154 protein-coding genes, 1 rRNA gene, 1 pseudogene and 2 riboswitches are annotated in these 192,477 nt (G+C 48.2%); of the genes and pseudogenes, 43 read left to right on the top strand and 113 right to left on the bottom strand.

The genetic code is table 11. The features are described 5' to 3' along the window. Nucleotides 1–285: 285 nt before the first annotated feature. The 4 genes from AC3WQ3_RS17925 to AC3WQ3_RS17910 form a co-directional block, all read right to left on the bottom strand. On the bottom strand, nt 286–5,256 hold the full coding sequence (locus AC3WQ3_RS17925; RefSeq protein WP_492472994.1) for a DUF4132 domain-containing protein: 4,971 nt from the start codon (nt 5,254–5,256) through the stop codon (nt 286–288). 22 nt (nt 5,257–5,278) lie between these two features. Next, on the bottom strand, nt 5,279–5,698 hold the full coding sequence (locus AC3WQ3_RS17920) for a hypothetical protein (protein ID WP_492472993.1): 420 nt from the start codon (nt 5,696–5,698) through the stop codon (nt 5,279–5,281). Nucleotides 5,699–5,980: 282 nt separating this feature from the next. Next, the gene (nasC, locus tag AC3WQ3_RS17915) at nt 5,981–8,113 is read right to left on the bottom strand and encodes an assimilatory nitrate reductase catalytic subunit NasC (RefSeq protein WP_492472992.1); all 2,133 of its coding nucleotides are present in this window, start codon (nt 8,111–8,113) and stop codon (nt 5,981–5,983) included. 31 nt (nt 8,114–8,144) lie between these two features. Next, complete coding sequence (locus tag AC3WQ3_RS17910; protein ID WP_492472990.1) at nt 8,145–10,328, bottom strand: FAD-dependent oxidoreductase; 2,184 nt, start codon at nt 10,326–10,328, stop codon at nt 8,145–8,147. A gap of 430 nt (nt 10,329–10,758) precedes the next feature. Here AC3WQ3_RS17910 and AC3WQ3_RS17905 point away from each other — a divergent pair, with 430 nt between their 5' ends. Beyond that, nucleotides 10,759–11,988: a nitrate/nitrite transporter gene (locus tag AC3WQ3_RS17905; RefSeq protein WP_127538597.1), complete on the top strand. Its 1,230-nt coding sequence runs from the start codon at nt 10,759–10,761 to the stop codon at nt 11,986–11,988. Between the two features lie 72 nt (nt 11,989–12,060). Here AC3WQ3_RS17905 and fabF read toward each other — a convergent pair whose 3' ends face one another. Beyond that, nucleotides 12,061–13,305: a beta-ketoacyl-ACP synthase II gene (gene fabF / locus AC3WQ3_RS17900; protein WP_492472989.1), complete on the bottom strand. Its 1,245-nt coding sequence runs from the start codon at nt 13,303–13,305 to the stop codon at nt 12,061–12,063. Between the two features lie 140 nt (nt 13,306–13,445). Here fabF and AC3WQ3_RS17895 point away from each other — a divergent pair, with 140 nt between their 5' ends. After that, nucleotides 13,446–14,312 (top strand): helix-turn-helix transcriptional regulator, encoded by an 867-nt coding sequence (locus AC3WQ3_RS17895; RefSeq protein ID WP_492472988.1) that lies wholly within the window; start codon nt 13,446–13,448, stop codon nt 14,310–14,312. A 121-nt stretch (nt 14,313–14,433) separates the two neighbouring features. Here AC3WQ3_RS17895 and AC3WQ3_RS17890 read toward each other — a convergent pair whose 3' ends face one another. The 7 genes from AC3WQ3_RS17890 to AC3WQ3_RS17860 form a co-directional block, all read right to left on the bottom strand. Next, a complete protein-coding gene (locus AC3WQ3_RS17890; protein WP_492472987.1) occupies nt 14,434–15,273 on the bottom strand; it encodes a MetQ/NlpA family ABC transporter substrate-binding protein in 840 nt (279 codons plus the stop codon). Between the two features lie 74 nt (nt 15,274–15,347). Next, on the bottom strand, nt 15,348–16,040 hold the full coding sequence (locus AC3WQ3_RS17885; RefSeq protein ID WP_492472986.1) for a methionine ABC transporter permease: 693 nt from the start codon (nt 16,038–16,040) through the stop codon (nt 15,348–15,350). Further along, nucleotides 16,013–16,801: a methionine ABC transporter ATP-binding protein gene (locus AC3WQ3_RS17880; RefSeq protein ID WP_492472985.1), complete on the bottom strand. Its 789-nt coding sequence runs from the start codon at nt 16,799–16,801 to the stop codon at nt 16,013–16,015. Before AC3WQ3_RS17880 ends, AC3WQ3_RS17885 begins: the two co-directional genes overlap by 28 nt. A gap of 130 nt (nt 16,802–16,931) precedes the next feature. Further along, on the bottom strand, nt 16,932–19,217 hold the full coding sequence (locus AC3WQ3_RS17875) for an outer membrane protein assembly factor BamB family protein (RefSeq protein ID WP_492472984.1): 2,286 nt from the start codon (nt 19,215–19,217) through the stop codon (nt 16,932–16,934). A 98-nt stretch (nt 19,218–19,315) separates the two neighbouring features. Then, on the bottom strand, nt 19,316–20,110 hold the full coding sequence (locus tag AC3WQ3_RS17870; RefSeq protein ID WP_492472983.1) for an energy-coupling factor transporter transmembrane component T family protein: 795 nt from the start codon (nt 20,108–20,110) through the stop codon (nt 19,316–19,318). After that, complete coding sequence (locus tag AC3WQ3_RS17865; RefSeq protein WP_492472981.1) at nt 20,085–21,608, bottom strand: ABC transporter ATP-binding protein; 1,524 nt, start codon at nt 21,606–21,608, stop codon at nt 20,085–20,087. The genes AC3WQ3_RS17870 and AC3WQ3_RS17865 overlap by 26 nt, the downstream gene beginning before the upstream one ends. Continuing rightward, nucleotides 21,609–22,202 (bottom strand): ECF transporter S component, encoded by a 594-nt coding sequence (locus tag AC3WQ3_RS17860; RefSeq protein WP_492472980.1) that lies wholly within the window; start codon nt 22,200–22,202, stop codon nt 21,609–21,611. A gap of 483 nt (nt 22,203–22,685) precedes the next feature. Here AC3WQ3_RS17860 and AC3WQ3_RS17855 point away from each other — a divergent pair, with 483 nt between their 5' ends. Continuing rightward, nucleotides 22,686–23,639 (top strand): copper amine oxidase N-terminal domain-containing protein, encoded by a 954-nt coding sequence (locus AC3WQ3_RS17855; protein WP_186811932.1) that lies wholly within the window; start codon nt 22,686–22,688, stop codon nt 23,637–23,639. A 166-nt stretch (nt 23,640–23,805) separates the two neighbouring features. On the opposite strand, the gene AC3WQ3_RS17850 is transcribed toward AC3WQ3_RS17855, so the two are convergent. The 3 genes from AC3WQ3_RS17850 to AC3WQ3_RS17840 form a co-directional block, all read right to left on the bottom strand. Continuing rightward, the gene (locus AC3WQ3_RS17850) at nt 23,806–24,474 is read right to left on the bottom strand and encodes a pectate lyase (RefSeq protein WP_336781400.1); all 669 of its coding nucleotides are present in this window, start codon (nt 24,472–24,474) and stop codon (nt 23,806–23,808) included. Between the two features lie 346 nt (nt 24,475–24,820). Beyond that, nucleotides 24,821–27,643, bottom strand: a complete 2,823-nt coding sequence (locus tag AC3WQ3_RS17845) for an S-layer homology domain-containing protein (protein WP_336781401.1) — start codon at nt 27,641–27,643, stop codon at nt 24,821–24,823. Between the two features lie 265 nt (nt 27,644–27,908). Next, a complete protein-coding gene (locus tag AC3WQ3_RS17840; RefSeq protein WP_336781539.1) occupies nt 27,909–28,784 on the bottom strand; it encodes a radical SAM/SPASM domain-containing protein in 876 nt (291 codons plus the stop codon). Between the two features lie 203 nt (nt 28,785–28,987). Then, nucleotides 28,988–29,090, top strand: a riboswitch (TPP riboswitch). Between the two features lie 166 nt (nt 29,091–29,256). Between AC3WQ3_RS17840 and AC3WQ3_RS17835 the strand changes: the two genes are divergently transcribed. The 7 genes from AC3WQ3_RS17835 to AC3WQ3_RS17805 all read left to right on the top strand — a co-directional run bounded on the left by AC3WQ3_RS17835 (nt 29,257) and on the right by AC3WQ3_RS17805 (nt 35,241). Further along, nucleotides 29,257–30,018, top strand: a complete 762-nt coding sequence (locus tag AC3WQ3_RS17835) for an ABC transporter ATP-binding protein (RefSeq protein ID WP_336781402.1) — start codon at nt 29,257–29,259, stop codon at nt 30,016–30,018. Then, nucleotides 30,005–30,817: an ABC transporter permease gene (locus tag AC3WQ3_RS17830; protein WP_492472979.1), complete on the top strand. Its 813-nt coding sequence runs from the start codon at nt 30,005–30,007 to the stop codon at nt 30,815–30,817. The genes AC3WQ3_RS17835 and AC3WQ3_RS17830 overlap by 14 nt, the downstream gene beginning before the upstream one ends. A gap of 92 nt (nt 30,818–30,909) precedes the next feature. Further along, nucleotides 30,910–31,977 carry an ABC transporter substrate-binding protein gene (locus AC3WQ3_RS17825; protein WP_492472978.1) on the top strand — a complete coding sequence of 356 codons (1,068 nt, stop codon included), beginning with the start codon at nt 30,910–30,912 and terminating at the stop codon, nt 31,975–31,977. Between the two features lie 48 nt (nt 31,978–32,025). Beyond that, nucleotides 32,026–32,838 (top strand): hydroxyethylthiazole kinase, encoded by an 813-nt coding sequence (thiM, locus tag AC3WQ3_RS17820; RefSeq protein WP_492472977.1) that lies wholly within the window; start codon nt 32,026–32,028, stop codon nt 32,836–32,838. Then, complete coding sequence (gene thiD, locus AC3WQ3_RS17815) at nt 32,835–33,647, top strand: bifunctional hydroxymethylpyrimidine kinase/phosphomethylpyrimidine kinase (protein ID WP_492472976.1); 813 nt, start codon at nt 32,835–32,837, stop codon at nt 33,645–33,647. Before thiM ends, thiD begins: the two co-directional genes overlap by 4 nt. Beyond that, on the top strand, nt 33,647–34,312 hold the full coding sequence (thiE, locus tag AC3WQ3_RS17810) for a thiamine phosphate synthase (protein WP_492472975.1): 666 nt from the start codon (nt 33,647–33,649) through the stop codon (nt 34,310–34,312). Before thiD ends, thiE begins: the two co-directional genes overlap by 1 nt. 185 nt (nt 34,313–34,497) lie before the next feature. Next, the gene (locus tag AC3WQ3_RS17805; RefSeq protein WP_492472974.1) at nt 34,498–35,241 is read left to right on the top strand and encodes a MerR family transcriptional regulator; all 744 of its coding nucleotides are present in this window, start codon (nt 34,498–34,500) and stop codon (nt 35,239–35,241) included. Between the two features lie 199 nt (nt 35,242–35,440). Here the strand turns inward: AC3WQ3_RS17805 and AC3WQ3_RS17800 are convergent, their stop codons facing one another. From AC3WQ3_RS17800 to AC3WQ3_RS17790, 3 genes are all read right to left on the bottom strand, one after another. Beyond that, entirely contained in the window at nt 35,441–35,923 is a 483-nt protein-coding gene (locus tag AC3WQ3_RS17800) for a hypothetical protein (protein WP_492472973.1), read from the bottom strand. Between the two features lie 236 nt (nt 35,924–36,159). Then, nucleotides 36,160–36,816 (bottom strand): deoxynucleoside kinase, encoded by a 657-nt coding sequence (locus AC3WQ3_RS17795; RefSeq protein ID WP_110755678.1) that lies wholly within the window; start codon nt 36,814–36,816, stop codon nt 36,160–36,162. After that, entirely contained in the window at nt 36,813–37,436 is a 624-nt protein-coding gene (locus AC3WQ3_RS17790; RefSeq protein ID WP_127538406.1) for a deoxynucleoside kinase, read from the bottom strand. Before AC3WQ3_RS17790 ends, AC3WQ3_RS17795 begins: the two co-directional genes overlap by 4 nt. Before the next feature lie 426 nt (nt 37,437–37,862). Here AC3WQ3_RS17790 and AC3WQ3_RS17785 point away from each other — a divergent pair, with 426 nt between their 5' ends. Continuing rightward, on the top strand, nt 37,863–39,602 hold the full coding sequence (locus AC3WQ3_RS17785; protein ID WP_492472996.1) for a methyl-accepting chemotaxis protein: 1,740 nt from the start codon (nt 37,863–37,865) through the stop codon (nt 39,600–39,602). 85 nt (nt 39,603–39,687) lie between these two features. On the opposite strand, the gene AC3WQ3_RS17780 is transcribed toward AC3WQ3_RS17785, so the two are convergent. After that, a complete protein-coding gene (locus tag AC3WQ3_RS17780) occupies nt 39,688–39,855 on the bottom strand; it encodes a DUF3934 family protein (protein ID WP_127538405.1) in 168 nt (55 codons plus the stop codon). 308 nt (nt 39,856–40,163) lie between these two features. Between AC3WQ3_RS17780 and licT the strand changes: the two genes are divergently transcribed. The 3 genes from licT to AC3WQ3_RS17765 all read left to right on the top strand — a co-directional run bounded on the left by licT (nt 40,164) and on the right by AC3WQ3_RS17765 (nt 44,566). Further along, nucleotides 40,164–41,024: a BglG family transcription antiterminator LicT gene (gene licT, locus AC3WQ3_RS17775; RefSeq protein ID WP_095288603.1), complete on the top strand. Its 861-nt coding sequence runs from the start codon at nt 40,164–40,166 to the stop codon at nt 41,022–41,024. A gap of 185 nt (nt 41,025–41,209) precedes the next feature. Beyond that, nucleotides 41,210–43,117 (top strand): beta-glucoside-specific PTS transporter subunit IIABC, encoded by a 1,908-nt coding sequence (locus AC3WQ3_RS17770; RefSeq protein ID WP_492472971.1) that lies wholly within the window; start codon nt 41,210–41,212, stop codon nt 43,115–43,117. A 39-nt stretch (nt 43,118–43,156) separates the two neighbouring features. Beyond that, the gene (locus AC3WQ3_RS17765) at nt 43,157–44,566 is read left to right on the top strand and encodes a glycoside hydrolase family 1 protein (RefSeq protein ID WP_492472969.1); all 1,410 of its coding nucleotides are present in this window, start codon (nt 43,157–43,159) and stop codon (nt 44,564–44,566) included. A gap of 99 nt (nt 44,567–44,665) precedes the next feature. Here AC3WQ3_RS17765 and AC3WQ3_RS17760 read toward each other — a convergent pair whose 3' ends face one another. The 6 genes from AC3WQ3_RS17760 to pbp4 form a co-directional block, all read right to left on the bottom strand. Next, on the bottom strand, nt 44,666–45,886 hold the full coding sequence (locus AC3WQ3_RS17760) for an MFS transporter (protein ID WP_154892943.1): 1,221 nt from the start codon (nt 45,884–45,886) through the stop codon (nt 44,666–44,668). Between the two features lie 92 nt (nt 45,887–45,978). Beyond that, entirely contained in the window at nt 45,979–46,578 is a 600-nt protein-coding gene (locus tag AC3WQ3_RS17755; RefSeq protein WP_492472968.1) for a TetR/AcrR family transcriptional regulator, read from the bottom strand. Between the two features lie 113 nt (nt 46,579–46,691). Next, the gene (locus AC3WQ3_RS17750; RefSeq protein WP_492472967.1) at nt 46,692–47,840 is read right to left on the bottom strand and encodes a S1C family serine protease; all 1,149 of its coding nucleotides are present in this window, start codon (nt 47,838–47,840) and stop codon (nt 46,692–46,694) included. A gap of 14 nt (nt 47,841–47,854) precedes the next feature. Further along, on the bottom strand, nt 47,855–49,099 hold the full coding sequence (locus tag AC3WQ3_RS17745; protein WP_492472965.1) for an FxLYD domain-containing protein: 1,245 nt from the start codon (nt 49,097–49,099) through the stop codon (nt 47,855–47,857). Nucleotides 49,100–49,285: 186 nt separating this feature from the next. Beyond that, the gene (locus tag AC3WQ3_RS17740; RefSeq protein WP_492472995.1) at nt 49,286–49,705 is read right to left on the bottom strand and encodes a VOC family protein; all 420 of its coding nucleotides are present in this window, start codon (nt 49,703–49,705) and stop codon (nt 49,286–49,288) included. 77 nt (nt 49,706–49,782) lie between these two features. Beyond that, nucleotides 49,783–51,900 (bottom strand): penicillin-binding protein PBP4(5), encoded by a 2,118-nt coding sequence (pbp4, locus tag AC3WQ3_RS17735; RefSeq protein ID WP_492472964.1) that lies wholly within the window; start codon nt 51,898–51,900, stop codon nt 49,783–49,785. 148 nt (nt 51,901–52,048) lie between these two features. Between pbp4 and AC3WQ3_RS17730 the strand changes: the two genes are divergently transcribed. From AC3WQ3_RS17730 to AC3WQ3_RS17710, 5 genes are all read left to right on the top strand, one after another. Beyond that, nucleotides 52,049–52,453, top strand: a complete 405-nt coding sequence (locus AC3WQ3_RS17730; protein WP_095288594.1) for a CBS domain-containing protein — start codon at nt 52,049–52,051, stop codon at nt 52,451–52,453. 364 nt (nt 52,454–52,817) lie between these two features. Continuing rightward, nucleotides 52,818–55,094, top strand: coding sequence for a glycosyltransferase (locus tag AC3WQ3_RS17725; protein ID WP_336781414.1), 2,277 nt, complete (start codon nt 52,818–52,820; stop codon nt 55,092–55,094). 18 nt (nt 55,095–55,112) lie between these two features. Continuing rightward, a complete protein-coding gene (locus tag AC3WQ3_RS17720; protein ID WP_492472963.1) occupies nt 55,113–56,270 on the top strand; it encodes a hypothetical protein in 1,158 nt (385 codons plus the stop codon). Between the two features lie 106 nt (nt 56,271–56,376). After that, nucleotides 56,377–57,798 carry an MBOAT family O-acyltransferase gene (locus AC3WQ3_RS17715; RefSeq protein ID WP_492472962.1) on the top strand — a complete coding sequence of 474 codons (1,422 nt, stop codon included), beginning with the start codon at nt 56,377–56,379 and terminating at the stop codon, nt 57,796–57,798. 16 nt (nt 57,799–57,814) lie between these two features. Then, nucleotides 57,815–59,026, top strand: coding sequence for an alginate O-acetyltransferase AlgX-related protein (locus tag AC3WQ3_RS17710; protein WP_492472961.1), 1,212 nt, complete (start codon nt 57,815–57,817; stop codon nt 59,024–59,026). A 126-nt stretch (nt 59,027–59,152) separates the two neighbouring features. On the opposite strand, the gene AC3WQ3_RS17705 is transcribed toward AC3WQ3_RS17710, so the two are convergent. The 7 genes from AC3WQ3_RS17705 to AC3WQ3_RS17675 form a co-directional block, all read right to left on the bottom strand. Then, a complete protein-coding gene (locus AC3WQ3_RS17705; protein ID WP_127538397.1) occupies nt 59,153–59,599 on the bottom strand; it encodes a hypothetical protein in 447 nt (148 codons plus the stop codon). Further along, entirely contained in the window at nt 59,596–60,045 is a 450-nt protein-coding gene (locus AC3WQ3_RS17700; RefSeq protein ID WP_336781419.1) for an SMI1/KNR4 family protein, read from the bottom strand. The genes AC3WQ3_RS17705 and AC3WQ3_RS17700 overlap by 4 nt, the downstream gene beginning before the upstream one ends. 30 nt (nt 60,046–60,075) lie before the next feature. Further along, entirely contained in the window at nt 60,076–60,735 is a 660-nt protein-coding gene (locus tag AC3WQ3_RS17695; RefSeq protein ID WP_492472960.1) for a hypothetical protein, read from the bottom strand. Nucleotides 60,736–60,879: 144 nt separating this feature from the next. Then, on the bottom strand, nt 60,880–61,950 hold the full coding sequence (locus AC3WQ3_RS17690) for an ABC transporter permease (RefSeq protein WP_492472958.1): 1,071 nt from the start codon (nt 61,948–61,950) through the stop codon (nt 60,880–60,882). Continuing rightward, nucleotides 61,947–62,810, bottom strand: coding sequence for an ABC transporter ATP-binding protein (locus tag AC3WQ3_RS17685; protein ID WP_492472957.1), 864 nt, complete (start codon nt 62,808–62,810; stop codon nt 61,947–61,949). The genes AC3WQ3_RS17690 and AC3WQ3_RS17685 overlap by 4 nt, the downstream gene beginning before the upstream one ends. Then, entirely contained in the window at nt 62,803–63,657 is an 855-nt protein-coding gene (locus AC3WQ3_RS17680) for a hypothetical protein (RefSeq protein ID WP_492472956.1), read from the bottom strand. Before AC3WQ3_RS17680 ends, AC3WQ3_RS17685 begins: the two co-directional genes overlap by 8 nt. After that, nucleotides 63,632–64,204: an RNA polymerase sigma factor gene (locus AC3WQ3_RS17675; protein WP_492472954.1), complete on the bottom strand. Its 573-nt coding sequence runs from the start codon at nt 64,202–64,204 to the stop codon at nt 63,632–63,634. The genes AC3WQ3_RS17680 and AC3WQ3_RS17675 overlap by 26 nt, the downstream gene beginning before the upstream one ends. 297 nt (nt 64,205–64,501) lie before the next feature. Between AC3WQ3_RS17675 and AC3WQ3_RS17670 the strand changes: the two genes are divergently transcribed. Then, nucleotides 64,502–65,032 carry a hypothetical protein gene (locus tag AC3WQ3_RS17670; protein WP_492472952.1) on the top strand — a complete coding sequence of 177 codons (531 nt, stop codon included), beginning with the start codon at nt 64,502–64,504 and terminating at the stop codon, nt 65,030–65,032. Between the two features lie 124 nt (nt 65,033–65,156). On the opposite strand, the gene AC3WQ3_RS17665 is transcribed toward AC3WQ3_RS17670, so the two are convergent. From AC3WQ3_RS17665 to AC3WQ3_RS17650, 4 genes are all read right to left on the bottom strand, one after another. Then, the gene (locus AC3WQ3_RS17665; RefSeq protein WP_492472951.1) at nt 65,157–65,738 is read right to left on the bottom strand and encodes a hypothetical protein; all 582 of its coding nucleotides are present in this window, start codon (nt 65,736–65,738) and stop codon (nt 65,157–65,159) included. 4 nt (nt 65,739–65,742) lie between these two features. After that, nucleotides 65,743–67,326 carry a glycosyltransferase family 39 protein gene (locus AC3WQ3_RS17660; RefSeq protein WP_492472950.1) on the bottom strand — a complete coding sequence of 528 codons (1,584 nt, stop codon included), beginning with the start codon at nt 67,324–67,326 and terminating at the stop codon, nt 65,743–65,745. A 172-nt stretch (nt 67,327–67,498) separates the two neighbouring features. Continuing rightward, nucleotides 67,499–67,885 carry an iron chaperone gene (locus AC3WQ3_RS17655; protein WP_492472949.1) on the bottom strand — a complete coding sequence of 129 codons (387 nt, stop codon included), beginning with the start codon at nt 67,883–67,885 and terminating at the stop codon, nt 67,499–67,501. A 51-nt stretch (nt 67,886–67,936) separates the two neighbouring features. Further along, nucleotides 67,937–68,599, bottom strand: a complete 663-nt coding sequence (locus tag AC3WQ3_RS17650; protein ID WP_492472948.1) for a M48 family metallopeptidase — start codon at nt 68,597–68,599, stop codon at nt 67,937–67,939. 174 nt (nt 68,600–68,773) lie between these two features. Between AC3WQ3_RS17650 and AC3WQ3_RS17645 the strand changes: the two genes are divergently transcribed. Beyond that, on the top strand, nt 68,774–69,541 hold the full coding sequence (locus AC3WQ3_RS17645) for a GNAT family N-acetyltransferase (RefSeq protein WP_492472946.1): 768 nt from the start codon (nt 68,774–68,776) through the stop codon (nt 69,539–69,541). 112 nt (nt 69,542–69,653) lie between these two features. Here AC3WQ3_RS17645 and AC3WQ3_RS17640 read toward each other — a convergent pair whose 3' ends face one another. Together AC3WQ3_RS17640 and AC3WQ3_RS17635 are read right to left on the bottom strand one after the other, a co-directional pair. Continuing rightward, nucleotides 69,654–72,035: a GH36-type glycosyl hydrolase domain-containing protein gene (locus tag AC3WQ3_RS17640; protein WP_492472945.1), complete on the bottom strand. Its 2,382-nt coding sequence runs from the start codon at nt 72,033–72,035 to the stop codon at nt 69,654–69,656. A 224-nt stretch (nt 72,036–72,259) separates the two neighbouring features. Beyond that, nucleotides 72,260–72,679: an ester cyclase gene (locus AC3WQ3_RS17635; RefSeq protein WP_492472944.1), complete on the bottom strand. Its 420-nt coding sequence runs from the start codon at nt 72,677–72,679 to the stop codon at nt 72,260–72,262. Nucleotides 72,680–72,989: 310 nt separating this feature from the next. On the opposite strand from AC3WQ3_RS17635, the gene AC3WQ3_RS17630 reads away from it, so the two are divergent. Continuing rightward, on the top strand, nt 72,990–75,434 hold the full coding sequence (locus AC3WQ3_RS17630; protein ID WP_492472943.1) for a transglutaminase domain-containing protein: 2,445 nt from the start codon (nt 72,990–72,992) through the stop codon (nt 75,432–75,434). Between the two features lie 93 nt (nt 75,435–75,527). Here the strand turns inward: AC3WQ3_RS17630 and AC3WQ3_RS17625 are convergent, their stop codons facing one another. The 4 genes from AC3WQ3_RS17625 to AC3WQ3_RS17610 form a co-directional block, all read right to left on the bottom strand. After that, nucleotides 75,528–76,430, bottom strand: coding sequence for an SDR family oxidoreductase (locus AC3WQ3_RS17625; RefSeq protein ID WP_095360984.1), 903 nt, complete (start codon nt 76,428–76,430; stop codon nt 75,528–75,530). A gap of 599 nt (nt 76,431–77,029) precedes the next feature. Continuing rightward, on the bottom strand, nt 77,030–77,377 hold the full coding sequence (locus tag AC3WQ3_RS17620) for a hypothetical protein (protein ID WP_095288571.1): 348 nt from the start codon (nt 77,375–77,377) through the stop codon (nt 77,030–77,032). Nucleotides 77,378–77,392: 15 nt separating this feature from the next. Beyond that, entirely contained in the window at nt 77,393–77,812 is a 420-nt protein-coding gene (locus tag AC3WQ3_RS17615; RefSeq protein ID WP_095288570.1) for a hypothetical protein, read from the bottom strand. A gap of 225 nt (nt 77,813–78,037) precedes the next feature. Then, nucleotides 78,038–79,417 carry an amino acid permease gene (locus AC3WQ3_RS17610; protein WP_154892969.1) on the bottom strand — a complete coding sequence of 460 codons (1,380 nt, stop codon included), beginning with the start codon at nt 79,415–79,417 and terminating at the stop codon, nt 78,038–78,040. A gap of 198 nt (nt 79,418–79,615) precedes the next feature. Here AC3WQ3_RS17610 and AC3WQ3_RS17605 point away from each other — a divergent pair, with 198 nt between their 5' ends. Next, entirely contained in the window at nt 79,616–79,765 is a 150-nt protein-coding gene (locus AC3WQ3_RS17605) for a DUF6713 family protein (RefSeq protein WP_492472942.1), read from the top strand. Between the two features lie 33 nt (nt 79,766–79,798). Then, nucleotides 79,799–80,791 (top strand): DUF4003 family protein, encoded by a 993-nt coding sequence (locus tag AC3WQ3_RS17600; RefSeq protein WP_492472941.1) that lies wholly within the window; start codon nt 79,799–79,801, stop codon nt 80,789–80,791. Nucleotides 80,792–80,894: 103 nt separating this feature from the next. Here AC3WQ3_RS17600 and AC3WQ3_RS17595 read toward each other — a convergent pair whose 3' ends face one another. Further along, nucleotides 80,895–81,884, bottom strand: a complete 990-nt coding sequence (locus tag AC3WQ3_RS17595; protein ID WP_492472939.1) for a phosphotransferase — start codon at nt 81,882–81,884, stop codon at nt 80,895–80,897. Between the two features lie 215 nt (nt 81,885–82,099). Between AC3WQ3_RS17595 and AC3WQ3_RS17590 the strand changes: the two genes are divergently transcribed. Continuing rightward, nucleotides 82,100–83,023: an alpha/beta hydrolase fold domain-containing protein gene (locus AC3WQ3_RS17590; protein ID WP_492472938.1), complete on the top strand. Its 924-nt coding sequence runs from the start codon at nt 82,100–82,102 to the stop codon at nt 83,021–83,023. A gap of 105 nt (nt 83,024–83,128) precedes the next feature. On the opposite strand, the gene AC3WQ3_RS17585 is transcribed toward AC3WQ3_RS17590, so the two are convergent. The 4 genes from AC3WQ3_RS17585 to AC3WQ3_RS17570 all read right to left on the bottom strand — a co-directional run bounded on the left by AC3WQ3_RS17585 (nt 83,129) and on the right by AC3WQ3_RS17570 (nt 87,696). Next, on the bottom strand, nt 83,129–83,860 hold the full coding sequence (locus tag AC3WQ3_RS17585) for an SMI1/KNR4 family protein (protein WP_492472937.1): 732 nt from the start codon (nt 83,858–83,860) through the stop codon (nt 83,129–83,131). 1 nt (nt 83,861) lies between these two features. Next, nucleotides 83,862–84,305 (bottom strand): NUDIX hydrolase, encoded by a 444-nt coding sequence (locus tag AC3WQ3_RS17580; protein ID WP_492472936.1) that lies wholly within the window; start codon nt 84,303–84,305, stop codon nt 83,862–83,864. 178 nt (nt 84,306–84,483) lie between these two features. Next, complete coding sequence (gnpA, locus tag AC3WQ3_RS17575) at nt 84,484–86,664, bottom strand: 1,3-beta-galactosyl-N-acetylhexosamine phosphorylase (protein ID WP_492472935.1); 2,181 nt, start codon at nt 86,662–86,664, stop codon at nt 84,484–84,486. A 12-nt stretch (nt 86,665–86,676) separates the two neighbouring features. Then, on the bottom strand, nt 86,677–87,696 hold the full coding sequence (locus tag AC3WQ3_RS17570) for a glycoside hydrolase family 88/105 protein (protein WP_336781441.1): 1,020 nt from the start codon (nt 87,694–87,696) through the stop codon (nt 86,677–86,679). Between the two features lie 401 nt (nt 87,697–88,097). Here AC3WQ3_RS17570 and AC3WQ3_RS17565 point away from each other — a divergent pair, with 401 nt between their 5' ends. Further along, nucleotides 88,098–89,039 carry a helix-turn-helix domain-containing protein gene (locus AC3WQ3_RS17565; protein WP_492472934.1) on the top strand — a complete coding sequence of 314 codons (942 nt, stop codon included), beginning with the start codon at nt 88,098–88,100 and terminating at the stop codon, nt 89,037–89,039. 112 nt (nt 89,040–89,151) lie between these two features. On the opposite strand, the gene AC3WQ3_RS17560 is transcribed toward AC3WQ3_RS17565, so the two are convergent. From AC3WQ3_RS17560 to AC3WQ3_RS17495, 14 genes are all read right to left on the bottom strand, one after another. Continuing rightward, entirely contained in the window at nt 89,152–90,510 is a 1,359-nt protein-coding gene (locus tag AC3WQ3_RS17560; RefSeq protein WP_492472933.1) for an LLM class flavin-dependent oxidoreductase, read from the bottom strand. Between the two features lie 276 nt (nt 90,511–90,786). Then, entirely contained in the window at nt 90,787–91,797 is a 1,011-nt protein-coding gene (locus AC3WQ3_RS17555) for an ABC transporter substrate-binding protein (RefSeq protein WP_492472931.1), read from the bottom strand. 103 nt (nt 91,798–91,900) lie between these two features. After that, nucleotides 91,901–92,656, bottom strand: a complete 756-nt coding sequence (locus tag AC3WQ3_RS17550) for an ABC transporter permease (RefSeq protein ID WP_492472930.1) — start codon at nt 92,654–92,656, stop codon at nt 91,901–91,903. A gap of 91 nt (nt 92,657–92,747) precedes the next feature. Further along, entirely contained in the window at nt 92,748–93,557 is an 810-nt protein-coding gene (locus AC3WQ3_RS17545) for an ABC transporter ATP-binding protein (RefSeq protein WP_193723337.1), read from the bottom strand. A 252-nt stretch (nt 93,558–93,809) separates the two neighbouring features. After that, nucleotides 93,810–94,517 carry a DNA alkylation repair protein gene (locus tag AC3WQ3_RS17540; RefSeq protein ID WP_492472929.1) on the bottom strand — a complete coding sequence of 236 codons (708 nt, stop codon included), beginning with the start codon at nt 94,515–94,517 and terminating at the stop codon, nt 93,810–93,812. 51 nt (nt 94,518–94,568) lie between these two features. After that, nucleotides 94,569–94,961: a hypothetical protein gene (locus tag AC3WQ3_RS17535; protein WP_492472928.1), complete on the bottom strand. Its 393-nt coding sequence runs from the start codon at nt 94,959–94,961 to the stop codon at nt 94,569–94,571. A gap of 33 nt (nt 94,962–94,994) precedes the next feature. Next, nucleotides 94,995–96,173 (bottom strand): DUF4317 family protein, encoded by a 1,179-nt coding sequence (locus tag AC3WQ3_RS17530; RefSeq protein WP_154892986.1) that lies wholly within the window; start codon nt 96,171–96,173, stop codon nt 94,995–94,997. Between the two features lie 494 nt (nt 96,174–96,667). Beyond that, nucleotides 96,668–98,251 (bottom strand): ROK family protein, encoded by a 1,584-nt coding sequence (locus AC3WQ3_RS17525; protein WP_492472927.1) that lies wholly within the window; start codon nt 98,249–98,251, stop codon nt 96,668–96,670. After that, entirely contained in the window at nt 98,248–99,363 is a 1,116-nt protein-coding gene (locus AC3WQ3_RS17520) for an S-methyl thiohydantoin desulfurase family protein (RefSeq protein ID WP_153976953.1), read from the bottom strand. Before AC3WQ3_RS17520 ends, AC3WQ3_RS17525 begins: the two co-directional genes overlap by 4 nt. Nucleotides 99,364–99,367: 4 nt before the next feature. After that, nucleotides 99,368–100,657: a cytosine permease gene (locus AC3WQ3_RS17515; protein ID WP_492472926.1), complete on the bottom strand. Its 1,290-nt coding sequence runs from the start codon at nt 100,655–100,657 to the stop codon at nt 99,368–99,370. Nucleotides 100,658–100,695: 38 nt separating this feature from the next. Next, entirely contained in the window at nt 100,696–101,280 is a 585-nt protein-coding gene (locus tag AC3WQ3_RS17510; protein ID WP_303621386.1) for a TetR/AcrR family transcriptional regulator, read from the bottom strand. 278 nt (nt 101,281–101,558) lie between these two features. Next, nucleotides 101,559–102,368, bottom strand: coding sequence for an AAA family ATPase (locus tag AC3WQ3_RS17505; protein ID WP_492472925.1), 810 nt, complete (start codon nt 102,366–102,368; stop codon nt 101,559–101,561). Between the two features lie 96 nt (nt 102,369–102,464). Next, a complete protein-coding gene (locus AC3WQ3_RS17500) occupies nt 102,465–105,836 on the bottom strand; it encodes a HEAT repeat domain-containing protein (RefSeq protein WP_492472924.1) in 3,372 nt (1,123 codons plus the stop codon). A gap of 358 nt (nt 105,837–106,194) precedes the next feature. Then, nucleotides 106,195–107,355 (bottom strand): cobalamin-independent methionine synthase II family protein, encoded by a 1,161-nt coding sequence (locus AC3WQ3_RS17495; protein ID WP_153976949.1) that lies wholly within the window; start codon nt 107,353–107,355, stop codon nt 106,195–106,197. A gap of 233 nt (nt 107,356–107,588) precedes the next feature. On the opposite strand from AC3WQ3_RS17495, the gene AC3WQ3_RS17490 reads away from it, so the two are divergent. Beyond that, nucleotides 107,589–107,669: a putative holin-like toxin gene (locus tag AC3WQ3_RS17490; protein ID WP_353057537.1), complete on the top strand. Its 81-nt coding sequence runs from the start codon at nt 107,589–107,591 to the stop codon at nt 107,667–107,669. A gap of 219 nt (nt 107,670–107,888) precedes the next feature. Here the strand turns inward: AC3WQ3_RS17490 and AC3WQ3_RS17485 are convergent, their stop codons facing one another. Beyond that, the gene (locus tag AC3WQ3_RS17485) at nt 107,889–108,458 is read right to left on the bottom strand and encodes an SF0329 family protein (protein ID WP_492472923.1); all 570 of its coding nucleotides are present in this window, start codon (nt 108,456–108,458) and stop codon (nt 107,889–107,891) included. 172 nt (nt 108,459–108,630) lie between these two features. Continuing rightward, nucleotides 108,631–109,620, bottom strand: a complete 990-nt coding sequence (locus tag AC3WQ3_RS17480) for a tRNA dihydrouridine synthase (protein WP_095288550.1) — start codon at nt 109,618–109,620, stop codon at nt 108,631–108,633. A gap of 545 nt (nt 109,621–110,165) precedes the next feature. Here AC3WQ3_RS17480 and AC3WQ3_RS17475 point away from each other — a divergent pair. Further along, nucleotides 110,166–110,372 carry a DUF2536 family protein gene (locus tag AC3WQ3_RS17475; protein WP_153976946.1) on the top strand — a complete coding sequence of 69 codons (207 nt, stop codon included), beginning with the start codon at nt 110,166–110,168 and terminating at the stop codon, nt 110,370–110,372. A gap of 163 nt (nt 110,373–110,535) precedes the next feature. Here AC3WQ3_RS17475 and AC3WQ3_RS17470 read toward each other — a convergent pair whose 3' ends face one another. The 6 genes from AC3WQ3_RS17470 to AC3WQ3_RS17445 form a co-directional block, all read right to left on the bottom strand. Further along, complete coding sequence (locus AC3WQ3_RS17470) at nt 110,536–114,081, bottom strand: S-layer homology domain-containing protein (protein WP_492472922.1); 3,546 nt, start codon at nt 114,079–114,081, stop codon at nt 110,536–110,538. Nucleotides 114,082–114,388: 307 nt separating this feature from the next. Beyond that, entirely contained in the window at nt 114,389–115,504 is a 1,116-nt protein-coding gene (locus AC3WQ3_RS17465) for a response regulator (RefSeq protein WP_492472921.1), read from the bottom strand. Nucleotides 115,505–115,540: 36 nt separating this feature from the next. Next, entirely contained in the window at nt 115,541–118,594 is a 3,054-nt protein-coding gene (locus AC3WQ3_RS17460) for a hybrid sensor histidine kinase/response regulator (RefSeq protein WP_492472920.1), read from the bottom strand. A gap of 211 nt (nt 118,595–118,805) precedes the next feature. After that, nucleotides 118,806–120,479: a GTP-binding protein gene (locus AC3WQ3_RS17455; protein WP_492472919.1), complete on the bottom strand. Its 1,674-nt coding sequence runs from the start codon at nt 120,477–120,479 to the stop codon at nt 118,806–118,808. A 1-nt stretch (nt 120,480) separates the two neighbouring features. Beyond that, nucleotides 120,481–121,380, bottom strand: coding sequence for a sulfate adenylyltransferase subunit CysD (gene cysD / locus AC3WQ3_RS17450; RefSeq protein WP_095288547.1), 900 nt, complete (start codon nt 121,378–121,380; stop codon nt 120,481–120,483). Nucleotides 121,381–121,713: 333 nt separating this feature from the next. Beyond that, nucleotides 121,714–126,189 carry an endo-1,4-beta-xylanase gene (locus AC3WQ3_RS17445; protein WP_492472918.1) on the bottom strand — a complete coding sequence of 1,492 codons (4,476 nt, stop codon included), beginning with the start codon at nt 126,187–126,189 and terminating at the stop codon, nt 121,714–121,716. Between the two features lie 419 nt (nt 126,190–126,608). On the opposite strand from AC3WQ3_RS17445, the gene AC3WQ3_RS17440 reads away from it, so the two are divergent. Both AC3WQ3_RS17440 and AC3WQ3_RS17435 read left to right on the top strand, forming a co-directional pair. Beyond that, on the top strand, nt 126,609–127,487 hold the full coding sequence (locus tag AC3WQ3_RS17440; RefSeq protein ID WP_492472916.1) for a GNAT family N-acetyltransferase: 879 nt from the start codon (nt 126,609–126,611) through the stop codon (nt 127,485–127,487). A 283-nt stretch (nt 127,488–127,770) separates the two neighbouring features. Further along, entirely contained in the window at nt 127,771–129,537 is a 1,767-nt protein-coding gene (locus tag AC3WQ3_RS17435) for a leucine-rich repeat domain-containing protein (RefSeq protein WP_492472915.1), read from the top strand. A gap of 212 nt (nt 129,538–129,749) precedes the next feature. Here AC3WQ3_RS17435 and AC3WQ3_RS17430 read toward each other — a convergent pair whose 3' ends face one another. From AC3WQ3_RS17430 to AC3WQ3_RS17405, 6 genes and pseudogenes are all read right to left on the bottom strand, one after another. Continuing rightward, complete coding sequence (locus AC3WQ3_RS17430; RefSeq protein ID WP_492472914.1) at nt 129,750–129,971, bottom strand: hypothetical protein; 222 nt, start codon at nt 129,969–129,971, stop codon at nt 129,750–129,752. A 14-nt stretch (nt 129,972–129,985) separates the two neighbouring features. Beyond that, on the bottom strand, nt 129,986–130,555 hold the full coding sequence (locus AC3WQ3_RS17425; protein WP_492472913.1) for a TetR/AcrR family transcriptional regulator: 570 nt from the start codon (nt 130,553–130,555) through the stop codon (nt 129,986–129,988). Between the two features lie 1,037 nt (nt 130,556–131,592). Next, on the bottom strand, nt 131,593–133,335 hold the full coding sequence (gene rlmD / locus AC3WQ3_RS17420; protein WP_492472912.1) for a 23S rRNA (uracil(1939)-C(5))-methyltransferase RlmD: 1,743 nt from the start codon (nt 133,333–133,335) through the stop codon (nt 131,593–131,595). Nucleotides 133,336–133,485: 150 nt separating this feature from the next. Next, a complete protein-coding gene (locus tag AC3WQ3_RS17415; protein ID WP_095288492.1) occupies nt 133,486–134,367 on the bottom strand; it encodes a diacylglycerol kinase in 882 nt (293 codons plus the stop codon). A gap of 429 nt (nt 134,368–134,796) precedes the next feature. After that, nucleotides 134,797–135,198: pseudogene (locus AC3WQ3_RS17410) on the bottom strand (DUF4395 domain-containing protein). Between the two features lie 115 nt (nt 135,199–135,313). Further along, the gene (locus AC3WQ3_RS17405) at nt 135,314–136,237 is read right to left on the bottom strand and encodes a ketopantoate reductase family protein (RefSeq protein ID WP_492472911.1); all 924 of its coding nucleotides are present in this window, start codon (nt 136,235–136,237) and stop codon (nt 135,314–135,316) included. Nucleotides 136,238–136,446: 209 nt separating this feature from the next. Here AC3WQ3_RS17405 and AC3WQ3_RS17400 point away from each other — a divergent pair, with 209 nt between their 5' ends. After that, nucleotides 136,447–137,016: a TetR/AcrR family transcriptional regulator gene (locus AC3WQ3_RS17400; protein ID WP_492472910.1), complete on the top strand. Its 570-nt coding sequence runs from the start codon at nt 136,447–136,449 to the stop codon at nt 137,014–137,016. Nucleotides 137,017–137,105: 89 nt separating this feature from the next. Here the strand turns inward: AC3WQ3_RS17400 and AC3WQ3_RS17395 are convergent, their stop codons facing one another. Both AC3WQ3_RS17395 and AC3WQ3_RS17390 read right to left on the bottom strand, forming a co-directional pair. Next, on the bottom strand, nt 137,106–137,891 hold the full coding sequence (locus AC3WQ3_RS17395) for a CbiX/SirB N-terminal domain-containing protein (protein WP_154893004.1): 786 nt from the start codon (nt 137,889–137,891) through the stop codon (nt 137,106–137,108). Nucleotide 137,892: 1 nt separating this feature from the next. Further along, nucleotides 137,893–138,183, bottom strand: a complete 291-nt coding sequence (locus tag AC3WQ3_RS17390; protein WP_017690665.1) for a YerC/YecD family TrpR-related protein — start codon at nt 138,181–138,183, stop codon at nt 137,893–137,895. Nucleotides 138,184–138,641: 458 nt separating this feature from the next. On the opposite strand from AC3WQ3_RS17390, the gene AC3WQ3_RS17385 reads away from it, so the two are divergent. From AC3WQ3_RS17385 to AC3WQ3_RS17370, 4 genes are all read left to right on the top strand, one after another. Then, the gene (locus tag AC3WQ3_RS17385; protein ID WP_154893005.1) at nt 138,642–139,286 is read left to right on the top strand and encodes a tyrosine protein kinase; all 645 of its coding nucleotides are present in this window, start codon (nt 138,642–138,644) and stop codon (nt 139,284–139,286) included. 183 nt (nt 139,287–139,469) lie between these two features. Beyond that, nucleotides 139,470–140,552 carry a DNA alkylation repair protein gene (locus AC3WQ3_RS17380; protein WP_492472907.1) on the top strand — a complete coding sequence of 361 codons (1,083 nt, stop codon included), beginning with the start codon at nt 139,470–139,472 and terminating at the stop codon, nt 140,550–140,552. A 261-nt stretch (nt 140,553–140,813) separates the two neighbouring features. Further along, nucleotides 140,814–141,542, top strand: a complete 729-nt coding sequence (locus tag AC3WQ3_RS17375; protein ID WP_492472906.1) for an SDR family oxidoreductase — start codon at nt 140,814–140,816, stop codon at nt 141,540–141,542. Next, on the top strand, nt 141,514–141,984 hold the full coding sequence (locus AC3WQ3_RS17370) for a MerR family transcriptional regulator (RefSeq protein WP_492472905.1): 471 nt from the start codon (nt 141,514–141,516) through the stop codon (nt 141,982–141,984). The genes AC3WQ3_RS17375 and AC3WQ3_RS17370 overlap by 29 nt, the downstream gene beginning before the upstream one ends. A gap of 136 nt (nt 141,985–142,120) precedes the next feature. On the opposite strand, the gene corA is transcribed toward AC3WQ3_RS17370, so the two are convergent. From corA to AC3WQ3_RS17350, 4 genes are all read right to left on the bottom strand, one after another. Continuing rightward, a complete protein-coding gene (gene corA / locus AC3WQ3_RS17365) occupies nt 142,121–143,080 on the bottom strand; it encodes a magnesium/cobalt transporter CorA (RefSeq protein WP_336781468.1) in 960 nt (319 codons plus the stop codon). A gap of 358 nt (nt 143,081–143,438) precedes the next feature. After that, on the bottom strand, nt 143,439–144,428 hold the full coding sequence (locus tag AC3WQ3_RS17360; RefSeq protein ID WP_095288483.1) for an inorganic phosphate transporter: 990 nt from the start codon (nt 144,426–144,428) through the stop codon (nt 143,439–143,441). A gap of 14 nt (nt 144,429–144,442) precedes the next feature. After that, nucleotides 144,443–145,057 carry a DUF47 domain-containing protein gene (locus tag AC3WQ3_RS17355; protein ID WP_095288482.1) on the bottom strand — a complete coding sequence of 205 codons (615 nt, stop codon included), beginning with the start codon at nt 145,055–145,057 and terminating at the stop codon, nt 144,443–144,445. A gap of 282 nt (nt 145,058–145,339) precedes the next feature. Beyond that, nucleotides 145,340–146,416: a DUF3048 domain-containing protein gene (locus AC3WQ3_RS17350; RefSeq protein ID WP_492472904.1), complete on the bottom strand. Its 1,077-nt coding sequence runs from the start codon at nt 146,414–146,416 to the stop codon at nt 145,340–145,342. 340 nt (nt 146,417–146,756) lie between these two features. Here AC3WQ3_RS17350 and AC3WQ3_RS17345 point away from each other — a divergent pair, with 340 nt between their 5' ends. Together AC3WQ3_RS17345 and AC3WQ3_RS17340 are read left to right on the top strand one after the other, a co-directional pair. Beyond that, a complete protein-coding gene (locus tag AC3WQ3_RS17345) occupies nt 146,757–147,296 on the top strand; it encodes a DoxX family protein (RefSeq protein ID WP_336781470.1) in 540 nt (179 codons plus the stop codon). 129 nt (nt 147,297–147,425) lie between these two features. Then, a complete protein-coding gene (locus AC3WQ3_RS17340; protein ID WP_127538342.1) occupies nt 147,426–147,638 on the top strand; it encodes a hypothetical protein in 213 nt (70 codons plus the stop codon). A 150-nt stretch (nt 147,639–147,788) separates the two neighbouring features. On the opposite strand, the gene AC3WQ3_RS17335 is transcribed toward AC3WQ3_RS17340, so the two are convergent. Together AC3WQ3_RS17335 and AC3WQ3_RS17330 are read right to left on the bottom strand one after the other, a co-directional pair. Beyond that, nucleotides 147,789–148,577: a DODA-type extradiol aromatic ring-opening family dioxygenase gene (locus AC3WQ3_RS17335; RefSeq protein ID WP_336781472.1), complete on the bottom strand. Its 789-nt coding sequence runs from the start codon at nt 148,575–148,577 to the stop codon at nt 147,789–147,791. 169 nt (nt 148,578–148,746) lie between these two features. Further along, nucleotides 148,747–149,577, bottom strand: coding sequence for an alpha/beta hydrolase (locus AC3WQ3_RS17330; RefSeq protein ID WP_336781473.1), 831 nt, complete (start codon nt 149,575–149,577; stop codon nt 148,747–148,749). 385 nt (nt 149,578–149,962) lie between these two features. Between AC3WQ3_RS17330 and AC3WQ3_RS17325 the strand changes: the two genes are divergently transcribed. Both AC3WQ3_RS17325 and AC3WQ3_RS17320 read left to right on the top strand, forming a co-directional pair. Then, nucleotides 149,963–150,661: a response regulator transcription factor gene (locus tag AC3WQ3_RS17325; RefSeq protein WP_418040352.1), complete on the top strand. Its 699-nt coding sequence runs from the start codon at nt 149,963–149,965 to the stop codon at nt 150,659–150,661. Beyond that, nucleotides 150,658–152,121 carry a HAMP domain-containing sensor histidine kinase gene (locus AC3WQ3_RS17320; RefSeq protein ID WP_492472903.1) on the top strand — a complete coding sequence of 488 codons (1,464 nt, stop codon included), beginning with the start codon at nt 150,658–150,660 and terminating at the stop codon, nt 152,119–152,121. The genes AC3WQ3_RS17325 and AC3WQ3_RS17320 overlap by 4 nt, the downstream gene beginning before the upstream one ends. Before the next feature lie 16 nt (nt 152,122–152,137). On the opposite strand, the gene AC3WQ3_RS17315 is transcribed toward AC3WQ3_RS17320, so the two are convergent. Then, nucleotides 152,138–152,386, bottom strand: a complete 249-nt coding sequence (locus AC3WQ3_RS17315) for a hypothetical protein (protein ID WP_336781476.1) — start codon at nt 152,384–152,386, stop codon at nt 152,138–152,140. Nucleotides 152,387–152,541: 155 nt separating this feature from the next. Here AC3WQ3_RS17315 and AC3WQ3_RS17310 point away from each other — a divergent pair, with 155 nt between their 5' ends. Next, a complete protein-coding gene (locus AC3WQ3_RS17310) occupies nt 152,542–152,706 on the top strand; it encodes a hypothetical protein (RefSeq protein WP_492472901.1) in 165 nt (54 codons plus the stop codon). Then, complete coding sequence (locus AC3WQ3_RS17305) at nt 152,703–153,611, top strand: DUF1129 family protein (protein ID WP_492472900.1); 909 nt, start codon at nt 152,703–152,705, stop codon at nt 153,609–153,611. Before AC3WQ3_RS17310 ends, AC3WQ3_RS17305 begins: the two co-directional genes overlap by 4 nt. A gap of 74 nt (nt 153,612–153,685) precedes the next feature. Here AC3WQ3_RS17305 and AC3WQ3_RS17300 read toward each other — a convergent pair whose 3' ends face one another. Both AC3WQ3_RS17300 and AC3WQ3_RS17295 read right to left on the bottom strand, forming a co-directional pair. Next, nucleotides 153,686–154,594 carry a helix-turn-helix domain-containing protein gene (locus AC3WQ3_RS17300; RefSeq protein WP_492472899.1) on the bottom strand — a complete coding sequence of 303 codons (909 nt, stop codon included), beginning with the start codon at nt 154,592–154,594 and terminating at the stop codon, nt 153,686–153,688. Nucleotides 154,595–154,806: 212 nt separating this feature from the next. After that, complete coding sequence (locus AC3WQ3_RS17295) at nt 154,807–158,019, bottom strand: stalk domain-containing protein (protein ID WP_492472898.1); 3,213 nt, start codon at nt 158,017–158,019, stop codon at nt 154,807–154,809. A gap of 290 nt (nt 158,020–158,309) precedes the next feature. Between AC3WQ3_RS17295 and AC3WQ3_RS17290 the strand changes: the two genes are divergently transcribed. Continuing rightward, a complete protein-coding gene (locus tag AC3WQ3_RS17290; protein ID WP_336781481.1) occupies nt 158,310–159,278 on the top strand; it encodes a hypothetical protein in 969 nt (322 codons plus the stop codon). An 85-nt stretch (nt 159,279–159,363) separates the two neighbouring features. Here AC3WQ3_RS17290 and AC3WQ3_RS17285 read toward each other — a convergent pair whose 3' ends face one another. From AC3WQ3_RS17285 to AC3WQ3_RS17165, 25 genes are all read right to left on the bottom strand, one after another. After that, the gene (locus AC3WQ3_RS17285) at nt 159,364–159,972 is read right to left on the bottom strand and encodes a GNAT family N-acetyltransferase (protein ID WP_492472897.1); all 609 of its coding nucleotides are present in this window, start codon (nt 159,970–159,972) and stop codon (nt 159,364–159,366) included. Beyond that, a complete protein-coding gene (ilvA, locus tag AC3WQ3_RS17280; protein ID WP_095360928.1) occupies nt 159,972–161,264 on the bottom strand; it encodes a threonine ammonia-lyase IlvA in 1,293 nt (430 codons plus the stop codon). The genes AC3WQ3_RS17285 and ilvA overlap by 1 nt, the downstream gene beginning before the upstream one ends. Nucleotides 161,265–161,357: 93 nt before the next feature. Further along, nucleotides 161,358–162,218, bottom strand: coding sequence for an alpha/beta fold hydrolase (locus tag AC3WQ3_RS17275; protein ID WP_492472896.1), 861 nt, complete (start codon nt 162,216–162,218; stop codon nt 161,358–161,360). A gap of 215 nt (nt 162,219–162,433) precedes the next feature. After that, nucleotides 162,434–164,725 (bottom strand): beta-glucosidase family protein, encoded by a 2,292-nt coding sequence (locus tag AC3WQ3_RS17270; protein WP_492472895.1) that lies wholly within the window; start codon nt 164,723–164,725, stop codon nt 162,434–162,436. A 409-nt stretch (nt 164,726–165,134) separates the two neighbouring features. Continuing rightward, nucleotides 165,135–165,740 (bottom strand): alpha/beta hydrolase, encoded by a 606-nt coding sequence (locus AC3WQ3_RS17265; RefSeq protein ID WP_336781543.1) that lies wholly within the window; start codon nt 165,738–165,740, stop codon nt 165,135–165,137. A 14-nt stretch (nt 165,741–165,754) separates the two neighbouring features. Next, entirely contained in the window at nt 165,755–166,705 is a 951-nt protein-coding gene (locus tag AC3WQ3_RS17260) for a ring-cleaving dioxygenase (protein WP_371859966.1), read from the bottom strand. A gap of 269 nt (nt 166,706–166,974) precedes the next feature. Further along, entirely contained in the window at nt 166,975–168,057 is a 1,083-nt protein-coding gene (locus AC3WQ3_RS17255; RefSeq protein ID WP_492472893.1) for a hemolysin family protein, read from the bottom strand. A 257-nt stretch (nt 168,058–168,314) separates the two neighbouring features. Continuing rightward, nucleotides 168,315–169,652 carry a hemolysin family protein gene (locus tag AC3WQ3_RS17250; protein WP_492472892.1) on the bottom strand — a complete coding sequence of 446 codons (1,338 nt, stop codon included), beginning with the start codon at nt 169,650–169,652 and terminating at the stop codon, nt 168,315–168,317. 650 nt (nt 169,653–170,302) lie between these two features. After that, entirely contained in the window at nt 170,303–171,568 is a 1,266-nt protein-coding gene (gene purD / locus AC3WQ3_RS17245; protein WP_154893027.1) for a phosphoribosylamine--glycine ligase, read from the bottom strand. A gap of 119 nt (nt 171,569–171,687) precedes the next feature. Then, nucleotides 171,688–173,235: a bifunctional phosphoribosylaminoimidazolecarboxamide formyltransferase/IMP cyclohydrolase gene (purH, locus tag AC3WQ3_RS17240; RefSeq protein WP_127538326.1), complete on the bottom strand. Its 1,548-nt coding sequence runs from the start codon at nt 173,233–173,235 to the stop codon at nt 171,688–171,690. A 221-nt stretch (nt 173,236–173,456) separates the two neighbouring features. Beyond that, nucleotides 173,457–174,074: a phosphoribosylglycinamide formyltransferase gene (gene purN, locus AC3WQ3_RS17235; RefSeq protein ID WP_492472891.1), complete on the bottom strand. Its 618-nt coding sequence runs from the start codon at nt 174,072–174,074 to the stop codon at nt 173,457–173,459. Further along, entirely contained in the window at nt 174,074–175,114 is a 1,041-nt protein-coding gene (purM, locus tag AC3WQ3_RS17230; protein WP_095360921.1) for a phosphoribosylformylglycinamidine cyclo-ligase, read from the bottom strand. Before purM ends, purN begins: the two co-directional genes overlap by 1 nt. A 207-nt stretch (nt 175,115–175,321) precedes the next feature. Then, nucleotides 175,322–175,765 (bottom strand): immunity 26/phosphotriesterase HocA family protein, encoded by a 444-nt coding sequence (locus AC3WQ3_RS17225; protein WP_492472890.1) that lies wholly within the window; start codon nt 175,763–175,765, stop codon nt 175,322–175,324. Between the two features lie 12 nt (nt 175,766–175,777). Then, the gene (gene purF / locus AC3WQ3_RS17220) at nt 175,778–177,256 is read right to left on the bottom strand and encodes an amidophosphoribosyltransferase (RefSeq protein ID WP_127538322.1); all 1,479 of its coding nucleotides are present in this window, start codon (nt 177,254–177,256) and stop codon (nt 175,778–175,780) included. Next, entirely contained in the window at nt 177,241–179,484 is a 2,244-nt protein-coding gene (gene purL / locus AC3WQ3_RS17215; RefSeq protein WP_127538321.1) for a phosphoribosylformylglycinamidine synthase subunit PurL, read from the bottom strand. The genes purF and purL overlap by 16 nt, the downstream gene beginning before the upstream one ends. Beyond that, the gene (gene purQ / locus AC3WQ3_RS17210; RefSeq protein ID WP_095288457.1) at nt 179,462–180,151 is read right to left on the bottom strand and encodes a phosphoribosylformylglycinamidine synthase subunit PurQ; all 690 of its coding nucleotides are present in this window, start codon (nt 180,149–180,151) and stop codon (nt 179,462–179,464) included. Before purQ ends, purL begins: the two co-directional genes overlap by 23 nt. A gap of 4 nt (nt 180,152–180,155) precedes the next feature. After that, nucleotides 180,156–180,401, bottom strand: coding sequence for a phosphoribosylformylglycinamidine synthase subunit PurS (gene purS, locus AC3WQ3_RS17205; RefSeq protein ID WP_090904903.1), 246 nt, complete (start codon nt 180,399–180,401; stop codon nt 180,156–180,158). Nucleotides 180,402–180,696: 295 nt separating this feature from the next. Beyond that, nucleotides 180,697–181,569, bottom strand: a complete 873-nt coding sequence (locus tag AC3WQ3_RS17200; protein ID WP_492472889.1) for a phosphoribosylaminoimidazolesuccinocarboxamide synthase — start codon at nt 181,567–181,569, stop codon at nt 180,697–180,699. A 235-nt stretch (nt 181,570–181,804) separates the two neighbouring features. Continuing rightward, nucleotides 181,805–183,103: an adenylosuccinate lyase gene (gene purB / locus AC3WQ3_RS17195; RefSeq protein WP_095288455.1), complete on the bottom strand. Its 1,299-nt coding sequence runs from the start codon at nt 183,101–183,103 to the stop codon at nt 181,805–181,807. Continuing rightward, entirely contained in the window at nt 183,100–184,296 is a 1,197-nt protein-coding gene (purK, locus tag AC3WQ3_RS17190; RefSeq protein ID WP_492472888.1) for a 5-(carboxyamino)imidazole ribonucleotide synthase, read from the bottom strand. Before purK ends, purB begins: the two co-directional genes overlap by 4 nt. Next, complete coding sequence (purE, locus tag AC3WQ3_RS17185) at nt 184,293–184,778, bottom strand: 5-(carboxyamino)imidazole ribonucleotide mutase (protein WP_336781495.1); 486 nt, start codon at nt 184,776–184,778, stop codon at nt 184,293–184,295. Before purE ends, purK begins: the two co-directional genes overlap by 4 nt. A 193-nt stretch (nt 184,779–184,971) precedes the next feature. After that, a riboswitch (purine riboswitch) is annotated at nt 184,972–185,073 on the bottom strand. A gap of 268 nt (nt 185,074–185,341) precedes the next feature. Further along, on the bottom strand, nt 185,342–185,776 hold the full coding sequence (locus AC3WQ3_RS17180) for a universal stress protein (protein WP_095288453.1): 435 nt from the start codon (nt 185,774–185,776) through the stop codon (nt 185,342–185,344). Nucleotides 185,777–185,927: 151 nt separating this feature from the next. After that, nucleotides 185,928–186,191: a DUF1294 domain-containing protein gene (locus AC3WQ3_RS17175; protein ID WP_095288452.1), complete on the bottom strand. Its 264-nt coding sequence runs from the start codon at nt 186,189–186,191 to the stop codon at nt 185,928–185,930. A 130-nt stretch (nt 186,192–186,321) separates the two neighbouring features. Next, nucleotides 186,322–186,459, bottom strand: a complete 138-nt coding sequence (locus tag AC3WQ3_RS17170; RefSeq protein WP_167301682.1) for a hypothetical protein — start codon at nt 186,457–186,459, stop codon at nt 186,322–186,324. 125 nt (nt 186,460–186,584) lie between these two features. Continuing rightward, nucleotides 186,585–188,714 carry a DNA topoisomerase III gene (locus AC3WQ3_RS17165; RefSeq protein ID WP_336781496.1) on the bottom strand — a complete coding sequence of 710 codons (2,130 nt, stop codon included), beginning with the start codon at nt 188,712–188,714 and terminating at the stop codon, nt 186,585–186,587. 349 nt (nt 188,715–189,063) lie between these two features. On the opposite strand from AC3WQ3_RS17165, the gene AC3WQ3_RS17160 reads away from it, so the two are divergent. Then, complete coding sequence (locus AC3WQ3_RS17160; RefSeq protein ID WP_492472887.1) at nt 189,064–191,001, top strand: amidase family protein; 1,938 nt, start codon at nt 189,064–189,066, stop codon at nt 190,999–191,001. A 129-nt stretch (nt 191,002–191,130) separates the two neighbouring features. Here AC3WQ3_RS17160 and AC3WQ3_RS17155 read toward each other — a convergent pair whose 3' ends face one another. Beyond that, nucleotides 191,131–192,135, bottom strand: coding sequence for a ketoacyl-ACP synthase III (locus AC3WQ3_RS17155; RefSeq protein ID WP_492472886.1), 1,005 nt, complete (start codon nt 192,133–192,135; stop codon nt 191,131–191,133). Nucleotides 192,136–192,400: 265 nt separating this feature from the next. Beyond that, nucleotides 192,401–192,477, bottom strand: a 5S ribosomal RNA gene (rrf, locus tag AC3WQ3_RS17150); the annotation flags it as partial.

Here is a 192,477-nt window from a genome sequence, read left to right as displayed (position 1 = left end):
CTTTTGATTTAACATTTAATTCAATTAATTATCATATTAAGGAATTTCAATTGAACACCTGGGCCCAAAGTCTATTTGTAAACGGATGCAATGAATATCTTCGTTTCACATGGAAAATAAAAAGCAACCGAAGTCCCTTTTAACAGGTACCCCGGCTGCTATTTCTTCATTACTCACTCTAATAGTATCGCATTTCTCTAGTCAAACTTCCTTAAATCTTACTTCCATTCTTACTAACCATGTCACCTGCTCTGTCCTAATCTTGCCTGCGATTTCGAGTTACTTCTAGCTCTTCAGCTGCGCCAGGATTTGTGGATCTTTGATCTTCTTATCTTCTGCGAGCAGCATGATTTTGGATAAAATCTCAGCTGTTCTTGGATCTTCGTCCAGGAATGGCAGGAAGATTCTCCCCCGATGCTGACTATGCACAGGTACGATATATAGTGCGCCAGTTGCCTGTTTAAATACATTGCCACTGCCAAGATGAACGGCATATTCGCCGAGGTCTCCTTCGATCCGTGCATAATTGCCATCCAATCGTACATTGTCTATCTTAAGTAGACGAAGTGATTCATTCACGATAACATGACGCATTTCAATGGTTGTCAGGCTGGCTTCCGGATCCACCCCGCCCACATGTGCAACACTGAGCACCAGATCAACATCACGCATGACCTCCGAGAAGAAGACCTTCGGTACATCTTTCAAGGCTACAGGCTTATACGTTTTGCGGTCATAAAATTGTACTGTCTCCAGCGTAGGTGCTTCCGTATCTGCCGGTGAGAACCAGTCTGCCATGGCATACAGATTAGCTATCAGGTTATGCTCATAGCTGACTTTCTGCAAGCCTTCCTCATAACTGACGGTCCACTGGCGTCCTTTGAGCAGGGCAACCGTCTTCTTCGGTTGAATCTGATACCCGGCATACCGGCGGGAGACGGTTCCATTCGCAAGCTCATCCTCATTTGGAAGGTACAGCTCACGGAAGACCTGTTTGAACGGCTGTCGTTCCTGACGGGTGAACAGATCCCGCTGGTATTCGCTCCATGTCCCGCTGCGGAATAATTGCAGAGGATGTGCAATCACCAGTGGATCCTGTTCCTGCAATGCATGTGTGGTACTTTGTTCGTCAGGTACAATCAGGCAGGCAGATTCCGCATCGAAATACCCCAAGCGGTCACCTGACTGGAATACCAACGTGCGAATCAGCGGTCGAATGACCGGATTTTGCATGAGGCTGGCAACTTCCTGGACGGTAAAGGCCGTCTCTGCTGTCATGGAACGCTCCAGCTCCTGTTTTGCCCGGCGATACTGCTGGACCAGATCCCCTTTTAATTCCTTCAACTCCGTAATGTATCCCTCTTTCTTGAATCGTGCAGGGACCGATTTGAGTGTCTTCCCTTTACTTACAAGAACCAGCTCGGATTGCCCATCCTCATCAATGACCAATTGTGCTGTCGTTGTCTCATCCAGGGCCTTCGGTTCAAAATAGGATTTCATCTCATCCAGCTTGCTCGCTTCCATGTTCCAGATCAGCCGGGTAACGTCCGTATACCCTGCATTGCGGGCCAGGTTGCCAAGAGCAATCTGCGCGGCTGCACCTTCACTAGAACGACGCTGTGCTCCAAATTGCTTGCTCTCCAGCAGGAATTTCTGAATGAAATCATAACGTTCTCGCAGATCCTGTTCCTGCTCCGCTTGGAATGGAATCAAACTGTACGTGAGCAGATGGTCCTTATTACGCTTCTCCTGTACAGATTGACGCATATCCTCCAGACGAAGCTTCCCTAACGCTGCATCGGCGAACAACTGGGATCTGCGGTGGTTTGCTCCACCCGAAATGTATTTGGCACAATCATATAACAGATTGAACCGTTCCTCGCCGACAGCAGCATAAGCTTCCTCGAACCAGGCAATATCAAATGCGCCGTCGTTGAATTCCTGCGGCGATATCGGTGAATAGTGAGCGACAATGGTTTCCTTTTCAGCCGTAAATCGTTCATTAATGTGGGCATGGAAGTACCATGCGGCACTGCGAAGTCCTTCCCATCCCAAATGCTTCGATACGATCTCCATCCACTGCGGTGCGTACATGGCCGCTTCCAACAGCTTTTTCTCTTGAATCGGATATTGCTCAAGTAGTTGGCCCAGGAGAGTATCATCCTCACCCTCACGTGGATGGCAAACTTGAATCAGGTGACTGAACGTCTCCTTGCGTGTTGTGTTATCTCCGTAGCTGTAGATATAGCCTCGTACAAACGTATCCTTATCCATGGCTGAGACCAGATGCACCCAATGCTCCATGCCTTCAATTCGTTCAAACTTCATGGCCAGTGTGCTGACTTCGGTGGAAAGCTCACCTCGTGTCAGTTCGATCTCCAGAATTCGTTCAACGACAGTATTCCGCAGCTCTATAAGTTCCGGATCATCCGTGATGCCTTCGGTGCGTGTCGACGTCAGCTCACGAATGAATGCAAAACGCTCCCCGCCCGTCAGCAACTGACGATACATGGTCTGATCATCAATCAAACGCAATTTGAATGCCCGCACGTAATCCTCGAATGATAACAGGGAGAAGCGCTGTGTATTTCCCACAAGGTTGATGAACTGATACCCCGTTTGAAAGAATCTTTGGAAACTGGCATCATCATATATTCTGCTTCTTACCAGGTAGTTCCACCGTTCCGTCAGGATATGAAGCATGCCAGCTTCCTTCTCCAGTTGATCGTCCGGCATACTGGCGATAATGGCAGCCCATGTCTTCTCCGCGATCTCAAATGTATCTGCAGGGTTGCTGTCCCTGAACGCTGCTGCAATCAATTCAGCAACCTGATCCTTGTAGGTCAGCGAAGCCGCCATCTGTTTCATTTCTTCCATATAGGAAAGAGGATAGGTCTGTTCGGCAAAAGACTTGCGCCAGCCTTCCAATAACGGAATTTTGCTTAATTCGTTATAATCATATTGATCGTGATAATAGCTGTAATGTTCATTTAAGTTGCCGCTCAGTGTGCTGAATTGCAAAATAAAATAAAGCTGCATGAGTTCCAGGCTGTTCAGATCACTCTGCGCAACATATGCCTCCCAAACGTCGTGGAGAGGATATTGCTCCATCTGTTTCATCTGATTTCGTTCCGCATAGGAGAACCTAGAGCGCAGGCCGGATCCAATCAAAAGCGTCTCACGGTAGCCCGCATAATACTCTACCTCATATTCATGATCCCTGTGTTGATGAACCAGTGCATCTAATCCTTCCATAAACGGTTTGGCCTTCTCCAGCGAGAGGGTGAAGATCTCCTTGGGATTGAAATCACTAAGATCACGCTTCTCCTGCAGCAGTGGCTCCACCCGGGATGGATCGAACAATCCAAAACCATTCGAAGAGGTATATCGGCTGCCTTCCTCCGTCAGCTTGTCCAGCAGCTTTTGCTCCTTCGCGGTAGGCTTCTGGATCAGTCCTGCTAACGGCTGTAATTGTTCATGCTGATCTGCACGTTCCGGATCTGCAGAAATCTCGGTCAACAGTTCCAGTGCGCCCAGACGCTGCAATTCATTCTTCGCCTTCAGCAAACGTTCCAGTGAAACAACTAGTTGATCCACAGGTTGCAGCAAAAGAACCTGAATGACCTTCTGCCGAAGTGAACCGGTCTTGAGTTTGAGCAAGGCCTCCATCTGTTTCATCTCGTCAGTAATCAGCTCAAGCTTCCTCACTTTGACTAAAGCAATCTCCCGGTTGCTCATGCTTTTGTCGGACAGGCTCTCAAACACAAACTGTCTTTGCACCTCGTTATCGGGCTGCTGAACGAACTGGGATAACAGCTCGCCTCGAAGTTCGGGGCTCAGCATGTCCTTGATTGCAATGACTTCTCCGATCCAATCGGGGTCCATATCATACGCAGCCAGATAGAGCATTTTTTTGACCACATCATTCCGTTCAATCCGGTAATGGACATATTCAAGAACGCCAGATGGTCCACCTTCCCCTCCCAGAGGAATGCGCTCCAGCAGCTGCTTAAATTGATCGAAGTCCTGACGCCGAATTGCCTTGTCTTCAAAGACAGGCAGGGGCGAAATGTGAATGCTGCGCAGATTCTCTCCATCCTCGAAGTGCCAGTTATGCATGTACATGGCATCATAGTTTTGGATAATCCAGTGCATCAGCTCCAGATCCTGTACGTCCAAATACCGACGGGCAATGCTTAGCCGCAGGTCACGATTCTGACTGTTCGCAAGCACATATTGCGCAACGATTTTCTGATACAGTTGGCCTTGATCCATAATACGGATCAATTTGTCATTGAGATGGTCCTCTTCAATAACAGCCGTCGCCCACAGACTGATGAATATCTTATTGGCATTGGAATCCTGCTCCCAATCTTCACGAACAGCTGCATCGGTCAGCGCTTCAAAGGCTTGCTCAATCAACTGTGATGCAACGCGCGAATTGGCCGCTTCAATTCCGAGCCCTGTCCATACAGCCAATGCTCGAACCACTGAACTGAAACGAATCAGATTGTGATCGATGATTACTTTTAATATGTATATAAATGCTTCAATGGTTCCTTCATCCATCCGTTCAACGATACTTTGGCGCAGTCCTTCCTGCAGTCTTGCTGCCACAAGCAGCTCACCAACCATATGGTACGCCTCTGTCTGGTCACTCATGAATATGCCTTTGATCATCTCGCCAGTAAGCAACGCCGACTGATTGTCGCCATATATGATCTCGTGTAATGCCTGCTTCATATCTCCGTTGCCATGGTCCAGTTCATAGGCGATGCAGTCCGGAAGCACAGATCGGATCTCATACAGATAATCAAACTTGTATTCACGAACAGATACATATTCGTTCAGGGAGAATTGCCGCATCTCCATGCGCAGCAGTCCAATGAGTTTCCGGATCACCTGTCCAATATGCTGTTCAGGATCGGAAGTGCGAAATGGCCGGCGCTCATACATGATGCTGTACGGGTAATTTGTGGCACGGTCAGCAATGTAACGGAATCGTTCCACCAACCGTTCATTCGTCAGCTGCCCAAGCACATTCAGCAAGGGTTCGAATAAGGGCTCTCCCGTTTCGGCAGCCTGCTTTTGAAGAAATTCCTCTGTATTCAGATATACTTTTTCATCTCCGCGCAAATATGTGGAACCAGCCATCTCCAACACATATCCTGCAAGCTCCTGCCAGGTCCCGTTCAATGACTCTACCTTCTCTTGCAGACCGTTGATATACACCTGTTCATTATCGTTCTGATTCATCCAATCTCCTCCTTATCATTTATTACCACAAACGGCCGGCAAGCATGGTGAACCGGATAAACACCAATTCGTCATCTTCCTGCAGCTTCAGTGGTGCATCCAGCTCGGACAATTCTTCATCATTGAGGAAGACTTTGTATAGTCCATCTTCATAAGCCATCATAGCCGTTTGGACCGCATGCTCCAGGTCTTGAATCTCCTCATTGTACACTTCACCAAAACCGACTTTTCCCGTTAATCCCTTAAGTTGAATCTCCTCAGGCATAAGATAGGTGAGTAACGCCGCACTGTTTTTCTTCTCCTGAAGAGCGTTCACCTGCACGTGTACCATATGTTTGATTAGTTCTCGTAACGTTCCGGTTGTTTCCGGAAGTGCTGTGGCTTGCTTGGCAAGTGCAGGCTTGCGTTTGCCCAGGCTTTTGACCGTGACCCATACGTTCACAACGCACCCTCCCTTCTTCTATATGAACTGACTAGTTACATCTCACCAGTCTGGTAAAAAACTAAAAATGCGTACACATGTACCCCTTATTAGCATCATAACCAATATTTCCGCCACAATCATGAGCCATTCCTCACGTTTACCTGAAACCTGCGAACTACTGCACTCCCAACGTACTTACGCAAAAAAAAGCCGGGTTGTTCCAATAACCTTGGAACTCCCAGCCACATCAGCATTCATGCAGACCTGATTTGTGTTATGAGAAAATGAACAGCTTTGGATTCATCTGGCCAATCGCACGGGGCGAATCGTTACAGCCGCCGTTTTGAAGCCTGGCATACGGCAAAAAGGGTCCAGTTCGGGTCTTGTCGCCCGATTGACGTTCTGAATGCCACCCCAATGCATCGGTACAAACAGTGTGTCTTCGCGAATATGTTCCTTAATACGTGCACGTACCGTGAAGCTCCCATGCACGGATTGAATCTCGACCCACTCTCCATCCATAATTCGATTACGCGCAGCTGTAGCCGGATGAAGTTCCACAAAATTCTCCAGTTCACGGGCTTCCAGCGTTGGGCTCCGATGGGTCTGTACGCCAGTTAGATAGTGAGGAAGGACGCGGCCATTGGTCAGAATCAGAGAAAATTCCCGGGAGGTATCCTGCCAACCGACACTTAATTCACTCGTAAATGCAGCCCTGCCGTCCTCATGGGAAAACCGCTCACTGAACAGCAGCCCTTCACCCTCATCCTCCAGAGAAGCGCAGGGCCAATAGATCCCTTTTTCTCTTCGCAGACGTTCATAGGTCATCCCATAGTAATCTGCAATTCCACCCCGGCTCGCCAGTCTGAGCTCATTGAAGATATCCTCGGCACATTCATATTGGAAATATGAAGCTTTGCCAAGCCCCCCAGCAATGAAGCATAGAATATCCCAATCGTGACGGGTATCCCCTGGTGCTGGCCTACCCTGTTCACGTAATAGAACCCGGCCTTCCAGATTGGTCAGCGTACCTTCGTTTTCCAAATAAGAGGTGACCGGAAGCACCACATCGGCCATCTTCGCCGTCTCGGACAGAAACATATCCGCCACGACCAGAAACTCCAGCTTGCGAAGACCTTCTTCTACCAGGCGTACATTGGGATTGGAGACGACCGGATTGGAGCCCATCACAAGCAGGCCACGAATTTCCTGCTCATGCACCCGCTCCATCATTTCGTAGGCAGAGACGCCTTTTCCCGGCAAGGTTTCGGGCGCCACGCCCCAGACGGATGCTACATATGCACGGTCCTGCGTATTCTCTATGGAACGATATCCCGGCAGCTGATCGGCCTTCTGCCCATGCTCTCTTCCGCCCTGTCCATTTCCCTGTCCAGTGATCGCACCGTAACCACAGCCTGGTCTGCCGATTTTTCCAGTCGCCAGTACCAAGTTCAGAAAATGACGGACAGCGAGATGTCCATCCGTTTGCTGTTCCACTCCGCGCGCAGTCATGATCATGCCTGTCTCCGCCTGACCATAGGCCATTGCGGCCTGACGGATCAGGGTCAAATCCACCCCGCATTGCACTGCGGATTCTTCCAGGTCTATCTCGCTCAGTGCATTCTGCAAACTCTCATAGCCTTGGGTTCTTGCATTAATAAAATGCTGATTCACAAGTCCCGCTTCCATAATGACCTTCAGCATGATGTTCGCAAGCCGTGCATCCATACCCGGCTTGATCTGCAAATGAAGGTCGGCAATGGCTGCAGTAGCTGTCTTGCGCGGATCAATAACGATAATGTATGCTCCATTTTCCTTCGCCTGGTTGAAATAAGGCAGCAGAGTGGGCTGGCACTCTGCAACGTTGGTCCCTGCAAGTACAATGCACTCGGCCCGAGGGATGTCGGACAAGCGGAATGTCAGCCCCCGATCCATGCCAAACACCTTACTTCCTGCAGAGGCAGCGGCAGACATGCAGAAGCGACCATTATAATCAATATATCGTGTCCCTAGAGCAACCCTTGCGAATTTTCCTAGCAAATAGGCTGTTTCATTGGTGAGGGAACCCCCTCCATACACACCGATTGCATCGGCACCGTATTGATTCTGAAGACTGGTAAAACGCCCTGTGATATATTCAGTGACTTCTGGCCATGAAGAAGGTATCAGTTCACCATCCCGGCGGATGAGAGGCTGCAGAAGTCGCTGTCCACTCAGTGCATGCTGATGTGCATTCATGCCTTTGACACACAATCTCCCCTGTGAAGCTTCATTCGGCACGCCTTCAACGGTGTACGTGGCACGGCGCTCACCAGCGATGGGCCCAGCAACTTCCTCGACGGTCATTTTGCACTGTACGCTACAATAGGGGCATTGTGTCTCCCTTACATGCAGTTTTGAAACAAACGAACTGTGTTCCATGGATGTCTTCATTCCATCTTCACTCCCTTCCCTACCTTTTTGATCAAGTAAGTGTCAATTCGCTTACCGTTCTGCCCGCCAGCTCGTTCTGGAATTGTGGATCCAGCAGATTTTCGCGGATTGATATGAATCCCAATCGCTCTACCCATGCCCAGAGGGGTTCATCGTACCAGGCGGTTCGGCGATACCACTCCACGCATGCCGAGATCAGCCGCACTGCATCTTTTTCCGTCTCGGCAAGTCCGAGGAGTCCCCCCTCTTTTACCGGATGGGCTGCATGACCACCCGCGTAAATTTCCCAGCCGGCGGGAGATTCCTGCAAACCGATATCCTGCACGATGGGGCTGACCCATGAGCTTGCTTCACCCGACAAGACGACCCTCACGGGAGCAGGCATATCTGCATTGACCCACCTGAATTGAAGGTCCTCTGCCATGGCTTCGAACTTCATATCACCTGCATGGACCTCGATACCCACAAATGTACCCCGAGGGATATCGTTCCGGTCTCCAGCCCAATCAGGCTGCTGCACACTTATCCACTTTCCGGTTATCTTCAAATAGTAACGAAGTGCTGGATGGCAGATACCGCAGCCTTCTTCTGTTCTCCAGTCCAGCTGCTGCATGATTCTTTTCATTCCATCTCCCTCATGAATTCCATACAGATGGTGATGCTCTACTGAAGCTGCAAGCTCATAGGGATCTTCATTCGACAACCGATTGAGCGCTTCTTTCAGTGAGGCATGGCCCAGATCCGTACAGCTGCAAACAGGCCATTCTGCCTTTTTTGCTGCAGCTGCTGTTCCACCTGCACCACTGCCGTTTTTCTGAAGATTCAGGGTATGCTTCACCAGTGCCGCCACCATCGGGCGACATCCGCCGCAGGAACCCGAGGCCTTGGTATGTTCCTTGACCTGCTCAGCCGTCTGCAGCCCCTTGTCCTGTATGGCTCTCATGATCGTCAATTTGCTCACATTGTTACAGGCGCACACCGTCTCCTGATCAGGCAATGCTGCTGCTGCCTTCTCGGCTGGATTCGTCCCTTCCTCGCGCGGAGCGAGTTCTTCGATGCCAGCCCCACGCTGTACAAGTCCCAATAGGCTGGCACTCTCCGTCGTATCCCCGAACAGGATCGCTCCACTTACGTGCCCTTCCTTCATCAATACTTTCTTATACGTACCGCGAATACCATTAAGCATCTGTACAGCCGTCCGCATCTCTTCTCCGCTAATGTTTCCGGCCGAGAACACGTCAACGCCAGAGACCTTCAGTTGGGAATAGGGAATAGAACCCTTATACGCTGTTGTCTCCTGCCCACATAAAAAACGTGCGAGTACCTTACCTTGCTCATATAAAGGAGCTACCAGACCGTAACTGATGCCCCGATGTTCGGCACATTCACCCACAGCATAAACATCAGGTACGCTGGTACGCATATAATCGTCGACCACGATCGCCCGATTAGTCCTGATTCCGCTCCGCCGTGCCACGTCCACATTGGGGAGAATGCCCACGGCAACAACGACAACCTGTGCTTCAAGCCTGGATCCATCTGTAAATTGAAGCCCCTGAGCCTGGGACCGGCCAACGATTTTTTGTGTGTTTTTGGCTAACAGGAACGACATGCCTTGAGCTTCCAACTCGTGTTGAAGCATGGTCGCTGCCTGCAGATCCAACTGCCGGTTCATAATATAAGGTGCGTTATGTACCACGACTGCTTCCATTCCCAAATGCAGCAGCCCGCGGGCAGCTTCAAGTCCAAGTAAGCCGCCACCAATAACGGCCGCCTTGGCATGTACTTTGGAATACGCGGACATACGTGTGCAGTCATCTATGGTGCGAAAAGACATGACCCTCTCTTTATCCATACCAGGAATGGGCGGAATAAATGGAGCAGACCCTGTCGCAAGGATTAGAATATCGTAGGACTCCCTCATCCCGGATAACGTTTCAATCGTTTTGGACGGAGTATCAATCTTGTGGACCGTCTCTCCCGCACATAGCCGTATGCCATGCTCCTCATACCAGCTCCAGTCGTTAATGATAATGTCCTGTAGATCGTGCTCACCCTGTAATACTTTGGATAACATGATCCGATTATAGTTGGGACGTGGTTCACTTCCGTAGATGACAATCTCGAATGTATCCGGAGATGCGGCTATGATCTCTTCCACACACCTAACACCTGCCATTCCATTTCCAATAACGACCAGTCTCTTCTTGCTCATGGGCTGCCCCCTGTCTCTATAACATGTTGAGTAAAAAATAAACAGAAAAATCCCTTCTCCATGGATCGGAAAAGGGCACCGTTGCCTCCGGAATTCACACGCCATTGTGTGATTTCATATTAGATTCAGATTACGGCAAACCATTTTATATGTCAACAAAATTAACACACATTTCTGAATTAAATTTCAAAACGATTTAATTTAAAATTTAATGTTATTTTTCTTGACACAAATAAATTCTCTTTTTATAATTTGAATCAAAATCACCGTGCTGTGATCAAATCAGGTGCAGGAACACAATGACGTGTCCTGCCTGTCGGCAATGAGGCCGCAAATCGTTCATCATCTGGACGAATTGCGGCCTTTTTCTGCCTGAACTGCACAAAGACAGGGTAAGATTATTCAATTGGATGAGGAGCGATGCTGAATGGTGGAGAGCAAAAGTTTTTGGAAGAGCGGGCATAAGCCCAGTCTCTTCGGGGCATTTCTGTATTTTGATATCAGTTTTATGATTTGGGGCATGCTTGGCCCCCTCGCGGTTGTGATTGCCATGGACTACCCGATGACCCCTCTGGAAAAAGCCAACCTGGTGGCACTGCCCATCCTTGGCGGCTCCATTCTTAGACTTGTGCTTGGCTTTATGTCCGATTATATTGGTCCAAAACTTACGGCCCAGATCGGAATGGGAATAACGCTAATCCCCTTATTATTAGGCTGGTTGTGGGTAGACTCACTAAGCCAGTTGTATGTTGTTGCTCTCCTGCTCGGGGTTGCCGGGGCCTCTTTTGCCGCCGCCCTTCCACTCGCAGGACAATGGTATCCCAAGGAGCACCAGGGACTTGCTATGGGAATCGCGGGAGCAGGGAATAGCGGGACGGTACTCGCTACCCTTTTTGCCAACCGACTGGCTACTCATTTCGGCAGCTGGGAAGTCGTTTTTGGACTCGCCATCATTCCAATCGTGGTCGTTTTTATCCTTTTCTCTATCTTCGCCCGTAACAGTCCCAACCGGCCAGCACCGAAGAAGCTCTCTGAGTACGGCACCTTGCTGAAACAAAGGGATGCCTGGGTATTCTGTGCATTTTATTGTGTTACCTTTGGCGGTTTCGTGGGATTGTGTAACTATCTGACCATCTTCTTCAACACCCAATATGGCTTGTCTCCTGTCCGAGCCGCTGATATTACAACCTTTTGCGTTATTGCCGGAAGCTTCTTCCGACCTGTTGGCGGTTACTTGGCAGACAAGATTGGTGGTACGCGGATGCTGACATTCCTATACACTGGTGCCTGTGTCATGCTTGTAGGTGTATCTTTCCTCCCTCCACTTCCTGTGGTCGTCGTCATGTTATTCCTGGGCATGATGTGCCTTGGGGCTGGTAATGGTTCCGTGTTCCAGTTGGTTCCGCAGCGTTTCGGCAATGAAATCGGTCTGATGACAGGCATTGTCGGCGCGGCAGGTGGCTTGGGCGGATACGCACTCCCGTTGATTCTTGGTCAACTGTACAGTTCCTACCAGTCCTATACGCCGGGATTCGTCATCCTTAGTCTGATCGCAGCCGCGTCCATGCTGCTTGTACTGGTTATGCAGTCCAAATGGCGCGGCCAATGGCTGAAGAAATCTTTTACGAGCAAAACGGAATCCACATCCCTCTCTTCATAGAGAATACAGGTGACCAGCAGTATCTAAAAAAGAGAACAGCACAGCCTTTCGGCTGCTGCTGTTCTCTTTTTGTCAGGATAAATATTTGCGAAAAACAACGACGGCATTATGCCCGCCAAAACCAAAAGAATTGGACATTCCGATCTGCATCTCTGCCTCTCTGGCTTCATTAGGTACATAATCCAGATCACACTCCGGGTCCTGCTGCTCCTGGTTAATCGTTGGTGGAATGATGCCATGCTGCAAGGTTTGAATCAGTGAGATCGCTTCCGCTCCACCGGCAGCTCCTAGCATGTGCCCCGTCATCGATTTATTGGCCGTCACAGGAATACGATAAGCAGCTTCACCAAAGAGTTGTTTGATTGCTCGAGTCTCGGAGAGATCTCCCGCTTCGGTACTGGTTGCGTGGGCGTTAATCACATCCACGTCATCAGGCTGAAGCTTCGCGTCAGCAAGCGCAGCTCTCATGGCCAGGAATGCTCCGCGCCCTTCCGGATGGGTTGCTACCATATGATACGCGTCAGAACTGGCACCATATCCAACAATTTCAGCGAGAATATTTGCGTTTCTAGCCAGGGCATGTGATAGAGACTCTACCACCACAATCCCCGCACCTTCTGCCATCACAAACCCATCTCTTCCAGCGTCAAAGGGGCGACTCGCCGTTTCATAGGCTTCGTTTCTTGTGGATAACGCGGTAGCATTACCGAAGCTGGCCAGCGAAACTTCCGTGATGGCTGCTTCAGTTCCCCCGGCAATAATGACATCTGCACCTCCGTCACGAATCAGCCGGAAGGCCTCACCTATGGCCGTATTCCCAATGGAACAGGCAGTCACAGGTGAAAGCGTCGGTCCCCAACATCCGAATTTCATGCTCACCATGGCAGCTGCCATATTGGAAATCATCATTGGCACAAGGGTCGGACTAACTCGGCCAGGACCACGTTCGGACAACAGCTTTCCTTGCTCCATCAGTGTTTGAATGCCGCCGATGCCGGAACCAATGTATACCCCAACCCGTTCCCTATCCACTTTCTCCATATCCAGTCCTGAATGCGCAAGAGCATCGTCAGCTGCCGCTACAGCAAATTGGCAAAATCGATCCATACGGCGGGCTTCCTTGCGTCCGAAGCGACCCTCTCCGTCAAAATCTCGGACAACACCAGCCATTTTGGTTTTGTATAAAGTGGTATCGAAGCTTTCAATTAATGATATTCCTGACTGCCCTTTCACAAGTCCGTTCCAAAATGTATCTACATCATTGCCAAGCGGTGAGACAATTCCCATGCCGGTAATCACAACACGTTCGCGTTCCATATCTAACTCATCCTCCCTAGCCATTCAGGCTAACCGACTGAACTTCTGCATTTATATTGGCACGTGCAGTATCCTATTACAAGTTGTGAATTATAATAGTATAATGACTACCATGATAACTGAGGTTGGGGTGGAATGAGATGAACCAGGATGTCAGGCTTCAGGCTTTATCCGTATTTTTGAAAACTCAACGTGCCAAAATAGCTCCGGCAGCGGTCGGTTTGCCGGAAGGCACCCGGCGCAGAACACCGGGTCTTAGAAGAGAAGAGGTAGCCCAATTGGCGGGTGTAAGCACAACTTGGTACACCTGGCTTGAACAAGGAAGGGATATTCAGGTATCCCATTCGGTGCTGGATAACATTGCTTCCGCACTCAAACTGACCCCGGATGAACGCAAGTACTTGTTCTCCCTTGCCATGGAGCATTACTCCGAACTGCATATCCGTGAGGAAGAACCTTACCAGCTCCATCCTTCCCTGCAAAAAATACTGCAGGAGCTCCAGAATTGTCCCACCATTATTTCCGATCGCCGCTGCTACATTGTTGGCTGGAATGAAGCAGCCAGTCATGTCTTCATTGATTTTGAGCAGATTCCTGCCGAACAGCGAAACATGATTAGTCTATTATTTGAACGAAAGGAATTTCGGAGACTTGCAGTCAACTGGGAGGATTTTGTCCTCGGATACCTTGCAATCTTCCGTGCCTATTACGGCCAATATGTCGATGATGAATGGTACAATCTGTTTCTGAATGAAATGATGGATCGATATCCGGAGTTCCAGTCCCTGTGGAAACAAAGCAGCGTGAGCAGCGCACCAGATGTACTGATTGAATTCAGACATTCCAGAGCAGGCAAAATGTTGTTCAATCTGACCTCGTTACAGGTTCAGGGTAATACCGATCTGCGCTGCAGTATATACACCCCTGCACAGGATACGGCCACCGAGCGGAAATTGGTGCGCCTTATGGAACGTGAGAAGGAACGTCAAGCCAGACCTACCGTTTAAACAGTATTCCAATGCCACAAAACGCAAAAAAAGATCCGAGCAGTGTCCGCTCGGATCTTTTTGATGATCATCCAGCCCTTTGTATCGGATATGGATCAGATCAATCTATGCATAGCAAATGTTATTTAAACGCCGGAATGGCAATATCGGCATACTTCTCTTCGAAGAAAGCCTTCACTTCAGGTCCTGCCATACGTTTGGCCAGCTTCTGAATGGCTTCTGAATCCTTGTTGTCTTCACGAGCAACCAGAGTGATGGCAAAATGGGAATCATCCTTTTCCGTAAACAGCGCATCCTTCTTCGGTGTCAGTCCCAGCGGGCTTGCATACGCCGGTGTCATGGCAACCAGATCTGCATCATCCAGCATGCGGGCCAGCATGAGCAGGTCTACTTCCTGGAACTTGAAGTTCTTCGGATTCTCGATAATATCCGCCTGTGTTGCGTTGAATCCTACGCCTTCTTTCAGCTTGATCAGACCGTTTTGTTCCATCATCACCAGTGAACGTCCGATGTTGGAAGGGTCATTTGCAATAGCAACCGTTGCTCCTTCAGGCAGTTCTTCAGTGGTTTTATACTTTTTGGAGTACGCACCGTAGATCGCGTTGTAGATCGGCTGTACAGCTACCAGGTTCGCATTATTGGCTTCGTTGAATTGGTTCATATAAGGCACGTGCTGGAAGAAGTTAGCGTCAACTTCCTTGTCTTTCAATGCTGTATTCGGTTGAACGTTATCGGACAGAACGACGACTTCCAAATTCACGCCATCTTCCTTAAGCAGCGGCTTCACAATATCCAGTACATCCGTCATTGGCGGAATCAATGTAGCCACTTTCAACGTAACTTCCTGAGTCGCTTGGCTGCCTTCATTGTTTCCTTCCGCAGCAGGTGTCTCTTCTTTTTTGCCGCATGCGGATACAACCAGCATGACTGCGAGCAGCATAAGGATCATTTTTGATTTCATTTTCATTCTAGCCCCTTCATCGTGTAATCTGTAATGTCATCCTAAATTCTTCTCGCCCTTTAACCTTGTTTGCCTCATGATCTGCGATCAAGCCAGCGGGATAATCTGCTTCCGGTAAACTGGATCATCTGCACCAGAATGATCATAATGATGATCGTAAATACCATGATCTCCGTCTCGAACCGCTGATATCCGTAACGAATGGCAAAATCGCCAACGCCTCCACCGCCTACAATGCCCATCACCGTGGAATAGGAGATAAAACTGATCGTTGCCGTGGTCAGTCCGAGTACGAGACCTGAACGTGCTTCCACATACAAAAATTTCAGCACAAGCTGCATGGTTGATGCACCCATCGAGGATGCCGCCTCAACCACACCTTTGGGCACATCGAGCAGTGCCTGTTCTGCTAGGCGGGCATAGTAGGCAATCGCAATAACGGAAAGCGGCACCGCCGCTGCCAATGTCCCCATCGCCGTTCCCACAATCATCCGCGTGAACGGAATCATGAATACGACCAGCAGCAGAAAAGGGAACGAACGAATGATATTGACCAGGCTGCCCAGAATCGTGAACAGCGGCCTGTTCTCATATCGTTGTCCTCTTCGGAACAAATACAGCAGCGTACCGAGTGGAAGCCCAATCAGGACAGCTGCTCCAATTGAGATGCCAACCATGACAAAGGTCTCTCCGATCGCCTTCCATATCTCATCCTGATACTTCAATATGGATTCAGGTATCATCGTTCCTCGTCCTCCGTTTCCCATGGCTCCGCCTCTTCACCTGTAAGCAAGGACGTTAGCAAATCCGGCTGTGGTGCGGGAATACTGCGTACTTCCGCTTCCGTTAGCGTTCGGACAATGCGCCCTTCCCTCATCACGGAAATTTGGTGGCAGAGTCTGCGCGCAACCTCCATCTCATGTGTAACCAGTACGATGGTCACACCCAATGTTTCATTGACATGGCGCAGCACATCCAAAATACCGTTCGTTGTCTGAGGATCGAGCGAGGACGTTGGTTCATCACAGAGCAATACATCAGGCCGGCTCGCAAGAGCCCTCGCAATAGCCACGCGCTGCTTCTGTCCTCCGCTTAACTGGGCGGGATATTGTTTCGCCTTATCCTCGAGACCCACGAATCTCAACACCTCAAGTCCTCGTTCTTCCCGTTCTCTCCGGGAAACACCCGCCAGTTCAAGAGGCATGCATACATTGCCAATCACCGTTCGGTTGCTCACCAGATTAAAGTGCTGAAAAATCATGCCGATGGAACGACGCGCCTGACGAAGGGCTCTTTCGCTCATCCGGGTCAGCTGCTGTCCGCCAACAGTTACTTCACCTGAGTCCGGCTTCTCAAGCCCGTTCAGCATGCGGAGAAGCGTTGATTTGCCCGCACCGCTGGAACCGATGATACCGTGAACCTCTCCCTGTCCCACTTCAAGCGAGACAGAGCTTAACGCCTCGAATCCCTGATCAGCCCGGGACCCGCGTTCGTTATAACGCTTGCTTACGCCGTATAATGAAATCATGGAGATTCCTCCTGCGATTAATCATGCATGGTCCTTCGAGAACACATGAAGAAAGCCCGCACAGCCGATAACCGGAGCGCGAGCAATCCTGTTCATTTATAATAAAGCAACATTCCGTGTGAGACAAGCCTTAACGAGAGATATCTGTTTTTAAATCGTTTACATGATACAAGCTGAATCTGCCGTTCGAAGAACCAATGTAGATTTCATCTCCTACCCGATTTATTGTGCCATTTTTGGCATCCCGATCCCGGTGTTCCGGCGATCCCATAACCACGTCATGCACGCGGCCGACCAGTGTACCATCCTCTTTGTTCATGATCAGAAGATCCTCACCCATGGGTAACAGAAGTTGTTCATCGATAACCAGGTAACTTCCCTGGTTGGTAGGGTATCTCAAGGAAGAGATCGTATATTGTGCGTCCCAGCGCGTTTTTCCTGTAGTATAATCCAGTGCAGCTGGGTAACCGTTCTTGATCACAAATAATTGATCACCTTCCACAAGCCCTCGTTCAATCTTGTCATTTAACGTCCATCGTTTTTTATCGTTCTTGGCATCATACAGCGTCGTTGTAAAATCCGAATAATCCCCGTAATGCTCACCTTGCTTATTTTCGCGGATCAACAGCATGCCATCATTCAGCACCTCGAAGCGTTGTCCATTCCGGGCTTGAAAGTGAGCAAGTTTCTTGCCTGAATTCAGATCGACCAACACCCACTGATCCCCGAGCAGCATCCAACGTTCAGGCTTTGCCTCTGTGAATGGATCAAGACGGGTTATTCCGTCGAAGTACGGATCATTCTCAATATGATCCACAGTAGGCTTAACGGTTTTGATACTCCATACCGTACGACCTGATAGCGGGTCAGCTGCAACCAGTTGATTTTTCTCCCAATACATCACATACGGGTCATCTGCCGTCTGGTTGAATAATTGATATCCGGCACTTAGCTTCTTAGTCCAGAGGGTTTTGCCATTAGAACTGTTCAGCACGGTGATCCGTCCCTGACTGGAGCCTTCCGCAACCGGGCTATCCACCACCACAACATTCTCCGCAGCTGTAATACCACGAAGTGAAAGTTTGGATCCGGTTTTATACTCCCACTGCACTTTCCCATCCGATAGTTTGATGTGACGTATGCGATCCTTGTACTCCTTATCTCCCGGAGCATAGGATGTAAAGATCGTTACGCCCTCGCGTTTCGCATCCAATTGCGCTTGGAGTGCACCGAAGCCTGCATGGATCTCCCACACATTTTCCCCGGTATGTCGATTAAGAGCATACACGGATTTGTCATAATGCATACCGCTAAATCCACCGTCGTCTCCTTTCATCAGAAGTACATCCTCTGTTGCTGCTTGCAGAAAGGGATAATTCAGCTTGCCCTGATTGGTCCATGTGGATTTCCACGGTAACGTTGCAGGGAGTGCTTGGCCAAGAATTTGGGTTGTGAACTGATAGTCGTCCGCACGACTGAAACTCCAATCCGAAGGGACCACATTATTACGATCATCCACCGGGATGTTCCAGCGTGTCTGCACCAGCTTTCCCGTCTTGTTGAACGTGACCAGAAACTGTGCATCTTCCCGCTCATATCGCCAGGTCTGTCCAATACTCATGGAAAGATTGGTTTCATTCAGATTCTGGGAATGCTCTTTCCAATCCGGCTCGCCGAGCCACTGTGCAGCTTGTTTTGAGGTCGTGCTTTTATCTAATAAAATATCCGTTAGATGACGCACATCCGTTGTAGACATGGAAGCCTGCTTCCCGAACCAGTCGTCCGTTACGTTCACCCGCTGCTGTACGTCCTTCGCCCTCACCCAGATTATGGCTGGACGGTATACGTTCGACTCTTTGTTCCAGGTTCGCGGGGCAACGGAAACACCATACCAATCCTTCGTCGCTGCAACGATTAGCGCATGATCCGTTAGAGAATCGGCAGAAGGCCAGCTTGTCTGGCTACCAGGGTACAGATACAGTTTACTTCCCGTCCGGAGTGTAAAGTTCTGCGGAACGGACCTTTTCAGCGTTTGGCTTTCCTTTGATGCGTACCATCCCGGTACCCAGAAACTCCCGAACTTGCTATGATTCAACCTGATCCATTCTCCGCGAACAATCTGTACTTTCATCTTTTCTCCGCCGGAGGTATATGTAGATATTCTCATCAGATCAATGGGAACCTTGTGATCAACCGTTTGGTCATACATAGGCAGGCCTTTTCCCAATGTGACAGTTTCTCCAGCTTTATAGGTTATGGATGCTGATAAGGCTTGTGTAACTGATATTGGGGCTTGGCCTTCACGGGCAGCCACATTCAGATCCAACAGCATGTATCCTGTAACGATCACAGCAGCTACTCCGGTAATAGTGATCCACCTGTAGCCTCTTTTGCGCCAGTTCCCGCCTGTCTTCACGCCTGTTCACTCCATCCATTTGAAGTTATTTCCATTAAAGACGTTTTGAACAAGAAAAAGTTACTGTACTATCAAAATAAAATGTCTGTGCCTTCTCTTCATCTGACATCCAGCATCGCCGGATAATAAGGGAATTCCCAGCCTAGGGTATAAGCCATCGTAAGGGATGCGAAAAAATAAAACACAAAATACAGATCTGCACGGGAATACCCGATCTGGATGTAATACGTCCGGCTCGCGCCATCTGCGAACCCTTTTGCCTCCATGGCGATGGCCATGCGCTCTGCCCGGCGGATGCTCTGCGCGAGCAGGGGAATGGCATACCGCTTCAAGGTTCCATACACATTCCAGTGCGAGACACGCTGCTGCGTACCGCGAATGCGGATGGCATAACGCAGCGTCTGGAATTCGTCCAGCAGAATGGGAATCATGCGCATGGCGGCCAAAAAGCTATAGGCATACTTGGGTGGCAGACGCCATTGCTGCATCAGCGAGTAGAATAGACGAACCGGACGGGTGGTCAGGCCAAACAACAATCCCGCAGCCGCCATGCTCAGGGAACGAAACCCCAGGTGCAGCCCACGATAGAAGCTCTCTTCCGTGATATGTATCAATCCATATTTGTACCACGTCGTCTCGCCTTTACCAAACATCATCATGCCTGTGGAGGTAGAGATAAAGATCAATATAAAAGGCGACGCATAGAGCAGCAGCCAATGCCAAGGATGACCCGTCCAGCATAGTAACAGGAGCATCACAATCGCTACATTCATCATGACGTTCAGATTGTGAATAAGAATAACCAAGATAAACATCAGGGTCAGGAAAATAACTTTAAGGCCCGGATTCACGGCGTGCAGCCAGGTTTCACGATGAGGAAACGACAGCTGCATGCGTAACCCTCCCCTCTTCTACAGTCCACACTTTAGTACAATATCGGTTCACAATCTCCTGATCATGTGTCACCATGACAACGGCCGTCCCAGCGCGGCGCAGGCGCTCCAGTTGTCCCAGCATGGCAAACGTATTACGTGCATCCTGTCCGAATGTGGGCTCATCCAGAAGCAATATCCGCTGTCTGCGAACCATAGCAGAAGCTACACTCAGACGGCGTTTCTGTCCCATCGACAATTGATACGGGTGCCTCCCAGACAGCTCGCTGAGTCCAAATTGCTCCAGCATATCGATGCTTCTGGCCCGCCGTTCTTCCGCAGTAAGTTCTCCGCCGAGTAAGGAAAATTCCACCTCATCCAGAACCGAATTCGTAACGAATTGAAATTCCGGATTCTGAAATACGAATGCAATGCGGTCAGCCAGCTCTCTGGTCCTGCCGGGCCGTTGTCCTTCAACACGATAATGCCCCGTTGTTTTCAGGATATTCATCAGGGAAAGCAATAATGAACTTTTTCCAGCACCATTAGCTCCAACGACTCCTACCCAATCCCCGTGAAATACCTCAGCGTGATCGATCTGTACAACCGGATTCTTCCCTCGCAGCCCTGCGAATTGCCTCAATTCGAGTGCTGGATGGTATAAGTCTGATGCCCTGGAATCATCTTCTTCGACTTCTGCTCGATTGCTGGATCCGGACGTCACATGCTTAAAGGCATCTTGAGAATCCTGCGGCTTCGCTTCCAGCTTCCGGGCTCCACGTTCCTCCCATACTCCCGGATACCAGATGCCATACTCCTTGAGCATATCCCTCTCGTTCGCAAAAACCTGTTCCGCCTGTCCGTCGGCCACAATCTTCCCTTCGGGTGATAGCACGATGATTCGGTCAACCACGTCCACCACCTCATTAATTTTGTGTTCCACGATAATGAGCGTCTTATCTTGTGCGACCTGCTTCACCGTATCCCACACCTGCGTAGTTCCCTCATCATCCAGCAGTGCGGTTGGTTCATCCAGAAACAAGACATCCGGCTCCATGGCAAGAATAGAGGCAATCGCAAGGCGCTGCTTCATTCCCTGGGACATCGTTTGAATGAATGCACGATTATGTTCAAAAGAAAGCCCGACAAGCTCCATATAATGTTGAATCAGCGCAGGCATCCGGTCCCTTGGGATATTCCGATTTTCAAGCACAAACGCAATCTCTTCATCCGTATAGGACATGCAAAATTGGGTATCCGGGTCCTGGAATACAATGCCTGGCTGAATCGGCACCTGAATCTCATCGCATTTCATCGGAATCTCCACGGACCGCGGAATAAGACCGCTCAATATTTGCAGCAGCGTGGACTTGCCTGAACCACTTGGACCGAGCAGCAGCACTTTTTCCCCTTTACGCACGGAGAGAGACAAGCCCTGGAATACCAGGTCCTGCTCTCCCGGGAACTTGCATCTTAGATTGGTAACGCCTACCGCCTGCGGATTCCCTTCTCCGTTCATCTAGTCCAGTGCCTCATAATCCTGCTTGGAGACCGGTCTCAATGACCGGGTCACGCCTGTGAGTTCAAGTGCTTTCGCAAGATAATATGCAAATACACCTGCAATCAGAATGCTTCCAATGAAGCGGAAGCCGATAAATAATGTGTAATTCCACGCCGATAACGAGTCAATGTAACCATATTGATAATCGAGCAAAAGCGAAGCTGCTGCTGCCCCAATGGCTGCAAGACAGGTGACGAACAGATTCGTTTTGCGGTACAGGAATGCTGCGAAGAAGATCTCTGCGCCCAGCCCCTGTAACAGACCGTATACCAAGGTGGACATCCCCCATTCACTCCCGAGAAAAGCACTGACGGTTGAGGCTGCTACTTCAGCCAGAATGGCCACCCCCGGCTTGCGAATGATGACATAGGCGAACGTGCCCGCCATAAACCACATGCCATAGATCATCTGTTCCGCATGCACGCCGAAAGGCTTCATCAGATCATACGTCGGTCCCCATATCTTGTAGATGACCCCGAATATGACTGCGATCACGATCGCCACCAAAATATCGGTTAACTTCAATTTGTTGCTGCGCACTGTTGTTGACATGTTCTCTACTTCCTTTCTCTGCTCCCCATGAGGTTATGAAATGAAAATATAAAAAGCCTCCCCGGTTCCGGGAAAGCCTTACGCACAGTGTGAAATATCATGATTGAAGTAACTCAGAATAAAATGAAATCCGGTTCAAATCAAGAGGCAAGCCTGCTTCCGCTCGCATTTCGAGATCAACCGTCCCCATTTTCGTCCACCTAGTTACTTATCATGAATTCATGTTCTCTACGCTGGCATTACCCAGATCAGATATACGGTCAGCGGCATAAGGCCCCAATCTCAGCCCAACTTCATTGAGCTCCCGGTTCACTTTATTTCATTGCTACTAATGTACACCACATGGGTATTTGTGGCAATAACATATAAGTCGGACAAGGTTTCACACTGGAGAATTCCGTGTATAGAAAGGATGCCAATTCCATTAATATGAAACATTTAGGAGATATTAGCCGTCTATATACGGGAAAGGGGATTGATCATATGAATACAACCAACACAACCTGGCAGCAAAAAAAATGGAAATGGATCCTTGCCGCTTCGATCGTTACCGCAGGAACGGCACCTGCACTGATGTCTTCCCATGTAGTGGAAGCGGCAGCGATACACCAGCCTGCAGCCTATATTAACAATGTTCCTGCTGAGTATGATGTGGTTATTCGGCAGGGAGTTACGTATGTGGCGCTCACTGAGCTGAAATTTCTGGGTGACTATACTTTCGGGTACAACAACAAAACAAAACAAATTAGCATTAGTACAGGAAGCGACAAGTATGTACTCACCCCTAACAGCAAAACCATCAAGAAAAACGGCCAGGCTGCAGCACTGTCCTCCGCTCCTATTCTGGTAAATGGCAAAGCCATGCTGCCGCTTCGTGCAATCGGTGAAACCTTCGGTGCAGAAGTTCGATGGAATCAGGCTGCCAAGGAAGCTTATATTTATACGCCAGATGCATCGATTATTAAGGAGTACAACAGTTCTGATCTGACTATCGCACGTGAGGCAGCACTCCGTCTTCCACGTTTTTCCGATTTAAAACAGGCACGCCTGGACATCCGTAATCCACTGGGTCCTGTCGACTCATCGGTGACTTACATTTTTGAAAAAGGGCAGAAGGACCGCTTTTTCGTCAACGAAGATAATGATCTCGTCAGTTACTACGAAATCAAAAATGGAGCTGCCCTGCTGAAATGGCAGGCCAACGTGAGCAGTGCAGCCGGAACTATCGGAGATCTGTTCTTCATCAAAACCAAAGCTGTAGCAGAAGCAGGGAAGCGACCATCGGTAGCAGGCCAAACTCTTGTATCATTTAAATACTCTCAGATGCTGGAAGAGACTTCCTATGAGGTCATGAACAAGTCTGGCTCCATTGATTCGGGTTCCATTGCCCCGCAAAAAGACAAAATCATCGTTGCCGTTCCAGAAGAAAACGAATGACTACTGAGAAATCTCAGAGACATATAATATTTTCTAAACTCTTTTCATCTAGTTTTATGGTAAACGCAAAAAGGCATCCTTGAGGGTGCCTTTTTGCGTAATGATATAGAAAAGGGTCTAAACAATGCAATTGTCCCCGGTCTATCTTTTCGTTGACATGCTATCCTTAATATTGCGTATTCCCCGATTGACTTGTTTTACCCGATGCGAATCCCTTGAACAGGGTAGGCACTTTGGAATAGCGGGTATTCGTTATTTTGCCGACCGTAGAGCTGCTGTCTGTTCGCAGAATGGAATCCTTCACATTGGAAATGTTGGAGCTGTCCACGTTCATGGTAACCGCGTAAGAGGTTCCCCCATTTTGTCGTACCAGCTTGCCGATATCATCTGCTCTGAAGTTTTTAATGTTAATTGTCCCCGAAGCGTTCATCTGGAACACCTTATCATATGCCTTGTATGCTGCTCCACCCGTAATATTAACGGTACCGGCGGATTTAAGCGTGAGTGCATCTTCACCGACATCATTCCAGGTCACATTCTGAATATTGCAGCTGCCATAACAATGGACGCCATCGGCTGCCGGTGCCTCGATCACTACATTTTTCAGTGTAGCTCCTGCCTCAAGACGAAAGATCGGTTTCTGGTTCTCGGCCTGACTGCCATCTCCCAATGTGTTTGGATCAGCGGCTACGCTTTTTCCTTTGCCATCATAAGTCTCACCTGCTTTGACAATGATCGTTGTCTTCACAATTTCGGGAGCAGCAGACACGGGTAATGCACCAAATACAGAAGCGACCAGACCTGCGGAGAGCAGCAACGATAACATTTTTCTCATGCGTAAATCCTCCCTTATACGGATATATTGGTGTTCAAGCCAGCTTGTCTTCCCGGATCCCTTAAGAGGTGCACCTCTTTCCTGGACCCTACCCTGATCCTACCAAAACAGGAGTGTAATGATAATAATCATTAGATTAGATATCCAATTGTCGGCATGATACCTGCATTCTTTGCATTATTTGTCGATCCGTTCCGCGTGGAATGTGCTGATCTTAACTTTCGGTATGCTTCATTTACAGCTTGTAAAGACTGCAGAACAAAAAAAAGAAACCCCTGGTCTATAAAAGACAGGGTTTCTCAGATGCTATTCAGCCTTATGAATTAACATAATTCCTTTGATATATCTACAGTTCTTCCTCACTATGATCAACAGATGATTGAAGTGAATTGAGCGGATTGATATCCGTAAATGTATCCACAGATTCAAATGTTACTGTACCGTTATCAGCTACGATCATTTTGAAAACGACCCAATATCTCTCGTTGCCGCTTCCTTCCTCTACTGTAAACGAGGCACTTGGTGAAGCTACAGCTCCGTGGAACACTTCAATTTTAGCTCCTGAACTCTTGATCGTACTCACTCCTGAAAAATGATGCACATAAAACGTATATGTTCCAGGAAGCAGTTGACGTATGGTAGTCGTTTCAGGTCCATAGGACGTGACATCATCCAAGTCCAGATCTACCATAAGTTCGTCATTATTATAGTATTGCTTATCTGCGAAGAACGTATGGAACATGCTGTTGTCACCTGCAGGACCTACAAGGTGTGAGTCCAAATCGGCTGGGTCTTTCCCCCATGTCAGAACAATACGTGTTTCATCTTGTGAAGGTATTTCAATAGCTGTTTGATTTTCATTTCTATTTTCCACATTTACTGCGGAAACACCAATCAGATACGTTTTAATATATTTCGTGTCTCCTCCTCCCAGTTCACCTGTGTAGATGCCTGGTGGAAGATAAATTTGATAGTTACCATAAGTATCCGTTGTTACAGTACCCACAACTTCACCTGTTTTGTTATCCAGACCTTTTCTAAATGCAATTTGCAAATTAGCAACTGCTTCTCCAGCAACATCCTTGATGTGACCGCCGAATCCGGTCAGCTTAATTGCACCACTTTGGCTTCCTGCAAAATGTGTTTTATTAACATCTGACTCTACTGTGATGTATAAAGTGGACCCGTAACTGTTAACAGCGTCAAAAGTAAACTCGCCATTATCGTACTGCAAATTATTCAATTGTTGTTCTGTACCATTCAAATAGGCATGAACTACAAAATCATCTGCTGTTAGTTCAGAGATTTCAAACCCTTCAGTAAATACCAATTTGGCACTTCCATTGGTAACTTGAATCCCTGTGAGTGTTGGATAAGCTGCTCCTTCGTTATAAACTGCAACAGTTACTGGGACATTGATCTCAAAATCTCCATATTGGGCTTGCACAACTGTTGTACCGTTACCTTTGGCCTGAATCTTGCCTGAGTTAACGACGGCGATGGTGCTATCTTCGACCTTCCACTTTGCAAACGAAGTAAGATCCTTGGACGCTGATCCAGTAACCCCCGTTAATACGATCTGACGGGTTGAATCAATTGCTGAAAACTCTGCTGTTTCCGGTGAATAAACAACGCTCGTCACCGTAGGGTCTGCTTCAATGGCTGGGGGCTGACTCAGTTGACTGAAATCAATGCCTTCTACATTAACCAGGGCCGAATTTAATGCTCCCCCTCCAGAAAATTGTACAATTGCGTTCAATATTGCCCGATTCACTACAGCACCATGGTTAATTTTAAACACGGTGTTCAATGCTTGTTCGAATACTTCGAGATTGCCAATGGTGGAGTCATCTCCAAATTCCACTGAAATTTGCTCCGCATGAACCATTACGGAGTCGAAACTTCCGCTCAGAGCTACCGAAGCATTATGCGGAACCGACTCTGCAATATCGATTGGTCCAACCTGACCCGTGGAAACATTCTGTACGATTGCACCAGATCTAATTTCAATCTGCTGAACATCACTTCCACCTTCAAGGACCAGACGGATACTACCATCTGCTTTGTCAACGATCACTGTTGCTAGAACGGAGTTCACCGCATGAATACTGTTAGGGCCTCCGCCATAAATCTCAGTGGTTCCCGTAACATTAACATTATCAAGAGTCACGTCACCGTTTTCTACGGACTCAAGTATTCTCAGATTACCATTTATTTTGGTGTTTTTTAGAGTGACATCTTTAGAGCTAATAGTTACATTTCCAGTTACATCCCCAAGCGTATATTCACCTGGAGCGGTAAGATTTTTACTAGGAGCTTGTTCCCCGCCCCCATTATTTCCACCATTGTTACTACCGTTCCCTTTATCTCCGGAACTGCTACCACTACTTCCTTTACTACTACCCTCAGAAGGTTTTGTCGTTTCCGGTTTTGCTTCGTTAGATTCTTCAGTTCCGTCCTCTGTCTTGGCCGGAGTCATGTAACTATCATATGTAGACTTATTCATTACAAATTCATAGGCAAGTCTCGCTAACGCTTGGCGATCTGCTATTCCTGAAGGATTAAATTTTACTGTTCCATCTTTTTGAACTAATCCTTTGATGAAACCAGATTGGTAGGCCAATGCTACAGAATCTTTTGCCCAGTTCGATACTTGATCCAAATCAAAAAGTTGAGGTTTGGATGTTTGGCTCGTTACGTCTTGTTGGTTCCAACCAAAAGCTCTAACGAAAAATACAGCTAATTCTTCTCTTGTTACGTTCTTATTAGGTGAAAAGCTATCTTTCGAAGTACCTTGAGCAATACCAGATTTGACAAGTGCGCCTACATACCCAGCATACCACTGATCTTCCTTAATATCCTTGAACTTGCTAGCTTCAGCAGTATCCGGATTTAATTTAAGGGCACCAACCATGATTTTTGCCAGTTGAGCTCGTGTTACTGCATCAGACGGCTTAAAGGTTCCATCAGAAAAACCTGTAAGTATTCCTTGTTCAACCAATTTGGTTATTTCAGTTTTGGCATACGAATGATCAATATCAGTAAAAGAACTCTTAGAAGTAGCTACTTCTGCCGATACAGATAAATTAAGAGATAACATGGAGACAACAAGTGACGTAGAAAGCATTAATGATAGTTTGCGATTAAACTTTTTCCATTTTGAATTCAAAACTCAAACACACTCCTCAGTAGGCTTCTAGTAGGTAAAAATAATAATATGTGAATCTATGGAACTATATCACCTCCTGATCAATAGGATAATAATACCATGCAAACTCATAAAAACAAGATTATTAAACTATGATTTTACAAAAAAGTTGTAATTCTGAATTGATTTCAATTTTATTCTCAAAACAATTCTGCAAAAAAAACAGAAAAGCGCACCACCCGAAATAAACATTCGAATGGCACGCTCTAAACACATTTTTATTTGACTAGGCTCCGAACCGCTGACGATATCCGCACTTCCGACATAGCTCCTCCACAGCTTCCCGCTTGGAAAAACCATAAACCAGATTGTTCGCCCGCTCACCTTCGACAATCTCCGAGAAAGACTTCTCATGGACGTTACCGAGATTAATGACACCTTCGCCATCGAGGCAGCATGGAACAACCGTGCCATCCACAAGGACCGCCGCCTGACTGCGAAGCGCATGACAGAAGCCTTTGCCATCATCCTCTGGTGCATCCAGACTTGGCCACTGGAACTCATGGTCCTGGTTGAGATAGACATTCGGCGCAATTTTGACGCCGCTGCCTGGAACCACCTTTTCCTCAATGCGGAAATCCAGGTTGAACTCGCGCTCCAGTACCTCCAGTGTTTCCCGGTTCCGATTCATCTGGGCATTCGTGAAGTTATCCTGCGTCAGATTCCAGAGCCGGAACGAGATGATCACATTGTGCTTCACCGCTTCTCTCGCAAAGGACAAAATATTATTGAGGTATCCCTCACGGTCCGTCGATCCCTCGTGCCCGTCGAAGCTGTGCAGCGAGAAGTTCATTTGCCGCAATGCCGGTTTGCCAAGCAGTTTATGCTGGGTCTTGGGCAGCAGTGTTCCGTTCGTTGTTATGTTTACCTTGAATCCCTTCTCGTGCGCGGAATCCAGTAACAAATCAATTTTGGGGTGAAGTAACGGCTCCCCTTTGACATGCAAATAAATGTGTTTGGTATGTGGCTTAATCTGATCCAATATATTGTTGAAGACTTCAGGGTCAATGAATCCTTTGGCACGCTTCGTCTGCGGACAGAAGCTGCACGCCAGGTTACATATGCTTGTAATTTCAATATATACTTTCTTGAACGTTTTCAACTCGGGGTCCCCATTCTGCTTAGGAGGGAGAACAGTCCCACCCTCATTTGTAATCCGGCCCATATGTGCCATCCCCATTATATCGGGTTAGGAAGCCAAGGTAAATCCGCGAATGAGTTTAACGGTGTAACTTTTGCCTCTAAGCCCTCTTTACATCTCGCGGGAATGTGATATATGCTGTGTACACAACTGCATATCTTGAACGATTGCACTAGGGGAGCCTTGCGGCTGAGACGAATGAACGTATTCGGACCCTTTGAACCTGATCTGGATCATACCAGCGGAGGGAAGTGGAGCGGACTTTCAGTTAACGGATTTTTTTCATATTCATATGAACATGAATGTCGGTTGAACTTAATAGGCCCACTCATTTCTCCGGAAATGGGCGGGCTTTTTCGCGTTTACATACAGATCGCATACAACGTGCATTTCCGTTCAGGCAGTTTTTATTCCAAGGGGGTCAAGGAACCAAATGAGCAACGATGTACAGATTGACAACATGACCTTCACTTTTCCGGATCAGAGACATTCCCCCGTCCTCTCCAATGTGTCGATGTGTGTAAAAAAGGGAGAATTCGTCTCGCTGATCGGCTCCAGCGGGTCGGGCAAGAGTACGCTCTTCAAGCTGCTGGCAGGCTTGCTTGAACCGACGGACGGCACGATCGAAATTGCTGGGGTGCCGCCAGGACAGCGACTTGGTCGAGTCGCCTACATGCCGCAGAAGGATTTGCTGTTATCCTGGCGGACGGTCATGGAGAACTGCCTGCTTCCATCGGAGCTTGCCCCGTGGAAGCAGGACAAGGTGAAGCTGCGCGCTGACATTATGGCCGGACTCGACAGATTCGGCTTATCTGGCTATGAGCATGCCTACCCGGACGAACTGTCCGGCGGCATGAAGCAGCGGGTTGCCCTGCTTCGAACGTTGTTGACGGGAGGACAGCTGATGCTGCTGGACGAGCCCTTCGGCGCACTCGATGCCATGACCAAGCGAGAGATGCATCGCTGGCTGCTTGAGTTGTGGGAAAGCCTCGGCAAAACGGTGCTGTTCATTACGCATGATATCGAAGAAGCCCTGTTATTAAGTGACCGGATTGTCCTTCTCACTCCTGGCGGTCGGCAGCTGCTGGACACGACGGTGCCTCTGCCCCGTCCGAGACATTCGGGCATGGTCTACGATCCGGATCTGATACGAATGCGACAACGGTTGGAGGAACAACTACATGCGAAGCTTTAGCGTCAGCAGATGGTTTGCCCGCTATGGCCTGTTCGCTGCGCTTCTCCTCCTGATGCTTGCCAGCTGGGAATGCATCGTACGATTGGGCTGGGTCCCTTCTTTTATTATCCCTGCACCTACATCCATAGCGAGTTCTCTAGTTGAGCATCGGCATCTGCTCCTGGGAACCCATCTGCCTGCCACATTGATGGAGGTAGCAGTTGGCTTCGGCTTGTCCATCGTGGCCGGAAGCGCTTTGGCAGCGGGTATGCACCTCAGCCGTTCGATTGAAAAAGCGCTGTATCCCTTCATCGTAATCAGCCAGACGATTCCACTGATTGCCCTGTCTCCTGTGTTCATTCTGTGGTTTGGCTACACGCTCTGGAGCAAAGTCGCTGTGGTGTTTCTGATCGCTTTCTTCCCGATTGTGGTCAGCACCTATGATGGTCTCCGTCAAGGCGACCCGGAACAGCGCGAACTGCTGATGACCATGGGAGCAAGTAAGTGGGATCTGTTTCGCAAGCTTCAGGTACCTCTTGCGCTGCCCTCTTTCTTTTCAGGATTGAAGATGTCGGTGGTGTACTGCGTGGTCGGGGCAACCATTGGCGAATGGCTCGGAGGCAGCAAAGGTCTTGGTTATTTCAGCCGCAGAATGTCCAGCAGCATGAATACCGACGCAATGTTTGCATCCATTCTGCTGTTATCCCTGCTGGGCATCGGTCTGTTCGTGCTTATTGCCTGGCTGGAGCGAGTCCTCGGATTGAAGCGGAATGCAGAGCATGCACGCAGAGGAAAGTCGATGAAAAGGCAATCGCAATGAGATAACAAGTGCTGCTCCTTCCTGTCGATCTCTTTAAAACATATCAGCGATTGGAACCAAACAAAAATGAAAGAAACGAGGCCCATTTATCCATGAAAAAAAAGAAACTCATTCACATCCTGCTTCCTGCCCTCATCTGTTTATTACTGATCGTCAGCGGTTGTGGCAATACGGGTGCGAACCCATCATCGTCCGATTCCGATCCCCAGGTACAGGGCACAGATTCAACAACAACCGGATCGTCGTCTGGTGACCATGATTCATTGTCCATCATGCTCGACTGGTATCCGAATGCAGTCCATTCCTTTATATACGCTGCACAGGAGAATGGATATTTCGCAGACCAAGGTCTCGATGTGGACATTCAGATGCCTGCCGATACGAATGATGCACTCAAACTTGTAGCCGCTGGCAAAGTGGACCTGGCGCTGAGCTATCAGCCGCAAATTTTGCTAGCCCGTGGAGAAGGCATTCCCGTACGATCCATTGCTGCTGTCGTTCGGCATCCACTCGTTCATCTGCTGACGAAAACGGACGGCAACGTGAACTCGCCCAAAGATCTTGAAGGACTGACGGTAGGGTATTCCTCCGTTCCCCTATATGAAGCCATGGTGCGTACGATGATTAGTCAGGATGGCGGCGATCCGGACCGTATGAATTTGGTGGATGTCGGTTTTGATCTGATCCCTTCGCTTGCCTCCGGTCAGGCCGATGCGATCATGGGTGGTTTTATCAATCATGAACAGTTGATTCTTGAGAAAGAAGGTCATCCCGTTAAGTCAATTAACCCCGTCGATTACGGCGTGCCGGATTATTACGAACTCGTTCTTACAGCAAGCGACGAGGGAATTGAGGCGAAGAAGGATCAGCTCACCCGCTTCGTCAAGGCGATCCAGGAAGGTCAGAACTATGTGACCGAGCATCCCGATGAAGCTTTGAACATCCTGCTCGCACACGAAAATGAGACGTCCCCGCTGGATCGGGAAATTGAAACAAAGAGCCTGGACATCCTGCTCCCGCTCATGACTGAAGAAGGTATTCCGTTCGGCTGGCAGGAACCTTCCTCCTGGGATAACGTGCGGAAGTGGCTGGTACAACGTGAATTGATTCCGGATTCGGTACAGGCCGAGGATGCGTTTATCAACTTGCAGGATAAGTAAAAAGCAGTTGCTGCTAAAAAATAATCGCTTACCAGGAGGGAATTTCAAATGTCATATCTGGCACGTGTTCGTACTCAAAATCCACTGGTTCACAATATCACCAACCTCGTGGTTGCTCCCTTTACGGCCAACGGTCTGCTCGCACTGGGCGCCTCTCCCTTCATGGCCTATGCACATGAAGAGGTAGCCGATGTCGCTGAAATGGCCGGAGCGGTCGTGCTCAACATTGGCACACTCGATGACAAGGTTGTCCAAGCCATACGCCTCGCCGGACAATCGGCCAATGCCCATCATGTGCCAGTTGTACTTGACCCGGTGGGAGCTGGCGCTACGGCCTATCGCACGGATACGGTTCAGATGCTCGTGCACGAGCTTCGACTTACCGTACTGCGGGGTAACGTAGCGGAAGTCGCCAATGTCATAGGCGAGAACTGGAGCATCAAGGGTGTCGATGCAGGCCAAGGCGAAGGTGACCGCACCGGAATCGCCGAGCGGGCAGCACAGAAGCTTGGCTGTGTTGTCGTTATCACTGGACGCGAGGATGTCATTACGGATGGGCAGACCACGTTCCTAACGCAAAATGGCCATGCCCTGCTCACCCAGGTCACTGGCGCAGGATGTTTGCTTAGCTCCATCATAGGTGCCTTTGCTGCGGTTGCACCGTCTGGAGAAGAATTGCTAAGCAGTGTTGTTGAAGCACTTGCCTTCTATGGCGTTGCAGCCGAGATCGCAGCAGCGCGCACAGCCAACCTCGGGCCAGGCAGTTTCCAGATCGAGCTGTTAAACCAGCTTGCATTGGTAACTCCGGACGTGCTTGCACAGCGGGCTCAGGTGCGACAGCTTGGCGGTGATACCCAATGAGTATGGCGCAGGCACTCACGATTGCCGGGTCGGATAATGGCGGCGGGGCCGGTATTCAAGCGGATTTGAAAACCTTTCAGGAGCTGGGCGCTTACGGCTTGTCTGTTATTACTGCGGTTACCGCACAGAATACACTAGGCGTTCAGGGAGTCTATCCGGTTCCTTTGGAAGGCATTGCCCAGCAGCTCGACTCCACAGGTGAAGACTTCCAGCCCGGAGCGGTAAAAACAGGCATGCTCTTCAGCGCAGAAACCATTCGCTTGGTTTCCGAGAAATGGCGGCAATTCGGCTGGACCAATCTGGTCATTGATCCGGTCATGGTAGCGAAAGGTGGTGCCCCTTTGCTTCAGCAGGAGGCGGTACACGCCCTGATCACGGATCTGCTTCCACATGCATTAATCACAACACCGAATATTCCGGAAGCCGAACTGATCACCGGAATGACCATCCGCAATCTGGCGGATCGTGAAGAAGCCGCCAGACGAATCGTGCACATGGGCTCCGCGTATGCTCTGGTCAAAGGCGGACATGCTGAAGGTAACGGGATGATTGTTGATGTGCTCTATGACGGCACGACCTTTCACTATTTGGAGAACGTACGCATTGTGACACGCCACACCCATGGGACCGGATGTACGTACTCTGCCGCCATCACGGCCGAACTGGCCAAGGGCTCGTCTGTCCTGGCTGCCGTAACAACCGCGCGAGCGTTCATTCAGGCAGCCATTGAGGATGAACTGGGGATTGGGAGCGGACACGGGCCAACAAATCATTTTGCGTATCAGCGCAGACAGCGGGGTGAGCAGTGATGCGCAGATGGGATGCAGAGGCGGTACGCCAGGCCATGCAGGTGTACCTGGTGATGGGCAGCGTGAATACAGCGCTGAACCCTGTGGATGTGCTGCGCCAAGCCATCGCCGGCGGCATCACGCTGTTCCAGTTCCGCGAGAAGGGAACTGGCGCACTTGCTGGCGAAGCCCGCATCACGCTTGCGATGCAGCTTCGCGAGGTGTGCAGCCAGCACGGGATTCCGTTCATCGTGAACGATGATGTGGAGCTGGCTGTGGCCGTGGAGGCCGACGGCATGCATGTCGGCCAGGACGATGCGGACGCGGCGCTGGTACGCGCCCGCATCGGAGCCGGGCGGATGCTTGGCGTATCCGCCCACTCCGTGGCTGAGGCGCGCCGTGCCGTGCAGGCGGGCGCCGACTATCTTGGCGTCGGGCCCATGTACCCGACGCGCTCCAAGGCGGATGCCCACGCTGTGCTGGGCCCCGCCGGGGTGGCGGAACTGCGCGCCGCAGGCATCGCAGTTCCGGTGGTGGGTATCGGTGGCATTACGCCCGAAACCACGGCCGCCGTGATGGCGGCAGGAGCCGACGGCGTAGCCGTCATCTCCGCCATCGCGGGCGCGGCCGATGTGCGCGCAGCGGCTGCGCAGTTCGCTGCGGCGGTGCGTGGGATGCAGGCATAGCCGTGCCTCCCCTCCCCACACGCTGGGGCAGGCTGCTCCTTCAGACTGGCTTCCTCACCGCTTACTCCCAACATTCATCATTGTTCATACTTTTTGGATGCGGCCTCCTGGCTCGCATCTTTTTTTACCTGTTGACTCTCACGTTACGTGACGCTATACAATCAGTGGTGTAAGGAGGTTTGATCATGGCCATGAAAGTCAAAGAAGTTGCCGAGCTTGCCTCGATCAGTGTGCGCACACTGCATCATTATGATGAGATCGGATTATTAACCCCGGACGAAGTCACTTCAGCCGGATATCGGCTGTACTCGGATGCCAATCTGGAAACGCTGCAGCAGATTTTATTTTTCAGAGAGCTTGATTTCTCCCTGAAAGAGATCAAAAGCATTATCACCAACCCTTCCTTTAACCGGGAGGAAGCACTTCAGATGCACCGCCGTATTTTGCTGGAAAAGCGTCAGCGACTTGATCAAATGATCGCTACCATTGATCGAAGCGTTTTGCATATGAGAGGAGAGATACACATGACAACGAAAGAACAGTTCGAAGGATTCGACTTCAGCAAAAATCCGTATGAACAGGAAGCCAGAGAACGTTGGGGAGACGAAGCTGTAGAAAAAACAAACCAGAAACTTCAGGGCAAATCTGCCCAAGAACAGAAAGGCCTGTCCGATGAAATGAATGAAATTTATACACGGCTGGCAGCACTTCGCCACACGGACCCTGCCTCGAACGAGGCTCAAGCAGGAATCGCCGAATGGTATGCCTATCTGAACAACCTGGGGAACTATTCCCCGGAGGCTTTCAGAGGATTGGGACAAATGTATGTGGATGATGAACGCTTCACTCGTAATATCGATCAATTTGGCGAAAGATTGGCCATGTTTATGAAGGATGCGATGGCAGTCTTTGCTGACCGTAAGAGCTAATGCTATATGCTTTTCTTATAAAATTCAATTCCACACCAAGTATAAAAAAGGGACGTACGCCATAGGCGTTACGTCCCTTTCCCTGTATCTCAGCCGCAATGTGATGGACCCCTTCCGGCCCTTCACTCTGAGTACTTTTTAAATGGTATAACCAGTGACTACATAGCACCGTTCTGATTACCGAGGCAGTGTTCTCCTATTAAGCTCTTCGCGCTTGATCGGATGACGAAGCTGTGGATGCTAGGCTTGTCTTCGCCATGCGTCCCGGAATCTGCCATGCGGATACAATAGCGAGCACGATGAACAACAGATCGATCGGCTCACTGAAGTAATCGGTAATGGTTGCGAAGAACTCGCGGATGATCTCAACATCAAACGCCAGTTCCATCATTCCGATATCTCCGAACAACTGGGATGTAAAATAAACCACGGTAAGATACTTACCCAGCAAAATACCGAGAAGTGCGAAAATAACCGCAATGATTTTATGTACCGTTGCAATACGTTTGTTGGAGAACAACACAACCGCATACCCCGTAAGTGCTCCAATCAAGATGGCGATAAGCCCTACCTCATATTCGGTCGATGCTGCAATTGCTGCCCACACGGCTCCCCCTACAATCGCGGCAATCAACCCGCCGATGATCGGCAAGCCAATTCGAATTCCTTGTTTCTCTTCCACGTTCTTTTCCCTCCTGAGTCATGCTTATGCTTATTTTCCAGAATTCACCTTTCTTATGAAACCACAAAATGTGCCTTCTTTCAACAAATTTCTATTCTTTTCTGAAAATTAAAAGAAAGAAAGCACGGCGATTAGCATTATATATTACAGGAACGCAAAGATCCCTTCTCCCAGCCTTAAGCTGAAGAAGGGATCTTTAATTCGGAATCATTTATAATCCAAACTCTGCTGACATCTTATGCTTGCGCTTCTTTGGAAGGTTGAATGACTGCAGCAATCTGTGCCAGAATGGCATCTACCGAAGCCGGATCATGTACATCATACTGATCAATGTTCAGACGCAGTACCGGACAAGCGGTGAACTGATCAATCCATACCGAATAACGTTCATGCATATGTTCCCAATACGAGCGATCGGTCTGAATTTCCATTTCACGTCCGCGTTCCGTAATTCGGTTCAGAATGGACGGCAGACTGCCTTCCAGATAGATTAACACATCGGGATGAGGGAAATACGGTGTCATCACCATCGCTTCAAACAAACTGCTGTACGTTTCGAAATCCGTGGCTGACATCGTGCCCTGATCCGCATGCATTTGCGCAAAGATTCCCGTATCTTCATAGATGGAGCGATCCTGCACGAACCCCCCGCCAAGCTCAAAAATCTTCTTCTGTTCCTTGAAACGCTCCGCCAGGAAGTAGATTTGCAAGTGGAAGCTCCAACGTTCGAAATCATGATAGAACTTCTCCAGATACGGATTATGATCGACCTGCTCCAGTGATGTTTTGAAATTCAAACGCTGTGCAAGTGCTGCTGTTAACGTGGACTTGCCCACGCCAACCGTACCTGCTACCGTAATTAATGCATTCGCCGGAATGCCATAGTTATTCATCTGATATACTCCTTTACCTGGTTAACAATCTGCCTGAAATGTTCAGGATGCTCCACAAAATCCAGCTGCTCCGCATTGACTTTAATAATGGTCGGTGGGTTCGTACTTTCCGCCAGATAAGCCATGCCTGTTTTGTAATCCGCGATCAATTGTTCCATATATGCCGGGTCCATGTCCTGTTCAAAGGAACGTCCACGTTTGTTAATGCGATACATCAATGTGTCCAGCTCGGCTTCAATGTATAACACCAGATTGGGTTTAGGCAGATCATCGGTTAACAAGTGATAGATTTGACGGTACTTGTCCCGTTTGGTCCCTTTCAAGGTACGTTCGGCAAAGATCATATTTTTGTAGATATGATAATCCGATATGACGGGCGTATTTTGTTCAATGTAGTGCAGACCTGTGTCTTCCAATTGCTTGAACCGGTTGCATAGAAAAAACATTTCAAGCTGGAAGCTCCACTCATCAATATTTTGATAGAAGGAAGCCAGAAAGGGATTCTCTTCTACTATTTCCTTCACCAGCGGAAGGTTTAATTCCTTGGAAAGCATCGTTGCCAGGGTGGTTTTCCCTGCTCCAATCGCACCCTCCACCGCAATAAACGGGGCTGAATTCATCGTGTTTCTGCTCCTCCTCGACCTCATGCGTGTTTCCGTTTCTGTACAGACCTCACCTATTGTATCACAGCCCGTAGAGTCGAAGGCCAGTATTTTATGTAAAGTCAGTCTCTGTTAAATACCCCTCCCGCAAATGGCCTGATTACACCATACGATGAAGAGGACTGCTTGCATAATAAACCATTTTTTTGCTCCATCCTTCTCCAACTTTGATGAAAAAAGCGAAAAAAATCTGAAAATTTTAGTGCTAAAGCATCATTTTATTTTCATTACTAACATTCATATGACTTTATTACGATATATTCCATGAATACGATATGTCTGGAGGTCCTAGAAGAGTCTGGAATGATTCACATATACGAATAGATCAAATTAACCAGAAAAAAGGAGAGAAACAAGTTGTTAGCTAAGATTCGATGGAGTACCATGCCTTTCTTTGCCAAAAACCTCGTTATATCTTTCGGAAGTATTATGTTGATTGGAATCATCCTGATTACAGCTGGATATCAGCTGCAGAAAAACGTACTCAGCCAGCAGCTCTATGATCAGGCCAAAGTGACCACCCAGAAGTGGTCGGACGATCTGGACACAGCCAAAGTGCTTGAAGCCATTAATGAAAAAAGCTATGACGGTCCCGTGCAAAAAGAACTGCGGGACTATCTGGATTCCATCCATGAACTGTACCCCAACATTGCCCAGACCTATATTTTTGGAACCGAACTGGCGGAAGGCAACCAAACGTCCATCATCGCCGTTCCGACCAACCTGGTACAGCCTTTTGAAGAATTGAATCTGGCTGTAGGCTCCATGTACCCACTCCCACAAGAAAACGTGAAAGCACTGGAAGGCATGAAGAAGGATGGGCAACCTGCACTAAGCAGCTTTTATACAGATGAATATGGAACCTGGACAACCATTATGTATCCGATCAAGAATGCAGCGGGTGAAGTGTACGCCGCCATCTACTTTGATGTCGATGCCAACGCCATCCCGAATGGTCTCCATAAGCTGATTACATACAGCAGCATGTTCCTTATAGGTTTCCTGCTTTTGTTCATGATTCTGCAATATATCCTGTTGAAGAAAACGTTAACTCCGATCCGTAACCTGATGAAGGGCATCGATGTTGCCAGCTCGGGGAATCTGGATGTATCCATCCAGACAGGACGAGATGATCTGGGGATTATTAATCAGAAATTCAATACGATGATTGAGCGATTCAACGATACGATGTCCAAAGTCCAATTGACTTCACATCACCTGTCCAACTCTTCCAAGAGATTATTGGAGATCTCCGAAAATAACAATGGCAATATTCAAATGATCAGTACAAATATTCGGGATATTTCCCTCGGCCTTCGCTCGCAGGACCAAGCGTCCGTTGAAAACGCGCGTGCCATGACGGAAATGTCCACCGTTATCCAAACCATCGCGAGCAGTTCTTCAGAGGTTGCCGATGAAGCGCAGAGCATGGAGCAGCGGTCCCATACGGGCCATGAGATTATGCAGCAAGTCATTGAGCAAATGGATCTGATCTCGGGAGCCGTACAACACACATCCGAGTCCATCCGGTCTTTGGAAAACCGTTCCAATGAGATTAGCGGTATTGTCAATCTCATTACGGACATTGCAGGACAAACCAATTTGCTCGCCCTGAATGCTTCCATCGAAGCTGCACGCGTGGGTGAGGAAGGAAAAGGATTTGCCGTCGTGGCAGGAGAAGTACGCAAATTGGCAGAACAATCGCAGCAATCGGCTGATCAGATCCGCTCGTTAATCGACGAGATTCAGCGGGACATCTCGCAGTCTGCCGAAGCTATGCAGCTTGGTTCGCGTGAAGTAGAGAAAGGTTCCCAGGTTACCCGGGAGACAGGTGAATTCTTCGGCGATATCCTGACAGCCACGAACAAAGTCGCGAATCAGATCCAGGATATCTCCAGTTCTACGGAGGAAATCTCCGCCAGTACACAAGAGATGTCTGCAACAGCAGATGAGCTGTCCGCAAGTGTTAGCAAGGCAGCTAACAGCAGCAAGCAGATTGAACAATCGATCGCTGAACAGGAAGCTTCCATGGCGTCCATTGTCAGTGCTTCGGATGAACTCTCTGCCGTGTCCAAGCAGCTGCAGGAGCTGATTTCATTCTTCAAAGTTAAGCAAGCAAACTAATCGAATATACGATGTCATTCACAAAAAAAAAGAGATCTTCCCTTTTTCATGGGAGGTCTCTTTTTCTATCTTATCTTGTGCCCATTTACAGGGACTTGTCACTTGAAGTTTCGGCATCGTCTTTCTTCTTCGTACCTTTGCTTTTATAAGGCTTCGGGGCACTTTTCGCCCGATTGGCACTGGCTTGCCAGCGATTCCAGCCTTTTTTGCCGGTACCACGGCCCGTGCCGCCTTTACCCTTTGCTTTGCTCATGTTATCACTCCAATAATCCTGTATATGCTTAAAAATGACCGTCCTCGGTACCTTTTATCGTAACCCAGCCCATCGTATTCACTTCCAGCATTTCTTATTATAACAAAAATAGACGTCTTTACGTCCATTTCCAAAAATGATTGTATTGTTATTCTGTTATGAAAGCGGTATAGTGTACATAATTGAAAGAAGAAGCCGTGTCTTCTTCGGGATTGTTACTGGTAAGCAGGCGATACCCAAATAAAGGCTGTGTGATAAGCCTTTGTTTGGGTTTTTTGTTATTATAACGGCAATAGAGGTGAACAACGATGATCATTCGACAGATTTTCAACAATAACGTCATCCGGGCAGAGAACCAGGTGGGTCATGAATTTGTTGTCATTGGAAATGGTCTGGGCTTCAAGAAGAAAAATGGGCAGCCTGTTGATGAGGATAAAATCGAGAAAACCTTTGTTCTCAAATCGGATAAGATCCCCCAGAAACTGATCGACCTGATGGGCGAAACCTCCGTGGAGTATCTAACATTGGCTGACAAGATTGTAGGCTATGCCAAGCGGGAAATGGGCGATATTTTCAGTGACAATATCTATATTTCTCTCATTGACCATATCCAATTTGCCATCTCACGGTACAGGAAGTCCGTCGGGCTGAAGAACTCGCTGTTATGGCAGATCAAAAAGTTTTATAAAAAGGAATTCATGATCGGCATGAATGCGCTGGAGTTGATCGATTCACAATTCGGCATACAGATGGACGAACATGAAGCCAGTTTTATCGCCATGCATTTTGTCAACGCCAGACAGGATGGTCAGGGCATGCAGCAAACGGTTGAAATTACCGAAGTGATCGATGACATATTCAACATCGTGACCAATCAATATGGCATAACCCTGGATGAAAATTCGTTTAATTACTCCAGGTTTATTACCCATTTGCAATATTTCGTCCAGCGCATGGTGAGCAATGAACAGGAACAGACGGCGTCTGGTGATAACTTTCTATATGATCAGGTCAAAGACAAATACGGCAAGGCTTTTCAGTGTACCCAATTGATTAACCATTACCTTGAGGACAAATTCGAAAGTGCGATGTCCATTGATGAAAAGGTGTATTTGACGATCCATATTCACCGCGTTACTTCCCGAAATGAAATGCAGGACACGAAATAAAAAAAGCTTGCAAACGATTTCGCTGTCATTTATAGTAGGTCTCACAACTTAACGACAAGGATTGTTACTGGTCAAGCAGGCGATACCTAAACGATTGGCACCCCATCCATTTTTGGATGGCCACTGCCCTCCGTTTAGGTATTTTTTTGTTTTCTGGGGCAGTTCGACCACAAAGGAGAATGAACATGGATCATAAAAAAATGGGAGATGACATCGTACGCCTCGTCGGCGGTGAAGCCAATATCAACGGACTTGTCCACTGTGCGACCCGGCTGAGGTTTAACCTCAAGGATTCCAAAAAAGCCGAGCGCGAAACGCTTGAAAAACACGATGGCGTAATTACCGTTGTGGAAAGCGGTGGACAATTTCAAGTTGTGATCGGGAGTCATGTTGCTCATGTGTATGCAGAGATTATGAAGAATCGGGATTTTGGAGGAGAATCCTCCTCCACCGCAGAGACAACAGGTGAAAAAACCTCGGTCTTATCCAAAATTTTTGAAATTATCTCGGGAAGCTTCTCTCCGTTAATTCCGGCCATGGCGGGATCAGGCATGTTGAAAGCTCTGCTGACCGTTCTAACCATGCTTGGCTGGATGTCAGACACCAGTGATACCTATCTTATTTTATCCGCAGCCGGCAATGCCGTATTTTACTTCCTGCCTATCTTCCTCGGCATTACGCTGGGCATGAAGCTGAAAGCCAATCCTTATGTTGCCGGGGTCATCGGTGCCGCCCTGTTGGAACCGAACTTCACCGGATTGATGGACAAGGGTTCCGATGTATCGTTCCTGGGCATACCTGTCGTCATGATGAACTACTCAGCCAGTGTATTTCCGATATTCATCTCCATCAGCATCTATGCCCTTCTCGATAGGCTGCTGAAGAAAATTATTCTGAAGGATCTGCAATTGTTCCTGGTTCCAATGATTGCCCTCATGATTATGGTTCCTCTGTCTGCGATGGCCTTCGGTCCATTTGGCACCAACGTAGGAGACTGGATTTCCTCTGGTGTAACGTGGCTCATTGACGTCAGCGGGATATTGTCAGGTATTGTCCTGGGCGGATTCATGACCTTCATGGTCATCTTCGGTCTCCACTGGGGATTCACTCCGATCACGATCCAGAATATCGGGGTTGGCGGAGATCCAATCGAAGCGATGGCTGCTGCAGCCGTATTTGCCCAAATCGGTGTTGCATTCGGTATTTTCCTGAAAGCCAAAAAAGATAAAACACTCCGCACGCTTGCAGGCTCAACGAGCCTTACGGGATTGCTCGCAGGTGTGACGGAACCTATCGTATACGGGTTGGTCCTGCGTTATAAACGCGTCATCCCAATCGTTGTCATCGCAGGTGCAATCGGTGGTGCCATTAATGGTCATTTTGGCGTTAAAATGACGGCATATGTGTTCCATAATATTTTCGCTATACCGGTATACACACCAACCGTAGTTTATGTTATTGCAATTGTGTGTTCCTTCGCCATTGCAGCGGTATTAACCGTCATGTTCGGATACGAGACCAAAGCCAAGGCCGCCGTTTCAGAAGTCAAGGATGCGAATGATACGAACACAGGTGCAATGTCCGAAAGTAAAACGATAGAAGTTCCTGCTGCTCCAGAGGTAAAAACTGCCGAGGTCAAAAAAGAACAAATTCATAGCCCACTTACGGGCAAAGCTGTTGCTTTGAGTACGATCAACGATCCTGCCTTTTCCACTGGTGCTATGGGCAAGGGACTAGCGATCGTTCCCGAGATTGGCGAAGTTGTTTCTCCCGTGGATGGCGTAGTCACTTCACTCTTCCCAACGGGGCATGCCATCGGGTTAACGACTGGCACCGGCACCGAGATTCTGATACACATCGGGATTAATACCGTTGCGCTAAAAGGCAAACATTTCACTCCTGTCGTGCAGGAAGGTGACATCGTCAGACAGGGCGAGCTGCTCATTCAATTTGACATCGAACAAATTAAGCAGGCCGGGTACGAAACTGTCACTCCCGTCATTGTTACCCTCACACAGCACGAGGTGGATGTATTCGAAACATCCCAGGAACATGTACAGAAAAATGATGTCCTGCTCACTCTTGTTGTCTGATCAGCTTACTTATTCAAAACTCAACTAGGAGGAACGACAATGAAACATACTCAACTCAAACCATTTCCCAAAGACTTCTTCTGGGGAGGTTCAACGTCAGCCTATCAAATCGAAGGTGCCTGGAATGAAGATGGCAAAGGTCCTTCCGTTATTGACATGGGAAACCATGTGGAAGGTGTAACCGACTTCAAGGTGACCAGTAATCACTATCATATGTATAAGGAGGATGTGGCCCTGCTTGCGGAGATGGGCTTCAAAGCCTATCGCTTCTCCATCGCCTGGACGCGGATCTATCCGCAAGGCGCAGGCGAGATTAATCCCAAAGGCCTTGCCTTCTATGACTCATTAATTAATGAACTGATCAAATACGGTATTGAACCAATTGTGACCATGTATCACTTTGATCTTCCTTATGCACTGGAAGAGCAAGGCGGCTGGTCCAATCGGGCAACAATCGATGCCTTTGAGCAGTACGCCAGAACCCTGTACGAGAACTACGGGGACCGGGTCAAATATTGGCTGACCATTAATGAACAAAATATGCTCATCCTGCATCCTGGCTCTTTGGGCACACTGGATACTACGATGACTGACCCGCAAAAAACACTGTATCAGCAAAATCATCACATGCTCGTCGCGCAAGCCAAAGCAATGGTCCTATGTCATGAGATGCTTCCAGGTGCCAAGATCGGTCCGGCTCCCAATATTGGCGTGATCTATCCGGCAAGCTCCAGACCGGAAGATACCCTCGCAGCCGATAACTATGCAGCAATCCGCAACTGGCTCTATCTTGATATGGCCGTATACGGTCGCTACAATCACATTGCCTGGAGTTATCTTGAAGAGAAAGGGTATACTCCGGTCATTGAGGACGACGACATGAATATTTTGGCTCAGGGAAACCCTGATTTTATTGCTTTTAATTACTATACTTCGCAGACGGTCGGCGAAAGTCTGAATGATGGGAATGATTTCTCCCACACAGGAGATCAGCATGAAATTGTGGGTGAACCTGGTGCATACCGAGGATCTGTGAATCCAAATCTGCAGAAGACCGAGTTTGGATGGGAGATTGATCCGGTGGGCTTCCGCTCCACTCTTCGCCAGATTTATTCCCGTTATAACCTGCCATTGATCGTTACAGAGAATGGTCTGGGCGCTTTTGACAAGCTGGAAGAAGGCGACGTGGTCAACGACCCTTACCGCATTGAATTTTTCAATAAACATATTGAACAGATTCAACTGGCCATTACGGATGGTGTGGATGTATTTGGTTTCTGTCCTTGGTCTGCGATCGATCTGGTGAGTACACATCAGGGGTCCAGCAAACGATATGGGTTTATCTATGTGGACCGCGAGGAATTTGATATTAAGGAGTTAAGACGTATCCGTAAACAGAGCTTCTATTGGTATCAAAAGCTAATTAAGACAAACGGTGAAGTCCGTTAATCATACAAATCCAAAAAATAAAACCAGTCGATTACACAAAGTATCGTGTGTAACCGACTGGTTTTTTTAAGCTCTACATCGTATTGTTATGAATTGCGACTACATCTCCGTCTTCGCTTGCCCTGCGGGTCTAACCCCTCTGAGAACCCGGAGTGATAACAGGAAACAGATTGCCAGAACAGCAGCAGCTGAAACATACGGATAGTTGATATTTACATCGAACAAGGCACCAGCCACAATCGGACCTGCGATATTGCCCAAGCTTGTGTAAGCGGAGTTCAGTCCAGCCACGAAACCTTGCTGTTCCTCTGCCAGTTTGGACATCTGCGTGCTGATGGCAGGACGCAAAATATCCATACCCAGGAATACAATAAAGGTGACCACCAGAATCAGCCAGTACGTGTGCACAAACAGGGTCAGCAGTACAAACACTGCCACGAAGAACAGACATACCGAAATCACTTTCTTCTCCCCAAACTTGTTCAGCAGCCACCCGATCAGGGATACCTGCACGACCGCACCCGCGATCGAGCCGAATGTAATGATAAATGCAATATCCTTGGTCGTGAAGCCGAATTTGTGATCCACAAACAGAGAGAATACGGTCTCATAATTAGCCAGGCCAAACGCCATGACAAATACGATAATCAGACTGAAAAAGTAAGGCTCCCGGTAGGAATTCAGCAGCTGGGATACCATTCCTGGCGTTTTGGCTTTTGCTGCACCAGTGGCAGGTTTACTTGCTTCTCCAGTGCTCCTTGTCGATTCCGGCAGGATAATCAGGGTAATAATCGCTGCCAGCAATCCGGCAACCCCTGCCGCATAAAATGGAATCCGAATACCGAAATCCGCGATATATCCACCGATCCCCGGCCCAATGATGAATCCGGTCGTAATGGCTGCATTAATCAATCCCATCCCCTTGCCGCGCTCTTCTTCCGTCGTAATATCTGCGGTGTAGGCCATAATGGAAGGGAAAATCATCGCTGCACCGACCCCGCCGAGCATCCTGGCTGCGAAGAGCAGCACGGGGGCATTGACCGCACCAAACATGAATTCCGATACGGCAAAAATCAGCATACCGCCGACAATAATCTTTTTACGGCCGAATGAATCGGACCACCTGCCCGCTACTGGAGAAAATAGAAACTGGGTAAAGGAAAATGCCGCGACCAGCAAACCAACTGTGAAACCAGTGATATGCAGCAGATCCATGTACGCAGGCATGATCGGTACGACCAAACCAATACCTGTAAATACGAGAAAAATATTAAACATCAACAACAGGAGTGCGCCCCTGTTTCTTGTTAGTAATGCCATGATTGTATCCTCCGTAGATTGTCAAATGTTGCTGTTTATATAGATGAGCAAACGAATGGTTTCATGGGTGTCATGGATGTGCTCAATCCATCTTAATTATTGTTTCTGGAGATCCCATGTAAGAATACATTTGCTGCTTGGCGATATAAAGCCACTGCCTCTTCTGACTTCATCCCGCGGGACAATTGGCTAAGTCCAATAATGGCACTTTCCAGAATCAGCGCCAGATGATCGACATTGTCTTCCTTAAACTCACCGTTCTCAATGCCCTGCTGAACCAGTTGTCTGTTGAACTGGATATGCCGCTCGAACATCAAGGCAATGCGCTCCTCAATATCGTTCTCCTTCTTTTCCCCCGTGAAAAACTCATCGGCTGCCTTCGTCAGCGGGTGGTTCATGTCATCCAGAACAAGCTGCTCCATCAGTCCATGGATCTTCTCCGTGGATGTCTTGTAGAGATGTTCCTTGGAAGCCCAGTTCTCTTCCCATTCCCGATCCCATTCATCAATCAGATAGAGAAAGAGGCCTTCTTTGCTTTTAAAATGGTAATAAATATTTCCTTTGCTGCTGCTAGTCGCAGCTACAATATCTTCAATGGACGTCGCTTTATAGCCTTTTTGTACAAAAAGAGCTCTTGAGGCATCCGCAAGTTTTTTCTTGGTCTGCTCGGTTTGAAGTTGCTTTTTGTTCATCCCATCACACTCTCTCTCACATACTGAACATTCGTTCTGTATTTTAACAGATCGCTGGAAATTTAGCAATGCAAAAGGAGAATGGCCCGGGTGCCGATTCTCCTGTGCTTGAATTATTTAATCTTTTTTCCCTGACCATGCAATATTCTCAACTGACCATTCTCGTAACCGAGTTGATACGTTACCTTATACTTCGTGGTCACATATTCCCCGTCCCTGCGTTCATCTGCCGTAATGGTAGCCGTAACTTCCATCTCATCATTCCCACGATTGGAGGAAGAAATTCCACTAATCGTTACATAGCTTGTATTCAGGTATCCCTCGCGGAACTTGGCATAACTCGTACCGCTCTGCCATTCACTGCCCAGCAGTGCATATGCGGTAACATAATTACTCTCGTTCAGACTTAGATAGAAGCTGGTCACCAATCCCTCTGCTTCGGCAGAGGTTCCGGATGCTGCCTTGTTACCTACACCATTCGTCTGTACCACCGTTGTCGCGTTGGGCTTCTCGGACCAGGCCTGAACCTGCTTCAATACACTGGTGATCGGAATGCTGAAACCAATGCCGCCCTCCTGCTCCACAACAGCCGAATTAATGCCGAGTACTTCACCTGTCTCTGCGTGGATCAACGGTCCCCCGCTGTTGCCATGCGTAATGGGAGCCGAAATCTGATACAGATTACTGTAAATGTAAGGCGGAATCTCGAAGCTTCGGCCCACTCCGCTAATAATACCTGTGGTCACCGTATTTTCGAGCCCTAGCGGACTCCCCAAAGCCAATACCTCGTCCCCGGTCTCGGCTTTGGATTTGGCGATGGTTAGCGGCGTAAGCTTTTGTAGACCCGGTACTCGGACGACAGCGACATCCGTCTCTTCCCCGATTCCAATCACCGTTCCTTGATATTCCTCATGGTTAAGTGTGCGGACGGTTACCTCTTTGGAGCCTTCCACCACATGTGCGTTGGTTATCACATCGCCTTTGTCATTGTAGAGAAAGCCCGAACCCAGCCCGATGCCGCTCTCAATCGTGACTACCTTCTTCTGGCTATCTTCAATGATCTGTTTGCGTGTCTTCTTCACATTGGAATCGGAAGCCGTCTTCGCTGCCTTCGTTTCTGCTTCCTGTGCTGCGACGACAGCCAGTCTGGGGCCACCCTGCAGCTGCTTCTCCGAATGCTGATGTATCCAGAACACGCCTCCTGCTCCCGCACCAATAATGATGGCACAGGATATGATCGTACTCCATGTTCGTTTGGCCATTCCAACCTGTCCTCCTATTCCAGATACCACGTTGCATTCACAACAGAGACTTGTGCTTCCTCGTACACACCATAATAGTAGGTTTCGAAGAAACCTTCTTCGCCCACTTCCAGCCAGCTTGGATACACATCGACATAGGTCTGACCCAGATAGGTGCCATCTATTCCATAGATATCAACCATAATCGTGACGGATGAGATCGGTCTCGTCGCATTGTTAACGATTGAACCGCTGATGTACAGGTCTCCATAGTTATCCAGTGCCGCATCTACGTTTACGACGCTTACGGCAGCCGTACGATTTTTCAAATCCTCTTCCGCAGCCTGCTGCTCAGCCAACTGAATTCGTTCCGCTTCCGCTTTCTCAAAAGCCTTTTTCTCACTCAGCACCCGCTCACGGTACGCCGTAAGTTTGTCATCCTCTGGTGCGTAGGATAGTCCTTGATCCACGGTCTGCAGGGCAGCCGTAAAATCCTTTTTCTTCACTTGCTGTTCAGCCTGCTTATAACTAATCCCCGCCAGCTTGTCGATAATTTGTTTCTCCACGGCCTGGGCTTCATTGCCTTTCAGCTTCGACACCGTATCCAGCTTCTCCGCGAGAGCCTCTACAGTGGTCAAACCATCAATTTCCTTCTTCACCTTCAATACGGAAAGTGTGACCTTTCTATTGTTCAATGCTGCTCGTACCTTGCCAAAAACGGGTTCCTCCCGCTCTTTCAGTTCTTTGGCCACCGCCTGAATGGTTTTATCTCCTGCGGACAGTTTGCCCGTCTTCAAACTCACCGCTGCTTCATCTAACTGATTCATCAGATTGGACGCTTTCGCCGTAATCTGGCGATCCTTAATCAGCGCATTGTAGTTCGGGCGTTTGGCGATGGCTGTGTCCAGCAGCTGCAGAGCTTCTGCATATTCCCCGTTCAGCGCAGCTTTTTCCGCTTGTTGATGCAGCGATTGTACCTCTGCATTCACACTGCTTTCCTGGTTGTAATAATACGTCAGCAGCGCTCCCATCAACGCTGCCAGCAGCAGCGGAATGATCCAGCTGAATGCGCGCCCAGGACCTTTATGGCTCTGCTGGGGTGCAGGCTGCTGCTGTCTCGATAACGAATGATCGGTGTTTCCCGTTCCGGTCTCCAGACCCACTGCGGTTTCGGCCCAAATCTGTTTCTCTGTAGAGCTTGGATCTAATAATTTTGTTCTACACTTTCTGCACGTGCTATCCCCCGGACTGCTTTTGGTCCCACATACGTGACAATACACCCTGATCCCTCCATCAAAAAGAACGTATGTATGTTTGCTGTTTTTACATGAATCGACACTTATCATATAGCAAAAAGGTAAAATACACCATATGTTATTCTGATGTAAATGGTGCCTTTCCTTGGATGCAAAAAAACCTCCCTACTATGAAGTAGGAAGGCGTGATCTATCCAAGTATGTTCTACTCTACTCTTGTGTTGGAAATGCGTTAAGGTCCATATAGGTAACTTCCCAGAGGTGATCATCCGGATCCTGAAAACTCCATCCGTACATGAATCCATGATCCTGGGGATCATTATATGGCTTGCCGCCAGCATCCAGAGCAGCTTGGACGATGGTATCCACCTCTTCGCGGCTATCCACCGATAAGGCTACAATGACTTCTGCCGTACTTGCCGCATTCGAGATGTCTTTCGAAATAAAGGATTGGAACCGTTCCTCCACCAGCAGCATGGCATAAATATTGTCCCCAATGATCATGCAGGTAGCAGATTCATCTGTAAAATTCGCATCAAACTCAAATCCTACTTTGGTAAAAAACTCAACCGATTTCTTCAAATCCTTGACAGGTAAATTGACAAAAATCTGCTTGGCGCGAACAGCCACCATCGACCACCTCAATCCAATAGAGTAGATTCTACCACAAAATAACATCCCCGACAGGGCCTGTCAATGCAAAGGTTTTACGGAGTAGACTCCATCTGCTTCAGGAAAGGCTTAAGCTTATCCACTACATAGTGACTGCCGCCCCGGCCATTCACGCCTTCAATGACCGCCGAGATCAGGAATCTGGGGGATTGCGTGTCGAACACGACAACGAATCCGTTCTCCAATCCGTTTTCGCCCTTTTTCGCCTTCAGCTCGGCTGTTCCAGTCTTGGCTGCCAGCTCCCCCGGAAGCGAGCTCAGCGTGTGAGCCGTTCCTCCCGAACGGGCCACCACCTGGACCAGGGCATCCTTGACCGTGTTCGCAGCCTCAGGAGTAATAATCACCTCGGGTTCGGAGGTCTCTTTTCCCTTGATCAGAACAGGCTTCACCATTTTTCCTTCATTAATAAAAGGAGTGAAGGACGACGCCAGATGAATCGGCGACATCAGCATTTCGCCCTGTCCATAGGACGTGTCGGCAAGCAATACTTCGGAAGCCAGATCCAGATTCGCTTCATTCGCATACTGACTTGGCTTCAAGTACAATTCATCCAGGCCGAAGTTATCTCCAAAACCAAACTTCTGGATACCATCAATAAACCGTTGGCTGCCCATCTCCAGGGCCTCTTGGGCAAAGTAAATATTATCGGAATAGACAAGTGCATCAACCATATTCACCGGAGTTACACTTTTCACCCGCTTGACATAATATCCGCCCCAGCTCTCATCCTTGCGCCACTGCAGACCGGAGATATCATGGGTTTTATCCGCCGTTGTGACCTTCTCCATTAATCCCGCGGCTGCCGTAATCGCTTTGAAGGTTGAACCTGGTGCATACCTATTGGTGAATCGGTTGATAAAAGGAAGCCGTTCATCCGCAGAATACGCATCCCACTCCGCCTGAGTGAGTCCTGTAACCATTTTGTTCGGATTGTAGGCAGGTGCACTGGCCAGAGCGAGCAGGTCTCCATCGACCGGATTCATAAGCACGGCCGCTCCGGCATCTCCGTCACTCGATAACGCCTTATACAGTTCCGACTGCGTTTCCGCGCTGATGGTCAACTGCACTTTTTGTCCGTTTACCGCGTCCTTGCGAATGAGCTCCGAGAGGACTTTGCCGCCTTCGTCCATGATTTCAATTACGCCCCCGCGCTCGCCGCGGAGCTGCTTCTCCATGGACTGCTCCAGTCCGGCTCTTCCGATCCAATCCTCTGCACGATAATATCCTTCCGTATCCTTCTCCAGATCTTCCTGAGTAACCTTGCGCACATAACCAATCAGATGCGCAGCCGATGCACCAAGCGGATAATAGCGGATTTCCTTGGACTGTAGCTTCACCCCACTTAATTGTTCAGGGATATTGTAATCCTCTGTTGAACCGATGGGGACAAAATACTCCGGCTTCACCCACTTTTGCGACAGGGCGTTGTTAATCACATCTTCTGATATCTTATAATATTTCGCAATTCGGGCAATCATTGCATCCGGGTTGTCACCCAGCTTCTCCGGCACGATGCCCCACTCGTTCACCGTTCCCTTGGTAGCAAGAGGTAAACCGTCCCGGTCCACGATATCACCGCGTTCCGGCAGGAGTGTCCTCACCCTGACTTTGCTTCCTTTAATCATGTCACTCAGGATCATGGAAGGCTGCCAGTTAATCCGCCACACCTTTGTGCCGTCCTCGGTTTCCTGCCGGACAAGCTTGAGTGTTTGTGTCTCGTTTACTTCCCCAAGGAAGGTTGTTAGCTGCAAGTGATAATCCACTTCATAGGCATCCGGATTCTGATCCGGTTTGCCCGTGTTCTGCTCCCCTTTGTCCTGTTTCTCTGATGTACTGCCACTTTCCGCCGTGTCCGTTACCTTGGGCTTCACTTCCGCCTTGACGGCTGAGACCTCCATTCCCGAATAGATGGCACTGTACTTCTCTACAAACTGTTCCCGGTTCATGCCGGACTCTTCCAGCGACGCGGGCGTCATTAAAGTATATAGCTGATCAAATTCCTGCTTCTGCAGATGCTGTATGTATTGATCTACGGTTGTCTCCGGTTTTGCTTCCTCTGCCTTGCTGCTTTGCATGTATAAATACGCTCCAATTCCGCCAGCGAACAGAAGGGGGAGCAAACCATATATGATTTTTCGTTTTGATTTTTTCATAGTCAGATCACCTCTACGATATACTATAGATTTCCAGAGCTCCTGAAACAATGGAACAAATCTGACGAATTTATCATTAAAAATAGCCGAATGCTCACATAATATGTTTAAATAAGGAGAGTGAAACTACAGGCAAAGGAGCCCGATGATGGAAATCAGCTATTTTTTACTCCCCAAAGACGAAGTGGCTTATATCAAGTCCTCCGCTTCCATGAAGGAAGCACTCGAACAGCTTGAAGCACAGCATTATACCGCCATTCCCGTGATTGATCAGGACGGAAAATATGTTGCGACTCTGTCCGAAGGCGATTTGTTATGGAAAATGCGGAGCACCCCCGGACTGACTTTTGATAACATGGATCAGGTCCAGGTGCATGAGATTAGCAACAGGGTATATAATGAATGCGTCTTCATCAAGGCAGAAATGGAGGATATGCTGACACTGGCAGCGGACCAGAATTTCGTGCCTGTCGTGGACGTGGACCGCGTCTTTCTTGGCATTATCCGGCGCAAGGATATTATTGAGTATTACACGCGCAACATTTCTGATTAATTCAATAACGAAAGCCACCTGCAGTTTTCCCTGCAGATGGATGAAGAAAAAGGCGAGCACTTCTTGCTCGCTTTTTTGCTGCCCATATTCCCCTTTTTCTTCCATACGCTCTCTTCTGTCAACTCGTTCTCAAGCTATTTTAGTGTATGAAAACAATAAACATATTGCGCATTATTCGACAAATAACTACAATTATTATCATCATACGACACATTTAAGTGGATAAATCTTGTTTATTAACCCTTACGCCGGAGGGGTCCTATTGTTTTTTTCAGAATTTGTTCAGAATGCTTTAGTACAATAAGCACGTTCTTTTTGGTTCCAGCGCAGCTCCATTTCAGAAACATCAGAGAGAGGTATTCCATTGAATTATTTAAGTACACGCAACAAGATTCTGGTCACAGCTACGGTGATCATGTCTTGTATTTACGTCATTTGGCGTACGTTCTTCACCATTCCTTTCGGCCATGGCCCTCTCGCCGTGACCGCTGGTCTTGCCCTCCTTATTGTCGAACTCATCGGCATGTTCGAACTGGCCGTCCACTTTTACAATATGACCCGGCTTGAATACCCGGAGCTTCCCGTAGTAGAAGAGGCGTTATATCCGGATGTGGATGTCTTTATTGCGACCTACAATGAACCCACTTCCCTGCTCTTCAAAACGATTAACGGCTGTCTCAATATGGATTATCCGGACCGTTCCAAGGTACATATCCATCTGTGTGACGATTCCAATCGTCCCGAGATGCGGAAGCTTGCCGCCCATCTGGGCATTAACTACCTGACCCGGACTGAGCACAAACACGCCAAGGCTGGCAATCTCAACAACGCCATGAAACATACTTCTTCCCCCCTGATCGTCACCTTTGATGCCGACATGATTCCGAAGCATGATTTTCTGACGTCCTGTGTTCCGTATTTTCTGACAGGAGAAAAGATCGGTTTCGTGCAGACACCGCAAAGCTTCTACAATCCCGATCAATTCCAGTACAATCTGTACTCCGAGAACCGGATTCCGAATGAGCAGGATTATTTCTACCGTGACGTGCAGGTTGGACGCAACAAATCCAATTCCGTAATCTACGGCGGAACCAATACCGTGCTCTCCAGACAGGCTTTGGAAGACGTAGGCGGCTTCTACACAGGTTCCATTACGGAGGATTTTGCAACAGGCATAGAAATGCAGAGCAAAGGGTATCGCTGCTTCGCAACCAACAAGGTACTGGCATCCGGGCTTGCCCCTGGCGACTTGAAGAGCTTAATCAAGCAGCGTCAGCGCTGGGCACGCGGTTGTATCCAGACAGGTAAGAAGATGAATCTGCTGTTCAAGAAAGGTTTGAGTTTTGCTCAAAAATTAAATTATATCTCTTCCATAACCTACTGGTATTCCGGGCTGAAGAGATTGCTGTATATCATGTCGCCAATTCTGTTTGCCGTCTTTGGCATTCTTGTTGTGAAATGCACAATACTTGAAATTTTGATTTTTTGGCTGCCAATGTATCTCCTGACCAATACCTGTCTGCGCATGCTGTCGGGCAATATTCGAACAACCAAATGGACCAACGTCTATGAAACGATCCTGTTCCCGTCCCTGCTGCCTGCCGTTATTATGGAGACGCTGGGCATGACGATGAACAAATTCGTCGTTACCCGCAAGGATGGTGCGCAAAACGATGACCGTAAATACAAAATAAAACAAATGATTCCCCATCTCATCCTGGCCGTGCTGTCCATCATTGGTATCGTGAACTGCATTCACTGGACGTTCAGTCAGGGCACCATCGGTTTCCTGGTCGTGCTGTACTGGCTGCTGATCAACTTCTATAACATCATGATGTCCATCTTCTTCCTAGCGGGACGTAAAGTGTTCCGAAACCACGAGCGTTCACTCGCTTCTGTGGACTGCACGATTACGACTGAAGGCGAGACGATCTCCTGCTTGACGCATGATCTCTCGGAAGGCGGAATATCCGTGATGCTGGATACGCCGAAATATATTCCGAGTGATATGGAGGTCGGCATCAAGCTGGTTAACGATCGATATGCAAGTGAATTCACAGGCAAGATCGCTCATGTGGCATCCATCGGAAATCGCTGGAAGTATGCTTTTACAGTCAAGGAAATGACAGAAGAGCAGCAGCGGCAGCTGCTGCACTTGATCTATGATCGTGAGCCAACGCTGCCGCAGAAGCTGGACAAGGATATCAGCACATTTGAGGATATTCGTCTGAATTTTGTGCGCCGGGGTCAGAGTGAATTCATGTCTAACCGGAAGCTGGCACGTATTGCATTGAACCGTACGGTGGAAACGTCCACACATGGTACGGTTACCCTGCTTGATTTCAACTATGAGTATGTTTTGCTCGAGACGTCCCGCCAGGATCTGATCTATGAGCTGAACCTGCCCATTGGTGAAGATCTGACGCTGGAGTGTGTATGGGTACAATCCCTGCGGAACAAACGAGGTAACCTGTATCGGGTGACCAACATCCAGGACATCGCCCGCAAGCATCAGATGGCCGCTCTCGAGTCTTTACTTACACAGTGGAATAGAGAGCAGCAGCAGTCAGGCCGATCAAATGTCACATCCAAAGACAAAAGCGTCTCAAATGATGAACTCAACGAGATGGCTTATTTATAGAGCGGAGGCGAGGTACACATGATCAAGAAGTGGAAACAACTAATGCTTGCCGCCAGTTTCGCTGCATTATCGAGCCTGCTTCCAGTCCAGGCTGTTCAAGCAGAACAGCTTAAGCTGAGCGGAAGTACGCTCCGTGAATGGAATAACGGGGCCCAAGTAGATACCCATATGGATAAGAACGGCAGTATACAGATTCAAACCTCTACCGAGGGACTCAAAAAAGGCTATTATTCCGCTTACATCTATGAACTGCGGAACAGGGACTGGACAAGCTACGGTGCATTGACCTTCTCCATCCGTAATGAATCGGAGATGACATTACCGTTCAATGTCGTTATCACCCGGGCAGATCAAAGCTCCCTTACCGTAGCGGATAAGCGAAATGTCATCGTCGTTCCGAAGGCAACCAAGGAAGCCACATTGGTTCACCCTACAGCAGGTCTGATTGAACTGGAGCCGGGCTTTGTCGGACAGATCCGCATCCCCTTCTCCAGTCTGATGGTTCAGGACAAGGCTAAGACGTCAGGCCAGGTCAAGCTGGGCAAAATCACTGGCTGGGGCATTACGACGACCACCACCGAGAATGCCAAGCTAAACTTACGGGTCGGAAACATCAAGCCGGTTTCCCGGAAGGAAGCTGCTGCAGAGAATGAGCTAACCATGCTGCAGATTACGGGAGAAGAACGAATGGTGAAGCCGGAGGCTGGTGAAGCCATTGCACAATATGAAGTTCACTCTTCTTCCAGCAAAGGAATTCCGAATGCATCCTTTCAACTGGACAGTCCTGTGCAAGGGGCATCCATTACACCGGATGGCTTACTTACACTCCAGACTGCCGTTCAACCTGAAAGTCTCATCATACACGCACTCGTGGACGGAAAATGGAATCTGACTTATCCCGTTATCTTGGACCGTTCTACGGCCATGAATGTACAGGAGAAGGATGGAACGAAGCGCGCCATTCCGTCTCCCGATCAGGTAACGAAGGTGGTAAACCCCGCCGATCCGCTGATGAAGCCCTGGATGGCATGGTTTATCCGCATTGCCCTGTCGGCAGCCGGAATCCTTACGCTTGTGGCCTACTGGCTGTGGCGGAAGGGCAGGAACACACCTCGTGCCCAACAAAGGCGTGCCCGCCGCGAGCAGCGCCGGGCAAGACGTCCATTCAGCATGTAGCTGAACTGCGGCAGGCTGGACCACATCCCAGGATGTGAGTACAGCCTGCCTTAATTTAGCGTTAATGCATGCTGCATTCTTATATGATTCTCAAGGAGGAAAGGCAGTGCTCTTTTCCAGTGTAGTCTTTTTATTTTATTTTCTGCCGCTTGTACTCGGGCTCTATTACATACTGAGATTCTCGGTTACGCTCAAAAACATGCTGCTGCTTGTCGCGAGTTTATTCTTCTATGCTTGGGGTGAACCCTGGTTCGTCCTGATCATGCTGGCCTCCATCTGTTTCAACTATGTCTTCGCTCTGCTTGTGGACAAGTTCAGGGAAAGGCGCAAAGCGGCCTACACCATCATTACGATGATGCTGATCGTCAACCTTGGGATGCTGTTTGTGTTCAAATACCTGGCCTTTGCCCTGCGCATTGTGAACGAAAATACGAGCTTCGGACTCAGCATTCCGAACATCGCACTGCCGCTGGGTATCTCCTTCTTCACCTTCCACGGCATCTCTTACGTGATTGACGTTTATCGTGGACACGGCGCTGTACAGAAAAATCTCTTTTACGTTGCATTGTATATCTCCTTCTTCCCTCAGCTCGTTGCCGGACCGATTCTGCGGTACAACACGATTGCAGATCAGATGGTGAATCGCAAAGAGAGCTGGGACAAATTCGCGGTAGGCTGCTGCAGGTTCATTGTAGGCTTAGGCAAAAAGGTGCTGTTATCCAACAGCATGGCTATTGTCGCCGATCACATCTTCAGCATGGGAGGCACATCCGAAGTGTCCTCCAGTTTGGCGTGGCTTGGGGCGATTGCCTATACACTGCAGATTTATTTTGACTTCTCGGGGTATTCCGACATGGCCATTGGTCTGGCATTGATGTTCGGCTTCAAGTTCGAGGAGAACTTCCGATATCCATACATCTCCAGATCCATCACCGAATTCTGGCGCCGCTGGCACATCTCGCTGGGTACCTGGTTCAAGGAATATGTTTACTTCCCGCTGGGCGGTTCCCGTGTCACCAACAAGGATAAAATGATTCGCAACCTGCTGATCGTCTGGGGACTTACCGGTGTATGGCATGGTGCGGAGTGGACATTCGTCGTGTGGGGATTAATTAACTTCGCGTTCATCGCGTTGGAGAAAATCTTCAGCTTTGACAAAGGAACACGCTTCATCCCGCTGCGGCATCTCTACGCCATGTTTATCGTTGTGATTGGCTGGGTCATCTTCCGGTCACCGGATCTTCTGCAGGCAGGTCACTATCTAGGCAATATGTTTGGGCTATACGGTAATGGATTCTGGAGCGACACGACCTGGATGTTCCTCAAGGAATATGCATTCTTCTTCATTCTGGGCATTCTGTTCTGCATGCCAATCGCCACCCGGATGAACAAGTTGATGGTCGATGGCGCCCGTTTCCGCAAACCGCTGGAGCTGGTTTATCCGCTGACGATCATTCTATTATTCCTGGTCTGCGTATCGTATCTGGTCAAAGGTACCTACAATCCGTTTATCTATTTTAATTTCTGAGAGAAGGCACACAAGCATGCATAACTTTCTTGCGAAAAAGAGAATCACTGCTTTCCTCTTCATTCTCGTACTGGTGACGCTCTCTGTTCTGAATATCATTCAGTCCTTCGGACCAATCAAACAAACACTGGCCTCCGGAGACTACGATATCTCTGAAACCAAAGGACTGATCCATCAGCTCGATGCGGACATCAATGAACATGTCTTCGAGAAGTTTGGCTTCGTGGAAGCCTATGGATACTTGCAGTCCCTGATGTGGAAAAACGAGGAGAATAACTTTGAGGTTGTCAAAGACATGGAGGGCAAGCTGCACTATACCTACTTTGCCACCGGGCCAACGTACACGGAGGATCTGTCCGACCGGGTTGCTGCGCTTGGAGCGCATTTGGATCCACAAACGAAGCTGACTTATGTCATGACGCCGGACAAATACGTGCGTGGCTATACCACATTCCCGAAAGGCATTCCGTACAACTATAACAATGAAACTGCCGATGGCTTTCTGGCCAATCTGAAGCAGGACGGCATTGATACACTCGACCTGCGTGAAGGCTTGCTGGAGAGCGGCATTCCGCCGGAGGATCTGTTCTTTACAACCGACCATCACTGGAAAATCAGGACAGCGTTCTGGGCTTTCGGCCAACTCGTGAATCATATGGACGGCATGTACACGAAGTCGCTGGATCCGGATCATTATTTCACAGACATTCATAACTACAATGTGATTCCCTATGAGGACATTTTTATCGGATCGCAGGGCCGCAAAGCAGGTAAATACTTCGCGGGTGCAGATGACTTCGACCTGATCTATCCGAAGTTTAAGACGAACTATTCCTTTTACTTCAAGACCGGCGAGACCGAAGCCACACTCAACGGACGCTTCGAGGATGCGCTGCTGACTACCTATCCACTCAATTTGCAGGGAGCAACTTACGATCTGACTGCGGACAAGTACTTCACGTATCTGTACGGCAACCAGGGGATTGTTCATGTGGTGAACAAGGATAACCCGAATGGTCTGAAAGTCATGTTCATCAAGGACTCCCTCGCTGTGCCGATGATCTCCTTCCTATCCACGGTTGTGTCCGAGATTTACGTCATTGATCCGAGGTATTACACCGAGGACATTATGGATTTTGCCAGCAAGACGGAGCTGGATCATGTCTTCGTATCCATCTCACCACAGGATCTGGTGGAAGAATTTTTCCCTTATGGGGCGAACAATTAAATTAGTGAACGATCATACGATGCCCCCTCCGTTCCAGTATGTTCTTGAAAAATAAAAAAAGGGTAACCCAAAGCCAATAATGATTTGGCTGACAGGGTACCCTTTTCTTTTTGTGATCCAGTAGAATCAGTTTCGTTCATGCTTCAGCTTCTGTTCCTTGTAATAGTGCAGCACGTCAGGCGGGCTGCCCTGGAAAGCACGTTCTTTGCCGTACTCATAGGCCTGATGCAGATAAGAATACGCCTCGTCATGCTGTTCCAGTCTCATGCAGACGGTCCCCAGCTCAATGAGCGGACCCGTATTAATATCTGACCCTCGCGTTTGCAGCGATAATTCCGCCCAGGGCTTCGCCAGCGCATACTGCCCCAAGTTCATATGTGCATTCGCGTGGCAGGAAGCAATCCAGCTCGCTATTTCCCAGTCTGTCTTCGGCTCAGGCAGCATTCCCCATGCCTGATCATAATAGATCAGGGCCTGTTCATGCTGCTGCGTGTCGTCCAGCACATTGCCTGCTTCAACAGTTTCAATAATCTGTTTCTCCAGTTCGGGATGTTCCGGTGTCAATTCCTTCATAGCGCCTTCTCCTCCTCCAGTTGAAAATACCATTCCAGGAATGTATTAAAATCAGGCCACTGCGGGCTGCTCTCGCCGCTCAAAAAGCGTTCAATCGACTCCCCAAGCTCTACCAGCACCACTTCACCAGTCTGCCGGTTATAAAAGAATCCACCCTCCCCTTCAAAGCTGTCCAGCGGTATGTAAGCTTCAGGCAATCCGAGGGTGAGCTGGGCCACCGTCATGTCTTCCAAATACACGGTATTCTCCATCACCCAGCAGATCTGATAGATCTCCTGATGCCTGCTATAGAAGGTCGGGCCATCATCTGCATGCAGATAAAACTGGGCAAAATCCGACTGAAGATCAATATTCAGCTTCTGCAGTGCTTCCTCATACTCCTTCGGTACATCTTCATGCCACCAGCCCTTACCTTGGCAAAACTCAATAACTTTACTAGATAACATATTCATCCTCCTAATCAACTGACGGCGCAATTATGATCGATTCAGTGCAGAACGGTAGGGTGCATAAGTACTCATTACCCATTCATGAAATAATTGGTGAGCGCTGCTGGCATCCGGGGCATGGAAGAGATAGGTTCCTTCCACCTCCCGGCGGCTCACTTTGGAATCAACCAGGTCTCTGTCCTCTTCTTCGTTGAGCTCAATTCGGTACGTCCCATCCTCCTCGCGGAAGCCGAGGGCGTGCACATTGGTTTCTTGTTTATAATAGTCCAGCTGCAGTGTCGCTGGTTGTTCGTTTGCCACCAAGCCGGCAAAGGCCGGGTTCGGAAAGTCCTCATCGAAATGGGATTCATCCAGGACAATTCCCTGATAAAAGCCGTTAACCACCTCGCCGAGAAGGCTCACTATTTGATGGGCATAAACGTATGGAAAATGTTTGATTTCGTAGACGTCGGAGTCTGAGTGATGCCACTGCAGGTACTCCATGACTTTGGAGTAGGTGAAGCTGACGGCACCCGCTACTTCCCGATTCAGCGGTTGGTCCGCAGTGAGACGGGTCAGTTCCATAATACTATTCACATATTTCCAGAATAACGACTGATCAAAACGTGCTTCCTCATGAAGCATGTATAAAAAGGTATTCTCTTCCGCTCGCGCGTTGCGCATGAGCTCCTGGAGCGAATGTTCCATATGTTCTATACCTCCGAAACGTATATAACCAATGTATCAAAATTGAAGAACGTTTGGAAATATCACATCCTGTTCCTTCATATAAAAGAAGCCCGCATGTCTGCGGACTCCAATTGAATATTCATCTCCCCTAGAAGGCTTCGATCAGGAAAACACCTCGCGGGTACGGAATGTACGATACATTCCAAATACAACGCTAATCGTAACTACAGCCATGAAGATCATATACAAATTTAAATAGGACAGCTCCAGTCCAAATACAGAGTAACTAGCCGGTGTTTGAAATAACCTCGTTACCCGCATCATGGTACTGAATGAAAACTCCTCAATCCACTTGGCCCATCCCGGGTTGAAGTTCAGCACATCAAATGCCAGATAAGGCACGCCTACAATCGCAACATTAATGACCATGGCAACAAATGACGTTGAACAAAGCGCCGAGATACATAACACAACACAAGCAAAGACCAGACTTCCTGCCAAGTGAGTGACTAGCTGTACTCCATAATATTGAAGCGCCGATAAGTGATAGGGAGAGAAGTCATAATAAAAGCCCTGAAAATACATGCCAACACTCTGTAGAGGTGTATCTGCACCAGCCAAATTTCCAAACCTTAACCAGTAGATCAACAGGTTGATACCTGTAAACAATATGACACATAGCACGACATAAAGCATGGAAGCCATCAATTTAGCCGATACAACTTGGCTTCTCCCCCGTTTGCTGCTGCGTAGTAATGCTGCGGTTCCCCGTGCATATTCCTCTGCAAATACAGGCGCCAGTCCGAGCAGAATGATGATCATCATGAAGAGCACTCCAAATTGATCAATGTATTCCAGCAGATAGCCCCATGGCTTATTGTAATGAATCTCGGAGACGGTTACGGTTCGTTCCATGGCATTCCCGCTATCATCATATCGGGTGAAATTTTTGGTGGATTCCGGGGAGAACATCGATATTTCATAAAATACACCATAACGAGTCTGGTTCTTTTCGTCACTGTAACCCTCGGTTTGCATCTGATCCCGTGCGGTCTGAACCTTCTCCTCCGTAATCGCTCCTTCGTAAGGCTTATAATATGTTTTACCGTTTAACGGCCCGGAATGTCCAAAACAGGTATATAAAACAAGAAGTATCAGTAGTCCAGTGAGTGCCAGATAAACACTTTTTCGTGTAATGATTTTGGCAAATTCATATTGGGTTAAACGAATCACGATGTCGCCTCCTCGTCAAAATAGTGCATGTATACGTCTTCGAGACGAGGAGTTTCCGGTACAGCTTGCGGTACGGGCTGCTCTTTGGCCAAGATTCTGGCTACGATGCCATCTGACTGATAGGACAAGCCACTTACCTTGAAATGTGAAGTCAGCTCTGCAAGCTGCTGCTGCGTTAACGTTGCCTTCCACACACTGCCCTGCATCCTGTTCATGATCTGCTCAGGTGTGTTCCGAGTGATCAGCTGACCATCATTCATCAGAATCATTTCCTTACACGAGAACTCCAGGTCAGAAATAATATGCGTCGATAACAGAACAATCCGGTCTCTTCCCAGCTCGCCGATAATGTTACGGAATCGAATACGCTCCTTGGGATCCAGACCAGCCGTTGGTTCGTCGAGAACCAGAATGTGCGGATCATTCAGCAAGGCTTGAGCAATGCCCAGTCTCTGCCGCATGCCCCCAGAGAACGTGCGGATTTTATGCTGGGCCTGCTGTTCCAGATCCACCATTCGTAATGTCTCCTGTACGCGAACAGCGGCCTGAGGCGCACTCAGCCCTTTGAGCGAACACATGTACATCAGAAATCGATGAGCCGTGAAACGGTTATAAAATCCGAATCGCTGCGGCATATATCCCAGCAGACTTCGATAACGATCTCCCATCCGCTCAATCGGTTGTCCATCCAGCAAAATCTGGCCGGATGTCGGCTTGGCGATATCGACAAGCATGCGAAGCAGCGTTGTTTTGCCCGCCCCATTCGGTCCGAGCAGACCGTAAACACCACCGCTGGACAGCTCCAGCGAGAATGATTTCACGGCCCACTTGTTCCTATATTTCTTGGATACGTTATCCATGGTCAATATCAAAGGAATAACCTCTTTCTGTTTGTGATGTATATTTACGCGTCATCTGGTGTATTTGGCTGATCAACAGCAGGATTCCGCCTATGGCAAGCACAATAAACACTGGCGTTTGAATCGTCTGCACCAGACTAATGAATCGTGGATTGCTTAATATAAGCCAGATGAGTCCGAACCATATGACCAATAAAATACTCACGGCTGTACCACCCCGGACACGCATGGCCAGCCACAAACTAGCTCCTGCAGCAGCCATCAGTTGGGCGTACCAGAGCGCCATGGCGCTCCATGAAATGGAACCACCAGTCCCCCCGGAAATGGCCAGCATAAGCAGCAGTACAAACACCATATTTGCTGAGAGTACAACGATCAAGCGGGTGAGCATTAGCTGCTGCGATGTTATTTTGCAGGTGAGTTCCATTTCCATCAGTCCCTGATCCCGGCCTTTAAACACTTCCAGCAGCCCCAGAATAAAAGGAACAGGTACCATAACAATCCCGCTCATGTAGGGATCGATCGAACTGTGCCCCCCTAACCAGAAGCCAATGATCAGGAGCAATGCACATATTACCCAGTAGGATCTGTGGAAAATTGCGACCTCTCCTCGAACAACCTGGAGCAATTCTGTAAATGACCTCCCAGGTGATGGTTGTAGTTGTTCGTTCAATTGGTCCACCTGTGCAGGCATATATGCCTCCAGTGTCCGGATCGTCTGATCAATCTCCATCTCAGAAGGAAATTCAACCGCATATTGATCCAGATAAGGGGCAATCTCGTTGAATTCTTCCATCTCGAATTCAGTAGTGTGCTTCTTTTTATCTTGGTTTTTGGTACGTTTCATCCCGCTCACCTCCCACAATAATCTCCTTTAATTTGGCTATGCCCAAGCGTATGCGTGATTTCACCGTGGATTCATTGGTTCCCGTCAGCTCGGCGACTTCCCTGATCTTCAGCCCGTTGTAATAATTCAGAATGACCGCGTCCCGCTGCTGATCTGGCAAACGTAACACTGCCTCCCTAACTTGGTCATTCTGAAGCCGTTTGTAGAAGATATTCCACACATTCTGATGCTCACTGGCAGGGAGCGCCTCTTCCGTTAACTCGCTTTCCCTGTTTTGCTGTTTGAATTCGCGTCCGCGAAAATAATCCATGCAATGATTCACTGCAATTTTCAGCAGCCAGTGACTGAATTTTCCGTTATCACGGTAAGTGCCGAGTGACTTCATCATTTTTACGAATACCTCTTGAGTCAGATCATAAGCGGTATGATAGTCTCCCGTTTTCCGATACACATAAGTAAATATCGAATGATAATGCCGCTTCACCAATACTTCCATTGCAGCCCGGCTGCCTTTGCGAATCTCATGAATCAACTCTTCATCATCCAACGCTCCCTCACCCCCCTCAATTCAATTAACGATAACTTGGCCATAAAAGATCAAAAATGTTTAATTCGTTTATTTGGAAATCGACAAGTTGCCTGAACGCAACTAAATGCAGCTCCATGCAGGTCCTTTTTTATTAAAATTGTCCTCAAGCCCACTTCCTTATTCTGGTGAAACTTTCTCTTCTGCCTTTCGTCTAATTACTGATGAACAACAAAGGAGATGACTATGCGAATAACCTGCAGCCCTGCATATGCTGGAAAAATGATTGGTTCTATTAATCTTCAGCCATCAAAGTTTATGAAAGGAATCTCAAGCACCAGCCAAATTACCGATCATGTTGATCCTGAACGCATTGCAATCCCCTACATGGAAGACCCTGATTTTGGATCACATTTGGATGCTATGACAATCATGAAGGGAACCTATAAGGAAGAGTTTCATGTGAGCTATGATGTGGAATTTACAATTGATGTGGATAACAAAGGGTACATCACACAATTTGAACATACGTTTCCCTTGGAACGCTATATTGATCTTGTGGCAACACAATCCTATAAAGTCATCAAAACCAATTGGCGTGGACAAGCTTATCACGTGATGACTTACAGCTACATGGAGGAAGTATGCAACCCGAATAACGTTATTTTCAGATGTAACACTGCGGAAGACGTCTTCGTCGTGGCTGAACTTGCTCCCTACAGTATGGATGGTGTGGTCGTACAGCCCAACCATGTTTATCTTCACCTTCGTGCATTAATTTCAGCCAGAGATGATCTCTATCCGATCGATTACATGTGTGAGCCTGATTTTGATCTGAGTCTGGATTAGATCTGAGAATAGATAAAGAGAAAGAGCACAGGCTACTCCCTTTTACCGGGAGTAGCCTGTGCTCATTTAAGATGGACCAAATTCAAATTTTCTCGCTAAATCTCTTTGCCGCTGTCTTCATCACTTATTCAGACTGGACAACTGCCATTCGTTCCACTGTCTCCGTGTTTTCCTTATACCATACCATGACGACATATCCCTCTTTCAGATCAGATACCTGAATTGCCCCGTTGGTATCTGAACTGGTGTTACTCCGTCTTCCCATCTCCATACCTTTAGTGATGCTAACATCCGCATTCAGCTTTAATTTCATTTCAACGCCAGTTTCATTCATCCCCCTGCTTCCACTGCCAGGAGAACCGTCCTGCTGACCCTGGTTAGTGGAGTTCTGTGAAGAGAAGCCCTGAAACTCAAGTAACGCTACAGTAACAGTATCTCCGTCTATGGAGACAATCCGGCCTGTAAGATCAGCATTCATTGCACCACGCATATCATCCGGTCCACCTGTCCGGTCATTCATACCTCCGCCTCTCTCCATTCCTCCGTTCATACCTGGACCACCATTCATCATTCCCTCGCCATTCATGGCTTGAGCTGTACCGGTATTCGTAATGTTTTGGGCTGTAATGACATCACAGGCAGCAAGCAGAACAGCACAGCCTGCCAGTAGGATTAGAATAGATGTGAAATAATAATTTTTTCGCATAAGATCACCTTTTTCCCAGGGATAGCCGTCCCCAGCCGAGTTTTCTTTGGAACATCAATTCATACGTATCCTTGAATCCCATATAGGACAACACGATTAGCAAAGGGTATACCGGATAGATATAGCGCGATTTGATCTCCCACAGAATGTAGAATCCGATAAATCCGAGAACCACCAGAATCAGGGAGACCTCATCATATCGCTTAAGACGAATCCCCCGGACCAACCGAACGAAAATAAAACAGTACATCATGAAGTTCATTACATATACGACCCAAAGCACACCCGTTCGATAGATGGAATCTCCTTGGAACAAGTCCGTTACCCCATTGGTATAGCTGTAGGAACCTGCGATTCCGCCTGCTCTTCCTCTCCCCATGCCTGAGGCACTTTCATTGCCGATTCCATATCGATCCATCTGGTAGGTCCCTTCGGTCCAGGTCCATATGATCTTTTTGTAATACATCTGAATCAGTTCACTGGCACTCGCTTCCGACAGCTTCGCTTCAATCTCCTGCTTAAATAGTGCTGTGCTGTCGGCCTTATTGTAATTGGCCTGTCTCTGATAAATTTGGTAGCTCTCCATATTGTCCCAGAATCCGAATCGTTCGAGGTTAATCCCCATGTTCAGCCACATATAGACGGGGGCCGAATTCTCGCCGACCGGTTCGCTTACCGTACCTGTGGACTGCAGCACGGCATTCTGGGTCCAGCCTGGGACATTAAACAGAACAGCCAGTACGGCGATGGAGCCCAGCACCTTCTTAAACCCGATACTCCGCATGTTCAGCAGGATGTACAGGATAGCGGCAATCATCACAATCACGCCGATACTGCGGAAGTAGTTTCCAATGGTGAGGAGAATCGCAGCACAGAGAATAGCCTTCCATGATTTTTCGCGTACAAACCGAAGTAAAAAGTATAAACAGGATGTCAGAAATGCCGTCGCAATAACATCGTTATAAATCAGGTTGTTCAAGAATAAGGAAGGCAGGTAGGTCGCTGCAAAAATCAAAACGCCGTAATCCCGTTCCTTAGATTGGGGGTTCAGGTGCTTATAAATGAGATAAACCATCAAGGTGGTTAACGTTGAAAACAGAATATTAAACAGCTTGATCACCAGATAGTTATCCGGGAACAGGTATAGCAGTGTCTTTAGATATAACACGATGGAAAAGTTAAACGGGAACATGTGAAGATATCCACCCGTTTCAAACGAGGAATAATCCTGTTCGTAGAGCATGCTCATCGCCAGAGAAACGACCGTCTGGGAGTCATCCGTCGGCACTCTTGGAAACACAAAGATAATCGCGATCTGAATCGCCATGGAACATAGCAGAACCACCGGAATAACGACCTTTGGACTGTACTTGTTCAATCTCAGGCAGAGACGGTATAGCACGATACTCGCTAACAGAAGCAGGAGGATGACCGGAAGGAAAATACTCCATTGCTGGGCTCCCAGGATCGGATTGTCTCCATAAAGGCCATAATTATACTGCGCTCGAACGAATAGAGACGAAACAATAAACAAACCAACAAAAAAAATAAGAATGAGATAAAGCGTCTTATGGATCACTTTAGACATGCCAAAACTCCTTTTCGAGTACAGGATTCGAAAACAGTATAATGGCTCTAACTGAAAAATCGCTGAATTCAACCAGTCGGCTATCGCTGACCCCACGAACATGATTTTTAAACACAAAAAAGACCGCCCTCTTCGCCAAAGATAGCGGTCTATCTATTCCTTTAATACAATGCTACTTCTTTCGTTTCTTTTCCACTGCCTTCTCCACATTTTCCTTCACCCGAAATCCCACAATCCGGCGGATAAGCTCTTCGGGCAAGGGTTGATTCAGGGGAAACTGCACCGAGCCTTTAGCGCCTTTGTAGATAGAGAGTTCATCCCGGAATGCCTTGATTCCACTGGGCGCAGGATAGAATCCGATATGGTTCTTATATGCGGCAAAATGGACCAGATTCCCATGCAGCGCATACGTTGGCATCTGGTAGCTGATCTTCTCCTCCGCATTCGGAGCCGCTTCGCGAATAATCTGTCTTAATGCCTGCAGTCTGACCTGTACATCCGGAGCGAACCCCAAAATATATTCATCGACCAGTACAGAATAATGGTTACCCTCAGCCATCCTGGACTCCTTCCACCACGATTCGTGGACTCGTGATATGGATTTATTTTTTCACAACGTCATGGCCCGGCCATTGCGCATCAGATAATCTTCCTTCGTCTTGTAGTCCGGCATGATACTGCCAACGCGGCGCCAGAAGGAGCGATCATGGTTCATATGATGAATATGGCACAGCTCATGGATAATGACATAATCAATGACTTCCGGTGGTGCCATGGCCAGACGATAGTTAAATGTGAGCTTTTTGTCCCAGCTGCAGCTGCCCCACTTGGTCGGGGATTCCACAATGTCTATGGACTTTGGCTTGACCTTCAGCTGCTGTTGGTATGGACCAATGCGTTCACCAATGACTCTCTTACACTCGGCAAAATAAAATTTCTTCAGATTCGCCCGCAGCTCATCCTCGGACAACCCTTCAACCTTAATTAACTCATGCAGTGCATATTCCTTGCCCAGAAATAAAAACTTCCCGCTGCCTTCTTCCTCGTAGGCTTTGGCTTGCGGTCCTTCCAGGGCCTGCTGCATTAGTGCCGATTTCTTCAATATGATATCACCATGCTGCTCTACAAGCTGCTGAATCATCTCATTGCTCGTGCCATTGGGTGCTTTAATCGTTATCATGTAAGGCAGGTCCATCGTGATGGAAACCTTCTTGCCTTTGCCATATACCACATGGCATTGAATGACGTGTTCGTTTAGTTTAATCGTTAGCATGCTGTGCTCCGCTTCTTTTTTTGTTATCCATTCATTACGATTGTATACCATCCCAAGGTGATCTGCACAAACAATAGATCGATATTTGTTAAATAAAACTGTATTATTATTCATTATTATGTATTATTATTTAAATCATATTGAATTCAGTCTCATGTAAATGGAGGATATCGTATGAAGCAAATCACAGAGAATGGCCACAAAATCATTGAGGAATTATCCCTCAATCACTGGCAGTCCCTATCCACCTTGTTCTATGATGGATGGATTTTACGTTTTGCCAACGGATACACGAAGCGTGCCAACTCCATACAACCCATCTATGATTCTACCCAGGATGTGTTTGCCAAGATCAATGAGTGCGAGCGAATCTATGCTTCCCATCAGCTGAGTACCATTTTCAAAATCACACCGTTTATCCAGCCGGATCACTTGGATCAGCTTCTGCAGGACAGAGGGTATTCCATTGTGGATCACACCAACATGCAGGTGCGCAGTCTGGAAGAGCTGAAGGAACCGGAGTACCCTTTTGTACAAATCGATGAGCAGTTGACCCAGGAGTGGCTGGATCACTTTTGCCGATTGAATCAGGTACAGGAAGGGAAGCGGGAAACAATGACACAGATGCTGTCCAATATCCGTACAAGTACGGGTTTCATTTCCCTCTTGGTCGATGGGCAAGTTGTTGCTTGTGGGCTGGGCATTGTCGAGCGTGGCTATATCGGCTTGTATGATATCATTACGGATGCCGCTTATCGGAATCGCGGGTTCGCTGAACAGATGATATTACATCTCCTGCATTGGGGGAGAAAACAAGGCGCAACATCGAGCTATCTGCAGGTTGTAGCCGGTAACGCTCCCGCTATAAAGCTCTACGCCAAACTGGGCTATTCGAAAATTTACTCGTATTGGTATAGAGTTAAGGATTTCAGCGAATTTTGATCCTCATTCCTGCCCCGAACTCCAGTTCATCAGACATCCTTAGATGTGCCTTATCGAATAAAAAAATGCCTTTCTTAAAAAACAAGAAAGGCATTTCAAGTTTATCTATTCTTTATGATATAGGAAGCTTGACCAATACCTCGTATGACTTGCCAGCCTGGATATCCTTAATCATGTCTCCCTCAATCAATTGACCGTTAACATACACTTCAGTCTTTCGGACAGCCGCATCCCGTTTCATCTCCACCTGCAGCTCCGCACCACGGAACAACCTGGTCACAGAAGCCTTATCCCAATCCGCAGGTAATTGCGGACGAACGAGCAGCCCTTCGGCGTGACCCTGCAATCCGAACAGTCCATCGATCAGGCAGCGATACACCCAAGGTACCGTACCTGTGTTGAACAGATGGCTGGAGCGCCCGGCTGTACGTGGAAATTGTCTGTAGGCCCCGCGATAATAATTGGGGATGAATACAGGTAACTGTCCCCGCTGGAGGATATCTTCGGTATTGGGACCAGGAATCATTTTCCGAAGGAGTCGGTAGGCGTTCTCCTTTTCCTCAACCAAATACAGTGCATAGATGTAGAACGCAGCCGCATGGTTGTAGACTGCCCCATTTTCGGCGCTGCCCGGATGTTTTTGCGTAACCCGGCCGACATCTTCCCGCATAGATGTGAAGGACGGTGCCAGTTTTTCCACACCATATGGCGTCTCCAATTGCTCCTCAACTGCCCGAATCAGCTTCTTCCGCTTCTCCTCATCGGCTGCGCCGCTCATCAGCGCCCAACCCTGAGGATTAATATAGATGCGTCCTTCCTGATCCTTGCTGATGCCAAAAACGACATTATCGTCCGTTATTCCGCGTGCATACCACTCGCCATCCCAGAGATACTCATTCGCTACAGCATTGGTCCGGTCTGCTTCCTCACGGAATTGCTTCGCTGTCTCGGTATGCCCGGCCTGCTCGGAAATATCCGCCCATACCTTGAACGCATACGCCGTTGCAATGGTGAGCCAACCGGATACCCCTTTGCCCTTATAACCCACCATGTTCATCGGATCACACCAGTCGCCCTGATTAATGAAGTTGAGGCCGCGATGATCACGATCCTGAATCAGCCAGCGCATGGCCAGATTCATATGCTCCAGCACAGAGGCTTTCTCTTCACTGTCGGCAAATGCAACCTGCTCCTCCAGAATGCTGTAATCATTCGTCTCATCCAGATACGTACGCATACAGACCGGAAGCCAGATACAGTGGTCCGTATGAGGAACCTGGTTAATGTATTTGAGCTCAGCCTCCGGGTGCAGAATGATCCCATCCGGCATTGCGCCGCTAGCATGCTGCTGAGACAGGGCTGTCAGGAAGGCTTCACGTGCGATCGCGGGCTGAATGTAACTCATGCCCATATTATCCTGCAGATAGTTCCGGGTCTGCGGATCAGTCGTTAGCCGGTTCGTTTTGCCGTGGTAATACATTTGGCGTGGCAGCCAGTGGTTTACAAAATTATTCAATCCGTCATCCGGGGTCTGGATCTGTATATTTCCCTGTCCTTCTGCAACGTAAGCCGCATATTCCTGTTCGGCCAAGGCAAAGCCATCCAATCCTTCATGATCCCGCTTGATAAAATACTGCTGCCGGATGCGTTCGATCTCTGCCTCATCATGAGCCGGGCCAAAGATAAACCGGTATTCCCGCTCAGCCCCAGCTTCGAGCTCCAACCTGTACTGAAGGACAGCGACAGGTGTCTCATACCTTGCATCCCCGCCCTCCAAGGTGTCCAGCTGCAATGCCGATGGAGCATGAAGGCCGCCCTCGCCCTCGAAACGCTCGTGATTCACTTCCCATGAAGCGGGCTTACGATCCGCAAGCAGGTAGGTCTTGTCGCTGTAATTTTTGACTTTGGCATAGTCCTGATATTTCTGATAGGGCGTAATGGACGAGCAGACGATTCCCTGCAAATCATTCACATATTCACCGGACTGATTCATCCATGACATATAACCAACCGTGAAATACGGATACATGCTCAGCTTGCGTTTATGAGAGGAAAGGTTCTTCACCTTCACTTGCCACAGCTCCATGGCATCCGCCTTGGGCAGACGCAGGCTCATCTCTATGGATATGTCATCGCTTACAACATTCCAGCGAATATCGTGTTTACCCACGGCGAATGTATAGCTGTCCGCCTGTTTTCGCACCGGCTCATATGGAGCCGAGAACATGTTTCCATTAACTTCATCCTTGATGTAGACAAATCTCCCCGGATGATGCGCATAATACGGCTGCTCCGGTTGCATAAATGTCTTCGCTTCCAGATTGGGTGCATGCGAGTACTTGGCAGGCTCCGGCTGCATGAATTGCGCCACAGCATATCCGCGGCAATTCATATGGATCATCATCTTTTCGTTCCATAGGAATCCGGATGCCTTGGGCATACTTGTCGGACTGGTCAGCTCATAATATTCATTATCGTTCGTTGCTCTGATCATCACTGAACCTCTCTTTCGGGTTATGAAATTGGAATGACAGAAAACGTTTTAGTAACTTGTATACAACTTCATTCATTATAACACGGGAACGCTTACAGTCACGGATAAATGTTCAAAAAATTCATGTGAATTAACCTGCTCAGCGCATAATCATCGCAAAACATTCTATTAAAAATAAAACTTCTGATTAGGTGCTCCGATTTAACAAAAAAAGAGCTGAATTCTCAGCTCTTATTACGCTCCAATTGTTTTTCGATGCCCAGCCTGTCAATCTGAATCCAATATTCTGCAATCCGCTCATTTTCAACTCGATATACAGCACTGGCAATTTCAATAACCGGCCGATGGGTTGGTGTGTATCCATCCACTTCTCCCATATGTATACCCTCTTGTCTCCAGCGTACATACACTTTATCACCCTGTACGATCAGTTCCTGAATTTCAAGTGAGAATTCACCGTACGCCTGAATCATCTCTCGTACATGATCCACATATTCGGAAGGTGTCCTGTTTACGGTCACTTCCTCTTCGGATACCACCTGATGGGCCAGTACCTGCTCTGCCATCAATGTATCAGCATAATCAAGGTTACGACCTGACCGTACCTCTTTGAAAAAAGCTCTGACAATCTGTTCAGGGGTCATTGCACGCCACTCCGTTTACATTGGATTTTCTACTACATCTGAAACGCAGCCTTCGATATCTTCCCTTATTCTATCATCCATTCCATGGTGGGAGATCAATCTGTTCTACTGTTCTACGGGACTATTATCCCTGTTACCCAACCTTGACAATGAGACTATATAACCATAAACTAGCGAAAGACTTTAGGTAATTAATAGGAGGTTTTGCTGATAAGAGGATTCAGATTGATTTTTACCATAAATGCTAATGTCAGGTGTATGAACTAGAAAAACCAGAAAGTGGTGTATCATGAAACGTCTATTCGTAATATTGTTTACTCTTACTCTGCTGCTGGCTGGATGCCAGAGCAATGACAAGGAGAGCAGTCCAAGCGACAATAATCCCACAGAAACGTTAGAAGGCTCTACCATATTGAGTTTGAAGCAGAAATACGGCTCCGAATCAAGCCCATCGATTATGCCCATGTATAACGTAGCTCAAGACGAAGAATTCAAGTTTACATTTAAGGCTGACCTAAAAACCAGTCGTCTTCAAGCAAGTGACATGATTAGTGTACATACCGATATTAAAGCCCTGGAAGCAAGTAAAGTCTATGCCATACCGGAAATCAATGATAATAGCATTTCGATCAAACCTCTCGGATGGGGTGTATTAAGCTCGGAGAAGCTGAAAGCACAAGAACAAAATACATGGGGTGGTGCCCCCATCTATTACATTCGTCTGAACTATAATCCAGATGCTGAGAAACTGACACCACTTGATCAACCCATGATTATTCCTTTTACAGTAAAATCCGAGCTGCCTGTTCCGAATCTGAAGTATGAGATCGACAAGGATAAACGGTTCACGCTTACCTGGGACAAGGTAGAGGGCGCAGCAGAGTACAAAATCTATAATCGTGCCGATCGAACCGTTATTTTTGAAACAAACAATGTTCCCCTGCAAGGGGCAGAGAAAGCCTACAATGGAAGCAATCCGCTAGTCGTAGCGACGACAACCGAAACATCCTTCAATGATTTCAATGAGGATGGCAAAGGCGGCCTTGGTATCATGAATGAACTAACGACATCCTATCAGAACCATGGGATGAAGGGTGAATACTACGTCACTGCTGTCAGTGGGGACAAGGAATCGAATTTCAGTAACGGTGTGGCTACTGCTCCTCTCTCTAACCAGCTGCCCATGGCTCTAAAAGAACAGCTTTATATGGAAAAATTGAAGAACACAAACGAACTACCTAAAACAACAAGTATTGAGCACATCGACGGTTCCTTCTCCCAAGGATCAATTGTCTACGATACTGCGAATGTAGAAATCTCGGATTTCAACGAAACGAACATTCCTTTTCATATCAAAGGAACCGCTCTTAAGAGCTACGTACGGGTAGAATCTGTAACCAAAGAAGACTTGGCCAAACTGGATCAACAAACGGTCGCGGAGTCCAGTAACGGACTGGTTGAACCCAAAAATGACACTCCTTACGTCCCTGCACCTGATGTGCCAACCATCATTAACAATAATGATGCGCCTGCATCGGAGACTGCAACAGAATCTACGCCTGAAGAGTCTACAACGACTGCTGTTCCAGCACCTGAAGTTGAAGTGGATGCGACCACTGAAGAAGGTCCTGAACAAGCTCCTGCTTCTAACCCTGAAACGGCAGAAGCAAACCTGGTGGACGAACAGAAATCGAACACACAGCAGAATGTTGAAGAAGGCAACCAGGAAACCGTTCCTGAACCGGCTGCAGGTGATAAACTCATCAATGCGGATTCTGCACTGGAAGAAGTGCTGGCCAAAAACATGATTGCTGCTGAAGATCAAATCTCATTGAAAGCTTTTCCCGAAGCCCAAAATTTCACAACGCTCTCGGATGTTGTCCTGAAAGTGATGTATCAGAATCCATTGATTCTCGGCGTCGAAGGGTTCGAATACAACTATGGTACGTTGACGCTCACCATTCATTACAATGAATCTGCAGATGTCATCCAGAAGAAACAAGGCGAGATTATTGCCAAAGCAAACGAAGTTGTCGCTTCCATCATCAAAGATGGCATGAAAGATGATGAGAAACGTAAAGCCATCTATGATTATTTGAATGATAATGCAAAGTATGACGATGCGGCACTTGAAAGTGCGGAGCAAAATAACTTCAAAAATGTAGACGCTCAGTTTAACGACTCATTCACCACCTACGGCATTCTGGTCAAAGGGGTTGGTGTATGTGCCAGCTATGCTTCCGTCTACAAGCTGCTCTCTGATCTGTCCGGATTGGACAGCATTGTCGTAACGGGAGCGTCCAGTGGTGTTCCTCATGCGTGGAACAAGGTCAAAATCGGCGATGAATGGTTCCACGTAGATGCCACCAACAACCTGACCAACTCCGGTATTCCCTACTTCCTGTACAATGCCAACGATGAGACGGCTGCAAGTCAGGAAACGATAGCGGATAAAGATTACTGGATCGATTCCGAACTCGAACTGTTTCATGGTGAAAGTGATACGAATGACTATTATGTGCAAAATGAGCTCGAAGTCGCTTCGGTAAGTGAATATAAAACAAAGACGGAGAGTGAACTGAAAAATGGGGAGAAACGGGTTATTCTGAGATTTGCCTCTCCTGTTAACTCCGATGAATTAATGACAGCGGCAGGCGAAGCACTTGCTGCGGTGGATGAAGCCCTGCTGAACACGGCACAACTTGCAACGCTGGGCAGTTACACGATTCTGGAAACCAATCCGGAACAAAAATAAAAACTAGAACACAAAGAACTCCATCACCCTTATCGGGAATGGAGTTCTTTGCTTAACAAGCTAATCCATTTGGGGCCAATTTACGGTCTCCTGTTACGGACTAACGGTACCACCGTTGGCATTCAGGGTCTCACCGCTCACGTAACTGGATTCCTGGCTCGCCAGGAATACAAAGGCAGGTGCCATCTCGGCAGGTTGTCCTGCCCGGCCAAGTGGCGTATTGGAGCCGAAACTAGCAAGCTTCTCGACGGGCTGTCCGCCAACCACCTGAAGTGGTGTCCATACCGGACCTGGCGCTACAACATTCACGCGGATACCTTTGCTGCCGACCTGCTGGGCCAGTGCTTTGCTGAACGTGTTGATGGCCGCCTTCGTCGTCGCATAATCCAGCAGGATTGGCGAAGGACTGTATGCCTGGATGGACGACGTATTGATGATGGAGCTGCCTGGTTTCATATGTTTTACAGCCGCTTTGCAGAGCCAGAACATGGAGTACACATTCGTTTTGAATGTCGCATCGAACTGCTCTGTAGTCAGATCCGCAATCTGTTCCACAAATTGCTGTTTACCTGCCACGTTGGCAAGAATATCGATCCCGCCAAGCTCCTTAACGGCAGACTCAATAAGCTGCTCGCAATAGTTCTCATCCTTCAGGTCACCGGGAATCGCAACAGCCTTACGGCCTGCTTCTTCAATCAGCTGTACCACTTCTTTGGCATCCGCTTCTTCTTCAGGAAGATAAGACAGCACAACATCCGCGCCTTCACGGGCAAATGCAATGGCCGCCGCACGGCCAATTCCGCTGTCTGCCCCGGTTACTACGGCTTTGCGTCCAGTCAGACGTCCACTGCCTTTGTAACTCTTTTCGCCTGCATCAGGCACGGGTGTCATCTCGCGCTGAAGTCCCGGCTCTTCCTGCTGCTGTTTCCATTCTGATGTAGCCTTCGGATATTGTGTCGTCGGATCTTGTACAGTATGCTGGTCTTGATTAGCCATGTTCAATTCCTCCTCGGTTAAATTTACACTCTCTAAAAATAGAACCAATGGATTCTACACGGGTCACTGCGCGGTCAGAGCAACCTTCCGATCGCTGTTATCCCCCAATTTTTTTTATTCCTTTAGAAGGAGAAAATTCGGTGATAAAGGCGAACATTTCATTTCTCCAGGTTTTCTCTGCCCTCTACGTTAATGTGTAGATGTGAAGTTCAATTTAGATAGAATGTGTAAATTTCAATTTATTTATAGTTGGTTTTCATAAAAGTTGCACTCTTTTCTTTGTAACCGAGATGGGTGAAATTTAAACTGGGCTTGATCATTTCCTTAAGGCAGCTGCAGCATTTAACTTGAAGGATGTTCCGTAAACCGCTGGATCGTTTACATCGTCCTCATCTTGCTTATTCCCCCTTGTCTGCTGCAATGGAATTGATATTGATCGCGCAGCAGCTCTTCTAGTTCATATCCTAAAACCTCCAGTAACAGGAGATTCAAGAGATATTTTTGAGAGGGTGACACTGCTCAAAAGACAAATAAAAAAAAGAGAGGGAACTCCCCTCTCTTTCTACATATTCTAATTCGTAAACAACGTAAACTTACTCTTACCAGGATGTACGTGGTTTTTGAATAGCATCCGTTTCTTTTTCTATATCTGTCATCATGTCTTTAATCCGGTCCAAAGCCAGTTGGAGTTGCTTTTGATGTGCATCCAGGCGATGAGCCATCGATCGAATCTGCTCTTGTGTAGGAGGCTGCGGCGCATGGGAGATTTCAATCAATTCTTTTTCAATAGCATCTATTCCATCCAATCCTGTACCCAGCATCTCAATGCCAAACTTGGCCTTATCTGCAATATGATCTATCTTTAAAGCCGTTTCTTTTGCTTGCTTGTTTCCCCAGCCACCCGATATGTAATTGGGCTGACCTACAGGTGGTGTATAATCGCTCATAGAGACCTATCCTCCCTACTTCTGATACTTATCGGTAATTTCATCAATCTTATCTGTCAACTTGTCAATTTCGTCCGTAAGACTATCAATTTCGTTGGTTAACTTATCTACATCTTTAATGTTCTTCTGAACCTCGTCAATGTTGCCGCTAGTAGCTATAACTTTGGACATTACTTCCTGTGCAATCGATGTTACCAGTACTTGTACATGATCAGGAGCATCTTGTCCAACTTGTGCGACCAATCTGTCAATCAGAGGCTTGATCTGAGATAATGTCGTTGCAGCGTTTGAAAGCTCACGACCACAAGAGTTCAATTCAGAGTCAATTTTATCCGATACCCGGTCAATTTTGGATTGGGTGATCTGGTCAATTTCTCTGATGACTTTGTCGATATCATTTGACATCTCACGCACTGCGCCTTTTCCTACTAACATTAGCAAACTCCCCCAGTATGTTTACAAATTCTTCAATCTCCTTGATTATAAGGTAAGCCTTAATACTGATCAATAAATTAAGTTGTTATTTCGACTCATTGTTACAAAAAAAACAAAAAATGCATCCTTGAATGACACCGAATCTCTAAAAATTCTTCGATGTACTCAAGAAATGCATTTTGGGCACCCACTGAACAATTCACACCACAGTTTTATAACGTAAATCTATTGATCTTCTCCACCGTCTACACGCTGCTTTTTCCCAACGCCGAATACAAAATATCCGATCACCACGATGGCCATAAAGGTCGCACCCACAATCAGGGGCAAACGCGTATCCGGGTTAAACGCCATCCCGATGATAACGAGGATCAGATACACAATAATAATGTAGTTGCTGATGGGGAACCATTTGGACTTGAAGTTGTGTTCCCCCATCTCACTACCCCAGCGCTTTCTGAACCGGAACTGGCTGAAGGCCAGTGCGAACCACGGCACCATCCCCGGAAGAACACTTGCACTGTAGATATACAGGAACAGCTTGGAATCCGGCATCAGGTAGTTCAAGATTACACCGATCAGCAGCAGGGAGATCGTAATAATGATGCTGTTGCGTGGAACCCCGCCTTTGGACAGCTTTTTGAAGAAGGCAGGTGCCTGTCCATTCTCAGCAAGCGTATATAACATACGTCCCGCACTGTAAATTCCGCTGTTACATCCTGACATCGCAGCGGTGAGCACCACGAAGTTGATAATGCCCGCAGCAGCCACGATACCGACCTTGGCAAATGTGAGTACAAACGGGCTTCCCGTCTGTCCCACTTCATTCCACGGGTACAATGTCACGATGACAAAGATGGCCCCTACATAAAAGATAAGGATACGCCATACGATATTTTTGATCGCTTTACGCAGCGTATGCTTCGGATTCTCCGCTTCCCCGGCCGTAATACCGACCATTTCCACGCCCTGATAGGCAGCCGTTACGATACATAGAGCAAACAGGAATCCTTTGATCCCTCCAGGGAAGAAGCCCCCATGACTCACCAAATTCGATAATCCGATCGGCTGTCCGCCGTTACCCAGACCGAAGAAGATTAAGCCCGTTCCGATCACGATCATGAACACAATGGCTGTTACCTTAATCATGGCGAACCAGAATTCAAACTCCCCATAATATTTCACCGCAGCCAGATTCGCCGCCGCAATAATGAGCACACCAGCCAGTGCCGGCAGCCATTGTGGAATATCAGGGAACCAGTAACCGACATAGATACCGATCGCCGTAACTTCCGCCATCCCCACCGTTACCCAGAGGAACCAGTAACTCCAGGCGGTTAGGAACCCGGCAAGCGGACTGATATATTTATGAGCAAATGTGGCAAAGGATCCGGTGACAGGCTCCTGAATCAACATCTCACCCATAATACGCATGACAAAAAAGATAATGATCCCGGCCAGCAGATAGGCCAGCAGCACCGAAGGACCTGCCCATTTGATCGTACTCGCCGACCCCATGAACAATCCAACACCGATTGTACCCCCGAGTGCAATCAGCTCAACGTGACGGGGCTTAAGCCCTCTAGATAGTTGCTTCGATTCCAAACGATTCTCCCCTTTTCTTGTGTGCAGCTTCGTGTTGTCATAATTACATTTTATGTTCACATTAACGCAATGCAGAATTGCTTCACCAAATTGTACGAGATGTGCCGCAGAAATACAACAAGGAATGTAAGGAAGCGTTTTTAATGAGAATTTTTATCATTTATAATGGTTTCTGGATAACAAACGATTACATTCTGGGTGCTGGACATCTTTTTCATCATACATACGATATTGCATTTCTGGTTTGAGAAGCACCCTCGCAATCCATTTAAAAATTCGTTCTCAAGGGCATTCATCTACCCCATCGAAGTTTTTGCTTTAATTCATTTAATATTCCTAATAAACTAGGGGTAACAACTACTCATTTCGGGAGGTGTGCATATGGAGCAGCAGTACGCAGCACGAGTCGAATTATTCGTTTCCAATACACAGATCATCAAGAAGTCGTTCAAATGGCAAACTCCGATGATGCATCGCCTGGCGGCACTTCTCTATGCAGGCGAAAATAAAACGGCCGATGGCGAGGCCATTCGCCAGACTCATGATCTGATGAAGCAAAATACAAACCTCTTTTCTGTATTCAGGGGCAATTCGGCTATCAGTATTGCTGCCATGCTCTCCCTTACCACGGATCAGGAGACGAAGCTGGCGGACACCCTGCATGTCTACGATCTGATGAAACAGATCAAGTTCCGCACTTCCGATTTCCTGGCCGTGGCTGCCTATCAGATTGCTGCCCAGGCAGCGCCTGACCAGTTTCAGTACACGGTGGAGCGTGCCAAGGCTTTTTACGATCAGATGAAAGCAAAACACCGCTTCCTCACCGGACAGGATGACTATATTTTCGCAGCCATGCTGGCTCTCTCAGATCTCGATGTGGAATCCGGTGTGGCCCGCATGGAGCAGCTCTATCGTGAACTGAAGCCAGAATTCTCCCCTGGCAACAGCGTGCAGGCATTGACCCAGGTATTGGTCCTTGGAGATGACAATCCTGAATCAAGCGCACGGGTATTGGCATTACAGGAGGCGTTCCGTAAACGCAGCATCCGCTTGGATAAAACGTATACCCTATCCTCCCTCGGAGTGCTCTCTCTGCTGCCTGTCCACCAGGACACACTGGTGGATCAGGTGCAAGAAACGTTCGACTGGCTGCGTGATCAAAAGGGCTTCGGGACATGGTCAATCACCAAACAGGAGCTGCTTCTATTCTCATCTGCCTTAGTGGCTGTTCAGCATGTTGAGAATCTGCGAAGCGGTGTGCTGACCACGACACTCTCTACCAGCATCACCAACATTATCATCGCACAGCAGGCCGCCATGGCCTCCGCTGCCGCGGCTTCAGCTGCTGCTGCCGCTTCATCATCTTCAAGCTAACGTTCGCCAAGGCAGTATGTTATGAAAAAGCCCCCTCTGATTGATTCAGAGGGGGCTTAAAATAATTCAAAATAGGTGTAGAACAATTCATCATCTTCCGAAACTATATGATTCCCGTTTCTCGAAACTCCTCAATGAAACTGTTCAGCCAATCGTCACCATAATCCAGTGCACCCATATCATTTTCGATAAAAGCAACATCCAGACCCATGACCCAGAATCTGCGAGCGATAATGAACAGGTCTACGGCCTGCTCGTCCTCTGGAGAGAAGCTTCGTATCGAACGATAACCTGCCATGAGTGCATTCCATAATTGTGCTTTTTGCTCACCGGATTGTCTCTTTCTAGCCTTTACCTGAGCCAGATCGTAGGCACGCCAGCCTTTGGCTGTCCACTCCAGATCATAATGCGTAAACGATCCTCCCTGCTGAAAGGCATTATTGTTGCCATGCATATCGCCATGACACAGTCCCCATTCCAGACTACGGGCAGATGCTGTAATCCGCTTCTTCAGCTCCTCAGTAAACGCAACCAAAAACGGTCCTGCTTCATGAGACTCTCCGATATATGCCATAACGAGCGCCAGCGGCTGATCAATCAGAAATCGTGTATCCAGCTCATATCTGGGCTGCTCCACTACCACCTGATCCATAGCCTTGTGCAGCTCAGCCGCAGATTGACCAAAAGCATAACAGGACGCCTCATCCTCAAGGTTATTCTCGGTCCCCTCAATATAGCGGAACATCACGGCCACACGTTTGCCTTCCGGCGCATCCAGAACGGTGTAATCACTACTATCCTTCTTCTTCATATAATCTCCAACATCTGCATGCACCGAAGAATTCAATAGCGCTTTCAATTGAGATAAAACGGACAACTCCGTGATCACTTCTTCCTCCCCGATCTCGGCACGGTATACCCGAAGGATGTGCAAGCCCGTGGACGTCTTTACCCGGTATGTATCATTCAATCCTCGCAGCCAAAACAAGCATTCTTCCCATTGACCCATATCATATTGATCTCTTAGAGCAAACTCCAAATATTTCGGGCTTAAAATCGAGCGCAATGCCATGGGTTGATTAAAATTAAGCATATTAATGCTCCTTCAGTTTAATAATTTCTGATACTCCTATCATTTAATATATAGGTTATAGGTACATTTTGGAAGACGAGTTAAAAGAAGTGGGCATTCTGACAAGCTCGTTTACAACCTTTGTTGTTCTCGCTTTGAATCTCACCCTTGACCTTGAAGTACACTTCAACCTTTATACTGTAGATATCGTAATCTAGACGAGAGGCGGCATACAGATGAGTATGAATGTTTATAACAAAAGACGCTCTCTAATGAGCTATCTATTTGAAAAGTTTATTCTTTTATCAGGCACCAAGAAGAATTTCTCCACGCGGGACAACACCCGGAAGCACATCAACCAAGTAGGTCTTGAGAATATTAAGCCTTATCAGTTAGGTAAGGTGAAACTCACATCTCCCCGATCAGAGCGTTCATTTGAGAACATGCAGGTATTTACATTAAATGACCAGCATTCAGACGTACAAAAAGTCATCTTATATATACATGGCGGTGCTCATACGCATCAGCCTCTAAGCTTGCATTGGAGATTCATGGACACCCTGTCCCAGGCACTGAACGCCAAAGTGATCGCTCCCATTTATCCCAAAGTGCCTCACTACAACTATCAGCATACGTATCCAAGACTTCTAAACTTATATCGTGAAATCATTGAATCGGTACAAGATCCCTCACAACTTACGATTATGGGAGATTCTGCGGGTGGGAATATTTCGCTAAGTCTGGCACAATACATTCAGATGAATCATCTTCCGCAGCCCAAAGACATCATTTTGTTGTCTCCATGTGTGGATATGGTTCTGGACAACCCGGTCATATTTGATTATGAGTCGAGAGACCCCATGCTCGCTGTAGAAGGATATGATGTAATCCGGCAGATATGGGCAGCTGACAAATCGCTGGATGATCCGCTGATTAGTCCGATCTACGGAGATTTCGAAGGACTCGGGAAAATCACCATGTTTGTCGGAACACATGAAGGGCTATTCCCCGACATCATGAAGCTCGACAAGATGCTAACTGACCAGGATATTGACCATCATACCTTTGTTTATCCCAAAATGAATCATGTTTTTGTCCTGTATCCCATCCCGGAAGCCAAGGATGCTCAGCGCAAAATCATCGACATTATTAAGTATTGATCAGTCGCTTTAAAGGAGATTGAGAAATATGAAAAATAATATGAACCTTAATGAGGCTGTCCAGCACGGAAAAGCGATTGGAAAGTTAGGGCAATCCATCTGAAGCTATGAGCTCAAATTGGTTCTATAGTCGGGCAGCTGCCTGTCCTGCGTTGTACGATTCAACAGGCTCGCTATACGCTCCCGGTCAAAAGAAGCCAGATATACAGCTAATATATCATCCTCGCTTTCACCAACAGCCATTTCGAACAGGAGAATGACATCCTCCTTACGAAATATCCGCCAAGCCTGGAGAGAGGACATTTCTGGAATTTCATATGCTCCGTCACTTAATCCCCAATAGGATCGATAGTCCGATAACCCCCACATGTTCTCATCAAAAATCACCCAATAGGGCAGCCTGTCCTCCACCCCCATCTGAATAAATGCTTTGCTTACCAGGAAATTGGTGAGTGATTCATTCTCCAGCGACCAATCCGGATGGTTCCAGGCACATAGATACACCGGCGGGTCTTCCTTCGTCAGATCACTGAAACGTATGCCGCAATAGATCACTGATTCTTCGCATTGATAAAAGATCAAAAACGCCTTGTCCGTTGTAAAGAAATTCGAACCCGGTACAAAGATATCCTCCAGAAGCATCGGCTCATACTGATTATTGCAGTGCTGCTTAATATATTGTGACCGCCCAAACCTCTTATAATATTCACGCAGAGCGGCCGGAAAAGGCTTGCCAAGACGACGCTCTTGCTTCTGAATGTCTTCCTCTGAAATGGAACCCCTTGCTTCATCATGACCTTGGAGGAACTCGGTCAACACTCTAAAATCTGCATTCAAGTCAATCTTCTCCTCTCACCAGAACGTATCTTTCAAAGAACACACGGGCCTCCGGAAATAACAGTGGAGCGACATGGTCTATGGGGAACCACCGAATATCATCGATCTCGTCATCCTGAGGCTTCAGATCAGTCCCGTCTCCAGTGTATTCGACCAGAAACATCGCCGTTTCCTGGCCCTGATATCCCAATTTCTCCTGTGTTATAGCGTCAAAACGAAAGGCAATTCGGTCCTTGAACGGTTTGGTAATTGTAAATTTTGTTGATCCCGTTTCTTCTTCTAATTCCCTGAGCAGTGCCGCCTCTATGATCTCGTCCTGCGGCTCTACCCCGCCTTTTGGGAAATCCCACGTTCCTTTGATTTTCCCCTGTGCTCCTTTTACCTTATGAACTAACAGCAGTTTATCATCCTTTTGAATGACCGCACCGACAGCCATACGAATCATTGATTACACCCCCACAATCTTAAGTCTAGAGCAAGATATCCGATTAGTTTGCCTGTATGATTTACATTATAAAATATTCATGAGCAAAATTCCTTTTTAGCCCAAATAGACCGCTCCCTGGCCAGGAAAACGGTCTATAAGACGATATTCTATGAAGAAATTCGATAAAGAAGATATCCTATGAGGATACCGAGTTGGTTGCACCAATCTTGGTGATAACCGTATCATACGGAGCCAGTTCCAGCGTTTGTTTTCCAAACTCTGTATCAATCGTTGTTGTCTGAACCTGGTCACTATTGTTGATGACAACCAATATGTTACTTTCCGGATAGTACGCACACTCGGTGTACAGGTTATCCGGGATATACTTCGTTTCTTCGTACTCCTCGCCTGCATAACGAATCAGATTCAGCAGCAATCGGGTATTCTCCCAGTTGAATTCGAATGCAGGGAGATAAATGCCTTTTCCTTTGCCGAATGCATGCGTAGACAATGTAATGTGACCATCCGTTTCATGCCGCACCTCAGCTGTGCCATCTGTAAGATAGATGCCTTTCTTTGGCGTTATGCTGGCTTCATCCGGTACCAAACCATGCTCATCTCGTACCTCATACGACCATTTTCCGTGAACGACTCTGGCCCCTGTATCTTCATCCACGCCAAGAACATGTGCCATTCGGAAAAAGCTGTCGTATCCCTCGATCGCCGAAGGCTGATTGATGCCGATAAATGTACCACCTTCGTACACCCACTTCGTCAGTAGGTCCACACACGTATGGTCATTCCAGTGTTCACCACCGCTCCATGCGGAACCGGCAGAGCCAGCATTGATCACGACATCGCAGTCTTGCAGTACGCCCTGACGGATGTCTTCAAAATCGATGAACTGCACCTCAACCGGTAATCCCGACAATGCTTCATTGATATGAATAAGATCATGCATGTACGTTTCATGGAAATGACCGGACAGCGTCCATGATCTCAGTTTGCCCCAGCTATGCAGCACGGCTACCTTGGTCTTAATCTGATAAGGCATGCCAGCCTGATGCAGCTCCTTCATTTCCCTGAATTCATTGGCAATCTTCTCGATGTATTCCACAAAATCCGGATAAGGCTCCACCAGATGCAGATACCCGCCCAGTCCGATTCGATCGATCGGTTCTCTGAGCAGAGCACGCCGGATATGAATCCAATACTTCTTGGCATCCAGCGTAGGGTCGCCGCCCTCCTTGAAGGTAGGAAGCCCGCCTAAACCAACCGGGAACAGGTATGGATGCAGCCGGATTTCATGCGTATCCACGTTGATACCCGAACACATTCTCGCCTCATACCCGGAGAATACACATTTGATCATGCCGTCGAATCCAAATTCTTCGAAGCGGTCATTGTAAGGCTCCATGCCGACCCAGCTATCATCGTAGAAAACATAGGCCAGCTTGCCATGCTTGTGTACAATATCAATCAGCTTTTTACCGAATTCAATCACAAAATCATTGATGAATGACATCCAATCCAGCTTGCGCTGATTCGCAGGGATATGACTGACCCGGTATTTACCGCCATTCACAAAATCCTCAGCCGTGAGGGAATAGCCAGCCTTTTTGGCAAACAGATCAAGCGCTCTTGAACTCAACGTAAAATCATATGAACCCCAGTCCGAGAACAGATGACGATTTCGCTCACTGCTGCCCCAGATCCAGGCGAAATTATAGAACAGGGTAGTAAACCGAACAACGGTCGTTTCCTTGTGCTCCTGACACCAATTTTCCATCCAATTCAGCAAATAAGCTTGTGTCTCCGGATAGATCGGATCGATCTGCATCAGATGCTCTTTGTCCCAGTCATTCGTCGTATGGTTGTACATCGAAATCTCTTCCCATATTCGGTAAACCATGAAGCTGACGGTGTATTTATGCCACGGAACAATGCCGGTAATGACCACATTCCCGGATTCCCGTTCATAATTCCACTGTTCTCTCGGCACCTCTTCCCCCGTCGTCCGGTCATAGACCTGCCAATACTTGAACGCTTCCCGGGAATCGTTCACCTTGAACTGTTCAGCGAAGAAATCCTCCATCAGGTAGATGGACAGGTAATCCTGCACGGCCACCTTGGGATTGGTTATGAGAAAACATTGCTGCAGCTTATCCGTATTGCGGGATGCCCACTCATTATGATCCCGGATGATACAGATCGTCGAATAAATGCCGTATCCTGCATTGATAATCTCATCCGACAATTTCGTTCCGTCACTGTCACGAATGACATCGGCACCCCACCGTTCAGCGAGTTCCAGTGTCAGCGCCTCATAACCCGATTCTCCGGGCAGGGTGAAGGCTCCCGTTGTTTTTTTGGACAATTGGATCTCCTCCTATCTCAACATGTCGGACAGAAAAGCGAGTGCCAGGCCTTGACCCCAGCCCTGAATCCAGTCTTTGGGGATTTTGCGGTACCCTTCCCGATCCTTCATGACTGCCGTGCCGCCAGATACGCCAAGTACACGTCCATCTTCAGTGATATTTTTCAGTACACCGTCCAATGCCTTCTGTACATACTTAGTATGCAGCGGATTGCCGTTATTGATCATGGCCGCCGCTATACCGCAAGACGCTGATACTTCTTCATAGGACTCCTCATCGTCCAGCACCGTTCTCCACAAGCCGTTGTCCGTCTGAACCAGCTTCAAGGCTGCCAGTTGGTCCCGAAGTGAGCACTCAATGTCCATACACTGCGGATATAAATACCAGTCCTTCAATTGAGGTTTCACCTGTGACATGGTGTAGGCACCCCAGGCATTCGCTCTTCCCCAGTAAAATCCGGACATATGGTCCTTATTGACATTGTTATACCCGTGATACCAGAAGCCTGTGCTTGGGTCCTGAAGGTATTTGATATGCCAGTAATACTGATTCAGCGCATCCTGAATCATGGCTTCATCCTTCAGCTTGCTGCCTACGCGCAGCAGGAAAAATGCAGCCATAAACAAGGTATCCGCCCACGCCTGTTCCGGAAAGTCATTGGCAACGGATACGGTATGCTGCAGCACGTTGTCTCCGAAGCGGAGCGCATGATTCTGGAGATAATCCACTTTGCTCAGCGCGATATCCCAATACTTCTGGTCCCCTGTCTCTTCATACAACGTAATCAGCATATGTCCCATGGCACAGGTGTTTACCGTCCAGCTCGGCAGGCCCAGCTCAATATATTCATCCGCCCACTGAACCAGCCTGTCCAAAATCTCCTTGTTGCCTGTCGTCTGGTAGGCTCTGGTTACACCGTAATAGGCTACACCGCAAGGCCAGTCCCATGTCAGATCCATGGATAGTGTTTTTTGGGTGACATTATCGATGACCTTTAAAATCTCTTCCCTGTCATATTTCACTTGAAGCATCGGTATTCCCCTCTCCTGGACACATGCCCCCAAGTGCGCCCTGAGAGGTGTCCGTTCGTATTGTAAACGCTTTACTTATTCCATTCTACGCAGTAAAATGGTGTCAATCTAAGCATATTCGTAACAAAACTGCGCAATTTCAACCATTTATGAATAAACTCAAAGGTTCACACTAAGTCACTCCGCTGTCAGAACAATCTTCCGATCGCTGTTATCCCCAGAATTTTTTGATTCCTTTTCTATGGGAAATATCAGGCGATAAAGGCGAACGCTTCGCTTCTCCAGATTTGTTCAGCCCTCTCCGTTACCGTGTAATTGTAGAAGTTCATCCTTTTTAAAGGTTACCTTTGCCGTAGTTTCTAATTAAAATGGACTCCAATTAACAAATAGGGGGATCGTATATGCCTAAAAAAAAGAAGCCTGTTATTGAATACCGTCATTACAGCCTGCCCATCCATTTTCCCGTCCTGCTATTAAGCGGTGAACGCTGGAAAATATCCGATATCAAGAGCGAGCATCTTCATTTTCATAACCATCTGGAGATTGGCATCTGCTACTCCGACAGCGGCATTATGGAGATCAAGAGAGAATCCGTCCCCTTTCAGGCCGGCGATGTGACCTTCATTCCGCGATATCTTCCTCATACAACGTACAGCACGCCTGGCACAGCCAGTTTGTGGGCTTATATTTTCTTTTCGCCGGAGGACCTGTTTCAGCATTCATTAAAAGGTACATACCGTGATTTTGAGCCAAATCTGTGGGCAGTACAGGGAATGAACTGTGTGCTCAGCAAGGAGCAGCATCCCAAGGTGTACACGCTTGCCACATCGATCGTAGAGGAGTTGAGACAGCAGAATCCCTATTATCAGGAAAGTGCCTACGGCATGATGCTATCCCTGTATATCGAGCTCCTTCGAATTCATTCCCGGAATCGCCCTCTGTCAGAACAGGGTACAGATCATGGCTTGAAAGGGGACCTTGTCATCTCCCCTGTACTCGAGCACATCACCAAGAACTACATGACCCCCATAACCATCGACTTTTTGGCCGATCTGTGCCACTTGAGCACAACGCATTTCCGCAGAAAATTTTATGAGATTATGAGAACGACACCTCTCGAATTCATCAACAGCACACGAATTGAAGAGGCCTGCAAGCAGCTGAAGAGCACCGACCATTCCATTCTGTCGATCTCCGAGCAAGTCGGTTTTCATTCCATTTCCAGCTTCAATCGCTGCTTCTCCAAACTGATGGGGCAGTCCCCCAAAGCGTGGCGCAAAAGTGCACAAACCGAAGTACAGTCTGCCAAAGCATCCATACTGGAGTTTACGGGATGGGTCTAGGACCAGGCTTAAAAGGCGAGAAGATAAGCTTCCTTCTCCCTATGGAGGTCACTTCGTTGGCCCAACAAAAAAACGCAACCATGAACGGCTGCGTTATGTTAATGCCAATGCCTTACACAATTTCACCTGTGCTCGCACCAGTTAATGCCTTTTCGGGTGTTTTTACGGCAGGTACAGACAGCCCCAGATTCCCTCGAAGGGTACTGCTCTCATATTCGGTACGGAATAATCCCCTCCGCTGCAATTCAGGGACCACCAGTTCGATGATATCGTTGAAGCCCTCCGGGAAATGAGGCGGCATAATATTAAAGCCATCTGCACCATCATTCAGGAACCATTCTTCCAATTGATCCGCAATTTGTTCCGGAGTTCCGACAATCTCCCGATGACCGCGTGCTCCTGCGATTCGTTCATAGATAGCACGTATCGATTGTAGATTCTCCCGTTTCGCAATTTCCCGAATGATGTTATAGCGGATTCGGGGATTGGTCTCATCTTCGATGGAGCTTGCCTCCGGAAGTGGTTCATCGACATCATACCCGGACAGATCAATATTCGTAAAAGCAGAGAGATATGCTAATCCCACTTCAGGCAGAATATAGCTGTTTAACTGCTGCTGCTTCAGCAGGGCTTCTGCTTCGGTTTTGGCCACCGTAATGAACACACCAGGCATGATTTTCAGATCATCCGGCTTGCGTCCGTATTTAGCCAGTCGGCCTTTGACATCCCGATAAAAGACCTGTGCCTCTTCAAGCGTTTGCCAAGCTGTAAAAATGACCTCAGCCGTCTTCGCTGCCAGCTCTTTGCCGGATTCCGAAGATCCGGCCTGAACAATCACGGGATGCCCTTGCGGTGTTGTTGGGGAATCCAGGGCTCCCTGCACCTTAAACCATGCCCCCTCATGGTTAACCGGATGTACCTTCTCTACATCCAAATATCTTCCATTTTCCTTGTCGATGACAAGCGCCTCATCCTCGATGGACAACCATAGCTGCTTGACAACGTCCACGAATTCCTCAGCACGTTCATACCGGAGCGCGTGCTGCAGATGCTTTTCTTTACCGAACAGAAGAGCTTCTCCTTCGTTGGCGGATGTGACGACATTCCAGGCAGCCCGTCCCTTGGATAGATGGTCAATCGCTGCGAATTTACGCGCAACATGGTACGGATCGTTATAGGTTGTGGTCAGCGTGGCCGTTAACCCTATATTCTTCGTCACAGCCGCGAGGGCCGAAATGATGATAACCGGGTCCAGCTTCAATGAGGAGTGTGCATTACCGGAAAGCCGCTGGCCCAGGACATCGGCGAAAAAGATCATATCGAAATTACCGCGTTCAGCGGTCTGTGCAATCTCCGTTAAATAATCCAGATCGAATGCACGGCCTGCACCTGAAGAAGGATGACGCCAGCTTGCTACATGATGTCCCGGCAGATTAATGAAAGCTCCCAGTTTCATTTGTTTTCTAGTCATACGAACCACTCCCTGATCTGATTTTGGTTAAAAACTTATTCATATAAACCACACTTATCTATCACACAAGGCCACTGCGAGTGCAGTACCATCTTCCGATCGCTGTTATCCCCAGATTTTTTGATTCCCTTTTTCTAAGGGGAAAATCCGGTGATAAGCCTATGCTTCCGATGCAGCTTTCTTTCAGAAAGCTTTCAGGCGAACGCTTCGCTTCTCCAGATCGGTACTGCCTCCTCCGTTAACGTGTGTTTGAATTTTGCGGTATATATGAAAAGATTATTGAGCAAACGGATTATATTCGTTGGTATATAAGTCTTCCGGTTTTAACTGACCTTCTTTTAACTCACCATTCGCCACAAGCCAGTCGATCCAAGTTCCGTATTCCGATGGAGTAATGACGCCTCCCTTTTCCGATATGCCTGTACTCTTCCAATATTTAAGGTTTTCCGTCGTTTCCTTGCGTTCCCGCTGATTCACAATATCCTCAAACCGCGAGATGACCTCCTCCCTAGGTGTGGTCTGAGCCCAGTCAATGGCTTTGGCAACCCCGTCAACAAATTGCTTCACCGTATTCGGATTCTCCCGGATGTAATCCTCGCTGAAGAAATAGTCGCCTGCGGTAAACTCCTTACCAAACACATCAATATCTCTAAAAATTTCAGTAATTCCTCCTGTTGCCAGAGCCCTGTCCCGGCCGATTCCGCTTAACATCACCACGTCGATCTGTTGATTCCGCAGCACCTGTTCCGCACTTGAACTTGGGACAGTCACCAACGTGACCTGTTCAATTTCTTTTTCCGTCAGATTGCCTTGTCGTAAATAGTCTTTGAGGACAAACTCCAAATGGGCCCCGAGAATATTGACGCCTACCTTTTTCCCAATAAAATCTTTGGCCGATTGGATTGGCGTCCCCCCAAGGGTATAGGCGCCAATGTACGTATGTTCATCACTGCCATATGAGCCGACGACCGATTTTATTTTTACGTTTTGGGAGTAGGATTTGATAATGGCTCCATTAAAAGCTGATCCAAAGTCGATTTGTTTCGTCGCCGTTAATTGAATGCTCTCCGGTCCCCCAACGCTGTCGCCTATGGATTCCAGTTTCAAGTCCCCCAAGTAGCCCAAATCTGCAGCCAGCTCCGGAAAAGAAACACTTCCAGGTGAAGACTGATATTGCAGAACTTGATCTTCTTCTCCGCTCTTCGCGGAGGTCTTGGGATCTGAGCAGCCTGATAGGACACCACTGACCAAGCCTGCAAGTACAAGAATGCCTAATGTTCGTTTCATCTCGCTTCTCCTCCTCCAAACGATGCTTATTCATAACGCATTAATTCAATTGATTTAGTAAGGATTAATGATAAAAAAATAATGAGGGAATATTTGAACAGAACTACTCATTCACTTGCTGTTTCCATTTGGAAAATTTACGTTCCAGCATGCTGAGCCCTTGGTTGATTAACAACCCCAGCAGAGCAATGGTTAATATCCCGGCATACATCTGAGGAATCTGGAAGTTATATTGGGAATACGTAATGAGATAACCCAAGCCTTCCTTGGCCCCTACCATTTCAGCAGCTATAAGTACCAGGATAGCCCCTGTCCCTGCCATGCGAATCCCCGTAAAAATCGTGGGAACCGATGCCGGCAGAATGACCTTGAGGAACAATCTGAAAGATTTAATATTCATCGATCTTGCTGCCTTGATCAGCAAGGGATCAACGCTGCCGACAGCAGCAATCGTATTGAGAAGAATGGGCCATGTGCAGGCAAAGAGGACGATCGCAATCTTGGAGGTTTCACCGATTCCCAGCAGCAGCATGAATACCGGAAGCAGCGCTAATGCAGCCGTATTTCGAAACAATTCCAGCACGGGATTCAACAGCTGTCTGGCTAATGGATACCAGCCAATCAGTAATCCTAACGGGATTGCAATAAGTAAGGCTAAGGTGAAACCACTGAATGAACGAATGATACTCGCGAGAAAGTGAGTGAAAAGCTCACCTGAGACGATCAAACTCCACAATGCCCGGATGACCTCGGAAAAGGCAGGGAAAAACGCTGCATCTACCAAGCCTGTCCTTGGCGCAATCTCCCATAGTAAGACCAAGGCAATTAACACGATCGACTGTTTGAACAACTTCAGCATACCAGAAAAGGCAGCAGGACTTCGTTTACCAAGCCGTAGGGTTGAATGGGCAGTCTTTACAGATTCGATGGGAATACACTCCTTTGATCAATTAGATATAAGCACCGCGGTATTCAGGTTCATGCAGCAGACTCCATACTTCATGGCGGGCCTTCACAAAGTCGGGATGGGAGCGAATATCCGCATCCTCCAATCGTGATTGAAGCGGAATATCCACAATTTGTCTCACCATACCGGGTCCTGGCGTCAATACCACTACTCGTTCTCCAAGATAAACCGCCTCATCGATACCATGTGTAATAAAAATGATGGTCTTCTGGGTCTTCTGCCAAATACGTAAAAGTTCACTTTGCAGGGATTCACGCGTCTGGGCATCCAATGCGGCAAAGGGCTCATCCATCAATAAGACATCCGGATTAAAGGCAAGGCTTCTGGCAATGGCTATACGCTGCTTCATCCCCCCGGATAGCTCATGCGGATAGCGGTCTCCGAAGTGAGTAAGCCCGACTAGCGACAGAAAATGCTCCACCTGCTCCTTACGCTCCTGCTTCGGAATACCCTTGGCTTCCAAACCAAATTCAATATTGCCGCGTGCCGTCTTCCACGGAAATAAAGCGTACTGCTGAAAGACAATGCCCCGGTCAAGCCCTGGGCCAGTAATGGTTTGGCCATCAATTAAAATGCGTCCTTGTGTCGGTGAGGATAGTCCACTGATCATATCAAGCAAGGTTGATTTTCCGCAGCCACTCGGACCCACGATGGTGATAAACTCACCTTTTCTTACCGAAAAGTCCAGGTCTTTTACAGCAGTAAATGCCTGAGTTGCTTCCTTTTGCTTGGGATCGCGGACCGTGAACGTTTTGGTGACACTCTCAAATCTGATTTTTTCAGCAGCAGCCATTGACTTCACCTCTCTAATTTATATTGGGGTACCTAAGCAAAAAAGGCTCAGCTGACAACGACTAGCGCTGTCCTCTGAGCCTCTGGATAAACCAGTCAGCTTCCATTCAATGGTTAACATTTGAACAACCACAATTTACATTAATCTGATGTGTTTACTATATTTTAGAGCTGTTGGATTGTCAACAACTACTTGAAAATAATGTATATTCACCATGTGAAATCCAGATAAAATCACGTGCATTGCCTTCCTTTAACACCTTACATATTTACGTTTGAAACCAATCCGATTTTTATCTACGGCATTTTGAATATTATCGGAAGCATTTAGGAATTTGCTCTTGGGCTTGTCCTTCTGAACCTCAACGGGACCGATCGCCTTCGCCGTTTCGACAGCCTTATCATGCAGCGGAACGTAGGATACGGCCACGGTATACACGAAGTTGCTCATCGAATACTGGGTGCGCTCGGGAAATTGATGGATCTTGGCTTGCACGTTCTCCAGCATCCCTCTCAGCTTATCCTCGGAGAACTCAGCGTCCGGACGATTGCCCAGCAGCCAGCAATAACAGCTCCAGCCTGCCGACATCTTCAGTTCTTCGCCGCTAGCAATCCACCGATCTGCGACTTGCTGTGCAATATCTGTCTCGGATAGTGTAACGGCAACGATGAAATCGGAGATCATGTAAAAATATGCGTCCTCAATCCAACGGTCGAAATCCGCTTCCGTCATTGCTTTTGGATCAGCAATAACACCCGCAAAATACATCGCATCGTAATTCCCTGTTGCGTACAGCTGCTCGGCTAATGCCTGGTCCTTTTTGATTTTGCGGGCGATCGGCTTCATCGCACCTGTAGCCACGCCGAAGAGTGGTTCATGAGCACCATTCGACATGTATATCTTTTTCGTGCGCTCCTTGCCAAGTGCCTCAAGCTCCTGCATCACTTCTTCCAAATTCATTACGCAGCGCTCCTTCATATTGAAATTGGGCTATTTTGTCTACTCCAGGCCTCAGTTATTTTCCAAAACATCGTTGAAGAGCTGTCCGCCTCCATCAATGTCAATGATTTTAAGACGAGTTGTGTTTTTGATAAAAATGGTCTTGTATTTCTCCTTACCATCTTGGTTCGTGAGTAAGAGAATCCGTTCATTTTCATTATCGGTTACCGTTCGAAAGGTATAATCCTGGGAATCAACCTTCTGAACAATCATGTCATATTCGGGAAGGGAAGACCACTCGCTCTGGCTTGTACGTTCTTCGGTTGGTTCGTTGTTTGGCTGCGCCGTCTCGGTCTGTGTGGATTGTTCGCTGCTCCCCGAGGGGTTCACGGTATCCGTCTGGTTCGATTGGCAAGCCGTCAACATCGTTGCGGCCGCAATCAGGGTCATAAGCAGTCTGTTCATCGTAAGTCATCTCCTGCCTGCGTTAATGCTTTTTTATTGGATAAGTGTCTCTGACGCCAGCGTAAAGCCTTCAATCGCAACATCTTCGTCCACTTCAATCATGATGCAGCGTTTCCCTTGGAAATTCACCTGCTTGACGTATCTCAAATCCTGCGGACTGATCGAAATCGTAGCGACCTTGGTTTCGATCTTGATGGACTTGGAAGTAAACTTCGGCATAACGCTGGTCGCTTTCATCTCATAGTTTTTATTGTCCACGATCGTTTCGAATGCCCGTTCCACCTTCTCGGTCGTCACATCCTCCACCCCGCTGGCGTTCAGTACACGCTCCAGATCTTTATAATCCAGCTTCGGAGGCTCTTCCTCCTTCGACTCTTCGTTGATTTCAATCACCCGGTTAATCTCTTCGTACACCTGAGCAATGGTAGCTGAATCGAGCTCTTCCCCAGCCACTTCCTTGACGATATCTTCGAAGATCGCTCGCTCTTCAAGTGCCGTCACGGATCTTTCTCCATTCAATACCTGTTCGACAAAATGCGGATCCGGGAAATTCGATTTTCCCGTACAGTATAGAATCCGATTCACATCGGAATAATTGTCTGTCACGCTAGGGTACAGGAATCCTTGCTCCGGCGTGCTTAACTTGATAATCGGATCGACAATGACATTGTACTTGAACTCCCGCTCCACATAATCGAACAGGAGAGTTTTCCGCTGTTTCTCCGTGGAGTTCACACTGCATAAGATAAACGGATGGGCAAACACCTCATTCTTCTCGCTCTCTTCCGCTTCATCGTTTCTCGCCTTGGTCGGCAAATAATACTGTCCCCGAACAAATGTGACCACCATGTCCCGCTCATACTTGGCATCCGCCAGCATTCGGTCCACGAGCAGCAGCATCATGTCCTGCCATTCTTCCGGATCACCCGTTACGAGTGCCTGATGAAGCAGTACCTGCGCAGGCTCTTCGGCTTCTTCCTGAAACTTCAGTTCGAACAATTTTTGATCCAGTTCGCCGGTCAGCAGTTTTTTGAAATTTCCCATGTATAACTCCTGCTTCTCCCGGTCCACCAGTTCAAACGGATGGCGCTCCCAGTGATAGACTTCATTCGTTTCCTTCGTAATATAGACATTGAGGATATCGTAAATATTCAGTAGATCGTGATCCATCTTAAATTGCTTGCGGATGTTGGCAACTTCTTTTTTGTTCATAGCGGGCTCGGCAGCTCCTTCGATATATTCTGGCTTATTTAGTATAAATTATTGAGCGTTATTTTGTTAGCGATTTGCGGCTTGCATTGCTGTGCCTGCGGGTCCATTCTCCCGTGCACCTGATCCTCTATTGTGGCATATTTAGATACCCGAGTCGAGGGCATTTCCTTGAAATAAACATCTTACTTCATTGTGCTTATTTTCCTTTTCCCGAACCTGAACCATTACGGTGATATCAAAAAAAGAACGCTATCCACTGGAGTATGGATCTGCAGTTTCCCTGCATTTCTTAATCCTATCTCATCAAGTAAAACTATCCTCCCAAATAAAAAGGTGATACGGAATTTGATCCGTACCACCAGTTCATATTCATATTATTCTGTTTATGCATCATTCCGCGCCGAGAAGCGTTAAATGAATGCCTGATTGGTTGTGCCATGCTTTTCATGCAGCAGATAATGCTACAGAGCATAGAGGGCATATCGTTTATGGTATTACAGCTTGCCCGCAACCTTCACTTTCACGAGCAGTGCGTTGCCTGGCAAATAGGCAATTGGAATGTCCTCGACGGACACAATTTGTACCGTCTCCGGGTTCGCGCCAGCTGCCGTCGCCTCGTTCACGGCGCTCTCTTTGGCATCCTGCATGACATCGTCATATTTCCAGTCGTCCAGTGAATAGATACGCTCCGACTCGCCGCTAACCTCTCCCAGTGCTGCGCCGATCGCATTCGCCGCATCATAGTTGTCTGGCCGGATGATTCGGCTCGCCCCGGCGAGCGTCTCCGGCACCAGCAGGCTGCCGCCGCCAACCAGAATGACATCAACTGGATCGGCACTCGTTTTCATCCGGTCAATGGCGTCCTCCAGGCTCTGCTGTATGACGGCATCCACCTTACGGCACACGGCTTCGTCCACCGCATCCGCGTTGGTGCCCGGCCATACGGCCCGGCCCAGCTTCACCGCCACGTCCGTCGTTGTCAGCGTATCACCGCCGAAGATGAGGGCCCGTTTCGTCAGCTCATAGCCAACGCTGTCGGGGCCAACCGTTACGCCGCCAGCGTCATCCAACCGGACAATGGTACCGCCGCCGAGACCAATGGACAAAATGTCCGGCATCCGGAAATTCGTGCGAATGCCGCCGATATCCACCGCAGCCGACGATTGGCGTGGGAAGCCTTGCACAAGCACACCAATATCCGTTGTTGTACCGCCAATGTCAACGACCAGCGCATCCGTCAGACCGGACAGGTGTGCAGCGCCGCGAATGGAATTCGTCGGTCCGCAGGCAATCGTCAGAATCGGATAACGGAGTGCATATTCGCTCTTCATCAATGTGCCGTCATTCTGGCAAATGTAGAGCTGCGCATGGATGCCGAAGCCGTTCAGCGCTTCTTCAAAGCCGCGTACGACACCTGCAATGACTTGCAGCAGTGCCGCGTTCAGCACAGATGCATTCTCCCGCTCAAGGAGTCCGATGCTGCCAATCTCACTGGAATAGGTAACTGGTATGTCAGCACCCAGCACTTCGCGGATGATCTCGCCAACCCGCTTCTCTTGGTCACGGTTCACCGGGGCAAAGACCCCACACACCGCTACAGCGTCAACCTCGCCCTTCATCCGGTTGGCCAGTTCAGCAATCTCAGCTTCATCCAGACTCGCGATCTTACGTCCATCATACTCATAACCGCCAGAGGCGATATAGCTATGCGGTCCAACCGCCGCGCGCAGCGATTCGTCCCAGCCAGCAAGCGGCGGAACGGCTGTCGTTGCCGGAGCGCCGATACGAATCAGGCCGACCCGGCCGAGATGCTTGCGCTCCACGATCGCATTCGTGCAGTGCGTAGTGCCAAGCATCGCGTAGCGAATGTCCGCGCCATTCACACTGCTCTCCTGCAGCAGGCGGCGAACAGCCTCTACAATGCCTTCGTTAACGTCAGCCGTAGTGTGAACCTTGACCTTGTGCACGCAGTGCAAGTTGGAATCCAGCAGGGCGGCATCCGTATTCGTGCCCCCTACATCAATGCCGATCCGGTAAACCTGGTTTGTGTTTGGTTCAGTCATCGTACCCTTGGTCATTGCGCCGCACCTCCTTTCAAAACCAACGTCTCAATCGGCACATAGTCGAAATCGTATCCGAAGTATCGCGGCCCCGCCGTCTCAATACCTTTTGGTGTACGCCATTTGTCATCGCATGGCAAGCCTGCTACCGTCACCCGGGCACCATACTTCAGATTCTCCGTCGTTACCGGCATACCCGTATCCTGGTCCAACAGTGTGATCAGATCAGGCGTAATCGCCAGCGGTTGGTCGTCAACGGTAGCGAGCAAAAACTCGTTTTGGAAGAACAGCCGCATCGTTTTACCCTTGTTCTCCCCGGTGCCTTCAAATACCGCTTCGCCCCGTGTAAAACCGCCATCCATACGGCGGCGGATATCCACGGCCTTCCCATGGAACAAGGCATGTCCATGCAGCTTCGTGAGCAGTTCATGCACAGGATTCAGCTTCTCCTGCTTCGCTTCAAAAAGCGTCCGCCCGATCTCATAAGCGAGCGTCAGCGTCCCCCCGATGGCGCTCTGCTTCGCCTGCGCTCCAGATACCGGATAATCGCAGATGGAAGCAGAACCGCCCATCTCTACGGTCAGCGCACGTGCCATGCGCTCTTCCCATACGCCATCAATCGTATGCATCAACGCGCTATTCCCGCGCTCGTCTGCCATCGCCACTGGACTGCACGGGATGCCTTCCAGATGGAACGTGACCATCTGCGATTCGGGAAAAGCCCGCCCCATCGCATCGGCGTCCACAAGCGGAATTCCGCGCTGCGCCGCCGCAATGACCGGAACGAGTGAATTGCCGCCACCGACCTCGATCGGCATGACGGCATCCACTTTACGGCCAAGCTCTCTTTCCATCAAATCCAGCGGCTTGGTCAGCTGTTCTGCCGAAGGGATTTTCTCCAGCATCACTGTAGGTGCACCAATCATCGATACCGGTACGACAAGTCCTTCATCATCCAGTTCTTCAAGCTGTACGATTCGGACCGGCCCATGCTTGCGGATGGCCTCCATGGCAATCAATTTACCGACATGCGGGTCGCCCCCGCCGCCTGTGCCCAGCACCGCTGCGCCAATTGCAATATATTCAATAGCCTGTTCATCAAGTGTAGTTAATCTTGCTGCCTTGTTCATGCTTTCATCCCTTCTTTGCTACCCATTTGCCTATGATGGCTTGTACGATAAATGCCATCAAGAAGCTGTCCAGCGCCGGAACCTGCGTCACCTGGAACCAACCAAGTCCATCCGGAGCCATCGTTGTCATGAATCCGAAGAATGTGGCAAGAACCCATACCACGATGGAGCGAGGAATCCAGCTCCGATTATTGTCCAGCCCTTCAAACGAGAATCTGTTTTTGTTCACCAGCAAATACTCTGCCGTATATATACCGCCCAGCGGTGCAACAAGCATCGTGATATATGTGAGGAACGTCATGAAACGGTCATAAATACCAAAGCAAGCGAGTGCTGTCGCAATCAAACCTGCAATGATTGTAATGACGGATTTGGGCACTCGTCTGAATACGACGGAGAAACCCAATCCTGCGGAATACAAATTGTTCGTGTTGGTTGTCCACTGTGCCAGTGTCAGCACGAGAATGGCGGGAATGCCGAGTCCGAGCGTCAGGAAGATGCCGGTCAGATCGTCGGAATCCATCGACCGAGACAAGAAGATGGCAATGATCGTCATGAAGCTGTTGCCGACAAAGAAACCGACAAACGCAGCCGTAATCGCATGTTTGGGTGTCTTGGCCCAGCGTGCTATGTCAGGAGACAGTGCTGTCCCCAGGATAAAGATTCCAATGACCAGCGAGATCGCCGTTCCCATCGGCACTGCCTCACCCTCGAACGGTGACCAGACCGTGCTTCCGCCTTCGCCGTTCAGCGCCAAGACCAGCGCGAAAATAATAAATACAACGAGCAGCGGTACCGACCAGACGCTTAGTTTCTCAATGGCCCGATAGCCCCAGATCGCCGTGGACATCATGAGCAGTCCACCAATCATCGACAGTACCCAGAGCGACCAGTGCCAACCCCACAGCTCGCTTAACGCCGTCTGGAAGTTGGAAGCGAAGAAGCCGACCTGTACGCCGAACCAGCCCAGCGATGAAATTCCGAGAATGACGGAGACAATGAGTGCTCCTTTGTTCCCGAACAGAAACCGGCTGATCATGGCCGTGGACAAGCCTGTTTTGGCCCCAACATAGGCGCACACTGCCCCGATAATACCCAAAATGACGGAACCTACGATGACCGCAGTAAGCGAGTCACCGATGCTCATGCCTGCGCCGAGCTGTGCTCCCAGAAACATGGCGGATAGATCAATCCCGATCGCAATCCAGACAAATGCCATTGACAGCCATGATTTTCTTAAATGCTGGGGTACGGGTTCCCGTTCGTAATCTTCTATTTTCGTATCGTTGCTCATGTTCCACCCTCTGCTTTCTGTACAATCTTGTTGATTGCCTAAGCTGCGACGGATCTCCAGAACATCTCAAAGGCATGTTTCAGTTTCCGTTCGAACAGCTCCGGCGATTTATAGTAGTAATATTGCATGCCCAGCCCGTCCATCAAGGTCAGGAACGAATCCACCAGCGTCTCCATCGGAACGGCAGCCAAATCGCCGCGATCCAGACCTTCCTGCATGATCTCGCCGATAATGCTGCTCAGCAATGTATCGAAACGTCCGAATGCCTCCTGCATTCTTTCCAATAGGAAATCCGGCGGGAAAATCAAATACCGGAAGGCAAACACGGCAAGCTCTGTTTTGTTTCGATGAAAATCATATTGGCGAAGCAGCAGCGCATGCAGTTTTTTCTCCGTATTCATTCCTTTGCTGGTTTCCGCCATCGCTTGGATATATTCGTTATAGGCGCTCATCGATTCTTCGAAGACCGTCATGAACAGATCTTCCTTGCTCTCAAAAAAGGCATAGATTGCCGGTGTTTTGACCCCGACCTCCTTCGCAATTTCTGATAATGCCGTCCCATCGTAGCCCTTCTGCCCAAATAATCTCAGCGCGGCTTCCTTCAGCTTCGTTCTGGTGGTCATGGTCATCCCCTTTTCTCCATTCTAATTAACGTTAATTAAGTAGATTATACAATTATCTGCATAAAAATCAATGCAATTAATTGCTATGTCAGCTTTTTATTTCAATGTTATACGGCCAAAATTCAAGTGGCACAATATTCTCGCAGATTTGGGCTGGAATGAATTAGTAGATTGCAGAGGAGTGCATAATAGTTCCATCTGGCTCTAATCTGTTAAATTGCATAGCAAAAAGAGGTACCCTGACATCAGGATACCTCTTACTAGAATGTTACACCTATTCATTCAAACAACCGCTGATGCTTATGAAAAAACTCGTAAAAGAATCGTACATTGTCCAGTTCATACCACTCTGCCGTCTGCAGCATGCTGGCATCGAGATTGTAGATCTTCGCATGAAGCGTGCCCAGAACAAAGGGAGAATGCGTGGCAATAATGAATTGACTATCGAAGTAACGCGCCAGATCGTTCATCTGTTCAGCCAGCTTGATTTGATTCGCGGGAGACAGCGACGTTTCCGGTTCATCCAGTAAATACAGCTGCCCGGGAAGCAAATGCTCCTCAAAAAACTGCATCGAGCTCTCCCCGTTCGAATACTTCTCCTGAGAGTACTGGATGATATCCATCTTTTTCTTAAACGCATACGACTGCTCCAGCTTTTCTACCTCTTCCTTACTCTTCCCCTGCACGAATTGCTCATGGAGCAGCCCTTCGCGAAGTACACTTTCTTGCTGTATTTTTTTGATTTCATATAGCAGATCCTCTGACTTGATGTACCGGCTCCCCTCGGGCAGCTTATATACGAGACGCTCGTGTTCATCCTGCCCAAGTTGATAGCTGCTTTCCTCAATAAACCGCTGAACATAGATGCTGTGTCCATAAGTGGACATTCGCTCAGCGCCCGCCATTCCCAACTTGTTCGCGATCAGATTCAGCAAGGTAGATTTGCCGGAGCCATTACTGCCGTAGAGTACCGTGATTCGGTCAAACAGCAGCACCTCCCCTGCCATGTGTCTGAACACATGATCCGGGTAGATATTCGGGTTGCTGGAAATGACAGAAGAGAGTTTGAAGTTACTTATATGCAGCATCGTCTCGCTCCCCTCCCGGATAAAATAAAATGACTTCTTGTAGAAGATTCATAACGAACAATCTATCCTTGTAACCACCCGATCCAAACAGCTTTTCTATTCGAGAACCGTCCAAATATCCAATGCCGTCATACGAATGGCCTCATGCTCATGATTCCGGTATGCTCGCAAGCGTTCGGTACAAGCCTGATTCCACAGTAATGCGGTTCCCGCAATCTTCAACAGAGAAAGCCCAAGATACTGGGCAGCAATTCGCTGCTGGCCTCTCAGTTGGTCCACCAGATCCAGAATCGCCTCCGGTTTCCAATACGCCTCACTCGCATTAGCTGCACGATTAATCTGCCTGTAGGCCACCTCCGATAGATACGGATGCTTGTCCACCATTTGAATCACAGGGTCCAATTGCTGCGCTGCCTGATCCACCTGATTCCACTCAATAAACGCCAGATGTAACTTGATCACGGCTGGTCTCAGCGTTTCTTGGGATTGAAGAGCAGCAATGATGCCTGTATATAAAGGAACGAGTCCCCGCTTCGCTTGTGGAGGCAATGAAATTAGCTTGTCTATCAACGCGACCAGTCGCTGCCGTTCTGGAAGGTCTCTCTCCGAGCTGGCATTCCATTCGGCTCTTGTCTCCGTGCCCGCCAATTGTGTGCAAACGTTAATGACCTGGTCATTCACCTTTCCTTCACGACAAGCAGAAATTAGCGTATCCATCGCTGCCTTCCACCTAGCTTTGTCCTCCAGATCCAGAACGGTTTTGCTGGCTGAAGCTGCCACCTGCTCTTCACTTCCATCCACCCACAGGCTCATCGCCTGGAAAGCCTCTCTTGCCACAACCGGATCGGCATGTCCGGCGATCTCGATAATCAACTGCAAATACCTTGGCCGGGCTTCTACGGGAATGCCGCCAGAATACTGGTTAAGCAGGCTTCGTGCGATGTCACGCTGCGGGGAAGCAGCCATGGCACTCAGCATGGCCCAGCTGCGTTCATCATCCAGCCATTGTCTGGCCGCATGGCCTATCGCGATCATCACGTCCTTGTGTACATTCGGTTTCTCGTATTCACGAATGAGAAGCTCCATGCTCTCTTCACTTTTATAAGCCCCAAGCAGCCTAATGGCCTCTTTTCTGACCGTGATCTTCAATTTCTCCCGATGGAGCAGGTCGGACAGCATGGACGTCAACATCACCGGACTGACCCTGCGCATGCATCTTGGAATCGAGTACATGGCTACCCGGGCCCGGTCTCCATCCAGGTTGTTTAGCAATACAGGCAGTGCCTTCTCAGGCTCTTCCCATAATGAGTAAGCATACAGCGCCGCCTCCACAACATGCACTTCCTCATCCTGCAATAGGACTTCCAGTTGATCGGAAATATAATCAGGCATGCTCGCCAAGCTGCGCATCGCAGATGCACGTTCATGGAAGCTTCGTTTGGCGTCGAGTGCCACCCGTTCCAGCAGGGAAGCGAATGCCTTTTGCTGACGCGGCAGCCACCGATGAAACCCGTTATGCGCAGGCACAACATAAATGGTTTTTCCCGATAAATGCTTGCCTTTGATGATTTCCCCCGATATAAACGGGTCCAGCCACTCCTGACGCTTCAGATGAAGATGCATGAATACGTCATGGAATGAGATGAAGGATGGGTCTCTGTCCAGCAATTCTCTAACCCTTGCATCCCGGGTTTTATAAGGTGCCAGCCAGTAACGGACCGCTTGCGGGGATACCGTTTTGGCCTGCAGCAGTTCTTCCAGCAGAAGCTGGAGCTTCGGTAACCGATCCACGGCTTTTCCGAACAAATCTGCCATGCGCAGAATCACGCTCGTGTTTTCGCGCTTGTTTGCTTCTACACCAAAGGCATAGATCTCATCGAATAACGCTTCCAGTGCAGATCTCGGTATGCTATCCCAGTCCATTGAGTACAATGCAAACTGTCCGTCCCGCATCGTCAATCTTCCGAACGTTCTCAAAGCAAACTTGAACAGGGTGCCCTTCGGCTCCAGTGCATGTTCACGCAGTATGGCAAAAGCCAGTCTCTCCACTGCGGACCTTGTCCCGTATGACGTGTCTCTGGCTTCAATGACGCAATCCACCAGCACCGTCAGATCGTCAATATGCTCTTCCTTGAACATGGGAGCAGGACAGTTGGAGAGCTGAGCCATAACCATGAAGCGTACCGGATCCTGATCGTTCTTGATTCGAGTCAGGAAGCGAAGCGTCTCATCCATACCACGCCGGGAAAGTGCTGTGCTTCGAACGAGGTGGGCATAGGCAGCTGCACGCTCATCGCTATTAGACACCTGAACGGCTTGTTCCAGCTTCTCCCGTGCATGATCAATGACACGGCGTGCCGTCGTTTCGAGCACGGCGTCCCGATCATCACGAATGTCATGCAGTTCCAGCATGCGGGCAGCTTCCTTGTCACGCAGCTGGTGTGGCAGTACATCCAGCAGCAGCGTAGGGAAAATGCGTGTTTTCCGCTCATCTTCCAGATAAGCCGCATCAAAGATCGCTTCGCGATGCGACGGCGCAAGAGTATCCAGCACCTTGGCCAGGTGCACAGGCTGATCTGCGAGCAATGCAGCCAGAGTGGTCCACTGCGCTGTGGTGAACCATTTTCTCTTTTTTAGAATGCCGGCCGGAACGCCATGATTCAATAGATATCCCCGTGTCTCCTCACGTGTCAGCAGTTCAAATACGCTCTCTGGGCTGGCCTGAATCAGAATCCCCAGCTGCTGCTTGAGTACTGGATGAATCGTATCCGTTGGCCCAAGGGTAAGCGCACATTCCAACACGATCGCCGGTCTTGAAACACTCAGTATTTCAATCGCGGAAGAGAGCGTCCACCATACATGGGTCTTTTCCCTGTGCGTTGCATGCTGCAAAGCATTCTTGAAGTACGCTGCCACCAGATCGGGGTGGTACTTCGTTAGGAGCCGCCAATTCAGTAACGCATATCCCAGCTCTGGCAGCCTGCTGCGCACCGTCTCTTCGCTGCACACAGCCAGTAACAAGGCCCCTTCTTGTGCTCCCCAGCGGTTAAGCACGATCGGCAGCAGCCGCTCTGCCCAATCCTGACGATGTGAATTCACGATGCTCCGCAGCAATTGGCGGCGGCAGTGGTATGACATCAGGGTGATTTCGGTTTCAATCGAAAATTCCGGGTCAGTCACCACTTCTGGCAGCAGCCTAGCCGCCCGGCCCCTAACTCCTGCCTTGGGATGCTGCAAGGCCAGTATAACTGCACGGGCATCATTCACTACACCCGCACCCGTCAAGGCCAGATGTGCCTCATAGGCAGTGCCGCTTTCGAGCAAGGATACAAGCAGCGCGGAATAATTCGCATCTCCTGCATGCTGGCGCCCCAGAAGTGCCATCCGTTTCATTCTTTCCGAATACCCCAGCGAGTCGAGCTCTGTAAGCAATTGTTCTCTATTTATCAGATCATGGTTATCTGTCATCATTTTCTCTCCCCTCATGCTTCTAATAAACTCTAGTGAACTCTTATAAGCGATCAAATCATCTCCACAACCATACTTCACAGGCTATTCCTGGAATAATATAACTTCTTGATCCGCATGGACTTCTCCTGTTTAATCCCAAATCTCCAGACCAAAATAGAGACGGAGCACGGAGGTTATCCTCTCTAGCCATGAGTGATATATGACGGAAGCTGGACCAATAGCTACATGTACCTTACTGCGTCGGGTTTTCTGCGTTGATCGAGGCAGCAGGCTGCACACAAAAAGGGATGCCTCACGAGGCCCGTAAACGGCCCTTGGAGTCATCCCTTTTATCTAAAATAGTGCTTTTATTGAATTAGTTATTCCAGTATTGCTTCGCAATGCGTTGACCTTGGTCGATCTTCGCCCATTGCTGAGCTTCGCTCAGCTCATTACCGCCATCGCAGGAAGCAAAGCCGCATTGATGGGAGAGCAGCAGACGATCCTTATCAATGATTTTGGATGCTTCGTCAAGCAAACGGATGACGCGTGCTTCATCATCGAGTGTACTTGTTTTGGAAGACAGCAGGCCGAGAACAATTTCCGTTTCCGGTCTGTCCTTGAACACTTCCAGCGCTTCGATTGAACCTGCACGGTCATCATCCCATTCCAGGAAGAAACGGTCATATTTCAACTGTTTCAGGAACAGGTTGGCGATCTTCGCATAAGACCCACCACCCATGTTGCGGGAATCGTAGTTACCGCGGCAGTTATGTGTCCACATTTTCAAGCCCAGGCTGTGACCGAAGTCAATTACGTTATTGTTAATCTCAATAAATTCAGCAGCGAGACCCTTTACTTCCTCTTGATCAATGTGCTCGCCGGTAAATGGAGAGTTCGGATTGTCGTCTGCAAACAGCTCCCAGAGGCAGTCATCGAATTGCAAAATTTTGCCGCCAGCCGCAGCGAATTCCGCTACGAATTCTTTATATGCCTTCTCAAGACCCGCTTTGAGCTCCTGTTTGTTCTGATATACAGCATCCGTACCGCCGATGTTATCCGACCATGACAGCTCACCGAAGATATGGGAAGGTGACGGTACGCAAAGTTTTGTTTGTTGATCGCCTGCCGTATCCTGCAGCTGTTTGAACAGTTGAATGAAGTGGTGGTTCTTACCGCTCAGTTCACCCGTAATGCGCAATCCGATATCTTTACGAGTTTCATATTTCGATGTTCCGTCCACATCCCGGAAAAAGTAACCGTGGTCCGCAATATAGCGTTCAATTCCGTCAAAGCCCCAAACAAAATCCAGATGCCACATCGACTTGGAGAACTCGCCGTCCGTAACAACCGACAGGTTGTGCTCGATTTCCTTTTGCACGACCTCTTTCACCGCTGCGGTCTCGCACTCGGCATATCCTTCAAAATTTTCATAGAATGGATATTGGATATCATCACGATGCTCAATTTGCGTTTTATATGTCAGCAGCTCTTCTGGCCGCAACAAACTTCCTACGATCTGGAACTTATCAGTCATGTAAATAACCCCCTCGTTGTATAGGGCTATCATAGCACGCCTAGCGGAGTTCGAAGAATAACCAAAAGAAGATAACTAGTTATAGCTAAAAGCTATAGCAAAATCACTTATCCTTTGCTACCTGTTTACTTTGATTGCCTATCGAGAGAAATGAAGATTATGGTATAATCGGATAGCAATAGAAAGGCTGATATGGGCGGTCGGCTAATCTCCCGGAAGGGAGGTGATGCCTTGTGACAGTGTTTGAAGCAATTATGCTGATGCTTACCTTCGGTTCGCTGATTGTAGCGCTGCTGTCCAATAAACACAAGTAGACCGCCCCCCGAGCAAAGGTTGCGGTCTACTTGACGTATATCCTCTTGTTAAGCCCACCGCCCTTAAAAGCGGCTATTGCTCCGAGAGTCGTGTTGTCGCACGGCTCTCTTTGCATTATAAGCTGTTCATGCCCTTATTATAACATGACTAATGAGGAATTCAATTCAAGGCTTAACAAGCGTAGAATAAAAACGATAAACATCTAACTCTCAACTAATTCACAACGTCCTACGCCGAATTTCATAAAAATACTGCACAGCTGGATGCTTTAACTTGATCTTCTCGGACATGTTCAAAATCCGCTTTTTGCCAACGCGTCTGTCTACCAAAGCCAGAATGTTCAGCAAAATATCCTGACTCTCCAGACTTTCCTCTATAGGTCTTGATAAAAACGTAGTCGCTGCAACCGTAAAATTGGATTTGCTTAATGATGACTGAGCTGACAGAAGCTCTTTGGCCAGGACAGAGATTTTTCTGCTTCTTGCAATGACGTGAAGGCGTTCCTCCGGAATGGCTCCTTTGCTCTCTTTTCGGATCGATTCAATCTCTTCGTGATCCACAGGAATTTCAATATTCGGATCGTTCTTGATCTCCTGCTCCATCTGGTACCAGCGGATTGGAGTTGTTGTGTCACTCATATTGAGCACGTTCTTCTTATCTACGGAAAGGTAACAGCTTCCTGATTTATCAAGTGCATAACGGTAGCTTGTTGCGCGGTATTCAACTCTTCCGACTAATGCCGGGCTAAGGAAGCTCTCCAGTTGTTGCTTCAATTTACTCCAGGACATTGATTTCTCCCTTGTTCAATATTCATAACCACCCTTTAAGTGGCTTCTCTACCATCCATCATACAATAACCTGTGCTTATCCTCTATGATGTGGTCTTCAAAAGAAAAAACACAGCCAAGTCGGCCATGTTTTCCCGAAGGTTAGTCTGTTGTTACGCCAACCTACTGCATCTTAATTTCCTTGTACCTCAACCTCATCATGATTCTTGCTTCCAAACTCATCAAGCAGCGTGCGCACTTCCTTTGTGGATTTAGCGTTCATTAAGCTGTTTCTGAGTTCACTTGCTCCGCGGAATCCACGGACATATATTTTGAAGAAGCGGGCAAGCGGGCTGAACGAACGCGGCTCCTGTGCGGAATATTGATCATAGAGATCCAGATGAAGTCTCAGCAGACCAAGCAATTCTTCACTGGTATGTTCCTTCGGCTCTTTTTCAAAAGCAAACGGGTTCTGGAAGATACCACGCCCGATCATAATGCCATCCACGCCATATTGCTCAGCGAGCTTCAGGCCGGTCTGACGATCAGGAATGTCTCCATTAATGGTCAGCAGTGTATTAGGAGCTACCTCATCACGAAGTTTTTTAATTTCCGGAATCAGTTCCCAATGAGCGTCTACTTTGCTCATTTCTTCTCTTGTGCGCAGATGAATCGAGAGATTCACGATGTCTTGTTTCAAAATATGGGTCAACCAGTCCCGCCATTCGTCCACTTCAGTGAAACCAAGTCTTGTTTTTACACTTACGGGCAGTCCCCCGGCTTTCGCGGCCTGGATAATTTCCGCAGCCGTTTCGGGACGACAGATCAGCCCGCTCCCCTTCCCGTTCTCCGCCACATTGGCTACAGGACAACCCATGTTAATGTCGATGCCTTTAAAGCCTTCTTTTGCCATACCGATACTCATTTCACGGAAGAATTCCGGCTTATCTCCCCAGATATGAGCCACCATGGGCTGTTCATCCTCTGTGAACGTCAAACGCCCGCGTACACTTTTGTTCCCCTCCGGATGACAGTAACTCTCTGTATTTGCAAACTCCGTAAAAAATACATCCGGTCTGGCCGCTGCACTCACAACATGGCGAAACACAACATCTGTTACATCTTCCATCGGTGCCAATATAAAAAATGGTCGTGGCAATTCACGCCAAAAATTGTCTTTCATCTTAAAAACTCCTCTATATATACCGGGACCAACATGGCCCCGAGAATAGTAAATATCTGTTCATTCCCTAGTTCATCCATTTAGTACGAATGTCGCAGCTTCTTCTTCAATTACACCATCTTCACTTATACCATGTTACCGCAGCGTAGTTCAAACAGCATTATATGTTAATGCTGCGTCCAAACGAATACCTTTTAATCTGAACAGACGCAATGTTTTTCATGGATTCGCATAAAAAAGAGGGGCGATGCCCCTCTTGGCTATTTACCCCAATGGAACTTGGATCCAGGTTTCCCCTTCCTCCACTTGTCCTTTCTCCAATTTTATCACGTCTCAAGCTGATTTTCAGCACGAGTTTATCCGTCATGTCTCAAAGCCTAACTCAACTCCCGCTTTGTCTCCCCCAGCATAGAAATCAAACCGCCTCCATCGTACTTATTATTCTTGCTGTACGCTCTTGCCGAACCGGACAAGCTCCTCTACAATTAAAGCTCGGCAGGCTTTTGTACCTGCAAATCGTGAGATGAAGGTGGCCTGGATCAAACATGGAAATTTCACTGGATATGATCAAAGACAAAGTTGAATGCTTGCAAGCTTATGACTTCAAAGAACTGGAGCGTACGATCGAAGACCGAATCGGAATCAACAAAGCGCTTATGCTGCGAGTGAAGCAGGTTCAGCATCAAGTGACGTACCACCCAATTCACAACAAGATGTTATATAGTGCCGTTGTGCATTTTGCCGTTGATTGATGGAACAACTATTGTAGCAGGTAAAAACCCGGATTGGCATTAAGGGCCAATCCGGGTTTTTTTATTGTTAGTATAAGCAGCTTCTACCCACCAACATTTTTTGAATAAAAAAGGAGTTCCCCCTCATGCAGTTGTTCCTGCATGGGGAAACCCTTTCGGTGCTTTAAATCAAGTCAGAAGCCTTCAACATTCTTTGTACGATAGCTGCAACCTCAGCACGGGTGATATTGGCTTTCGGAGCCAGTTCGTCTCCTCCTCTGCCGCTGACCACACCTGCCTCAAGACTTGCAGCAACAGCAGCTTTAGCCCATTCCGAGACATGGCTTGCATCTGTGTAAGGCTTCAGGAGTTCATGGCTGTCCTTAATCGCCAGCTTCTCCTGAAGACCTGTAATTGTCATAGCCTTGGACAAGATGACCATGGCTTGTTCACGAGTAATCTTCTCTTCTGGACGGAAGGTTCCATCCTCAAAGCCTTCGATCAACTTATACTCATAGGCTGTCAGAACAGCAGAATTATACCAATCGGAAGCATCCACATCTGCAAAAGGTGCTATGCCATCAACTGGCTTCAGTCCCAAACCTCTCATCACGATCGCTGCGAATTCGGCACGTGTCATATCCGCATTTGGATTGTATAGATCGTTACCAACGCCATTCACAATCAGGCGGGAGCCCATATCATTGACAGCATCTTTAGCCCAATGATTTTCAACATCTTGGAACATCAACGGGTGCCATACCACCGAATACAGACTGTTGGTTAAGCTGTTAATTTGAGCGTAGAACTTACCATCTTCCTCCGTGACCTTCGTCGGAACGTGACGAATCGATCCGTCTGGATCTGTAACGATACCTGTAGTAATCTTGTTTGGATTGATTCCTTCAGGCAGGGCAATGGAACGTTCCACATACACATTAAACTTGGTCACATCCACTGCTTGGTCTGCGAATATTGTTTTGACTGTAAAGTCAAAAGAAGGAGCTACCAGTGTAAGTGCATTTTGCGCCGCAGCATCTTCCGCAACCTTCAGCATATTCGCTTCTGGAGAAGCGACGCGGATCTGAATCTTAATACTCTCCAGCGATACCGACGTGCCCAATTGCTTGGAGATTGAATCCATATCGAGCTGCTGAGCAGGAAGGGAATAGCTTGCATTTCCAGTTTTCACAACCAGTACCGCCTGCTTCTCTTCCATGTTCTTGACCATCTGTCCGGTCAGTTCACCAATAATGATATTCGATTCGGAAGAGACCGGTATAGTCACCACTGCACCTTGTCCCTCAGCTTTAAGCTTGGTGTCCAGCTGTTGTGGGTCAACGGTTATCGTCGTCACCGTACGTTCTCCCTCAGTAGAAGCCACGGACTTGCCGATTCGTTCTTCCTTGCCATTCACCAAGACAATGACGGCATCATTGTTGGAAGTTGTACTACTTCCGTTAGCTCCTCCAGTGGTGCCACTATTATTACTGCCAGCATTCCCTGTGCCAGTGCCACCACCCGCATTGCCTCCGCTGTTACCACCATTGTTGTTCCCATTATTTCCTCCGCCGTTACCACCACTATTCGTTGTAGCTGTCCATTTTGCATAAAGGGTAACGTCATCGGTTACAACGTCTGTCTCGATATTCCATTTTGTTGTTCCTGCGGCATCCTTATACCAACCTTCAAAGGTGTAGCCCGGTCTTTCACTGACGATGATCCCTGGAATCTTGGAACCCTGAGTTACCCCCATAGAGAATGGATTAGAGCCGTCCTGCCGATCAAAGGTGACGCTGTAAGCCGGAAGTTGAACCGGATTCACGGTCACACTCACAACATCACTGTTGACCGTTGCCGTTTGATTTCGGGCAGCAAGGTTCGTATTTTTCACTTCTACAAAATAGTAAAGCGTGCCTGATTGAGTTGTCGGTACAGAATAGCTGCTCCCTGTCGCGCCCTCAATCAGCGTTGCGTTATCTAAGCTATTTATCGTGTTGCTGTACCACTGGTAGCTTAATGTCCCACCATCATTAACCGTTGCATGTATACTCAATTGCGGACTTTCCGTTCCTTGGTCTACGGTCCGACCAATTGGCTGTGCATGAATAACTGGCTCCGCTGCGTTGGCAACGAGCTTCTTAATATGTCCGGTCTCGTTATCAACAACATATACGTTTCCGCCGATATCCACTGCTACACCATATGGACCGACGAAATCGCCCATTGTGCTGATCGTTGTCCACACGCCATCCGACAGCTTCCGTACAATTTGATTAATGTAATCCGCTACATATACATCTCCATTGGCATCCGCGGCTATTCCTTTTGGCATATTAAAGGATACTCCAGCCGTGATGTCTTCCCAGCCATCATCCGTCAATTTCAGAACTCCACTACTAGCATCTGTTACATATATATTTCCGCCGCCTGCTGCTAATCCAACTGGATTATAAACAGGGATATTACTGATGCTACCCCAGTATCCACCAACTAGCGTACTAACTCTACTATATTCTGCATCCGCGACAAAAATCTGATTTTGTTCACTAAATGCCACATCAACCGGTGTAGAAAGCCCCTCACCACCAATGCCTTCCCAATCACCGTTAGCGTATTTTAGAATGTTACCGCTGCTACTGCGCGATACATAAATGGCTCCACTGCTGTCGACTGACAGACCCGAAATGTGCTCAAGACCTTCTTCTGGCGTGATGTCAGTCCAGCTACCCGTGGTAGAGCGCATTTTAATGGTAGAAGAACTTGCCACATAGACCGTTCCATTGGCATCCACTGTGACATCAACTGGTCCGTAAACCGGTCTCTCTGACCCCGTTATATCAATCCAGCTTCCCCTCTCGACTAATGGATTCACCACAACTGTGGCTACTGTGCTAGGCATTATTTTGGATTGGGAACCAATTGTATTTTTCACCTCAACAAAATAATACGTTGTACCCGCTATTGACGTGGGTACGTCATAACTGCTTTCCGTCGCTCCCTCAATCTTTTCAATTACTCCGCTTTCTACACTTTTCTTCGTATTGCGGTACCATTGATAGGTCAGGTTTCCGCCGTCGCTTACTGTTGCAGTTACGCTCAGCTTCGGACTGATATCATTCAGATTTACCTCTTTATCCAAAGGCCCTTGGGTAATTTGCGGTGATTGAGCCTCCGTTGGTTCCGAGCCCCCCGATCCACTTCCTTGGTTAGAATTTATCGTGACAGAACCAGGAGTGTCACGTTCAATAACTATTGTGTTTCCATCAATACTCGCATAGTCACCCGAAGCCCGAATGATATGGGCTGAACCCTCACTCGCGGTTTCCTTTATTCTGAAATGTAAAACAAATACCTCTTGCTTTCCATTCACAATGGGGTGTTCTTCTCCAAAACTCGCTTGCACATACACTTCAGAACTGCCGGGAGTTAAACCCGCATTAAAGGTAGTTGTACTCCATTTAGAGGTTGCTACCTTTGTCACAGGTTCAAGTTTATTAAGATTATAGTTAAAATTGATCTGATAGCCATAAATACTATAATCCCCAGGATATATATATACAGGAACGTCTACTATATCCCCAGGATCTCCAGAAACAGTTCCGATCTCAAGTAATGTTTGATCATCCGCAAAAGCAATCGATTGAAACGAACTCAAAAGTAAACTGAAAACAAGAACAATAGAAAACAAGGATCGAAGCTTGTTCTTGCCCATAACGTGCTGCATCATTCTTTATTCCTCCCTAAATACATATTCATAATCCTCTTGATACTGTTACTGTCCAATTTTCCGACTTCATTCATGTCCAGATCTTTGATCTGTTCTGGATGAGGCTCAGGCGCTCTCCTTCCAATACGTTTATATGAACTCCAACCCATCGGGTAATTCCCCCTTATTTCGACACCACTTGGGTCCCAAGCACTAATTTTACTCATCCACGCTTACAAAATGCTTACAAAAGCAAATCTCAGAAAATAGCACAAAAAAGCCCCGCTGCATCCCTTTTTATCAAGGAATACCTCGGAGCCTCTTGGAATTATACCTCTTTCATCATATCTATGAACAGCCGTTCCATAAGAGCCGGCGGACCATAGCCCATCTCCTGTTGGAACGTTTCTTTCATTTTATTGAAATGCATAGAAAAGGAGGTTCGATCCTTCCAGTGCATATAGATTCTTAGAATCATCTCATGCCCCTCCTCTTCGTAAGGAATGATGGAAAGAACGAATTGGAGAAAATCGTGAGCCTGCCGATATTCTCCCGCCTGCATATATGCACGTGCCAGAGCCTTGGACATGTCTCGGAAGCTTTGATTAGCCCGCTCCCTTGTTGCTTCACACCAGGTATAATCCTTGTAGCCATACAGCTGTCCCTTGTACAGCCTTAGAATATCCTCTGCTTCAGAAGGGGAGTTAGCAATCTGCATGGTACTTCCCTTACTTAACTCATCGAAGCGAACATAATCGCAAGATTCCAGTAGCTGAAAATGATAAAAGCCCTTCTTGGAGCTTAAATTAATATTGATTCCTTTCTCCAGCAGTGTTTTCTTCATGCGGAATACGGTGGTATGCAGGTTTTGCTCTGCTTTGTGGGGCTCATGCTCTGGCCACAAGCTCTCGCATATGATCCATTTGGATAGATTCGTATCCCTATGAATCAGGAAGTAAGCCAGGAGTTCCTCTGCCTTCGACGTCGGAAAATCGACAGGCCTCCCATCGCTTGCACGATGGACAATATAATGACCGAAGCATTGGATACGAGCACCCGTATCCTTTTTATCTATAGGAGCCCGTTCTTTCCGTCTGAGAATACGTTTAATGGTACCATCCAGGACACTCTCATCTACGGGTTTCAACAGATAGTCCAGCGCATTCACCCGAAATGCCTCCAGCGCATATTGATCATAGGCAGTTACAAATACAATTTCCGTGTCTAGTTCCATCTCCAGTAAGGTGGAGGCGAGCTCCAGACCATTCATCCCTGGCATATCAATATCCAAAAAAGCTACATCCGGCCGTAAACGGGGAAAATCCTTTAGCAACTCGGAATATTTGGTGTACGCCCCAACGACCTCAACCTCTGGCCTGTCCTCCAGAACTTGCTGCAGCCGCATAACTGCCAGTTTCTCATCATCCATGATGACAACTTTCATGAATCCCCATCTCTCTTTCACTGCTCTCGCGCAAGGTCATATGTTGAGCTGGAACTGGACTCTTGTCCATTCTCCTTCTACACTAGCTACACTCAATTCTTCTTTGCAGAAATGTGCCAATCTCCGGTGGATATTGGCTAGACCTACTCCCCTTCTTTGAGATGGGGAGCCTTCCCATTTCCATAGCTGTTCTAATTGTTGTGGACTCATCCCGACCCCATCATCCCATACTTCGATATGAACCGTATCCTCATGCAATGTGATGGAGAGACGAACCGTTCCCCCATCCTCCTGCTTCATTACGCCATGCCGGATCGCGTTTTCCACCAAAGGCTGTATGGTTAATGGTAGAATTTTCTTCTTCAGCGTTTCCGGCTGCACATCATATATAACGGTAAGTCGATCCTCAAATCTTGCTTGTTCAATCGCCACATAAGCTTCAACCAACTGAAGCTCATCTTGCAGCAGTACATAGCTGTCTGATCTGGGGTCGAAGCTTCTTCTTAAATAAAAGCTCAAGTGCGTAATGAGCTTCTCCGCACGCAGCGCGTCAGTTCGACATAAAGCGATAATGGAGTTCAACGAATTGAACAGGAAGTGTGGTTTGATCTGCGATTGGAGGAAATCCAGCTCTGCCTTCAATGCATCCTCAACAGACTTCTTTAACTGTAGCAGTGTTTCGGTTCTGGCACGTACCTCCAAGGCATCGAAGGGTTTAACCACAAAATCATTAGCTCCCGCCTTAAAACCAGCCGCAATATCGCTAGGTGAATGAAGCACTGTCAGCAATACAATAGGTAGCTCAAACAGAGAAAACTGCTTACGTATTTCTCGACACACTTCGAAGCCCGACATTCTGGGCATCATCACATCCAGCAGAACCAAGTCAATATCAGAACGGCTATTCAACATCTTCAGAGCCTCTGCTCCGTTAGTTGCCCAAACGATGTTGTAGGGTTCATTTGTGAACACACGGAACAGAACTTGAAGATTGGACGTTTCGTCATCCACTGCCAATATCGTATATTTTCCTGCTCCCCGCTGGGGTATTTCTACCAGCATCTGATCTTGATCTGTAGAGTGACTTTCTAGAGCTACGGCTGTCTCCAAGGCACTATACCCCTCATCATTCGCAATCGGAAGTGTAAAGGCAATGCCCGTTCCACGCCCCTGCTCAGACCAATCGATATAGATTTCTCCATTCATTAGGTGCAGTAACTTCCTGCAAATAAATAGCCCCAAGCCTGTTCCGCCATACTCATATGGAGAATGTGCTTGCTCGAAGGGTTGAAAGATCGTATCCCATTCCGATTGAGCGATACCTACTCCGCTGTCCTCAATGATGATGGTGACTTGCCCATCCACTGCCCGTGCGGTTATCGTAATGTTGCCTTCCTGAGTGAACTTGGCCGCATTACCCACCAGGTTATGGATGATCTGCTTCAACCTGTTCTCATCTGCGTAGACTAGAGGCAATTCGCTAGGCACGGCATTGATCAGCTTGATTTTTTTTCCTGTGATTAGATGCTTGAATAGATCAAATACGAGAGAAACGGTTACACGGACATCCACACTGGCAGGATGAATGGTCAGCTCATTGCGCTTCATTTTCTCCATATCCAGAATGTCATGCACCAGCGCGGACAACCTTCTAGAAGTATCCCGGATTAAGGAAAGATTCTGCATGTGGGTGGCGTTAAGTCCATCCGAACCTGTCTCCAGCATGTTTTGGGAGAGATTAATGATGCCATGGAGCGGTGTCTGAAACTCGTGTGAAGTCTGGAGTAGAAACTCATCCTTCTGCCTGTCTGCCTTCCGGAGCTTGATAGCCATTCCTTCGATTGTCTTATAGGCTTCTGAGAAGCGGTAGGACATAATGAATGACGCCAGAAAACAAAATCCCAATATCGCATAATATCCAATCCTGTAATCTGTAGTAACACTGCTTAGATACAGGGCATAATCGATTAAACCAACGAAATAACAGCATAACGCCATAATAAAGAGCGCCAGACTCTTCTTGGTGAATTCGCCATATCGTTGCCTACGGTAAGAATAGAGCAGCACACCAACAATAATGATGTAAGCCACGATTTGAAAAGTACTGGCATACATATTGAAGTCGGAATACCATTGGAATGGCGTAACCAAGACAAAAGCAATATATACTCCCATCCCATAGATAAGGGTGTTAATAAACCAGCGAGAGATCAGTCCTTTACACATGGATTTGATAAACAACACCATTGTAATCAGGGAAAGGTATAAAGAGACCGCCTGAATCTTGTAATAGACCTCCGTTGGCAAATCAAAATACTCTACGATAATTCGCTCGCCGTTACTCGCAAATGACCAGGCGATCACAATACAACTTAAGCCGAGATAGAGAAGCCCTTCTTCCTTTTTTCGAATAATATATACACCCAGCTGATAACAGCCTAGCATCAGCAGCGATACAATCAGAGTCAAATTAAGAATGTTCTTGTTGGTGTTATGGACTTGAATGCCCTGGGCACTCCCGAAGTAAAGGCTATATGGGATGCCGCCTTGCGTATTTTCATAATTGGCTACATGAATCAAAATGTCTGCCGTATCACCCTGTACAGTGAAAAAAGCATTGTATGGCCTGTTCGCGTATTCATATGTACTATGGGATAACGTAGGGACACCACTCTCTCCTACCTTCTCACCATTAACATAAACTGTGCTTGCCATCCGAATGTTGGATATTCGTAACCCGTATACCCTGGAAGAAGGAGCTAGCTTCACCTTCAAACGGTAGGTGCCGCCCCCTTTTGCCTGAAGAGTCCCATCTGGCGCTGTATGTCTCCAAAATCCGGGTACATCCATGAAATGCGGTGATGAAACCAGCTGAACTCCCGGCTCCAGTAGCTCATTCCAGTAAAATTCCCATTGTCCATCCAGCAATACCACCTCATCGGAAGCAAAATCCCAAGTCGTCAGATCCAACGTCCCGTTCCTTGCCGATTCTGGCTTCATGCCCTTATTCTCCGTTGCCTCCAATAGCCCAAATAATAAAATATAGCAGCCAAGGCTAACTGCAATAAGTGCCACAAGCATCTTTCTCATCTAACGATCTTCTCCGTTCATACTCTATCCATTCTATCCACTGGGGACAATCTCCACTAGCGGAAAACAAATAAAGTATAACATAGGTTATATACAGATCTCCTTCCTTAGGATAAAGCAAATTCAGAGATCACTCTCCTTACCTAAAGGGCTCTTGACGAAAACAAACAAGCGGCTGCCTGATCGGCAACCGCTGTATCTGACATGCTTATTAAATGTCGTAGTTATTCGAAGGACTGTGATCGATAATGGATTGCACGACTCGTTTAACCACAGATTTCGCGGCATCCTGGATGGAAATTCCGCCGATCTCATCCGCGTTAATTTCGATAAATCCTTTGCCCCCAATGATCTCTCGGGCTGTCTCAAGTTCGCCCGCACTGATAGAATCATGGGATACCAGTGAGATCAGGCCGGCGTCGTTCAACACCTTTGCCATCTCCGCCGTGCCGCGGAGCGTTTCTCCACTGACGCTCTCAAGCAGCATGGTATGGTAACCGGATGACACTAGTCGCTTCTCCACTTCCTTGGCGAGAGCTACCGTATCCGAGCCAGCAAACCAGACCGTGAGCGGAGATTGTCCTTTCTGCTGGGCGCGAACCTCTCTCGTGATCCCCGTATCCAGCGTGGCAAATCGGCTGTCTCCCTTCAGCGCTTGATCAATGACTCCGCAAGCGGACGTCATGTTGGTGACACGATCAATGAGGATAAACCCTCCGATGCTCTTATTGTGTTCAAAGGAATCGAAGACGATCTGATCCGACAGCGTGAATTCACACTTGGCCAATTCGTTCTTAACAATCTGATCCGCCGGAACGGTCTGGCCCGTGTTAATGTCAACTTTATGGGTAATTGCGGTTACAGTGCCTGGAAGAGTCTTCGTTCCGACCTTAACCCAATAATGCTTGCCCGGAGTCAGAACGGAATCGTCCATCCACAGGATCGTAGAAGCGAAGCTGTCAGCTTCTTGGACTTGATTGTCCATCGTGAGCACACAGCCCCGCGAGACATCAACTTCGCGGTCCAGTTGTATCGTAACCGGTTGGCCAGCATAAGCCGAATCCTGAGCTTGGTCCGTCACCAAAATCCGCTTAACCTTTGCTTTCTCCCGACTTGGCAGTGTCATGAGTTCGTCTCCGACCGAAACCTTTCCAGCCTCGATCTGGCCCTGGAACCCACGGAACGTATGGTCCGGTCTGCTTACACGCTGAACCGGCATCATGAAAGGCTTCGTATCATCGGTAGTATGAACATCTATATTTTCCAAATACGGCAATAAAGCTAACCCTTCGTACCAGGGGCTATTTGGCGACTTAGTTGTGATGTTGTCCCCTTCCGTAGCGGACACGGGAATGACCTGAATGCTCTTGATTTGGAATTCAGCCGTCGTTTGGATGAACTCTTCCTTGATCGCCTCGAATGTCCCCTGATCGAAGCCAACCAGATCCATCTTGTTCACAGCCAATACGAGATGCTTGATCCCCATCAGGGCGCAGATCCGGGCATGGCGTTTGGTTTGGGTAATAATGCCTTTGGTAGCGTCCACCAGAATGATGGCTAGATCAGCAAAGGAAGCGCCTACAGCCATGTTGCGCGTATACTCTTCGTGTCCCGGTGTGTCCGCCACGATGAAGGAACGATGAGACGTCGTAAAATAACGATAAGCCACATCAATAGTAATCCCTTGTTCGCGTTCGGCCAGCAAACCATCGAGGAGCAATGAGTAGTCGATTTTGCCGCCTCGGCTTCCCAATCGACTATCGAGCTCAAGCGCGCGTTCTTGATCGGCGAACAGCAGCTTGGCGTCATAGAGCATATGTCCGATCAGCGTGGACTTGCCGTCATCCACACTTCCGCAGGTAATGAATTTAAGTAGACTCTTCATGTTAGAAATAGCCCTCCCGTTTGCGTCGTTCCATGCTTCCCGCTGCTTCTTGATCGATAACCCGACTGGTCCGTTCGGAGGATAACGCACCCAATGTCTCCTCAATGATCTCGTCCAGCGTAACAGCATCGGACTCGACTCCGCCCGTGAGCGGGTAACAACCCAACGTGCGGAAGCGAATCTTCTTCATCTCTATCTTCTCGCCAGGCTCAAGCTTCATCCGCTCGTCATCCACCATGATGATATGCCCGTCACGATTAACGATCGGTCTTACATCCGCGGAGTAGAGAGGAACGATATCGATGTTCTCCCGACGAATGTACTGCCAGATATCCTTCTCAGTCCAGTTGGACAACGGAAAGACTCGAATGCTCTCTCCCTTGTTGATTCGCGTGTTGAACAGCTTCCACATCTCCGGACGTTGGTTCTTCGGGTCCCACGAGTGGTTCTTGTTCCGGAACGAAAAAATCCGCTCCTTCGCACGCGACTTCTCCTCATCACGTCTTCCGCCACCGAACGCAACCGTGAATCCGTATTTATCCAATCCCTGCTTCAGGGCTGTGGTTTTCATAATGTCGGTATATGCGGAACCATGGTCGAAAGGGTTGATTCCTTGTTGAATAGCCTCTTCATTAGAATGCACGATCATCTCGATACCAAATTCCTTCGCCTTTCGGTCGCGGAACTCTATCATTTCCTTAAATTTCCAGGTTGTATCGATATGCATGAATGGGAATGGCGGCTTCTCGGGGTAAAAAGCCTTTAGGGCCAAGTGCAGCATGACCGAGCTGTCCTTGCCGATGGAATACAACATGACCGGTTTCTCGCACTCCGCTGCTACTTCTCTGATAATGTATATCGCTTCAGCCTCAAGTTGATCCAGATGTGTTAATTCTTGCATGGCAAGGCGGCCTCCTTTTAATCCTCACTAAAACCATCGTATTTATAAACTTATCCTATCAGATTCCATCTTTATTGCAAAGTGGAAAAAAGTAAAATTTATGATGTCTATGTGTTGGATCGACAATATTCAGCAGTGAGTAGCGGCTCCCTCCTAATTATAAATCGCCTAAACGAATGATTTTTGCTGAGCTGCAAATGGAATCGGTTGGTTAACAAACAATATTACAATCATGGTTGAGGGCCATGCGATTTGAAAAAAGCTGCCGTCTGTAAAGTACAGACAGCAGCTTAATGAGTTGCCTCGTTAATTCAAAATGTCCTTTACAATCACTTACATGTTCCAGATGCGGGACAGAATCACCGCTGCTTCAGCGCGGGTCAATGATTCAGTTGGTGCAATTTTGCCACCTTTTCCGTTGACGATTCCGCTTCCTACGAGGGAAGTTACACTATCCACCGCATAAGTAGAAATACTCGCAGCATCGGAATACGAAGCCAGATTTCCGCTGCCGACAGATGACTTACCTGCTGCTTTCAGGGCTTTCGCTGTAAGAACCATCATGTCTTGACGGGAAATGCTGCTGCCTGGTTTGAACGTGTTGTCTTCAAATCCAGAGGCAATCCCCAGCTCCTTGGCAATGGCCACGGCCTGTGCATAGTAAGCAGTAGGCTGTACATCGCTGAAGGCTGCCGTGTTCGTGTCCTTGCCCTTCAATTCAAGGGCTCTCACCAGCAGGGTGATAAAGTCAGCTCTCGTGATGGTAGCTGCTGGAGCGAAGCTCTCATCCGAAATGCCTTTAATAATATCGCGAGCTGCCATTGCTTCAACGGCTTCTTTTGCCCACAGGACATGCTGTACATCGTCAAAAGACTTCGTTACGTAGGCTACGGCATACGTGCTGAATTCTGTTGTCTTGAACACAACCGATCCGGATGTAGCATCATATCGTCCGTTCGGTACAACTGTTGCCTTTCCTTGACTGTCAATATTCAGGATCACCAGTTGATGTGCATTGACAAGCTCTTGGCCAGCAGGTGTGTACGGCACTGATACCGTTACAGGCGCTGCTGGATTATTCCAGGCCAGCACACGGTCCCCAGCTTTGATACTAAGGTCGATCGCCGGACGGCTGCCCACTTTGGGGCGGACTTCTGCGTTCAGGCGATCTGCCAAGACTTTGCTAATCTGAATAGAGACTTGATCCGCTTGTTCCGTAAGGTTAGACAGCATGTTGGACGGAATTTGAAGTGCTGCATGCTCTGTCTTAAGTACAAACTCAACATTATTGTTGCTCTGCAGGCTTGAAGTTGGCAGCTGCATCACATAGGATTGGGCATTCGCCTGCTTCGGCACTTCGATGGTAACCTGCTTCTTGCCATTTGCACCTGGAGAAGCTTGTTCAATCGCTTTATTCAGGCTGTCGCTTGAAATGGTTGCTGTGGCTGTTCCATTTTCGACTTTAACTACTGGCACAATTGCCGAGTCGCTGCCTGGAAGCTGTGGTTGAGGCTGCGGAGTAGTACCGGAGTTCGATCCGCCACTGCTGCCACCATTATTCCCGCCACTGTTGTTGCCTCCACTGTTGTTCCCTCCACCGTTGTTGCCGCCACCGTCGTTTCCTCCTGGAGAAGGTTTGCCCGTGAGCGTCAATTCACCGAATACGGACGTATCCTGGTAACCTTGACCGGATGCATCATTCCATGCGTTTACGCTGATTCTGTTGCCGTCTTTGGCATCATTAATCTGCGCATCGAAGCCGATCTTCGCATTATTCGCAGGCTTCACCTTTTTGAATGGAATTTTCATCTCGACCGTGTAGTTGGTACCGGAAACAGCGACTTTGGATTCGAAACCTGCTGCGATTTCTGCTGGATTAAAGGTAGCAAGGTTCTCGAAGTTCACTCGGTATTGTCCATCATCATCCTGGAAGCTGGACGTTTTGCCGTTATTCTCATCGACGAATACTTCGACGGAATCCTGCTCCCATACATTTGGATTGGTCTTGTTCAGTTGATCGTCTCTGACTTGCGCGAGCACATAGAGATTGTCGTCATCCCACAGTACTCTTGCCGTTCCTGTTGCACCGGACCACGCCATTTGCTTCGTATCCAGTTTTAACTCAGGAGCTTTGCTCCATATGCTGTCTACAGAGCCATCAAGCGATGGTGTCCCATAGAAGGCAGTTGATTTCTTGTAATCAAGCTCTTCGGGTGGATGTTCTGCCAGGTACTTCTCCGGATCAACGACCCCGTAGAATGCCTCTTTGGCTTGAAAATCCTTGTCAAACAAGGTTGGATTCTGCTCGGCTCTCCAGCTCGTGCTGTCATTCAATCCCCAGAAGGTCACACGCGGAATATGCTCGCTGTTCTTCTTATAGAGATCCATCAATGAGGCATACAGATAAGCCTGCTGCTTCGCTTCTTTTTCAGTGATTGCAGAGTTCGTGCCTGCCATAATGTCCAATTCGGTGACACTGACCTCCACACCCAAGGAAATGAAACGTTCGAGTGACATCTTCACATTGTCCAATCTCGTGCCCAGATTGTAGTGGGCTTGCATGCCGATGCCATCAATCAGTTTCTCGCCAGGGTGATCTTTCTCGTAATTTTCATTGATCTCTTTCACCATGCTGTAGATCGCAGTAGATTTATTCTGGTTGTCATCGTTGTAATCATTGTAGTAAAGCTTGATGTCCCAGCCATTCTCGTCAATGACTTCTTTGGCTGCAAGGAATGCCTGCTCAAGATAGTCAGGGCCGATAGCCTGTAACCAGCCGGAATTACGCAATGCATTTTCCCACTCTTGCGGATTAGCCGGGTTGTCGTTCATGGCTTCGTTAACAACGTCCCAGGAGATGACTTTGTCACCAAAGTGTTGAACGACCGTTTGAACATGTGTTCTCAGGTTCTCCAGAGCTTCTTCACGGCTCAGAGGTTTGCCGTCTGCTGCCGTATGCAGCCATGTAGGAGACTGCGCATGCCATACGAGCACGTGACCGTGCAGATCAAGGCCTGCTTCCTGTACTCTTTGGACAAGGGCATCTTCTGCGGTGAAATCAAATTGTCTGTCCGTGTTGTATGCATAATCCGGCTTCATATCGTTCTCAAACGTAACGACATTGTGATGCTTCGTCAGCAGCTTGAGCCGGGTCTCGTCAAAGGTCGCCGGATTAACAATGTTACCGATCAGGAAATGATCCTTGTAAACCTCCTTCAGATCAGGAAGGTCCTCTTGAATCGGAGGTGCAGCAGTTACAGGACCCACATATTTTAGAGCAAAATCATCCAGGAAGAAGGTACGGTTCCCACCATCGTCATTTGCCGTTTCAATATACGCATTGAGTACGCTTGGAGTCGTCGTGAGTGTATACTTCCCTGTTAGATGTACCCACTCTTGATCTGTAACGGTTGCATTTTGTGAAACGTTCGCATAGCCACTCTCCGCATATTGAACACTAATACGAAGTGTCGTAGGCGCTTCGCCCGGTGCCATTTTCACCCATGCAGACAGCTCATATTCATGATTCTTGGCCATTTTGCCTGTAGCATCAACCAACGCTGCATCATATTGCGCCGTAGTCGTTACAAGCAAGCTTTGATTGCCGTCAGGTGTATGATTATCCTCTTGAGAAAGACCAACTGTTTCACGGCCGTTGCGTGCTTTGAATCCATCCAGACCGCTCTCAAAGTCTGCAGTGATTCCTGTTTTATCCACAATCTCTGGTGCGGTTTCACCAGGGGTCACATCTGTGATGATAACTTCGTCAATGTAAATATCGGAGGTTAACGAATTGTTTGATGGTTCAACATAGATGATGACCTCATTCGTTTTAGAAGGCACTTCGTAGCCTTTAGTTTCAAACAAAGTCCAGTCGGAAGCGGTTACAAGTTTGTTCCCTATAATCCAAGGATACTTCTGATAATCCGCTAGGATTTCAGAATCGATCTTGGAAGCCAGATGGAACTGGCCTTCACCAGAACCGAGTCTGACTTTGAGGGAGATATCGTACTTACGGTCGGATTTCATCTTGCCTGTAAGTACGAGGGCAGGAACGGCTTTCTCATCGGCCCGATTGTAGAACTTCAGAGATTTCACACCTTCGGAGGCTACGTCGTCAACGACCGCAGTATCGCCGCTCGATCCCCAACCCAGCTTGCCCCAACCACCAGTACTGCCGTCCTCAAAACTTTGGTTAAGGACTACCGTGGGTTCGACAGGTGCTGCTGCCTGGGTAATCGTGATATCTCCAATATAGAATTGCACACCCTTACCTGCTTCATCAGACTTGATTCGCAGAGCTGTCTTGTCCACACTGTTAACGGAGAGATCAGCGGTTAGCGTAATGCCTTGCCCGGCTATAAAGTCAGCAGAGCTAATTCCAGTGTATGCCTCAGATCCTTCAACGCCCTTATTGCTTACAATTTCCAGAACGGCTTTCCCGTCTGCAGGTGGGTTAGCATCCGTATCAACATAGACGGAAGCGGTTACAGAATACTCTTGGCCATTGGTCAAACCAAGATCGGTGAATGCAAGATCCACGCCATCCCAGTTATTGGATCGGTTACTGACTTTCAGCGCTGCTCCATCATCATTGCCCTCAAATGACTTGTCTGTGACAGCTTCCAGCTGGGCACCGCCGGATTGAGTTGCTTTGCCCTTACCATTCTGGAATGTTTCCTGATAGACAATCTGTGAATTAGAATCTACTGGATCTGCTGCACTTACTGCCTGAGCCGTCAAGCCGCCCGGAAGAAGCAGAGCCACTGCGAGTAACCCGGAAACGACCTGCTTAAATAATTTCCTCATTCGAAGCCTTCCCCCATACCAAATTTTTTATAAACCATGTAAAGCGCTTACATAATTTACTGTAACCAGCCTCCTTTCTCACCAGATAATACCACTTCATGGAAGAGAATTCTTACTCCAAATTAAAGGTGAATCCTAGATTATTTCAGAACTATACCAATTCTGATACGAGTAAGGTCATGCTCTTCGTTCCGCTGATCAGGCCAGGCAGATAGCTCGAGAAGCTATATAAGCTGAAACGGTGATTCATTACTCGTCACGAAATTGTTATGTTCAATATCATGATCAAACTCTTTTAAATACATTAAATCCACTATCAAGCGTTTCCGTGAATTCGATGCTTGATATATCAGGTTATGTACTAGATAATACCAATAATATACAGACAGTCACTTTTGAGCATTAAGGGGGGGCATAGAATGCAGGAATTTATATTTAAGAAGGATTATAAAAACAATGCAGTCCTTCGAAAGAGTTTCTTCGAACTTGCTGCTAACACTTTTGATTTAAAATTTGAAAATTGGTATCAACAAGGATTTTGGGGAGAAGGATACATCCCTTTTTCATTTGTAGATGGAGATCAGGTTATTGCCAACGCTTCTGTTAACATCCTTGAACTCATCATTCACGGGGAGAAGAAAAAAGCAATTCAAATCGGCACGGTGATGACACATCCCGATTATCGAGGGAGAGGACTTTCCACTCGTTTAATGAACAAGATTTTAGAGGAATACAACAAGTACGATCTCATGTACCTTTTTGCCAATGAATCAGTGCTTGATTTTTATCCCAAGTTTGGGTTTAAACCGGTGGAAGAACATCTTTTTTCAATGGATTATAAGGCAAAAAAATTACCCGAGCCTGCGAATCTTCGGAAGCTCGATGTTACTAACGCGGAGGATTTACGCCTTATTCTTAAATTTGCATCCGAAAGGCTACCTGTTTCGCAACATTTCGGAACCGCCCAGACTCAAGGCATACTCATGTTTTATTGCCTGAATGTGTTCAGTAACGATATTTATTACTTAGAAAATAAAAATGTCATCGTGATTTATCAGAAGGAAGACAATCATATTGACCTCTTCGATGTTATTGGTTTAAACGAAATCCATATGATCGATATTTTACATGAGATTGCAGATGAGGATACGGAGACAATAACCTTCCATTTTACACCCGATGCAACAGAACATCTCGTTCTAAAAAGCACCCTCACCAATGACGGCTTATTTGTCAAAACCCCTGGTGAACTTCTCTACCCTGTGCAAGTTAAACATCCAATTACTTCGATCGCTTAATGACTTATGTAATCATGCCCACAACCAACCGTACTTTAAAAAGATCAAAGAGGAGCAGGGTTTCCCTGCTCCTTCGCTATTCGAAACTTCTTTCTCTCATCAAACGTAAATTCACAAGGTATAATGCAATTAGCTGCCCGTTCAGCATGATCTTATGACCATCATAATGAAGGAGGGGACATTCGTGGCTTTTATCCCGTTAAACTGTCCCAATTGCAACGGAAGAATTGAATACAAAGAGGGTGAGATATTAAAGTGTCCCTATTGTGAAACAGAGCTTTTATTGAAGCAAAATCATGTCTATTACGTGGACCAGACCATTAATCACTACCACGGAACACCCCCAAAAACAGCACCGAAGCTGAACGTCTCTGTAAGGCTGCTGCTGACATTGATGCTGCTCCTGACCGGGGCCATCGGCACTTATTTTTATTACAGCGTCAGCTCCACTCATCCCCAAGCAGAAGCCAATCTGCCTGTGCGAAAGATGCCTGAAAGCGAGGTTCTGCTCTCCTTTTTGCGAGATATCTTCAATAAAGGGTCTGCCCTGCCAACAGAGGAGGAATTGGCTCGCCTTCGCTATTTAACCGTAGAGCGTTCGGAGAATGATCAGTGGAAGTTTACATACAGCCTCTCCGATCCCTTCAGCGATGAACAGGCCGAGAAGATCACTTATGTTACGCAGGACAAGAAACTGAATAGCCAGCAGATTGATCAGCGAGATTTTGAAGCTTTTAAGGGACTAACGGCATTGGACCTGACGAATACCTACGAAATTTCCCAGTCGAACCAAACCACGTTTGCTCATATGTCCGGATTAAAAAGCTATGGAGGTGCTTTTAACGAATCTTTCAGCACGTTTTCGGACTTCTTTGGTGACAAGTCCAAAGTTACGGAGCTTTCCACTCAGGTTCGCAGCAATCAGGAATTGGCCCTACTGCTGGAATTCCCTAATCTGAACTCGTTATCCATTACCTATGTGGATGAATCGGTAACGGATCTTTCTTTGTTGAACAAACTGCCGCTCAAGTCCCTGTCGCTCACCTATATCAATGAACTGGGATGGTTGTCGTCCATGACCGGGCTGACTTCCCTGTCCATTAATTACAGTGAAGCCACAGACCTGCAGCCGCTGTACGCCTTAACTCAGCTTCAGGAGCTCCGGCTTTCTTATTTAACCAACGTAAAATCCATCGACTTTGTGCAAAATATGCCTGCTCTACAAACGTTAGATATTGAAAATGTAAACTTCTCCAGTCTGGAGCATCTGACCGGCAAGGCTTCCATCACGAAATTACGTCTGGCTTCTCTAAGTCAACTTAGTTCAGTAAAGCCCATCAATAGCCTATCCTCTTTGCGGGAATTAACGTTGTCCGGCTACTACGAGAATGCAGAAGTCCTGACACTGCCTAAAGTAGAGCGAGTAGAAATCCCGAGCTCCTTTCTCCCCGGGCTGAAGGCGCCTGACGCAACCAGCCTGACGCTCCGTGGCGGAAGTGGAGAGTTGAATTTGGCGGCGCTGGGGAAATTTCCGAAACTTAAGCAACTCTCTCTCTCGGAGGTCAGTGAAGTAACCGGACTTGGCGCACTGGACGGCTTGTCCAGCTTAGAGGCCCTAAGCATTTACGACTCGTCACTATATAAGGAGAGCGATGCTTTATTTCGTTTGAAGCAGGTCAAATCTCTGATGTGCTCCGAGTGCCGGCTGAACTTCGAACAAAAGGCGGCTGCGGAGAACAACGTGCTTGAACATTTAACCTTAGAGCAGCCGTATTTCAGCATAAATAATACCTCTGTTTCTGAAGTTGATCGCATGATGCCTTACTTTGCCAAACTGTCCGCTCTGCGTTCCTTCACTCTGCAAGACAGCAATTTGGCTTCTCTCGAATTTATGAGTAACTGGCAGGCCATAGAAGAGCTTCATCTCGAGAACAATGCCATTTCCAATATCGAGACCCTAAGCCAGCTGCCTAATCTGCAAAAGGTATATCTATCCGGTAATTCCGTACAAAACAAATCCGTGCTTGGTACGGGTGTGCACGTATATTAATTACCGTCTCACTCCAGAATTACTCACAAATTAATGGATGGTATTAAAACAAAGACAAGAAGGGGTTCGAGAATCATATATGAATTCTCGAACCCCTTCTGTTTATGTTTAGCTTCTAACCAACATCGCCACCGACTCCACATGTGTCGAGTGCTTACTGTAAAACAAGCGGAATAGGTCAAGTGATTGCAAGTAAATAGAGAATATAATAATTAATCCTTATTTCCATTCTTAAAGTAAGGTTCTGTAACACGAAATAGAAACAGACTTATTAATATCAACACGATTGAAGCAACTAACACCACTATGCTAGATAGACCAAATGCCGAAAAATCATAACCATGCCCAAAAAGGCCTGACCATACCCCTCTGATTAATTGCTGTGCTGATGCAACCAAAAATACCATTGCTAAAATTCTCAAGAAAACCTTCATTTTCATACCTCCGGTTATTTTAGTGTAGCGGCATTGAAAATCATTTTTACCTCGCTAACCGCTTGCTCGACATTTTCGATTTCATCTTTAGCAATTGCTAATGCTATAGAGTCGATAACACTTCTCACGCTTCTAGCCATGATATCGTGTGAGAAATCTCTGAAAATCCCTTCGGTTTCCTGCCCATATTTGAATATTTCAATTAGAGGTTTATATATGCTATCGTCACCTTCTTTAAACAGGCGTTCACCATCTTGTGTACGACCATTTAAAATAATGTCAGTTACTGCGATCGTTTGTTTATTTTTTTTAGCTGCGAAAAATAAGCATGATTCGATATAACTATCTAAGGTATCAATAGCGTTTTTATCGATTCGTATATGCTGTTGCATATATTCGGTTGCTTCTTCATAAAAACTTACAACCATTGATCTTAATAGTGAGTCTTTTGTAGGAAAATGATACGTGAATACACCTTTGCTCATATTAAGTTTATTTGCAACTTTCCCGACAGAAAAATTTGAAAATCCCCCTTCAATAATTAATTCTAAGGCAGCATTTATGATCTGATTTTTTTTATCCACTTAGGCCCACCTCGCGTTAGTACGGTCGTACTAAAGATATTAGTACGACCGTACTAATTTGTCAACTTATTTATTAATTGAATATCATCTTTAAAAATACATTAAGAAAAACCGCCCTGATGAACGATCCTTACCGTTGGAGCGTATATTACTGCGCATTCCCAATACAAACGAGTTCACAGGTCTTCGATGCTTGCTCAAAAGCGTTACCAACGGTAAGCGTGATTGGAGTAGTCTAAAGCGGAAAGATGAACAGACAATCACAGCGGCAGTTGAAGCAAGAACGCCTTATTGAATATTCAATAGATGTATTCTCATGACCGCCGAATTACGGTTACAGATTAATCAAGAATCAACATAAATTCAACAAAAAAGAGGAGTTCGCCACCCCTCTTTACTATTTCCGCCAATACACCTCAACTATTAGTCTTTCTGTTCAGTATGAATAAACTCCTGCCAAATAACAGCCCTCAAACCCGCATTCCACCGTTGCCCTCATAAATAAAGTCATGCTACAAAACCGTGTTTTTCTCCACTTTTGACTCAATTTTTTGTATCACAACTTTATTATAATCTGAATAATGTCGTGACAACAGTGCAAGGGAAAGGCAAGGGAAAAAGATAGGGATTAGGGACAGTTCAAGGACTACTGCAAGCAGGAAACAAAGCCAGGTAATGAGCTGATTATAGATGCGGAGAGAGATCTGGGAAGCATTTAAAGCGGGAGAAAAAGAGCGAGGAGAAGCCTGAGAAATCCAGGTCTGATGCGGCATTGCAGTTATTTTATATGCAGGAAGAAGAGCCTGAAGAAAGGTTTAGATGGCATCTGAGGCTTCGTAGAAAGCGAGCCTGGGGAAAAGAAAAGCCGAGCGAGGATCAGGTGGAATGCCTGAAGATCGGTCGGCTTCGTCGTTACAATTGTAGGACGGTTGGAGACATAAATTGATGGGGCATTTGCATCCCGTGTCCGTTGTTATCACATCTTTATTCGATTTTTAGCAGAGGTTTATTACGAATATCACGGGTTTAATTGTTGGTTACACTTTCCTGACCAACATCGCCACCGACTCCACGTGCACCGTATGCGGGAACATGTCCACTGGCGTTACCTCAACCGTCCGATAACCGCCATCCTCCAGCACGCGCAGATCACGTGCCAGGGTGCTTGGGTTACAGCTCACGTACACCACGCGCTCTGGCTTCATTTCCAGGATCGTATCCAGCAAACGTGGATCACAGCCCTTACGCGGTGGATCGACAACGATGACATCGGCTTCGATACCCTGCTCTTTCCAGCGCGGGATGACATCCTCCGATGCACCGACTTCGAACTTCACATTCTTCATTTCGTTCAGCAGTGCATTGCTGCAAGCGTCTTCGATCGCTTCGGGTACGATCTCTACCCCATACACCTGATCCGCATGCTGAGCGAGGAAAAGAGAGATTGTACCGATGCCGCAATAGGCGTCAATAACAGTCTCTTTGCCGCTCAGCCCAGCGTATTCTACCGTCTTACCATACAGCACTTCCGTCTGTACTGGGTTGACCTGATAGAACGAACGTGGAGAGATCGCAAACTGCACATCTCCGATATAATCGTAGATCACGTCACGGCCCCACAGGACGCGGGTTTCATCGCCGAAGATGACGTTGGTCTGTTTCTTGTTCACGTTCTGACAGATGCTCGCCACATGCGGGATCGCTTCACGAATACTGCCGATCCATTCATCTTTATGCGGGATATCTCGGCCATTGGTAACCAAGACCAGCATCATCTCACCTGTGCGGAAAGCCTTCTTCACGACTACATGACGCAGCAGACCGCGGCCTGTCTCTTCGTTATACGCACTGATCCCGAGATGACTGCCGATCTCCTTCACCTTCGCCACGACTTCGTCGTTATGCTCATGCTGAATAAGGCAGGTGTCCATATCGATGATCCGATGGCTTCCTTTGGCATAAAATCCACCCACCAAGCCGCCTTCGGTCACGCCAATAGGCACCTGTGCCTTGTTCCGGTAACGCCATGGCTCGTCCATGCCCATGGTAGGCAGCACACGAATACCTTGCGCAGCAGCTTCTTCGTTCATGACACCTTCCAGCCGAAGGCGAATACGATTGCTGCCGTTCCCTTGTTCTTCGGAAACATCTGGTTCAGCTGCCTGATCCACATTCTCTTCAGCCAGTCTATTCAGGTTCGCTTCATCGCCCTGAGCGTCTGCATCCTCCACCATCACGTTCAGCTTCCCGATCCGCTGCAAATTATCGACCACCAGCTGGCGCTTCCACGCAAGCTGTCCGGCATAGCTCATATGCTGGATCTGGCAGCCACCGCACTGATCGTAGATCGGACACGGCGCGGATACTCGATCCGGGCTCGCCTTCACAATCTCAAGCAGCTTGGCATAGCCGTACTGCTTCTTGGTCTTCATCACGCGTACGCGGACGGTTTCACCAGGGAGCGCACCTTGCACGAAGAGCGTGTATCCATTCGCACGGCCTACACCCTCACCGTCATGGTTCATGCCAATGATGTCGATGACGGTCTCTTCGTTTTTGCTGACTGGAAGTCCTTCGATTGGCGCGGATTCACGTCCACGTCCCTTCGGACGAACGGCAGAAAGAGATGCGCCTTGTGGCCGCACCTCTTTCCCTTGCTGACGTGATGATGGACGAGATGATTTACCTGGCTGACGGGATGCCATCGCATTCCCTTGCCCCTGAGAGGCAGCCGAATTCCGGCGGTTTTTTCCACGACCGCTGCGGTTCGTATTAGACAACGTACATTCACTTCTTTCTTCTTATATATCACCCCAGGTATGGGGAGTTCATTCCACTTCATCTTTTCAATTTCACCCTGAGATTATACGTGATCCCCACGCAGACGGCAACAGGAAAAACGCACTCCCACCGCGCCACCACCTATTCTCTTAACGATACAGCAGTAGGTGATGCTGCAGGTTCTGGAACGTCGCAGGCAATGTGCCGCCAAGCTCCCCATCCAGGTTCAGCTGTACGTATCCTGGCGATGTCACTTCCATATAATCCGTCTGGAAATGAAGTACCTTCTTATCGTTCAGATGTTCCCCGCGCAGCGCGAGTGTAACGAGGCGGATCATGTCGGCCAGATTACATTTTCGCACACCGATGACATCGAACATTCCGTCGTCTATCGTCGCGCCTGGTGCAAGCTTCTCGAAGCCCCCGACGGAATTTGTATTGGCGATCAGGAACAGCATGAATTCGTCATGAATCTCCTCCTGGCCTGCCGCGCGGATAATCAGCTCCTGCGGAGACAGGCTGGCCATCTTCTCGATGCCCTTCATATAATAGGCGAGCTGTCCGATCATCGTTTTCAGACGGCTTGGCACCTCATATGTCAATTCGGTCAACGAGCCTCCGCCTGCGATATTAATGAAGTATTTATCATTTGCCTTACCCAGATCAAGCGGACGGGTCTGCTGATTAATGACCAGATCCACATAATCCTCCCACTGTCTTGGGATCCCGAGCGCACGCGCAAAATCATTCGTTGTTCCCAAAGGGAAAACACCCAGCGGCGGACGATTCTCCCGCTCGGCCATGCCGTTGATGACTTCGTACAGCGTACCATCGCCACCTGCGGCAATAATCATGTCATATCCACGTTCAATCGCCAGCTCCGCTTCACGGGTTGCATCTCCCTCACCCGTTGTTGCGTGTACTGAAGCTTCGATGCCACCTTGATCCAAACGCTGCAGCACATCAGCCAGACGTTTCTTCATTTCTTCCCGGCCTGAGGTCGGATTATATATTAAGCGAGCCTTTTTCATCTCATACGCCACCTATTCCACATTATCCATGAGTCTGAACGACCTCATTCTCTTTCACTTGCGAGCGTCCACAACCGGGGAACCTTTTACATGATCACCCACGTCCGTTAATCCTGCCCGAATCTTCATCCATACCTATATCTATGCATAAGGAATTCCATCTCATTCCAGAGCCTTTATATTCTATCATATCATCAAATGTGAAGATGTCCTAGCCTGTAACGTATTTACGCCATCCGGCAAGCAGGTTCCCACTCATTTTACACATTCAGCGATTTTCTCTTCAACTGTATTTAACCCATTTCATAGACACCCATTCTGCCCGTCTGACAAGAATTTAACCTTTCTCTCCTTCAAAAAGCACAAAGAAACGGCTCCGAATCCCGAAGCCGCATCAACGTTACCTTATATTTTACCTTCATCAATGGTTTAGAAGCCGATTCGTCTGCCTGCACGAAGCTGTTTGTACCAAAAATAAATGGTGCAGCCCACACAATAACCAAGCAAAGCAGCACTTGCTGCAAGCAGGAGCATTCCGGAGAAGAGATAACCGGCTACCTGTCAGCTCATGGAGAATGAGATGAGAGCCAGAGACAGGAACAAGACCGCCAGAATATTATTGAAACGCTGCAGCTCCACCGCCTGGGTTTCCGTACCTTTTCCCTGAAGTACAGCCTTCCCGATCTGGACAAATAGATTCAGCTTCCCCCCAGAGACGAGCCCGACCACCTGAATGATCCATAACGCACCCAAGATCAGCGGCTGATTGAATCCAAACGATAGGAGTACAAACAGCACGATCCCGACCTGATTCGCTTTGACATAACGCATAGGCACTTCTCGCATCCTTATATCTCCTTATCCCTATTTTATTAGTTGGTTTTATTGTAATCGGGATCGAAGTTTGGAGCAACAGAAAGATGATTTGAAATATGTGCATATCTTATTATAGGATGGTAAAATCCCTTCGGAGTGCATCCCAATGGGGTGTAGGTACATTCGTGACGCTTTTCCAATCCGTAAATGCCCGGTCCATTGCCTCTATTTCGCCATAAGCACCTGCAACCAGCTTATGCACCGGAAGCATGCTGTAGATCTTCAGCAAAAGATACAGCAGCCGCTTATGCTTGCGGATCAGCTTCGCCTGTGCTCGGGGAATCATATCGATGCCCATTGCCTCCAGTAAGGCAATTCCTTCATCCATGGCGCCGATCATATGCAGGAGCTGCTCTCGCTTTCCCTCCAGCTTCTTCAACTCTCGCTCTTCATTGAAGCTCACCGCATTCAGCATCATAATCGGGATGAGGTGACTCTTCAGCCAAGCGTCGATATCCTCAATCACATCCAGCTTATACTTTGCTTTTGCAAAGGCCTGATCCAGCAGAGGTTGAAAAGGAATCTTACCATCCAATGCGCCAATCACCATCAGTCCCTTCCCCCCACCTATGGACATCATCCGATCCTTGTGACGCTTCCCCCCGCTAACGTGAAAACCAAACGCAACTTGTTTATCTACTGGGCTGTTGTCTTCGAGATAGGTCTGCATGCTTCGTGCATCTGCATTGTTGCCTACAATCACGATGTTGGTGCTCCGGTTATTCGCGAGAATAGGTAACACCGAAGGAAAATCATTATATTTCATGACCACGAAAATGAGATCGTAAACATCCTCCGCTCTTAGTTCTCTTGTTACCCGAACCGGATCAACCGTCGTTCTAAACTGAAATACATGCCGAATGACTACGCCATCCCTTTCCAATTCCTCCGCCCGTTTCCCTCTCGCGAGAACCGTAACGTCATTTCCTCCACGTACCAGAACGTGGGCCAGCTGACTGCCTAGCACACCCGCACCATAGACCAATACTTTCATTCGATTCTCCTCAGTTTCGTTATTTATGAATAATCGTTGCTTTATGAACAGTTGTTGATAAAATAAGAGTATCAAAGCCGCTTTCGGGCTTCAATCGCTAAAAAACCCGCTTTCGTTGAATAATCAACGAAATACTCCTTTTTGTTGAAAAGCGTACGCTATTTATAGAGAGATATACAGAAAACGAAGAAATATATAGAGGAGGCGCTATGGACAGACGCGTACTTAAAACCAGAAAGGCCATCATGGAGGCTTTTGTCGGATTGCTGGATGAGAAGGATTTCGAGCAAATGACGATCAATGACATCGCAGATCGGGCCAATGTTAACCGGGGAACGATCTATCTGCATTATACAGATAAGTATGATCTGCTGGACCGCTGTATCGAGACGTACCTGCAGCAATTGGTGGACAGCTGTATGATCGATCATTATCCAACGCCAATGACGGCAAAAGACGCGCTGCTGCGAACCTTCCGGTATCTCGAGGAACATGCAGCCATCTATACCACCCTCCTCACGAAAAAGGGGATTCCAGCCTTTCGGAGCAAGCTCATGACGATCATGGTTCAGGGCGTTGAGGAACAGATGGATGCGTGCGGCGTTCAGGGAGGCATGAGCAAAGAAGTCACTGTACAGTTCCTGGCTTCTGCTGCCGTGGGTCTGCTGGAATGGTGGATTATGAATGCCATGCCTTATTCTGCAGAGGATATGGTCGACCAATTAATTGCATTATTGGAGCTTCATCTGAGCCTGCCTGCACTCGCGGTTCAAGGATAAGCTCCCCCTCAAGCAACACCAGCAATAAGAAAACCACGTCCGGCGGACGTGGTTTCATTGTCTATAATTTTAAAGTGCTCGTCCCCTTCTTAAGAAAGGGCCTTACCCTCGTTACATCTGTCCAGTAAAAGTTGAATTTGACGCTCCAGCCAGTTCCCAAGGAGTGGATGCGGCAGCAGTGTCTCACCGCTGTATGCATAGTCCAGTTCCTTCAGCCTGCCCGGAATGACGTTCATGGTAAAATAACCGGCACTCAAAAACAGCGGCGCCACAATAACGCGGGTTCCCTGCTCCTGGCTCCAGTATTTTGCCTTGTCATATACACTCTCCGGATTGAGGAGTGCATAATCCGTATGGGCAACGCCACTGACATCCTGTACCCGCTGCGCGAGTGAGGAGATGCCGTTCTCCCAGCGCTGACGGAATCCATCGTGAATGCTCCCGTGCCCAACCAGTAGAATCGTCTCCTGCTTCGGCTCCCGGGACAGCGATTTCACCTTATCCCACACCATCACGGCAATATCCGGGTCGTTATCCACAGGATAACCGAAATGTACCCTTGCGGTTACCTGAAATGGTTCCAGATCCGTTTCCCGTTCCGGCGCTTCCTTCGCGCCGATCGCATATTCAATTTCATCCACATGTGTGCTGCCAGATGAAACGAATAGCGGTACGACCAATATATCGGTTACAGCCTGTGCTTCCAGTCGGTTGATACCGTCCTGGATCAGGCGTCCTTCCACAAGTTCAAGAAATGAAGCTTCAACAGGCAGATCGTCAGGCAGATTAAGCCGGGAGACCGCGTCATCGACGGATTCTACCCAGGTCTGCTCCTGAGAACCGTGACTAATGATCAGTACACCCGGTTTCTTCATCTTAGCGACCCAGACGTTCCAATGTCATTTTATAACCATCATTGCCGTAGTTCAGGCAGCGCTTCACGCGGGAGATGGTAGCTGTACTAGCTCCTGTCTCTGCTTCAATCTGATTATACGTGTTGCCTTTGCCAAGCATGCGGGCAACTTCCAGCCGCTGGGACATGGATTGAATCTCGTTTACCGTGCAGAGGTCATCAAAAAACACATAGCACTCCTCAATATCTTTCAGAGTGAGAATGGCCTCGAATAGTTGTTCAATACTTTTATCATTTAGCTTTTTCAGCTGCATTTCATCATCATCCCCTAGCGGTTACTGTGTACCTTCATTGTACTCACACTGAGTTGGTATTTCAAGCGTTAACGATTTCACGCACTGCAGAATAAAAATACATGTTACCGCTTCCATTAGGTACTATTGTCCTCCACTGGTGGACACCACCCGATATTACCGCAATAAATCCCATTTTTCACCTATATATTCCCGATTACTTATGTAGGGATTTAACCCTTCTAATTGTTACAATTTTGTGTACAAGCTTCCCTTTTCGATGATTATAAATCTCTCCTTGTCCCCTGCGCCCAATTCCGCAAATATCCCGTTTTCCGTGACACCCGCCTACGCCGTCTCTCCGCGAATGACATACAGTATAGCAAAAGGGAGTTCCATCAAGGTCTGTTCACGCCCATGGACCTGACAGTTGAAGGAACGCATTTCCGAAATCCAATATAGAAGGAACGTGATCGTTCATGCCACAGCATTATTATCATCGCCAGCCCACACCACGGCAGCGTCCGTCTTCCTATTCACAGCGACAGGCGCACACTTCTGGCTATGCTCCGCCCGGTGCGGTACAGCGTTCATTGAATGAAACCCAAGTTCAGCCGATGTACCCAGGGGTAGAGCCCTATTATCCTGCGTACGGTGAAGTAGAAGCATCTGCACTTGTACCTTATGGTCAAGGTGCACCTGGCGGCAACTTGTATGGCGGCGGTGTACCCGTTGCTCCTCCAGTACCTGTTGAGACACCTGCGGCTTCCAGCAGTTCCGGGTTCTCACTGGCCAATTTAGGTGAATTAAAAGGAATGATCGACCGCTTCGGCGGAATCGACGGTATCATGAACGGCATTGGAAAAATGCAGAAGGTCGTCGGCGGCATTCAGCAAATGGCTCCTATGATGAAGCTTGTTATGGGCATTCTGCCTTTTGGAAAAGGGAAAAACAAGAGCAGCAGCCCTGCCGAGGCCGACTATGAGGAATACACGCCGCCCCGGTCTCGCCCGCGCAAACGCCGCAAGAAGTCCACTACGACTATGCCACGTCGCCGCAGCAGTAATACCACTCGTCGCAAAACAACTTCCACCAAGCGCCGTCCCTCAGGCAGCAAACGTTAACCATTTTCTCAGGCACCTCTCCCTTGAAGGAAGGTGCCTTCACCTCTTTATGAGCATGCCCACTTATTGCCTTAGCTGCACACTCCAATCCGATTTAAAGTATTTCAAATAAAATTTACAAGAACCTATGTTCTTATTTCTGTAAATTAAGGTATACTGGGTAGTAGATAAAGGAGGCGGACCATGGAACTGTTTAAGGATAAATATACCCCCGGATTAATTGATCGGACCGGCGAACTGCTGTATCAATATTACCCTGCCTTGAACAAGGCACACTTTCGTGATCTCGTGTTTGCCGAAGGCTGGGAACAGTCAGAATTCAAGGCACGTATTCGCCGCATTACACAGGCCCTGACCGAAGTACTACCCTCTTCCTATGAAGAGGCGCTGCATGTCCTCGAACAGGCGGCACCGCAGCTGCGAGGGGTCGAGTATTTGTTTGTCCCTGATTTTATCGAGGTGAACGGACTCGCGCCTGAACATTATGAATTGTCCATGAAGTACCTGGCGGTCTTCACACCTTATTCCAGCTCGGAGTTCGCGGTGCGCCCGTTTATTGAACGGTATCCGATCGAGACGTTGAAACGGATGATGGAATGGACAAGCAGTGAGAACGAGCATATTCGCAGGCTTGCCAGCGAAGGCAGTCGCCCTCGCCTGCCGTGGGGTTCCAAGCTGCGCAGTTTGATTGCGGATCCAACGCCAGCACTTCCCATTCTCCATGCCTTGAAGCAGGACGAGTCTCTCTATGTACGGAAAAGTGTAGCCAATCATCTCAACGATATCTCGAAAGACCATCCTGATCTGGTCCTGGAACTGGCCTCCACCTGGTACGGTCAGCATCCACATACCGACTGGATTGTCCGCCACGCAAGCCGTTCACTGCTCAAAAAGGGACATCCCAAAGCCCTTGCCCTCTTTGGCTATGTTGAGCAGGATGCGGTGCACGTTGAGCAGCTTCAGCTTGCACGGGATACGATTGCCGTTGGTGAAGAGCTGGAATTCACATTCGATGTGGTCAATGAGAGTGGGCAGCCTCAAATGCTGCGGATTGAATATGAGATTGGATATATGAAGGCGAGTGGCAAGCAGGCTCCCAAACGTTTCAAATGCTCGGATAAAACATATCCTGCGGGGAGAAGCAAGGTCGCTACGAAGCAATCGTTCAAAGTAATTACCACCAGACGGTACTATGCCGGACTTCACACATTAACGATTGTGGTCAATGGACAACCTACTGCTTCGGCAGCTTTCATTCTTGAATAAAAACAGAATTGCCATCCATAAGTTATTCACAGCTCACAACTACGGATAAAAAGATATTCACATGTGGATAGGATTGATATTTCCCTTTAACCGAATGCCCTGTCTGTCACAGACGCGCTTCGGTTATTTATTTTCCCCCTCATTTCCCCTATGTACGTCTCCTCCAAAATCATCTGTTGACTTGGAGCATACTCCAAGTTGTACCATTCGAAGATCATCACCCCCATGCTTGACCATTATTATTGAAAAGAGGAATGACAGATGCAAACTAAAAAAACGGCCCTCATCACAGGAGCAAACAAAGGAATCGGATTCGAAACGGCCCGGCAGCTGGGAAACTTGGGTTATGTTGTTCTCCTCGGAGCAAGAGACATGCGTAAAGGCGAGGAAGCCGCACAGAGACTACTAAACGAGGGAATCGAAGCCTATGGAATCGAGCTTGATGTTACGAGTCAAAGCACCATTGAGACCGCGGTCAATCACATTGAACAAACGTATGGCTCGCTCGACATTCTGATCAATAACGCAGGGATCTCTGTGGGTGGAGCTGCCCCGCCAAGCTTAATCGCTGTGGATGATATACGAGAAACCTATAACACGAACTTCTTCGGCATGATTTCCGTTACCCAAGCCATGTTACCCTTGGTGCAGCAGTCCCCAGCAGGACGAATCGTTAACCTGACAAGCGGTCTGGGCTCACTCACCTACAATAGTGATCCCGAGCATGAACATGCACAATTCAATCTGCTCGCTTACAACAGCAGCAAAGCAGCTGTTAACATGTTTACCGTTACTCTTGCCAAGGAATTCAGAGATACGTCGCTTAAGATTAACTCTGTCGATCCAGGCTTTACAGCAACCGATCTAAACGGTTTTACAGGAATCAATACCGTGCAGCAAGCAGCGGCTACAGTTCTGGAGCTGGCTGTTCTCGGGGACGATGGCCCGACAGGAGGATTCTATGGGAATAATGGAGAAATACCTTGGTAAATTCGATACTGAGGAGCTGCATGACATGCATGACATACCCGACATCGTTACATCGATTCGCGAAGCTGCTCTGCATACGGGCCTGACGGAAGATACAATCCGCTATTATGAAAAGGTAGGTCTGCTCCCTTATGCAGAACGCAAAACAAACGGTCATCGACAATACAGTAAAGACCAGATTCTCGGCATTATTTTTTTGACCCGACTGAAAGCCACCGGGATGACCATCGAACAGATGAAGCATTACCGGGAGCTGTCTGAGCAAGGTTCCGATACCCTTGCAACCAGGTATGCGATCCTGGAGGAACATCAGCGTAAGATTCAACAAGATATAGCTAATTTACATGAAACATCAGAGATTATAGCCTATAAGCTTCAGCATTACCGGGAGCTTTCAGAGCATCCTGATCTTGAAGATACAAACTGCGACACCCAACCCTAACTCTCCAAAATCGTAATCCAATTTTGCAGACACCAAACGATGATCTTTTTTTACGCAGCTACAACTGACAAAAAAAGACCATCGTTTGGTCACATCTTATTTATTTATCCTTAGTCTGTCTATATGAGCGAATCTTTTATTTAAACCATCCGCGCTTCACAAACCAGGCCACCATGCTTCCACCGAGCACAAACATCAGCAGCAGCACGGCACCATACCCGAACTTCCACTGAAGCTCCGGCATATAGGCGAAGTTCATGCCATAAATACCGGCAATCAGCGTCAGCGGCATGAATACCGTTGTAATAACGGTGAGTGTCTTCATGATCTGATTCATCCGGTTGGAGTTCAAGGAAATATAACTGTCCCGCAGATCGGAGGTCATCTCCCGGTCCGCCTCGATCATGTCCGTCAGCTTCAGCAGATGGTCATAGATATCTGTAAAATACGCAGTATGCTCCCCCGTCCGCTGCACGTGCTGCGAGTTGATGACCCGGTAGAGCAGATCCCGCATGGGTACCACGGTTCGTCTAAGCTTCAGCAGCCGGCCGCGCAGGTCAAACACCTGATTCATCAAGTCTTCCACCGATTCCTGACTCCCTCGGTTCTCCAGTTCAGCCAGCTCATCCTCAATCGCAAACAGTGACGGGAAATAATGATCGACGAGCTTATCCATCACGGTATAGGCAGCGGCCACCGGTCCACGCGCCCAGATGGTGCGTTCATGTGCATGATGCAGTATCCGCTCCCACGCTTCATCCACTTCTTCCAGAACACCATGATGAAAGGAAACGAGGAAGTTCGACCCCAGGAACAGATCCACTTCTTCCGCTTCCAGTGTAGTTGGATTAAGCGCGTGCAGCACAAGGAACTGTAAATTGTCGTAATAGTCCAGCTTCGGGCGCTGCAGCACATGCAGACAATCCTCGATCGCCAAGGGGTGAAAATGAAAATATGTATCCAGCAATCGGCTTTCTTCCTCCGAAGGCTGGTTGAAATCTGCCCAGACCCAGGCATAATCCTGCAGGTCCAGCTGTGTCAGCGGAGTGTTGATGGAGACCTGATGATCTCTTGTGATGGCGAGTGTACGAATCATAAATTAGACCACGTCCTTGTCCTATATCCTTTACGCTATTGTATAACTTAATCCTCGAACCGTCTCCTGCCAACGCATAACATCCATATTATCCACACAACCTCTTGCTGCAGGGACAACAAAAAAAGCCAACCCTGTTGGCTTCTCTCATTCCCTATCCACAGTTCCCTGTATCCACAGGATAATCTAACGTTTGGTTTATCATTCCACGGATGGCTATCCACATATCCAGCCTGTCCACACGTTCGTGCACAGGCTTCTCTATCTTATGATTAAAAAATTGTCCACATATCCCGATATTCACACAGTTATGAACAGCTGTGCCTGTCGTAACCGAATTTGCCTCCGGATCACGTTCTTAGAAAATAATCCAGTACAGCAAGCCTGCGAGTACAGCCGTAATCGGAATGGTAATGAACCACGTAATAATGATACGTCCGGCCAAGCCCCATTTAACAGCAGAGAAACGCTTAGCAGAACCTACACCCAGAATGGCGGATGTAATCGCGTGCGTTGTACTTACTGGAAGATGCAGCAGTGTTGCCGTGAATATAACGGAAGCCGCGGACAAATCGGCAGCAAAACCGTTGATCGGTTCAATTTTGAAGATTTTGGTACCCATCGTTTTGATGATTTTCCAACCACCGATGGAAGTACCCAGTGCCATCGCCGTTGCCGCAGAGATTTTAACCCACAGCGGAACTTCAAGATGATCCTGCACACCTGCTGCGACGAGCGCAAATGTGATAATCCCCATGGCCTTCTGAGCATCATTCGTACCATGTGTGAACGCCTGCAGCGCAGCCGTGAAAATCTGTACTGTACGGAAACCCTTGTTCACGGTGTGCGGACTGCGTTTGGCAAAAATATATTTGAGAATGGTCATGACCACATAACCTATGGCAAATGCAATCAGCGGGGATAACAAAAGCCCCTCGACGATCTCAATGAAGCCGCCCCATTTTACTTTATCGGAACCTGCACCAACAAATACTGCACCGGCAAGTGCCCCGATCAATGCGTGTGAGGAAGAAGAAGGAATCCCAAACCACCAGGTCACGAGGTTCCAGATAATTGCGGCAATCAAGGTGACTATGACGACCTCTATCCCGTTATCCAGCTTCGTGGGGTCTGTAACGCTTCCTCCGATCGTCTTCGCTACTCCCGTAAACATCATCGCACCGACAAAGTTCATGACCGCTGCGAGAATGATCGCCCGGCGCGGGGTTAGCGCCCGAGTGGATACCGAAGTTGCAATGGCATTCGCAGTGTCGTGAAAACCGTTGATGAAGTCAAACGCCAGCGCAAGGAAGACGACTATACCTAATACCCAAATCGTTGTTTCCATTATTCTCTGGCTCCTTAAGAATTACGCATAATGATGGATTCCAGCATGTTGGCTACGTCTTCACACGCATCCGTTGTCGTCTCAAGACGCTCGTAAATTTCCTTGCGCTTGATCAGTTCAATCGGATCAGACACGGTAGCGAAGAGATGCTTGATGCACATGCGCAATACTTCGTCGCCCTGGTTCTCCAGATCGTTCAGACGAATGGTATATTCGCGGATCGCCAGCAATTTTTTCTGGGACAGCAAATGGATCGCTTTTTGAATTTCGTAGGCCGATTGGCGCAAAATCTCAGCGAACTGCACGATGAATTCATCCGGATCAGTCAGTTGGTACATATAGAAACGGGAAGCTGTTGCTTCAAGCCCGTCCAATACGTCATCAAGTGTTGTTGTCAATTCCATGATGTCATCACGCTCGATTGGCGTAATGAATGTTTTGTTGAGTTCCATAATGATCGTATGCACATAGTCATCGCACTTGGACTCATATTTTTTCATTTCATTGGTAAACAGAGTTACATCCTGAAGGTTGGAAACATGCTCAGAGAAATAGTCAGCTGCCTGTACGACAGTATCCGCCATATTCTCTAATGTTTCGAAAAATATATCCTTCTTCTTTATCTTCATCGTCCTATCCCCTTTACGAGAAATTGCTGATAACCGTGAAACATGAAATGACAACCTTTGATATCTTATCATATTTGTTTCATGGTTTGTACAAAAGCTGCGATCCTTTTTTATATTCTTATCACATTAATCTGAAATGAATCTTAATTATTTGGAATGGATGGAAAAATGATGCTCAGATTTTACACTGCGTTTACAAAACACGAACCGACAGGATCCGACTTTTGATTTTGGTCCGCATATTAATGAAGCAAGCGAAGGAATTTGATCTTAGATTCAACCTTAATTTTGAACTTGATTTTGGACTTCAATATGACTTGCAAAGTCAGGTTGGTTCGGAACGATACTGATAAAGGTCTGACCTGGGACCAGAGCCGCCTCTGTCCCATTTTGTACAAAACGAATAATATCACCCGATTTCTTCACCCACTGACCGCGAACCATCTTGCCTTTTTGAAAAAGCATCGCTTCTCCGCCCTGGTCCACATTGACGGATAATCGGCCAACGTTGTCGAGCACCTTGTGATCTGCGCCCGCTACAATAATATTCGCTGCTCCAATCTGCTCTCCATTATCCTGATCCTGATCGGGCTTCCCATTCACCAGTCTCATATATCGTCCGCTAACTTCATCATAATCATACGTCACCCGGTAACTATCCAATAAATAATGAATATCGAATTGAGCTGCAGGCTCTCCTGCTGAAGTGGAGCCGTCCTCATTATAGATATAGACGGGAGACTCCGAATCGTGGCTGTAACCCTTGATATCCGCTCCCTCTCGAAGCTTGTCCGCTGAAGTATACAGATTGTGCGGTGCCTTCCGATCCGAAGAACGCCAGAAGTAAGGTCCGCTGTTCGAAATTTCATCCATGTGCTGCTTCTGCTGCTTTTGCAAAATGGAGTAGGCATCCGGACTTCCGCCCGCATGGACAAGCACCCCATCGTAGCTCTCGCCCAGCTCAATCAGATACGGACGAATGCTTCGCACGGGTCCCACAGTCTCGGCACCGCCCTGACTCTGGAAGATGGCGATGAACCGGGTGATCCCGCCCTCTGCGAGTACTTCAATAATAATATCTGCCGAGCTCAGACCGGACTGTGGCCGGGCTGCAGGTGCGTTGTTAATCATGACCGCGAGTGGTCTCTGTGTAACGGCCTTCTCCACCGGCAGTCCAGTCAGCGGTGCGGTGAACAGAGGCGCTGCTGATTCTTCTGGCACTTGCTCCTCTACAGGCGCAGGAACAGACTCCGGCTTCGGCGGCTGCGCTGCCTCCTTATTCTGACAAGCTACCAGGCTTATGGCGAGAATCAGCAAGGATGCAGCAGAGGCTGCCTTATTCCATTTCAATGACTTCAATCGTTGTACCTCCTGTACAATGGCCTAGATCTACGGTGTGATGATTTCTGGATGCGGATAACCATTTCACGTTTTTCTTTCCATTTAATCACAAGCTCCACCATTTGTCTTCGATATTAAGGTGCTTCTCTACCCCTGATGCAAGGAATCGAAACGTTGATTTGAAATCATTTATGTCTTAAATGTGAACTCATCAAAGCTTACTTAAAATTTGAACTAGATTGTGATTTTTATCACAAACAAAAAGACTTTTGAACTATACAATAAAGACATCAAAGGTGATCACTTAGAAAAACAAAAACAAACAACACACACTAGATTCCATGAAGGAGTGGTTTATATGTTCAGCTTCAACCAATGGCTTAGAGAAAACAAAGTGGCAATGTGGATTTTGACAGTACTTCGGGTGTATATCGGTTATGACTGGATGACTCACGGATGGAGCAAATTGACAGGCGGCTTCGAGGCTGGAGGCTTCCTTGCCGGGGCAGTAGAAAAAGCAACAGGTGATCACCCGGCAGTTCAGGCTTGGTGGGCAACGTTCCTTGAGAAATTTGCAGTACCGAATGCCGGATTGTTCGACTTCCTTATCCCTCTCGGCGAATTCTTGGTAGGTCTTGGTCTCATCCTTGGCTGCTTCACAACACTGGCTGCACTAATGGCCCTCGTGATGAACTTCGCGTTCCTCTTCTCGGGTACCGTGAGCACGAATGCACAACTGGTACTGATGCAAATCTTCCTCGTCGTTGCTGGTGCAAATGCTGGTAAAATCGGTCTGGATCGTTGGGTACTGCCTTACCTTCGCGGATTGTTCAGCCGGGGCAAAGGCCATCATCCCAAAGATACACCAACCTTGAATCCAACCCAAAAAACAGCTTAAAGCACGAACAGATATACTAGCCCTGCTCCCCATCCCCCGGGGAACGGGGCTTTTTCATGCCTGACTTGCCCCTGTACGGAATCACGTATTATGATGAACATATAGATTATGACCAAAGGAGTACTGCTAATGCCCACTCAACGCCGTCTTGAGACGGATGCCGACTTCCAGGAAGCCATGGATATGAAGCACAAAATCCGGGTATTTCAGGATAACCACCAGATTGATTCCGGTGGTGTCATTATCCGTTTTGACAGCAAAACGATTGTTGTCCAGTCCAGTGTCAGTGAACTTGCCTATCATTCCCGCACGGACTGCGAGTTCTTCGAAATTCGAAAATAGATATAGGCTTACATCAAAAAAGGTTCCTTCGCCCAAAGTATTGTTGGGTAAAGGAACCTTTTGTTTTTATTATTCATTAGCGGTTCATGTCTGAATGTCATCGTATAGGGAGGGCATTACTGTACAGCTATCCCTCTTGTCTGCTCCAAGTTACACGCCGTCACCGAATTGCCAGCAGTTTAAACTGAGTGTTCCGTACGGATAAGACTGGAACAAGCGCTTCGCTTTTCGAGACATGTCTGCTGTGCCCATGGCGTAGAACAGGGGTGCCAGATGCTCTGTTCCATAAGAAGGTACCGCAGTCCGGGCATTCGGAGCTTTTTTGTCATATTGAAACAGCTCTCTCGTGTTCCATTTCTCCAGCCGCTCTTCCATCCAATCATCGAACTCTACCGCCCAATCCTGCGGTTCATCCTCGTTACCACCGAGTAATCGCAGATTATGAACGGTACCACCACTGCCTATGATCAGCACATCGTCATGTCGCAGCTGTTCCAGCATCCGGCCAATATCGTACTGCTCCTGCGGTGAACGCAGCGAATCTACAGACACAACAACGACAGGGATATTTGCCTGAGGATACATATGCAGCAGCGGGACCCAGACTCCATGGTCCAAACCTCTGCCTCGAACAGGCTGGTGCGGGAGATTGCTGCGGGTAAAGAGAGCGCAGATCTCATTCGCAAGTTCGGATTGTCCTGGTGCCGGATAATCGATTGTATACATATTAGAGGGGAATCCGTAGAAATCATGCAAGGTCTGATGTGTATCGTCCATCGTCACGGACGGCTCGGGACAATCCCAATGCGCCGTAAATACAACAATGGCTTTTGGAGCCGGCAGCCTGTTTCCAAGCTGGTTCAGAAATTGAGTGTAGTCATTGCTCTCCACCGCCATAGCGGGAGAACCATGCGCAATGAAAAATGCGGGTAATGTCATTGCTGCCAACCTCCAGACACGGATAGAATGGTCACGCTTCTATACTACTCCTCTATTCTACCGCGTAGAAGGCGCTTTTCCAAGCTGACATCCCGAAACTGCCCAAACCCGCCCTTTCTGGTTCTCCACTCCGTTGTATATTTAATTGCTTCAGACGTCCTCCAAGCCATTAGATCATCCAGTGCTGCCAATCCTGTTCAATCTTCTGACGTTCACCGAGCCATTCCCGGGTACGCGTGATCAGCTGTTCCCGCTCTTTGCCGGAAGAGAAGGTATGATCTCCCTGGAAAATAATCTCCTTGTCGCAGCGCCCTTCCTGACGCATCCAGAATACCTTCTGATATAGGAAAGCATAGTCTACAGGAATGATGTCATCCGATGTACCGTGCACGACCAGAACATCGCCGTTAAACTTAACAGCTTCCTGGAACGGTTGATGCTCAGCCAGAGACTCGAAGAAAGCTGGAGTGAACTTATAAGCGAGATAATCAGCCGAGCCCTGCTTCACACCCAGATCGTACACCTCACGCCCCGTAATCTTCACGATGTCATTGAACGGATATCCCACCGCAGACCACATGACCAGATTCTTGACACGTTTGTCACGGATGGCCGTGAGCAGAGCGACTGCTCCGCCCAGACTGTGACCGATCAAGGTCACGCGGGTTGGATCCACATCGCTGCAGTTCACCGCATAATCCAGCACAGAACGAGTCTGCGCGATCATGGAATCCAGCCCTTCAGCTCCATACTCGCCGCTGCTCTCCCCGCAGCCGATGTAATCGAAGCGCAGCACCAGGTATCCATCCTCAGCCAGTTCACGTGCAGTCTTCACGAACAGGCGATCCACGCCAATGCGGCTGCCAACAAAGCCATGGCAAATGACGGCCAAAGGCACACGCTGCTGGTTGTTCCCCTCCTTGATATCCCTAACCACGGGATAATGAATCGTAGCTGTTAGTTCTTCCTGTCCATGACGGATGCTGATCTGACGCTCCATGCCGATTTCCCCTTTCCATGCTTACCTTTACCTTCACTCGTTCGTCAATTAATTGATTGTATATAAATCCGATAAGTTTAATGTGTATTAAGAAGTTATTAGTATAATATCATCCTGGGAACCTCAAGTCAACGTGAGGAATACCTGTTCAAGAGGCTATTATGTCTTAAAAAAGAAGAACGTTATAAAATCTTTAGAATTTGCGCGTATCTTCAATGTATCGGCAAGATTATGCCTGGAGTAAATGAAGAAAAACGAATTTCCCTAGGCATTCTTGTTTTTACGAACATGGTAATTTTAGGTACAATATATACTCAACTATTTGAAGGAAACGGAGACGGCAGTAAGGAGTAACAGCCTTGAACACAACTGCCAGGAAATCATCATGAACGAAAACATTCTAATTGTAGATGACGAAAAGGATATTGTAGCGCTGATTCATCAGACACTTGCGCAGGAAGGGTATAACGTGTCCACGGCATCAAGCGGCACCGAGGCTTTACAGCTTCTCGGTAATCCGCCGGATCTGATTCTGCTGGACATTATGATGCCCGGCATGAGCGGGTTCGAGCTCTGCCGGCTGATTCGGGATGAGGTGAGCTGCCCCATCCTATTTCTCAGTGCGAGGCAGGCCGAAATGGACCGGATTCAAGGGTTGTCCATCGGCGGCGATGATTATATGACGAAGCCGTTCAGTCTCGGGGAGTTGAAAGCAAGAGTGGCTGCCCACTTGCGCCGTTCCCGTCGCGATGGCGTTCAGCCGCGCGGGAATGAGCCTGCGTTCTACAGATACGGATCTTTGCAAATGGACCTGAAGGGGCGCACGGTGATGATTATGCAGCATGCCATCCCGCTCACGCTTAAGGAGTATGATCTGGTGGAACTGCTGGCCACGCATCCAGGGCAGGTTTTCTCCAAGGAACAGCTGTATGACCGCATCTGGGGTCTCGAAGCAACGGGGGATACAACCACAATCACGGAACATGTCAAAAAAATAAGGGCCAAGCTGGCAGCAGCTGACCCGGATCATGCGTATATCTCGACGGTATGGGGTGTCGGGTACAAATGGGAGCCCGTACGATGATTAAGGAACGCTGGCCGATCAAAAAACAACTCGTCTGGGCTTTTGCACTTGTTATGGGAATCAGCATTGTATTGACACTCCTGACTTGGGCAGCGGGGATAACGTTCCTCTTCTCCAGCCAATGGCTGCAGCCTGCCAACTATTATGAGTCTCGAATCCCCGACATTCAGCACACTGTGCAGGAGCTGGCGAAGAAGCAGATCAAGTGGACCGACACCGCCAATCAGGCCAAGCTGGAAAAGCTGCTCCCTCCGGAAGGCATCACCTATCAGATTGTGGATACCCGTGGAAGCAGAAGATACGGAACGATTCAGGAGCAGATCGTGGAGAATGAAGTGGATCTGCTGAGCAGGCTGAACAGCAAAACAATTACAGATAGTACACTTGGGTTAGGCGGACTGGTTACACTCATCTCGCCTCTAAGCGGAGATCACGGAATGTATTCAGGAGCTCTGGTGCTCCAGTACCGATTGGAAACCAGCCCTTCTCCATCCATATCGCCCGTCTGGACAAATACGTTTCTCGTACTTATGCTGGCTTCTCCATTCGTATATATTGCGGCAGCGACCTGGTTTGTGGCGGGCAGAGTGGGTCGCAATGTGAACCGGCCGATTGAGGACCTCATTTTGGCTTCCAAACGCATCAAGGAGCAGGACCTGGACTTTACTCTGGATAACCACGCCCCCAATGAGCTTGGGCTCCTCTCCGCCTCCTTCGAGGATATGCGCAAGGAACTGAAGAGCGCCCTAACCCGGGAGTGGAAGCTTCAACAGGAACGGAGTGAACTGATGGGCGCCATCAGCCATGATTTCCGTACGCCAATGACGGTAATTCAGGGTCATGTGGAACTTCTTAAGGATTCACCCGCACATGTGGTACATACTGCCGAAAGCATGAGCAATCATCTGGACGTCATTGACCATAATGTGAAGCGAATTAATCGCCTCATTCAGGATATGACGGTAGCCGCAGGTACCGATTTTGATTATTTTCCGCTTCGACGTGAAGCGGTGGATTCTTCCTCCTTCTGGGAGATGAAGCAGCGGGAGATTGGTTTCCTGTGTTCCAGTCAACGTGTGCACTTGAAATTCAAACTCGTGGATCGAAGGGCGGACAGTTCCTCGCCCCTTCAGCTGGATGTACAGCGGGTGGGTCAGGTGCTGGATAACTTGGTGGCTAACAGCTTGCGTTATGTACCCCCACAAGGGGAAATCAGACTAATTGTGAATATACAAAATGTTCATATCATGCAGGTTACCGTCTGCGATACGGGTCCAGGCTTTAGCGATGCGGATCTGCCGCATTTGTTTGACCAGTTCTATCATGGCCACCAGGGACAGACCGGACTGGGCCTGTTCACGGCCAAACGCATCGTGGAGAAGCACGGTGGAACCATATGCGCCAGTAACCTGCCTGAAGGTGGTGCATGCATCTCTTTTACACTCAATACTGCAGGGTGATCACGGATTCAATGTGCTATTCGTAGCTCCGGCGAAACATCTCATGGGTCTCTACTTGACCTTCCCAGCGATGCTCACGGGCAAAATCGGAACTCTCCCAGAAGCTGCCCGTCTTATCAGGCCCCTCACCAAGCTCGACTGCAAATTCGGTATCCTCTGCTGCTCCCTGTCCCATGGGAACCACTTCATCCTTCACCCCACGGGAGTTGCTGTTCAGCAGCAGCTTCCGTGTTAATTCGTTGTTTTTATCGTTGGCTTGATTCATGTCTGCACACTCCCATTACTGTTTTTTTCGTTTGAAATGCTACTATTGTGTTGGAATCGGCCAGCCTTTATTCATCCTTCACACAATCGTTGGATCTAGGCTCGGCCTATGCATATTTCACAGGAAAAATGGGGAAATTAATCGATAATATGTACATGCAAATTGACCTCGGACTCCTTCCGGCGAAAGGGATTGGATTCATGGAACTTCTGTTTGAATGGGTACGTGCTCACGGCAAACTGGTGCTGCTCTGCACTTGTGTCATTCTGGCATGTATATGGCTCTGGATACATCACACTCAGCTCTTTTATAAGGAATGACTTTGCGAAACGAGAGCCCTTCCCGTATACTAAAATACCGTCAGGGTCTTCAGGAGAACTGGGGATCTGTAGTGTTCAGACAGGGGGAGCAATCATTGGGGATTTCCTATAAAAAGCTTAAAGAAATACAAAACCGGCAGATGACCGAGATGAGCCGGATGACGCCTGAAAATGTAAAATTGTTCGACCAGATTAGCGGCATTGCCCGCCGTACCGACGCAGATGAAAGAACACAGGAAGAGTGGATTTTGTCTGAGGGAAAGGCCATTGTACAGGCTCAACGGGATGGACAATCCGCACGGGAATTATACGGAGCGGACCTGGAACAGGATATCCACGCACGCCTGGATGCAGGTGCAGCAGCATCAAGTTCTTCGTCCGTATCTGTAGGTAAAGCCACAACCAAAAAATCGAAAGCTGATAAACCGGGGAAGCCAGCTGTGGCTCCTAAGGACGATGATAATGTGAACGGTGAGGCTTCCGGTCCAGTCAAACGTACTCCCAAGTGGTATGTGATGATTGCCTGGGCAGCCATTTCCTTTGTCATGCTCATTCAGGGCGCAGCCGGGCTATTTATCGGTTGGAGCGGTGGAGATACGGAACCATTCAGTCATATCAGTCTGTTTTCGATTATCATTTCAGCGGTTGGCGGGATTGCTCTAGTAGAGATGCTTCGCCGCCTGGCGGAACGGCCGGATGATCAAGGCAAGGATATGACCACCAAGCCCCAGGTTAACCTGAAAGGCATTGCGATCTATATCGTCATTGTTGTGCTTGTCCTGTTCGTCGGTTATCCGCTGCGGGACAGTCTTCCGGTATTTTACTTAGCCCCTTGGGTTAGTCTTGTGATTGGTATTGTGGGGCTTGCTCTATTGAGGCCGCTCTTCGGGCAGAAAAAGAAATAAACCAAAAAGGGGCCATGATGGCCCCTTTCTTCATTACTCGTCTTTTTTTCAAACCTATCCTCGAAAGTTACCTTTCAAAGCGTTGGTGTCACATCGGGTTCGCCTTTTTCAGTACTGGACTGGTTTCGCTGTTTGATCCCCTTGCCAGGCGTTTCACCGAATTCCCGTTTGAACATGCGGATAAAATAGTTAACCTCCATGCCAACCATCTCTGCCGCTTCTCTCACGCTTGCACGTGGATGCTTGTCCAGCCAGTCGGATGCCTTCTGCAGTCTCAATCGCTGCATATATTGATGCCCGGTCACGCCCTCACGCTGATGAAACAAACGATTGAGATGCTGCACGGAGTATCCCACAGCTTCGGCCACGTGCTTTAATAATAAATCATCCTGGTAGTGGGCATGCATCAACGCAACCGCACGGGTAAATGCCTCACTCCCCGGATCCGCCTCACGTTGACCAGGGGACATGGGAACACCAACCACTCCGGTCAGGTCTGCCTTCTCATGAGTCGTGGATACGGACCTCGCGATGTCCAGAATGAGCTGGTAGACGATGAGTGAGGTGCTCCAGATATCCGACTTATCATCGTCCAGCTCATGCCAGAGGTCCGCCATTCGCAACCAGAACTGTTCAAAGTCGGATAGGTCCCTTGGACCCTCATTTAGTAACCCGGCCGCCTGAAGCACTGATCCGGCTGAACCGCCGCCAATGCCGATATATCCAAGTTCCCCGTTTGTTCTGGAATGCGGGTAAAATTCATGGGCTACTCCTGGTTCGCCTACCCACAATTGCCCTGCTCCTACAGGCCATGACCCCTTACCCTGAATCTTGAGTTCGCCTACGGCGCTGCGCGACAGGAAGAGCTGATGCACCGGAAATCCTTCCGGCCTAAGCTGCACTTTCTGCTCTTGTGTTCCAATACAATACAGATACAGAGGCAGCCGGGAATCCGGCAGCCCGGTCAAGCGAAATGCAAGCATCCCATCATTCCTTTCCGGATCATGCGCGTCTTCCCTCCATTATCCTCCTGCTGGCCCGGCCCAGCAATGGCCTAGAGAACCTTTTTTGACGACAAAAATTGTACAGCGACCTTTGTATCTTTTCATAATTAAATAATCCCTCTCTCTGTCCGAGAAAGGGATTATTTATGAGTTCATTCGTATGATTGAGAGTTAACTCTGTTTGTTGCCTATCAGGCTGGATTGTTGGTAGACGATTCATTTCCAGCAGGTGCTTGAGTATCATCTGAACCATTCGTACCGCTCTCCGGATTGGTTATTGGTGTAACGGGATTGCCGCTCCCTTGATCGGTGCTAGGTGCCGGAATGTCAAAGCTGGATTCGTCCGACTTGGTATTAGTATTCATTTTCGAATCACTTGCTACGGACAGGACCAAAATTTTGTATTTCCCTGCAGAAAAAGCAGCTCCATCTGAATCTAGAGTAGCCATATCAAGGGTCACTGTTGCCGGGTTATCTCCACCAGTCCTTACACTTGTTACTGCTTTTCCAGCATCCACTTTATCGTTTGATGCTTTAACAATGAATACATCATAACGCGAAATTCCAGACTCATTGCTAGGCTTGTTAAAATTAACATTAATGGACGAACCACTCACCGTGGCTGACACACTCGTTACTTTTTCAACAGGTACTGGTGTCTGCTTCTTCGCATTAATCGTGAAGGTTGGCGATGAAGCCAAGCTGGATTCACGTTTGGTGTCTGATGATTCAGAGAGAATGTAAGCAGTGTATGCTTTGCCTGCTACAATAGTTTGGCCGTTGATATCAAGTAAAGCATTTGTAAGCAAGGCAGGACTTCCTTTAATCTCTACGGATCTATTGTTATTGCCTTTTGCAATGGATTTTGCTGTATTAAGATCAAATGCGCTGCCCGTAGGAGCAACCATCAAAACATAACGTCCAATTCCTGTTTTAGAAGAAGGTTCACTATAATTTACGGTTACATCCGTTGCATCCCCAGCTGCTTGTTCTTCTTTTTTAACTTCGACTTTCACATTATTCACTGCGCCAACAGCCGAATTGGATGCGAGTGTAATTACATTGGAGCCAGATGACAATGCATTTGCAAGAGAAGCATTGCCATTCACCGCCATGACATACACCCGATAACCCACACCATTTACAATTGGACTACCATCCACTGTTTTCGAATTACTTGTGAAGTTCACCGTCTGATTGCTTCCATTCTTGCTGACATACGTATAATTCGCACTGCCCACAGCATTTGCAGCCGACAGATTGAAGCTGGTATTCGTGGATTTCACGACAAACACCCGGTAGTGATTCACATTGGTCTCATCCGCCGATTTGGTGAACGTTACGCGCAGGTCGCGTCCGTCCTGATTATCGCCGATATCGCTTGCCGCTACGTTGCTTGGAGCTGTTATCGCTGCATTTGGACTCAATGTAATCTGTGACGAGTACGAAGACAACGCGTTCTGACTGGAGTTGCCGCTTGTGCTTACCGACAGGACGAACACCCGATAAGTCACGTTATTGGAAACTCGGTACCCATTCGTATCCACCATGTTACTTGGCAATGTAACCGACAGGTTACCACCCGTTTTGTTCACTTGGTAGTAGTTGTTCGAAGCGTTAGCCGCGCTCAGGGTGAAGCTTCCTGCGTTACCGGAACGAACCACGTACACCCGATAGGCTGAAACTCTGGACTCATCCGATGCTCTGTTGAAAGATACCCGCAGATCCCGTCCATCACCATAGTCACTCACATCCGAGACTGCCAGGTTATTAACAGCTCCTGCATTTCCATTCGTCGTCAATCTCAATAACGTGGATGAAGAGGATAAGGCATTGGTGTAGTTGTTTTGCTGATTGCCCACAGCCATGACGTAAATCCGGTAATCCTGCAGATTCGTTACGTTATACCCGCTTGTATCTTTCATTGATGAAGGTAACGTTGTGGTGATATTGCTGCCTGTTTTGTTCACGGTATAGTACAGGCTCGAAGTCAGATTGCTTGCCGCCGTCAGATTGAAGTTGCTGGCCACCGAGTTGCGCACAACGAAAATGCGGTAGCTCGCTACCTTGGATTCGTCGGAAGACCGGTTGAAGCTCACCAGAATGTCACGACCATCACCATAATCCGAATTGTCCTTGACTTGCGTAATGACAGGCGCCGTTGCCGTATTGACACCAAGTGTCAGTGAAGAGGATACGGAAGACAGCTTGTGGTCTGCAGCTGCCGCATTGGAGCTGACCGACATGATGTATACGACATAGGCGGTGCCGCTGCGAATCAATTCCCCGGATGTATCACGCGTTGAAGAGGTCAGCTGACTTTTGACCGCTGTGTTGTTTCCTTTATAGATGATCGTTGAATTTGAGCTGGACACTTTATTCGCCGCAGTCAGATTGAATGATGAAGCATCCTTCGCTTTGACGACAAATGCACGATAATAGGTAATATTCGACGTGCTGCTTGGCTGATTGAAGTTAATCTCCAGGTCACGGCCATCTCCGTAGTCACTGATATCGGCAATGCGAAGACTGGTGACCGGCTGAACTGTCGTTTTCACATTGTTTAATTTCAAGGATTGGGCAGACCATGCAAGTACATTTTTGTAACTATTGCTGCTGTTGCCCATGGTCAGGACATACAAACGGTACGTTTCACTTGAGTTAAGCAAATCACCGTTAACATCACGCGTCTGGGCATTCAGCGTCAACCTCGGGTTGCTGCCATTTGGAGAAACCGAAGTATAATTGCCGGATGGCACAACCGAAGCCGCTGACTCGTTGAAGCTGTTCACATCACGGGTTTTCACCAGCATAATACGATATTCGGACACAGCCTTCTCGGATGTAGGGCGCGTGAAGCTGACCGTCAGATCCCGACCATCTCCGTTACTTCCCGAAACGGATCCATAGATGTTCCATGCCGCAGCTTTCGTGTCATCGACAGGAGGCGTGGATGTTGTTTTGATATCCACCCGCTGATTGCGGGAGTTCCAGAATACCTTCTCTCCAAATGCTTCACTTACAAAGCGAATAGGAACCATCGTGTTGCCCTTAATCGTACTCGCAGGAACGTCCAGCGAGACTGCTTCCCCGTTAATGTAAGCTGTCTTGGAACCCAGTTTTAGTGAGACCTCTTGATCTCCGCGAGTGGCTGTAATGGTTTTGGTTTTGTTGGTATACCCCACGGTGGCATCCAGTCCTTCAAAAATGGACCGCAGCGGAACCAACACCCGTCCGGCTTTCATGACAGGCGCTTGTGCAGAAGACAGCTCGGCATCATTGATGTAGATACTGATTCTCGCTGCTGCATCGATTACTGTTGCTGGCAAGGCTGACATCAGCATGGCTGATACGGCCAGTGCGGACATGACCTTTTTAACTTGACGTCCTCCGGCTTTTTTCATATTGAATATCCCCATTCTCTTTTTAGATGAATTGAATTGTATTAGAGCGGATTTCACTTGATTTTATTCCTGTAATTTCCTGTGCACATCTAAGACGTCTGGATCTGCTCAAAAGTTTCCAATCGCTCAAAAAATATTTTCGCAGAAAAGTTCTTCCACCATCTACCTGCCAAAGGTTAAAAATAACAGAACATTTTGTCATTATTCCGAAACAACATCCGCAGAGAATTGGGTTAATGTATAAAGAATCAATCCATTTGATTTTCAAAATTCACGGGAGGTTTACAACAATGACATCATTGTACTCATCTGCCAGACGCCAAGGGCTCCGTATGTTTATGACTGTCACAGCCGTTGCTGTATTGATGCAGACCGGTGCCGCCGGGATCATGGGAATGGCTGCTGCAGCCCCTTCCGATTCCGATGCCAAAGTAACCACCAGTAGTTCGACCGCCATTTATAACACATTTCAATCCACACTCCAAAAAAAGAACGGCTTATCCGCCGCTGACACCTATCTGGAATCCAATATCGATAAAGTAACCACCCATCATGCGACCCTCATGGTATTGCAGCTGGAGAATGCTCGCATCAAGGGATTATCAGCCATGACAGACCGCATGTTGGTACCCAATGTTCAGGACAAGATGATCAAAGCATACAAGTGGAACGACAGTTTCACGCAACTGATGGAGCGTACCAAAGACTCGGAACTGCGTGCACTGCTGAAGGAAGCTCGGGACAGCGGCTACCGCCTTGTGATGTTGGAAGGCTCCCTCTATCCGATCATGAATTATATGGCTTTTCAAAAATATAATTCACATGTCAAACCAGATATCAAACAGTACATCAACATCATGGCGGTCGAGACAGGCAACCTGGCTGCTGAGGATGGTGCACTCATCATTGGGTATCAGGAGATTCTGAATCGGGCACTCAATCAGGAACGTTTCCTGCAGGATTATCCGAAGTCTAATCGGGTCAAACAGGTACGAAATTTGCTGAACAATTATACGCTGTATACCTTTTATGGCCTGAACAATACACCATTGTTTGATTACGAAACCAACACCATGGTGGCCAATGCCCAAAAAGGGTACAAGGCTGTGCTGCAGCGGAATTCATCCGAGGATAGTGACTTGCTGGCTAAACTGGGTGCCTTCATGGACGTGGTAACCGATGCCAAATACCAGAAGACTTCCGCTGTAGAAAAGTGGCTGGAACAGAAAGTTCCTACCGGCAGCTACACCGGATTCTAAAACCATCCATCCCATTAAGGACGCATCCGCTGCAAAAATACAAAACCGCCACAGGATACGCTCCCATGGCGGTTTTTCAGTGTGATCAACCCTGCTGAATCGGCTTGATCATATGGTTATATTCATGTCCTGCAATGACAATGACATCATCCTTCGTATAGCCCTGTCGTTCATACAGCATCAAGGCACGTCCATTATCCCGTTCAACAATAAGAGCCACCCGTTCATGCCCCAGCTCCCTTCCCTGCTGCTCAAAAGCAGCCATCAGAGCCCGGCCGATCCCCTGTCCCTGATAGGATTCGCTTACCGACAGCGTATCCAGATAATATTCTCCGGGACGAGTTTCTTTGATTATTGCATACTTCTCATCCTGACTGCGTCCTGGCCGATCCAGAATCGGCTGGTCCAGACGATCTGCTTCACTACCGTCGTAGGCTACGAGAATACCGGCAATGTCCTGACCATGTTCCATCACCGTTACATGGCGATAGCTGATCCGGTTGGCCTCCTGCATATAAAACTGCTTCAGAATCTGCATTGCCTGCTCGTGATTGGAATCACCCGCCAGTGCATAAGCAATGTCTCCTATCGCCTGATAGAGCAGCGGAATGACTTGATCTGCATCCTCCCTGCGAGCTGGCCGCAGCTGAAGATGGGGTTCACTACTGCCCGGTTGCTTCATCTGATTACTCATCAGATTAACATGTTGAAGAGATTCAGATTTTTGTTCAGCTCGGTATAGGCAATGCCTTTGCGATTCATGCGTTCAATCAGAGGCTGATAGTCTTCCTTGTACATGAGCTCAATGCCTACTAAGGCAGGGCCGTTCTCTTTATCATGCTTCTTCGTATATTCAAACCGGGTAATATCGTCATTCGGTCCGAGCACTTCCTCCAGGAATTCACGCAATGCACCTGCGCGCTGCGGGAAATTCACCATGAAGTAATATTTCAGACCTTCATAGATCAGGGAACGTTCCTTAATCTCCTGCATCCGGTCGATGTCGTTGTTACCGCCGCTAATGACGCAGACTACAGTCTTACCCACAATTTGCTCACGGTATTGCTCCAGTGCAGCAACAGCCAATGAACCGGCGGGTTCAACCACGATTGCATTTTCATTGTACAGCTCCAGGATGGTCGTACAAGCTTTGCCCTCCGGCACCTTCACGATGTCATCCAGCGTGCTGCTGCAAATGTTGTAGGTCAGGTCTCCTACCCGCTTCACTGCAGCTCCATCCACGAATTTATCGATATCATCGAGCGTGACAACCTGTTTGCGGAACATGGCCTCACTCATGGAAGCAGCGCCAAGAGGCTCCACACCAATGATGCGCGTTTCCGGGCTGACCGTCTTCATGTAGGTTCCGACACCAGCAGCGAGTCCACCGCCGCCTATGGTAACAAATACATAATCTGCATCCTCATCAAGGCTTTCCATGATCTCCATCGCAACCGTACCGTTACCCGCAATAATTTTGGGTTGGTCGAACGGATGAATGAACGTCATCCCCTGTTCGTCACATGCACGCATGGCTTCTGCATACGCATCATCATACGTATCCCCGATCAGCACCACTTCTACATTGCTGCCGCCGAAGCGCCGTACCTGTTTGACCTTTTGATTCGGTGTTGTGCTCGGCATGAAGATTTTGCCGTGGATTCCGAGGGCATTACAGGAAAAGGCAACACCCTGTGCATGGTTCCCTGCGCTTGCGCAGACAATGCCCTTCTCCAGCTCAGCCGGAGTCAGACTGCGGATCATATTGTAGGCACCCCGAATTTTGAAAGAGCGCACCACTTGCAGATCTTCCCGCTTGAGATACACATTGCAATTATATTTGGTCGACAATACAGCATCCCGCTGCAGAGGCGTTCTTACAATAACTTCACGCAGCACATGATGTGCACGTACGATATCTTCCATGCCAACACCGGCATGGCCGGAATTTTTATTTTCCGTTGATTCTTGTTCCACTGGTTTCATCTCTTCTCCACACTCCGCTTTGTCTTGGTTGGCAATGCAAGCATTGCTTTTTCTGTTATTGTATCACTTTTGACCTAAGCTTGCGCCAAGCCCTTAACGATTTGCCATCCGCAAGATTTCATCAATAATAATCTGTGGGTCGGTAAAAGTGACCATATGTCCCGATTGACCTGCTTCAATCCAATGTCCGTTCGCGAGCCCTTGGGCTGTCTTGCGGTGAGCTGACACAATGGCAGGTCTAATTTTATGCTCTCCCTGTCCTGCCTTGGTGCCAGAAATAATCCGGACTTCCAGATCTCCCAACTTAGGAGGAGTATTCCGCAATGAGGCCAAATCATCCAAAAACGCCACCGATTCAGCAGCCATCGTACTTGCTGCCTGTACAGTGAAGTCTTCCTCTCGGTGATCTCGTGCAACATCTTCTGGTTGAACCTGACCCGGTTTACTGCCCATTTTCCGATACAGCCCTGTACGTGCCATCCAAGGAAGTAGGAAACGGTTCAAGCCAAAACTGATTCTGGCCATAGAGGAAAAATACAATTCACAGTTCTCGTCGGATGGATCGACCAGTATCAGTCCTCTAATTCGAGACAGATTCGCAGCTGCCGCAGCTCTGACGACTGGCCCTCCCCAGCTGTGTCCCACCAGAATGAAAGGGCCTGGCCCTAGTGCCGTCAGCAGATCGCCCAGATCCTCTGCAAGCCTGCGGAGAGTCCGCTGCTCCGTGTCGGCCTCACTCCTTCCCAACCCGGAACGATCATAGACCACAGACTGTGTATGGTCAGCTACTTGGGGCGCCACGAGTCCCCACGCTGATCTGGAAAAGCCCATGCCTGATTCAAAAACAACGATGGGGTGACCGGCTCCCTTCGACATATAATGAAGCTTGCGGCCATCTCGTGTGTGGATAAATGCACTTGAACCATACGAATGATTGGAATGAATAGCGTTCATGGTCCCCTCCTGCCCTGTTTACGAACGTTGTCAATTCTAGTCCTATCGCTCTAAATGAAAATGATTATCAATTACTTAAGTATAGGATAATTCCTCCTGTAAAAGCAAACCAAAAACCCGATCCATTCAAGGCTCGGGCTCATTATAAACTGGCGAATAAGTCGATTGTATCAACTACCTATTGCATTTCACTTACTTACGATATCATTCGTGTGCTACGCTCGGATTCCATGATCTTTGCTGTTCAACTGATCCAGCAATTGATTCATGGCTTCTTCACTCATCGCTCCCCCACTGAAAGCGACCAGGGCACGCAGCGGCATATATTTCATCATGGCAGCCATCATATCCGCATGCTCTCCCGCATCATCTCCACCCATGCCGCTGGCTTCCTGGAATTGCTGCATCGCTTGTTCCAACAGCTTTTGGTTAGCCGGGTCACGCTGAATGTCGCCGAGCGTGCTATTCCGTGTGTATGTAGGAATGAACGTTGCCGTGGATTCCACTTTAACACGTTTGATCAGATGAATGTCCTTGGAAGAACTGCCCACTTGAATATCAAACTCTCCAGTCTCTACGTGCCAGTCTTTCATATCCACATTGTAATAAGCAAACGACCGTTTGTTTAACGTAAAGCGAACTACCTCGGAAGCCCCCGGCTCCAGCTCCACTTTGGCAAATGCCTTCAGTTCCTTCACCGGACGAATCACCGTACTTTCCACATCACTGACGTACAGCTGCACGACTTCTTTGCCCGCCCTGTCTCCGGTATTGGTAACTTTAACGCGTACTTCAACTTCATCCTGGTCTGTCAGTTCAGTCCGGTCCACTGCCAGATCGGTATATTCGAATGTTGTATAACTCAGTCCATAGCCAAATGGAAATAACGGCTCGATCTGTTTCTTGTCATAGTACCGGTAACCTACGAAGATACCTTCCTTGTAGTCTACCCGATCTCCTTCACCCGGGAAGTTAAGGAAAGACGGATTATGGCTCAGCTGTGCGGGGAACGTCTCTGCCAGTTTGCCTGAGGGATTTACCTCGCCGTACAACAAGTCAGCAATCGCTCCGCCAACAGCCTGCCCGCCCAGATAAGCTTCGAGTACAGCCTTCACTTGTGGCAGCCAAGGCATTTCCACGGGTGAACCATTGCTGAGCACAACAACGATACGTGACTGAACCTTGGCCACCTCTTCAATCAGGCGGACATGGTTATCCGGCAAGCGCAGATGGGAGCGGTCATATCCTTCAGATTCGTAGCGGTCAGGCAAACCGACAAAAACGACCGCTGTATCCGCATCCTTCGCAGCCTGAACCGCTTCTGCCATAAGCTGATCATCCACATCATCCGCTTCAATGCGGTAACCTGGGGCATAGGAGATCTCTGTCCCCGTTCCTGCAATCCGGGTCATCTCTTCCACAATATCATCGACTTGGGTCGGATTGATGTGAGAGCTTCCTCCACCCTGAAAGCGTGGTTTGCGGGCAAAGGCTCCAATCAGCGCAAGCTTGCCTTCACGTTTCAACGGAAGCAGCTGATCTTCATTTTTCAGCAAGACCATACTCTCTGATGCTACTTTACGGGCAAGCTGATGGTGCTCGTCCTTATTGTAGGTAGCGCCCTTACGCTGCTGATCCGCAGCCTTGAAGATGAGTGTAAGCAGACGTTCTACCGCCCGGTCCAGCTTCTCCAGGGACAGCTTGCCACTCTCGACGGCTTGAATAACCTTGCGCTCTCCGATCCCACCACTTGCAGGCATTTCAAGCTCCAGCCCTGCGGAAAGCGCATCCGCACGTTCATTCACAGCACCCCAGTCGGACACAACGAGACCCTCATGTCCCCATTCTTCCTTCAGAATATCGGTGAGCAGCCACTCATTTTCACCTGCATATGTACCGTTCACCTTGTTGTAGGAGCACATCACTGTCCAAGGCTGACCATCCTTCACCGCACCTTCGAAACTGGCAAGGTAAATCTCACGGAGCGTGCGCTCATCTACCATTGCATCAATGGACATGCGCCGCTCCTCCTGGTTGTTCACCGCAAAGTGTTTCAGCGATGTTCCTACACCCTGACTCTGCACACCCTGGATATGGCCGGTTGCCATGCGCGTAGACAGAAGCGGATCCTCGGAAAAGTATTCAAAATTCCGTCCGCCCAGTGGCGAACGCTTAATATTAACACCGGGTCCCAGCAATACGCCTACTTCTTCTGCCTGACACTCTTCACCCAGCGCCACTCCGACCTGGCGCGCCAGGTCAGTATCCCAAGAGCTTGCTAATCCTACTGCGGATGGGAAGCAGGTCGCTGGCACACTTGAGGTCAAGCCCAGATGATCCGCGCTTCCATCCTGTTTCCGCAGGCCATGCGGCCCGTCTGTCACCATGATGGATGGGATACCGAGACGCTCCACCCCTTTCAAATGCCAAAAGTCCAGTCCTGAGCACATGCCTGCTTTTTCTTCCAGTGTCATCTGCTGTACCAGTTCCTTGATGTTTCGTTCCATAATAACCCCTCCAGTTCATGATGGTGCTTAAGTAAACTGATTCTCCTACTAGAATAAACTCCACTGACAGAAAAACTTTCGATCGCTGTTATCCCCAGATTTTTTAATCCCTTATTTTGGGGAAATCCGGTGATAAAGGCGAGGGCTTCGCTTCTCCAGTCCTTTCTGTCCGCTCCGTACTCTGTAGTTTGAAACAGTTCACTTTTTTATTTGCTATAGTAACTAAGCATACAAGCTTATGTAGTACGCATTGAAATGATTACCCGGTTAGTAACGTTTACATAACACTTGTAATTCATTCGGGTAGATCAACAAAAAAGGGACAGCCCGATCCTTTCAGATCAAGCTGTCCCTTGTCTTGCCGATATAATCTGACTCCGGATTCATTACCCAGATCCAATAATCAGGTTTACGCCTGAGCTTTAAACCATGCTGCCGCAGCCAATGCCTCGGTACGGGTCAGTTGATGCCCCTGACGCTCCCAGTGCGTTTTCACATCGGCACCTGCACCGCTAAGAAGTGAAGCCAGTTCTTCCGTTTCCCGTCTCGGTACAATCGGATCATTCTCTCCTGCACCGATGAAGACAGGCAATCCGTTCAGATTCGGCAGTTCGAGTCCACGCAGAGGTACCATAGGATGATGCAAAATTGCGCCTTTGAATACGTTAGCCTGGTGGAACATCAAACTAGCCGCAATATTGGCACCATTGGAGTAACCGAGTGCGTAAACATTACCACGATCGAATCCGTACTCCACAGCCGCTGCATCCACAAATGCACCCAGCTCCGCTGTTCGTGCAATCAGATCCTCTTCGTCAAACACCCCTTCGGCCAAGCGGCGGAAGAAACGGGGCATCCCGTTCTCCGACACGTTACCGCGTACACCCAGCATGCCTGCTCCTGGTGCAATCAATTCGCCAAGACCTACCAGATCATTCTCGGTTCCACCTGTCCCGTGAAGCAGCAGCAGTGTTGGGGCATCCGGCTGTGCACCTGCTTGATAAATATGTTTCATCGTATTGGTTGTTGTCATGATTTGGACTCTCCTTTCCATTCACGTACTTCGATTGGTGGAAGCAATTTTTCAATCTGCTCACGCTGTGGTTCATACCACTCAGGCAGCATCAGTTTCTCACCCATGCTCTCCTGAGGTTCATCGCGTGCAAATCCCGGAGGATCTGTAGCCAGTTCGAACAATATGCCGCCCGGTTCCCGGAAATACACGGCATTGAAGTACTGACGGTCGATTACAGGGGTTGGATGGTAGCCTGCTTTCTCCAGATCGCGCTGCATTTGCTCATGCTCTGTATAGTCTTTTGCACGCCAAGCAATGTGGTGCACCGTACCTGCTCCGCCAATGCCCCGCTGGAATCCGGTAGATTGAACGTCGATGATTTGCCCGATGTCACCAGTCGCACGAAGGCGAATCAAACCATTCTCTTCCCCTACCTGTTCCAGGCCGAGCATGGAAACCAGCACATCAGTGGTTTTCTCAGGAACTTGGCTGAACAGAACTGCGCCGCCAAAACCTTTGATCGCATGCTCAGGAGTTACCCCGTTGAATGTCCATTTACTTGGCTGGCCCTCTTCACGTTCAACCAGTTCAAGCAGCAGGCCGCCTTTGTCGAAGAAGCGAATATATTGCTCACCGAATCTGGTTTTATTTTCAAACGGAATATCGAAGGAAGCGAGACGTTCTTTCCAGAATGGCAGACTTCCTACCGGAATCGCATATACGGTTACCCCAGTCTGTCCGGAACCAATGACGCCTCTCATGGCATTTTGGTGCGGGAAGAAGGTGATGATTGTACCTGGTGCCCCATCCTCATTACCGTAATACAGATGATACACATCCGGTGCATCGAAGTTAATTGTTTTTTTCACCAGTCTCAGGGCCAATACCCCTGCGTAAAAATCCACATTTTTCTGTGCGTCATCTACAAAAGCCGTTACGTGATGGATACCTGAAGTTCTGAACATAATCTCCACTCCCTTGGTTTTAATTTTATCATGGTTGAATTTAGCGGTTTGTTATTCATTGTTGTTTGTGTGCGTTTGTTGTTGTTTGATTATCTTTAATTTAAGATTCTTTAAATTCATATTAATCCATTGTTGGTCCAATTGCAAGCTTTTTGTTTTAAAATTAAGATTGTTTCATCGTTGATGTTGTTAACTCCTGATTAGCAGAAAAGAGCAAAACAAAAACAGGTCTCCGAATGAATCGGAAACCTGTCTTTCTTAAATCTACTTTAAGTCAATTTCAATCGTTTGGGCGGATTCACCAGATCCCTATGCTCGTATTCATCCTTGATATCCCCAACGATTTCCTCCAGAATGTCCTCCATCGTAACCAAACCAATGGCCGCACCCTCTTCATTATTCACAACGGCCATATGCACACGACTCTGCTGCATTTGGATCAGAACGTCCTTGATCGGAGACTTCTCCGAAAATCCAGGCATATCATGAATGTAGGTATCCATGCTGAACGATCTTCCTGCAGCCACACTGGTCAGCATTTCTTTTGTATTAATGAAGCCGATAAAGCGAGCCGCATCCCCATTCGCAATGACCGGGTATCTCGTATACTCGTGCCGATTCAGCACTTCAATAACCTGATCCAGTGGCATTTCCTTATTCAGCGTAACGATTTTTTCTTTGCGAATCATAATCTCCTGCAGCAGACGCTCATCAAACGCAAAAATGTTTTTCAGATAGTCCAGCTCGGTCTGATTGATCTCCCCGCTCTCGTAACTCTGGGCCACAATCAGCTTCAGCTCCTCTTCGGAGTGGACGGTATCGTGTCCGGCAGGCTTGATGCCAAAGATTCCGAGCAGCACCCGTGCTGCTCCATTAAGCGCATAGATGAACGGATTCATGATCTTACCAAACCAGTACAGCGGTGGTGCAAGTAAAAGCGTCATTCTCTCTGCAAATTGGATCGCCAGCGTTTTGGGTGCAAGCTCACCAATAACCACATGCAGGAACGTAATGATCGCCAAGGCAATCCCGTAGGATAATATCGTCGACACGGCTGCCGGTACTTCAAGTCGCTCGAACAGCGGATGAAGCATTTTTTCAACCGTCGGTTCACCCAAAGCCCCCAGAACGAGAGCCGTAATCGTGATCCCCAGTTGACATGCCGACAGGTAATAGTCCAGATTGTGTGCGACTTTCTTGGCCATGACCGCTTTTTTGTTGCCTTCCGAGATCAGCTGATCAATTCGTGACATCCGCACTTTCAGAATGGCGAATTCAGCGCCGACGAAGAAGGCAGTGAGCCCTATAAATACGGCTACCAAAAATAAATTCAATGCTATTATTCCGTCCAATGATTTCCCTCGAGTGAGGGATTCACCTCCAAGTTAAACATTTTAATGGTTATTTTAGATGACTACGAAAGGTTGTGGGTGGCCGTTCCGGTTACGGATCGTTCTTTCGATCGCTGTTGTCTCCAAATTTTTAATGAACTAATCTCTTCAAAGGTTTAAAATTTGTTTACAAACGCGAACGCTCCGCTTCTCCAGAATCGATTCCGTCCCCTACACTACTACGCAGAAATATTATCAAAAATGCAAAGCAGGTTTAGTTAAGCCAGATCGCTTGTGGCTTCCTCCACCGGGGATGCGTTCACGCGCTCAAGCAGGACCTGCTTGATCTGATAGTTTTCGGTATCCACAACGGTCCAGACATAGTCACCGTGGGCAACCGTATCACCATTTTCCACACGCACACCCTTCTGGAACTGAATCCAGCCAGCGACGGTGTCCATCTCTTCATTCCCCTCGAAAATCAATCCGAACTGCCGCTCCACTTCGTCCAGAAGCACCCGGCCGTTAATCAGATATTGATTCTCTCCGGTCTCCTGAATGTCAGCCACTTCATCAGCATCGAATTCGTCACGGATCTCACCAACAAGCTCCTCCAGAATATCCTCCATCGTCAGAATACCCGAGGTACCGCCGTATTCATCGACTACCACCGCCATATGCACGCGTTCCTGCTGCATTTTAATCATGGCATCCTGGATACGTGTAATCTCGGAAACAAATGGAATCTCACGAACAAAGTCGGCAAGTTGGTATTGCTTCAGGGCAACCATATCCGGCAGAATCTTTTTGACATTGACCATGCCGACAATGCGGTCCTTATCCCCTTCCTCTATGACTGGATAACGGGAATAGTTATGCTCATCAAGCACGGGGATGATATCGTCGTAAGTCATCTCCTGGTCCAATGTGACAAGTTCCGTCCGCGGAACCATGATATCTTTTGCAACCCGTTCATCAAACACAAACACATTTTCCAAGTAAGACAACTTGGTTTGATTCGTCTCGTCGCCTTCATAACTCTGGTTCATGATGATTTTGATCTCATCCTCGGAATAGGCCTGGTCATGTCCTGCAGGCTTCACACCGAACATCCGCAGAAGGACGCGGGATGCCCCATTGAGTGCCCAGATGAAAGGGTACATGATCTTTCCGAACCAGTATAGCGATGGCGAGAGCATCAGCGTCAATTTTTCCGAAAATTGAATCGCCATGGTTTTAGGTGCCATCTCACCGACAACCACGTGAAGGAACGTCACAAGGATAAAGGCAATCGCATAGGAGGCAACCGACGAAATGGCCGGTGAAATATTCAGGTACTCAAATACCGGATATAACAGCCTCTCGACAGTCGGCTTACCTAATGCACCAAGTCCTAGAGCCGTTACCGTAATACCAAGCTGACAGGCAGACAGATAGTAATCCAGATCGGAAACGACCTTCTTGGCGAGTACTGCCTTTTTGTTACCTTCGGCAACCAGTTGATCCACTCTTGATGTACGAATCTTAACAACCGCAAATTCGGATGCCACAAAAAAAGCAGTCAAAGCAATCAAGAGCACAAGTAATGCTAAATTCAAGATGGTAATTATGTCCAATGATTTCCCCGATTCTCAGGGATTCACCTCCAGAAATAGTTACAGCAGCGCTCGTTAACCACGTTAACGGCTGCACGGCTGATTGTAGTTAAATTGGGCGTATGCATATATAAAATCAAATTTAATAATGACCAGATTGCTATATGCTGCACACAGACCTTGTAAGTTGCAAAACAGGAATTCAGGATGAAGTCAATCACAATAAGAAACCACTTCACTATAATTAGGGCTAACCCTCATGCTGTCAGATTGTTTCTCCGATTTACTCCACCTTAATTCTCCATTTGGACAGTTTACAATATCGCCTTCCCAATAGATATCCACCTCCCCTCTTGTTCATTCCTGTTTCAGAAAAGTATAACATGTTCCGAATCAAACCATCCAGTTGTACGTCATGGTTTGGATTATCTTGCACGTAAATTCATGAATATTTTGTTCACAAATGGCTTAATTCATGTAATAAGTTACTTATATGCCTAACAAAGCTATGTATAGAATAGACCCATTTTATAACACTACTACCCTTGGAGTTATCCAGCTGAAACATATTTCTAACAGAATGATCCAGCGTAAAAAAAGGCCCGCCCAATGAATGCCAGGCTTCAATCTGAAGGCATTCCTCGGGCGGACCCATATTCCATATTAACTATTTAGACTAGAGCTTTGGCAGCAATGTCAGATCGCTGATGCTTGCCTTCGAAGCGGATACGTTCCGCCTCTGCATAAGCCTTCTTTCTAGCTTCGGCAATATCAGCTCCAAGACCCACAACCCCAAGAATACGTCCACCATTCGTGACCCATTCTCCGGATTCGCTGCGCGCCGTCCCTGCGTGGAAGACGACAGCATCGCTGACCTGATCCAGACCTTCGATGGCTACGCCTTTTGCATACGGCCCCGGATATCCTCCCGATGCCAGGACCACGCATACAGCAGACTCTTCGCTCCACTCAATCTCCATGTCTGCCAATTTGCCATGCACGGTGGCCCAGAAAATGTCGAGCAGATCCGTTTTGAGGCGCGGCAGTACAACCTGTGTCTCAGGATCACCAAAACGAGCATTGAATTCAATTGTTTTCGGTTTGCCATCCGGCGAGATCATGAGCCCGGCAAACAGTACACCGCGGAATGGACGTCCCTCGGACACCATGGCTTTGGCCGTTGGCTTGATAATGGTTTCAACAGCCTCTTCAATAATTGAATTCGGAATATGTGGCAGTGGTGAATATGTACCCATACCACCTGTGTTAGGCCCCTTGTCATCGTCGTAGACTGGCTTATGATCCTGTGCAGCGGCCATCGGACGAACGGTCTCGCCGTCGACGAATGCCAGAATCGACATCTCCTGCCCTGCCAGAAACTCTTCAATAATTACTTTGGCTCCTGCTTCCCCGAAGACTTTCTCTACCATAATACTGCGTAGTGCCTGATCCGCTTCCTCGCGGGAATAAGCGACCGTTACACCTTTACCGGCTGCAAGGCCATCGGCCTTGATGACCACGGGAATTGACTGTACATTCAGATAAGCCTGAGCCTGCTCGTAATTGTCGAATTTCTCATAGGCTGCCGTTGGGATATTGTATTTATGCAGGAGATCCTTCATGAATGTTTTGCTTCCTTCGATCTCTGCTGCATTGCGACGCGGTCCAAAGACCGGAATGCCTGTGGAATCAAATGCATCCACAATCCCGTCTGCCAGCGGATCATCCGGACCAATGACCACCAGGTCCACCTTGAGTTCCACGGCAAGAGCCTTTAATTTATCGAATTCATTCACTGCCACCGGGTGACATTCGGCAAGCTGTGCAATGCCTGCATTTCCTGGCGCACAGTGAATCTTGCCCGCCTTCGGACTTCTCGCCAATGCCCAGATAATCGCATGCTCCCGGCCGCCGCCGCCTACTACCAGAATATCCATTCGTTCCGTTCCCCCTCATGAATTCCAGAATTCGCTCATTCATCATTTAATGTGCTGAAAATGAGGATGAACAAGCCTATTCGCTTGTTCATCGACGTGTGAAGCTTTGATTTCGACTCTTAGTGTTTGAAATGGCGAACGCCTGTGAAGACCATGGCAATACCATACTCATTCGCTACTTTAATGGACTCTTCATCCTTAATGGAACCGCCTGGTTGGATAACAGCTGTAATTCCAGCCTTGGCTGCCAGTTCGAGCGTATCCCCCATCGGGAAGAATGCATCCGATGCGAGAATAGCACCCTTTGCTTGCTCGCCAGCTTGTTCAATGGCAATTTTGGCTGCACCAACGCGGTTCATTTGTCCAGCGCCCACACCTACGGTCATGTCATTCGCTGCAAGCACGATCGCATTGGATTTCACGTGCTTAACGACTTTCCAGCCAAAGAGGAGCTGTTTCAATTCTTCTTCGGAAGGTGCACGATCTGTAACGACTTTCAGTTCACTTGCTTCAATGGAATGCACATCGCTCTGTTGTACGATCATGCCGCCGTCGATAGAGGTCACCGCGAATTGGCTCGCCCGGTCACGAGCTGCATTCAATTCACCCGTTTTGAGCAAACGAATGTTTTTCTTCTTCGTCAGGATATCCAGTGCCTCTTGCGTAAAATCAGGAGCAAGCACGATTTCCAGGAAAATCTCGCTCAGTTTGGCAGCTGTGTCGCTGTCGATTATGCGGTTCGCTGCCACAATGCCACCGAAGATGGATGTTGGATCAGCAGCATATGCTTTGCTGTAGGCTTCATAGATGCTTTCACCAATGCCCACGCCGCAAGGGTTCATGTGCTTAACCGCCACAACAGCAGGCTCTACAAATTCCTTAACGATCTGCAATGCTGCGTTTGCATCGTTGATGTTATTGTAAGACAGCTCTTTGCCGTGCAATTGCTCGGCTGTTGTCAACGTATCTTGAGCAGCAAGCGGTTTACGATAGAATGCCGCTTGTTGATGCGGATTTTCGCCGTAGCGCAAATCCTGGATTTTTTCGTAAGTCACCGTCAAACGCTCTGGCAGTGGATCACCATTCAGGTTGGAGAGATAATCAGAGATAACTGCATCGTAAGCCGCCGTATGACGGAAAACTTTTGCCGCAAGCCGTTTGCGTGTTTCCAGCGTGGTATCCCCACTGCTGCGCACTTCCTCCAGCACTTTGCCATAGTCTGCCGTGTCGACAACAACACTAACAAAAGCATGGTTCTTGGCTGCTGAGCGAAGCATGGTAGGACCACCGATATCGATGTTCTCAATCGCATCTTCATAGGTTACATCCGGCTTCGCAATGGTGTCCTGGAATGGGTACAGGTTTACGACTACCAGGTCGATATAATCCAGTCCATTCTCTTCCATCTGGCGTTTATGATCTTCACTGTCACGTACAGCCAGCAAACCGCCATGAACGGCTGGATGCAGCGTTTTGACACGTCCGTCCATAATTTCCGGGAATCCAGTCACATCCGAGATCCCGATCACAGGTACGCCTTCCTTCGACAACAGGCTGCTTGTACCTCCTGTCGAAATAATCTCCACTCCCATTTGCGACAGCTCGCGGCAAAAGTCCACGATGCCTGTTTTATCCCACACACTGACCAAAGCTCTTTTGATACTCACAATATGTCCTCCTTTAATGTCCCATAGCCCCGCGTTTCATGACGAAACACAGCCGATTTATTTCCCGAGAAATATCACAAAATGCGTACCAAGTTTCGACGATTCCTACGATATAAGGTGAATGAATGATTTCATATCAGAACCATTGAGAGTTCAGAACAATCTTGCGATCGCCTTCACTCCCGGATGAAATGCTAACTTCTCCGTTATCTTGTACATGCTTAGTTCGCTTTCCGAACTGTAACCTGACGGCCCTCCAGCTGAACCAATCCTTGAGCAAACCAGGAAACAACCTCCGGATACAGCTGCTGTTCCGCTGCATGAATGGAACGGCTGATCGATTCTGCCGTATCCTGAGGCAGAATCGGCACAGGATGCTGGGCAATGATAGGCCCCGTATCCATGCCACCATCCACGAAGTGTACGGTTACCCCAGTGATTTTAACGCCGTACTCCAATGCCTGTCCGATTGCATCCTTACCAGCAAATGCGGGCAGCAAGGAGGGATGGATGTTAATCAACCGTCCTGCATACCGATCCACAACGACTGAAGTCAGCAACCTCATGTATCCGGCAAGAACAACCAAGTCAATGTTTTTGGATTCAAGCACTTCCACGATCTCAGCCTCGTAGGCCTCGCGGGAATCGTAATTTTTCGGAGTGAACAGATGGCAATCCACGCCTGCATCCTTGGCCCGCTGCACAACACGTGCAGCAGGTTTGTCACACACCAGCAAGTCTACGGACGCATCCAGTTCTCCGTTTTTCGCTGCATCCACCAATGCCTGAAAGTTCGACCCTTCACCAGAGGCAAATACGGCAATCCGGTAGTTCGCCATTAAACATCCGCTCCCGTGAAGGTTACTCGCGCATCTCCTTCAGTCACACGTCCAATGATGTACGCTTCTTCACCAGAAGCTTTCAGCTGTTCCAGAGCTTCATTTGCGTCTGCTTCGTTCACGACAAGCACAAGTCCGATTCCCATGTTAAACGTGGTGAACATATCCCGGTTCGAGACCGACCCTTTTTGCTGCAGCAGGTTGAAGATCGGCAGGATTGGCCATGAGCCGTAATCGATATCTACATTGACGCTGCTCGGCAGCATCCGTGGGATATTCTCGATAAAGCCGCCACCCGTTATGTGTGCCATGCCTTTGACGTTGACCTTTTCCAGCAGGGACAGAAGTGGTTTCACATAGATTTTCGTCGGCTCCAGCAGTGCATCACCCAGCTTGCCGCCCAGTTCAGATACTTCCTCATGCAGATCCAGCCCGGCTTCCTCCAGCAAAAGTCTGCGGACCAGTGAGAATCCATTGCTGTGTACACCACTGGAAGCCAGTCCAATTACCGTGTCACCTGGAGAGATGGTCGTGCCGTTGATGATTTTGGCTTTATCCACGATTCCGACGGTAAATCCGGCAATATCGTATTCCCCTTCACTATACATGCCCGGCATTTCTGCCGTTTCTCCGCCAATCAGCGCACATCCGGACTGGTGACATCCTTCAGCGATACCAGCAACGATGGCTTCGATCTTCTCAGGGATGACTTTGTCACATGCCAGGTAATCGAGGAAAAAGAGCGGCTCCGCCCCCTGCACCACAATGTCGTTCACACACATGGCCACAGCGTCGATTCCAATGGTATCGTGACGGTCCATGGCAAACGCGATTTTCAGCTTGGTTCCCACACCGTCAGTGCCGGAAACGAGCACCGGCTCATCATATTTGTCTTTGTTCAAACCGAACAGGGCTCCAAATCCGCCCAGATCTGTCATCACTTCCGGACGGAAGGTACGCTTCACGTGTTTTTTCATCCGTTCAACCGCTTCATTACCTGCCGCGATATCGACGCCGGCCTTTTTATATGCTTCTGACACTACCATCGCACCCTTCGTATCTTATATAAATTGAACTAAAGATATTTACACCGTAATACTCCGATGACAGAATAACCTTCCAATCGCTGTTATCCCCAGATTTTTTTGATTCCCTTTTCAAAGGGAAAATCCGGTGATAAAGGCGAACGCTTCGCTTCTTCAGGTTTTTTCTGTCCTCTCCGTTTTTGTGTAAAAGGATAGTCCAATTTATTGATTTTTGCCCATTTCTAACAGATAGTTCTGCACCAACTCAAATCCAGCTGCACCCAATGTAATGTACAGGCTGTACTCTGCTGGTGGAATCATTCGAATGAATTCGTCTCCGTCATACAAACTCCCGGCGCACTGGAATACTTGCAGTTCCTTCTTCGCAGGTGTCAGCGGGAGATTACCGATAATTCTCCATGTTCCATCTCTCAGAAATGCTGGTGAGGTGAAAATCACGCTGCTCTTACGTTGACCGAAAGAATAAACGAGGAACTCGCCGTCTTTCAAACTTACGGTTTCGTCACGCTGAATGCTCATCACGCCAAACGAAAATGCCTTTTTGAAGCGGTCTCTCAGAGCACATATAACCTGACACACGGCGAACCGTCCATCATGCATTGGAATCAGAAAAACATCGCCCTCATTATAGCTTTTTCTTCCCATAAGCCTGACCTCCTAACAGCTGCAGCCAAATTTCTCTTCGCCACCGAAGTCAAGGTTGGTTGGATAATCATTATCGAAGCAAGCGAGGCAGAGCCCGCCTTTGTAATCATCCTGATTATCTCCCTGAATGGATGCAATCAGTCCATCGGGACTGAGGAACGCCAGAGAGTCCGCGTTGATCTCACGGCAGATTTCCTCCACCGACAGCTGCGAGGCAATAAGCTCACGGCTGTCAGGCGTATCAATGCCGTAGAAACATGGATTTTTAAATGGAGGCGATGTAATACGTACATGCACCTCGGTTGCTCCGGCATCTCGCAGCATGTTCACAATCCGGCGTGAGGTGGTGCCCCGTACAATGGAATCATCAATCATAACAACACGTTTGCCTTCAACCACACGGCGCACGGCACTCAGCTTCATCTTCACGCCCTGCTCACGCAATTCCTGGCTTGGCTGGATAAACGTACGTCCGGTGTATTTATTCTTGATCATGCCCATCTCGTATGGAATACCGGTTTGCTCAGCATATCCAATTGCCGCGGAAATACTGGAGTCCGGTACACCTGTTACCAGATCAGCATCCACAAAAGATTCAATCGCCATGCGTCCACCCATCCGCTTCCGGGCAGCATGCTGGTTGGCCCCGTTCATGTCACTATCCGGACGGGCAAAATAAATATATTCCATCGCACACAGTGCCTTGCGGTGCTTGTGATGATCGAAGCGATCCTCGTGCAGACCATCTGCGTCGAGCACCAGCAGTTCACCAGGTTCAATATCGCGAATCAATTCTGCGCCGATCGTTTCCAGTGCACACGTTTCGGATGCAAACAAATATGCATCTCCGAGCTTGCCCATCGTCAGCGGACGCAGACCGTGCGGATCAGAAGCCACCAGCAGCTTGTCGTTGGTCATGATCAGAAATGCATAACCGCCCACAATACGTTGGAAGGCATCTTTTGCTGCTTCCACCAAGCCCTTCGATGAACGTGCAATCAAATGCGCAATAACTTCCGTATCGCTAGTCGTTTGGAAGATCGACCCGCTCTGCTCCAGCTCCCGGCGAATCGTTGGTGCATTCACGATATTCCCGTTCGTGGCAACGGCCAGATCCCCGTCACGATACTTGAAAACCAGGGGTTGTGCATTGGTCAGTTTACTGTCGCCGCTCGTGGAATACCGAACGTGACCGATGGAAATATCACCAGACAAGGTCTGCATCAGGTCTTTGGTGAAGACTTCCTTCACCAGACCCATACCACGATGGTAGTTAAACTGGGTACCATCACTCACACACATACCTGCACTTTCTTCGCCCCGATGTTGGAGCGCATGCAGTCCATAATAGGAGAGCGAAGCAGCATCAGGGTGTCTGAACACCCCGAATACGCCACATTCTTCCTTTAATTTATCGAGTCCTTCCTTACCGGACCCTTCGTTATAATAATCGCCTGTCCACCACTGTCCTGTCGTCAGTTCATGAGACATGGAATCGCATCCTCCCAGACCTGAGCCAAACCTCCTACGGGTTCGTTCACGGCTGATGTTCCGTTCAATTCGATCGTCAAGTTGCTTCCTTCCACACGTCCAATAACAGCTACGGGTACACCGCGCTCACGTACAAATGCTTCAAGTTTGCCTGCTTGCTCCGGCGAAGCGGACAGCAGAATGCGGGATTGACTCTCACTGAAGAGTGCATGATCCGCACGCAGTGCAGTTTCCACATTCACCTGTGCACCCACGTTGCCGCTGATGCAGGATTCAGCCAAAGCTACAGCCAATCCGCCCTCAGACAAGTCATGTGCCGAGCGAACAAGTCCGGATTGGATAGCTTCCAGCACGGTGCTGAGCAATGCTTTCTCCGTGTTCAGATCAAGCTGCGGCGGACGGCCTTCCGTTTTGCCATGAACCGCGTATTGCAGCTCGCTGCCACCCAGCTCCGCTTTGGTCTCACCGAGGAGGATGATCACATCACCTTCGGATTTGAATCCCTGTGTCGTGATATGATCCGTATCATGAACGAGACCTACCATACCGACTACTGGCGTTGGATAGATTGAGCCTTTGGCGTTTTCGTTATAAAGACTCACGTTACCACCAATAACCGGCGTATCCAGTACACGGCACGCTTCTGCCATACCGTCAACGGCTTTTTCCATCTGCCAGAAAATGTCCGGCTTCTCCGGGTTACCGAAGTTCAGGTTGTCCGTAATCGCCAGTGGCTCCGCACCGGAACATACAATGTTACGAGCCGCTTCACTAACTGCAATGCGGCCACCCACTTCAGGATCCAGATAGACATAACGTCCGTTACAGTCCGTTGTCATCGCCAGACCTTTGCGTGTTCCGCGAATCGTTACCACGGCAGCATCTGAACCCGGACGAACGGCTGTACTTGTACGAACCATGTAGTCGTATTGATCGTAAACCCACTTTTTGCTTGCTACCGTTGGCGAAGCCAATACCTGTTTCAACGCACCGCCGAGATCCGACACTTCATCGTAACGCAGCGTGTCGATTGAAGCGCTTTGCTCGTAGTAAGCCGGTACAGAAGATGGCTTGTTGTACACTGGACACTCATCGACCAATGCCTTCACTGGCATATCCCCAACCACTTCGCCGTGATGGTACAGCTTCAGACGTCCGTCATCGGTAACTTTACCGACTTTTGCACAGATTACGCCCCAACGTTCGAAGATCTCCATTGCTTGCGCCTCATCCTTCGGCTCAACCACGAACAGCATCCGTTCCTGAGACTCGGACAGCATCATCTCATAAGGCGTCATGCCTTCTTCGCGCTGCGGTACCTGATCCAGATACAGTTCCAGACCATTACCGGCTTTACTTGCCATCTCCGCACTGGAGCAAGTCAGGCCAGCTGCACCCATATCCTGAATACCAAGTACGATACCCGTGTCGATCAGTTCAAGGCAGGACTCCATGACGAGTTTTTCCATGAACGGGTCGCCGACTTGGACCGCTGTCTTCTTGGATTCGGATTCTTCTGTCAGTTCTACCGATGCAAACGTTGCACCGTGAATTCCATCACGACCCGTTGGAGGACCAACATAGTACACTGGATTTCCTACGCCTTTGGCTACACCGCGCTGGATTTTGTCATGATCGATCAAGCCTACACACATGGCATTAACGAGTGGATTGCCTTCATAACTTTCGTCGAACATCACTTCACCGGCTACCGTTGGAATCCCGATACAGTTACCATATCCGGCAATACCGGATACGACATGCTCAAACAGGTATTTCACGCGGTCGCTCTCCAATTTCCCGAAACGAAGCGAGTTCAGCAGGGCTACCGGTCTTGCACCCATGGAGAAAATATCACGGATGATACCGCCCACGCCTGTTGCTGCCCCTTGATAAGGCTCTACCGCGGAAGGGTGGTTATGGCTTTCAATTTTGAAAACAACAGCCTGGTTGTCACCAATGTCAACGATCCCGGCACCTTCACCTGGTCCCATCAGGACACGCGGTCCACTGGTTGGGAAACGGCGCAGCAGCGGCTTGGAGTTTTTGTATGCACAGTGCTCGGACCACATAACGCTAAATACACCAATTTCAGTGTAGTTCGGCTTGCGTCCCATGAATTCACAGATCAGCTCATACTCGCTGTCCGACACGCCCATTTGTGCGTAAAGTTTATGTTCTGCGACCTGTTCTGCCGTCGGTTCCTTAGCGGATAGCTGCTGCGTCATGTCGATCCCTCCATGCTTTCAAAATAGATGTAAACATTCGTTTGCCGTCTTCCGAGCCCAGCAGTGAATCCACCGCGCGCTCCGGATGCGGCATCATGCCAACCACGTTTCCACCCTCATTACAGATTCCTGCGATATCGCCCAGGGAACCGTTCGGGTTGCTGCCGTACGTAAATACGATCTGGTTGTTCGCCTGCAAGCTCGCGAGCGTCTCTTCATCGCAGTAATAATTACCTTCACCGTGAGCAATCGGAATGATAATCTCTTCCCCAGGTGCATAATCACGTGTAAATGGTGTATCTGCATTCGTTACTTTCAATACCGTATCGTGACAACGGAATTTCAGTGACATATTGCGAATCAACGCACCCGGAAGCAATCCGGCTTCAGTCAGAATCTGGAATCCGTTGCAGATCCCCAGAATATATTTGCCTTGTTCAGCAGCTTTGGCTACCTCATTCATTACAGGTGCGAAGCGGGAAATCGCCCCACAACGCAAGTAGTCTCCATAGGAGAAACCACCCGGAACCAGGATACAGTCATACGCCGAAAGATCCGTTGCCGTGTGCCATACATAATCAACCTCTTGCCCAATGGCATCTTCCACTGCCTTGTAACAGTCAATGTCGCAGTTGGAGCCAGGGAACACAAGAACTGCAAATTTCATGGGATTAACCCTCCAATTCGTAGCGGTAATCTTCAACAACGGTGTTGGCCAGCAGCTTCTCACACATCACAGTCAAACGTTTTTCCGCTTCTGCGCGATCAGTTGTATCCAGGTTCAGTTCCATGACTTTACCGATCCGTACACTTTCCACTTCATTGAATCCCATCGAGTGCAGGGCACCTTGAACGGCTACTCCTTGCGGGTCGAGTACGCTTTGCTTAATAGTGACATAGACGGTTGCTTTGATCATGATCCTATGTTCCTCCTCAGTAATGAACGGGATAAATGCTTTATGCTGTTAAAAAAGGGCTTTGGGAGCGTGCTCCGGGGCGGATTGTTCTTCCGGTCGCTGTTGTCCCCAGGTTTTTCTGAATTGTTTGGCCCGCTCTGCGGTCAAAACCCGGGGACAAAGGCGAACGCTATCGCTCCTTTAAGAACAATTCCGCCCCTCCGCTAGTCCATGCGGCGTTTTTTTGAAAGGCCTAATTCTTTTACGTTACACGGTGGGTTATGGTCAAGCCTGACCATTATGTGAAAACAATTAATTATTTTGTTAAACGTTTATAAATATCGACGTATCTTGCTGTTGTTGCCTCCACCACCGCTTGTGGCAGCGGGTCAGGCTTACTGTTTTTGTCCCAATCGGTTCCTGCCAGATAGGTGCGCACCGGCTCCTTGTCCATGCTGTCGATCTCGATGTCTAGTGCGTAGTTCTCTTTTGCCCAGAAGCGTGAAGCATCCGGGGTGAAGATTTCGTCGATCAGGATGACCTTGCCATCGACGATACCGAATTCGAATTTGCAATCTGCGAGAATAATGCCACGCTGATCACAATAATCCCTAGCAAACTCGTACAGACGCAGGCTTTTTTCCTGAAGTTCAACTGCGAGCTCATTGCCAACCAGTTCTTTCATGCGGTCCATCGGGATGTCTTCATCATGGCCTACATCATTTTTGGCAGCCGGAGTGAAGATGGGTTTTTCGAGTTTGGCGTTTTTGCGAAGTCCTTCCGGCAGTTTGATGCCGTTTACCTCTCCGCTATTCTCATATTGTCTCCATCCGCCGCCAGTAATGTATCCGCGTACGACACACTCGATATCGATGCGTTCGGCTTTGCGTGTTACCATAATGCGATCTTTCAGAAGCTCAGGGTCCACAATGAGATCACCGAGCCGGTTGACGTCCGTATGAACCACGTGGTTGTCCATCATGTCGCTCGTCAGTTCAAACCAGAAGCTGCTGAGTTTATTCAGCACATTGCCCTTCTCGGGCACCGCTGGGTCCAGCACGTAATCAAAAGCTGAAATCCGGTCCGTAACCACGATCAGAAAATGTTCCCCCAGATCGTACAATTCACGTACTTTTCCTTTGTATAACAGAGGTGCTTTAACGAGATCTGCCGCTGTGGACAGTGCCATGGAGGCTCACCTTCTTTCAGGAGATATAAGGCTACAGACAGAACCGCGATGGAGCAGACTACACTCCGATAACAGAACAATCTTTCGATCGCTGTTACCCCCGGATTTTTTTGATCCACTTTTTCCAAAGTGTAAATCCGGGGATAAAGGCGAGCGCTTCGCTTCTACAGATTTGCTCTGTCCTCTCCGTTCCTTGCTTGTCCATCATTCTGCTCTCTAGCCTTATTGGAGTTAATTAGTTGGTCAAACCAAGCTTCTTGAAGATGGTATCAACATGCTTCAGGTGCCAAGACGGGTTGAATGCATCTTCGATTTCCTCATCGCTCAGCACCTCGGTGATTTCCGGTGTGGCTTTCACGATATCCTTGAACTGGCGCTGTTCTTCCCATGCCTGCATGGCACGTGGTTGAACGGTATCATATGCCTGTTCACGGCTGAAGCCTTTGTCGATCAGCTTCGTCAGTACGCGTCCAGAGAATGGAACGCCGAAGGTACGCTCCATGTTCCGCTTCATGTTCTCAGGGAACACTGTCAGGTTTTTCACGATGTTACCGAAACGGTTCAGCATGTAGTTCAGCAGCATCGTTGCATCCGGCAGGATGACACGCTCTACAGAAGAGTGTGAGATATCGCGCTCATGCCACAGTGTTACGTTCTCGTATGCTGACACCATATGTCCACGGATGACGCGGGACAGACCGGAGATATTTTCGCTACCAATCGGATTACGTTTGTGCGGCATAGCGGAAGATCCTTTTTGACCTTTGGCAAACGCTTCTTCCACCTCACGGAATTCACTCTTTTGCAGTGCACGAACTTCTGTAGCAAACTTGTCCAATGATGTTGCGATCAATGCCAGGGTAGCCATGTATTCTGCATGACGGTCACGCTGCAAGGTTTGTGTCGAGATCGGCGCAGGCTTCGTGCCCAGCTTCTCGCAGACAAACTCTTCAACAAACGGATCGATGTTCGCGTAAGTTCCTACCGCACCGGAGATCTTACCGTACTGCACATTGTCTGCCGCATGGCGGAAACGCTCCAGATTACGTTTCATCTCTTCATGCCACAGGGCCATTTTCAAACCAAAGGTTGTTGGCTCGGCATGCACCCCGTGTGTGCGACCCATCATTGGCGTATGCTGATAAGCGAGGGCCTTCTCACGCAAGATCTCGATAAAGTTCACGATGTCGCGTTCCAGAATTTCATTGGCCTGGCGCAGTACGTAGCCCAGAGCCGTATCGACCACATCCGTGGATGTCAGTCCGTAGTGCACCCATTTGCGTTCTGCACCGAGACTCTCGGATACCGTGCGTGTAAAAGCAATAACGTCGTGGCGCGTTTCCTGTTCGATTTCATAGATGCGATCGATATCAAAAGAAGCGTTTTGACGAAGCAATGCTGCTTCTTCCTTAGGAATAACTCCGAGTTCCGCCCAAGCTTCACATGCACAAATTTCAACTTCCAGCCAGGACTTGAATTTGTTTTCCTCCGTCCAGATGGCTCTCATTTCGGGTCTGCTATAACGTTCGATCATGAATTTGTATTCCTCCAGATATTAGTTTGTTCAATCCATTGCAATCCTTCTTCTACGTCCTGACAGAGCAGATTGACATGCCCCATTTTCCGTCCCGTTTTCGCTTCGGTTTTGCCATATATGTGAAGCTTGGGAATAACACCGAGTTCCATTGCTTCTGCATCAGGTTGACCCGTTCTGGCGATAATTCCTTCCAGATGTTCTCCAAGCACATTGACCATAACAACCGGACTTAACAGTGTAGTGTCTCCTAATGGCAGCCCGCAGATGGCACGAATGTGCTGCTCGAACTGTGACGTCGCACAAGCTTCCATCGTGTAATGACCGGAATTATGAGGTCTTGGAGCCAGTTCATTCACGTACAATCTTCCGTCTGCCGCAACAAAGAGTTCCACCGCCAGCAATCCAACAGCCTGCATGGATTCTGCCACAGCCGCTGCAAGCTTCTGGGCTTCAATCTGTATGTCCGTAGCCACTCTGGCCGGTACGATCGAGGCATGAAGAATGTTGTTCACATGAATGTTCTCCGCTGGCGGGAATGTCTTGATCTCGCCACTTGTTCTTCGGGCAACCACAACGGAGATTTCGCAGTCAAACTTGATAAATTGCTCCAGTACCAGTTCCGCTCCGGTTGCCGCAAGCTCTTCGTAAGCCGGTACAGCCTGACTCGCTTCGCGGATGACCCGCTGGCCTTTACCATCGTATCCTCCGGTTACCGTCTTCAAAACACATGGTACACCAAGCTCGCTTACGGCCGCTTGCATCGTATCCTTATTTGTAATCTCACGATAAGGTGCAACTCTTACGCCTGCAGCTTCAATGGCCCGTTTCTCACGCAACCGATGCTGGGTTGTATACAATAACGTACTTCCTTGCGGCACATAGGATTCACGTTCCAGCAAGCCCGCTACACCTGCGTCCACATTTTCAAACTCATACGTGATCACATCACACTGACGGGCCAGTTCAAGCGCTGCAGCTTCATCGTCATATCCGGCCTCAATCTGGCGGGCAACCTGTCCGCAAGGCGAATCTGGCGCCGGATCAAGCGTGACAAATCGGTATCCCATCGCTGTCCCGGCAAGCGTCAGCATTCGTCCAAGCTGTCCGCCCCCGAGAACGCCAATGGTTGTTTTTCCTGGGAGCAGCACACGTCCAGCCATGCCGGAAAGATTCAATTCAGTTTTACTCATAGCTCATCACTGCTTTCGAGTACTTCACGTTTGATCCGCTCTCTGCGGGCTTCGCAGCGATTACGGACATCCTCATCGAACGCACCAATCATCTGGCCTGCAAGCAGCCCTGCATTAGTAGCACCCGCCTTGCCAATCGCTACCGTTGCGACAGGAATGCCGCCCGGCATCTGAACAATCGATAATAGGGAATCGAGACCATTCAGTGCCTTGGACTGCACAGGTACGCCGATTACCGGCAGCATCGTTTTGGAAGCAACCATGCCAGGGAGATGTGCTGCTCCGCCTGCACCTGCAATGATAACCTTGAATCCGCGCTCAGCAGCCTGCTCGGCATATTCAAACATCAGATCCGGTGTGCGATGCGCAGATACAACCTTTTTCTCATACCCGATCTCCAGTTCATCCAGCACCTCACACGCATGCTTCATCGTTTCCCAATCCGACTTGCTGCCCATAATTACAGCGACCTGCACTGACATGAATACATCCAACTCCCGTCTGAGCTTATTTTGATAACAACGACTCTTGCCATACGCGTTCCCTTTTGAAACAAAAAAATCCGCTACCCGCGAAAACATCACATTTTCTCCGGACACCGGACTCCAAGAAATACGTATCCCTCATTTGGGCATGCCAAAAGGGGGCTTGCTGTCCGCATCCATATTCATGCGACTCTCAGCCGTATCTCCTCGTAGTCCGGAAATTTACGGTCTCCGGGTAGAGACTTCCGGGCCTTATCCCCGGCGTTATACGAGCAAATATCTATTCAATCCAAGTGACACATTTCGGTCAACCTTGGTCCATCTTTCGTTCCTACTCGACCTTATTCTCACCTGATCGACACATCTAACATTCTAACAATCCCCTACAGCTAATGTCAACTTAAAGACGAACATTTAACATATTGACAAATATAATGTTCGTGATTGAGGTGTTTCTTTTGGGCTTCATATCCATTTCATCCCATAAAAGAAAGCCGACTTCTCTTCAATGGAATGAAGACAGCCGGCTCAGTGAATATTTGGAGCTCAAAATTTATGCATTATTTAACGATCAATACAGGAATTTGAGCATGCTGCACCACATTATGGCTGACACTGCCCAATACGAATTCACGAATGCCGCCAAGTCCACGACTTCCGATGACGATAACATCCGATCCATTTTCCTTAGCGTAATCCAGCAGCACTTCAGCAGCAGCTCCTTGAATCAGGTCTACGTTTGCCGTAACTCCCGCAGCTTTGAGTCGTTCTTTCGCTTCATCGGTTGTTTGCACAGCCAGGTTGTAGTAATCGTTATTCAGAGATGGTGGCAGTGGTGCAAGTCCTTCTCCAATAAATACGCGCGGGAAGTCAAAGGCATGAATGACATCAATGACTGAATCCGGAGACACTTTAGCCAGTTCAATGGCACGATCCAGCGCCTTGTTTGAAGCTTTTGATCCATCATAAGCTACTAAAATTTTGGAGAATAACATGTAAATCCCGTCCCTTCCTTATATGTAGAAACTCCGAAGCTGGAAGCTTCGGTCTGACGTAAAACTAAAACCAGCACCATGTAACCCTATAAACGTTCTTCATGCGATATGAACCATTTGCCTTGTTTTACAGCGTCTACACCCCTAGGTTCTACTTCAAAAAATAGCCATAGATTACAGCATTCAGAAATAGCAGAAGTGGAATCCCAATGGTAAAGCTCGGATGTTTCGTTTTGTGCCTTTTCCGGTACATTGCAATCCAGACTCCAAGTGCCCCTCCGATAAACGCCAGCAGGAATAACGTCCGTTCGGGTGTACGGTCACGGCGTCGCTGCGCCCGCTTTTTGTCATCTGACATCACCAGATAACCTACCACGTTAATAAATAAAAACCACAATATGAGTCCGGTTTGCATATAATTCTAGCGGTCCCCCTATCCCGGGACATCTCCCTGTTCCTCCATTATAGTCCTCTGCAGGGACATGATCAACGCGAGAAGGGAGCCGCATAGATTGTTTAATGGAATCATCCGTTCCGGTTAGAACCTAAGACTCCTGTTTCGGAATACCGTTCAGGCTGGGAACTCTTTTACCCGCCTTGGTTGGACGTGCTCCGATGCTTTCTTCGCGGATACTGTCCTTATTCTGCTGATTATGAATTTTCTCTGGTTTGTTGTGTGGCATCTGTGTCACCTCCTTGGCTTACGTTGCCTGAAAAGGAGGGATCTTATACGACACCAAGCGAAGCGGTTTATTGAGCATGACTTCGCCAGTATCCATTCAACTTGTACCAAACTCTTTCAGGGGCACTATTCCCCTTTTTTCTCCATCGCTGCTTTCAACAAGTCTCCGAGATTGGATCCGATGGATTCCTGCTTGGCATACTGTTTGACCAGCTTTTGCTGTTCGCGTTTGTTGACGTGCTGTTTATCTTTATCCAATGCTTCCGTGATTCCGCAAGGCAGACACTGAACATAAAGGCCCGCTTTGCCTTCTTTCATTTCCATCTTCTTGTGACACTGCGGACAACGACGGTTGGATAACCGCTTCTCTGCCGAGCGTCGATAGCCACAATCCTCCGTGGGACATACGAGAAACTTGCCGCGTTTCCCTTTCTTCTCAAGCAGGCGCGCATTGCAATCCGGGCAGTGGCTGCTCGAAACGTTATGCGGCTTATACTCTGCCTTGCTTCCTTTTACAGTGGACACCAGTTCTTTAGCCATCGAACGTATGCCTTCCAGGAAAGGACCTGGTTTCCCCTGCCCACGAGCAATCCGTTCCAGTTCAGCCTCCCAACGCGCCGTCAGTTCAGGTGTGCGCAGCTGCGGAGCAGCCAGCTCAATCAATTGCTTCCCTTTACCTGTAGGATGCATGCTGTTGCCTTGGCGGTCGATGGTATCCGAGCTGACCAATTTCTCGATAATATCTGCACGCGTAGCCGGGGTACCGAGTCCGTGCTTCTCCATTTGTGCGAGCAATGCTGCCTCCGTGTACCGTTTAGGTGGCATGGTTCTTCCACTTTTAATATGACAACGCTGAACGGTAACCGACTGACCTTGCTGTACGTCTGGCAAAAGAGTGCGGCCGTTGTCTGCCTGCTCATCTGTGCGCTCATCATCTTCATCACTGTAGTCGCCGCCGTATACTTCACGCCAGCCACTGTCTTTTACCGTTGTCCCTTTAACATGGAAGGAATCTTCACCCACTTGCACAGTAATCGCTACTGAATCGTATCTGGCAGCTGGATAGAACAAGCTGATAAATCGGCGTACGATCAAATCATACAGTTTGCGTTCCTCCGGATTCAGCTGATTCAGCAGCACCGTCTGTTCTGTCGGAATAATTGCATGATGATCCGTTACCTTGCTGTCATCCACAATTCGTTTGGTGATATTCAAGTTTTTCCGCAGCAACGGACGCGCCAATGATGCATAAGGTCCAACAGCTACACTATCCAGCCTTTCTTTCAGCGTACCTGTCATGTCCGATGTCAGGTAACGGCTATCCGTACGCGGATATGTAACCAGCTTATGCTGCTCATAGAGACGCTGCAGGACGTTGGAAGTCTGCTTGGCTGAAAAGCCATACTTGCGGTTGGCGTCACGCTGAAGCTCCGTCAAGTCATAGGCTAGAGGATGCGGCTCCACTTTTTCACTCTTTTTGACCTGAGCAATGGTTCCCTTACGTCCGTCCACTCGTTTCTTCAATGCCTGGGTATCTTGAGTATCAAAGATGCGTGAATCTCCGCCTGAGGCCCGCCACACGGCTTGAAAACCTCCAAAATCTGCAGTTAATGTCTCATACTCCTGTGACCGAAAACCATTGATTTCATTTTCCCTGTCCATGATCATGCCCAGGGTTGGAGTCTGTACCCGTCCTGCAGACAACTGTGCATTAAATCGAACGGTCAGCGCTCGTGTCACATTAAGCCCAATCATCCAGTCCGCTTCTGCCCGGCACCGTGCCGATTCATAGAGACGGTCAAACTGACTCCCTGGCTTCAGCGAAGCAAATCCTTCTTTGATTGCCTTATCCGTCTGAGAAGAAATCCACAGTCGTTTGAAGGGCTTCTTCCACTGCGCCATTTGCATGATCCAACGGGCAAGCAGCTCTCCCTCCCGGGCAGCATCCGTTGCGATGACCAGTTCACCAACATCTTGACGTTTCATAAGCTGCTGTACGGCCTTGTATTGATGATTCGTCTCTCTTAGCACCTTCAGTTTCGCCCGCTCCGGCAGGATCGGCAGATCTTCAAGATTCCAGGTGGCGTACTTCTTGTCGTAATCTTCAGGTTCCGCCAGCCCTACCAGATGCCCAAGTGCCCACGTTACGATATATTTAGGACCTTCCAAATAACTCTTATGTTTATCACGCGCTCCCATAACTCTGGCAATTTCACGTGCCACAGATGGTTTCTCAGCGAGTACCAATGTTTTCACTTCGTATCTCTTCCTTTCTTCATACACCTTGTAACCCACGTTCCTATCCTTTCATTATATCATTTCATACCAATCGTTTCTTGGCCTATCCCAGGTGAACGATTAGCCTGATAAATTACTGTTCTAGATTGTATGTAAGATAATATAACACATTTATGAACACTTAAATTTCTTTTAGGAATGAAAATAAGAGCATCCGAAAGAAATAATCACCTTAATACAACTTGTATACGTTTTTTTGGATAAATATGAGTGTTGTAAGAATACCTTACATGTTATTAGAATGTGACAAAAGCATATGCAGCCGTTTCATCACACACATCATTGCGACAGAAGGGAGCGTGGATACATGACTTATCATGGATCTGTATTGAAAAAAAGTGGGGCTCTGTTACTGACAGGAGCAGTAATGGTTACAACTTGGGGAGGAGCTTCCGTACCGCTGGCATCAGCCGGAGCAGCAACCCCATCAAGCAAAACAACGGTCGCAGCAACAGCTGCAGGGAAGGCACCTGCCACGTCTGCCACATTTATTAAAGCCCTGGAAGAAGCAGCGACACTTGCAGGTGTGCCTTTTTCAATGGACGAGCTATCAGGCAAAACCGTTCAGCGTAAGGATGCTGCTCTAGCTCTTCAAACCTGGTTGAAGCTGGAGTCCACCACAGAGTCATTCAAAGACGTACCGGACCAATCCAGCTATGCAGGTGCCATCGGTGCCTTGAATGCTGCAGGGTTGATGAAAGGTTATACTGATTCCCTCTTTCTACCTAACGCTGTCCTGACGGAAAATGATGTCGCTATATTGAAAGATCGCATTTATAACTACATAAAACCATTTGTTCTGGAGGAAGCAACGATTACGGAACTCCAGGCTGCAATGACGCAAGGAAAGCTTACATCTAAGGAATTGGTTCAAATGTATCTGGATCGGATTGAGAAATTCGATGATCAGGGAGTTAGCATTAATTCCATACTAACCTTAAACCCGGAAGCACTTGAACTTGCCCAGGCTTTGGACGAAGAACGTGCAGCCAAAGGCGCACGCGGACCGCTGCATGGTATTCCGGTCCTTGTGAAGGACAACTTCGATACGAATGATATGCCTACCACTGCCGGCTGTATCTGTCTGAAGGACTCCGTGCCTGCCCAAGACGCTGAGCAAGTGAAAAAACTCAAAGAAGCGGGTGCCATTATCCTCGGTAAAACAAATCTGCATGAATTTGCATTTGGCATTACTACATCCAGTTCATTGGGTGGACAAACCCTGAACCCTTACGCACTAGATCACTATCCTGGCGGTTCCAGCGGCGGGACAGGGGCAGCGATTGCCTCCAACTTTGCTGCAGCAGGCATGGGTACCGATACGGGTGGATCCATCCGTATTCCATCCAGCTTCAACAGCCTTGTCGGAATTCGTCCAACGATTGGACTATCCAGCCGTGAAGGCATTATCCCGCTTGCTCTGACTCAGGATGTAGGTGGCCCTATGGCTCGTACAGTTAGCGACGCTGCGATCATGCTGGACGCTACAGCAGGTTATGACAAGGACGATGTGGCTACAGCCTATGCTGTAGGCAAAATCCCTTCCAGTTACACTGACTTCCTGGACGTGAATGGACTTAAAGGCGCGCGTATTGGTGTAGCTACTGAACTGATCCCAAGCACCAAAGCAGAAGAGAAAGCCGTTGCTGATGTCATCAACAATGCAGTGGAAGAATTGAAATCTCTGGGTGCAACTGCTGTACCTATTAGCATTCCGAATCTGGACGAAATCAACAAATACCCAAGCTTGAGCGGATATGAATTCAAATTCCAGCTCAACGACTATCTGGAGTCACTTGGTGAAGATGCTCCATACCACAGTCTGTCGGAGATCATCACTTCAGGTGAATTTGATAAAACACAGGAACAATCCATGAAGGCACGCGATGCACGGGAAACGCTGGAGACAACCGAGTACAAAGACATCGTACTGAAACGTACTCAAATCACGCGCGAAGCTATTCTAAAAGTGATGGCTGACAATAACCTGGATGCCATTGTCTATCCTACATCCACCCAGGCTGCAGCCGTGATTGGCGAGGGTCAAAACTCCGGCGGGAATAACAGACTAAGCCCATTCTCCGGATTCCCGGCTATCACCGTACCTGCCGGCTTCACTACAGAGGGTCTACCTGTAGGCATTGAATTCCTCGGCCGTGCCTTTGATGAAGGAACATTGATTAAACTCGCATATAGTTATGAGCAAGGAACCCACCACCGCCAAGCTCCTAAACTTACGCCATAACTCCTTTATGGAATTAAAAAAGCTTAATAAACAAAAAGTACACTTCACCTCCACATCGGAGGAAAGTGTACTTTTTATATTATCCCAGTAAGATACAGTTTCTTTCCTGCTTAATCTCAACTTTCTACATTAACTCGTTGAATCAGTGTCTGGAACACTCCATTCCAACACAAGACCTGCATAAGTTAAGCCACCACCGAAACCGAATAAGGCAAGGCGCTGACCCTGCTTCACTTTCCCTTCATCGACACCCAGCTGAATGGCCAGAGGTATGGATGCAGCCGATGTGTTTCCACGGTACTCCATGCTGGTTAGCGTGCGTTCCAACGGTACAGGACCGCGCTCGCAGACAGCTTCAATCATTCTCATATTTGCGCTGTGCGGTACGAACCAGTCGATTTGCTCCGTCTGCAAGCCTGAGCTAGCGATAAGTTTCGGCAATTGCTCCGGTATCAGCCGTACAGCCCATTTGTACACTTCTCTGCCGTTTTGCACAAGACGTCCGTCACCTTGAAGAGGTACCCCATTCATCTCGGAGGAAAGCCCACTGCTATAAACATGTAACCCACCATCACCCTGAGTTCCGGAAAGTGCTGCCAGAGCACTGCCCTGCCCTTCGGTTCGTTCCAACAGAAACGCTCCTGCTCCATCCCCAAACAAAATACATGTCGTACGATCGGTGTAATCCGTAATTTTTGATAATGTCTCTGCCCCGATTACGAGCACTTTGCGATACATGCCACTTGTAATCATGCTATCGGCCAGCTGCAACCCATAGACAAAGCCTGCGCACGCTGCGCTCAAATCCAGTGCTCCTGTCTGAGTAATGTTCAGACTGGCCTGTACTCTGGAAGCTGTGCTAGGGAATGCATACTCAGGCGTACTTGTTGCTACGAGGATCATATCCACATCATGAACGTCAACTCCATACCGCCGAATCATGTCTTCCACAGCCTTAACTGCCAGATCAGAAACGAACTGATCCTCTGCGGCAATTCTCCGCTCCCTCATCCCTGTTCGTTGCACGATCCATTCATCGTTCGTTTCAACTAATTTCTCCAAATCAGTATTACTTAATATACGATCCGGTACATAAGTGCCCATGGCCGTAATCGTTGCTTTCGATTGAATCATACCGGTAATCACCTCGTTAGTTTTTTACTATTATAGCACTAAGTATTAGTACTTGGTACTAAAAAATGATAAAAAGTAGTTTATTTTTGTTTTTCCTTATTGAAACCATGCCTACTGCACGTCGCACCTGAGAGAGTCAATTAACAAGTTCTCTGAAAAAACAAAAAACAGCCCAATTAATCGCTATTGGGCTGTCAAAATTATATTTTGTTACATTTATAAACAAATAAAAACCACCACCGAGTTTCTTCGGCAGTGGTTCTTTGCTTGGCAGCGTCCTACTCTCCCAGGACCCTTCGGTCCAAGTACCATCGGCGCTAGAGGGCTTAACGGTCGTGTTCG

This window comes from Paenibacillus sp. FW104-T2 (assembly GCF_058789975.1).
The sequence above is the reverse complement of the archived record's forward strand: the minus strand, read 5'-3'. Positions and strand labels throughout refer to the sequence as shown.

Excerpts from the sequence above, each read along its gene's own strand:
- AC3WQ3_RS17925 (WP_492472994.1), bottom strand. The coding sequence starts at position 5,256 with ATGAATCAGAACGATAATGAACAGGTGTATATCAACGGTCTGCAAGAG.
- nasC (WP_492472992.1), bottom strand. The coding sequence starts at position 8,113 with ATGAAGACATCCATGGAACACAGTTCGTTTGTTTCAAAACTGCATGTA.
- AC3WQ3_RS17910 (WP_492472990.1), bottom strand. The coding sequence starts at position 10,328 with ATGAGCAAGAAGAGACTGGTCGTTATTGGAAATGGAATGGCAGGTGTT.
- fabF (WP_492472989.1), bottom strand. The coding sequence starts at position 13,305 with ATGGAACGCGAACGTGTTGTGATTACCGGCATGGGAATTGTCTCACCG.
- AC3WQ3_RS17895 (WP_492472988.1), top strand. The coding sequence starts at position 13,446 with ATGAACCAGGATGTCAGGCTTCAGGCTTTATCCGTATTTTTGAAAACT.
- AC3WQ3_RS17890 (WP_492472987.1), bottom strand. The coding sequence starts at position 15,273 with ATGAAATCAAAAATGATCCTTATGCTGCTCGCAGTCATGCTGGTTGTA.
- AC3WQ3_RS17885 (WP_492472986.1), bottom strand. The coding sequence starts at position 16,040 with ATGGGAAACGGAGGACGAGGAACGATGATACCTGAATCCATATTGAAG.
- AC3WQ3_RS17880 (WP_492472985.1), bottom strand. The coding sequence starts at position 16,801 with ATGATTTCATTATACGGCGTAAGCAAGCGTTATAACGAACGCGGGTCC.
- AC3WQ3_RS17870 (WP_492472983.1), bottom strand. The coding sequence starts at position 20,110 with ATGCAGCTGTCGTTTCCTCATCGTGAAACCTGGCTGCACGCCGTGAAT.
- AC3WQ3_RS17865 (WP_492472981.1), bottom strand. The coding sequence starts at position 21,608 with ATGAACGGAGAAGGGAATCCGCAGGCGGTAGGCGTTACCAATCTAAGA.
- AC3WQ3_RS17860 (WP_492472980.1), bottom strand. The coding sequence starts at position 22,202 with ATGTCAACAACAGTGCGCAGCAACAAATTGAAGTTAACCGATATTTTG.
- AC3WQ3_RS17855 (WP_186811932.1), top strand. The coding sequence starts at position 22,686 with ATGAATACAACCAACACAACCTGGCAGCAAAAAAAATGGAAATGGATC.
- AC3WQ3_RS17850 (WP_336781400.1), bottom strand. The coding sequence starts at position 24,474 with ATGAGAAAAATGTTATCGTTGCTGCTCTCCGCAGGTCTGGTCGCTTCT.
- AC3WQ3_RS17835 (WP_336781402.1), top strand. The coding sequence starts at position 29,257 with ATGAGCAACGATGTACAGATTGACAACATGACCTTCACTTTTCCGGAT.
- AC3WQ3_RS17830 (WP_492472979.1), top strand. The coding sequence starts at position 30,005 with ATGCGAAGCTTTAGCGTCAGCAGATGGTTTGCCCGCTATGGCCTGTTC.
- AC3WQ3_RS17825 (WP_492472978.1), top strand. The coding sequence starts at position 30,910 with ATGAAAAAAAAGAAACTCATTCACATCCTGCTTCCTGCCCTCATCTGT.
- thiM (WP_492472977.1), top strand. The coding sequence starts at position 32,026 with ATGTCATATCTGGCACGTGTTCGTACTCAAAATCCACTGGTTCACAAT.
- thiD (WP_492472976.1), top strand. The coding sequence starts at position 32,835 with ATGAGTATGGCGCAGGCACTCACGATTGCCGGGTCGGATAATGGCGGC.
- thiE (WP_492472975.1), top strand. The coding sequence starts at position 33,647 with ATGCGCAGATGGGATGCAGAGGCGGTACGCCAGGCCATGCAGGTGTAC.
- AC3WQ3_RS17805 (WP_492472974.1), top strand. The coding sequence starts at position 34,498 with ATGGCCATGAAAGTCAAAGAAGTTGCCGAGCTTGCCTCGATCAGTGTG.
- AC3WQ3_RS17795 (WP_110755678.1), bottom strand. The coding sequence starts at position 36,816 with ATGAATAACTATGGCATTCCGGCGAATGCATTAATTACGGTAGCAGGT.
- AC3WQ3_RS17790 (WP_127538406.1), bottom strand. The coding sequence starts at position 37,436 with ATGAATTCAGCCCCGTTTATTGCGGTGGAGGGTGCGATTGGAGCAGGG.
- AC3WQ3_RS17785 (WP_492472996.1), top strand. The coding sequence starts at position 37,863 with ATGCCTTTCTTTGCCAAAAACCTCGTTATATCTTTCGGAAGTATTATG.
- AC3WQ3_RS17780 (WP_127538405.1), bottom strand. The coding sequence starts at position 39,855 with ATGAGCAAAGCAAAGGGTAAAGGCGGCACGGGCCGTGGTACCGGCAAA.
- licT (WP_095288603.1), top strand. The coding sequence starts at position 40,164 with ATGATCATTCGACAGATTTTCAACAATAACGTCATCCGGGCAGAGAAC.
- AC3WQ3_RS17770 (WP_492472971.1), top strand. The coding sequence starts at position 41,210 with ATGGATCATAAAAAAATGGGAGATGACATCGTACGCCTCGTCGGCGGT.
- AC3WQ3_RS17765 (WP_492472969.1), top strand. The coding sequence starts at position 43,157 with ATGAAACATACTCAACTCAAACCATTTCCCAAAGACTTCTTCTGGGGA.
- AC3WQ3_RS17760 (WP_154892943.1), bottom strand. The coding sequence starts at position 45,886 with ATGGCATTACTAACAAGAAACAGGGGCGCACTCCTGTTGTTGATGTTT.
- AC3WQ3_RS17755 (WP_492472968.1), bottom strand. The coding sequence starts at position 46,578 with ATGAACAAAAAGCAACTTCAAACCGAGCAGACCAAGAAAAAACTTGCG.
- AC3WQ3_RS17750 (WP_492472967.1), bottom strand. The coding sequence starts at position 47,840 with ATGGCCAAACGAACATGGAGTACGATCATATCCTGTGCCATCATTATT.
- pbp4 (WP_492472964.1), bottom strand. The coding sequence starts at position 51,900 with ATGAAAAAATCAAAACGAAAAATCATATATGGTTTGCTCCCCCTTCTG.
- AC3WQ3_RS17730 (WP_095288594.1), top strand. The coding sequence starts at position 52,049 with ATGGAAATCAGCTATTTTTTACTCCCCAAAGACGAAGTGGCTTATATC.
- AC3WQ3_RS17720 (WP_492472963.1), top strand. The coding sequence starts at position 55,113 with ATGATCAAGAAGTGGAAACAACTAATGCTTGCCGCCAGTTTCGCTGCA.
- AC3WQ3_RS17710 (WP_492472961.1), top strand. The coding sequence starts at position 57,815 with ATGCATAACTTTCTTGCGAAAAAGAGAATCACTGCTTTCCTCTTCATT.
- AC3WQ3_RS17705 (WP_127538397.1), bottom strand. The coding sequence starts at position 59,599 with ATGAAGGAATTGACACCGGAACATCCCGAACTGGAGAAACAGATTATT.
- AC3WQ3_RS17700 (WP_336781419.1), bottom strand. The coding sequence starts at position 60,045 with ATGTTATCTAGTAAAGTTATTGAGTTTTGCCAAGGTAAGGGCTGGTGG.
- AC3WQ3_RS17695 (WP_492472960.1), bottom strand. The coding sequence starts at position 60,735 with ATGGAACATTCGCTCCAGGAGCTCATGCGCAACGCGCGAGCGGAAGAG.
- AC3WQ3_RS17685 (WP_492472957.1), bottom strand. The coding sequence starts at position 62,810 with ATGGATAACGTATCCAAGAAATATAGGAACAAGTGGGCCGTGAAATCA.
- AC3WQ3_RS17680 (WP_492472956.1), bottom strand. The coding sequence starts at position 63,657 with ATGAAACGTACCAAAAACCAAGATAAAAAGAAGCACACTACTGAATTC.
- AC3WQ3_RS17670 (WP_492472952.1), top strand. The coding sequence starts at position 64,502 with ATGAAAGGAATCTCAAGCACCAGCCAAATTACCGATCATGTTGATCCT.
- AC3WQ3_RS17665 (WP_492472951.1), bottom strand. The coding sequence starts at position 65,738 with ATGCGAAAAAATTATTATTTCACATCTATTCTAATCCTACTGGCAGGC.
- AC3WQ3_RS17660 (WP_492472950.1), bottom strand. The coding sequence starts at position 67,326 with ATGTCTAAAGTGATCCATAAGACGCTTTATCTCATTCTTATTTTTTTT.
- AC3WQ3_RS17655 (WP_492472949.1), bottom strand. The coding sequence starts at position 67,885 with ATGGCTGAGGGTAACCATTATTCTGTACTGGTCGATGAATATATTTTG.
- AC3WQ3_RS17650 (WP_492472948.1), bottom strand. The coding sequence starts at position 68,599 with ATGCTAACGATTAAACTAAACGAACACGTCATTCAATGCCATGTGGTA.
- AC3WQ3_RS17645 (WP_492472946.1), top strand. The coding sequence starts at position 68,774 with ATGAAGCAAATCACAGAGAATGGCCACAAAATCATTGAGGAATTATCC.
- AC3WQ3_RS17640 (WP_492472945.1), bottom strand. The coding sequence starts at position 72,035 with ATGATCAGAGCAACGAACGATAATGAATATTATGAGCTGACCAGTCCG.
- AC3WQ3_RS17635 (WP_492472944.1), bottom strand. The coding sequence starts at position 72,679 with ATGACCCCTGAACAGATTGTCAGAGCTTTTTTCAAAGAGGTACGGTCA.
- AC3WQ3_RS17625 (WP_095360984.1), bottom strand. The coding sequence starts at position 76,430 with ATGGCTAATCAAGACCAGCATACTGTACAAGATCCGACGACACAATAT.
- AC3WQ3_RS17620 (WP_095288571.1), bottom strand. The coding sequence starts at position 77,377 with ATGAGCGATTATACACCACCTGTAGGTCAGCCCAATTACATATCGGGT.
- AC3WQ3_RS17615 (WP_095288570.1), bottom strand. The coding sequence starts at position 77,812 with ATGTTAGTAGGAAAAGGCGCAGTGCGTGAGATGTCAAATGATATCGAC.
- AC3WQ3_RS17600 (WP_492472941.1), top strand. The coding sequence starts at position 79,799 with ATGGAGCAGCAGTACGCAGCACGAGTCGAATTATTCGTTTCCAATACA.
- AC3WQ3_RS17595 (WP_492472939.1), bottom strand. The coding sequence starts at position 81,884 with ATGCTTAATTTTAATCAACCCATGGCATTGCGCTCGATTTTAAGCCCG.
- AC3WQ3_RS17590 (WP_492472938.1), top strand. The coding sequence starts at position 82,100 with ATGAGTATGAATGTTTATAACAAAAGACGCTCTCTAATGAGCTATCTA.
- AC3WQ3_RS17580 (WP_492472936.1), bottom strand. The coding sequence starts at position 84,305 with ATGATTCGTATGGCTGTCGGTGCGGTCATTCAAAAGGATGATAAACTG.
- AC3WQ3_RS17570 (WP_336781441.1), bottom strand. The coding sequence starts at position 87,696 with ATGCTTCAAGTGAAATATGACAGGGAAGAGATTTTAAAGGTCATCGAT.
- AC3WQ3_RS17565 (WP_492472934.1), top strand. The coding sequence starts at position 88,098 with ATGCCTAAAAAAAAGAAGCCTGTTATTGAATACCGTCATTACAGCCTG.
- AC3WQ3_RS17560 (WP_492472933.1), bottom strand. The coding sequence starts at position 90,510 with ATGACTAGAAAACAAATGAAACTGGGAGCTTTCATTAATCTGCCGGGA.
- AC3WQ3_RS17555 (WP_492472931.1), bottom strand. The coding sequence starts at position 91,797 with ATGAAACGAACATTAGGCATTCTTGTACTTGCAGGCTTGGTCAGTGGT.
- AC3WQ3_RS17550 (WP_492472930.1), bottom strand. The coding sequence starts at position 92,656 with ATGCTGAAGTTGTTCAAACAGTCGATCGTGTTAATTGCCTTGGTCTTA.
- AC3WQ3_RS17545 (WP_193723337.1), bottom strand. The coding sequence starts at position 93,557 with ATGGCTGCTGCTGAAAAAATCAGATTTGAGAGTGTCACCAAAACGTTC.
- AC3WQ3_RS17540 (WP_492472929.1), bottom strand. The coding sequence starts at position 94,517 with ATGAATTTGGAAGAAGTGATGCAGGAGCTTGAGGCACTTGGCAAGGAG.
- AC3WQ3_RS17535 (WP_492472928.1), bottom strand. The coding sequence starts at position 94,961 with ATGAACAGACTGCTTATGACCCTGATTGCGGCCGCAACGATGTTGACG.
- AC3WQ3_RS17530 (WP_154892986.1), bottom strand. The coding sequence starts at position 96,173 with ATGAACAAAAAAGAAGTTGCCAACATCCGCAAGCAATTTAAGATGGAT.
- AC3WQ3_RS17525 (WP_492472927.1), bottom strand. The coding sequence starts at position 98,251 with ATGACCAAGGGTACGATGACTGAACCAAACACAAACCAGGTTTACCGG.
- AC3WQ3_RS17520 (WP_153976953.1), bottom strand. The coding sequence starts at position 99,363 with ATGAACAAGGCAGCAAGATTAACTACACTTGATGAACAGGCTATTGAA.
- AC3WQ3_RS17515 (WP_492472926.1), bottom strand. The coding sequence starts at position 100,657 with ATGAGCAACGATACGAAAATAGAAGATTACGAACGGGAACCCGTACCC.
- AC3WQ3_RS17510 (WP_303621386.1), bottom strand. The coding sequence starts at position 101,280 with ATGACCACCAGAACGAAGCTGAAGGAAGCCGCGCTGAGATTATTTGGG.
- AC3WQ3_RS17505 (WP_492472925.1), bottom strand. The coding sequence starts at position 102,368 with ATGCTGCATATAAGTAACTTCAAACTCTCTTCTGTCATTTCCAGCAAC.
- AC3WQ3_RS17500 (WP_492472924.1), bottom strand. The coding sequence starts at position 105,836 with ATGACAGATAACCATGATCTGATAAATAGAGAACAATTGCTTACAGAG.
- AC3WQ3_RS17495 (WP_153976949.1), bottom strand. The coding sequence starts at position 107,355 with ATGACTGATAAGTTCCAGATCGTAGGAAGTTTGTTGCGGCCAGAAGAG.
- AC3WQ3_RS17485 (WP_492472923.1), bottom strand. The coding sequence starts at position 108,458 with ATGTCCTGGAGTAAATTGAAGCAACAACTGGAGAGCTTCCTTAGCCCG.
- AC3WQ3_RS17480 (WP_095288550.1), bottom strand. The coding sequence starts at position 109,620 with ATGAAAGACAATTTTTGGCGTGAATTGCCACGACCATTTTTTATATTG.
- AC3WQ3_RS17475 (WP_153976946.1), top strand. The coding sequence starts at position 110,166 with ATGGAAATTTCACTGGATATGATCAAAGACAAAGTTGAATGCTTGCAA.
- AC3WQ3_RS17470 (WP_492472922.1), bottom strand. The coding sequence starts at position 114,081 with ATGATGCAGCACGTTATGGGCAAGAACAAGCTTCGATCCTTGTTTTCT.
- AC3WQ3_RS17465 (WP_492472921.1), bottom strand. The coding sequence starts at position 115,504 with ATGAAAGTTGTCATCATGGATGATGAGAAACTGGCAGTTATGCGGCTG.
- AC3WQ3_RS17460 (WP_492472920.1), bottom strand. The coding sequence starts at position 118,594 with ATGAGAAAGATGCTTGTGGCACTTATTGCAGTTAGCCTTGGCTGCTAT.
- AC3WQ3_RS17455 (WP_492472919.1), bottom strand. The coding sequence starts at position 120,479 with ATGAAGAGTCTACTTAAATTCATTACCTGCGGAAGTGTGGATGACGGC.
- cysD (WP_095288547.1), bottom strand. The coding sequence starts at position 121,380 with ATGCAAGAATTAACACATCTGGATCAACTTGAGGCTGAAGCGATATAC.
- AC3WQ3_RS17445 (WP_492472918.1), bottom strand. The coding sequence starts at position 126,189 with ATGAGGAAATTATTTAAGCAGGTCGTTTCCGGGTTACTCGCAGTGGCT.
- AC3WQ3_RS17440 (WP_492472916.1), top strand. The coding sequence starts at position 126,609 with ATGCAGGAATTTATATTTAAGAAGGATTATAAAAACAATGCAGTCCTT.
- AC3WQ3_RS17430 (WP_492472914.1), bottom strand. The coding sequence starts at position 129,971 with ATGAAGGTTTTCTTGAGAATTTTAGCAATGGTATTTTTGGTTGCATCA.
- AC3WQ3_RS17415 (WP_095288492.1), bottom strand. The coding sequence starts at position 134,367 with ATGAAAAAGGCTCGCTTAATATATAATCCGACCTCAGGCCGGGAAGAA.
- AC3WQ3_RS17405 (WP_492472911.1), bottom strand. The coding sequence starts at position 136,237 with ATGAAAGTATTGGTCTATGGTGCGGGTGTGCTAGGCAGTCAGCTGGCC.
- AC3WQ3_RS17400 (WP_492472910.1), top strand. The coding sequence starts at position 136,447 with ATGGACAGACGCGTACTTAAAACCAGAAAGGCCATCATGGAGGCTTTT.
- AC3WQ3_RS17395 (WP_154893004.1), bottom strand. The coding sequence starts at position 137,891 with ATGAAGAAACCGGGTGTACTGATCATTAGTCACGGTTCTCAGGAGCAG.
- AC3WQ3_RS17390 (WP_017690665.1), bottom strand. The coding sequence starts at position 138,183 with ATGCAGCTGAAAAAGCTAAATGATAAAAGTATTGAACAACTATTCGAG.
- AC3WQ3_RS17385 (WP_154893005.1), top strand. The coding sequence starts at position 138,642 with ATGCCACAGCATTATTATCATCGCCAGCCCACACCACGGCAGCGTCCG.
- AC3WQ3_RS17380 (WP_492472907.1), top strand. The coding sequence starts at position 139,470 with ATGGAACTGTTTAAGGATAAATATACCCCCGGATTAATTGATCGGACC.
- AC3WQ3_RS17375 (WP_492472906.1), top strand. The coding sequence starts at position 140,814 with ATGCAAACTAAAAAAACGGCCCTCATCACAGGAGCAAACAAAGGAATC.
- AC3WQ3_RS17370 (WP_492472905.1), top strand. The coding sequence starts at position 141,514 with ATGGGAATAATGGAGAAATACCTTGGTAAATTCGATACTGAGGAGCTG.
- corA (WP_336781468.1), bottom strand. The coding sequence starts at position 143,080 with ATGATTCGTACACTCGCCATCACAAGAGATCATCAGGTCTCCATCAAC.
- AC3WQ3_RS17360 (WP_095288483.1), bottom strand. The coding sequence starts at position 144,428 with ATGGAAACAACGATTTGGGTATTAGGTATAGTCGTCTTCCTTGCGCTG.
- AC3WQ3_RS17355 (WP_095288482.1), bottom strand. The coding sequence starts at position 145,057 with ATGAAGATAAAGAAGAAGGATATATTTTTCGAAACATTAGAGAATATG.
- AC3WQ3_RS17345 (WP_336781470.1), top strand. The coding sequence starts at position 146,757 with ATGTTCAGCTTCAACCAATGGCTTAGAGAAAACAAAGTGGCAATGTGG.
- AC3WQ3_RS17340 (WP_127538342.1), top strand. The coding sequence starts at position 147,426 with ATGCCCACTCAACGCCGTCTTGAGACGGATGCCGACTTCCAGGAAGCC.
- AC3WQ3_RS17335 (WP_336781472.1), bottom strand. The coding sequence starts at position 148,577 with ATGACATTACCCGCATTTTTCATTGCGCATGGTTCTCCCGCTATGGCG.
- AC3WQ3_RS17330 (WP_336781473.1), bottom strand. The coding sequence starts at position 149,577 with ATGGAGCGTCAGATCAGCATCCGTCATGGACAGGAAGAACTAACAGCT.
- AC3WQ3_RS17325 (WP_418040352.1), top strand. The coding sequence starts at position 149,963 with ATGAACGAAAACATTCTAATTGTAGATGACGAAAAGGATATTGTAGCG.
- AC3WQ3_RS17320 (WP_492472903.1), top strand. The coding sequence starts at position 150,658 with ATGATTAAGGAACGCTGGCCGATCAAAAAACAACTCGTCTGGGCTTTT.
- AC3WQ3_RS17315 (WP_336781476.1), bottom strand. The coding sequence starts at position 152,386 with ATGAATCAAGCCAACGATAAAAACAACGAATTAACACGGAAGCTGCTG.
- AC3WQ3_RS17310 (WP_492472901.1), top strand. The coding sequence starts at position 152,542 with ATGCAAATTGACCTCGGACTCCTTCCGGCGAAAGGGATTGGATTCATG.
- AC3WQ3_RS17305 (WP_492472900.1), top strand. The coding sequence starts at position 152,703 with ATGACTTTGCGAAACGAGAGCCCTTCCCGTATACTAAAATACCGTCAG.
- AC3WQ3_RS17300 (WP_492472899.1), bottom strand. The coding sequence starts at position 154,594 with ATGCTTGCATTTCGCTTGACCGGGCTGCCGGATTCCCGGCTGCCTCTG.
- AC3WQ3_RS17295 (WP_492472898.1), bottom strand. The coding sequence starts at position 158,019 with ATGAAAAAAGCCGGAGGACGTCAAGTTAAAAAGGTCATGTCCGCACTG.
- AC3WQ3_RS17290 (WP_336781481.1), top strand. The coding sequence starts at position 158,310 with ATGACATCATTGTACTCATCTGCCAGACGCCAAGGGCTCCGTATGTTT.
- AC3WQ3_RS17285 (WP_492472897.1), bottom strand. The coding sequence starts at position 159,972 with ATGAGTAATCAGATGAAGCAACCGGGCAGTAGTGAACCCCATCTTCAG.
- ilvA (WP_095360928.1), bottom strand. The coding sequence starts at position 161,264 with ATGAAACCAGTGGAACAAGAATCAACGGAAAATAAAAATTCCGGCCAT.
- AC3WQ3_RS17275 (WP_492472896.1), bottom strand. The coding sequence starts at position 162,218 with ATGAACGCTATTCATTCCAATCATTCGTATGGTTCAAGTGCATTTATC.
- AC3WQ3_RS17270 (WP_492472895.1), bottom strand. The coding sequence starts at position 164,725 with ATGGAACGAAACATCAAGGAACTGGTACAGCAGATGACACTGGAAGAA.
- AC3WQ3_RS17265 (WP_336781543.1), bottom strand. The coding sequence starts at position 165,740 with ATGAAACATATTTATCAAGCAGGTGCACAGCCGGATGCCCCAACACTG.
- AC3WQ3_RS17260 (WP_371859966.1), bottom strand. The coding sequence starts at position 166,705 with ATGTTCAGAACTTCAGGTATCCATCACGTAACGGCTTTTGTAGATGAC.
- purD (WP_154893027.1), bottom strand. The coding sequence starts at position 171,568 with ATGGATATTCTGGTAGTAGGCGGCGGCGGCCGGGAGCATGCGATTATC.
- purN (WP_492472891.1), bottom strand. The coding sequence starts at position 174,074 with ATGGCGAACTACCGGATTGCCGTATTTGCCTCTGGTGAAGGGTCGAAC.
- AC3WQ3_RS17225 (WP_492472890.1), bottom strand. The coding sequence starts at position 175,765 with ATGGGAAGAAAAAGCTATAATGAGGGCGATGTTTTTCTGATTCCAATG.
- purF (WP_127538322.1), bottom strand. The coding sequence starts at position 177,256 with ATGTCTCATGAACTGACGACAGGACAGTGGTGGACAGGCGATTATTAT.
- purL (WP_127538321.1), bottom strand. The coding sequence starts at position 179,484 with ATGACGCAGCAGCTATCCGCTAAGGAACCGACGGCAGAACAGGTCGCA.
- purQ (WP_095288457.1), bottom strand. The coding sequence starts at position 180,151 with ATGAAATTTGCAGTTCTTGTGTTCCCTGGCTCCAACTGCGACATTGAC.
- purS (WP_090904903.1), bottom strand. The coding sequence starts at position 180,401 with ATGATCAAAGCAACCGTCTATGTCACTATTAAGCAAAGCGTACTCGAC.
- AC3WQ3_RS17200 (WP_492472889.1), bottom strand. The coding sequence starts at position 181,569 with ATGGCACTGTCCACAGCGGCAGATCTCGTTAAAGCACCTCTGTTATAC.
- purB (WP_095288455.1), bottom strand. The coding sequence starts at position 183,103 with ATGATCGAACGTTATAGCAGACCCGAAATGAGAGCCATCTGGACGGAG.
- purK (WP_492472888.1), bottom strand. The coding sequence starts at position 184,296 with ATGAGTAAAACTGAATTGAATCTTTCCGGCATGGCTGGACGTGTGCTG.
- purE (WP_336781495.1), bottom strand. The coding sequence starts at position 184,778 with ATGTCAGTGCAGGTCGCTGTAATTATGGGCAGCAAGTCGGATTGGGAA.
- AC3WQ3_RS17180 (WP_095288453.1), bottom strand. The coding sequence starts at position 185,776 with ATGTTATTCTCCAAAATTTTAGTAGCTTATGATGGATCAAAAGCTTCA.
- AC3WQ3_RS17175 (WP_095288452.1), bottom strand. The coding sequence starts at position 186,191 with ATGCAAACCGGACTCATATTGTGGTTTTTATTTATTAACGTGGTAGGT.
- AC3WQ3_RS17170 (WP_167301682.1), bottom strand. The coding sequence starts at position 186,459 with ATGCCACACAACAAACCAGAGAAAATTCATAATCAGCAGAATAAGGAC.
- AC3WQ3_RS17160 (WP_492472887.1), top strand. The coding sequence starts at position 189,064 with ATGACTTATCATGGATCTGTATTGAAAAAAAGTGGGGCTCTGTTACTG.
- AC3WQ3_RS17155 (WP_492472886.1), bottom strand. The coding sequence starts at position 192,135 with ATGATTCAATCGAAAGCAACGATTACGGCCATGGGCACTTATGTACCG.